This is a genomic window from Neobacillus sp. NRS-1170 (assembly GCF_050468025.1).
Genome location: NZ_JBITPF010000014.1, coordinates 115,344 through 346,029 on the forward strand (window position 1 = coordinate 115,344; position 230,686 = coordinate 346,029).

Sequence of the window (230,686 nt, forward strand, 5' to 3'; positions counted from 1 at the left end):
TTTTTCAAGATGTTGATTTAGCAAGTGTCGAAACAGATTGGGAGGATGTTTTGAGTAGAAAACCAGATTATATTTGCCTTGTATGGGTTGGGGTTCGTAAAGCAAAAGTTAAAAAAAGCGTCGTAAAAAAACGCCCTGGCTTCGAAATGCTGAATTTTCAAAGTGATGATCACATTCTCATTTTAGAGGAAGAACTGTTTTGCAGACCATCACCTAGATTGCTAGATGGATTGGAAAAACTCTATAAAATTATTCATAAATAAGTCTGTCCCATGGGGAAGTCATGGGACAGATAATTAGTAGTATTAACTTAGGCCCTCATCACTAATCGAAATCGCTGATCCGCTGGAGGTATGTTGATTGATCCAGCCAAGAGAGGTTTCAGAAACCGCAGCCCAATTTGGAATTTCCGCTTTATGCTGCTCAACCCAGCTCATGCAGAACTGCGGGTCGATATTATATTCAAGGCAGTGGGCTAGGAAGGATTGTATTGTCGCTTCACTACAATTTTCCCAGGATCCGCACGTATAACTCCAGACGTTTTCCATTTTTGTTTGGATGGAAAGTTCATTTATGAAATTACTAAATTGATTCTCACTCATCATAAATTCCTCCTTGTCATAAATTTACATCCTTCAGTATGTCCAAGGAATTATAAACAATGTACATGGAACACATAAAAAACCTTTAACTCATTATATTCACCTATTCAATTTTATGGGATTTTTTAAAAAGTTATTATTAATCAGCCTAAGGAAGAAGGGAGAATTGAAGTAATAAAATGAATATGGGTGAAAAAACGGCACTAATTCTAGGTTCAAGTGGACTTATTGGGAACGAATTAGTACAAATACTTATTGAACAAAATAATTATAAAAAAATACATTTGCTTTTAAGAAGACCGATAGCAATATCTGATTCAAGATGTGAAGTACATATAGTTGATTTTGACCAGCTGGAGAAATATCCAGAATTATTTAAGGTTACTGATGTATTTTGCTGCTTAGGAACGACTATTAAAAAAGCAAAAAGCAAGGAAGCTTTTAGAAAAGTTGACTACGTATATCCTATCGAAGCAGCCAAATTAGCCGTACAGGGCGGAGCAGAAAAATTTCTCATTGTCACGGCTATGGGAGCTAACTCGGAATCATTCTTTTTTTACAATCAAGTTAAAGGAGAGGTAGAAAGGTCGCTTAAATCATTAAATATACCTTCCCTAAACATTTTTAGACCGTCTTTATTGTTAGGAGAAAGAAATGAATTCCGCTTAGGGGAAAAAATGGCAGAGAAGGCAAGCAGGTTTTTAAATAATTTAATGGTGGGACCGTTACGATCCTACAGAGCCATTCAAGCAAAATCAGTAGCAAAAGCTATGTCTGCGATTGCTGCTTCAAACAAAAATGGTATAAATATTTTTCAGTCCAATGAAATACAACGAATAGCTGATAAGCATTAAGGAAGGATATGTGTGATGGAAAAGAGTCTAACAGGAAAAAGAGTGGTCATATGTGGAGCAAGAAAAACTGAAGAAATTAGTACATTAATAGAAAAACAAGGTGGAGTACCACTAGTTCGGCCACTTCAAGGCACCGTTTTTTTAGCAGAAAACGAAGTAGAGCCAGATATTTTGGAATTTGTTCAAAAAGGTGCAGATTGGGTGATTTTCACAACGGGGATCGGACTTGATTCTCTAGTCACTTTAGCAGACAAGCTAGGATTATTAGATGATTTCTTAAGCCAAATACAAAAAGCAAAAGTTGCATCAAGGGGCTATAAAACATTTTCCGCATTGAAAAAATTAGAGATTACTCCTGTTGCTGTATCTGAAGATGGAACAACCAAGGGATTAGCCCTTGCTCTCGAGAGCTTTAATTTCTCAGGAATGCGTATTATGATTCAGCTGCATGGTGAAACAGCGCCTGTATTAACTAAGTTTTTTGAAGATAATGGCGCAGTGGTGCATAAAATTCTTCCATATAAGCACATTGCCCCTGAAAGAGAGACTCTTGAACAATTATGTGAAGAGATCCAGAACAATGAGTGTGATGCTGTCTGTTTTACCACAGCCACTCAAGTTCGTTCCCTTTTCGAATTTGCAAGGGTAAATAATATATACGAAGTGATTGCTCAAGGTTTTACGAAAAATATTTTAGCTGTCGCTGTCGGAAAAGTTACTGCTGAAGCATTGAGAGAAGAAGGAATTGACCGTTTGCTTGTACCTGACAACGAAAGAATGGGAGCAATGATTGTAGAGCTCGCTCAATTTTATAAGGGCTAATTTGGGAAAGAGTGCACCTGGAGAAAAGGTGCACTCTTTTTATGCTCAAATATCGTCAATATCTTTATTAATGTCGAATTTTCTCTCAAGCTTATCTTATTTTAATATCTCAAAAATGCCACAAAACGGTTGAATATAAAGAATTCATACTTTTGAAAAAAGTATGTAAGAAAATTTGACACTTCGCTATTTTTTTACATTTTTTTTAATTTAGTTATGATAAATTGAAAAAGAATTCAGAAAAATGTACAAGCTTTCCACATCATTTCTATTTACATATTGGATAATCAATTAGTTGCATCATTTTACAGAATGTAAGGTGAAATGGTCTTTTACTGTCTGTAAAATAAAAATAAGGCAGAATTTTCTGCAAAGTACATAAGAAAAAAGAAGGAGGATGGATAGATAATATTGAATTTCTAATAAAGCGCTTTCATTTTTGATTTTATAAAAATTTACCTTTAATTAAAAAGGGAGGGTTTCTCTTTGACCATTGAAAAAATGCAGCGCATTTCCTTAACCAATCTTGAAAAGAACTTCCAAGAGGTCGAACGAGGATTAACAAACCGTGAAGCTCTTGAAGAATCAAATCGATGCCTCTATTGTTATGATGCCCCATGTATTAAAGCCTGTCCAACAAGTATTGATATACCAACCTTTATTAAAAAAATTGCCTCAGGAAACTTACTAGGCTCTGCAACAACGATTATGTCCTCAAACCCAGTCGGAGCAAGCTGTTCAAGGGTTTGTCCAACTGAAGAGCTTTGTGAAGGAGCTTGTGTTTTAAACCATTCAACCAAACCGATTATGATTGGCAATCTGCAGCGATATGCGACTGATTGGGCAATCCAAAATGAGAAAACTCTATTCCAGCCAGGGGCAACCAATGGTGTCAAAGTGGCTGTTATTGGCGGCGGCCCTGCCGGATTATCTGCAGCAAGGGAGCTTGCAAGATTAGGCTATGACGTGACCATTTTTGAAGCAGCAGAGGAAGCTGGTGGATTGAATACCTTTGGTATCGTTTCTTTCCGTTTGCCGCAGCGAATTTCTTATTGGGAAGTAGAGCAAGTAAAGAAGTTAAACGTCACGATTAAAACGAACACAATGGTGGGCAGAGATGTATCTGTTGAAGAATTAACGGAGAATTACGACAAAATCGTTTTAGCAGTGGGTATGGCGAATGTACCTGATCTTGGTATTGAGGGAGAAAAGTTAGACGGGGTTTATGACGCCATTGAATTTGTTAAGGCAACGAAAAGCGGCCAATTATCAAATGATTTTATCGGCAAGCGGGTAGTAGTCGTTGGTGCTGGAAATACCGCGATTGACGGCGCGACCTGTTCTGTCCGGTTAGGGGCCGAAAATGTAAAAATCCTTTACCGCAGGACGGAAGATGAAATGACTGCATATGATTTTGAGTATGAATTTGCTAAACAGGATGGCGTGGAGTTCCGCTGGTTAACAGCACCTAAACGTATTATCGGTGACGAAGCCGGAAAGGTAACTGGAATTGAGTGTATTAAAATGACGCTTGGTGAGCCAGAAAAGGATGGACGCCGCCGCCCTGTTGCTGTAAAAGGCTCGGAACACATTATTCCAGTTGAGGCAGTAGTCAAAGCCATCGGCCAAACACGACACTTGGAATTAATTGAGTCATTTGGTCTTAAGCATGAAGGCGGAGTTGTAAAAGTCGATCAAGATAGCTTGCAAACCTCTAATCCAAAAATCTTTGCCTGTGGTGACGTTATTTTCGGCAAAGGAAAAGGCGATGCCATGGTCGTAACGGCGGCCCAGCAAGGTAAAGACGTTGCATATGCGATTCATAAGCAATATTCGGCTGTTGGAACAGCTTAATTTTAAGGGGGAAAAGTGATGGCTGATTTACGTATTAATCTTGCAGGGATTAAATCTCCTAACCCGTTCTGGCTGGCGTCAGCACCTCCTACCAATTCCGGTTATCAGGTTCAGCGCGCCTTTGAAGCCGGCTGGGGAGGAGCGGTGTGGAAAACGTTGGGTGACCCAATCTTAAACGTATCTTCCCGGTTTGCGGCGGTTAGCTTTAATGGTCAACGAGTTGCGGGTTTTAATAATATTGAGCTCATAACTGACCGCCCATTAGATGTTAACCTAAAGGAAATCTATGAAACGAAAAAGAGATTCCCGAACCATGCGATTATCGCTTCTTTAATGGTGGAGCCGAAACAAGAAAAATGGCATGAAATTGTCAAACGTGTTGAAGATGTCGGGGTGGATGGACTTGAATTAAACTTCGGCTGTCCGCACGGTATGGCTGAGCGCGGTATGGGGGCGGCCTCCGGGCAAGTTCCAACTCTTGTAGAACGGCAAACCTTTTGGGTAAAAGAAGTCGCGAAAACTCCTGTTATTGTTAAATTAACGCCAAATATTACCGATATTACCGCAACTGCTGAAGCTGCCTGCAATGGCGGTGCGGATGCCATCAGTATGATTAACACGATTAATAGTTTAATGGGAGTTGACCTTGATACTTGGAATACGATTCCTCATGTTGCCGGTAAAGGAGCACACGGTGGATATTGTGGTCCTGCTGTTAAGCCAATCGCGCTAAACATGGTGGCAGAATGTGCAAGGCATCCGCAAATTAATGTTCCGATTTCCGGAATTGGCGGCATTTCTAATTGGCAGGATACAGTGGAATTCATGTTAATGGGTGCCACGGGCGTTCAAGTCTGTACCGCAGCAATGCATCATGGCTTCCGGATTGTGGAGGATATGATTGAAGGACTTAGCAATTATTTAGATAGCAAAGGAATTGCTTCCGTTTCTGAAATCATTGGAAAATCTGTTCCAAAATATTCAGACTGGGGTAACTTGGATTTAAACTATAATATCGTTGCCAAAATTAATACCGATGTATGCATCAACTGTAATAAGTGCCATATTGCCTGTGAAGATACCTCTCACCAATGCATTGATATGCTGACAGATCCGAATGGAAAAAGCTATTTAAAAGTACGTGAAGAAGACTGTGTCGGCTGTAATTTATGCTCGATTGTCTGCCCAGTGGACGGGGCCATCGACATGATTGAGGTGCCTAGCGAACTTCCAGCGATGACCTGGAATGAGCGCCAAGCCGCACTTAAAGTGGCAGCAGATTGCAAAGTTGACGTTACTAAATAGATAAAATAGGAGGAAACTCAAATGAAGAAAATTATTAAGAACGGAACGATTGTCACTGCAACAGATACTTTTCAGGCGGAACTATTAATCGAGGATGGGAAAATTGTGCAGATTGGCACTAACCTTTCAGCTATTGGTGCTGAAATCGTTGATGCAAAAGGCTGCTTAGTTTTTCCAGGTGGAATCGATCCACATACTCACCTAGACATGCCATTTGGCGGAACGATTACAAAGGATGACTTTGAATCAGGCACGATAGCAGCGGCCTTTGGCGGGACGACTTCAATTATTGATTTCTGCTTAACGAATAAAGGAGAACCGCTCAAAGATGCGATTCAAACCTGGCATGGCAAGTCAAAAGATAAAGCTGTTATTGACTATGGTTTCCACTTAATGATTGGGGAAATCAATGATAAGGTATTAGGCGAACTACCTCAGGTGATTAATGAAGAAGGGATTACTTCCTTTAAAGTGTTCATGGCATATAAAAATGTATTGCAAGCAGATGATGAAACGCTTTTCCGGACGCTAGTCACGGCTAAAGAACATGGCGGTTTAGTCATGGTTCACGCGGAAAACGGTGATGTTATCGATTATTTAACGAAAAAGGCCCTTGAAGAAGGAAAAACGGAGCCAATCTATCACGCCTTAACACGACCGCAAGAATTAGAGGGAGAAGCAACAGGACGCGCCGCTAGGCTGACAGGGCTGGCCAATTCGCAGCTATATGTTGTGCATGTTTCCTGCTCGGATGCCGTTGAACAAATTGCTGAAGCTCGCAGCAAAGGCTTTAATGTCTGGGGTGAAACCTGTCCGCAATATTTAGTCCTTGATCAAAGTTATTTAGAAAAACCGAACTTTGAAGGAGCTAAATATGTGTGGTCTCCTCCACTCAGAGAGAAATGGAATCAGGAAGTTCTTTGGAACGCTTTGAAAAGCGGTACGCTGCAAACATTTGGTTCTGATCAATGTTCATTCGATTTTAAAGGTCAAAAGGATCTTGGGCGAAATGATTTTACAAAAATCCCGAACGGCGGTCCAATTATTGAAGATCGCTTAACGATATTATTCTCTGAAGGCGTAAAAAAAGGACGAATCAGTCTAAATCAATTTGTTGATCTAACTTCAACAAGGGTTGCCAAGCTGTTTGGCTTATTCCCGAAAAAAGGAACGATTGCAATAGGTGCGGACGCAGACCTTGTCATTTTCGACCCGAATGTTGAACGTGTGATTTCAGCAGAAACTCACCATATGGCTGTTGACTATAACGCGTTTGAAGGAATGAAAGTGACAGGTGAGCCAGTTTCTGTATTTGTTCGCGGCGAATATGTTATCCGCGACAAGCAATTCGTGGGTAAACCAGGATCTGGTCAGTATTTGAAACGGGAAAAATATAGCCTGAATACACCATTGAATCAAAATGAAACATTATCAATCTAATTAAATCCGAGGTGGGGATGAGATGTCAGAATATCAACAATTTCAAGATGAAAGAGACAAAATTGATTTTTTCATCGGGAAGGGATATCGAATTAATGGAGTTAACGAACATTTAAACGGGGCCACTGTTGATTTTTTACATCCGACTGGTAATGTTACGGAGACTCTCTTAATTGGTACGGCAAATGGCAGGAAGTATTTTTCGAGTCTATTAATCAAACAAAATCAAGGAAAATAGTGATTATAAAGGGTGTGGGTAGTATGGAATTCTATTTAAAATCAAGGGATAATGCCTATCCATGTGAAGTCACAATTGATGAAGATAACGGGCGCTATACGATTCGTAAGTCGGATTCAAGCGGTGAGTATTTCAATTCTCCTGAAGAATTAGTGGCATGGATAAGGGATAATTGGAAATCTGATGATTTTCTAGACCCCGAGGAATTTGAATCCATGCTAAATAAAATTAAAATATACCTGCCGATGGTTCATTAACCCACGATAACAGAAAAGGATTGGTTGAAGAACCAATCCTTTTTCTTCAAAAAATATCCTTTCTATTAGGAGAACTAAACGATGAAAGAACATTTTCAACTTAAGGTAGCGGATATTTTAAATAGAAAGCACTTCGAAAATGCCCGCGTTATCGCAGGGCATGATGGAGTTCAACGGATTGTTAAATGGGTTCATGTCGTAGAGGCAACGAGTATTCGAAATCTATTAAATGGTCATGAGCTAATTTTATCCACTGGTGTTGCCTGGAAAGATAATGTGGATTTATTTATCTCGATGGTGAAACAGTTTTATAAAAACAATGCGGCTGGCCTATGCATTGAAATGGGGACCTATGTGTCAGAAATTCCTGCTGAAGTGATTGAATTTGCGAATGAAAATCAATTTCCAATCATTATTTTTGAAGAGGAAGTTCCATTTGTGGAAATCACGCAGGATATTCATTCCGTAATCATTAATCAGCAATATCAGAAAATAGCGGACCTGGAGGATTATTCACAAAGTCTAAATAAAAGATTGCTTACAATTGAAACGTACGAGGATATACTTCAATTTATATTTTCTGCGCTTGATGTGCAAATCATCTTTCGAATGAAAAACCAGGAATATGAATTTGTCCCGGAAATCAATCGCAAGGACCAAGCGATTATTCTCTCTCAGATTGATGGGGCCAAACAAAATCAAAGTCAGCAAATCGCCGTTTCCCCCATCTTTTTGTTCGGTCAAGAGTATGCAGAATTAATCATTTACTCGAAGGACATTCCTATCAGCGAATACGACTTATTAATTTTAGACAGGACTGCTACAGCTCTAGCACAACATCTTTTAAGAGATTTATATGTTGAGGAAAAAAAGCGGGTAGAAGAGTTTGAATGGCTGCATGGCTGGCTGGAGGGTGAACATTCACTAGAGGGTATACAGGAATACTTAATCGAGAATGGGAATAAAACAAAAACCAGTGACGCGGTAGTTTTGATCACAAAGCTTTTTCCAATCAAAGATAAATCAATCAATGATGTGACATACCTGAAATTACTGTTTCGTTCTGTTTTTGAGCAGAATGGTTTTGTTGTATTTTCTGTGGAAAAACGAAATGAGATTACGTTTATCCTATTAAATAGCCGGGCGAAAAAGAATCTAAAGGAACGAATTAAAAAAGCAGTGGAATCAATTCAAGAATCCGAGTTTATCCGAAAGCAAAGTTCTGCAAAGTTTATTATTGCCGCAGGTAAGTTTACCGAATCCTTAAGGGATGTACATAAAAGCTATCAAACAGCCAAGGAAACGATTCGCATCCAGCAAAAAATGACGAATAAACAAATCTACCATTTTTATGAGGATTTACATTTATATCGGCTTATATCGCAAATGAGCAAATATACGGATTTACAGGAGCTTGCATCGGAATACCTTTTTCCGGTTATACAATATGACCAAAAATATAATGGCAAGCTGTTAGAAACACTAAAAGCCTATTTAGAGTGTAACGGATCAAAGCAGGAAACTTCAAATAAGCTTTTCATTGTGAGACAAACGCTTTACCATCGGCTTCAAAAGCTGGAGAACTTGCTGGGAGAGGATTTTATGGATCATGAAAAGCGAGTGGCGATCGAATTTATGCTGCTCGTACATGATTATTTATCAGCCTCAAAACCAGGTGCAGTAAATCAAGTACGATGATGTAATGTTAATTGAATGTTCAATTTGTCGAAGAAATCTCTACAGACATTTTACAGTATGTCTAATGAAAGCCATTCATACATGCGAGATAATGATAGTAATTCCTATTGTTAATTAATAAGGAGGAAAAAAGATGAGTGTTACAAAAAAGGACACTTCTATTTTAAACAATTATATTAACGGGGCATGGGTTAGCTCAAATAGTACGCAAACTTTGGATGTGCCGAACCCAGCAACGAATGAGATCCTGACAAAGGTCCCTGTTTCTACAAAAGAGGATGTTGATCTAGCAGTTGCAGCTGCGAAAGAAGCTTTTAAGAAATGGAAGAATGTTCCTGTTCCAAAGCGTGCAAGGATTCTTTTTAAATACCACTATCTCTTAACAGAAAACCATGAAGAATTAGCAAGATTAATCGTTTTAGAAAATGGAAAGGCTTACAAGGAAGCGTATGGGGAAGTTCAACGCGGCATTGAGTGCGTTGAATTCGCTGCAGGTGCTCCTACCCTGATTATGGGTGAAACGCTGTCAGGAATTGCTGAGGATATCGATTCCGAAATGTTCCGTTACCCACTAGGAGTAGTCGGCGGTATTACTCCATTTAACTTTCCAATGATGGTTCCTTTATGGATGTTCCCATTAGCTGTTGCCTGCGGAAACACATTTGTGTTGAAGCCTTCAGAGAGGACTCCAATTTTAGCTAATAGATTAGCAGAATTATTTACTGAAGCTGGTGCACCTCAAGGAGTTTTAAACGTCGTCCATGGCGCCCATGATGTCGTAAATGGCCTGCTGGAGCATAAAGATATTGCTGCCATTTCCTTTGTTGGTTCCCAGCCGGTTGCCAAATATGTTTATGAGCGTGCTGCCGCTGAAGGCAAGCGGGTGCAAGCCCTTTCCGGAGCGAAAAATCATCATATTGTCATGCCTGATGCAGATATGAATAAGGCGGTTCAGCATATCATCAGCTCGACCTTCGGAAGTGCCGGCCAGCGATGTATGGCTTGTAGTGCCGTAGTCGTGGTCGGTGATAATGAACCATTTGTAACAGCATTAAAGAAACAGGCGGATGAATTAATTATTGGTAATGGAATGGACGAAGAAGTGTTACTAACTCCGATCATCCGTAAGGAACATCGCAATAAAGTTCTTGGATACATTGAAAAAGGCTTAGAGGAAGGCGCAGACTTAATCAGAGATGGGCGCAAAGAAATGGATGAACTTCCTGAAGGAAATTTCTTAGGTCCAACGATTTTCGATCATGTTACACTGGAAATGACGATTGCGAGAGAGGAAATTTTTGCTCCGGTGCTTAGTCTGCTTCGTGCCGCTGATTTGGATGAAGGATTGGAATATATCCGTAGATCCAGATTTGGTAATGGTGCAACCATTTATACAAACAATGCAAAGGCTATCCGACAGTTCCGTGAAGAAGCAGACGCAGGAATGCTCGGCATCAACGTAGGTGTTCCCGCCACAATGGCGTTTTTCCCATTCTCCGGCTGGAAGGATTCCTTCTACGGTGACATGCATGTTAATGGTAAAGACGGCGTAAATTTCTACACCCGCAAGAAAATGATTACATCTCGTTTTGACGCATAATTGGTGTCAAGCACTTATATAAACAGGGAGGGGAATTTTGATATGGTTCAGACAAGACGTCCACAAGATACTTTTAATGAGCAGGATGATAGATATGTTTGGCATTCGATGAAGCCATATAATCCCAACGCTACGGTTATTGCGGAAAAGGCTGAGGGGTCATGGGTAACAGATGTGGATGGCAAACGCTATTTAGATGCAATGGCTGGATTATGGTGTGTGAATGTTGGATATGGAAGAACGGAACTGGCGGAAGCAGCGTATGAGCAATTAAAAGAAATGGCTTATTTTCCGCTATCACAAAGCCATGTTCCTGCTATTAAACTAGCAGAAAAATTAAACGAAATGCTCGGAGATGAATACGTCATCTTTTTCTCAAACAGCGGTTCAGAAGCGAATGAAGCAGCCTTTAAGATTGTTCGTCAATACCATCAGCAAAAGGGAGAGCATAACCGCTATAAAATTATTTCACGGTACCGTGCCTACCATGGCAATTCAATGGGAGCATTAGCTGCAACCGGACAGGCGCAGCGAAAATATAAATATGAACCACTTGCCCCGGGTTTTATCCATGTATCACCGCCGGATTCCTATCGTGATGACACAAATGTGACGGATCCAAAGGAATTGGCTTCGGTTAAAGAAATTGACCGTACGATGACTTGGGAGCTAAGTGAAACCATTGCGGCCATGATCATGGAACCAATTATTACCGGCGGAGGAGTACTTATTCCCCCAGATGGGTATATGAAGGCAGCAAAAGAGATTTGTGAAAAACATGGAGCCCTTTTAATTGTTGATGAAGTGATTTGTGGCTTCGGCCGTACAGGTAAACCATTTGGCTTCATGAATTATGGAGTAAAGCCGGATATCATTACCATGGCAAAGGGGATTACAAGTGCCTATCTGCCATTATCTGCGACAGCGGTTCGTAAGGAAATTTATGAAGCGTTTAAAGGAACCGAAGAATATGATTATTTCCGTCACGTGAACACGTTTGGAGGAAATCCTGCAGCTTGTGCACTGGCGTTAAAAAACCTTGAAATCATGGAAAAGGAAAATCTGTTTGATCGTTCGAGAGATTTAGGTGAACAGGTTCTAAATGATTTAACAACTCTTTTACAAGAGCATCCATATGTAGGTAATGTCCGTGGAAAGGGCTTATTAATCGGGATTGAGCTTGTGAATGATAAAAACACAAAAGAACCATTAGATCCAGCTCTTGTTAATCAAGTGATTGCAAGTTGTAAGGAAAAAGGCATTATCATTGGAAAAAATGGAGCTACGGTTGCAGGGTACAATAATGTTCTTACCTTGGCACCACCGTTAAATATTGAACAAAAGGATTTGAACTTTTTAATTAAGACACTAACAGAATCTCTAAATAAAATACTCTAGTAAAAACGTAAAAGAGCATTTGTCATTACATTTTGTAAATGACAAATGCTCTTTTTTTCATGTTAATAAAGTTCATAAAATCGACAAAATTCCCAATTATGCTTAAATTCCGAGAAATCATTGAAAAAATGTCGAAATCTCTCGATAGAGTGATTGACAGGTAGATTTGAAAGGTTATAATTAACTTAACAAACGTTCATTGGATATTTACATAATTTCATTTCGAAGAAGAAAAGCTAAAAAATTTTTTGCAAATGGTTGTAACCGTTTTCTTTTTTTAAAAAAGAAGATTGCAATATTCATAATTTTTTAAATAGGAGACTTGATTATGGCGGATGAAAAAATTACGCGCCTTGTTGAAGTAGCAAAAATGTACTATCAATCAGACTACAGCCAACAAGAAATCGCTAAAAAGTTAGGTATTTCCCGCCCCACTGTTTCAAGACTTCTTTTGCAAGCTGTTCAAGAAGGTGTTGTTCATATCAAAATATGCGATCCGGCCGAAGATGTCCAAGAGCTCGCAATGCAGGTAAAGGATAAATTCCAATTAAAGCATTGCATTGTCGCCTCAATACCTGAATATGAGGATGAACTAATAAAAGAGAAACTGGGAGAAGTTTCTGCCGACTACTTGCATAAAATTGTACAAAGTGGCGATACCATCGGAATAACTTGGGGAACAACCCTTTATCAACTCGTGAAAAAACTTCAGCCTAAGAATGTAAAGGATGTTACGATAGTCCAGCTAAATGGTGGGGTGAGTTACTCAGAATCAAATACGTATGCATCAGAAATCGTTAATGGTCTAGCGAGTGCCTTCCATACGACACCGCATTTCCTCCCTGTTCCTGCAGTAGTTGATCATATTGTTGTAAAGCAAGCAATTGTTGCGGATCGGCATGTGAAAAAAATTATGGAAATGGGCCAAAAGGCCAACATTGGCATCTTCACGGTAGGGGAGCCTGGTGAGCAATCCACACTGATGCATGCAGGGTACTTTTTAGATAATGACATTGAAATTTTACGGAAGAATCAAACCGTTGGTGATATTTGCTCTCGATTTATTGATATCAAAGGGAAAATAAGCCACGAGACTTTAAATGACCGTACCATTGGGATCGAACTCTCCCATTTATCTGAAAAGGAATTCGGCATCCTTATTGCGGGTGGAAATACAAAAGTGGACGGTATATATGGTGCCCTTAACGGCCGGCACGCCAATGTTCTTATTACTGATCAGTACACAGCAAAAGCCTTACTCGAAATGGGGGATGATAACATAAATGGATAAAGAGAAAATTAGAGAACTAGTCAAAGAAATTGTCAAAAATACGCTTCAAAATGTAAAGCAGGTACCGATTGCAGCATCAAACCGTCATATCCATCTATCACCTGAACATGTGGAAAGATTGTTCGGGAGGGGTTACCAGTTAAATAAGCTAAAGGATTTATCTCAGCCGAACCAATTTGCTGCGAAGGAAACAGTTACACTTATTGGTCCAAAAGGGAAAATTCCTAATGTCCGTGTTCTCGGCCCTTCCCGAGGTAATACCCAAGTAGAAGTTTCGTTATTCGACGGTTTTACCATAGGAGTCAAACCGCCGGTTCGTAATTCTGGCGATATCAAAGGTTCAGAATCTATTACCATTCAGGGACCAAGAGGTCAAATTACGATTAATGAAGGATTGATTTGTGCGGCGCGCCATATTCATATGCATACCAGTGATGGTGAGGCCTTTGGTGTGGAAGATGGAGATGTGGTACAAGTAAAGGTCGACGGTCCTCGAGGAATTACTTTTTCAAATGTGCTCATCCGGGTTTCACCTAAATACAAACTTGAAATGCATATCGATTTGGATGAAGCGAATGCGGCAAACATAAAAAATGGACAATTAGGTGAAATTGTAGCCGTTGAAAGTCGAAATCAAGTGAGCGGAGGCTGAATCTGGTGGATGTCAAAACGAAGGTGAAAATGCTTGTCCAGCAGGTTGTCGAAGCCTACTTAAAGGAACAACTGCATGTAAAGGAAAAAGAAATAGAAAAACAGTCGATTGCTATTCTTTTAGGCTATCAATCTCAAAATCCATCAGTGGTTTTGGAAGCGGTTACCCCGCTAATCGATTCCTGCGAGGTAACATTAATTTTATCAAAAGATTGGCTGCCTTCGCACGCTGCGTTAAGTGGAAAGCCATATGTTTTGTTAGATGAGACCTCACAGGAGGAATTAAATAGAATTGTTGAGAGTTGCAGTACTCTGGTTGTCCCGGTAGCATCCTATCGTTTATTATCAAAGCTTGCCTTAACAATGGATGATGAATTAGCCGTATGGCTGGCTCTCCAATATCAATTGCTTGGTAAGCCCATTGTAATAGCTAAGGATTATATTGAGCCAAATGTTTACCAGCAAATCCATGCGCCCCATTCTGTTCAGGAACGCTTGCAGTCCTACATAAGACAAATTCAAGCGGATCAGGTGAAATGGGTACCGCTCAGTAAACTTGCGCAAACGGTTGATGCCCAGCAAACGGCATTCAAGGAAAAGCAATCTCTCATTCTCGCAAAACATGTGGAAAAAGCGTTTCAGGATGGACTTAAGGAAATCGTTGTTCCTGACAAGAGCAGGGTGACACCTTCTGCTATGGACTTAGCGAAGGACCTCAAAATTCAAATTACAAAAACTTCTCCTTGAAAGGAGGGACGCACGTGATCATTTGTAAAGTGGTTGGTTCCATTGTTTCAACCACCAAAGCAGAAAAGCTAAAAGGGAAAAAGCTCCTCATTGTTCAGCCTCTGGATATGAAAACGATTGAGGAAGACGGTAAACCATTAGTGGCGATAGATACTGTAGGTTCTGGTGTTGGTGAAGTTGTCTTACTTGTCAGCGGAAGCTCGGCCAGGCAAACAGAAATTACAAACGGTGTTCCTGTTGATGCGGCTATTGTAGGAATTGTCGATCAAATAGAAATTCAAGGATCCTTAACCTTTAACAAAGGAGAGAGCTAATTTTGCAAATTAATGAAACCGATATCAAAAAAATGGTTGAACAAGTGCTGCAGCAATTAGGTCAAAATCAGCCAGAGAACAGCCCGGTTTCTTCATTACCAGAAGTCAGCTTTGGCAATGGTGTGTTTACCACCGTTGACGAAGCGGCTGCAGCAGCAAGACTTGCATGGGAAAAGCTTCGCAAGCTTCCAGTTGCTGTAAGAAGACAAATGATTGAGAACATGCGTCAAGTAAGCCGCAAGCATGTCAATGAGCTGGCTAAGCTTGCGGTTGAAGAGACAGGCCTAGGAAGAGTGGAAGATAAGGTTGCGAAAATTTTACTAGCCACGAACAAAACACCTGGTGTGGAAGACTTAGTCAGTACATCTTATTCTGGTGATGATGGGTTAACGCTAGTGGAATATGCACCAATTGGGGTATTTGGGTCGATTACTCCATCCACAAACCCTGCTGCAACGATCATCAATAACTCGATTTCTCTTCTTGCAGCAGGGAATACGGTTGTTTACAACCCGCATCCAAGTGCAAAACGAGTTTCGATTAAAACCATGCAGCTGCTTAACGAAGCCATTGTGGCTGCAGGCGGACCAGAAAATACTTTGACCTCTGTCGCGGCTCCAAATCTGGAAACGTCGGCACAGGTCATGAACCATCCACAGGTAAATGCACTGGTTGTGACAGGCGGCGGTCCTGTCGTAAAGGCAGCAATGGCTGTAGGCAAAAAGGTAATTGCAGCCGGTCCTGGAAATCCACCAGTTGTCGTCGATGAAACAGCGATTATTTCAAAGGCAGCTGCTGATATTGTCAAGGGAGCAAGCTTTGATAACAATGTTTTATGTACCGCTGAAAAAGAAGTCTTTGTTGTTGAAAAAGTGGCAAATGCCCTTAAATCTGAAATGGTGAAAAATGGCGCGATTGAGCTTAAAGGCTTTCAATTCGAAAAACTACTTGAAAAAGTGCTTGTAAAGAAAAACGATAAGTATTATCCAAACCGTGATTTCATCGGGAAGGATGCCCACTTAATCCTACAAGCGGCTGGCATTCAGGCAAGCCCTGATGTGAGATTGATTTTTGCGGAAACAAACAAGGATCACCCATTAGTGATGACTGAAATGTTAATGCCGATTTTACCAATTGTCAGAGTCTCTGATGTTGATAAAGCCATTGAATTAGCGGTAATCGCTGAAAAGGGCAACCGCCACACAGCGATTATGCATTCACAAAACATCACCAACTTGACAAAAATGGCGCAGGAAATTCAAGCAACTATTTTTGTTAAAAATGGCCCTTCCGTTTCGGGATTAGGCTTTGAAAGTGAAGGCTTCACGACGCTGACGATTGCCGGTCCTACCGGAGAAGGATTAACTAGCGCAAAAACATTTACACGCCAGCGCCGCTGCGTTTTAGTAGATGGATTTAGAATTATCTAGTGGGGTGTGTTAATTGGCAAAATCTAAAGATGAAAAAACCGTCCCTTCACAATCAGAAAAAACAAAAAAGCAAATAAAACAAAAATTAGAGGTTCCTAAAGGAGGAAATATCATGGGTCAAGAAGCATTAGGAATGATTGAAACAAAAGGTTTAGTAGGTGCAATCGAAGCGGCAGACGCAATGGTTAAAGCAGCAAATGTTACATTAGTAGGCAGAGAATTAGTGGGTGCAGGTCTTGTCACCGTTATGGTTCGAGGAGATGTAGGCGCAGTTAAAGCGGCAACAGAAGCTGGTGCAGAAGCAGCTCAGCGGGTTGGAACACTTCTTTCAGTACACGTGATTCCACGTCCAAACGGCGATGTTGAAGGTATTCTGCCAAAGAGTGAATAAGGGGAAGCGAAATGGAACAATCCATTGAAAGCTTTATCAAAAATCTCGTAAGGGACACGATTGTTCACACACTCGGCGAGCTGCAAATCCAAAGTGATCGGCAGACCTATGTCATTGCGAATTGGAAAATGAACAATACACTTAGTACGACTGCAGAATTTTTTCAAAAAATAAACAGCAGCAAGGACGTTTCAGTGGTGGTTTGTCCGCCAACCCAGCTGCTTTATCCCGCACATCTTTTTATTAAACAATTTGGAAAGCCGATTCATCTCGGTGGACAAAATGTCCATTGGGCTGAGAAAGGTGCCTACACTGGTGAGTCATCCACAAATATGTTGAAGGATGTTGGCTGTGAATATGTGATTATCGGCCACTCCGAAAGAAGACAATTTGCGGGTGAAGATGATGATTTAGTGAATTTAAAAGTGAAGCAGACAATCAAAGACGGACTCATCCCGATTATCTGCATAGGAGAAACGCTGGGTCAGAAAAATTCGATGCAAGCAGAACACGTATTATCGACCCAGCTAGTTGGTGCCCTAAAGGAAATTGATTCCAGTAATTTGATTATAGCCTATGAACCGGTTTGGGCCATTGGTACAGGGCAGTCAGCAACAGCTGAATTATCTCAACAAACTCATGCTTATATCCGTTCTGTTTTAAAACAAATCCTGGGTGAAAAAGCGGACCAAATCTCGATTTTATACGGTGGCTCTGTTAATGAAAGCAATGCTGCCGAATACAGTGCGATGCCGGATATTGATGGTGTCCTTGTCGGGGGCGCAAGCTTAAATCCCCAGTCTTTTGATGGAATTATCAATGTATTTGCCAAAGGAGAACAAAGGTAATGAAAAAAGTTGCGATTGGCAGTGACCATGGTGGATACGAACTGAAAGAAAAGTTAAAAGCCTATTTAACGGAATTAGGCTATGAATATCTTGATTTCGGCTGTAAGGCTAACGAATCAGTAGATTATCCCGATATCGCTTTTTTAGTAGGCGAAACGGTTGCCACAAATGATGACTACGTTGGCATCATGATTGATGGTGTCGGCGTCGGAAGCGGAATGGTTTTAAATAAAATACCGGGTGTTCGCGGTGCAGTGTGCTGGGATTTGTCCTCAGTCATCAACAGCAAAGAGCACAACAACGCCAACGTGTTATCGATCGGCGGGCAGTTTATTGGCGAAGGTCTTGCGAAGCAATTAGTGAAAACCTGGCTGGAAACTGATTTTGCCGGCGGCCGTCATGATCGCCGCGTTACAAAAATCATGGAAATTGAAAGTCGTTTTTTACACAGATAAAGGCAGGTTAAACTATGTTCGTAGCCAAAGTGATTGGAAATATGGTTTGTACTCATAAAAATGATAATTTAAGAGGTCTAAAGCTTCTGATTGTCCAACCGGTTGATGACCAGTTGAAGGATAAAGGCAAACCACTTGTGGCTATTGATACGATTGGACAGTCAGGCGAAGGAGATCTCGTTTATCTTGCAAAAAGCCGAGAGTCTTCCTTACCACTTAACAAAGATTTAGTCCCATCAGACGCTGGGATTTTAGGAATCATTGATTACTATAACGTGACGAAACGAATGGAGGAAAAATAAATGAGCAACGCATTAGGAATGATCGAAACCAAAGGTTTAATAGGAGCAATTGAAGCAGCAGACGCGATGACAAAAGCAGCAAACGTAACTTTGCTAGGAAAGGTTAATGTTGGCGGCGGCTTAGTTTGTGTAATGGTTCGCGGTGATGTTGGCGCAGTTAAAGCAGCAACAGAAGCAGGTGCAGATGCTGCACAGCGTGTAGGCGAATTCTTATCTGTACATGTTATCCCAAGACCACATTCAGATATCGAAAAAATTCTTCCAGTTGTAAAATAATGAAATTAGCAAAGGTCGTTGGGAATATCGTTTCAACGATAAAGACACCCAGCCATCAAAGCAAAAAACTAATGGTTGCCATCCCGGTTGATGCCTCGGGAAAAGAAATCGGCGAACCGATCATCGCATTTGATCGATTCCATGCCGGGGTTGGCGATTATGTACTTTTACTTGAGGAAGGTGGTTCGGCACGCGACATTTTAGAAGATCCAAAGGGCTCTTTTGATGCAGTCATTGCCGGAATCGTTGATCGATTAGAATAACGTGAGGTGAGCAAGATGCAAATCGAAGCATTAGTGGAACAAATTACTAATCAAATTATGCAGCAATTAACTAATAAACAAGAGTTAAAGGAAACTAAACCAGCTGTTTCCGGAAACGTAACCTATAAAGAAGGTTCTGCTTCTAACATTATTACTGGTCCATCTGTTGCTAGAATGATCGACCATACATTATTAAAGCCAGAAGCGTCAAAGGACCAAATTGTAAAGCTTTGTGAAGAAGCGAAGGAACATAAATTTGCTACTGTTTGTGTGAATCCGTATTGGGTGCAGATTGCGGCTAAAGAACTTAAAGGCTCAGGTGTCGGTGTTACCACAGTTGTCGGCTTTCCATTAGGAGCAACCAGCACTTTTGTTAAAATCGCCGAAACTCGGGATGCGATTGCAAACGGCGCCACTGAAATCGACATGGTGATTAACATTGGAGCTCTAAAATCCGGTGACTTCGAAACCGTTAAAAAGGACATTGAAGGTGTGGTATTAGCGGCTAAAGGTCATGCTCCAGTTAAGGTTATTATTGAAACAGGATTGCTTGAAATTGAAGAGAAGAAAAAGGCTTGTATTTTAGCGAAAATGGCAGGTGCTGATTTTGTTAAAACATCAACTGGTTTTGGACCAGGATGTGCTACAGCAGAAGATATCAAATTAATGCGCGAGGCAGTTGGTCTAGATATGGGCGTAAAAGCATCAGCATGTGTAAGAGATTTAGATACTGCTAGAAAACTTATTCAAGCTGGCGCGACTAGAATCGGTGCAAGTTCAAGTATTGCGATTATTACTGGTGGACAAGGAACCGGATATTAACATGTTCGATGGAAGGTTTGAGTTTTTCATATAGGTTTTATTCCATATGAAAAACTCATTTTTCTTATACTCCTAATCTAAAAGTATTGAAAATTTTTAGATATTTTACTATAATGATATTAACAAAATGTAATCGCTTACATAATAGAGGAGTGTTTCTAATGAACAATATTGGACATCAATTAAAGAAAATTAGATTAAATCGTGAAATTGAAATAGAAAGACTTGCCCTATTATCAGGCCTCAATGCCGAAACCATCGCTGCCATTGAAGAAGGCGATCTGGATGTACAGGTTTCCACTTTAGCAAAAATTTCAAATGTATTAAATTGCACATTCTCAATTGGTGATGTATCTATCTAATAAAATTGGAATACTAAAAGACAACATGTTATAGTAATTCCATTAGCAAAAAGTTCAATCTTTAAATGGTTGAGCTTTTTTTATTTAGAAGGAAGAGAATTATGACATCTACATTAGCCTATATCAAAGAATGGCAGCAGGCACTGCAAAATGAAATAAACTATTTAAAAAAATACGGCAGTAATAAATACCTCATTACAAATGGAAGGCAGCTCTCTACCGAAGATTCGTATACCTATTATTTTGATACATCTGGTAATTTACGGATTCCAGTGGGTACAGCGATTAAACTAGTATGGGGCAGTATGAAGCAATCAGGACGTGTCCTGTCTTCAGAGGGAAAAGGGGTCATGCTATCCTTAGAGAAATCATTCGGTGATTTATTAGATGAGGCTTATCTAATTCATGATCCATGGGAATTACTCGAACAGCTAATTCAACGCCTGGATGAAATGAAAAAAAATAAGGAGAAACGTCGCCGGATAAAGACGTTAATGGATCCCTCGATTCCGGCCAAACACCCGCAGGAAAAAATTAAAAGTAGTATCCATGAGTTATTATTACGCTCAAAATATAATCCTGTCACTTTTGTTTGGGGACCGCCTGGAACAGGTAAAACGTATACACTCGCCCGAGTAGCCGCAAATAAATATTTCCAGGAAAAGCGAGTGCTCATATTATCACATAGCAACCAAGCAGTCGATGTCCTGATAGGTGAGATTTCAAGCTTTGTTACCAAGAAAAATCGATTTAATGAAGGGGACATTCTTCGGTATGGGTTTCTAACCGGGGAACAGCTTGCCAATCATGATACGGTTACAACCAGTCAACTGCTTGAGAAACAAGACCCAGAGCTTGCAGCAGACAAAGAACTTTTAGTTGAGGAAAGACGGAAGCTTAAACAAGATTTAGCACGTTCATTTAGTAAAAGAGACACCCATTCATTGCAGGAGCTGGAGACCAAGATTGCGAAGGTCCTTGAGAAAATTCGTCAAAAGGAGATTGAGTTTGTCAAGAATGCGTTTATTGTAGGAACGACACTTGCTAAGGCAGCGAGTGACCCCGCGATATATGATAAGGATTTTGACGTAATCATTCTCGATGAGGCAAGCATGGCATATGTTCCTCAAGTCGGATTTGCAGCATCATTAGGGAAAAGAGTCATCATTTGCGGTGATTTTAAGCAGCTGCCGTCAATTGCTGCATCCAGAGATGCTTTAGTAACCAAATGGTTGAAGGAAGATATATTTCATCGGGCCGGAGTGGTTGATTGGGTTAAGGAAGGCAAGCTGCACCCGCATTTATTTTTACTAAAAGAACAGAGAAGGATGCATCCGGACATTTCATCCTTTACCAATCAATACATTTATCATTCGCTTGTGGGTGATCATGAAAGTGTTCAGAAGTCACGCAAGACCATTGTTGAAAATCAACCATTTCCTGGACGTGCTTCAATTTTAGTAGATTCAAGCTTTACTGGAGCACATTGCATCTCAGAAAAAAACTCCAATTCAAGGCTAAATCTCTGGCAGCTGCTGCTATCTTTTCAGGTAATTCATGAATCCTATTTAGGGGGAGCACACTCTATTGGCTATGTTACACCGTACCGGGCTCAAGCCAATTTGATGGAATTGTTATTAGAGGATTTATATGAAAAAGAACGCCTAAACGCTGAAATTATTTCTGCAACCGTGCATCGATTTCAGGGCAGCGAGCGGGATGTGATGGTTTTCGATACAGTGGATGGTGAACCGCAGGAACGTGCTGGCATGCTGTTAACGGGCGTAGATAGTGAACGATTAATCAATGTTGCCATCACCAGAACGAAGGGAAAATTCATTCATATCAGCAATCAAGCGTTTATAAACAGTCATGTATATCATTCGAAAACATTAAGACAGTTAGTCGAATATCAAGTGAGACATAATCAAGCAGTTAGAAAAAATGAAATTGGTACCTGGATCAGAAATCAGCATTCTAAGTTACACTGGATGCATGCTAGAAAACTTGAAAAAGTATTCCAGGATATTGATTCCGCCAGATCTTCCATTGTGCTCTCACTACCAGCTGGTACCGAATTGTCGGAGGAATGGAAAATAAATTTGAAAAATAGAGATAAACGAACGTCATTCATTATTTTATCGGAGGAGAACTGGACGGAATTACTGCCAACTCAATTAATCCAAGAAATAATCCCATTTCCCTTTTTAATAATTGACAAACAGATTTTTTGGCTTGGAATAATGATAGAGGGGATTAAGGCTATTAAGCCTCCATTTATTGCCGCTCGGCTAGAATCAGCGAAGATATCGGAGTACATTTTAAGTCAGTTCCATAGACGGTAGAAATAGAAAAAAAGCATCACCGATGCTTTTTTTCTATTTCCCTGCTATCGAAATCTCCGATATCTAAATTTATTACTATCACTGCTGCTTTCGATTGATTCCTCTTTGCTTTCCTCATCATTTACGATGGTGGCAAATTCTTCACTGCTCTCTATTTCATTGCTAACATCATTGCTATTTACGGCAGGATCATTATTATTTTCTTCATTGCTATCTTCTAAAGCAGTGTTGAGTACTTCGGTAATTTCCGTTTGAGCATCTACATTAATTTCGATGGCTTCATCTGAACTTTCCTCATCGTCCTCCCCGAAGGGAGATTCTTGCCTTATACGTTGTATTTTTCCAAGTGCATCTTGCCTTAGATTTGCGATTCCGATTATTTCATCTAAAAGGGCTGCAAACCTTTTGAAATCAACATTGTTTTCTCCACTATTTTGAATAACATTTAAAAAGTCCTCTTGAAAAATTTCAAATTCTCTTTCGAATTGGCCACGGTCCATCTGTCTAAAGGTCACACCGTTAATGCGAATAAATTCAAAGATTAATTGGGTAATGGCTTGGTTTGCAGCCTGTAATTCAGGAGAGCTGTCTAGAAAATTGTTCAAATCGCGTAGTGTTTTATAATAACTTTTGAAATTTCGATTAGCTTCTAAAAATTCCAGTTTACTCAATGATGTATTCCTCCTTCATTTTTTTCCTTTTGTATTAAAGATATGCAAGGAAGATTTATATAGAAGATAAAACTAAAGAAGGAGGATGACAGATATTTGTTTTATAAAAACGATTCACGCAAATGGCAGGCAAGCTGTACCTTTAAAAAATTCTCAGGTTGTTCAAGGGACATGCCTAATTGTTCTTCAATTTTTTTCAGCCTCAAGTAAAGTGTGTTTACATGAATATGCAGCTTTTGAGCTGTCCTAGCTGACGAGCGATTTGTTTGTATATAGGTTATGAGCGTCTTTTCTAAATCATTATTATTACCTTTAATGGAATTCAAAGGCGTGAAAATTTCTTCAAGGAACCTTTCAATCTCCTCGGAAGACTGATTAATAAACAGGCGGTTTATCCCTATATCGGAAAAATGGATCATACCTGATTTTTGGCGTGAGATAAGATATGAGACGGCCTTGTTCGCTTCATTGTGGGATTTGGCAACAGATTCAATTCCCTGGTAAACCGAACCAACCCCGACAAACAGGTGGATATGATCGTTAAGTTCACTTTCTTTTAAAATAGTATCCAATTTTTTCATTACCGCTCGTTTGTTTGCAGGGTTCGTAAGAGAGAATAGAATGGTAACTTTGTTATGATTACCAAATACGATTTTGTTATGATCTAATAGGACTTGTTTAATTCGGGATATGAACCGATGAACGATGCTATCTAGTATTTGAAGATCTTTAAAATGAGTAATCGTAATAATAACCGAGAACAGGTTTGATTTAAGATCCAAGCCAAGATTCATCGCTTTTTTTGTTAGCAAATCAGGGTTATCGTTTAATAATAAGTCATTATAAAATTCATGGGTCTTTTTATAATAGATATCTGCCAGTGACTTCTTTTTGGCTAATTCCATTGCTAGGACAGATCCCCCTCTATCAAGGATGATATGTTCCAGCTGTGTTAATGGTCGATTAACAACAATAATCATACATCCGTTACAAACAGATCCAACTAAAATTGGGTAAATGTAAAATGCCTTTTCATCCTGATCGAAAAGTTCAACGTAAATGGGAACTTTTCGGTTGGATAGGAGTTTTGTTAGTTCATCCATCGAAAAAGGATGTTCTTTTTGCTTTGGAAAGTGTTCGCTTTCGATCATGTCCACAAATATTAATGACAAACCAAGCATTCGATTTAATTCTTGAGTGATCGTTTCAACTCCTCTATTTTGGACAGAGAGCTGTGAAAGTGTAGAATCGACTTCGTTTCGTTTGACTAGGACTTGATTCTTTCGTTTAATTTCCGTAAACAACCGTGCATTTTCCATTGCAATCGCAATTTGTGCAGCTAATCCTTGTAAAAGTTGAAAATCCCAATCAGTAAGATTCCGTTCGCGGTCATCTTGATGAATGCTTAAAACTCCAATAATTTCATCCCGAAATTTTATCGGAATGGTGACAGATACTTTTACCCTGTGATTGTGAAAGGCATGCATTAAATATTTGTAATTTTCGTCGGATGTTCCTTCCATCGCTTCATTAGCCTCACGAAATGAATAATAGATTCTTGGTTGTCCATCGAGAAATGTTTTGCCTGTTACGGATTCTCCAATTTTATATCGTACTTTTTCTATTTCTTTTTTCCATCCTCTATAAGCTTTACATACTAAACGGTCTAATGCCGGACTATACATCCAAAAAACGCAGGCTTCCGAGCCAGGAATCACAGCGGCTACGTTATCTAAAATTTTCGCCAATAATTCATCAAGGTCTAGTGAAACCGTAATGTTTTGCACACCCTCAATCAGTTTTTCCAATTCTATTCCTTTTCTTTTCATCAAGAGATCAGTGTAAAAGGGATACATCAGGTGGTATAAAAGGTTAATATTATCCTTTTCTAATGGAGTAGTTGTTTCAGTATAGAGGATAGTAACCTTATAGTCTTGTGGATAATCCAGTGTTAACAATTGAGGGTTGTCCAAGCTGGACGGTTGAATCCCCATTTTGGTGGTTGGGGAAGGAAAAGCACGAATACCCTGTCTATCTGTTAAGATCCATCGATGTTCTACAGGAGTATAAAACCAAATCTCATAGCATGAAATTCCTAGATTTTGGATTAAAAAGGATCGGAGCTGTGCAAGATTTAACATAAATCTATCACCTCACTGTGAACTTCCATAGTTTATTAGAAGAAAATCTATGTGAATCAACATTGTTTTCATTTTATCAATTTCATATACTTTCTGTAAATACAGAATTTTCAGAAATAGATTCAGAATATTGTAAACGCTTACTTTGTGTAAAGAAAAATCATTTCATTTAATGTCGAGAGGGAGTGGAAAGGTTGGGACATATCTCATCCTATATGGCGGGAAATGTTTTCAAAGTGTTGGTAAAGACAGGTGATATTGTTGAGTCTGGAGATGATGTAGTTATACTTGAGTCAATGAAGATGGAGATTCCAATAACAGTTGAGTCAAAATCAGTTATAAAGGATGTGAAAGTAAGAGAAGGAGAATTTGTTAATGAGGGGGATATCATTATTGAGTTGGAATAATGTTAACCAGCCGCTGCATGAGTATCTTCGCCATTATGCACGAATCACACCAAATAAAGAAGCGATCCTCTTTTATGGAAAAACGATTACCTATCAGGAACTGGATGATTTATCAGATCGTTTCGCGATGTTTCTTCATTCCTGTGGAATTAAAAAGGGAGACAAGGTTGCGCTTTTTTTACCCAATTGTCCTCAATATATTATTTGTCATTTTGGAATTCAGAAAATTGGAGCAATTGTAGGTCCATGCAGTCCCATGTTTAAGGAATGGGAATTGGCCTATGAAGTGAATGATTTAGGAGCGAAAGCAATCGTCGCCTTGGAACAATTGCACCCCATTGTTGACCAGGTTCGAAATCATTCTTCTATTGAATTGGTTATTACTACGAGCTACATAGATTTTCTTCCAGAAATTCCACAGCCAGAGTTTCCAGAAAAAATACCCCCAAAGAAAAGCTTAACGGATTGCATCGATTTAATACAGATTTTTAAATCAAACATGGCAAACCCTCCAAAAATAGAGATTGATGTGGAAAATGATGTTTCCCTTATTGTCTATACGTCCGGATCGACTGGACAGCCGAAAGGGGCGATGCTGACTTATCGAAATGCATTATATAAATCTTATTGTGTTGCGCAAACAAGGAATACAACAGCAGAGGATATATCATTATCCATTATGCCAATTTGCCATATTGCCGGCATGTTAGGCATGAACGTCGTTATTTTTACTGGTGGAACTCTGGTCTTACTTAATCGTTTTACTCCAGAATCGGCAATGGACGTTATCGAGCGGTACCAGGTAACAGTAGCTCAGACTGTTGTTCCTATGAATATAGCCATTATGAAGCATCCAGATTTCAATAGGGTTGACTTTCGTTCACTTAGATTGAATGCATGCACCAGCTTTGGCATTCCATTAACCGAGGAAATTTCGAATCAATGGAGGGAGCTGACAGGTGTAGGATTATTTGAATCAGCATACGGGCTAAGTGAAACCCATACGGCCGATACGCTAATGTCCAAAGGAGCTGTCAAATTTGGTACTACCGGCAAGCCCGTATTGGAAACAGAAATAAAAATCATGTCTATTGATGAGCCGAGGAGGGAGGTTCCAATTGGGGAAGAGGGAGAGATTATTGTTAAAAATCCCGGTGTTTTTAAAGGATACTTGAATAAACCAGAAGCAACAGCCCAAACGCTTCGCAATGGATGGGTCTATACAGGTGACATTGGCAAGTTGGATCAAGAGGGATATTTATTTTTTCTCGGCCGTATTAAAGAAATGATCAAGTGTTCTGGATACAGTGTATTTCCTGAAGATGTTGAAATTATGCTGATGAACCATCCTGCCATTTCCCAAGCAGCAGTGATTGGTGTGCAAGATCCCGTTCGCGGCGAATCAGTAAAGGCTTTTGTGGTGATTAAACCTGAATTCCAAACTAGGATTACGAAAGAGGAGATTATCCGATGGAGCAAGGAAAAAATGGCTGCTTATAAATATCCCCGCTATGTTGAATTCAGGGAGAGCCTGCCAGTTACCGGGACTGGCAAATTGCTTCGAAGGCTGCTTGCAGATGAAGAAAAAGAAAAGGCAAATTATAAGGAGGTTGTCCATGAGAAAAATTAACAAAGTCTTATCCGTTGTCCTAATAGCCACATTATTGATAGTGGCTGGCTGCACCAAAAACAGTTCTACCGCTGGTGAAAATTCAGCAGGCAAGACGACAGAAAACCCAAAAAACAGCGAACCGAGGAAGGGAGGCAGCCTTGTTGTTGCTTATGACTCTGATGTGAGTAACTACGACCCTATCCTTGGCAATTCCGGGAACGATCATCCGCTGCTGTATCCAGTTTTTGACACATTAGTTAACTATAATGCGAATCTTGAACCTCAACCAGGCCTTGCGGAATCATGGGACACCCCGGATGATAAAACCATTATTCTACACTTAAGAAAAGGGGTAAACTTCCATGATGGAACCCCATTTAATGCTGATGCCGTTAAATTTAACCTTGAACGGGTAAGATCGAAAGAATCAAAAGTATCCGATTTATCTAATGTAGAATCTGTAGAGGTTGTCGATCCACAAACAGTGAAATTACATTTAAAGCAGCCAGATTCCTCCATTATCCTTGCCCTATCTGATCGTTCAGGGATGATGGTTTCGCCTGCAGCAGTCCAAAAATTTGGTGCTGACTTCAGCCAAAACCCAGTGGGGACTGGCCCCTATAGGATGGTCAAATGGGTACGAAACGGAGAAATACAGTTTGAAGCGAATAAGGATTACTGGCAAAAAGGACTGCCATACCTTGATAAAATAACAGCTAAAATTATGCCTGATGAAAATACAAGATTAAATGCACTTAAATCAGGTCAGGTTCAATTCTATTGGAATGTATCACCTGACAATAGTCAAGTTTTAAAGAATGATAAGAATATAGTGTTAGATTCGAAAATGAAGGTAGCGTTCTATAATATTTATTTAAATACCAAAATGGCCCCATTTGATAAAAAGGAAGTCAGGCAGGCGCTTCAATATGCCATCGATCGTGATGCCCTTGTAAAAGCTTTAACCTTTGGGGAAGGCGAGTCGGCTAATCAAACATTTCCAAGTGATTACTGGGCAGCAAGTCCTGATATGAAAATTAAATATGACCCTGAAAAATCAAAGGAATTATTAAAACAGGCAGGAGTTGAAAATGTCAAATTTGATATGTTCGCGCCAACAGCCCCATTCTATCAAAGATTGGCGGAAGCCATTAAAGGGCAAGTCAAGGAGGCTGGCTTTACGATTAACATACAGCCAATGGAACTAACAAAAGGAGTAGCTCTTTACTTTAATGAAAAGCAGTTGCCGGCAAATCTTACGGCATGGACAGGACGTCCAGACCCGCAACAAACAATCAGTTTATTCCTAGGCGGAAAAGGTTTCTACAATGTTGGCGGGGAGACAACACCTAAAAAAGAAGAATTGATTTCAAAGGCAGCAGCTTCGTATGATCAAAAAGAGCGAGCAAAGTTATATGGCGAAATAAATGAGATTGCAATGGCAGAAGAAGCGATGACGATTCCTATTATGTTTACTCCTTCTACTGCAGCCATGTCGCCAAAGGTTAAGGGCTTTGAAGGAACATTACTAGGAAAACCAAAGTTCTCCTACTTGTGGCTGGAACAATAATAAAGAGGATAGGAAGGGAGAGAGCCAATGTTTTATAAATTTTTGTTACGCCGCTTGATGTATGTCTTACCCATGCTGATTGTAACGACTTTGGTGGTCTTTTCCCTAATCTTGATTATACCGGGTGATCCTGCTCTTGCACTTCTTGGAGATAATGCAACGGCAGAAAAACTAGCCCAGTTGAGAAGTCAACTGGGTCTGGATCAACCTGTGCTCATCCAGTATGGGAATTGGCTATTACATGCTTTACAAGGGGATTTAGGGAGATCCCTTTTTACAGGGGAAATTGTAAGTGATGCAGTGTTTTCAAGACTGGGGATTACGATTCAGCTTGTTATTTCTGCGATGATTATTTCCTTTCTGATAGGGATGTTTTTTGCCATTACCTCTATTTTAAAGCCGAATAGTTGGATGGATTATGTGGCAAGGTTTTTCGGCACGCTGGGGACTGCCATTCCAAATTTTTGGTTAGCGATGCTGCTGGTAGCTCTATTTAGTGTCAAGCTTGGTTGGCTTCCTGCTACAGGATTTGTTAGTATTTTTGAAAATTCGGGCGGATTTATAGAAAGTGTTCTTCTCCCAGCCTTTTGCTTAGGTGCATTTGGCGCGGCACAAATAACACGACAATTACGATCTTCACTGCTTGAGAGTATGGATTCAGATTATATTCGCACTGCATATTCCAAAGGATTATCATTATGGCCAGTAATTTGGAAGCATGGACTTAGAAATGCTTTTTTACCTGTCTTAACAACGGCGGGGCTTCTATTTGGGAACATGCTTGGTGCAACGGTTGTGATTGAAAGCGTTTTCGCTATTCCTGGAATGGGACAATTGGCAGTCAATTCAATACTGCAAAGGGATTTTCCGATGCTTCAAGGTGTCGTCTTAGTAATGGTTGTGATGGTCCTCATCATTAACTTTGTTACCGATGTACTCTATAGCATTTTGGATCCTCGAATTGAATTTGATTAAGAAGGAGGGCACAACATGCAGTTTCGAATTATTTTACAAAGGGTAAAACGTGAACGCTTGGCATTCGTCAGTTTGATCTATTTGGTCATTTTAGTCCTAGTCGCTGTTTTTGCCCGATACATTGTCCCCTTTGACCCAGAAGCACAAGATTTGAACCAAGTGATGATTGCACCAAATGGCTCGCACTGGTTTGGAACAGATGAACTAGGAAGGGACATTTTTACAAGATTGCTTCTTGGATCACAGGCTGCCATACAAGCAGGGCTAATCGCAATCTTAATTCCTCTTTTTATTGGAGTTCCCTTGGGAATTATTTCAGGGTATCTGGGCGGCATCGTCGATGATCTTTTCATGAGGGTTGTTGATGCGATTTTATCTTTTCCTGCTATTCTTCTCGCCTTGGGAATTACGGGTGCTTTAGGGGTTAACCTTTGGAATGCGATGATTGCGATTGGAATCATCTTCACTCCGCAATTTGCTAGACTGGCAAGAGGACAAACCCTTCAAGTCCGGCGTGAACCATATGTGGAAGCGGCAAAGATTTCAGGGGCTGGTCCTTTGTGGATTATGTATCGGCATATCCTTCCTAATATCGCCTCTCCGATTATTGTTCAAGCATCCTTCAGTTTTAGTTTGGCGATTTTGGTGGAGGCATCATTAAGTTTTCTTGGAATGGGGGCACAGTCACCGCAAATTAGTTGGGGAGGCATGCTTCATCAAGCCTACAGTATGATTTTTGTCAATCCATTTATGATGATTTTCCCTGGAGCAGCAATCTTGCTTTCAGTCTTAGCCGGTAACTTTTTCGGAGATGGATTAAGAACAGCCATTGATCCAAAAATCAAGCGAACTTAGGAGGGAAGCGGTTTGAGTAAACAGTTTGAACCACTTTTGGAAGTAAATAATCTTAGATCGTATTTCCCTTCAACTGGAGGGGTTGTAAAAGCGGTTAATGATGTTTCTTTTAAAATTGGAAAAGGTGAAATTGTTGCATTGGTGGGGGAATCTGGCAGCGGTAAAAGTGTAACCGCGTTATCGATTATGGGACTGAATGCACCTACCATCACTTATGGCAAAGAAAGCATCATCTCGTTTAAAGGCCATAATTTACTTACGATGAAAAAAAGGCAAATGAAGAAAATTCGCGGCAATGAAATTTCAATGATTTTCCAAGACCCGTTATCTTCCTTAAACCCTTTACATCCAATTGGAAAACAAATCGCAGAACCAATCCAACTCCACCAAGGGGTTAGTTACAAAACAGCGCAGCAAACTGTCATAAATTTGTTAAATAAGGTAGGGATTCCTGATGCTGAAAGCAGGCTCAGAGATTATCCCCATCAGTTATCAGGAGGGATGCGGCAAAGGATTATGATTGCAATGGCTCTTGCCTGCAATCCATCTCTGTTGATTGCCGATGAACCCACCACAGCATTAGATGTGACCATTCAAGCCCAAATTCTGAATGTCATGAAGTCACTTCAGAGAGAAACAGGTGTATCTATTCTTCTGATTACTCACGATTTAGGGGTTGTGGCGGAAATGGCGGATCGGGTTCTTGTCATGTACTGTGGGAAAATAGTAGAAGAAGGCGACGTCTATTCGATTTTCCAGGACCCAAAGCATCCCTATACAAAAGGCTTGTTAGCAAGTGTTCCAAAGTTAAGAGGACAATCGAAAAAACGCTTAAATGCCATTCCCGGTACCGTTCCTAGCCCTCTAGAGCTTACAGGCGGCTGCAATTTCTATTCACGCTGTAGTCAGGCAAACGATCAATGCAGTAGTAATACTCCATACCTGGAGAATTTAGGACCACAAAGAAGGGCAGCTTGCTGGAATCTACAGGAAAGGCCAATCGAAGAGGTGACAAAGCATGCTTGAACCATTGGTTTCCATTAAAAATGTGAAAAAATATTATCCCATTGGCAGTGGATTATTTGGAAAGAAAACCAAATGGTTAAAAGCGGTGGATGGGATTAACCTTGAAGTGAAACAAGGAGAAACTCTTGGACTTGTTGGTGAATCCGGATGCGGAAAATCGACCTTGGGCCGGATGGTCGTTGGGCTGCTTGAACCAACGGATGGGGAGGTTCATTTTGAAGGCAGCTCACTTTTATCAAAAGGACGAAGTAAGCGGGATTTAGGGAAAAAAATTCAAATGATCTTTCAGGATCCCTATGCATCTCTGAATCCGAGAATGAGTGTTGCCGATATCATTGCAGAACCCTTAGTTCTGCATAAGATTGGGACCAGTAAGGAGCGGAAAAAACGGGTAGATGAATTATTAGAACGGGTAGGACTGAGATCTGTACATGGCGTGCGTTATCCTGAAGAATTTTCCGGCGGGCAGCGTCAAAGAATTGGCATAGCCAGAGCATTGGCATTAAACCCCAGGCTGATCGTATGCGATGAACCTGTTTCCGCCCTTGATGTATCCATTCAAGCTCAAATTTTAAATCTCCTGAAAGATATCCAAGAAGATTTGGGTTTATCTTATATTTTTATTGCTCATGGTCTTCAGGCAGTAAAGCATATCAGTGATCGTATTGTGGTGATGTATTTAGGAAAAGTGGTCGAAATTTCCGAAACGGATTCATTATTTGAGAACCCGCTGCACCCTTATACCAAAGCATTGATTTCTGCAGTCCCAGAGCCAGATCCAACGATGCGTGACCGCGAGCGTATACTTCTAAGCGGGGATCTCCCAAGTCCAGTCAATCCTCCAAATGGCTGCCGCTTTCATACTCGCTGTCCTTTAGCTACAGAGCGTTGTCAACGGGAAGAACCTCCTCTTGTAGAAGCGGCGGAGAGAAGATGGACAGCGTGTTTTTATTAAGAATAATAGATTTAAAAAAAACAGTTTAAGGAGGAAATCTAGTGACCTGGGAACCGGAAATTAAAGAATTGCACCTTCGGGAAGCTTTAGCACGCCAAATGGGAGGAGAAGAAAGAGTCTCAAAACATATATCCCAAGGCAAACTGACGGTCCGTGAGAGAATTGAGAAACTCCTTGATCATGACACCTTTCATGAACGTGGGGCAATCGCTGGAAAAAGCAAATATGATGAAAATGGGAATTTAATAGCATTTACTCCAGCAAATTTTATCCTCGGGACAGGGCGAATTAAAGGCCGCAAGGTTGTTGTAGGCGGGGATGATTTTACTGTCCGAGGCGGTGCAGCGGATGGAGCGATCCGCGGCAAACAGATCTACGCAGAGCAAATGGCTCATGACCTTCAGGTGCCAATCATTCGGTTAGTGGATGGTACAGGTGGCGGTGGAAGTGTAAAATTCCTAGATTTAGAGGGACATACATATGTTCCAGTAAACCCTGCATGGGATTTAGTCGTTGCCAATATGGAACGGGTCCCTGTTGTTGCAGCCTGTCTAGGCTCCGTTGCCGGACTGGGTGCTGCGAGGGTTGCCGCGTCCCATTTTTCTGTGATGGTGGAAGAGACCTCCCAACTATTTGTAGCTGGACCTCCAGTTGTAAAATTTGGCATGGGGCAGGATTTAACAAAAGAAGATCTTGGAGGGGTGCAGGTTCACCGCACTAGTGGGGCGGTAGATAATATGGCCAAATCAGAAGAAGATGCTTTTGAACAAATCCGTACATTCCTTTCCTATTTACCATCAAGTGTTTGGGAGCTGCCGCCAGTGGAACCAGCTGAGGATGATCCTAGCAGAAGGGACGAACGTTTGATTTCAGTTATACCTAAAAATAGAAGAGCACCTTATAAAATTCGTGAATTGCTCACCATGATATTTGATTTAGAGTCAATTTTCGAGATGGGACGATTTTACGGAGGAGGGACCCTTACCTGTTTTGCTCGACTTGATGGTTATCCAGTTGGAGTATTAGCAAGCGATCCATTTGTAAATGGCGGCGGACTGACAGCAGAGAGTTCTGAGAAAATAGAGCGTTTTGTCGACCTGTGTCAAACCTTCCATTTACCAATTGTGAATTTGGTTGACCAGCCTGGCATGGTTATTGGACTTCCTTCAGAGAAGAAGGGAACCATCCGAAAAGGGGTGCGTGCCATCTCAGCTATCTATCAAGCATCTGTTCCAATGGTTGAAATCATTATGCGAAGAGTGTTTGGTGTAGGCGGTGCAGGAATGTCAAACGGTCATGGATTGAACCTGAGGTATGCTTGGCCTTCAGGAGATTGGGGTTCACTGCCGGTTGAAGGGGGTGTTCATGTTGCTTATCGTCGTGAACTTGAGGCTAGTGACAATCCAGAAGCACTATTAAAAGAATTACTAGAAAAAATGGAATCAGTTAGATCTCCATTTCGAACGGCAGAGGCTTTTGGCATTGAAGAAATTATCGACCCCCGTGATACCCGTCCATTGCTCTGTGAATGGGTGAAAGATGCATACGAACTTCTCCCGCAACAGTTAGGCGTTTCACGCAATGGAATGAGGCCATGATTTTTTCATAATTATTATAAAAGGAAGGTGACTTTCGATGAAACAGGAGGATTTGTTAAAGGAGCTTTCTTCTAAGGAGGAAGTCGTTTCTAAATGCCTTGAACATTGGGCGAAGGTAGCAGGAGAGAAAACTTTTATATACTATGGAGAAGCTGATAAACAAATCACTTATCAAAAGTTTAATGAAATGACGAATAGTATTGGACATTCATTAAAATCTAAAGGAGTCCAGAAAGGAGACCGTGTACCTGTATTTTTAAAGAATCCATTAATAACCACTATGGTTATGTTTGGCATCTGGAAATGCGGAGCGATATTTAGTCCGATTAATTTTAATTATCGAGGTAAACTTCTTAGTTATCAGTTAAAAGATACAATACCAAAGCTGCTTTTTACCGAGCGGTCCATGGTGCCCATTTTAAATGAAATTGCCTCCGAAGTAGGCCATTTGTGCACGGCTGTTTATAATCCCCAAGAGGGAGATCATGATTATATTGCAGAAACTGCTGAAATTCCTCTGGATTTAAACTATAACGAAATCTCCTTGGATCGGTTTTTACAGGAGGAGACCAAAAATCTCGATCTAGAATTGAACTATTGGGATACAGCCAATATTATTTATACTTCTGGAACGACAGGACCAGCTAAAGGAGTGGTCCAATCGCATCGCTGGATTAATGGATATACCCTACGAATGAGGGCATGTATGTCTCCTGAAGATGTGGTATATAATGATCTGCCTCTCTATCATGTGGGTGGAGCGTTTGCCAATGTTGCGAGAGCTGCCTATACGGGGTGTACGGTTGCATTATGGGATAAATTTAGTCCTAATCAATTTTGGAAGCGGATTGAAAAAAGCGGATCCACTACAGCAATTTTACTGGATGTGATGATCCCTTGGCTAATGAATGCCAAACCGTCAAAAGACGATAGATTGAATACCATTAATAAAGTTCATATGCAGCCGCTTCCCAAATATCATAATGAGGTAGCAAAGCGATTTGGATTTGATTATGTGACCGCCGGATTTGGACAAACGGAATCGGGGAATCCGCTTGCCAGTGTCATTCTTGAAACAAAAGAGGGTGAAGGGACCCCGAAGGAATTATATAAAGGTCTTTCCAGACAGGAAATTATCACTGTCTGTGATAAGTTGAATATTCCCATCATTAATGGGGAACAGGACTTGAAAAAAGGCTTCATGGGGAAACCTACCTTTTATTTTGAAGTGAAAGTGTTTGATGAAAATGACATTGAACTTCCTGTCGGTCAGGTAGGTCAGATTGCTTTTCGGCCGCGGTTGTCTCACCTCGTATTAACAGAATATTTCAATAAACCTGAATCAACAAATAAGGCCTTTAAGAATCTATGGTTCCACAGTGGTGATGCCGGTTACCTTGGAGAGGATGGATTTTACTATTTTGTTGACCGGCTTGGCAGTGTGATCCGGTGCCGAGGAGAAAAGATTTCTTCGTATCAATTAGAGGATATCATTAACGGTCATCCAGATATTGACTTATGTGCTGCTTTCCCAGTCCCAGCAGAAGTTGGAGAGGAAGATGATGTAGCAGTTTATGTCGTTAAGAAAAACGGAGCCGCTTTAAACGAGGAAGAGTTACGGGAATGGGTGAAAGATAAAATGCCTAAATATATGTGGCCAAAGTATATCCGCTTTACCATGGACCTGCCTCGAACTCCAACGAATAAAATTGAGAAATATAAAATTCGTCAGGAATTAATAAAAGAATTTGAAACAGAAAAAGTGTAAAAAAAGGAGAGTGCTAGTTTCATAACTAGTACTCTCCTTTTTTTATAATACTTCTTCATTTAATTCGGTTTTTATGTTTGTTTTGGCCTGTTGATTTTGAACAGAGTTCTTAACTCTAAGTGTTAAAACTAAACCTAAAATCAAACAGATGGAACAAAAAAGGAATGCACTTTTAAACCCCCCCCAATCCTCTATCAGCCAGCCGGCAATCGCGGGTCCAATAAATTGCCCAACAGCAAAATAGAAGGTGACATAACTAAAGGCGACAGGCATGTCAGCAGGCTTCACATGATCCATACTGGAAGCTTGCGTTAAAGTAAATAATCCTGTAGATGTACAGCTTAAAATAACTGTATGAATGGTAAAACCAATGACTGTTGGAAAGATTACAGGAAGAAGCATCGAGAAAGCGGTCAGACCCATCGTTAATATTAAGGATGTTCGGCGGCCGATTTTATCGGAAATAAATCCCCAAATGGGCCCGCTAAAAATCGATAAGATTCCATTCAGAGCCATTAACTGGCCGGCAAATTTAACATTAATACCTGATTCAATCATATAGCTCATGACAAAAATCATTTGGACTATGTAGGTAATCCCGATTATTCCATAAATAAGCCCAACATTAATTACTTTTGGATTTTTATAAATTTCTTTGGCAGATGCTGGTTGTCGATTTTGATTGCCTGGGTTTTCCAAGGGAGGATTTTTTATAAATATTAGCGTTAAAATCACCACTACAAGTCCAATAAAAGCGAATATCCCCCAGGCAATTCTCCAGCCGATATCTCCATTGAGGCTGCTTAGGTTGGGGACGATGATTCCTGCAAGAAGGATCCCAATTCCAGCGCCGCTAGTGGTAAGGCCGATGACAAATCCCTTTCGCTGCGGAAACCAGGCAACGAGCAAAGAGATAAAGGGTGTATAGGTAAAGGATGTTCCAATACCCAGGAGCAGCATAAAAATAAAGGTCACTGGATAGGAAAAAGTGAAGGATAAACCAGCTAGTCCTAATGTAACGAGAGAAATTCCTAGTAAAACGGTCCTTTTACTCCCCCATTTAGACGCAAGGATTCCTGCAAAGATGATAGTGCTCAAATATCCTAAAGAAGTGGTAGTTCCCAGGTATCCAGCCTCTTTATAAGAGATATGAAGACCCTCTCTCATAAAAGGAAGGATAACTCCATAGGACAGTCTTGCAAATGCTAATACGACCATTGTTGTTAACATTCCAATGATCGCATAACCCCATAATCTTTTATGGTTATTGGTTTCCATTTTAAGTCTCTCCCTTTAATTAAGTATAATAATTTCATTTTTACCATCATATTCCTTTCGGGTAACGAAAATTCTGTTTAGGCTGATTCTTTTACGAATAAGTGATGTAAATTATGGAGAAAATTTTTATGTTCTTTCAATTCATCTTCTAAGGAGAAAATAACAATGACAAATGTAAAATTAGCCGTTATTTATTACAGCATGGGCGGAACGAATCATCAGCTATCAAAATGGGCTGAAGAGGGAGCTAAAGAAGCAGGTGCGGAAGTAAAGGTATTAAAGGTTCCTGAGTTAGCACCTCAATCAGTTATTGAAGGAAATCCTGTATGGAAAGCTCATGTCGAAGCAACCGCAAATGTCCCGGAAGTTAAATTGGAAGATTTGGAGTGGGCAGACGCCATTATCTTCAGTGTTCCAACACGTTTTGGGAATATGCCGTCGCAAATGAAGCAATTTTTAGATACAACAGGCGGGCTTTGGTTTAATGGAAAACTCGTGAACAAAGTGGTTAGTGCGATGTCTTCTGCACAAAACGCTCATGGCGGACAGGAAGCGACCATTCTTTCCTTATATACAACGATGTACCACTGGGGTGCGATAGTCGCAGCGCCAGGATATACCGATCCGGTTATATTCGGTTCTGGAGGCAATCCTTATGGAACGAGTGTAACGGTTGATCAGAGCGGTAACATGGTGGAAGATGTGCAAGCTGCTGTAAAGCATCAGGCTAAACGGACCGTTACGGTTGCGGAATGGGTGAAAAAAGCAAATCAATAGCTGAAGTTTGAACTGACTGGGTAATTCCAGTTGGTTCTTTCTATTTTAAACTAAATTTTCAAAAAATTCTATTGACATTTTGGCCATTTCTAAGGATAATCAAAGAAAATTAATTTAGTAAAGGTAAGGGACTAGTAAATCTTTGGAATGTGGTAGAGAATGAAACCCACCGGCTGAAAGGTTTCTCACGGAAAGAGGATTGAACCTGCCCTTGTAAAGCTGCTTATGAAAACATAAGCCGTGCCCCACGTTACGGGTTGAAAGTGGATGCAAGCGTAATGCTCGGCATCAATGAAGGTGGTACCGCGGAAACGACTTTTCCGTCCTTTTATTTAGGACAGGAGAGTCGTTTTTTATTTTTAAAAAAAGAAGGGTTAAAAATATGAAAAAACAGCTGGTGGTAGTAAAGATTGGAAGCAGCTCGTTAACAAATGTCTCAGGAGCGATATCAGAGGAAAAAATCCGTGATCATGTTGAGGCATTGTCACTATTAAAACAGCAGGGGCATGATGTAATCCTAATTTCCTCAGGTGCAGTTGCCGCTGGATTTGGCGCACTAGGATATTCAGTCCGTCCGAAAACAACTGCCGGGAAGCAAGCTGCAGCAGCTGTAGGGCAAGCACTCTTAATGCAAAATTATATTCAACTATTTAAAGAGTTTAATATTGTTCCAGGGCAAATCTTATTAACTCGAGAGGACTTTTACAGTCAAATAAGGTTCCATAATCTTTTCAATACGATACAGGAGCTCCTCCAAAGAGGTGTCATTCCGATCATAAATGAGAATGATTCAGTATCGATTGAAGAACTGACCTTCGGAGACAATGATATGCTCTCGGCTCTCGTTAGCGGGTTTTTACATGCAAATGCTCTCATAATCTTAACCGATGTAAATGGACTCTATGATGGAAATCCAAAAGTATCGAAGGAAGCTAAAAAATATCATTTCATCCCGGAAGTATCGGAACAACTTATGGGATTCGCTGGCGAAAGCGGTTCGATGGTTGGTACGGGCGGAATGAAATCCAAGCTGTTAGCAGCAAAAAAAGCACTATCGCTTGGTGTTAGTGTTTTTGTGGGAACGGGGGCAGGTAAGGATAAATTGGTTGATATCCTTGCTGGCAAAGGCGACGGAACGTATATCGGAGGTCCTTTCCAAACACAGATGCAGATGAGAAAACAATGGATAGCCTATCATTCCCAAGTAGGAGGGGTCATCGAAATTGATGAAGGAGCAGAGCAGGCCATTGTCCAAAAAGGGAAAAGCTTATTGCCTGTAGGAGTAACGAATGTAACTGGTGAATTTAATGCCTTGGATGTGGTAGAAGTCCGCAACCCAAAAGGAAAAATTGTCGGGAAAGGGCAAGTATACTATTCCTCTCAAGACCTACTTAAAGTTAAGGGATTACCAAGTGAGCAATCCAAGGTTTATTCGATAAATCAACACGCAGAAGTGATTCATCGTGATAATTGGGTCATTATGCCAAAGGAGTGAACGTTCAATGAGCGAATTGTTATTAAAAGCAAAAAAATTAAAAGTAGCTTCCAAGAAATTAGGAATGGTTACCCGCGAAGAAAAAAATCGAGCGCTGGCCAAAATGGCCGATAAAATATTAATGGAAAAGGAACGCATTTTAAAAGAGAACGAAAAGGATATTTCTGCCGGTAAAGATAATGGAATTTCGTCATCATTATTAGACCGCTTATTGTTAACGGATGAGCGAATTGACCAAATCGTTGAAGGCATTCATCAGGTCATTAAGCTGGATGATCCCATCGGGGAGATTACCGAGGCCTGGGAAAGACCGAACGGATTGCATATTCAAACCGTAAGAGTCCCGCTCGGTGTGATTGGCATGGTATATGAAGCACGTCCCAATGTGACGGTTGATGCCGCAACTTTATGCTTAAAAGCCGGAAATGCGGTTCTGTTAAGAGGAAGTTCTTCTGCCCTCCATTCCAATATGGCGCTTGTGCAAGTAATGCGGGAAGCTCTTGCTGAAACAGCGATTCCTGCCGACGCGATTCATCTCTTAGAGGATACAAGCCGCGAGACTGCTTCTGAAATGTTTAAGTTAAACCAATACTTGGATGTTCTTATTCCACGCGGAGGCGCAGGATTAATTCAATCGGTTATCCAAAATGCCACGGTTCCTGTGCTAGAAACGGGTGTTGGCAACTGCCATGTTTTTATAGATGAATCAGCACAAGAAAAAATGGCGACTGAGATCACGATTAACGCGAAATTACATCGGCCATCTGTTTGTAATGCAGCCGAAACTCTTCTCATTCATAAAGATTGGCCATATATTTCTGAATTGATAAATATGCTGCATGAAAAAGAGGTAGAGCTGCGGGGCGATAAAGAATTAATTTCCAAATATTCGTTTGTCAGTCCGGCAAATGAAGAAGATTGGCAAATAGAATTCTTAGCGCCAGTACTGGCTGTAAAACTAGTGAATGATATAAACGAAGCCATTGAACACATCGACCAATATGGTACAAAGCATTCCGAAGCAATAATAAGTGAAAATCAGCAAAATGTCCGTTTATTTTTCCAAGCGGTGGATGCTGCCGTCTTGTATCATAATGCCTCTACAAGGTTTACCGATGGTGAGCAGTTCGGATATGGCGCTGAGATTGGCATCAGTACACAAAAGCTGCATGCCCGCGGCCCAATGGGACTCAAGGCCATCACGACAACTAAGGCGATTGTACAGGGAACAGGACAAATTAGAATATAATAGAACAAGTAAGGGCTTAATTAGTCCTTACTTGTTTTTATTACTGAATGAAAGGGACAGCGAGACAAGGTTGTGTCATCGTCGTGCAAGAAATATTGCTTCCATTCATAGTTATCATTTTTTCCATAAGTATTTAAATTAGGGTGAATTGCAATAGTATCATATTCTGAAAGACGTTTCCGAATCGATGCTTTGATTTTAGCTGCCTTTGATTCACTTGAAGAAAACTGTTCAAGAACAAAACGTGGAGTAATCGCAAGCATGAAATATGGGAAATGCCGGCTTAATCTATTTTTATGGGAAGGTGTTGCACAGAAAATAAAATATTGTTCTCCATGATAGCAGAATTCCCATAATGAATCATGTGGATCTTGGGGTATATGATTTGGCCATTTCACTTGATCGAATTCTTGAACAAGATTAAGCTGTTTCCAAAATAGCAGCTCAAATTTTTCAACTGGGGTCTTTTCTAGTAATTCCCGCCTTGGTTCATAAAAAATAATTAAAGATGTATAGGAACCAATTTCTCGAAAACAGTTTGAATATGCTTCGAGCATATCGGCAAGCTGCTTTGCATTGGAATTTCTAATGAAACCATAGCGAAAATGATGGAGTTGGTACCCCTGGGTGGCAGGAATACAAGGAAAGGGTTTAGATTTATCGGTCATTTTTGCTTCAAATTTTTCCATTGCATCCTTTTGCCAATGTTCTAAAGCCATCTGCTGAAGCGTTTCTTTTGTATAGATACTCACTAAGCTCCCACCTCTCATTCTCAAGATATGAAAATTTAAAAATGAGGGTGAGAATTTCAACTTTTTCGTTCATTTCTGTTAAAATAAAAATACAAACAAGTATTCTTATTTCAAGTGGTGATTCAGTGACAAATGATGTTCAAATATCAGTTCGAACACTTGTTGAATATGTTTATCGCAGCGGCAGTATCGATTCTCGGTTTCGTTCACAAGCAACATTACTAGATGGAACAAGAATTCATCAAAAAATCCAAAAAGCCTATCAAGGGGAAGATCAAAAGGAAGTTTACCTCAGTGTTGAAATTCCATTTGAAGGGTTCAAATATATCATTGATGGCAGATGTGATGGACTTTTATTCAAAGATGGTGAAGTGACAATAGATGAAATAAAGTCATTTTCCCAGCCGCTTGAACTCCTTGAACAAGAGGGGTATCCAGTCCACTGGGCGCAGGCAAAAATGTATGCCTATATTTATTCGAGGGACCATCAATTACCAGCCATAAATGTTCAGCTAACTTATGTTCATGTCGATTCAGAAGATAAAAAATACATAAAAAAGACGTTTACTTTTCAAGAGCTCGAGCAATTTGTTTTCGATTGTCTCAAAGGGTATGCACCATATGCCCAGCTGCAATTTCAAAATCGTGAAAAGCGAAACGCAAGCTGTAAGGTATTGAGTTTTCCATTTCCTTCCTATCGTGAAGGTCAGCGGAAATTGGCCGGTGCTGTTTATAAAACGATTTCTGAAGGGAAAAATTTATTTGCGAAAGCTCCAACAGGAATTGGTAAGACCATCTCAACGATATTTCCGTCAGTTAAGGCGATGGGGGAAGGCCATTTAAACCGTATTTTCTATCTTACGGCCAAAACCATTACACGAACCACTGCCGAAGATGCCTTCGCAAAAATGCGAACTAGCGGCCTTTGTTTAAAAACGGTCACCATCACAGCGAAAGATAAAATGTGTTTTAAAGAGGAAACCATCTGTCAAAAAGAACACTGTGAATTTGCAGATGGGTATTATGATCGGATAAATGATGCCATACTCGATATATTAGCGAATGAACAAGGTATGACAAGAGCGGTAATTGAAACTTATTCTAGAAAACATAAAGTCTGTCCCTTCGAATTTTCAATTGACTTAGCCTATGTGGTTGATGCGATTATTTGTGACTACAATTATATCTTCGACCCTCAAGTATCATTAAAGAGGCTTATTGAGGAACAGAAAAAGTCGACTGCCTTATTAGTTGATGAATCGCATAATCTAGTGGACCGCGGGCGGGAAATGTTCTCAGCTTCCATCAACAAAGAAATGTTTCTTCAATTGAAAAAAGACTTTAAAGAAGTCAATCAAGAGATTTATGAAGCAGCGCATAAGTTGAATTCTTGGTTTATTTCTTTGAAAAAAGAAAATGCCAATCAAAATGAGTTTACTATTCAAAAATGGGATGAAAACCTAAATCTCCTGCTTGTCCAATTTTTGGATGCTGCAGAGGAGCTATTAAAAACAGGACCATCTAATCATTTATTGGAAGCCTACTTCAAGGTAAACAACTTTTGTAAAATTGTAGAACTTCTCGACGAACATTATATGATTTATGGCGAGAAGCAGAAAACGGATTTAATTGTGAAGCTTTTTTGCATGGATCCCTCAAAACTGCTAAAGCAAATGGGGAAAGGCTTTCGCTCTAAAGTGTTCTTTTCAGCAACTCTATCGCCCCTTCCGTATTACCAAGATATCCTTGGCGGACAGGGGGAAGATTACATCATTTCAATCCCATCGCCATTTACAAAAGAACAAGCGGATATTCTTATCAAGCCGGTGTCCACACGTTTCCGAGACCGAGAGCGGACGAAGGAACCGTTAGTGAAAATGCTTCAATCATTTATTAAAAAGCGGCCAGGCAATTATTTAATTTTTTTCCCGTCCCATCAATATTTACGTTCTGTTTTTGAGGAGTTTAAACTGGCCGATCCGGAAACGAACACACTTTTTCAAGCACCAGGCATGAGCGAAGATGAAAGAGAAGCTTTTTTAGAGGCATTTTCCCCAATTCAAAAAGAAACCTTGCTCGGTTTTGCAGTCCTTGGGGGGATTTTTTCCGAGGGAGTAGACTTAATTGGCGATCGCCTTAATGGAGTAGTAGTGGTAGGTGTGGGGTTACCTCAAGTTTGTTTTGAACGAAATTTAATTAAGGACCATTTTGACAAGAAGGGAAAGCAAGGCTACGACTACGCTTATGTTTTTCCTGGAATGAACAAGGTGTTGCAGGCTGGAGGAAGATTAATTCGTTCAGAAGAAGACCACGGAACCATCATACTTGCCGATGATCGATTTCTACAAACCAAATATCAAAATCTTTTGCCGCAGGAATGGCGGGACTACACGATTATTTAAGCACGTTTTGAAGCGTGCTTTTTTTCTTTGCTTGGACAAGGGTCCCGTTTTTTAAAATAATTCTTAATTATTTTTGTAAATAAGGTGACAAAATCGGAATCTTTGTCATATAATTAACAAAAAAGTTGCACAAGGTAAAAACTTTGAAGGAGGGGAAAGAGAGATGGATAAACCTAAAACAATGAAATTAGTGAATGGTGAAAAAGGAAATATAATAAAAATTACTTCTTTAAATCTGGACGGTGTGATGAGAAGAAGATTATTAGATTTAGGATTTGTGACAGGCGCATTGGTTGAGGTCGTACGGAAAAGCCCCTTGGGTGACCCAATTGCCTTTCGTGTCAGCCAAACAACGATTGCACTTAGGGAAGAAGAAAGTTCTAAAATAGAAGGGGAGCTGGTATCCAATGGGAACTGAATATCGAATTGCCTTAGCGGGAAACCCGAATACGGGCAAAAGCACGTTGTTTAATGCCTTAACGGGCCTCAGACAGCATACCGGCAACTGGGCCGGCAAAACGGTTTCGCTTGCCCAAGGGACTGTGCAGTTTAATGATAAAACGTTTCAACTTATCGATCTCCCAGGCACCTATTCGCTCTTTTCCAATTCAAAAGATGAAGAGGTTGCTAGAAATTATATCGTTTTTGAAAAACCTGATGTAACACTCGTTGTTCTCGATGCAACATCGTTAGAAAGAAATTTAAATCTTGCCCTACAGGTTTTAGAGATGACAAAAAACGTGGTCATTGCGATAAATCTAATTGATGTTGCCGAACAACAAGGGATTCAAATAAATGAACGATTGTTGACAAATCGCTTAGGGGTTCCTGTCATCAAGATCTCAGCCCGGAACAAAAAAGGCTTTCCGATGCTTTTAGATACCCTTGACCGCATTGTGACTGGAGCCATTGAATGTAACCCGGTAAAAATGGCTTATTCCGAAGAAATTGAAGAACAAATTAAGAAAATTGAACCAAAGGTTCGTGAAATCATTGGCGATCAATTATCTTCCCGATGGGTTTCTTTGAGATTGCTAGATGGAGACGAAACCTTATTGAACGAAATAAATCAGAGATTATCCGGGAGGCAGGTAGAGTATGAGTATTCAACACATATTTGCTGAGGCCCAAAAGCTTTCGACACCAAAGCTGAGGGATGATATTGTTCAACAGCTTTATAATCGCAGCCATAAATTATGCCAGGAAGGAATTGCCTATTCAAAAACAAAACGGGATACGAGGACAGAAAAACTAGATGCCATTTTTACATCACCGATCTTTGGTTTTCCGATAATGATTGCGATGCTCGGATTATTGTTTTATATAACGATAGCTGGTGCCAATATTCCGTCATCCTTGATAGCAGAGTTCTTTGGCTACCTGGAAGGTTATATAACCCAAATTTTTTCTTTCCTACATGCTCCAGAATGGCTTCATGGAATTCTTGTCCTCGGGTTATATCGGGGAACAACATGGGTTATTAGCGTGATGCTGCCGCCAATGGCGATCTTTTTTCCAACCTTTGCATTACTTGAGAATTATGGGTATTTGCCGCGGGTAGCGTTTAATATGGACCGTTTATTTAAAAGGGTCGGGGCGCATGGAAAGCAATCATTAACAATGGCCATGGGTTTTGGCTGTAACGCAGCTGCAGTTATTTCAACAAGGATTATCGAATCCCCACGGGAGCGGATGCTCGCCATCTTGACTAATAACTTTGTTCCATGTAATGGACGATGGGGAACTTTAATTGTGTTGTCGTCGTTATTTATGGCAGCTGGTTTCACAGGCGGGATGGCGTCACTTGTCACTACAGGGGTCATTGTGGGAATTGTCATGTTCGGTATTGTCGTTACCTTTTTCGTTTCGTGGGTATTATCGAAAACAGCTCTTAAAGGGGTTCCGACTCATTATACATTAGAGCTTCCTCCATATCGCAAGCCAAAAATCTTTGATACGGTGATACGTTCTTCTTTAACCAAGTCATGGTCTGTTTTAGTCAGGGCGGTTAAGGTAGCGGCACCCGCAGCGATTTTAACATGGGTATTTGCGAACATTTACATTGGAGATACAAGTATCCTTATGTATGCAGTAAACTTTTTGGATCCATTCGGAAAAATGCTAGGCTTAGATGGATACATTCTAATGGCCTTTATTTTAGGGTTACCAGCAAATGAGATTGTTCTGCCAATCCTTTTGATGGGATACTTATCAACTGGTTCCTTAACAGAAGTTGATAGCTTGGTAGATTTAAAGAAAATTTTTCTCGAACACGGCTGGACATGGTTGACCGCTTTAAACATGATGTTATTTTCACTGCTTCATTATCCTTGCGGAACGACTTTGCTGAATATTTATAAAGAAACAAAGAGTAAGAAATGGACTTTCTTAGCATTTCTAATACCAACAGTTATTGCTATCATTGTTCCGTTGGTGATTACGCAAACAGTAAGATTTTTTGGCTGGGTTTAATATTCTGAAGACATCACATTATTAATGTGGTGTCTTTTTTATTAAGTTGAAGTATGAACGAATAGGTCTTAGGTAAATGAAGAAACCTATAACTACCTATTATGTGGAGGATTAGGATGTCAGAGGAAACATTAACCGATACCATTCATTCGGATTTTCATTTGAATATTCAAACGGTGAATAATACATTTTCTAACATACATGATTTTAAGACAAGAGTTTTCGATATAAAAGAACGGAAGATTGGGATTACTTATATCGATTCGATTACAAATAAAGATATCGTTAACGGCAGAATTGTAAATGAAATTTATAAGTTAGATTATAAAGACTCCATCGTCGATATACCTATAGCGAATATAAGTGCAACTGATAACTTTAAAAAAATTTATTCTGGTATTATGGATGGTAAAGTTGCAATTTTTGAGGGAAATTCGAACATCGCTTTCCTGCTGGATACCGGATTATTTGAAACCCGCTCCATAAAGGAACCTGATTCAGAAAAAATCGTAAGTGGTTCTCACGACGGGTTTGTTGAAAGTTTAAATAAAAATATAAATATTCTAAGGAATCGTGTTAGAACACCAAATTTAAAAAACGAACTGTTAAGTGTTGGTAGTGGCGATATAACCACGAATGTTTCTATTCTTTATTTAGAAAATATAGCAAACCCAGAAGTGATTAACATTGTTAAAAAACGGATTTCTTTAATTAAACTTGATAATAATCTAACACCTGGAAAATTGGAAGAGTTTATTGAGGATAGCTCATTCTCTCCATTTCCGCAAATTTTAGAAACAGAAAGACCAGACCGTGTCGTCGCAAACTTGATGGATGGTCGAATTGCGGTTTTGGTGGAGGGAAGCGCCACTGCATCAATTATGCCTGTAACCTTCTTTTCCTTTTATCAATCTCCGGATGATTATAATTCTAGATTTATTTTAGGTTCGTTTTTACGAATAATCCGACTGTTAGGTTTCTTTATTAGCATTAGTTTACCTTCCATTTATATTGCGATCGTTTCCTTTCATTATGAGGTGCTTCCATATGAATTAGTGACAAATATTAAATCGAGTTTGGAATATGTCCCATATCCCCCTGTTATCGAAGCCCTGATTATGCAGCTTACACTCGAACTATTAAGAGAAGCGGCAATCCGGCTTCCTACTTCCATGGCGCAAACGGTAGCCATTGTTGGGGGGTTAGTAATCGGTACAGCAATTGTAGAAGCAAATCTCGTTTCAAATACCATGATCATTGTCATTGCTATTACGGCAATCTCTTCCTTCACTGTGCCTATTCATGAAATGAGTTCCTCGATTCGTTTATTAAGTTTTCCAATGATTTTTGCGGCAGCGCTGTTAGGTTTAGTGGGAATCGTAGTAGGGTTTATGTTTTTAATGATTCACTTGGTAAAATTAGAATCTTTCGGTGCTCCCTATTTTGCGCCACTAGGTCCTATTCGTGTGTCTGATTTAAAAGACACACTAATAAGAGTACCATATTGGAAAATGAAGACCAGGCCAAGTACAGCAAAACCAATCAATGAAAAACAATCCACTGGGAAAAAGGGGTGGGCGGGGGATGGAGAATAATAAGGAGAGTATTTCCTGTTTTCAGATGTTCTTTTTCATTGTATTGGCAACCATAGGTGAAGGCATATTATCCTTTCCAAATTTGGTTTTTAAAGATGCTAGACAAGCCTCGTGGATATCGATTTTGATAACTGGTTCAATCGCTATATTTTTGGCTTTGACTTACCTTTATTTGCATCGTCGATTCCCCAAAAAAACTATTTATGAAATTTGCATGGTGATCTTTGGAAAATGGGTAGGGAGGTTAATCATAGTCGGCTACCTGATTTATTTTTTCCTCATTTGTATGAGTATTAATCGGATATACATGGAAACAATTAAAAGCTGGATACTAACCTCTACCCCTGCTTCAGTGATCTTATTCCTTATGTTTATGTTGGGAATATATTTAGGCAAGGAAAACTTAAGAATGATAACACGCTTTTTTCAGCTTTGTTTTTGGATTATTATTTTTCTTATGCTGATGAATCTTGGTTCTTTGCCTTACCTTCATTGGAAATACTTATTTCCGATAAATGAAGTTAGCTTTCTCAATATCTTAAAAGGAAGCAGAAGCAGCATTCCTTCGTTTTTAGGGTTTGATAGTTTATTGATCATTTTACCTTTTGTTAAGGGTAATCTAAAAAGCAAGGTAAAGTCCTCTTTGTTTTCCATTGTGTTCATTACATTCACCTACATTTTTGTGATCTTAACCTGTATTTTATTTTTTAGTTCAAAGGAATTAATTTTGATCCCGCAGCCAATTTTGTATTTATTTAAATCAATTACAATCTTTGGAGTCATTGAGAGGCTGGATATCATTATTGTTTCTTTATGGATTGTCATGATGATGACCAGCTATGTCTCTTATATTTATCTAACAAATATCGGAATTGGTACGTTATTTCATTTAAAAAAACGAACCATTCCAACGCTTATAATCACAGGACTTGTTTATTTTCTTGTTCTATTCATTCCGGTATCAAGAGAATCCATTATTACTCAGTTTAAACTTATAAACATTTTAAGTTCCATTTTTTCCGTAGGAATACCGTTATTGGCTATCATATCGTCCTTCCTTTTCTATCGGAAAGACATGAATGAAGGGGAACCTAAATGATAATAGGAAAAGGTTTTTTGATTTTAATGGTTTTACTTGTCCTGACAGGATGCTGGGATGAAAAACTGTTAAAGGATAGCTCGCTTGTTTTAAGTATTGGCATCGACATAGCCAAAAACAACAAAGTTAAAGCTACCACAGCAATCCGAACAAGTAAAATGATTACAGGCGGTCAAAGTGAGTCGATTAACTACATCGTTGAAGAAATATCAAATACTATAAGGGAAACCAGATTAGAAGTAGACAAACAAATTCCGGGTGTTTATGAACCAAATAAATTAAGAATCGTATTGATCGGGGACAAAATTGCAAGAAAGGACCTTTATCCTTACTTTGATGTCTTTTTTCGTGATCCCAGAAGTTCTCTTGTAGCAAAAGTAGCGGTAGTGAAAGGCGAAGCTTCAGATATTATCAAAATGAAAAAATTAAAGGAAAATTTGATAAGTGAAGCATTGATTGATCTAATAAAAAGTGCAGAAGAACACACCATCGTTCCTGTTGAAAATCAGCAAACGATACTTACAAGTATGTTTGACGAAGGAGAGGATTTTACACTTCCATATATCGAAAAAATAGATAAAGGAACGGTAAAGGTTACAGGAATTGCCCTGTTTCACAAGAGAAGCTTTACAGGTAAAACGTTAAAAGGTAACAAACCAATTATATTTTTAATAGCAAAAGGAGAAAAGAGCAAGGATATTAAGCTGACCGAAAGTCTAGAAACCATTGAAGGTCAAAATGTAAAAAATTATGTCTCTTTTTCCGTGTTAAAAACAAAAAGAGATATGAATATAAAAATAGTAAAAGGGAATCCAACTGCAACCATAGATCTCAAGCTGTTTATCGAAATAAATGAATACCCAAAAGGGTCATTATTTGAGCAAAAAGAGGAGTCGGAACTCAATAAAAAAGTGGCACAAAGAATCGAGAAAGAAGCGAATGCAATGGTGGATACGCTAAAAAGTGCTAATTGTGACGCCTTCGGAATTGGTCGCTATTTAATTGCGGATCATCCTAAAGAGTGGAAAAAATTAGATTGGGAAAAGACATATCCGGAAATGCCTTTTAAAATAAAGGTCAAAGTTGAAACTGTAAGAAGAGGGATTATTTTTTAATCATATAACCCAGAAAACAACCCATCTAGCGTGGTGAAGGCATATAATCCTTACTACGATGGATGGGTCATTTTTATATCATCGTTAATCAACAATTCCAGTTTGTTGGATATCTACATCTGCAATGACACGAACTTTTACGTTGGGGTAATACTTTTTCCATTGTTTTTCATTAAATCCGCGATAATGTTCTTTATATTTTGCTCCTAAACCGAGAGGGTCTACCTGATGGTTTTTAAATTGGGTGATGAGTTTTAAGGCACTTTTTTCTAATTTCTGTTCAACCTGTTTTTGATATTTCTTTTTATCAAAGGCCTGTCTTTGTTTCTCAGAAGGAGCGAACTCTTGAAGTTTTGTTTTCATTTTGAGATGAATCGAAAACTCTGGTCTCCCGTTTACAATTTTTACTTTATACTTTGTATTAGAGTTGAGTGTTTCAAGAACAACCTTATCACTGTTTTCTAAAATAAATCGGTTTATACCATTCCTGTTTTGATCAAGTAATCCTTTAAAGATGAAAAGATCTTCTAATGAAATAGATGTAACATATTGATCATAATTGAAAATCGCCAATCCAGTAATCTGAATATTACTGTCAACCTTTTTAATCAAAGGTAAATAAGGATCCTGTCCTATTTGAAATAATTGAAATAAAAAGGTTTGTAAATCAGTCCGTGGCAACCGTCCATATTCCATATTTTGATCTAGCATTTCTTGTAAATAAATTGAAATATTCTCCGATTTATATTTTTTCATCTTTAGCAGCTCATTAGCGTCACCATCAACAATGGCCATTTGAACAAGACTCCCAATTGACGGATCGCGGTTTAAGGTATCCACAAAATCATTAAGCCCTTTTTGAGCCAGAGTTTTTCCATATAGCGCTAACCTCAACTGTCCGCTTACCAAGCGAAACCGTGTTTCGTTACTTAATTTTGTCCGAAGTTCTTTACTAGACTCACCGAAGGCTGTTTTGACTTCAGAAGAGGAAGTTTTGTCTTTATTAATAATTGGGAATACAATGGTCCCCTTTATGTCCTTTTTTTCGGCAAAATCATATCCCACCCCCTGTATCAAATTGATTTCATTTACAATATTGGTAGGGAGGAAGGAACAACCTGATAATAATACTGTAAGAAACAACCAAATTGATAACCGATTAACCATTTTGCTTACCCCTTTTTAAAATGGTAAAAACAAGTAATAGTAAAGGGATGTAGCCGTAAAAAATGTATAAATTCATTTGCGTTATCATTTTATCCAACAGTTCCTTGAAGCTTTCGGGTATGAATTGAGAAAGGCCCACACTTAATAGGCTGAGAATAAGTAATGCATACTTTTGTTTCTTACAAAATATCTTCTTTAAGCCTCTGCTTGAGCACCATAATAAAAGTGCAATCAATGAAGTAACGATAATTAAATACATGGAAATATATAAGTATTCAAATCGCTCTAAGAACGACAGCTTAATTATTTTTGTTAAAGATAGTTCCGGCCAAATCGTCGTTTTCAACTGACTTTCACTATAAAATGTAAAGGAAACAATTGAAGAGACGGTATATAGTAAAGTAGTAAACAGTACTCCTAAATGAGCGAATTTTTTCGAGGCTTTAGGATCCCTTATAAATGGATAGTACATCAATAATGCTTCGGTTCCCGCTAAAGTATACATCGAGCTTTTAATGGAATCCATCATTTCATTGAAGGAATGGTTCATGATTGGCATCAAATTGGCAAAATGAGCAATTTTTAACGGGAAAATATAAAGGTAAATTAACAATAATTGAGGAAAAACAAACGATAAAAAAGATATGCCGGCAATTGTCCGAAATCCTCCAGAAATACCATAGTACACTAATATTAGAAGTAAAGAAGATAGAATCCAAGATGGTATCGTAGGAAACATCCAAACTTGAACGATTTCTATAAATCCATCTAAAACAGATACACTGGCCAACCAGTAATATAGGATGATGAAAAAGCTAAAAAATTTGCCTAGAAGATTTCCAAAAAGATTAGTATGAACATCGATAATATCTCCTTCGGCTTTTCCCAGCAGTTTATACACCATCCATATAAATGCTTGAACTAAACACCCGGCAACTAGTACACCTATCCAGGCATCATATCCAGCTTTAGCGCTAATGATTCTTTGAAAACCTAATATACCTACACCGACTTGCGAATTGTAGATAATAAAGAAGACTAAGTAAGGAGAAACTTGATGCCTGATATTCGCTTGCAAATGGAATTCTCCTTTACGAATTATTCATAAAAATCGTTCATTGGCTCTGGATTCTTTCCGGTCCCAGTTGATTTTCTCTTCTTTTGGGGCCGCAAGTTTTTTGGGTTTTCTTTTTGCATGGAAAACGGAAGTCTCACCCATAAATCTTGAAAGGAAGTAGTACGTATTGGATACTGGCTTATATAGGGACGTCCCAGTGACGTTAAGCGCAGTAAATGGACTTGGACAAATTGGAAGGTTAAAAACACTCCAAACAAACCAAACCATTGGGCGAGAAAAATGGTTGGAAACTTAAGAAATCGAATGGTATTACTAAATTTATAAATAGGTGAAGTATAGGAAGCTAAAGTTCCGAGTCCAACTAAAATAAGCAGTACATTACTTGTTAACCCCGCTTCCACCACAGCTTGCCCGATTACAATACCACCCACGACCCCAAGAGATTGTCCAATTTTAAGCGGCAAGCGGATTCCAGCCTCTTTCACCATTTCGATCATTAATTCTAAAAAAAGCGCCTCCAAAAATGGGGGAAAGGGCACGGATGCTCTTGAGCCAACAAGCGTCTCCAATAAACGAGCAGGAATCAACTCATAATGATAGGTCATGATGGCTACATACATCGGAGTTACCATACCCGAGATAAATACGGAAAGTAATCGTAATAAACGAAAGAAATTCCCTATGATCCATGAGTAACTATAATCCTCCATTGCAATAAAAGATTCCATTAAGGTGACGGGAAGAATGCCTAAATTTGGTGATCCATCTACTGCAATGATTATTTTTCCCTCTGTTAGTCCAGCAGCAACTCGATCTGTTCGTTCGGTTGAAATTGATTGAGGAAACAAAGAATTAGAATTGTCCTCAATCATTGACGTAATATATGAACTGTCCTGAATATGGTCATATTGAATATCTTTAATTCTTTGGATGACTGTGTTTACGTTTTCTATATCGGCAATTCCATCCATATATAGTACTGCTACTCTAGTTTTTGATAGTTCGCCCACCTTCATTTCATGGACGAGCAGTTCTGGAACAGGCAGTCTTTTACGGATAAGATTAATATTGGTGTCTAATTCTTCAATAAATCCAACCTGCGGGCCTAATGCAGAGGATTCCATCATTGGCATGCTAACATCGCGAAATTTACTGTTCGCAATATTGATTAATAAACATTCTTCATCATGTTGTTGCTTTTGAATAGCCAACGATCCATTTAAAATGTTCTGGATGATTTCATCTGAATTTTTAGTAAAAATAATCTCTTGAACAGGGATTTTACTTTTTAATTCCTCGAGTGATAGATGTTCCTGTAAATAGGGCAGAACATCTTTATGTAATATGTCAGATGATATGAGGGTGCGATAATATGAAATCCAAAAAGGCTCCTCTTCTCTTAAGGAAGTATGCTCGTGAACGAAATCATTCGATTTGGATAATCTTTCAAGCCAATTTTGATTGTGTGTTTTGTTAGAGGTATTGCTATTGTCCTTATCGCCTTTTTTTATCTGCATCTAAATCCCTCTTAAATCATTTTTTTCATTTTGTGTAAAATGGAGGATTTTATTCAATTTTGGTAATAATGGGGTGAAATGTTAATTGCATTTTAAAAAAAATGAAACTGAATAAATAGAAAGCCCTATTCAAATGTTGAATAGGGCAAATTTATATAATTATTCATTTCAGATTTAAGAAAATGGATATAGTGCTTTTTAATTTTAGAAGATTGTCTTTTCTTACGCTGGATTAACCATACGGGAGATAAATTAAAAGAAGATCTTAATAAAGACGGGGTTGTTGACATTACTGACTTTAACTATATTGAAAAGAATTTTATGACTACCAATCCATATTTCTCAACTACAAATAAGCCAGTTGAAAAAATGGGTAAACTGACCCTAGATGAGTTAAAAACACGTTTTAATTAATAATTGAGTTCTACAAAGAAAACTCCCTTCATTTTAAAAGGGAGTTTTCTTTAACACTAATCATTTTGTAATGAGTAAGTCAGCATCCGGGAGTGGAATTTAAAATGTTCCAAAAATCTCTTTGTATTTTTTAAAAATTTATATTGATTGGAGCGGACCCACCCTAGACCAATAGTTTCTTGGTCATACTCTACTATTTCGACAGGGACTATTTCACCGCTTAAAACTTCTGGATTATTTAACATGGTAAAATCAGGTAATATAGTAACTCCTAAGCCTTCTGCAATCGCTTTTTTAATTACTTCTGTATTATCTGTTGTAAATAAAATATTCATAGGCCCAAATTTACTCATTAACTTACTTGCAAATTGTTTTACATAATCACCATTATATAAAATAACATTTTGAGACATCAGTTGTTGAGGTGTTATAGTTTTAGTCATTGCAAATGGTGACTTTTTGCCGACGGACACCACCATCTTTCCTTGAAGGATAACTTCAAATAGTAAATCTTCTCTTTTCTTTAATAAATCTCCGTAAATCGTAATTAGTCCAATGTCTATTTGATTTTTTTCCACTTGCTCGATAATATGCTGGACCGGTTTTTCTGAAATTTCTATATCAACATTTGGATAGGCATTTTTATATGAAGATAAAGGTTCTAACAGGAATAGCATAAATCCGGGAATAGATGATAATTTTAAATTTCCGGAATTGACAGTGTTATAGGTTTGGGCTGCTTCTTTAAATTCTTGAAGCTTCAAAATTACTTCATATGCCTTTTTAATCAGCGTTTTTCCCTCATCTGTTGGAACGGCGCCAAGTCGTCGATGGCGTTTAAATATTTTAATGCCCAATTCTTCTTCTAATCTAGTAATGGATTGACTGATTCCCGATTGAGAAACATGCAGAGTTTCTGCTGCTATTGATATAGATCCTGTTTCCGCAACTTTTACAATGTATTCCAATTGTTCTATATGCATCGAAATTCTCCTTTTAATATAGAAGTTCAGCTTATATATTCTTCAGTAATAGTAATTTTATTTAAGTGTAAATTATATATATAATAAATTCAAGAAAATCTTAATTTTCTAAAAAATATTGATTGGAGGGGGAAGGGAGATATGAGTTTGAATTTGAATGAGTGCTTAAAGAACAGTGCAGCAAGATTTCCAAGTAATATTGCCTATACATTTCTGAATCAAAGTAAAACCTACTCAGAATTTGATAAATTGGTAGATTGTACTGCATCCGGACTATCCGCAGCAGGAATCAGAAAGGGTGATAGAGTCGCTTTAATTCTTGGTAATTGTCCTGAGTTTATAACTGCTTACTTTGGGATTCTTCGGGCAGGTGCAGTAGTTATTCCAATTAATCCAACCTTCACATCAGGAGAAATTTCTTATATTTTATCAAATAGCCATGCGAAAGCAGTGATTGCACATTCATCTTTAAGTGCCACAATATCTGCATTAAAAGAGAAACTTGAAAACTTGAAGATGGTTATCTACACAGATTCAATCGATCCCGAATGTTCTTGGGAGAGTCTAATTCATGATACAAAAGAAAAATTTGAAAGCCCTTCCATTGAAGAGGAAGATTTAGCAGTTATTCTTTATACTTCCGGCACAACAGGTAAGCCTAAAGGTGCCATGCTTTCCCATCGAAATTTAGCATCCAATGCTGATTCTATGACCCAGCTTACAGAGTTCACTGAAGAAGATCGTATTATTGCGGTACTGCCTATGTTCCATGTTTTTTGTATCGCGACTTGTATTAACATTCCGATTTCCTGCGGGGCAACCATTGTCATTGTTCCTAAATTTAGCCCAACTGAAGTGATTAACACGATTAGAAGAGAGAATGCGACGATTTTTGCCGGAGTTCCGACCATGTTTAGCTTTTTGTTACAGGTGCAAAAAGCGACGGCTGAAGATTTTTCATCGATAAGAGTTTGTTTTTCAGGCGGTGCTTCGATTCCTGTGGAATTATTACATAGATTCGAAGAAAAGTATAAGGTTCATGTTTTAGAAGGGTATGGCCTTTCTGAAACGGCTCCTGTAACAGCATTCAATCCAATGCGGGGAACCCGGAAACCAGGTTCAGTTGGTATAGATATACCGAAAGTCAAGAATAAAGTGGTTGACCCGAATGGATTGGAAGTTCAAAGAGGCGAAATTGGAGAATTGATTGTAAAAGGTCCGAATGTGATGATGGGGTATTTAGGTATGCCGGAAGCTACATCTTCAGCATTGAAAGATGGTTGGTTTTATACAGGAGATTTGGCGCGAATGGATGAAGAAGGCTACATCTATATTGTTGACCGTAAAAAAGATATGATCATCGTTGGCGGGTACAACGTATATCCGCGGGAAGTGGAAGAAGTATTATATCAACACCCAGCAATTGTGGAAGTAGCTGTAATCGGGGTTACCGATAAAGAATATGGAGAGATTGTAAAGGCTTTCGTTGTATCTAATGATGAATGTCTAACGGTGGATAGTATCTTGCATTTCTGCCAGGACAAGCTTGTAAAGTACAAGCAGCCAAAGCAAGTGGAATTTATGAAAGAATTACCTAAAAACAGTACAGGTAAAATTTTGAAAAGAGCATTGCAAGTTGAACATGTGGAAGTTAATTAGTTTGATAGAGAATTTTTCTAAAAAAATTACAAGGAGGAATTTCTATGGAATCAATAGTGCAAACATTGGAATTTCCACTCTTCATAAACGGGGAGCGGACGCCATCTATAAGCGGAGAAACGTTTACTGTTATAAACCCTGCAACTGGTGAAGTCGCAGCAAAGGTGGCGAAAGCCGGGAAAGAAGATGTGGAGGCGGCCGTTTTATCTGCCCGTCAGGCGTTTGATTCGGGAGTGTGGTCTAAAAAATCTCCACAAGAACGTGCTCACTTACTTGTCCAATTTGGAAACAAGATCATTGAACATGCGGATGAATTGGGTTATTTAGAGTCAATTAGCTCGGGGGCAACAGTCCGTCGTATTTCCAACTTGGACATCCTATCCATTGTGGATCTCTTACAACAAACCGCAAAGTTTACTGTCGAGTATCCGTATGTTGAGTCTCTTCCTAATCTACCATTTCCTGGACCAAGCAATAACCAAGTCTGGCGGGAGCCGCTTGGAGTTGTAGCAGCGGTGACTGCTTGGAACTTTCCAATGATTTTAGCTATGTGGAAAATTGCTCCTGCGTTGGCTATGGGTAACTCGATCGTAGTCAAACCAGCATCCAATACACCGCTATCTACCTTGAAATTAGCGGAATTGGCAGCTGAAGCAGGAATTCCGGCAGGTGTATTCAATGTTGTATCAGGGCCGGGTGCCAGTATTGGAGAAGCTCTTGTCACTCATCCAAGTGTTGACAAAGTGGCTTTTACCGGTTCTACAGAAGTAGGGAGCCGGATTATGGAGCAAGCATCTAAAACGGTAAAACGCGTCACTCTTGAGTTAGGCGGGAAATCACCGGCAATCGTATTGCCTGATGCTGACATGAGCATTACCATACCTGGTATATTATTTGGATTCTTGACACACTCAGGGCAGGTTTGTGAATCCGGTACGCGAGTATTAGTGCATGATTCCATTTATGATCAAGTTATTGAACAATTAGCTGAACTTGCAAGCACGATTAAAATTGGAAATCCATTAGATATCGCAACGGGAATGGGACCGATGGTATCACAGCAACAATTGGATACCGTACTTTCTTATATTGAATCTGGCATTCAAGAAGGGGCGAGATTGGTCTGCGGAGGAAAGCGTGCCATTGTTAAAGGATTTGAAAATGGCTATTATATTGAGCCTACCATTTTTGCAGATGTTCATAACGACATGAAGATTGCTAGAGAAGAAATCTTTGGTCCTGTGCTTTCAGTCATCCGTTACTCCACTGTTGAAGAGGCAATCGAAATTGCGAATGACACTATTTATGGGTTAGCAGGCGGAATTTGGACAAAGGATGTAAATAAAGGAATGAAAATAGCCAGTGAATTAAAAGCTGGAACGATCTGGATTAATGATTGGCACATGCTCCGCAGTGATGCTCCTTTTGGAGGATACAAGCAAAGCGGTTTCGGGCGCGAATTGGGCCGTTATGCACTAGACGAATATTCGCAACTAAAGCATGTACACTGTTCACTTGTACCTGAAGTAAGCCAAAAACATTGGTACCAAATATTATTGGGATAATAAAGATTCATTTTTTAATACAAAAATAAAAAAGCAGGTGACTCTATGTCGACATCATTTTTTCAATTTTCTGTTCGAACTGTTGTAAATAGCGGGGCGGGATCAAGGACTTTGCTTCCTGAAATGATTAAAGGGCTTGGGGGGAAACGGGCAGTACTTTTCACGGATAGAGGTTTAACCCAGGCTGGAATTACTGATCAAATTAAAGAATTGTTTGAAATCATGCCTGGTACACCAGAGCTTGTTGGAGTGTTTGATGAAATCGAACAAGATGCAAAAGGTGGAATCATTAATCGCGGTGCTCGTTTTTTTAAAGAGTGCAATGGTGATGCCCTAATTGCACTTGGCGGCGGCAGCGTCTTAGATACAGTAAAAGGTATCAAGTGGATGCTCCATAAAGGTTTGGATGATATTCGTCAATCTCTTCTAACAGGAAATGTGATGGAGTGGTGGCCAGAAGCCAACTATATTCCGATTCCGCATGTAGCCATTGCGACAACGGCGGGAACAGGAGCAGAGGTATCACCAGTAGCGGTTATCCTTAATGAAAATCTTGGAATTAAATCAAACCTGCTTCATCCATTCATCAATGCGGATATGGCGATTTTGGACCCGGATTTAACAGTAGGGCTTCCTCCTAAGATCACGGCCTTTACAGGATTTGATGCCTTGACCCATGCAGTGGAAGCTTATTTTTCACCGAAGGCCAATCCAATGACAGATGCGTATGCCCTGCAATCGATTCGTATGATTGTTGATAATTTACAGACTGCGGTGCACAAAGGGGACGAACTTTCAGCTAGAGCGAATATGCTGATGGCAAGTTCGATGGCCATTTCTGCTTTCTGCTTATGTCTGAATGCCGTTCCAGTTCACAATATGGCACATGCGATAGGGGCAAAATTCAATATCCCGCACGGACTGGCTAATGCTGTGCTTTTGCCAAATGTTATGGAATCTTTGCCTGCCTACTATTTGCCGCGAATCACTGGATTTGCCCAAGCTCTAGGTATCGAGAATCCATCAGAACAACCTGAAAAATGCTTAGAGGAAGTTATCGAATATATAAGAGATTTACGTAAAGCGGTAAATTTACCTGATTCTTTTGCTGACTTTGAATGTAACGAAGACAAGCTTCACCTATTGGTGCCGGCTGTACATCATGACCCTGCAGGAGTTTTCTTCAAGATACCAGCGCCAATTATCACCAAAGTGATAAACGAAGTGTTTGAGCTAAAAGCAATAGAGGCTTAACACGACCATAGGCAATCTTGTCACACGGAAAACACTTGAAAACCTCCTGTTCATGTATGGTCTCCAGACCGGACCTTATTGCCAGGAAGTCAAAAGTGTTTTCCTTTTTTGTAGCATTTTAAAAAAACACAATCCTCGGAGGTTTATATGATTAGTAAAATATTAAATCAATCTAAGTCCGCCACTTCTTTTACAAAAAAAGTAAATTTAGCAGTATATGAATCACTAAATTTCGACGACCTACAGGATTTTGAGGATGCGAACCGCGGTTTTATTGCACCTTTGGAATCTACCATCCTAAAAGGTCCTTCTGGGGAAGTCGTTTGGGACATCAATCAGTTAGATTTTCTTCACGATACTGCTCCGGAGACAGTGAACCCAAGCCTTTGGAGAAATGCCCAATTACAAGCAATATCTGGTTTATTTGAAGTTGTAGAAGGTATTTATCAAGTGCGTGGGCAATCCATGGCTACCACTTTCTTTTTTGAAGGTAAACAAGGAGTCATTGTCTGTGATGCATTAGGAAGTACTGAATCTGCAGAAGCCGCAATGGAATTATATTATAAACATCGTCCAAGAAAGCCAGTTTCAGCCATCATTATTAGTCAAAGCCATGCTGACCATTTCGGCGGTATTCAAGCAGTTCAAAAATATGCGGAGAACCCAGATATTCCAATTATAGCCCCACAGCATTTTACAAAGGAAGCATTAAGTGAAAATGTGCTTTTGGGTACCATTATGGCGCGCCGTGCCGAGTATCAGTTCGGAAAAAATATTCCAGATGGCAGGGAGGGTTCGGTATCAATTGGTATAGGTAATACGATGAGCTCTGGAACCATGAGTTTTGCACTGCCAACGATTGAAATTGAAAATGAAACCCAAACGATGGAAATCGACGGGGTAACCTTTCAATTCTTGTTGACCCCGAACACTGAAGCACCAGCTGAAATGCATTTTTATATACGAGATTATAAAGCATTATTTGTCTCAGAGAACGCCAATCAATTGATGCATCAAATTTATACGGTAAGAGGGGCAAAAACTCGGGATGCCCTGCATTGGGCCAATTCACTCGATAAAACCATCGATTTATTTGAAAACGAAGAGATTGATGCCTTGCTCATGATTCATGCATGGCCTGTTTGGGGCAAAGAGCGTGCTTTAGGACATTTAAAATTGCAGCGTGATTTATATAAATATATGCACGACCAGACTGTACGTTTAGCCAATAACGGATATACGATGGAGGAAATAGCGGAAACAATCAAACTTCCCAAATCATTAGATACGTATTGGGGAAATCGAGGATATTACGGTACGTTGAAGCATAATTCAAAGGGGATATACAATTATTATTTGGGCTATTATAGTGCAAATCCTTCCGATTTAGATCCATTACCACAAGTGGAAAGGGGTCTGAAATATGTAGAATACATGGGCGGGGCGTCAGCCATTTTGGAAAAAGCAAAAGCCGATTTTGAAAATGGGGAATATCGCTGGGTAGCTCAAGTATTAAAAAATGTCGTAATGGCTGACCCGGAAAATTCGGAAGCCAAAAATTTATTGGCAGATGCCTACGAACAATTGGGTTACCAAGCTGAATCAGCCAATTGGCGTAATATTTACCTTGTTGGTGCTTCCGAACTCAGGAATGGAATCAATAAAGATCTTGCCCCATTAGATGTTTCCGGAATTATCAACCATATGCCAATCGAGGATTTCTTAAAGCTGATCGCCGTTAAACTAAACGGACTAAGGGCAGAAGGTAAAAAAATAACGTTGAATGTAGTTCTATCAGATATTAACCAAAAATTTGCTATGTATTTAGAAAACTCCGTTTTGATTTATAAGACTGGAAAATTAGACGCTAATCCGGATGTTTCCTTAACCCTGGAACGATTAACATTCTTTGGGGTTGGACTTGGCTTGCTTTCACCAGAACAAGCAGCAGCAGCAGGTAAATTAAACATTTCTGGTGATCAAACAAAATTGAATGACTTTTTATCACTATTAGACGAGTTTGACAGATTATCCAATATCGTAACACCTTAATTAACAATAAGCACCTGCTTAAATTTATCCGCTATAAGGTGAACAATGCAGGTGTTTTCCCCCTTAAGATAAAGAGTTAATGCCATTAAAAATTAATAAATATTTGTTGAGAGGCAGGAGTACGAATGAAAGGTTGGACCAAATGGGTTATTTTACTTGCACTTTTTATTTTGTCTATTGTTAATTTTTCCGATAAATCCATTACAGGGTTAGCCGGAATTCATATTATGAAGGATTTGAATCTATCTTTCTCTCAATTTGGAATGGTAGGAAGCAGTTTTTTTTGGTTATTCCCATTAGCTGGAATATTAGGGGCTTCTTTATCAGATCGTTATGGAACAGAAAAATTATTGATAGTTATGGCGATTATTTGGACCATTGCGCAATCAATGGTGATAATTGTTTCTGGCCTTCCACTACTTTTATTTAGCAGGGTATTACTAGGTATAGGAGAGGGTCCTTTCCAAGCAACCGCAGCCAGTCATATTAGTAAATGGTTTAAACCGGAATCACGTGGATTAGCCATATCCATCCTAAATTTTGGCAATGTTGTGGGGATAGCGGTTTCAGCTCCAACTGTAGTTTATCTAATGTCAAATTTTGGTTGGAAACAAACGTTTTTAATTTCGGGCATTATTAGCTTTGTCTGGTTAATTGGCTGGCTCTGGCTCGGAAGACTGAAACCAGATGTTTTGTTTGAAGAAGAGGAAAGAAAACGGGAAAACAAACTAGAGACAAATGGGAAAGACAAGTGGAAAGCGTTACGATCTCCTATTTTTATTTTTACATCCTTAGCTGCATGTATCGGCTTTTCTTATATTGTCTTTGGACTTACCTTTAATCCCGCCTATCTAATGAAAGTTAAGGGGTTCACTGAACAACAGTCTGGAAAAATCATTGCTATATCTGGTTTAATTGGCGCGATACTGGCATTAGTAATGGCAATCATTTCAGATCGTATTTACAAAAAAACGCTAAATTTATGGAAGTCAAGAATTCTTTTTTCTGCCAGTAGTCTGATCCTAGGAGGCATTATATACGCGTTATATCCCTTAGTTACTGGAAAGGGTTCAATCATCCTTATCCTTTCTATCGTGTATACGTTAGTGGCTGCAGCTGGAAATCTTAATCCAGCAGTGATCATTAGTTTATATCCTGAACGGAGAGGCCTTATGACAGGAACTTATTATGGAATCATGACTTCATCAGGTATTTTTGCTCCCCTTATTTTTGGAAAGCTCATTCAATCTTCAGGTGCAAATTCAGCAGTGGGTTTTAGCTCATCCATTTATGGAATCTCTGTTGCAATGGTGGTTACAGCGATGTGCATGTTCCTTTTCGCAAAGCCAAAACAAAGAAGTGCAACAAAGAATGAAAAAAGAACAGTGAACCTCTAATGACAACTTTGATTAGAGACTATTTCAATCGGAATCTTTAAGAACCTATATTTCAAACTAAACCAAATCTATTTTTATTAAGGATGTGCGTAATGTGGCTGTAAAAAAAGAAAATCTAAAAAAATCAACAAAAGAAATCACTGTCGATGGCGTAAAAGGAGCATCGCTTTCCAGCCTAGACCTGCTTTGGAGATATGGTTATCAAGAATTAGATGAATGGGCAAAGTGTGCTGAACATCGTGACGAAGTCTTCTCTAAACGACTCTCTGAAGGTGTACAACGGAATCAGGGAAATATAAAAGCTATTGCTGAGCAATTTACAAAGGAATTTACTGAATGGGAAAAGACTGCACGGGATGAATTTTTAATGTCTACCACCACCTTGCAGCATTTTTTTCCGATTCAGTCTTATGAGGAGTGGAATGCGCAAATGAATCAAATTCAAAAAAGAGTATTGTCACGCTTAAGTACTCCATGTCAGTTCATTGAAAACAGCCAGGCGATTGAGAAATACCTAGAAATGATTGATCAATATATGGATCTTAGGAAAAAAGGAAGACTGCAATTTATCCAAATGGTTAAACAAGCTGGAAATCCGCTATATGAATTTCAAAAGGGATTTACTAATCTGTTTGCTACACCATTCAAAGAACTTATTTTCCCGTTAAATAAATATTTGGAAAAAACTGAAGAAATTACAAAGTCTTAATTTAAGGAGATCAGCAGCATGTCAAATGATAAAATCTTTGAACCATTTATTGGATTTAACAAATTGGGTGAAATGTGGGACCAACAATTAAATGGCCTATTATATAACTTGGCAGACAACAAAGAATTTGTTCGTACAGCGAGTTCCGGCCTTAACACCTATTCAATGTACCTAGAACGACTTAGAAAAAGCCAAGAACTTTTTGCGACGCTAATGAATATCCCGACAAAAAAAGATGTTGCTAATGCCGCAAAGCTTTCTATTCAGACAGAAGAAAAAATTGATCTTTTAGAAGAACAAATTTGGAAATTGCAAGAAAGTGTAAGCTCCATTACGAAAGAAAATTTAGGAATGTTCGAAGATGTAGTTAATATTGTTATCCAAATGAAGGATGAATTCCAAAAGATGGCCCAAGCTGTGGCGGAAACACAAAAAATAAATGCTGGCCTTCAGGAAGAAATAGAGAGAGGTCTCTTCGAAATTCGTCCGGAGAAGCAGAAAAAAGAACCGGAAAAAAAGCAGGATAAAGAACTGGTGCTCACCGGTATTAATAAATAACTTTGAAGAGAGCAGTGATAAATAATGAACGCATTAGGAACAAACCTTTTTCCAAGCTTAAACTTAGAAAAAGAATCGAAACGTTGGAACCAGCTTTATAAAATTATGACCGAGCCAAAGCCAGAGATTGTCCCTACCCCAAGACAGATTGTCTGGAAGAAAAATAAAGCAACCTTATGGTATCATCCTGCAAAGGAAAAAAGACATGCCATTCCAGTATTTCTTGTCTACTCTTTGTTAAATAAGGCATACATTCTTGATATCGGTGAAGGAAGCAGTGTTGTAGGCGGACTAACCGAGCGCGGCTATGATGTCTACCTATTGGATTGGGGATCCCCCGGGCTTGAAGATTCTGATATCACCCTTGAAAATTATATCATTGATTATTTGGAGAACGCCCTTAAACGAGCTTTAAGACATTCAGATGCAAAGGAAATATCTCTTGCCGGTTACTGTCTGGGTGGAACTATTGCAGCCATCTTGGCTTCCATAACGGATCTGCCAATTAAGAATTTATCCCTTGCAGCCGTTCCAATCGATTTTAGTATTGGCATCTTTCCTAATAATTTACTGGAAGGACTACAAACAGGGCAGCTAAATCTTGACCGTTTTGCCGATGCACATGGAACCATTCCATCAGAAATTATGTATTTGATATTTAGGATGGTATCACCGGGTTTTGCCAGTTCTACAATCAATCTTGTCACCCGTGCACATGATGAGAAATATGTAGAAAAGTGGCGCCGAATGGATAAGTGGACGAAGGACTCTGTTTCGTTTGCAGGTGCTGCATTCAAACAATTGTTTAACGATCTCTATCAAGAGAACAAACTCTTAAAGGGAGAATTGGTGATTGGCGGCAGGAAGGTGGATTTAAAGAATATAAACTGCCCGCTTTTTGTCTTCTCTTGCTCTCGTGACACAATAATATTAGAAAAGCAAAGTCTTCCATTGATGGACCTTGTTTCAAGTAAAGATAAAACTTATGAGGTTTATGAAGGTGGACATGTTTCCCTCGCATTGACTGGGGTATTCGCTGAAGTTTGGGATAATTGGCTTTCGGCTCGATCATAAATAAAAAAACAGACATCCCTTAGGTGGATGTCTGCTTTTTTAAATCAAAGGACTTGGCGGGGGTCGAACCCGCAAAACACATAACAGTCAACGTTAATGACTGCCAGTTGCTCTACTTTGAGCTACAAGTCCTATTTGTAATATGACCTTTATGGATGGAATTATTCATTTCATCTTTTTTATTTCTTCTGTAACCACAAATGCCAAATCATCGTTTCCAAACAACGATAGAACTCCAAGCAAGGTTTGGTCCTCTACTTCTCCAGCTTCTTCCTTCGGCACAGTTAACTCGATTGCTTCTTTTAAGGCTGGGTTTGAAGCCTGATATGGATATGCCTTTAGATATAATTCTTCGGGATCCAGCTCATGATTCACACACCATTGGGCAAAAACGAGTATCATCATTTTCTCCTCACCCTTAAAGTTCTCAATGATTTTTTCTTCGATCATTTTTCGATTCATAAAGAATTCTCCTTTTATTGTTATAGATTCATTATAAAAGTTTTTTAAGAAAAATGTTGATTTTGTACTGGAGAATGATTTTCTCCTAATTTAGACATACTGTTTGAAGGATGATTTACACTATTAGAAGAGGAGGTTTAGAGATGAGTAAAATCGAAGTAGGCGAAATATTTACCATCAGTGACGAGAATGACGATGAACAGGAAGTTGAAGTACTTGGCGTAATGAATATTGAAGGCTCTGATTTTGTCGCTGTTGCTTTTGCAGAAGATGTAAAACAAGAAACAGATGATGATATTGATATCTTCTTTTTGAAAGTAGATGAAGATGGAGATTTTTCCGCCATTGAAAGCGATGAGGAGTTTGATAAGGTATCCGCTGCCTTTAATGAAATGATGGATGAGGAAGAAGCGGAAGAATAAGAATAAGATATTCCCAGGGAGGTAATGAATTTACCTCTTTTTTTTGATTGGTTATTCATTGGAAAAATTATGTATGAATAAAGAAATTTACGGAATACTAATCAGAGAAAAATCATCAAAGGAGAGACGTAATGTCTATTAAGGAAGGAACAAAATTTCAAATTTCCCAAGCTATTCAAAGTTATTTTAATTCTGCTGACTCGTTAACTGTCATCTCTAATAACGGAATCACCATCCAATTCATGCTTCCCGATGGAAGAGGGTATGGATCGATGCCCGTTGAACATTTGGATTACTTATTAAAAAAATCAAATTTATCACTCGTACCAAATAAAAGATCACTTCTTTCTAATGATCATGAAGAGGAACAGATTGGGTAAATAAATGCAGAGCATTACTTTTTCATTAAGTAATGCTTTTTTATATGATTAGTATTGAAAACATTAAAAATATTTGGGGTGAAAATTGATGAAGAAACTGGAGTTTGAAAATTCAACGATTGCTTATACGGACCAAGGTGAAGGAGAACCAATCGTCCTATTGCATGGGTTTTGCGGAAGTTCACAATATTGGGAAGAAGTTGTACCTGAGCTCTCCAAAAATTACCGCGTGATTGTTCCGGATTTGCCAGGCCATGGTCAATCGGATCCTTTTGAAGATACATGTACGATTGATGATTTTGCCAATCGAATAAAAGGTCTTCTTGATGAATTAACGATCCAGAAAGTGACGATGTTTGGCCATTCATTAGGCGGTTATATAACACTAGCCTTTGCTGAAAAATACAGTGACCGATTGAAAGGATTCTCCTTGGTTCATTCTACTGCCTTTCCTGATTCAGATGAAGCGAAAAAGGGAAGAGATGCCAATGCCGAAAAAATCAAACACGAAGGAATCCAACCTTTAATCGAGGGCCTAATCCCGAAACTTTTTTCTGCTGATCATCAAAATGAAACGTATGTTGAAACGGCAAAGAAGATCGGCTTTGCAACACCCCCACAGGGTGCCATAGGTACATTAATTGCGATGAAAGACAGGCCTGACCGAAATAAAGTATTGGAGACAACCAATCTGCCAGTTTTATTAATCGCAGGTGAGCACGATCAAATTATTCCTGCTGAAAAAACATTCTCGGTGAAGAAGGCCACTATCAGACAATCTGTTATTAAAAATGCCGGCCATATGAGTATGTATGAAGAGCCGAAAGAACTTATCTCCGATATGAAGCTTTTTTTATCATCTATTTATGAATGCTGTTAATGGAAGAAGAGGAACCATAACGGTTCCTCTTAAAACAAGTCATTTAGTTCTGTATCTGAATAGACAGAAATTAATACAACCGCCTTTTGATCTCCAATATTTTTCACAAAATGCGGTACACTTGCATTCCAACTGAAGGAATCTCCCTCTTCTAAGATGATTGAATCCTCCCCTTGTTCAGCAAGAACTTTTCCTTCTAATACTAAATGACACTCTTCTCCTTGGTGTGAATTCGCTTCCCCCATCGATGCACCTGGCGGAAACTCTACACTCATCATCCGTAAGCCGCCTTTTGAAGAAATGTGCTCAATCTTTAATTGATTAAAGGAAGAGTAGGTGCGCTCATTTTTTCTGACAACGTGCATATGTTGCTTTTTCTCCAACAAAAGATAAGGTAAAGGAACCCCTAGGAAGTTAGCAATTGTCTGAAGTGTATTTATTGACGGAGAAGTATTATTGTTTTCTACATTGCTTATAAAACCCTTGGAAAGACCGGTGCCTTCGCACATTTGAGCAATCGTAATTTTCTTTCGATTTCGGATTGCACGAATTTTTGAACCAATATCCAATTAAATCACCTCATAAGTTTCTTAATAAAAAACTTATTTATATATTAGCAAATAAATAATTGACAATCCACTCGCTTACTTGTTATCTTATAAACAACAAAGATTCATATTTGAAAACATTTTTTTAATAACGAAGGGATGTTGCAAAAATGATTTCTCCAATGGTTTATGAACTTCGTCAACCAAATCAAATAGATCCGAATAAAACGTATCCAGCCATATTTCTCATGCATGGAATTGGCAGTAATGAACAAAATATGCTGCCATTGGTAAAGGAATTAGAAGGACAATTTTACATTTTCAGTATAAGAGGTCATCTGCCGCAGCCTCCTGGTTTTGCCTTCTTTACAATTCAGGGTTATGGGAAACCGCACCGTGAAGTGTTCGATGAAGGGATAAATAAGCTTGCAAGCTTTATTGATTATGCATGCCAAGAATATCTTTTAGACCTAAATAATTTGTTCTTACTTGGTTTTAGCCAAGGTGCCATTCTTTCCATGACACTTGGTCTTAACTTAGGGGACAGGATAAAAGGCATCGTTGCCCTTAGCGGATATATTCCTGGTTTTGTTAAGGAAGAGTATGAAATAAAACCTGTTAATAACCTATCCCTATTTATTTCTCATGGGGAAATGGACCAAGTTCTTCCTTTTGAATGGGGAGTAGCCAATAATGAATATTTTAGAGAATTAGGTGCAAATGTAACCTTTAAAACCTATCAGGAAGGTCATTCTGTTTCTCCACAAAATCAGCAGGATTTTATGAAATGGCTTTTTGAAATTCTTGAACAATAAAACTAAAAGGGAGGAATTAGACATGATGCCATCTTTCTTTATCGCTCATGGTGCACCGCTGCTTGCAGTGGAGAAGAATGAATATACAGATTTCTTAAATCAAATTGGTAAAGATTTGCCGCGTCCAAAAGCCATCGTATTATTTTCAGCACATTGGGAGTCCGAGCATCAAAAAGTAAGTGAAGTTAAAGAATACAGCACCATTTATGATTTCGGGGGATTCGATCCTGCCCTATATACGATTAAATACCCGGCTAAAGGGGATGAGCAAATTTCAGAGGAAATAAAGAATTTGCTCAAAGCAAACGATATTCCGTTTGAAGTAGAAACTTCACGCGGATTGGACCACGGCGCATGGGTTGTCCTCCGTTTACTTTTTCCAAATGCTGATATTCCAGTCATCGCCATGTCCATTAACCCAAAACTTACTCCTATGGAACAGTATAAAATTGGGAAATCCTTAACTGCTTTAAGAGCTAATGACGTTTTAATCATTGCTAGCGGAGGAACATCTCATAATCTGAGAGCACTGAAATGGGCTGATAATGGCCAGGTTGATCAATGGGCCCTTGAGTTCGAGGATTGGTTGGCCCATCACCTGCAAAATTGGGATGTAGAGTCACTATTCAAGTATGATTCTTTGGCTCCATATGCAGAATATAGTGTACCGCCTTATGGAAAGGAACATTTTATTCCCTTGTTTTATGCCATGGGAGCTGCTGACGATGTGAAAAAAGCAAGCTTATTACATCGAAGCTTCCGATATGGAAATCTAGCACATAGTGTTTGGCAGTTTGGGTAAGACTATAATATTTTAAGGCAAAAAGGTCAGAAAACTGGCCTTTTTTTGTTTTCTATTTTTCGATAAACTAAATAAATTGATAAATTTTATGAATATTGTTATTATTCTTATAAATGTAAACAATGCTTTCAACAATTAATAAAAGATGGGGGAAAAATCATGAAAAGCTGGCTAGTTAAAGAACTTGGGGAGCCTTCCAATGTTCTAAGAATGGAGAATGGGGAAAAACCAGAACGTGGGGAAAACGAAGTATTAATCCAAGTTAGGTCGGTTGCGCTTAATTTTTTTGATATCCTTTTATGTCAAGGAAAATATCAAGAAAAACCGCCGCTTCCATTTACGATTGGATCAGAGGTATCCGGAATAGTGGTTCAAGCTAAAGAAGGCAGCAGGTTTAAAGAGGGGCAGCGAGTGTTAGCATTACCACAAAAGCCGCATGGAGGTTTAGCGGAATACGTTTCTGTTGAAGAGGGTTCGGTCTATCCCATTCCTGAATCAATGAGCTGGAATGAAGCTGCTTCGATGTTTATTACATACCACACCACTTATTACGCCTTATTTAATCGGGCTAATATCCAAAACGGCGAGGTATTACTTGTTCATGCTGGAGCAGGGGGCGTTGGTTCTGCAGCTATTCAGTTAGGAAAAGCAGCAGGCGCATTTGTAATAGCAACTGCAGGCGGTTCGGAAAAAACAGAAATTTGTAGACAGCTTGGTGCTGACGTCGTCATTGATTACTTAACAGAGGACTTTGTTGAAGTGGTGAAAAGAGAAACTGATGGGAAAGGTGCAGATGTAATTTATGACCCGGTTGGCGGCGAGGTTTTTGACCGTTCCCGAAAATGCATTGCATTCGATGGCAGGATTTTGGTAATCGGGTTTGCTGGAGGTAACATTCCAAGTATTCCAGCCAATCATGTCTTAGTAAAAAATTATTCGATTGTTGGTGTCCACTGGGGTTATTTTAATCGGTTATATCCTGAAAAAGTGTATCAAGAACATGAGGAACTAATCAGTTTATATGAACAAGGAAAAATCAAACCTCTCATTTATAAAGAGTTTGACTTTCAAGATGTACCGGATGCCTTAAATTTACTTGCAACGAGGAAAACGTGGGGGAAAGTTGTAGTAAAAGTTTAAATCAATCATACGGGGGCTGAAAATGATGATTAACAATAAAAAAATCCTGTTAGCATACCGACCGGTCGGAATGCCTGATGAAAGTAATTTTACAACGATTGAAACAAGCGTACCAGAAATAGTGGATGGAGAAGTATTAATTAAGTCTCTATATATTTCTGTTGACCCATACATGCGCGGCCGAATGTCGGATGCAAAATCTTATGCTAAGCCATATGAGGTAGGGGAACCATTCATTGGAGGAATCGTGGGTCAAGTGATTGAATCGAAGAATCCGAAATTTAAGGTTAATAGTTTTGTTGATGGACGGCTGGAATGGGCGGAATACAATGTTTCCAATGGCAGTAACATCCGAAGAATCAATCCAGATGCCGCACCGATTTCCACGGCCCTTCATGTTCTTGGAATGCCTGGTTTGACCGCTTATTTTGGATTATTACACATTGGACAGCCAAAGGAAGGGGAAACTGTTGTTGTCTCTGGAGCTTCAGGTGCTGTAGGGACGATAGTGGGGCAAATCGCAAAACTGAAAGGCTGCCGTGTAGTTGGAATTGCAGGAGCTGAGGAGAAATGTGAGTTTCTAACATCAGAATTGGGCTTTGATGCAGCTATCAACTATAAAACATCACCTGACTTGTACAAGGAACTATTAAAAGCATGCCCAAATGGTATTGATGTTTACTTTGATAATGTCGGAGGAACAGTAACGGACGAAGTGATGAAGCTGATTAATTTTCAGTCACGGATTGTCATTTGTGGCCAAATTTCTCAATACAATTTGGAAAAACCAGAAATGGGACCAAGGATTCTTGGACAACTACTTAAAACTAGTTCCATGGTGAAAGGGTTCATTGTTTCTGACTATGCGGAACATAATAAAGAAGGATACACAACGTTAGCAAAGTGGGTACGTGAAGGAAAAATCAAATACCGTGAAAATGTCATTGAAGGCTTTGAAAATACCGTGGAAGCTTTTCTTGGACTTTTTCGAGGTGAAAACATTGGCAAACAACTGGTGAAGGTCGCTGAGGCTGCTGCCCCTAACCCAGTGGAGAGGGAGGCCTCTGTTGCTGAATGATATTGGTGTTACACAAGTTACGATTCCATTGCCATTTCGATTAAATCATGTTCATTGTTTCTTAGGAGAAGGTTCTGAGGGATGGACGATTATTGATACGGGATTAAATAATGCGGTATCGAGGGATATATGGCAGCCAATTATTGAAAAACATGATATTAAAGATCTAATTATTACACACTATCATCCTGACCATTTTGGCTATGCTGGAACGTTGCAACAATTAACTGATGCTGCCGTATGGATGACGAAGGTTGATGAAGAGGCAGGATTAACGTATTGGGAACCAGGTTCCCTTGAATTTGTGAAAATGAATTATGATATGTGCGGTTTACCGGATAATATTTCATTTGAATTGACAAGTGATGAAGGAAGCTTTTCACCTAGGGTTAAACCTTATCCTAAGGTAACTCATTATTTGGAGGAGGGAATGAAAATCCTTTTTGGAAAATATGAATATGAAGTGATTTTCACTCCTGGTCATTCTGATGGTTTGATTAGTTTATACAACAAAGAAAACAGCATACTTTTCTCGACCGATCACATTTTACCAAAGATTTCACCGAATATTTCCTACTGGTTCCGTGGAATTGAGAACCCATTGGAAGCTTTCTTTCAATCTTTGAAAAAAATTGAATTGCTTGACGTCGAATATGTCATCCCTTCACATGGTAATCCCTTCCGGAATGCCAATACGAGGATTGAGGAATTAATTGCCCATCACCATGAGCGGCTCGATGCAACATATGAATTTATCCAAAAACCATCTACCATATATGAAGTATGTCAAAAGCTTTTTAAAAATTTAACCACCCATGAAACCCGTTTTGCTATAGGAGAGACGGTGGCTCATTTGGAGTATCTTCATCATAGGGATCAATGTAATAAAGTATTAAAAGATGGCACTTGGTATTTTGAAGTAATTTAAACAAATATTTTTTCAATGATTTTTAAAAATAAAGTTCCCACCAAATAACTTGGATGGGAACTTTATTTTTATTGTATTGCTAGGAACGTCTGTAATTCCATTAAAGCTTCCTCTGGGATCATTGGGTCACTGTATAAGAATTTTCCATCTTTAAAGATGAACATGATTTCTTCACCATTATTATTTGTAAAAGCTGCGGCTGTTAAAATTGCATTATAATCAATTAAATTAATAACTTCGATATTTTTTGCACCATTCCATGTATATCCCTTTTCTTTTAATTCCATTTTTTTATTTTTAAACCCGTCACTTTTTAATAGTTCGGAAACAATCTTGTTCCTCTCTGAGCCGGTAATCAGTAAGGCATTACAACCACATTCTCCTGCTGCTTTAGCAGTATTCCCAGTGGAAACGAACAATGTTAATGCGATTAAGCCTCCAAATAGTAATGTTAGAACTTTCTTCATCTCTTTTCCTCCTTTTTTGCAACTCTATTACTCTTTTCTTTATAATACGACAAAATCCTTCAAAAACTTTGGAAAATAATTCGACAAGTGCCGAAATTTATGATAAATCTGTGTCATTAAACTGCATATTGCCATTTTAAGGGAAATGCTGTCTAATAAAATTAAGGCTTTTAATATATGAAACTATTATAATCGGAGGGCACGATGATTTTAGATGATATTGTTGTCCATTTTTTAACAAAAGCAGAACCTCTTTTTATCCATCTTGCTGTATCAAATTCGAATGGAATACCATATTCAGTACGAGGTTTTGGGGTAAAAACATATAATGATAAAAATCAACTTGGCATTTACATACTCAAATCACAAACAGAAAAGGTACGTTCCTTTATCAACTCAGGAAATGGGGCCATTGCCTGTTTATTCACAGATGGCTTTTCAAATGAATCCTATCAAATAAAAGGTAAGTTTAAAGAGTTTAAAAATCCAACCAGTGACGAAGATTTAGACATATTATCCCGTTACCGGAATGGAAGCCTTAAGCTGTTTCCAAAAATGTATGCGAAATATCCACTTTCAGCAGCACTTTGTAATCTCGTTACATACAAAGTAGAGGAAGTATTCATACAAACACCAGGTCCCTATGCTGGTAGTAAGTACCAGGAAGGAGAAGGCAACCATGATTCCTGAAGAAATGCATCCCGCTTTACTGGGTGTTGTTCCATCAACCTTGATTACTAGCGACAGGCAGGGTATCCCCAATATTACAAATATCTCACGAGTTTGGTTCGTTGATCGAGAACATGTTGCAGTTGCTAATCACATGCTGAATAAAAGCATCCATAACCTAACAGAAAATAGTCGTGCCTTTATTAGAACGATGGATACGACAACATTCTCAACTTGGGAATTGGATGTGGAGTATATTGGACCCAGTAGTGATGCGGGTATTTTTGCAGAAATGCAAAAGCAATATGAAATCCTCTCGATGATTCTTGAGACACAAAAGCCGTTAACTGTCCATTGTGCGGAGATATTTCGTGTTTTGGCGGCTCGAGTATGCGAGGAGGAAAACAGTCATTTATTATCAAAAACTGATTTATATAATCCCATTTTGGAACAACTAGAAAGGAAATTTGGCTGGGATACATCTGCAGTTTGGGTCGTTGAAGATTACGAGCAGTCATTGGAACTTGCAACTGTAAAAGGATTTGGGGAGGAATCAGAAGCGCTGATACTTAAGCGAGTAGCGAAGTTGTCATTAGAGCAGGAAAAACCTATCCGGATTTTCAATATCCGCTCCCAATATCAATATGCCTTAACGACAATACTACACCAGCAGAACGAAAATGGAATCTTTTCGTATGAGGACTTCAGGAAGTTAAACCACCATTATATTGCCATCCCAATTAAAGAGGATAATGGAAAAATTATTGCGATCATCTCAAGTCAAACTGACGATGGAATAAAGTTTAGTTTGTTTAATGATGAATTTTTGCGATTTGCTTCAAGGCATCTATCACAGCTTATTGAAAGTCTGGTTGACAAAAATGATACAAATCAACGCCAACATTCAATTGAGCAAGAAATGGAAAGACTTAGACTGGCAGGTTCTAAACGAGCGGGTGCAGTCAAAAGCAATTTGAGTCCGCGAGAATTACAGGTCGCCGTTCAAGTTGCCAGGGGTTTATCAAATGAAGAAGTTGCAAAGGTACTTTTCTTGAGTAAAAGAACGGTTACTACCCATTTAGAGCGGATCTATCAAAAACTGGAGATAAATTCTCGTGCAGCATTAGCAAGTTATGTGATTGAGAACGGATTCATGGACGCTTCTCATTAAAATTACGTATTTCAACCGATATTTTTCATTTCTATCACCCCTTATCATAAGGTTAAGACTTATGAATAGGTGGTGTTTTTTTATGGAATGGCTTGTATTGTTGCATGTTGTATCAGCGGTAGTTGGACTTGGTCCTGCTTATGCCTTCCCTATGATTCTCAAAACAGAAAAATCGCTGGTGGAGTTAAAAAGGATGGCAGAATTGGTTAGCAGATTAGAGATCCTCCCCAAAATATTTGGGATGCTTACCTTATTGTCTGGACTCTTGTTAGTCTGGCTTGGTAATTATGGGACCTTTTTTACTCTGTGGATTGCTGCAGCCCTCATCCTTTTTATTTTAGCTGAGGTGGTCATCATCGGATTTCTTACCCCTGCAGCTAAAAAACTATCTGCGACATTAGATCAATTAACAGAGCAGGGTGAAACAGAAACGAACTTACAAACTTTAGGATTGCTGGCAAAGGTTCGAAATTATCATTTCACTTCATGTGTCCTTGTTTTAGTCATCATTGCCCTTATGGTTGTTAAACCTGTTTAGGAGGAAGAAAGCATATGGAGAATTGGACGAAACAATATTTATCTTACCTAGGGGTTGATGAAAAAAAGCCGAATTATCAATATTTGCAGCATTTGGTGGAAACGCACCTCCACCGTATACCTTTTGAAATTTGCAGCAAGTTTTATTATTTTTCGAACAGGGGTCTAGAAGATTTAATTCCAACTAAGGAAGAATTCTTGGAAAACTTGTATAGAAAAGGCTGGGGCGGGAATTGTTATATTCTCAATATTCACTTTTGTCTACTCCTGCGTTCTCTAGGATTTGACGCCAAATATGTGCGGGCAAGAGGCGGGAACAATCACCTTGCCATAATGGTTACCATCGAAGGTAAATCGTATTATACAGATGTCGGTTATATGGCACCGTTATTTGAGCCATTGCTTATTGAAAAAGAACCATATCTAGTTCGGAGTGGCGAAGAGATTATCATTAAGCAAGTCAGCAGTAATGGGTATATAATTGATAGAAGAACCGGCGGGCAAAGCTTTGTGACAAAAACGATTGAATGGTTTCCAGTGGAACTAGAAAGTTTTAAAGAAGATATTATCCATTCCCATCGGGATGAAGATGACAATCCGTTTATGCGAAGGATTGTCGCCACCATTTTTAAAGAACGGGTCAGCTATGCCATGATGAATTCAAAATTGATTATCAAGTCCGATAGGAACATTACTGTTAAAGATTTTGAAAGCAAAGCCGAATGGCTGGAAATGATGGAATCAACGTTTAATCTTAAGAAACAAGACCTTGAATTTTCATTGGACTTTTTAAATAATCGAGGTGTATACCTATTTTAATCCATCTGGTAACAGGTGGATTTTTTTCATGTACTCAAAAAGCAGGGATAATGAATTGGTTGTAGAAATATACAAAGAATAAGGCTTTTAGGAGGTAAAGGAAAATGATTTCTACGTTGAGATTCCCGATGCGTTCACATATTGGTTTGGGTTCAATTGACAAGCTATTACTAGAACTCCGAAACTGGAAAGTTAGTAAAATTTTAATTGTTACCGATCGAACACTAGTTAAAATCGGTCTCGTTGGCCAATACCTGTCCCCATTAAATGAAGAGTTTGCTGTTAATGTGTATACAGAAGTAGAACCAGAGCCATCTTTGAATTGTGCGGAAAAGTTAGTGGAGTTTACCAGGGAGGGAGAATTCGACTGTGTCATAGGTTTAGGAGGGGGAAGTGCCTTAGATTTAGCGAAGCTGGCTGCCGTCATTTCGCATAATGAAGGAAAGGTAATGGATTATTTAAATCTGACCGGAACAAAGTCCTTAGTACATAAGGGTATCCCCAAAATATTGATACCAACAACTTCAGGAACTGGTAGTGAAGTAACCGATATTGCGGTCTTATCGCTCACGGGGACAAAGGATGTGGTCACCCATGATTTTTTACTCGCCAATCTCGCCATCGTCGATCCTCAGCTAACCATTTCTGTTCCCAAACGAATAACCGCAGCAACAGGCATTGATGCTTTGACCCACGCCGTTGAAGCGTACCTTTCAGTAAATGCCAATGAAGCAACAGATGCCTTAGCATTGAAGGCTGTCGAACTTATCAGCGGTTCATTGAAAATAGCTGTCGAAAACGGTGAAGATATCAAAGCAAGAACAGCGATGAGCTATGGCAGCTATTTAGCCGGATTAGCCTTTTTCAATGCAGGTGTTGCTGGTGTCCATGCTCTCGCCTATCCTTTAGGAAGCCAATTTAAATTACCGCACGGAGAATCCAATGCCGTACTGCTTCCATATGTAATGAAGTATATTGCGTCAAGCTGTGCAAAAAAGATGAATATGGTCTGCAATATTTTAACTAAACAAGAGGCTGAACAAACACCTGAAGAATGTTTGCGCATTTTTTATAAATTAGTAGAGGATGTTGGTTTGCCTTCAACATTAAAGGAATATGGAATTCTAGAATCCAATCTCGGCATGTTAACAGAGGATGCTATTAAGCAAACAAGACTGCTTGCCCGTAGTCCGAAGATTCTAGAAAAAGAAGATATTTTCCAAATATATCTGCTAGCATTTAATGGTGTGAAGGCAGGGATTTAACATGTATACAACTACTATTGAGCCAAGAGTTTCTGAAACGGATGGAGTAGGTCACATAAATAATACAACGATACCAGTTTGGTTCGAAGCAGGCCGTAATCAACTTTTCAAATTATTTACTCCTGATCATTCATTTAAAAATTGGAGAATGATTATTCTTAAAATGAATGTTGAATATGTCAGCCAAATTTATTTTGGTGAAAATGTAGAGGTTAAAACCTGGGTGCAGAAAATTGGAAATTCTAGCTTAGAGCTTTATGAAGAAATTCACCAAAATAAACGGATATGTGCAAAGGGAACTGCCCTTTATGTGAACTTTAATGTCCAAAGGCAGAAATCAGAGCCAATTCCTAAACATATTAGAATGGAATTAGAGAAGCATTTATATAACCAATCAGTTGTCATGGAATAGAAAAAAGGCTGCCCTCATTAAGAGGAGACAGCCTTTTAATTTTTCTTCACCGTGTAATATTTGACAGGTTCTTTGCTTGAATCCTTAATTGCAGTATAAATCGCCCCAGTTAAACTTTTCGGGCCTTGGGAATCAAGGCCTGCTTCCCAAATCATCATCCCGCCGAAACCATGGTCAAGGGCGAGTTTGGTTTTCCTTTTCATTGTGACATCGCCGTTGTAATAATAGGTGGTTCCATTCATTTTAACCGTATCATTGGCAGCATTAGCTGGATTTTGATTAACGATTGCTGAAAAGGAAACCTGCTTGATTTTTGGATCTACAGGCTGTGCGTATAAAGGAACGCCTAAAACCAGTTTTTCTTTTGATAATTTTTGCTGATCGAAATAGTTGGCCCAGTACTCTACTATCTTTTCTGCATATGGGTAAGGTGACAAATTCTCAGCATGATAGCCATCATCCCATTGACCGTCATAGGCCATGATATTGACATGGTCAACATACTGGAACATGGTCGGCTCATATTTGACAAACCCTGTTTCCTTCAAGGTGATTGCATGTATTTTTGCATATACGGCAATCGATAATTCCTTCTTTTTAGGGTGAAGCTTTTCGCTTAACTCTTTGGCGAAAGCGGCTAAATTTTGAGCATCAGCTGTTGAATGGGGATGCTCAAAATCGATATCAATTCCATCTAGATTCTCCCTGTCTGCGAAACTAGTAAGCTCATTAACTAGCTTTGTTCTGGATACAGGATTAGAGATAGCCGCTTTAAAATACGGATATGATTCACCGCCATTCATGTGAAACCATCCGCCAACTGCAATCATGACCTTTGTATTGTGTTTTTTTGCTTTTGTTACCATCGTACGTAAGTTTTTTAATGGAGTATCTCCATTTAGCAATATCCCGCCATCCTTCGTTGGATGTGCGAAAGAAAAGATCACATGAGTAAGTTTGGAATAATCGACAATATTTGGATCACGGTAATCCTGAACATAGCCGATTAAAACTTTGGATTGAGTTTTATCCACTTGAGGTAATGCTTTTTCCATTGGATAAATGGAAGATTTTGGTGCTTTATCTATTTTAATCTTATTAGATTGGTTTGACTGTGACCTATCTCCAGTGAATAATATTCCAGTAAGAATTCCTCCAATAAAGGTAACTGCAATTACCAGTCCAAGGAGGAGATTACGTTTTTTCATCAATATGGATTCCTCCCTATTTTTCACTTACCTAAAAAATTGTAACAGAAAAAATGGGAAGAATGAGTTGGTAATATCGACCTGTTTTTGGATTATTTCATATTTCTGATTGGGATATGAAAGTATATCTTAATAAAAAAAACACATGCAAAACAAAGAAGCCAGGCCCAGAAAGGTTTGCTAAAATGAACTCGTAGGCCAAAGTACATGAACATCCAAACTAAAATGGACCACAAAAGATTCCAACCATGATGGTATGTTATAAGTTCGGCTGCCTTAAAAAAGCTTTCCATGAAAGTGGAAAATATGACCCAGACTGCACCATATACGATTTGCCAAATCATGCTAGAGTTAAAAGGGTATTTTGAAAGAAAAATAAAGACCATTGGAGATAATACAAAAAAAGTTATTAAAAAGTCCGTAATGGTATGATTTGGAACAAGAAATGATTTTTGAAAAGTCCATAATGAAAAGTTGTATGTGAGAAGGGACATACCGAAGTCCACACTTATTAAAAAAAGTATAGATGAATAATATTTTCTCCAATTTTTCCAATCTCCAAATCGCCAGGCAGCAAGGAGATATAAAAAAGGAATAACCAGTCTTAAAAAAGATGCAAATGTGTGTAACATAACATCCCCCACTGTAACAGCCATTAATCGCTTTTTCATTTATAGAGTTTACAATTAAATAGAAAATATGAAGAATTCATTTTCATAATCCACTCATGGGCAATTTGGTTGAAAGTTAATTTAAACTTTGTTAAAATTGGTTGTTAGATTTTTAAACAGTTTTATAAATGTAAGGTGGTAAACATGAAACAAGAATATAAAGTGTTATTATATTATAAATACGTACAAATCGAGAATCCGGAGGAAACGGCGAATGAACACCGCCAAGTGTGTCTGGATTTAGGTTTATTGGGTCGTATCATCATTGCCGCAGAAGGAATTAATGGGACGGTGTCTGGCACCATTGAACAAACGGATGCCTATATGAAATGGATGGATGAGCATCCGCTTTTTTCGGGTACTGTTTTTAAAATAGATGAAGCTGATGAGCATGCTTTCAAAAAATTACGTGTTCGACCTAGACCAGAGCTTGTTACTCTCCGGTTAGAGGATGATGTTGATCCAAATGTTCTTACCGGCAAGCATCTAAAACCGAAGGAATTTTTCGAAGCGATGCAAAGAGAAGATACTGTCGTCATTGATGCGAGAAATGATTATGAATTTGATTTAGGTCATTTTAGAGGTGCAGTAAGGCCAGACATTCTCAACTTCCGTGATTTACCGCAATGGATTAGAGAAAATAAACAAGAGTTTGAAGGCAAAAAGATACTTACCTATTGTACAGGTGGTATTCGTTGTGAAAAATTCTCTGGCTGGCTTCGAAAGGAAGGCTTTGAAGATGTTTCACAATTAGAAGGCGGCATCGTCACGTACGGAAAAGACCCAGAGGTACAGGGGGAACTATGGGATGGCCAGCTGTATGTTTTTGATGAGCGGATCAGCGTCCCAGTCAATCGTAAAGAGCAAGTTGTCGTAGGTAAAGATTTCTATACGGGCGAGCCATGTGAACGTTATGTTAATTGCGCAAATCCAGAATGTAATCGAAAGATCCTTTGCTCAGAGGAAAATGAACATAAACATTTACGCAGCTGTTCCCATGAATGCCGGGTACACCCGAGAAATCGTTATATCGCACAGCATGGTTTAAGTGAAGATGAAGTATCAAAAAGATTGAAGGCAATTGGTGAAGAAGTAATTATATAAACTCGGATGAGGCAGGTCATATTAATGGCCTGCTTTTTCTATTTACCTGCTATTACTTTTTTTGAGAATGGAAATTTTTATCTCCATGTTAAAGGATTTAGGTGAATCCATTCGAATATATTTAACATAAGGAAATTATTAGTGGTAAAAGTTAATCAAAAAGGAGCTTAACGAATGACAACCTACACGACAAGAAAAGAAGTCCCCATTCAGGAGAAATGGAATCTAACAGATATATTTGAAGACGAAAAAAAGTGGGAAAATGATCTTCAGCTAATTGAAAAAATGGCAGCAGAACTTAAGGGGTTTGATGGGAAGATAACCGATGGGAAATCCTTATATCTGTATTTGAAGCAAAGGGAAGAATTATCGTTTGTTTTTAATAAGGTTTATGCTTTTGCCATGTTGAATGTTGACGTAGATACGAGGGAAACAAGCTCTCAGGTTTTGTTAGATCGGGCTAAACAACTGAGTGTAAAGGTCAGTGCATCAACTTCTTTTTTCATGCCTTTTTTATTAAGTTTAGAGGAAGAAACCTTAAAGGCATATATAAAGGAAGAAGAAGGTTTAAAATACTTTGAAGAGGATTTATTAGAGTCGTTCCGGTATAAAGCGCATGTGTTAAGTAAGGATCAGGAGGAGGTTTTATCCCAATTAGGGGAAGCGCTATCAGTTCCAAGTCATACCTTTGGCATGATAAATAATGCGGATATCAAATTTGGCGAAGTGACTGCAGAGAACGGTGATAGAGTGGAATTAACCAGGGGGATGTATTCAAAATTAATCGAGGATGAAGACCGGGATAAGCGAAGGGAAGCCTATAAGGCGTATTATCAACCATATGTACAACTGAAGAATTCCATTGCATCCACACTTTCAGCAGCCATTAAAAATAATGTGACTATGTCTAGGATACGTCAATATCCATCAGCACTTGAAAAAGCTTTATTTGGTGATAACGTACCAAAAGAGGTTTATGAAAATCTCATCCGAACTACTAAGGAGAATATCGGCCCGCTTCATCAATATAATAGAATCCGTAAAGAAAAGTTAAGGTTAGATGAGCTGCGACAGTATGATATGAGTGTCCCGCTCATCAGCGGTGTTAAACAGGTAATCTCTTTTGAAGAGGCCTACGAAACGATGTGCAAAGCATTATCACCTCTTGGCGATGATTATTTGGGTATCTTAAAAGAGTTTAAAGATGCTAGATATATCGATGTTCGTGAAACCCCGGGCAAACGTTCCGGAGCCTATAATCTTGGAGTATATGGTGTCCATCCATATATTCTGCTAAATCATCAAGATGATTTAGACAGTTTATTTACATTAGTCCATGAATGCGGTCATGGTGTTCATAGTAAGCTAAGTTCACAACATCAGCCGCAAATTACCGCGGGCTATAGTATTTTTGTGGCGGAAGTAGCCTCCACAGTCAATGAAGTTTTATTAATTAACTATTTGCTCAACACTGAGAAAGATGACAACATCCGAAAACACCTAGTCAATCATTTTATAGATCAGTTTAAGGGGACATTTTTTACTCAAGTCATGTTTGCCGAATTTGAGAAAAAGACACATGAAATGTCTGAAGACGGCCGTCCATTAAATGTAGAAGTATTCAATCAAACCTATGAGGCGTTATTTAGAGAATACAATGGAGAAGAGATTGTATGCGATGAGGAAGTAAAATATGGCTGGTCTCGCATTCCTCATTTTTATCGTCCATTTTATGTTTATAAGTATGCCACGGGATTTGCCTCAGCGATCCATTTAGCAACAAAGATTTTAGAAGGTGATAAGAAAACCTTACATTCCTATTTAGAGTTTTTAAAGAGTGGCAGCTCCGATTATCCGCTAGAATTGTTGAAAAAAACAGGGGTAGACCTAACAACACCACTCCCGATTGAGAATTCTCTGCGTAAGTTTAGCGAACTTGTAGAGGAGTTCTCAAAATTATAATCCACTATTTACTTCCTTGGAGCTATGAAGGACAAAACATATTAAGATTGTTAATAAAATGTCTTTCATCATCTCAATGAAGTACAAAACCCATTAAGATTATTATCGAAATGTCTTTCAAAAGCTCGATGAAGGACAAAACATATTAAGATTGTTAATGAAATGTCTTTCATCACCACAATGAAGGACAAAACTCATCAGGATTAATATCGAAATGTCGTTCATAAGCTAAAAAAGTACAAAATAACCCGCAGGATTCTGCGGGTTATTGTCTTAGTTTTGGATTATAACTACGTCACTCTTATCTTGGCTAACGTTTTTTTTAGCTTTTTCAAAAGTCAAAATCGCACCGAACCATACGAAAATGAGATGAATATAGGCAAAGGATATTTCCAACAGGTGAATATGAACCGGAACAACAAAGCTAAGGATTTGAATGGCGAAAACAACAAAGAGAAAAATGACGGGTGCTTTTGGGAATACCTTTGCTCTTAACGTAGAAAAGCCAAATAATAAGAGTCCTAAGAAAATTCCTGGAACGATTGGAATAAAAACAGCGAGCTGTAACGGGAATCGATCAACTGCCATGTTATTCAGGAGGTCAGTTACATGCTGTAAATCCGCTGCTGTATGAACGAAATCAAAGATTATCGGATACGCGATTATCTGAACCGGTCCATGGAAAATTTCAAGCATCAATCCGATAAACAATAGTGGAAACGACAGCCAGCCCCACCATTTTAAATTAGAAGCCTGACGCAGGAATAAAGCAGGTAATCCCATTAATATAAACGTGGAGGAATAGGCTAATAAAACATGAATATTTACCGCGCCTTTTAGAAATTCAGGAATGTCTTTTACCGATTCAGGAACATCCCCTAGATGCACCAGCTGACCGGTAAACCCCATAATTCCCCCTACCAATAACATGATCCCGCTGAACTTAAGATAGCCTTTTGGAATACTCATTATTTTTTCCCCCTGAGTGGTTGATTTATCTTACACTTGAATCATATCATCCCAATACTTCCCAATCGGTAGAGGCACTTTTTCCCGGAAGGCAGGAATTCCATTAGGATTAAAAAATTCTATTTACAGAATATTCTTAGTGTTGGTACAATTTCCCTATCATTAGATTGACAGGAGAGGTATTAATGAAATCTTCCTCGAGGTATAAAATTATTCGCTGGACTGCCTTAGCTCTCAGTGTGCTGATAGCGGTTTTGTTTATTGTCAGTATTCCTGTTTACTACCAATATATAAAAACAAACTGTATATCCAGCCTCTGCGAGGGCTTTTATAACCCTCCGCCTGGGGCAGGCTGGCTGAAGGAGCATGACTTCTCCTCATCTGAATATTCGTTTTCCTATGTAAGTATTTACACGGTATTTGGTATCGTTTATATGTTTGCTGGCCTTATTCTTTTTTTGAAAAAATCATCTGAGTCTATTGGTTTGCTAGGAAGCTTTATGCTTGTATCACTCGGAGGAACCTTTACGCCTATCATGGGGGCGTTAAAACTTGGGCATCCGATCCTCCTATATCTTGTTCAAACCATTGAAGCGAGTGGAATGGCAGCTTTCATCCTTTTCTTTTTTCTTTTTCCAAATGGTCGATTCGCTCCACAATGGTCAAAATACCTTTGTTTGGCAATTATCTTAATTCGAATTCCTGGAATGATTTTTCCTGATTCTTACGTTAATTTACAGCACGTATCTAAAGGGCTATTTATTATTTGGTTTATTGTCTGGATTGGCAGCCTCGTGTTTGTACAGATCTACCGTTACAAATTTGTCATGACTACACTAGAGAAACAGCAGGCAAAATGGGTGGTATTTGGTGTCGTTTTAGCCCTTATTGGCCTTTTTAGTGTTACCGCCATTTTCATTCCTTATGAGCAATCCATCTCTGCTGATCCATTTCAACTTTATAATGTAGAAATAGGTGTTCATGCGAGTATGATCTTAATCCCGATTACGATTTTAATCGCTATGATGAAGCATCGTTTATGGGATATTGATATCATTGTCAATCGAACCATTGTATACGGGATCATGACCGCTTGCACCATCGCCTTTTATGTGCTGGCCGTATGGTATTCAGGCTTACTCTTTCAAACTAAAAACCATTTATTTAGTTCCCTTATTGCGACAGGAATTGCAGCGGTTTTATTTGCTCCGTTAAAAGAAAGGGTTCAGAGGTTTATCAATCGCAGGATGTATGGGGAAAATGAGGACCCATATACAGTGTTAAACCGGCTGTCGAAGGAACTGGAAAACCCCATTTCTCCTGAGGCAGTTTTACAATTGGTCGTACGAACGATCAAAGATTCACTTCGGCTGCCATCTGCATCCCTTTCCTTTAATCAAAATGGCACTGAAGTAATTGTAGCAGGGGATCTAGATTTAATAGAGGCTCCACTAGCTTATAATTTGTTATTTCAAGGAAAAGAGATTGGTGTAATAAAACTGGCACCACGCTCGAAAGGGGAAGGTTTCACATTATCAGACCAAAAATTTTTAGATATGCTAGTTCGTCAAGCAAGTGTTGTTGTTCAAAGTGCAAAGGCATCTTTAGATTTAAAGCTTTTAGCAGCGGACTTACAGGAATCTAGGGAAAATCTTGTGCTAGCTAGGGAAGAAGAGAGAAGAAAGCTGCGAAGCAATTTACATGATGACCTTGCTCCGAGGCTCGCAGCACTTGCATTAACGGCAGCAGCGGCAGAGGATTTGGTCGATCGAAACCCTCACGCAACACGGAATATTCTTGAGGAGCTTAGAACAACCATTCGTTTAACCGTTTCTGAAATTCGTGGGTTAGTTTACGATTTGCGGCCGCCAACCTTAGATGAAATGGGACTAATAGGAGCCATCCATGAACGGATTAAGGAGTTATCTATGTCCAACCAAGATTGCCAAAGAGCAAATCCAAATGGAGTATCCTTTCATTTAAATGTGCCTGATAGACTGCCTGCTTTACCAGCAGCGGTTGAAGTTGCCACTTTTCGAATTACAACGGAAGCAATCGTTAATGTTGTTCGCCATTCACTGGCAACGAATTGTACTATAAGTATTTCCTTTTTTGAACAAAATGAGCGGGGGTTACAGTTTAAGATAGAGGATGACGGAACCGGAATCCCCACAAAAATTAGGAGCAGTTATAAAGGCGGAATTGGAATAGACTCTATGAGAGAAAGGGCCACCGAATTAGGTGGGACGTTTCAAATAAATAATGGACCAACGGGAGGAACAATTATCTCGGTATTTTTACCGGTCAATCAAATCGAGGGGGAAAACGATGAAAAAGCTTAAGGTATTAATTGCGGACGATCATCCATTATTTCGCCACGGAGTGAAAACTCTTTTTTTAACGACATCTGAACTTGAAATTGTTGGGGAAGCTACCTCGGGGGAAGAGGCGATAGAGCTCGCCCAAAGCTTAGAACCAGATATTATCTTAATGGATCTCCGTATGCCGGGATGTAATGGAATTGAGGCAACAAGAGAGATAATAAAAATACGGCCGCAAACACAGATTTTAATTTTAACAATGTTTCAGGATGATCATTCTGTGTTTGCGGCGATGAGGGCGGGAGCGAAAGGTTACGTCCTGAAGGATGCTGAAAAGGATGAGATCCTAAATGCCATTTGGGCAGTAGGCAATGGTGGTGCTGTTTTTAGTCCGGGTATTGCCTCCCGGATGATTGAATATTTTTCTATGGCTCGTCCAGCTGCACCAAGAGAAGTATTTCCAGACCTTACAGAACGAGAACGTGAAGTGCTGTATTTAATGGCTGATGGAACAGCTAATACTGGAATAGCATCTAAACTCCAAATAAGTGGAAAAACGGTATCCAATTATGTGACAAATATTCTAAATAAACTACAAGTAGCTGACAGAGAGGAAGCCATCCTTCTTGTCAGGGAATCGCGATTAGGCGGTGAAGAAATAGCAGGGGACTAATGTGAAAAACACGGCATTATTACATGCCGTGTTTTCATTTTAAACTTATTCAGTTGCTTCCCGTCCAAAGGACTTTTCTGATTGTTCCTTTTCTTGGGTAAGTTCATTGTCCTTTTTAATACGGCCTTTTCCAACAGATAGAGCAACTAATACACCAATCGCAATAAAAATTAGACCTGTTAAAAAGACGGTTGTAAAGGATTCTGACCAAGCCGTTTCAATCCCGTGAATGACGATTTTTTGTATATCACCAGGTAGTTTTAAAAGCCCTGGGTTGAGTAATAATCCAAAAAGTGCATCTGTTTTATCAGAAAGAGTTTCTAAAGCTCCGTGAGCAACAGGGGTGTCAGTATTTTTAGCTATATCGGCCATTTTTGTTTCAAGAGAATGGTTCATGACGGAGTTTAAAATTGTTATGCCGATTGTACCGCCAATAGAACGGAAGAAAGTGGATGCAGATGTAACTGTACCTAACTGTGATTTTGGGAATTCATTTTGAATCGCAATCATCAACGTAGGCATTACCAATCCCATTCCTAAACCAAGAACGACCATATACGCGTAGGCTGTAAATTCGCTCGAATCCAATCCCATGGTGCTCATCAAATAAAATCCTAGACCCGCGAGTAACATTCCGGCTGTCAATACCGAACGGAACCTAAATCTAAGTAATAATTGACCTCCAATAATACTTGCTGCAATCATAGCAATCATCATCGGAGTCATCGTAGATCCAGCCTGTGTTGGTGAAACCCCTAGAATACCTTGCATATACATTGGAACAAACATGATTGCTCCAAACATTCCCAGACCTAATAAAAATCCTAAGCCATTCATTGTGGCAAAAATACGATTTTTAAAGAAAGATAAATCCAAAATTGGCTCCGCAGCCTTTTTCTCAATAAAACCAAAAATAATAAAGAGCACAATCGAACCGCCAAAAATTAAGAAGGATTTAGTGGATGCCCAGGCAAATTTATCGCCGCCAAAGGTTAAACCAAGCAAGAGCAATACAATTGCTGGTATCAGGGTAATAATTCCTAAATAATCAATGTTCACTTTTTCTTTTTTCGAAGCGGCATTTTCATTTTTTAATCCAGCAAAGATTAATAAGGCAGATAATAAGCCGAAAGGCACGTTAATGAGGAAAATCCAATGCCAGCTGATATGATCGACTATCAGACCGCCAAGGAACGGGCCAATAACAGAACTTAATCCAAAGAGACCGCCAAAGATCCCTTGCCATTTTGCTCGTTGTTCAGCCGTAAAGATATCACCGATAATTGTTTGTGAAAGCGGCATTATCATTCCGCCGCCAATTCCTTGAAGTCCACGATAGAGGACTAATTGTTCCATGTTGGTGGCTGTAGCACATAGACCTGAACCAATGATAAAGATGATGGTTCCGAGTAAATAGAGTGACCGTCTGCCATAAAGGTCAGATAGCTTTCCGACAATTGGTACTATCGTTGTCGAGGTAATCATGTAGGCAGTTGTTACCCAGGCAAAAATTTTGAAGCCATTTAACTCAGCAATAATCGTTGGCATGGCAGTACCCACAATTGTTTGCTCAAGGGCACTAAAGAACATACCAATGATTAAACCGGTTATGACTAATCGGGTATTAATCCCTTTTTCTTGTATTCCCATATATATTTCTCCTATCCATATTGTTTTTTCACTTTTGATATTTTTGACCGCTGAGTCATTATACACTCGTATGTCCGGTCAGTCAATGAAAATCAAAAAATATGGGTTTGATTAATCCTCAAAACCATAATAAGACGCAATGGATCTAATATATTCTTTAAATGCACCAACATCCTTAAAGTTAAATAACATTCCTTTGATTACTGGAATTCGTGGACTTTCTTTTTTAATTTCCTCTTCAAGAACATCCAGTGATATTTCTAACGATTCTTTATTTTTTATTTGACTTAATTCCTCTCTCATCTTTTGCACGACTTTAGGGATATCTACATTTTCAAAGAAATCCTTTGATTTTATCAGTACGGTTTTAAGCTTATCTTCTGTTAAAAATGGCGGTTCAGACGTAATATCTTTCACAATACTATCTAATCGTCTCATTAAATACTGAGTCAAACCATCAAAATCGAACCCATTTGGCTCAAAAAACATCAATTTCATATAGGATTGAAATAATCCTTCAAGTATCAAGGCCAGATCAACGGTATAAGCTTCTATATCTTTTCCGTAAATATCTCTTAATCCTTTACGAAAAAGAAGGTGATTCTCATAGTGCTTGCTAAACATAAGGTTTTTAATCTTTTCATTCCTTGGAATGGCTTGTTCTTTTGAAAGCATAATTAAAAATTCTTTATGCCCTAAAAAGGTACCAAAAAGCGAAGATAATTGTTTGATAAATTTATCCCGTGGCGACAAATTTTGTTGTTCATAAATGGAGATATTAGAATGAACCGTTTCAAAGATATACTCCAGTATGGCAAGTAATAATTCATCTTTTGATTTAAAATGTAAATAAAATGCACCTTTAGAGATGCCGCTTTCTGTTGCTATTTCTTGAATGGAGGTTGAAGAAAAGCCTTTGCTTGCAAATAACTTCATCCCCGACTCAATAATAATTTTTTCCTTTTCCCGCAAAATAAACCCTCCAAAAAATGACTGTCCGGTCAGATTTCTAATTGTATAGTCAAAATGCTATTCGAATTGATCTCATTTGTCAACAAACATAAAGAAAGTGCATCTGCTCAAAAACACCCAAATTTTCCATTTTTTAATAACTTTTTACACTTATTCTGGTAGAATACTGATAAAATAAACCTTAAATATAGTTCTATTAAATAGGGGGAATTTGATTTGGATTCGAAATTTACGAAACCAAAAGGATTTGGTGAAATTCTGGATCACACGTTTAATTTATGTAAAAAACATTTTAAGGAGTTTTTCCTGATTTTACTTATTTTAATGGGGCCTGTTTATTTACTTCAAGCCATCCTTCAGCTTATGTCAGGGACTAGCTTTTTTAGACAGGTTGGGACTGGAAGTGATTGGTTTGAACAAATGCTTTCAAGCTTTGAAGAGTCAGGAACATTCGAAACCAGCAGTATAAGTGCAGATATAGGTGTAATTGTGATAGCGATTGTAAGTTTTTTTCTGTTTCCGGTAGCGGAAGCTGCAGTGCTTTTTGCGGTTAATCACATTAGGGAAAATGAAGAATTTTCATCAGGATTAGCGATAAAAGAAGCTTTTTCAAGATTTTGGCCTATGCTAGGGGGTTCGCTGTTATTTGGCCTAATCATTTTTGGAATCATCCTAATTCCTGTGGCTATCATTGCAGGTGCTGGCTTTGGAGTTTCGGCGATAGGGCATCCAATAGTTGGAATTCTTACAGGGGTATTGCTATTTTTTGCTTTTGCATTGATCATAGGATTACTTATAACCCGCTGGAGCTTTTATTTTGCTTCGGTTATACTTGATCGCCAATCGCCAGGCCTTTCAAGAAGCTGGAGGCTAACCAAGAAACGAACTTGGCCATTATTGGGGCTCTATATTGTATTTTACTTAATCATCTCTAGTATAAGTTTTGCAGTACAAGCAAGTTTAGGACTCTCTTTAGGTAATAGTGTTTTGTTATCGATTATTAGTAACCTTATAACGATCATTACGACTATGTTTTTCACTGTCGGATATGCGGTTATGTATCTAGATTTAAAAACTCGACATGACGCTGATGATCTTAAAGAAATGATTGAAGACTATTATATGAAATAAATAACCGATTTAAAGTTAGGTGATGGTTTTGCTGGATGCTAACAAGGCACGAGATGCATTAAAAGATATTTTAAATAAGAAGGAATACCAAGTCTACAACAATCAAACAAAGGGCTTTCTGGAAACGTTGTGGGAAAGGGCGAAAGAATGGATAAGCAACAAACTTGAAAACTTGTTTCCTTCTATCGAATCTGCCAGTCGATTATCAGGCCCAATCCTAATTGCCATCATTGTTATCGTTATAATAGGTTTAGCGGTTGTTGCTTTTTTCCTTATCCGTAATAGCAGGAGAAACCGTCTGCATCGGGAGCAAAAACCGCTCAAATCAATACAGGAAATAAATTGGTCGTTTCAGCAGCACTTACAAGAAGCAAAGCGGCAAGAATCATTAGCAGATTACACACTAGCAACCCGTCATTTATTCTTAGCTTTACTGCTTTACTTCCATGAAAAGGGTTGGCTTGAGGCAAGAATGTGGAAAACGAATTGGGATTATTATGAGGAACTTCGGAAAGTCAATAGGGAATGCGCTGATCAATTTTATAACTTTGCATCTTTTTTCGATATGGTAACTTATGGCGAACAAAAGATCGAAAAAGAGGCGTTCCTTCCATTTAAAAATGGAGTTAGAAATTGGCTGCTTAAAGAAGAGCGTCAAGAAGAAGGGAGGGAGGAGACCCTTTGAAAAATAAATATTCTAACAGGAAAACTTGGCTTTGGCTTATATCAGTACTAATCCTTTTTATCCTTATAAGTTACTTTACCTTTTCACCAAAGCCACAGCCCTTTCCAAGATATGTGACAGATTCTCCCTCTCCCACCGGTGTAAAGGCTATTTATACATACTTAAATAAAGAAACGGATGTTGCCATTTGGGGGAAGCCGCCAGAATTGCTGCCCCATACTGCAAAGAATAAGCTCCTTATTATGATCGAACCGTCTATTCAGCTTACTAAAGAGGAAAAGCAAAAATACGTCTCTTTTATGAAAGATGGGAACACGATTTTGTTTTTAAAAGACAATCCTAAAGGGATATTTGACGTTAAAACCGTATCCACTAAGGATGCTGCTCCTACTACTACATTTGAAAATGAAAATAGAGTGGTAAAATCACTAGTGAAAAGTAGTCAACGCCTGAAGCAGAGCGATCAAGACAAAATCCTTTTTCATGATCATTTAGGTCCTATTGCCTTAAAACGTACCTTTGGCAAAGGACAATTGATTGTTGCGGTAACACCTGAATGGATGACAAATCAGAATATCCTAAAGTTAGATAATTTGTCTCAAATTCTACTATTAATTAAGGAAGGAAATTCAAACGCGATTTTATTTGACGAATACATTCATGGCCAATGGAATGACACAGGGTTTATGTCGGCTTTTCCTAAATGGTTATTGCTTATTTTACTTCAAGGTGCAGTAGTAATCATGCTTTGGTTATGGTTGAAAGGAAAGCGATTTGGCCCGATTTTCATGACAAGGGAGGAAACAGTCCGTTTTAGTGATGAAGGAATTCGTGCCTTAACAGCCTGGTATCTTAAGGGAAGCCGCTATCATGATTCGATAATCATTCAAGCTGACTATGTAAAACTCCTTCTCCAAGAACGGTGGGGGATTCCCTACAGCCGGCAATGGGGGGATCTTCCTAATTATTTGGAGCGAAAATGGCAGCAAATACCGACTTGTGAAATTCGGTTATTTATCAATGGATTGACACAAGTTTTAGAAAAAGAAAAAATCAGTAAGCAGGAATACTTGCTTTGGTCAAAAAAGTTAGATCAATTGAGGAAAGAGGTTGAGGCAGGATGAAAACGGAGTTAACATCCTTTTTAGATAAATATGAGGAGAGAATATTAGGACAAAGCTTAAATCTAAGGCTCCTTTTATCTGCAATATTAGCAGGTGGACATGTCTTGCTTGAGGGAGTCCCTGGAACTGGCAAAACCCAAATGGTTCGGACTTTGGCAGGTTTGCTTGGAGGCAGCTTTACCCGTATCCAATTTACCCCCGATTTACTTCCCAGTGATATTACTGGAAGCACGATTTACAATATGAAAGAAAGTACCTTTCAAACCATTAAGGGTCCTATTTTCACAAATATCCTTTTGGCGGATGAAATTAACCGGACACCTGCAAAAACCCAAGCAGCTCTTTTGGAGGCTATGGAGGAAAAGCAAGTAACGATCCAAGGTGAAACTTATCAACTGTCGGAAGTATTTTTTGTCGTGGCCACACAAAATCCAATTGAATTCGAAGGAACGTATCCGCTCCCTGAAGCACAGCAGGATCGCTTTCTGTTTAAGCTTCATATTGATTTCCCTTCTTTTGAAGAAGAGAAGGATGTACTAAAACAAGTCATTGTAAAAAGCTTTGATGAAACATTTATCTCTGCCGTTCTAGATATGGATACGTTTGTATCAATTAGAAGAGAGATTGAGAAAGTAACGGTAAGTGAGAATGTGTTCGATTACATCATGCAAATTGTTCGGAGAACCAGGGAATCAGAATCGATTCGCTTTGGGGCAAGTACAAGAGCAGGAATATCGATTGGAAAAGCGGCTCAAGCCTGGGCCTACCTAAATGGTAGAAATTATGTAACCCCAGATGATGTGAAAATGACGGCCAAACCGGCACTAAGACACCGGATTCAATTATCCCCGCATGTTGAATTGGAGGGAGCAAGTGTTGACCAAATCATTGAAGAGCTTGTGGGCTCGGTTCCTGTTCCAAGATAGAGGGATATTACCGACAAATCGATTATTGCTCCTATTTTTTATTTTTTCCCTTTTCTTAACGCTTGGGTCTTTTTGGGGTGTTTATTCATGGGGATATGTCTTTTTCGTAAATGGATTCGTTTTTTTGGTAAGTCTTGCAGATCTTTTATTTTCACCCAGAAAAAAGCAGCTTTTCTTTAGTCGTTCACGTTCAGAAGAGATGGAAAGAGGGATTAACTATTCTTTCAAAATTAATATAAAGAATGAATCAGTTTATCCTTTTTCTTATCTCCTGATAGATGGACTCCCGCAATCCTTTGAACAGGGATTTCCACTTGTTGGATCAATCCCTAAGGAATCTGCCGCAACGATTTCATATGAAACGATTGCTAAAGAAAGAGGTCAATATGAGATTCAAAAGCTATATTTTCGTTATCGCAGTCTTTTAGGATTGTGGGAAAAGCAGATAACTGTGGATTTAGCCGATTCAATAAAGGTTATTCCTGATTTAACCGAGACTAAGCAATATTTAGAAAATGCCCAGCAATTTTTGCTTCATGAAGGGCTAAAGATTCGCAGAATGCGAAGCGGTGCAGGTGATTTCTCAAAAATAAGAAGCTATGTGGTCGGGGATGATCCGCGAAAAATTAACTGGCGTCAAACGGCAAAACTTCATGAAGTCATGACAAATGAATATGAACCGGAGCATGGCAAGTACATCACGATCTTAATTGATTGCGGAAGAATGATGGGGGCAGAATTAAAGAAGGGAAACCGCTTAGAGAGAACACTTGAGGCGGCAATTACCTGTACGGCGGCCGCCCTTCAAAAGGGAGATTATGTGTCTGTGCTGGCCTTTTCAAATGAAATAAAAGTTTATGTCCCGCCATCGAAAGGGATGGCTCACCTCCAGACTATCCTGCAAGCCATTTACAATTTGAAAGTAGATGCAGCAGAATCCAATTATGCCGCAGTCCTTCAATATTTAGAAATGGTCCAAAAGAAACGAAGTCTGCTCCTGTTATTTAGTGATGTTCGCACCTTTCTCCATGAAGAAAGTGCCCTTATCTATTTAAAGAAGCTTAGACAACGGCATCTGTTTTTAATGATCGGAATTGAGGATCGGTCATTACAACGACGAATAAATGAGGAGCCAATTGATGTTCAGACGGCGATGCTAAAAAGTATAGCTGAGCAGCAAAATCTGATTAAGAAAAGAGAGAAAAATAAATGGGAAAAACAAGGCCTCCAAATGATCGAGGCCCAAGAAGAAAAATTGGCGATAAGGGCCGTTTCCCATTATATTGCCATTATGAATCAAAACCTTTTATAGTTTTAGTTTTCGTAAGTCTTAACTTTCCAATGATTACATAAAGGATTAAGCCAACGACTGTTAAGAAAGCGACTAGGTATTTTGCTTCTAAAGAAATCGCTGCAGGTGTGATAAAGCCCTCAATCACTCCTGCAATAACAAAAAGCGGAATCGTTCCTAACAGAAGCTGGACGGAACGCTTGGCTTGATTCTTTAATTGGTAACCTCTTGAATGCTGCCCTGGGACAAACAGCTTGTAGCCCATTAATAACCCTGCACCGCCAGCAATAAAAATGGCTGTAAGTTCGATCATGCCATGGGGGACAATAAAGGCCCAAAAATCATAGGATTTATCGTGGTGCCAGAATAGGGCAGCAAGCGCTCCAATAAGGATGCCATTATAGACAAGTAAATAAACAGTTAATAACCCAAAGGTGATACCTCCTGCAAAGGCTAATATTGCCACTTTGATGTTATTCGTCATGATACTTGCAGACATCAGGGAGGAATCTTCTGCACCACGGTCGCTGCCAACTTGTTCAGGGTCAACTCCTTGAGCGATATTGGCCGGAATTAGAGAATAAATATGGAGGGGATCATTATAGACCGATATAAAGCTCCCCAATGCACCGATGGTAAACAGTAACATCGCAACCACAACGAATTTCCATTGTTCTAAAAACAGGCCGACAAATTTGGTTCCGAAAAAATATCGAATTTGTTTAAAGCTTGAAACTTGATCCTTGTATAAAAGATTATGGGATTTAGCAACAAGTCCATTTAAATATTGTGTAACTTCATCATTTGGGTAGTAGGTCTGACTGTACGATAAATTCTGGGCAGCTTTTTGGTAAAGTCGATTAAATTGCGTAATATTGTCGCCAGTAATGGTTTTTCTGCTTTTACTTAATGCTGAAATCAGCTGTTCGAGCTGTTTCCAATCTTCTCGATGCATTTTAACAAATTGCTTTAGATTCATTTCGACACCTTCTTGTTTAGTCAGGCTTGGATTTACTATTCCTAATTATAGTAATTTTGTAGAAAAATAGGAACAGAAATAGAAAAAAACATCCTTGTTTTAGGGGGACTTCTTTTGAATCAGGACAAAATGGAAATCAAAACACCTGAATATGTATCACTTCAGTTTCAGCTTTCCGGTTTAGGGAGCCGGGCAGCCGCTTTTTTAATTGATCAATTAATTTTATGGACAATTAATGCCTCAATTATTATTATCTTAGTAATTATCATGAACAATGAAACATTTCTACCGATATTTTTCGCAGAGAATACGATTCCAATTGCCATCATGATTATTGCTTTGTTTATCATTAATTGGGGGTATTTCTTTACCTTTGAGTTTTTTTCAGGAGGAAGGACGATAGGGAAAAAATTATTAGGGATAAGAGTTATTCAGGAAAATGGGCATAGCATTACCCTGCTCTCAAGCTTTATCCGAAATTTAATGCGAATCATTGATTCATTGCCAACTGCTTATTTCCTTGGCATAATTATGGTATTTTTCCATTCTAAGCATAAAAGACTTGGTGATCTCGTTGCGGGCACGATTGTTGTCCACGAGCGCAAGGCGAAACGGAAAAAGAAACTTACACCAATAGAAAAAGAAATTGCAAAAAGAGGTTTATCCAAAAATGATCTTTCCATTGACGAATGGGCGTTAAAATCATTCAGTGTGAAGGATTGGAAGCTCGTAAGTACATACGTCAGCCGTTTTCAACAATTACCTGAATCGGAGAGGAATCCATTAACGAAGCAGATTTCCGGTATTTTGCTGCCGAAAATAGGTTTTGACGTGGAAGAGAAGGCTGAGGGTGAATTAGAAAACATTCTCCTGGTCCTATATTTAATCCTTAGAGACGAATGGGAATTTGAAGTTTAACATATACTTCCTTTATGAAATTTTTCCATAAAGGAGTATAACTATGCATTGGTATGAAAAATTGAATCAATACTTTCCGGTTGAAGAAATGAAATCAAAAGAACATATGGAAACCCTGCTAAAAGAGCGTTCCGATATTTACCATAAGGATGAGGGACCCAATCATGTATTAATGTACGCTGAACTAGACAATTTTGTTTTTATCGATTACCTCTTTGTATCAAAAAATGCCCGCGGCCAGGGACTTGGTCATAAATTGATGGAAAAAATGAAACAAAAGGGGAAACCGATTATTCTTGAAGTAGAGCCAGTTAACTACGAAGACAGTGATACTGAAAAGCGGCTGCATTATTATAAACGGGAAGGTTTCGAGCATGCCCATTCAATCGGGTATAGAAGGCGGTCGCTGGCAACCAATGAGATCAATGCAATGGAAATCCTCTATTGGGCACCTAAAAATGAATCTGAAGAGATGATTTTTGAAGCTATGAAAAAAACATATGATTTGATTCACACATATAAGGATCAATATTTTTATGGTGAGTCTTATCAGCCTGTTGAAGAGGTTCTGACCTTTAAAGAAGATTCTCAGAATGAAAATATATTAGATAATTTGGAATAGATTTCGTAAAAAAACTGCCTTTTTAAAGGCAGTTTTTTTAAATGTTTTTTGGAGCTTTCTTCCGCCTTTGAATAACTTATCCAGAAAATGACAACTTAAAAGAATCGAAAAGCCTGGTTTAACTAACCAGGCTTTCCAACTTAATATGGGAATTGTGTAGAGTAATTGCTAAATTGCTGATAAGCTTGGTCAACTTTTTGCTGATCCTCTGCTTCAAGCTTATACAAGCCATTTTGAAACATTAATAAATACAGCTCCCGACAGCTTTGGTGTGTTTCGTTTAGAATTTGAAGTAAATCAGCATGCAGTTTATCATGGCTAGCCTCACGTACAGCAGTGTTTAAGCTGTCAGTTAAATATTTGCAAGTGCTGAGCCCATCATTTATGAAGTCACGGTCGTTCATCTCAGGGCCTTTTACTTTCGGTAATTGTCCGGTTTGCGGATTGGCAATTTGATTTTGGTTTTGCGGTTGCTGACTTTGCATTTGTTGATTTGGCATTTGTTGATTTTGCATTCACTGAACCTCCATAGTTTTTAGTTCGGATACCATCACTGCTGCTGTGTTTTAGGCAGGCTGGCTAATATCGAATTGTTATCGACCTGTAGATGAGTTAGTAAACGTTGATAATGATTTTGATGCATTTGTCCGGCTTTATCCAATGCTTGCTTAAATTTGGGATCTGTTGCATTTTGTGCTAAAAAATGAAATTTCTTAAACGCTAAAAGCTCCCAGGATAAAGCATCCTTTATATAAGATAAATCTTTTGTGGTGATTGCAGGCGGTGGATTGGGAATAGGTACTTGATTTGTCTGCATAGTAAAACTCCTTTCAAATTTGATTTAAGTATTGTTTAGCGACGAAATAGTCTATACATAATGTGTTACCGGCAAGAAAGTTTATACATAATAATGTGAAAGTCTTTTTGCTTGAGACGATTTTTAGTTTTGTTTGACAATATACCCTTAAGGGTAACGAATATGGGAAAAATCAAACCTGATGAAGCAATACAACGCGAGATGGAAATTGGACCAAACCGTTGTGCGGTGCGTTAATCTAGATTTGTTGGATTCTTTATTTAGGGAATGTTAGGAATAGTCGGTGCTAATATAAATTACCCGATGTAGTATAAGAAATAGGGAGGAACAATCATGGTTAAAATTACACATGCTGCAATCGTAAAAATTACAAATGAAGTAAAAGATGTTATTGACGAAGGGAAAAAGCCGCTAATCCGTTTAGCCATGGGAATTGGCTGAGGGGGCCCACAGCTTCGTCTGACTCTGGAGGAGTCAGCTTTAGGTAATGATGAAATCATAGAGCAAGATGGAATTCAATTTTTAGTCAATGAAAGAGATAAGGTCTATTTTGATAATGCTAAAATTGACTATATTAACTCGGTATTCGGTGGCGGGCAATTTAAAGTGCTTCGGGTTTAATTAGTCACAGTGATTCATACCAAAAATGAGTGTCAAATTGTATATCAATTTGACACTCATTTTTTTTGTGGTGGAATAGTTGATTCAATCAAGATTTCCTTTTAATAATTCTTTGGCAATTGATAAATGATACGAATTCCTATCCGATTGAAATGGTAGGAAGTTTTCTGATAGAAAACTTTATTTCATATAAACAAAAAAATCCGTTGACATTCCATAATTATGTTTGGTATTTTATAAGAGAACAAAAGTTCATATAGGAAAACTTTAAAGACAAACATTTTTGCCTATTTATCTCGAATTAATAATAAATGGTTTCGAGATTTATAAATAAAACTATAAAAGAGGAGAGAACAACAATGAAATTAAAAAACGAAGTAGGAGCACTTATTTTAAGAGTGACATTAGGTGCATTATTTTTAATTCATGGGATTGTAAAGTATCAGGGGGGAATTGAAAATATCGTAGGTTGGTTCAGTAGTATTGGTTTGCCTGGATTTATGGCATATGCTGTAGGATTGCTTGAAATTATTGGGGGCATCTCTTTAATCATTGGATTGGGAACAAGAATTGTTTCTGCTTTATTTTCTTTCCTAATGATTGGGGCAATCCTAAAGGTAAAACTTTCAGTTGGACTATTAGGAAATGGACAAATGGCAGGATATGAATTAGATTTAGGATTCTTGGCAATGGCAGTTTTTCTAGTAATCAGCGGCAGCAGGTTATTATCAATCGATCAATTAGTTACTAAAAAGGATTCAACTGAATTAAGAAAAGCCGCTTAAGAATAAATGAAAATAGAGCCAATCGACAATGGTCGATTGGCTTTTTTATATGCTTTTGGAGTGACAATCAGGAATTGAATATGGATCTAAGATTAGTATTGTAAATTTTTTATAAACTTAAAAATTAGTAAATTAAGTCATTCATTCACATTGCTTTAATAATAGATTAACAATTCTGATTTATATTTAAGTAGTCAGAAAAATTAAAATTTAATGAGAAATTTTATTAATATTTAATTTTGTGGAGCGAGAGAAGTGGTGTAGTTAGCTCTTCTTTTTCTCAAGTATTCATTTCAGGTATTAAATAAGGTTAATTTAAAGGAGGAAATTTAAAATGAAAGCTCGATTCAAGAAAAAGGCGATACCTTTAATCACAACGACAGTTCTCGCTACAACTGCTCTTTCAACCCAAACTTTATTCAATCAGAATGGGAATCAAAAAGCAGAAGCACAATCGTTGACAAACGAAGAAGTGAAAAAGAACGGTGCTACATGGCTTGCCGGTGATCATCATATACATAGTGAGTGGAGTGTTGGCTGGGACAACTCAACAAATCCACCAACTCCTATCCGTGGCGGAGATGCCATTTACCCAACACAAAAAAATGCGGAAAATGCAAGGAAATACGGTCTCGATTGGATGGTTACAACAGACCATGGAGGTCCTAACCATTCAAAAGTGAATTTAGAACAGGCATACCCTGAATTATTGAAATCTCGTCAAGCAGTTCCTGAAGTTCTTCAGTTCTACGGAATGGAGTTCGATACGCCTGCTGCTGATCACAGTTCAATTATTATTCCAAAAGGTGATAATGAATCGCAAACACTATATGATATTGAAAGTAAGTTTAATTCACGAGAGCCTTTTCCGAATGATGGTAGCAGAAATACTGAGTCTAACATGATTGCTGCACTAAATTATATGAAGCAAATGGACGAACTCCCAATTCAAATTGCTCATCACCCTTCACGTTCTGCAACAGGTGATAGTAAATGGGTTCAAGATACTCCACAGGAATTCCGTAACTGGAATGATACGGCACCAAATATCTCCATTGGTATGGAAGGCGCTCCAGGACACCAAGTAGCATCTATCAATCCAGATGGCTCACTTGATCCTAAAGGATCCCGCGGCTCGTATGGAAACGTAAATGCTCCGACAATGGGCGGTTTTGATCAAATGACTGCTAAAGCAGGGGGGTTATGGGATTCTATGCTAGGTGAGGGAAGGCACTGGTGGATTACAGCTACATCAGTCCATGGATTTTCACCTTTAGGATCTGCTAATGGTTCCAATTGATCTGTGTTCGTACCACGTAACCGGATATAACTGTCTTTATCCACATCTTTTAATGTATAAGAAATCGTGATATATTCACCATCTTTTTTCCAATCACTTTCTGTGAAACGCTTCACGACTTTTGTTGTAGGATTTGTTGTAGTTGAACGGTCATCCACTTTTCCATTTACTTCACCCATAATTAAGTACCTTTGGTTCTACTCAAACCCAATTTTTATCAAGTCTAGTAAATAATTAGGAATAAACGGAATCTGGACGAGGGGATTAAATACTCCTCGTCTTTCCATTACCATGGTTGAGAAAAAAACTAGAAATGGACGTGGGTATAATGAAAAAGTTATGGTTCCCTATATTGCTCATATTACTTTCATTTAGTTCTCTACTACCTTCTTCGGCTTCTGCCCATACCAATAACAGTGAAGGATTTTCTACAATTAAAGTCAATGAGAAAACGTTGGATTACGAGTTGAAACTTGATTTAGAAGAACTTGGCCATGCACTTAATAAGGCAACCGATCAAAAGGAAGTCATTGACCATAAGGTTTTGCAGCAATATATTAATTCCCATATAAAGCTTTATGCAGACAGTAAATTGATTAAAGGCAGCGTGGATAAAACGGATATAGAAATGATTAAGGATCGACCGTTTGCTATCATTGACTTGGCCTATAAAATTGAACATAAACCAGATAAACTAACGGTCGAGTATAATATGTTTATGGATGATTCCGACCCAAGCCATGCGAATTTCGCAACCATTAAAATGGGTGGGAAACAACAGTAAAAAATCCTTTCATTTGAATCAAGGGAATTAGAAATTGGTGATATAAGTTTCTTGCAGAACGCTAAACAATTTTTAGTGCTTGGCTTAAAGCATATTTTTACAGGTTATGACCATATTCTTTTCGTCATCAATTTGCTTTTTGGGGCAAAAACGATTCGTCATATACTTTCCTTAGTTACAGCCTTTACTATTGCACATAGTATCACATTGGCACTGGCCACTTTTGATATTGTTCAACTGCCAAGTAGCTTTGTAGAGTCGGCTATTGCTTTAAGCATTATTTACGTTGCACTTATTAATATTTTTAACAAGGATTCAAAACATCAACCATGGCTTGCTTTTGGTTTTGCAGGAATCTTATCGGAAATGAGATTAGACACGAGCCATATGGCTGCATCCCTAGTATCATTTAATGTAGGTATTGAAATCGGTCAAATATTAATTGTTTCGGTAGCATTTCCGCTCATTTTGTGGATTAAGAAATTAACCTTAACACCTATTAAATGGGTCATCCCAGGCACTTCAGTAGTCATTTTAGCATTTGGACTGATCTGGTTTATACAAAGAGCTTTTAAATTGGATTTACTGATTCCTTGAAAAATTATTATTTATTAAAACAATAAAAGCCATTTGTGAATTTTTTAATTTCACAAATGGCTTCCTCTTAGAACAATCCTGCTTCTCTTGCAGCAGCAATACTATTTCTAGCAAAATCTTCCGCAGACATGCCAACATTCTCCCAATGAATATACATTAATCGTGGATTTTCAAACAGCCAATGGTTATGAAAGGCTGTTACGATAAGGCCTCTTTTCCGTAATGCTGCAATAAATCGATTAAGTTCTCTTTGGAGAACAACCGATTCACCAAGATTTAGACCATTATTTTCAAAGGATAACATAAACGGAAGTGCAAGCGGAGAACGCGTGCGGCGACCTAAAATCGTTGCTTTAATATCTCGCAGACGCATCACAGTACACACAGGTGCAGCTGAAATAACCTCGCCGCCGATAATATCTGCCAATCGTTGGCATGTTGAAGCAGTTATAACCCTTACATCACCACGAGAAGTACTTGTCATTCGTTTGCTCGATTGATGCCCCGTAAGATTTGAACTAGATTCAGATTCCAAATCCATCTGATTACTGACTCTTCTGGTTGAATGATGCCCAGTTGTTCTGGAGCTGGATTCAAATACTGTGTCCATCTGATTTCTATCAGATGAGCTTTCATCGAAATCGCGATTAAAAAATCCGAACCAATTTTCAAAAACGTCTCTTCTTTCCATTAAAATCACCTCCTTGTCCTAATCTAATAAGCCACTATTTTAGAAAAAACCTGCCTCTTTTGCAGCTTCAAAACTATTTATAGCGAACTCAAACGGATCTCCAACGTTCTCCCAATGCATATACATTAACCGTGGTTCTTCAAAAAGCCAGTGGTTATGGAAAGCAGTTACTATAAGGCCTCTTCTTTGTAATGCATCCATCAAAGCATTAGCTTCTCTTTGAAGGAGTACAGTTTCCCCGAGGTTAAGGGTTCTTCCTCTTACATTGTTTTCAAAGGAAAGTGCAAATGGAAGGGCTAATGGGGATTGAGTGCGGCGGCCTAAAATTGTAGCATTAATATTTCGCAGTCGCTGAACCACACATGCTGGCGTTGACGCGATGACCATACCTCCAATAATATCGGCTAATTGTTGGCATGTTGAAGTACTGATGCCTGCAACAGAATTTCGGTTACCATTTCTTTGTGCAGGACGCCATACTGAACTTGAGCCCATTTCATTATTGAAATTAGTTCTTCCCAATTTTATCACCTCCTTGTCCAACCAATCTCACTTAACAGTTTATTCAGAGATTTTGGACAAGAATGGACTAGTGACAGGGGGAAAATATCTATTTAAAAATAATATTTGAAACCTATTAAACTGTTTTAAAGTATTGAGCTTTAATAGGGCATAAAATCAGATTGAAAAAAAGTAAATTTTACACTACAATTTGTAATGGAAGGGTGGTCGTTAAATGACAATTAATAATTTTCGTTTTGACCAAGAAGGACTAAATCGCTTTTTCGGTCCACTCGAGGCCAAAATCATGAACATTCTTTGGAACGCCAATGAGATGAGTATAAAAGAAGTCCAGCATCAATTAGAAAACGAGAAGCCTATAAATTTTAATACAGTTATGACTGTAATGAATCGTCTTGTTGATAAAAACATCCTTACAAAAAGATTGGAGAGAAGAACGTCTCTCTTTAAACCTTTAAAATCCAAAGAAGATTTTATTAACCACCAATCAAAGAAGCTAACGGAAAATCTTTTAGATGAATTTGGGGGACTAGTCGTCAATCATATGTTGGATTCTTTAAAAGATGTTGATGATCATTTATTGCAAAAACTCGAGTATAAACTGCAACAATTAAAAAAGGACAGAAAATGAAATGGCCTGGAAACATAAATCAATTGCAGTATTAGGATTAGCCCTTTTCTTTGCCATCATTTTGTTTGTCCAAATGGTAATGTACTTGATAAATATCCTATTTGGACCAATAGAGCTGTTTAATATTTTTAATTTTTGCGTAAGTTTATTTGAAAGAGGAACGTTTGCCTATTATGCAATATTGTTAATGGTAAACTTCTACATTTTTTATTCCGTAATCATTATTGGTAAAAAGGTTGTTAATCAAATCATTATTTTAAGGTCATTTCGTAAAAAATTGCTACAACATATTAATAATGATAAATCTAAACATTTGAACCAAATGTTTAATAGAATAAAGGAAGACATTGTTGTTATTGAAAATAATGAGTTATTGGCCTTTACTTTTGGTTTTTGTAAACCAATAATAGTGCTTTCTAATACATTAATCGAAATGTTAGATTCGAAGGAATTAGAAGCAGTAATATATCACGAAACTTCACATCAGAAATATTTTGATGGTATTAAAGTATTTATTTTACAAATAATTTCTGAAGTGATGTGGTATATCCCTCTTACAAAATGGTCGTATCAGAATTATAGGATTTTAATTGAACTGGCTGCAGATGAATTTGCGATTAATCGAATGGGTTCTGAACTTGGTTTGGGAAGTGCGCTATTAAAGCTAATCAAGAAGAAATTGAACATTAATTCAAATCCTACTACATCACTTGTCCATTTTGCCGATGAAACAGTCGATTACAGGCTTAAACAACTGATTGATCCTCAACAAACCATCCCTGTTAAAGTTGACACAGGTTCGATTATTATTTCATTAAATGTTTTTATATTAATCTTATTTATCTTAGTTATTGCATAAGTAAGGGTTGGAGCCAAATCCAATCCTTTCTTAATTTAAAGGGTATCTTTTAAGGATTAATAATTCTTGACCATTCATCACTGCTTACACTACAATGAGTAGTGTGTTAAGAAAGTTATTTTCTTATATCGGGAAATACTCTTTTAATTTACACTACACATCGTAGTGTTCAGTGGATTTTCTACAAGAAAAGATGTAAAAGAAAGGAGCAGCAAAATTGAAAAAAACAGAAGTTGGGGTATTTATATTAAGAGTATTCTTAGGATTATCATTCTTTATCCATGGTGTTTCAAAGTTTCAAAGTGGTATAAGCAATACCGCAAGCTGGTTTGACAGTATTGGACTACCAGGCTTTATGGCGTACGCAGTAGCCATTATTGAATTAATTGGCGGACTGTTGTTAATAATCGGATTTGGTACTCGATACATAGCAGTGCTCTTTTTATTCATCATGATCGGAGCCATAATTAAAGTAAAATTTGCAGCAGGCTTTATGGGAAATGGACAGGGAGCAGGGTATGAATTAGAACTTGCTTTTGCAGTAATGGCAGGCTTTTTATTCCTGAATTCTAATTCGACTCTTTCTCTAGATTCAAAATTGTTTGCTAAAAATCAACAATGAGATGTTGAATTCATTGAGAGATTACAATACTAAGAAAGAGGGGAAATAGATGGCTTCAGTTAACAAAAAAACAATACAATCGAAAAAACAATCAAAATTTATTTTCTGGGTGATTGGTTTAATAGCCGTATGTCTCTTCGGTTTAATATTTTTATCAAATACTGCAAAACAAGAAGCAATGGACTACGAAGGACAGCCAGTTTTAGGTGAAAGTTCTGCCCCTGTTAAGATAGTTGAATTTGGTGATTACAAATGTCCCTATTGTAAAAATTTTAATGATTCGCTTTTTCCGAATATCCAAAAGGATTTTATCGATACTGGAAAGGCTTCGTTTTATTTTATGAATTATTCGTTTATCAATGTTGATTCTACTCGGTCTGCAAAATTTGCGGAAGCAGTATTTAAAGAATTAGGAAACGAAAAGTTCTGGGAGTTCCATGAGCTATTATATAAAAAACAACCAGATGATTCTAAAGCAGAGCAAATGGATATTTATACAGAATCTTTCCTAAAGGAAATATTAAGTGAAATTGCCTCTGATGCAGAAGTGAAAAAAGTGGTCAGCACCTATAATAATGGGCAAACAAAAGAGGCATGGGAAAAAGATATGAACGCTGCTAATAAGTTAAGTATTACTAGTACCCCTACCATTTTTATTAATGGTGTAAAATTTGAAGGGAATACCTATGATGATTTCAAGGAAAGAGTAAACGAAGCAGCAAAAGAATAATTTTGTAATACAGCAAAACCTTACCGTTATGGTAAGGTTTTTTTGTAGTATGAATATAAAAATTCCCTATATACAAATAATAAAAAGGTACATTTTAACTTTGGAGGGAAAAAGTTTTATGAGAAAATTATTGTTGATGGGATTGATTTTGTTATTTCCTCTAAATAGCTGGAACCACTAGTGCATACGCTAAACCGCAGGTAAAATGCATTAGCCAATCTGAGGTAAAGTTCGAAAATAAATTCAGGAGGCTTTGGATTGATCATGTATTGTGGACAAGTAATTATATTACAAGTGCAACAACAGCTGGAGCGGAGGATCAAAAACAGGTACTGACTAGGCTTTTGAAAAATCAGGAGGATATTGGTAATGCTGTAAAGCCAGTATACGGAGAGAAAGCTGGGAACAAACTTACGGCTTTGCTTAAGGAGCATATTGTTCTTGCGGGAAAGATTGTAGATGCTGCTAAAAGTGGAAATAAAGCCTTGGTGAATCAGTTAAACAAAGAATGGTATAGAAATGCTGATGATATTGCAGCTTTCCTTAGCAGTGCCAATCCCCATTTAAAAAATGAAAATCTAAAAAAATTGTTATATATGCATCTGAAATTTGTGACAAATGATTTATCTGCAAGCTTAGCAAAGGATTGGAACGCAAGAATAGTTTCAATTGACGGTGGGGTCTCAGGATATAATTCTAATGGCAGATACTATTTCTGTGGGAGTCGTAAAGCAGTTTCCAGGTAAATTTAAAAAATAATCTTAAGAATCTCCAGCATTCTGTTGGAGATTCTTTCATTTTGAGGGGTAAATTGCGGTTCCGGTAAATAGGTAAATTGATGATTGCTGCTGAGGTCTTTTTTTATTATGGCGTCGCTATATTGACAGGACCGAGTCCTAATAGTCATTTCCTCCTAATTTTTTCAAAAAACAGAAAAAACAAAGGAACTTAAAAGTTTTTAGCGAATTAAATAAGGAAAAATGATTCCAATTCGAATCAACCTTGAATTTTGATTCTAAATGTAATCGACCTTTTCGAATTCACATAACTATTCCATCAGGGGGACCATGAAATGAAAACGAGGCATCCAAATGCTGATATTTTCCTATCAGAGATCACGAAACTTGATAGTGTTACAAAGGACGATATTGAAACCATATTAGTATCGATTTTTCAGTCCAGTTATGATGGCATTTACGTGGCAGATAAACATGGAGTGGGCATAATGGTAAATGCTGCGTATTCAAGAACTACGGGAGTAAAAAGTGAAGAATTACTTGGAAAGAACATGAAGACCGTTGTGAAAGAGGGGATTGTGTCTGAATCAGTCACGGTGAAAGTTTTAGAAAAGAAAACACCCCAAACGATTATTCAATCGGTGAGAGGAAAGGAATTATTGGTTACTGGAAGTCCGGTATTTGATAGAAATGGTGAAATCATTTACGTTGTCACAAATGTAAGGGATATTTCGGAATTAAACGCCATAAAAACCGAACTCTATCAATCCAAAAAAATGACCGAAACCTATATGAATGAAATTGAAGAATTACGAAAAAGGGAATTAATACATATGCATCTTGATGGGGTTGTCGCGCAAAGCCAGGAAATCATGAAGGTTTTCCATCTTGCCAGAAAGGTGGCAAAGGTGGATTCCGGGGTTCTGATATTAGGTGAATCCGGTGTCGGGAAAGAAGTGATTGTCAATTACATGCACCAAGAAAGCGACCGCGCGGCCAAACCGTTGATAAAAGTAAATTGTGGCGCGATCCCAAGTCATTTGCTGGAATCTGAATTGTTTGGCTACGAAAAAGGAGCTTTTACAGGGGCTAACAGTCAGGGGAAGAAAGGTCTATTTGAGCTGGCAAACGGGGGAACAATTTTTTTGGATGAGATTGGCGACATGCCCATCGATCTCCAGGTGAAGCTATTAAGGGTCCTGCAGGAATTTGAAATCATGCGTGTCGGCGGTACAAAAAGCATCAAAATTGATGTCCGAGTCATTTCAGCCACTCATATGAATTTGGAGGAAATGGTCGATAAGAATGACTTTAGAAGGGACCTTTATTACAGGCTCAATATTGTTCCGATCAAAGTTCCTCCATTGAGGGAAAGGAAGGTTGATATCGTCCCTCTTGCGTTCTACTTTTTAAATAAAACCAATAAAAAAACGCATTTAAATAAACGGTTTCATCCTGAAATCCTTCAATTTTTTGAAGGGTATCAATGGCCAGGGAATATAAGAGAACTTGAAAATTTTATCGAAAGGCTGGCTGTGACGACGGACCAGGATGAAATATCCATTAAGGATTTACCTCCCTATATGCTCCCAAGCAGGGATTCTAAAAAATCTGAAGGCGGAAAGCTGAAAGAAACCCTGGCAAATGTGGAACGAAAAATCATTAAAGAGCAAATGGAGGTATCGAAGACAACACGACGTGCCGCAGAGGCATTAGGTATCAGTCAATCAGCCCTCGTAAAAAAAATGCAAAAGCTGGGTTTAACCATGTGATGAAAAAAGGAATCAGATTATTAAAAAGCCGGCAGTCATTCGCTGGCTTTTTTTATTAGAATAATTTCAGATTTTACTTAAATAAAAAGAGAAATATATCTACTTTTGTATAAAAATGTCGAAAAATTACATATTTTCTATTTTTATTGAAAATTGGCACGCTTTTTGCAAATAGAAAATATGAATGCATTTTTCAGTATTTCAAAAATAGCGTTAGCAAAGATTGGAAGGTGGAAAAGGGTATGAACATACCAACATTTGATCTCAAAGGAAAAGTGGCGCTCGTCACAGGAGGAAGTAAAGGCATCGGTTATGGAATGGCAGAGGCATTAGGGCATTATGGTGCTGCACTTGTCATTTCCAGCCGTGGGACAGCGGAAGGGGAAAACGCTGTTTTACAATTAAAGGAAAAGAATATTGATGCCACTTATATTCCATGCGATGTGACAAAAAAAGACCAGGTAGAACAATTGGTTACTCAAATTGTCGAGAAATTCGGCTCGCTTGATATTTTAGTCAACAATGCCGGAATGAATATCCGCAAACCGCTGGTAGAAGTAGAAGAAAGTGATTGGGATACTGTTTTTAATGTCAATCTCAAAGGACTTTTTCTAGTAGGGCAAGCTTGTGCGAAGCAGATGATTAAACAAAACTATGGAAAAATCATTAACATTTCATCGATTCTTGGAACGGTCGGTATGCAGTTTCAAACTTCCTATGCTGCAAGTAAAGGAGGCATTAACCAATTAACAAAGGTTTGGGCGGAAGAATTAGCTCCTCATAACATTACGGTTAACTCCATTGGACCAGGTTATATCATCACTCCAATGACGAAGGAATGGCTTTCTGATCCGGAAAGGTCGGAAAAAATCATTAGTTCTACCATGATTAAACGAATCGGAGAAACCTCTGACCTTGTTGGACCAGTCGTTTTCTTTGCTTCTGATACTTCAAAATATGTAACGGGCCAGGTACTGCATGTTGATGGCGGCTATACAGCACGATAATGCAAATGATTTAGGAGGTTTAAACATGAATATCGTCAATGAAATCCACTTTCATCGTGAAGTAAAGGTGTTCCAAAATCGTCCCAAGAATCTCTACTCGATGCTGGAAGAGTCGGTGCAAAACTATCCAGACCAGGAAGCTCTTGTCATGGATGGAAATCGATTAACCTATAAAGAAATGAAGGACCTTGTTGAGAAGATTGCCGGACATTTGCAGAAATCCATGTGTGTGAAAAAAGGAGACCGGATCGCTCTTTTATTAGGGAACAGCATTGAATTCTGCATGCTTGTTTTCGCTTGTGCCAGGTTAGGGGCCATTGTGGTGCCGCTTAACACAAGGTTAAAAGAAAAAGAACTAACTTATATGCTGGAACAATCGGGAAGTAAAATTTTGTTTGTCGATGATGAATTCTTACATAAGGTTGAAGCCATGAGAGATGAGGATTCGATTCCAGGTGTTCAATATTTCTTCCTGATTGGTAATCAAACTCTGAAACGAAAAGACTATCTGCCATATGAAATTTTAGAGCAGACCTCTTCTATTGAGGAGATTGATGTGTCAGAGGATGACCCGTTATTTATCATGTATACCTCTGGAACAACCGGGCTTCCCAAAGGGGCAGTGGGCAGTCATTTGGGTGCCATCCACAGCTCGATGAATTATGAAATGGTGTTGCACACCAATCACGAGGCTAAGACGTTAATCGCAGTACCGCTTTTCCATGTGACCGGCTTAATTGGCCAGCTTTTTCACATGGTAAGAGTGGGCGGGACATCCGTTATTATGAGGAGATACAAAACGGAAGAATTCATTCAGTTAACTGCTGAGGAACAGGTTTCCTTTTTATTTAACGTTCCAACCATTTACATTATGATGATGTCCCATCCGAATTTTTCATTGTACAGTTATCCAAACGTGAACTGTATCGCTTACGGGGGCGCTCCAATGTCTTCGGAAACCATCTATAAGTTGAAAAAGTATTTTCCGAATTCGTATTTGCATAATGCCTATGGTGCGACGGAAACTTCATCACCGGCGACCATCATGCCTAGACTTTATAACGAAGATAAAATGAGCTCGGTCGGCCTGCCCGTTCCGGTTGGTGAAATGATGGTTGTTAACGAGGAGGATGAACCGTGTCTGCTTGGTGAAGTGGGCGAATTATTAATTAAGGGCCCGATGATCGTTGAGGGATATTGGAACAATGAATCGGCTAACAAAGCTTCCTTTTTAAATGGCTATTGGCGCTCAGGAGATATGGCCAAAATCGACAAGGAAAGTTTTGTGTATATTGTCGACCGAAAAAAAGATTTAATTAACCGCGGCGGCGAAAAAATATTCTCCATCGAGGTAGAAAATGTCCTTTATAATCATCCAAAGGTATTAGAAGCGGCCGTGGTAGGCGTTCCAGATGAACTTTTTGGAGAAGTAGTTAAAGCCGTGATCGTCCCGAAGGAGGGGGAAATCCTCGAAAAACAAGAAATAAGAGATTTTGTGGCAGAGAGATTAGCAAATTATAAGGTTCCTAAACTTATCGAATTTGTCTCAGAGCTACCTCGAAACCCAGGAGGAAAGGTTTTAAAGAATGTGCTAAGGACGCTTCAGACCAAATAAAATAAATTTTTCGAATGAAAGGGAGAGAGAACATGTCTGCAATTATGAAAAAAGCTTGGGGATATCGTTATTGGGTTCTTGTCATACTTTGGTTGGTCTATATTATTAACTATTTTGACCGGATGGCGGTCTTAACGTTTTTACCATTCATTCAAAAGGATTTACATTTAACACCTGTTGAGGTAGGCCAGCTTGCTTCTGTATTCTTCTTTGCCTATGCAGCCGCCCAAATCAGCGCAGGTTTCCTTGCCGATAAAATTGGCTCGAAACGGGTTATGTATATTGCCATTACCGTGTTCACTTTCGTTACAGCGGTAACAGGTATGGTCAAAAACTTTGGTCAGTTTATTGCCCTTCGAATTGGTTTAGGGCTTGGGGAAGGACATCATTTTGCTCCTGCCATTCGTGCTATTAATAACTGGTTTCCATTTAAAGAAAGAGGAAGAGCCGTTTCCTTTTTCGCCACCTCCTGGGCAGTAGCTCCTGCCATCGTTCCTGTCATTGTCACGAGTATTTCCGTTTACTTTTTTGGCGGTGCTTGGAGACCGGTATTCTATGTACTCGCGATCCCTGGGGCACTTGGAATCTTTTTATTATGGCGCTTTATAGCAGATTCTCCAAAAGAAATGATTGAAAAAGGAAAATTAAGTAAGGATCAAGATATCGAGGAAGCAAACGTTGCTCCTAAGAAGCTGTCCAAGGAAGAGAAAAGAAAAGCCTATGGCGTTTTCCTAAAAGATGTTAATTTTTATGTTTTTACATTATGTCTATTTTGTCAGTTAGCCGTTTATTGGGGAACTTCCACGTGGTTAACTTCATTCCTGGTTACACAGCACGGGTTGAATATTAAGGAAATGGGCTTTTTTGCCTCTGCACCCTATATCGTTGCATTCTTTGCCATGATGCTTGGCGGCTGGCTGATGGATAATGTGGTTCATCGGATGAAGCCGGTTGCGTTAATCGGTTATATCGGAAGTATTCCTGTTCTATGGATGCTTGGTTCAGTAGAAAAAGGAAATACCGGTCTTTTACTTACACTCTTATTGCTGGTTGGATTCTTTGTAAACTTAAACTTTGGTTCTATCTATGCTTATTTACCAAAGCGTTATCCAAAGGAAATTGTCGGTAGTGCGACAGGATTAGCAAATGGAATTGGTCAATTAGGTTCCTTTATTTCTCCGCTAATTGCTGGTTACTTAGTTACAGTAGGGGCAAATGGAACTCAGAATTTTAGCCGAGTTTTCATCTTTTTTGCCATTGTTTCGGCAGTAGCGGCACTTTGTTCGATCATTCTAAAGGAAAAGAAAGTAACAAAGGATTCCGCCAACACAATCGACAATGCGAAATCCGTTAGTTAAACTCTTTTCAAAAAAATTCAACTTAAAAAGTCGCGCAGGGGGAAAGACAATGGCAGACCAACATACATTTGATCCATATAAAACGTGGCAAACCTATATGCTCCAATGGGAAAAACAAACAAATGAGATGATTCAATCCTGGACAAACAATCGGGAAGCAGTAAAGATTGCTTCCATTAGCTCAGATATCCAGGCACGTTTTCTAGAGATGCTTCAAAAAAATCAACAAGAAGCAGCCAATTTGTTAAATCTACCGACAAAAAGAGATATAACCAATGCTGCAAAACTAACGATCCAAACAGAAGAAAAGCTTGATGCCCTGGAGGAACTGATTTGGAATTTACAGGATTCCATCGAAGCTTCCAATAATGAAAACAGTAGTATTGCAAAAATCACTAGTGAGATGCTGAAGCAAATGAAACAGCTGAAAACGGAACAGAAAAAAGAATCGGAAACAGTTAGAGAAATCTATAGCGAACTTCAAGAGATAAAAAGGGATCTAACTGTTATGAATAGTTTAAAAGAAGAGATTGTCAGTCTTAAATTACTGATGGCAGAAAGCACCCAAAAACACGAACGTGAATTAGTTTTAACTAAGTAAATGCTAGGAGGAGAGTCAGGTTGGCATCAACTATTATTGATATTGAAAAAGAAATAGAACGCTGGCGGGAATTCGTTAATACCGTGAATGGTCCAGAGCCTAGCACCAATCATACCCCCAGAAAATCAATTTGGAAAAAAAATAAAGCAACCTTATGGCATTATGCTGCTGTAGAGAAAAAATATGATATACCTGTTTTTATGATTTATTCCTTGTTTAACAAGCCTACTATTCTTGATTTTGCCCCTGGGTCCAGTGTTTTGGAAGGCCTGGTCAACATGGGCTATGATGTCTATTTACTAGACTGGGGCATTGCTGGTGACGAAGATAAGGATATTAATATTGAAGACTATATTGCTGAATATATTAAAAAAGGGGTTCAACGTGCTCTAAGGCACTCTGGTGCGGAGGAAGTTTCCGTTATTGGATATTGCCTTGGCGGAACTTTCGCAGCCATGTATGCAGCGATTGCTGAAGAACCAATTCGGAATCTGATTGTTGCCACCGTTCCAATTGATTTTAGTGTTGCAGCACTGCCGGATCAATGGGAGGAAGGACTAAAGGAAGGTGCGTTCAATCTAGACAGATTAATCGATGTGTTTGGGGTTATTCCACCTTCTTACGTGGAGGCGATGTTTAGATCCGTAACCTCTCCCATTTACAATAGTCCGTATGTAACACTTTTAACCCGAGCTAATGACAAGCGTTTTGTGGAAAAGTGGCGCCGTATGAACACATGGACAAAAGGACATGTTCCCCTAACAGGTGGAGCTTTCCAACAATTAACGATCGATCTTTTTAAAGAAAACAAGCTTGTAAAAGGTGAGTTTACAATTCAGGGCCAGAAAGTGGACTTAGCAAATATCAAGGCCAATCTGCTGGTTGTCAGCTCGAAAAACGATAACCTCATCCCTGAAGGCCAGAGCAAGCCATTAATGGATTTAGTTTCAAGTAAAGATAAAACCTATTTAAGTGTGGACGCTGGTCACGTTTCCTTAGCCATGACTGGAAAGTTAAATGGAATCTTAGAAAAATGGCTTGGCGACCATTCAAAGTAATGCTGGACCTGCCTGTTTTCTTTCAATAAATCGGAGACAGGCTGTTTATTTCATTAAGAGGAGGTAGTATGTCGATGTCTACATTACAATCAGCTATTTTTGATGTCATTAATGAAAAAGAATCTATTCAATTTTTACAGTCACTGATTCAATTGGATAGTGTGAATCCACAAGGAAATGAAAAAAGGGTTGCTGAAGCCATACAAGCATATTTAAAAACTAGCAATCTTCAAGTTGAATTAGATGATCTTGGGAACACCCGAGCCAATTTATTTGTTACCTACCCAAATGGGACCACGGATGAAAAATATTTAGTTTACAGTGGGCATTTCGATACAGTGCCTCCTGGTAAAATCGAGTGGGAGCATGACCCGTTTTCCGGCGAAGTAGTGAACAACAAAGTATATGGCCGAGGTACAACTGACATGAAGGGCGGAGTAGCCGCCATGGTCCTTGCTATGAAGTATTTAGAGCAAGCAGGAGTGAAACTGAAAGGGAAGCTTCAATTTGTTGGAACAGCGGGAGAAGAGGTAGATGGCTTTGGTGCAAAAAAAGTAGTCGAAAAGGGACAAATTGACAAGGCTACTGCATTAGTTGTATCGGAACCTAGTGAAAACCAAATTTTTCATGCACATAAAGGCTGTTTATGGCTGGAGATTACCACCTACGGAAAAACCGCACACGGTTCCATGCCCGACCAGGGTATAAATTCGATTTTAACGATGAATGAATTTATCAATAGTTTGAAAACCTATCAATTTGAATACACACCGCATCCTGTACTTGGCCATCCGACGATGAATATCGGAACAATTGAAGGCGGCGTAAAAACCAATGTGGTGCCTGATCAATGTAAAATGACGCTTGATATTCGAACCGTTCCCGGACAAAATAATGAACGTATATTAATAGACATTGAGAATTTGATCAAAACTGTTGCAGCCAAATCAGAAGCAACGTATGAACTAACGGTTATCAATAGTATGGAATCGGTTGGTACGCTTGAGTCGGATGATTTTGTTCAACTGGCGATTGCAACGGGGAAAAATCATCTAGACCTGGATTTAAAGCCTTCAGGTGTCAATTATTATACCGACGCATCGGTTTATTGCCCGCATTTGCAGGTCCCTGCCATCATCTTTGGTCCTGGAAAACCAACACTTGCTCATCAGCCAAATGAGTATGTGGAGATTGATAAGTTTATTGAATCTATTCGTTATTTTATGGCTCTTGCTATTGATTATTTAGGGGAAAACTAATATTTATCTACAAAAACCGGCTTAATCACTAGTAAGCCGGTTTCTTTATTAAAGCTACTCAATGAAAATATTCAGAATATAAATGCAATTTAATTCACATAAATTTCCTTTAATGTATAATAAAATTAAAAGTGTGGTTTGATTTAATAGTTTTTGATAAAAATCCATTTTTAAAAAGAGGGTGAAAATCATGTTAGTAACCGATCTCACAGCAACCGAATTAGGAACATTAATCAAAGAAAAGAAACTATCCCCGGTAGAAGTTGTAAGCGCTTTTTTAGACCGAATCGACAAACATAACTCAAAATGGAATGCTTTTGTAACAGTCAATGAACAAGCTATTGATGAAGCAAAAAAAGCGGAAAAATCACTCATGAAAGGAGAGAAGCTGGGTAAACTTCACGGGATCCCAATTGCGATTAAAGACTTAACCCCGACAAAAGGGATGTTAACCACATATGGCTCACCGCTTTTTAAAGACTATGTGCCAGACTATGATCCTATTTTTTTACAAAGAGTAAAAGCGGCCGGAGCCATTGTATTAGGGAAAACGAATACACCCGAATTTGGTCATAAAGGGACAACTGACAATCCTCTGTTTGGTGTGACGAAAAATCCGTGGAATGACCAGTTAACTCCTGGGGGGTCAAGCGGTGGTTCTGCCGCAGCGGTTGCCGCTAAAATGGCTCCATTTGCGGAAGGAAGCGACGGGGGCGGGTCCATTCGGATACCGGCTGCGTTTACGGGGATTTTTGGCTTCAAGCCAACATATGGTGTTGTTCCAAATGATGGGGATCGCAGTAATTTCTATGGGTCTGAACATCCATACCTACATAATGGGCCTATGGCCAGGACGGTTGAAGATGCGGCCCTGTTATTCTCTGTCATGCAAGGATTTGATCCTACTCATCCTAGTTCGTTTCCAGTAGTAAAAGAAGATTTCACAGATCTTAAGGTAGATATGAAAGGGTTAAAAATTGCCTATACCCGGAATTTTGGACTATATGAAGTTTCTGAAGATGTGGCCCAAGTCATTGATAAAGCGGTTCAGAACTTTTCAAAGCTTGGCGCTCATGTAGAAGAGGTGGAAATCGATTTCGGTATAAGTTTAAAAGAGCTTGTCCGAACGTTCTCAGGAATGTGGTGTGTCAAATTCGCCGCTGGTTATGGTGAGCTTTTTGATCGTAACCCTGAGAGCTTTTCTGAAGGAATGGCAAAGATGATTGAAATAGGCAGGAAATTTAGCGCCATAGACTATAAAACTCTTGAACTAAAACGCACCATTGTCTGGAAAAAAATCCAAACAATCTTGAACAATTACGATCTATTACTTTCCCCAACGAACGCTGTAACCGCCTTTGAACATCACATCCAAGGACCATCCATGATTAATGGGAAAAGTGTGAACCCAGCTACAGGCTGGATGCTGACCCAAATCTATAACCTTACAGGACATCCTGCAGCCTCATTACCAGTCGGACTGACAAAGTCAGGACTTCCGGTAGGATTGCAAGCAGCTGGAAACCGTTTTGCTGACAAGCTTGTGTTACAAGCTTGCAGAGCCTATGAGAAATCATTCCAAACCTATATCGAACCAACCCCAACCTTAATAAAGAAATAAGGAGGTTTTTATGAGTAAAATTATTCATGAAAAAAATGTCCCTGCTGTTATGAGAGATGGCACCACCTTGTATGCAGATGTGTTTCGTCCTGAAGGAGAAGGAAAATATCCTGTACTCCTGCAACGAACGCCCTACAATCGAACATTTCTCCCTCTAACCACAATGGTCCTGGATCCCATTGCGGCAGCCCATCAAGGCTATGTCGTCATTATTCAGGATGTCCGTGGACGCTTTGATTCAGAAGGGGACCCTTTTTATATTTATAAAAATGAATATAACGATGGCTACGATTCAGTAGAATGGGCAGCCTCCTTACCTTACTCAGATGGGAATGTAGGGATGTACGGCTTGTCGTACAAGGGAATGACACAATTTCAGGCGGCCGTCATGCAGCCGCCGCATTTGAAAGCAATCTTTCCAATCACCTGGGGAACCGATGTGTTTATGTACCGGGGAGGCGCGCTGGAACTTGGTCTGATTATTTCATGGACATTAGCAACAATTGGCCCCAATGCCGTCATCAAGGCAAAGCAAGGGAAAGAGGACTTCATTAAAGAATTTATGACACTCGTTCATTCCATTGACCATATTGATGAGGCTGGATTTAATCAATTGCCTATTCAAGAAAGCGAATGGCTCAAACTTGGAGACGGTTTTGCCTCCTTTTTTCACGATATTTTGGAGCATGATACTAAAGATGAATACCACCTAGATATTAGTGTCCAAGAAAAATCAGAAAAGCTGAATGTCCCTGTATTCGGTATTGCAGGCTGGTATGATCTATTATTAGGTCAAGACCTCGAACACTTCGAAAAATTGAAACACAAAAAGAATACAAAATTGATGATTGGACCATGGGCCCATGCAGGTTTTTCCCCTACAGTTGGAGATCTGAATTTTGGCTTAAGTGCTTCCAGCCTGATGCTGGATTATAAAATAGATTTAACTAGCCTGCAGCTAAAATGGTTTGATCGTTGGTTAAAAGGAATCGAAAACGGGATCGAGGAAGAGGCTCCTGTGAAAATTTTTGTGATGGGTGAAAATAAATGGCGGAATGAGCAGGAGTGGCCATTACAACGAACCGTTTATACACCTTTTTATTTCAATAGTAATGGGAAAGCCAATACGAAAGCCGGGGATGGGACATTATCGATCAACCTGCCGCAAGAGGAGTTTTACGATCGTTATATCTATGACCCGGAAAATCCTGTGCCGACACTTGGCGGCAACCATTTAATGCCGATGAATTACCCGCGCGGACCAATCGACCAGCAATTCCTTGAAACGAGGGAAGATGTATTGGTTTACACGAGTGAGGTATTAGCGGAGGATATAGAAGTAACTGGACCTGTGAAGGTGATTTTATATGCTGCTAGTTCTGCTGTGGATACTGACTTTACGGCAAAGCTAGTAGATGTTCACCCTAATGGCAAGGCTTATAACATTGTAGATGGCATTATTCGTGCCAAAAACAGGGACAAAAATCAGCAGCCATCACTTCTAACGCCAAATGAGGTTTATTGCTATGAAATCGACTTATTGGCAACCAGTAATGTTTTTAAAAAAGGACATAGGATAAGAGTTGAGATTTCAAGCAGTAATTTCCCTCGATTTGACCGCAATACCAATACGGGTGAATCGGGTAAAAACAGTAAAGAGTTAATATCCGCAGAACAACGAGTCTTTCATAGTGAAAGATATCCAACGCATATTTTATTGCCGGTCATTCCAAGAAAGTAACGAGGATTTTTAGCCAGCCCATTCAAATTATATATTTTAATAGCTTAGCAGACATTTTACTTATTTTTTACTAGAATGCTAACTAAAAAAAGGAGTGAAGGAAAATGACAGAAGTATATTTGATTGATGGAGCAAGAACAGCCTTTACCAAGTTTGGCAGTTCTTTCGCACAAACAGGTGCTACGGAGCTTGGAAAAGCAAGTGCTGTAGAAGCGCTGCGCCGCTCGAAGGTCGACCCAACACAAATCGACCATGTTATTTACGGGAACGTTATTCACACAGAAAAAAATGCGGCCTACATCTCGAGGCACATAGGCCTAAAAAGCGGTATCCCCCAGGAAGTGCCGGCCCTAACGTTGAACCGGTTATGCGGCTCAGGACTTCAAGCTGTTGTTTCGGCTGCCCAGCATATTTTAGTCGGGGATGCTAACGTCGTCCTTGCAGGCGGTACGGAAAATATGTCGCAATCTCCTTATGCCAATTTCACTCAACGCTTTGGCGGTGCGAAAATGGGGAATTTAGCATTTGATGATATGCTTTTAGAAACATTAACGGACCAATACACAGGCTGTGGAATGGGTCTAACCGCTGAAAAGCTTGCAGAAATGTATGAAATCTCAAGGGAAGAACAAGATGCTTTCACTGTAGAATCAAACCAAAGAGCTGCCAGAGCCGTTCCTGCCTTTGAAGAAGAAATTGTCGGAGTCGAAGTCAAAACAAGAAAAGGCAGCCTGCTGATCCGGGAAGACGAACATATTAAGCCAGATGCAAACTTAGAAGCCTTATCCAAGCTTAAGCCTTCGTTTAAAAAAGATGGCACCGTCACAGCCGGGAATGCCTCAGGAATCAATGACGGAGCGGCATCACTGGTCGTTGCAGGGAAAGAATCTGTACAAAAAAACAATCTAAAACCGATTGCCCGCATTGTATCTTGGGCCGTCTCCGGAGTAGATCCGACCATCATGGGCATCGGACCTGTTCCAGCAATTAAACAGGCGCTTAACAAAGCAAAACTAACGATTGATGACATCGACCTTTATGAAGTAAATGAGGCATTCGCCGCCCAATATTTAGCAGTTGAAAAAGCGCTCGGACTCGATCGGAACAAAACCAATGTGAACGGCGGAGCGATTGCCTTAGGCCACCCTGTTGGTGCAAGCGGGGCAAGAGTTTTATTGTCTGCGGCTTATGAATTGAGAAGACGGAATGCACGCTTTGCTGTCGTAAGCTTATGCATCGGCGGGGGCCAAGGGATCGCGATGGTGATTGAGCACGTTTAAACGGTTGTAATCTAGGATTTAGAAGGAAGTGAGATTTTTTGTACGATTCCATTAAAACCGAACTTAACAATGGCATTTTAACTATTTTTTTAAACCGGCCGGATCGAATGAATGCGTTCACGTCTCTCATGGTCGAGGAGCTGGTGGACGTATACAAAAAGGCAGATCAGGATGATGAAGTTCGTGTGATTGTTGTAACAGGCGAAGGTAAAGCATTCTGTGCGGGAATGGATTTAGGTAATGGAGGGGAGACTTTCTCATCTACAGAATCATTCGATGACTATCGAGACGGCGGTGGGCAGGTAAGTCTGGTAGTACACAGCTTGAAAAAACCAATCATTGCCGCCATTAATGGGCCAGCGGTTGGAATTGGTTTAACGATGACACTTGCCATGGATATACGGATTGTCAAAAAAGATGCGAAAATCGGCTTTGTTTTCGCTAAACGCGGCATCGGTCCTGAAGCCTGTTCGGGTTGGTTTCTTCCTCGGCTTGTCGGTATTGGAAAGGCGCTTGAATGGATGTATACAGGCCGCTACATACCAACGTCCGAAGCCTTAGCGTCTGGCTTAGTCCAGTACGAAGTGGACGATGTGCTGGAAAAAGCCTATGAGATTGCTCAGATGATTGCAGGTGAAACAGCAGCGACATCAAACCGATTTGTCCGTCAGCTTTTGTGGAACATGCTAAGTGAAAATTCTCCAAGTGCCTCTCATCTTGCTGAATCAAAGTTTCTCTGGTGGGCGGGAAACAACGCTGATGCGAGGGAAGGTGTCCAATCGTTTCTTGAAAAGCGGTCCCCAGACTTTCCACTGAAAAGCAGTGATGTACCTGATTTCTTTCATGATGGACGCAGAGAAAAATAACTTAATATTTTTACATCCCCCCCTTAATCTTGTTGGTTAAGGGGGTTTATTTTGAACATCACCAACCAAAAAGATAGTGTCTATTTGGATTCTGGGTATGTAGCTAAATTTACTGTAACCCTTCCAACAGTATCGAGTTTTATTTACACTATAGTTGCTGGCGATACGCTCTGGAAAATCGCCCAGAACAATGGGGTAACAGTTGACTCCATCGTCAAAGCCAACAACCTCGATCCAAATCAACCTATCTATATAGGGCAAAAATTAACCATTGTAAAATAAAAATAATAGATCATTTAGAAAGGGACGTACTCAAACTGTCCCTTTTTTTGAATCATTTAAGATGTTGAATGTAAATAATACAGACATAATCTATTTAGCATGAGGTGTTTTATGACTTGGATGAGGATAGCAGGAGCAGAGGAAGTAGAACATGTCAGTGAAATGAAAGAAATTATTATAGATAATGAAAGCCTGGTACTATTCCATCTGCAGGAAGGGTATTATGTAACGTCCAATATTTGTACGCATAGAAGGCAATATTTAACTGAAGGTTCTATGGATGGAGGAAGTGTGAATTGTCCAAGGCATGGCGGCAAATTTGATATAAAAACTGGAGAGCCGCTGGCCGGTCCTTGTTTTGCACCCATACAAACCTTTCCCGTTGACATCCGAAATAATGAAATATGGATTGATTTCTAATAACCTTACAGTGGAGGCAGTTCGGATATGACTGAACGCATTTGGTTTATGGATTTAAAAGATTTGGACTTGGAGGATTTAGTTCAATTAAAATGGAATATTCGTCAAGGGAATTTGCCAACAGAGGATTGGCACGAAAAGCCAAATCCTAAAAATCCAGATGGAATAACCATGGATGAGTGGTTAGAAGTTCTTGAAAGGGAATTTGACCGTCTGGGTATATAATTAAAAGGGGAAAAAGGCCGGAAAAGGGTTTTCAGAAAAGAATATGAAATATGTAAAGAATTATGGCTATTTGGTTCGACCTAAGTTCTTTTAGTGATAATATTTTGTGTTTTAGAAACAATACAGTTATAGAAAGGAGGGATTGCGAATGTCTGTGAAAAAGTGGTTAACAGGATTAGTCGCTTTGATTGCAATGTCTGTGGTTTTGACAACTATAGGCACACTCGGCGTATTTGCCGAATCCAGTGCTAAAACTCAGCCAACGGAAAGGGCGAAAGCGATTGAGGTCAAGTTGAACGATGATTACTTTAATCCTAAAGTCATCACGCTTCTCAATGGAAAATCAACAACGGTGATCTTGAAAAATGAAGGTAAGAAAGAACACACCTTCACAGTGGAAAAGCTTGGAATTGACGCCGAAGTCCAGCCTGGACAACAAAAAACCATTACCGTGAAACCCATGAATCCCGGTACATATGACCTGATATGCAGGTACCATTTTCAAGGAGGAATGGTTGGAAAAGTAATAGTTCAATAACAAGCAAGGCCAATAGGGCCTTGCTTGTTTAATATGCAATAGCTTTTGTCTATTTTATGGAATTCAAGAGGGAGGGATACAAATTGTCGAACAACATTTCAAGTCATAATACGGAAAAAATACACTTCATGTTAAAGTCTACTCCGCCAAGAGCAACTTTTCATCAGGACATGACCGAAGAGGAAAGGGCCATCATGCTGCAACACATCACCTATTGGACGGAAAAACAGAATCAAGGGATTGCTTTAGTTTTCGGACCGGTTCTAAATCCTAAAGAACCCCATGGACTCGCAATCATCGAAGTTGGGATGGAAGATCAAGTTCCAAAACTCATCGCAGAAGATCCCGCCGTTATTGGAGGAGTCATGACTGTGGAATTTTATCCGATGAAGGCAACCTTACCTAAAAAATAAAAGGTGCGTTAGTTAAGATCAGGGCTGTCATTCTGGCAGCTTTTCTTGTTCTAACGGGTTAGTTTAACGTGAAATCGCTTTTTTAAAAAGCTCCCTAAATTTCTCCCTATCTTCTGCTGTAAATGGTTTTGGACCCTTTGTACGTTTACCACTTTTTCGAGCCATTGCACTCAAATAACGGGTTTGTAACAATTGATCGATGTTTTCATTTGTATAGCTATACCCTTTATGGTGAAGAACCGTACACCCTTTTGCTAAGCCTAGCGAGGCAAGACCATAATCTTGCGTAACGATGATATCAGCTTTATCTGCTAACTTCATAATCCTATAATCCGCCGCATCTGCTCCTGAATCCACATAAATGGTTTCCACGCCAGATGGCTGCTCCGCATTAGAAAAATGAGAAAAGCTAGTTACAAGGATAACAGGGATTTCAGCCTTTGTACCTTCATAAATAATTATATCTTTTACCGGACAAGCATCTGCATCAACATAAATTTTCATCTTTATCTCTCCCATAAATAAGTACGAGTTGATAATAAGGGCAGATTTTGCTTTTGTCAAACGATATTAGGAAAAATTTCACAAAATTGGTTTTTCGTAAGTGAGATTTTTCGCTTGTGCAACATATTTGCATTTCCCTTATTAATATTAAACGATGCAAAAAGATTGCTCTAGACCCACCTGTATTTTAACTGTTATCCTAATCTAGTGCTATAAGGGGAGGATCTAGTATGGAACAAGAAAAGTATAATGACCTTAAATTAGGTGAACGTGGAGCCATCATTAGTATTATTGCATATATATGTCTTTCAATCTTAAAACTAGTAATTGGATACATTAGCGATTCCGATGCTTTAGAAGCAGATGGTCTAAACAATACAACCGATATCATCGCATCTATTGCAGTACTCATTGGGCTCAAGATTTCGCAAAGACCACCCGATAAAAACCATCGATATGGACACCGGAAAAGTGAAACGATTGCCTCAATGGTCGCTTCATTTATTATGGCAGCGGTGGGACTTGAAGTCTTAATTGAGGCAAGTACCTCAATTTTTCAAGGAACAAAAGAAACACCGGATATTATGGCAGCGTATGTTGGTGTTTTTTCGGCGCTAGTCATGTATTTTGTTTATTATTACAACAAGAAATTAGCTCTTAAGATTAATAGCAAAGCTGTAATGGCAGCTGCAAAAGATAACATTTCCGATGCTTGGGTAAGTATTGGAACAGCAGTAGGTATTTTGGGTTCACAATTAAATATGCCTTGGCTAGATAGCATTACTGCTATTGTTGTAGGACTATTAATATGTAAAACCGCATGGGACATCTTTAGAGAAGCTTCACTTGAACTTTCGGACGGTTTCGATGAAGATAAAATCCATCTTTATAACAATGTCATCAAAGAATTGGATGGCGTTAAAGGAGTAAAAGAAATTAAAGGAAGAAACTATGGGAATAATGAAGTAATAGATGTTGTTATTCTTGTTAATTCTACGCTCGGTATTAAAGAAGCTCATGATATAGCTACCTATGTAGAAAAAATCATGATGGAAGACCATGGTGTATATGATGTTCATGTCCATGTAGAGCCAAGTTAAATTCGATTTCAATTAATCCAAATGAACCAAACATCGAATAGTCTTAATTAGCCATTCACATAATGATGTGACTCCCTTACTATTATGTTATCCTGTCTTTTTAGAAAAAGAGGGATAGGAGGTTCAATGTGAATACTGATCAAGCTTTTGAGTTGTTAAAAAACGCAGGAGTTCCAGACGATATTAGCATTCAAACTGTTAAGCGATGGCTGCGGGAGCGAAAAATTAAATACGAGGGAAAATTAGGACTTCGGAAAACCGAATACATCCTAGATGATACCGATCAAGCTATTAACCTGTTAAAGGATGCAGGTGTTTCCGCGAGTGCTGGTCTTCATGCTGTTCAACGCTGGCTAAATGAAGGTAAAATACAGAGGGTTGGAAATAAAGGCCAGATAACAGATTACATATCAAAGGAATCCATTTCACAGCATGTGACTCGATCCTCAGATCAGGATAGGGCCATCCGTGATTTGCAAGTAAAAATAAAAGTTCAGGATGACCAGCTAAAAGGAATCGAAGAACTTCATAATACTTCTATAAAAACGTTGATTCAGCAACGGGACAATTTAAAAAAAGAAAACAGCAGCCTAAAAAATGAAATAAATGAATTACAATCAGAAACGCGAAAAGTACTGAAAGAAAATATGGAATTACGGAATGAGTTGTTAAAATTAAAAGAAGAGCTTTCTAAAGAGGGCAAAAGAGAACCTGAAAAACCTCAGATTATGATACCGCCTAAAACACTTGACTACCGTCAAAAGTTAGGACTTTCAAAAACGGCAGGGCAGAAAGAGGTTTTAGCCGGATTTAAAAAATTATTAAAAATTACTCATCCTGATCAAGGAGGCAGCGCGGCAGCCTTTCATTTCGTTAAAACAGACTATGATCTTTATAGAAAAAATTTGGAAGAATAATTGAAAACGCTCGGCTTAAGCAGCCGAGCGTTGAGTTTCCTATCCATTAAACCTTCCCATCACGATGGTATTATAGTAGTTCCCATCAGATAGAATTTTGTCTTTTTTCAATACACCTTCCACTTCAAATCCACATTTTTTATAAAGCTCGATCGCTTTTTCATTGGTTTCGAGGACATTCAGTGTTATTTTCTTAATATTATTGGAGTCAGCCCATTGAATCGATTCTCTTAAAAGGTTTTTACCGATCCCATATCCCCAATATTCTTTTAATACACAGATTCCAAATTCCACCTTGTGAGAGGTTCTTTTCAGTTTACTTCCTTCAAGCCTTGAAAAACCTACAATTCTTTCATTTGCTTCAGCCACTAAAAACAGGTTATTCATACTTTCGGTATCATCTTTAATGATCTGTTTAAAACCTGCTTCATCTATGTAGGCCTCACCAGGTTCACAATCTAAATTTTCTGTTTCGCCATCGATCTGCAATCGAACCTCAGCTAGGTTTTGCGCATCGGATTCAGTCGCAGAGCGTACAATATATCTAAAATTATTAATATTAGAATCTTTTAGTTTAGCAATCAATTAGACGTCCTCCAAACATAATTTTCCTTTTTTACTAAATTATAAAGAATCTCAATGGTTTCGAATAGTGCTTATAGTATAATTGAATAAATAAATATTATTGTAGATTTAGAATTTATAATATTAAGTTGAGGGATCATATAGTATGAATGTGAAGCTAATGATTAATGCAGATGAATGTTATCAGCAGGCAGAGGAGAAGGCTACTCGTTATTTTAAAACGCTATATGTTCTGGTCTCAGAAAAGACCTATGTCCCAACACTAATAAATGATATTCAATCATGGAAACAAAACCATATCCATCATCATTCATTCCTATCCCTATTTTCTCGAAAAAAAACGGGTTCAAATGGGTACCACAATTATATCCAATGGCTCCATTACACAGGCAAACTAGACCGTTATCTGGATCGAAGCATTTCTTATCTTTACATGCGGGATCTCGGCAAAGCCCTGGACTCACCCGAAACAAAGAAAAGAGTTCGCAGTGTCGTTGACAATTTAAAAAGTCATCTGACAAATAAGGAAGACAATTCGGAGATGTTCAGCATGGCCGGATTTTACCGCTGGGCTCAGAAGGAAGGCATTGAAACTGCCATTATTTGGCTGATAAATAAACTTAAGATTGTATCCTCCAATATTCCAGATGGCTTGGATGCTGAAAATGCCCAGCGAAAGCTTATTAAGATTATTGCTGGGGTGCTGATGCACGAGTTTGAAGAGATGGACGATAAAATATCGCCAGCAGAGCGTACAAAAAGACTTGATCATGCGATTAAGCTTGGCTATGCCTATGGTCTGACCTATCCCTTCATTGACGACCTTCTCGATGCCAAAGTTTTGTCTGCAGATGAAAAAAAGCAATATTCCAATTTGATTCGGACCACTCTAATCACAGGCAATGTGCCGGAATTGGGGAAGTGGCAGGGTGATAACGCGGAATTGATCCGTTTTATTCATTCAGAACTCCGTGATGCCTTTGAGGCGATTAAGATTCACCAGCGCCCAGATAATAGAATCCATTTTTTCGAGCAGGCCTTTGTGTTTTTTCATTCACAAGAAGTAGATCGTGAAAAGGATTTATCCTATGACAGGTACACTAATGAAGAGCTTTATGTCCCGATTATCTTAAAATCGTCATCTTCTCGATTGATTGTCCGTTCCGTGATCAGTGCTCCTGAGGATGAGGGCTTTGAAAGCCGAACATTCTTTTACGGCATTTACAACCAGCTTGCTGATGATTTTGCCGATATGTTTGACGACATGGAGGAGGGGGCCGTAACTCCCTATACCTACTTCATGAAATATCATGATAAACGTCCCGACCTTATCAATCCGTTTGAATTATACTGGGCGGTCATTTCCCATTTAATACATAACGTGTATCATTCAGACCCCAAGACCTGTGAGGTGATTTTGGATCGGGCGATTAACGGGTTAAAGCGTTTTAAAGAACGGAAGGGGAGCGAAAAATACATTAAAGTGATGGAGCTTTTCGCTTCTGGCTTTCCGAATTTCAATCGAGTTATTCAAAAAATGGTCCGTAAAGCCGATGATGTCGATTTCTTTGATAAACTGCTTCGGGACCATATGATAACCATTTTAAAAAATGAACGAGAAGAGCAGGAAGATTTTTTAGATACGATTGAAACTGTCCGCAATCAGATCAATAGCATTTTGTATATCGCTAAACCTCAAAATGCGTCATTACTGAAAGATCCAATCACTGATGCTGCCAATTATAGTCTTGAGGGTGATGGCAAGCGTTTGCGTCCCATTATGACTTGGGTCATGTGTGTCAACGAATACGGATTAAATCCTTCGGCCATCGTGCCCCTTTTGAAATCATTGGAATATATGCATACGGCGTCTCTTATCTTTGATGATCTGCCCGCACAGGATAATGCAGTCCTCCGCAGGGGCCGTCAAACGCTGCACATGGTTTATAACAATGCGATAGCAGAATTAACCGGTCTTTTTCTAACCCAAAAGGCGATCGAGGAACAAGCATCCCTTAACCAGTTTGATTCTGAAACGGTCCTGAACTTGATTCGATATTCGGCACAAATGACAGCCGATATGTGCAAGGGTCAGGCAATGGACTTGGATTCAAGAGGGAAACCTCTGACACTTGAACAATTGAATTTGATGAGCTTTTACAAAACCGGGATTGCGTTCGAAGCTTCCCTTATCATGCCTGCCATACTCGCAAAAGCTAAAGAGCTTGAAAGGGAAGCTTTGAAAAAATTCGCCCGTCATGCTGGTATAGCCTTTCAGATTAAGGATGACCTGCTGGATGTTGAAGGAGATTTGGATTTACTCGGAAAACAAATTGGCAAAGATGCGGAACATAATCATTCCACTTTTGTATCTATCCTAGGGATGGATGGTGCGAAAAAAGCGATGTGGGAGCATTACTGTTTAGCGATGGAGGTGTTGCAGGAAGTGCCGCGAAAAACTTCTTTTTTGAAACATTTATTGAATTATATTGTAAATCGGGATCATTAAGAGTGGTATTTTAGAAAGAGATTGTTTGTAAAGTGTCTCGCTGAATTAATGCAAGAAGGGATCGGTATTGTGAATTTTAATATGAAAGAAGCTATTGAAGTTCTGGAGCGTACTCCTCCAACATTGGAGAATTTTTTATCTGGATTATCTGATGATTGGCTGCAATGCAATGAAGGCGAAGGAACCTGGAATGTTTCTGAAGTAATTGAGCATCTTATTGAGGCAGAAAAGATTAATTGGTTACCAAGATTGGAATATATTCTTCAGGAAGGAGTTAATAAATCTTTCCCCCCATTTGATCGTTTTTCACATTTAAATAAAAACTTTGAAAGGTCCATCGAACAAAAATTACTTGAATTTAAAACATTGAGAACACAAAATATACTCAAACTCCTTGGGCTAATTAATCCTGATATACAACTTGAATTGATGGGTTCACACCCTGATCTTGGTATTGTAAAGGTAAGAGAATTGCTTTCTACTTGGGTTGTTCATGATTTAACTCACATTGCCCAAATTGTTCGGATTATGGCTGTGAGATACAGAGCTGACGTTGGCCCTTGGAAAGAGTATTTAGGCATTTTGAAAAAGTAATTTTATTATCAGGAGTGGTGGACATAAAATGAGTCGGATTGCAAATACTCCCGTGCCGCCTTATTACGCGGTGATCTTTGCTTCACAGCGGACTGAAGGCGACAAGGGATACGGAAAAATGGCTGATAGAATGCTAGAATTAGCTTCTCAACATGAAGGATTTTTAGGTGTGGAAAGTGCCCGTGATTCGGAACTGGGCATCACTGTTTCATATTGGGACTCGCTGGAATCCATCAAGAACTGGAAGGACCATGTTGAACACCAAGCTGCACAGGCAAAGGGGAAAAGCGAATGGTACAAAAATTTCGCTTTAAGAGTCTGTAAAGTGGAAAGACATAGTTTTTTTGAAATGTGAGGAAAAACGGGCTGAATTCCATTGGAGTTCAGCCCGTTAAATTTATAGATTTTTTAAATGATTATTTAATTGGGAAGCAGAGAAGAATGCCTCTTTGTCTTGTAATACATCCCCAGGCTGGCTTCCCTTCCCAAGAATATAACCGCCAAACTCTATTCCCATAAAATCAAAGATATACTTAAATTGTTGAATCATCGGCAGACCCTTTAGGTATGGATTATCTCCACCAACAGCAATCACATAAGCTTTTTTTGATGACAAGGTCTTTTTAAAATCAGGATATTTGGCGTCCCTTAGAGTCTGGGACCAGCGATCAATAAAATTTTTCATCGTTCCTGACATGCTATACCAATAAATAGGCGTAGAGAAAATAATAGTATCATGCGGGAGAATCCGATCAAGGATGGAGTTATAATCATCATTTCTGTCCTGAAATCCTTCTGGGGAATGCCGCATGTCTTCGATTGGCTTGATAATAAAATCTTTAAGGTAAACTTTCTCGGCTGCTATTCCTTGGACCGCATGATCGGTCAACAGTTCAGAATTCCCGTTTGGACGGGTTCCCCCATAAATTACTGCTAAAGACATCCCATATTTCTCCTTTCAAATTCAATAAGTTGTAGATAACTATATCCTATCAGAAAGGAAAAATCGAGAATGATGATTTTCCATGAATTATTTAAAAGAGGGGTTTCAAGTCATATCAAGAAAAGGAAAAGATTCTCCTTTAATGAAACATGAGCCCAGTTCCTACATATAATGATTTGAGATTACCGTAGTTGCTTCCATTTGTAAGGAGGGGATGTTAATGAAGTTCACGGTACAGTATATACCCTTGAACAAGATCAAACCCGATTTATCAATGAAAATAACGGAGCACATTAAGAGGCTTCAAAGATTTATGTGGGACTGCATGTTTGTTTTGATTGTCAAAAAAAATCGGAAAGACGACAGTTATATCATTGTGAGCGGTCACGACAGATTCGAAAATCTTCGGAAACATACAAAAAGTATCTATGCACCATGTATAGTTGATAAAAGCACATCCCCTGGAATCACCTCCTGGTTTTATCGTATCCGAAAGAAACAACCTCTGGATGATTTTCCCTTAATGCCGAAAAGCTGGTCGATTGTGCGATCCTTCTTGAAGCAAGAGCCCCGTTTCCATGATTTATCCCGATCCCAACAAATTAGGGTCCTTATATTAGCAGTGAAGTACAAAAAGACGGTCATCCATTCAATGAAAACCATGGTGAATGAAATGAATAGAAATAATGAATAATCAATGTTGCCCCAAGTGTTATCACACACTCGGGGTATTTTTATTTCTATAATCAAATATTTCGGGAATGAAAATAAATGAAGTTTGTGATATTATAACAATATTAAAATTGCACATTGGAAAAATATATCTTTTTGGGAGATGGAAAAGCATGCTAAGGTGGAAACGAAATTTGTGGGTGCTCTGGATCGGAGTTTTTTTCACATCAGCAAGTTTTTCCATGGTCATTCCTTTTTTGCCGATTTTTCTACTTCAAATCGGGGTTCATGATCACACCGAAATGTGGTCAGGTCTGTTATTCGGTTCAGCCTTTTTTGCCGGTGCCCTTGCCTCGCCGTTCTGGGGGAGTGTAGCAGATAAATATGGCAGAAAACCGATGATCATTCGGGCCGGATTTGCTTTGTTTGTTATTTATACGTTAATGGCTTTTGTCACAAATCCTTATGAAATATTGGTGCTGAGAATCCTGCAGGGGTTATTAAGCGGGTTCATTCCTGGTGCGATTGCTTTGATTGGAACCAACACGCCAAATGAAAAAGTGGGCTACGCGCTTTCGATGATTTCTTCCGCCTCAGCATCAGGTGGAATTGTCGGACCCTTGCTCGGCGGGGGAATGGCAGAGTTAGTCGGAAACCGCTGGGCATTTGCCAGCGCTGGGTTCATTGTATTTATCGCGACCTTCTTGATCATTTTTTTAGTAACAGAAGAAAATTTCACACCAAGCAAGAAACGAGGCTCTGTAAAAAATGATTTTAAAACAGCCTTGGAGAACCGTCCGCTCATGCTTGTATTAATTTTAACCGTCATTACTGCCTGTTCGGTGATGACGATCGAACCGGTGTTACCATTATATATCGTCAAATTGAGTGGTTCTGCCGATAACACGTCATTACTGGCAGGAATTGTGTTCTCCCTGCCAGGGATTGCAAGTGCGTTTTTTGCTCCTTTATGGGGAAAATGGGCAGATAAGGTTGGATTTCAGAAAGTTCTCTTTATAGGACTGCTCGGTGGCGGAATTTTCACCATCGGCCAAATTCTATTCACTCATTTATGGGGATTCTCGATGATCCGCTTTGTGTCTGGAATCTTCTTCTGTGCGGTTTTCCCAGCTTTAAACGGCTTGGTAGTGAAATCGACAACAGAGGATTTCCGCGGAAGAGCCTTTGGTTTAAACCAAACGGCTACGCAAATTGGCGGGATGACAGGACCGTTGATCGGTGGATTACTGGGGGGTATTTTCCCTGTACAAAGTGTATTTATGTTAACGGGCATTTTATTATTAGTTGCGATGGTAATGGCTTATTGGAATAGCAATGAGTTGAATAGCAGCCTGAAAAGAAAGGCTGTATCAAGTAAATAGTACGTTGTTTTCCAAAAAAATCCCTGGGTCCATTTGAGGAGGACCCGGGGATTTTTTTGGTTCATATAATCAATGGGCGGACATACATTTAAAATAATAAGTCCATTTTTTTTGTAAATAAACTAGACATAAAGGAGAAGGACAAGCAGATGGGTTTCTTACATGAAATATTTAATAGTTATGATACCTTTTTATCACTTGACGCATTAAGATCAGTCTTTGCTAATCCAGCAACCTGGGGGATTATCGGAACTCTTATTATTTTGGAAGGGCTGCTTTCGGCAGATAACGCCTTAGTCTTAGCCGTAATGGTGAAACATCTTCCAAAACATCAGCGAAAGAAAGCCCTATTCTATGGGATCTTTGGTGCTTATTTTTTTCGTGTGATCGCGATAGGGTTAGGGGTCTCCCTAATCAATATTGCTTGGATCAAAATCGTCTGCGGTCATTATCTCCTTTGGATGGTTTTTCAAAATTTTATTAAGAAAAATGAAGAAGAAGTCGAAATCCAAGGCAAAAAAACGGGCTTTTGGAGAACCGTGATAACCGTTGAGCTTATGGACATTGCCTTTAGCTTTGACAGCATTATTGCGGCATTCGGCGTCTCGAATCATGTTTGGGTACTACTATTAGGCGGGATGTTAGGAATTTTAATGATGCGCGGTGTTGCTCAATTATTCCTAACCTTAATTGAAAAAGTCCCGGAATTGGAAACGACGGCCTTTGTTTTAATAGCCATCATTGCCATTAAAATGATTGCTGCAGCCTTCGGATTTCATCTAGATGAATTAATTTTCTTTAGTATTTTAATAGCTGTACTCATGGGAACCTTTATCGTTCATTTTTTCCGAGACAATTCGGAAAGAACGATCTAATTTCAAAAATGGAGCAGGGTGGCTAATACCCTGCTTTTATTTGAGTTGTTAATTTATTGGTAATAGTTGTTACTCCTTCTTAGTGACTTTTCGTAAATACTTCTCCATTGAGGACAGTAATTCAGATAAAGATACATCTTCATCTTCTTCATTCGCTCTTTCCATAATAACCTCGTCTGTTAAAGGTGCCTCTGGAATATACTGAACACGTTGACGTGATTTCTTCCTATCGGAATCTGATTTTGATGATTGTCTTTCGGATTCTTTATCAGATCGAGAAGATCGAGAAGATCGAGAGCCGTCTTGTCTCTCTGATTTGGAGGATCGGGAAACCTCTTGTTTGTTAGATTGCTTAGATTGATTTGAAGCCTGGTTATTCGATTGTTCATTTTGGGCATTTTCAATTTTAAGGCCATAGCTAATATTTTGGATATGGAACATCGAAAGGCGGACAATTTCCTCTTTATTAATTAAAGACACGTAATCTGGATGGATATCACTTAAAACACCTTCAATCTTCTCCGGGCCCCCGCGATTTATACTGACCCATTGAAATTTCAATGATTCCATTAAGCTATAGAAATTATCTGCTTTTTTATATTGAATATCATTTGGGACCACGATGTTAAATTCCATTTCGCCCTTCATGTTATCGGTAAAGCTCTTTATATGTTGGGTATTGTAATAGACGAGTCCGTCGGCTTCCGTAAATAGGGCTAGATAATCGTCACTGGCATCCATTAACTTCCCAATTCTGGATTCAGAACCGCCTCGATTGACCTTTATAACTTTCCCAATAAAGTATTTCATGATGTCTTTATGCATACTAAGTTTTCCCCCTGTAAATTTAATGATTTATATTAACACTGCATGTATATGTGTCACGGAATGACGTTGTCCTAATAAATTAGCCTTTTTTTTTTTAGATTAAGAGAAAATAGGCAAATGATAGAGTATGATACAAGACCAAAACCCAGAGGAATGAGCAGTGTGTGTGCTTGTATCCTATTTATTACAGATAGCACGAAAAAAATAATAGAATATCCTTTTCTTTAGCATTATTTAATCAGATAATAAAAAGAAAAAAGAATGTAAAAACCATAAGGAGAGGAATCATTCGAGGTGTTACAAACGAAGCAGATGAATCAATGGTTTACATATTTTCAACTTTTTAAAAAATCTAAGCATTTTACGGCTTTGCTTTTTGGGCAAATTTTTTCTTTATTAGGGAGCTCGATTACAAATGTGATTCTTCCTATCGTTGTTCTTCAAGTGTCACATTCGACAGCAATGATGGGGTCTGTGATGGCGGTTTATATGACCCCATTTGTCGTGATGCTTCCGTTTTCAGGCGTCATGGTTGATAAAATGAATAAAGTAAAAATTATGTTTATCGTGGATATTGTCCGTTTTATCTTCATGATGATTTTAGCTGTGATCGCATTTATGGGGCAGTTAAATATGACCGTCCTTTTTATGATCATGTTTGTTATGGGCATGATGGATAGTTTTTTTCAGCCAGCCTATTCAGCTGTACGAGCGAAGGTTTTTACAGAGGATATTCGAAACGCCGCCAATTCTTTAACTCAAGTCAGTATGCAGGTGTTAAGAATATCAGGACCGATTATTGGAGGATTGATTGTATCTTCCTTATCTTCAGGCTGGGGATTTGGAATTGATGCCGTTACTTACATTATTTCATTAATCTTTTTATTTAGCCTTCGGACGTTATCCTTTCAAAAAATAAAAGAAATTCAAAGTGAGAAAAATTCAATCAAACAGGATTTTTTGGAAGGGATTGTGGTCCTTAAAGAAAAGCCCTGGTTATGGATTACGATTCTAGCATTCTCCTTAATAAATATTTTTTCAGGCGGCATCATTAGGGTGTTAATACCATGGCTTGTAAATATTTATTATGAGTTTGAACCAGTTGTATTTGGTCTTGTTCTTTCTTCGTCCGGGGCAGGGGCTATTTTGTGTGGGATCATTTTTGGTTTAAGAAAAGAATGGAAAAAAAGAGGGTTGCTTGCTTATGGGGGAGTTGCATTAAGTGGAGCAGCATTGTTAATGATGCCATTTATCTCGAGTGTTCCGATTTTAATGTTGTGTATGTTTATGGAAGGTGCCGGAATTATGTTATTCGGTTTGATTTGGGAAACGAGTCTTCAAGAACTTGTCCCAGAAGAAAAATTTGGGAGAGTCGCGAGCTTAGATATGTTAGGTTCATTTGCTCTTTTACCTTTAGGATATCTGATAACTGGCTGGTTAGCAGAAGGGATGGGAGAAATCTTCACTTTTATTCTTTTTAGTAGTATCATCATTTTCATTTCTGTTGCCGTCATGCTGAATGAAGAGATAAGAGGCTTTAACTAAAAATGAAAAAGCAGTAAACGTTCTTTACTGCTTTTCGTTTCATCATCGTTCTACTAGGTTTGTAACAGAAACACTTTGTTTATTGCTTGGTTCGTCTAGCGGATGAATGGTTGCTTTTCCACTTTGTTGATCTACATGCTCAATATAAATGCGTGTACCGTTATAGGTCACGTTTTCCATTTGCGGTGAATTACATATTTCCTGTGCGCGTTGTGCATCCATCATGAGTAACCTCCTTTCGTTTTTTACTACAAGAGTATTTGTATTAAACGAAGGGTTTATTCGTATGAATGGAATAATTTATTGGTTGAGTGATGTAAAAAGCTTTATTAATAGTTAGAATTATGTTATTAATTATATGTAAGTTACATAACAATATATTGTTGTTTGTTCTACTAGGGGGGTCCGATGGCTCGGACTGAGAGAAGGATGCATAAAATCCTTTGACCCTTTGAACCTGATCTGGATCATACCAGCGTAGGGAAGTAGTTTTGAAGGTGTCATTTTCGTTTTTCGATTATGCGCCGCTACTTTTTGACGATTAATCAGGTTCTGTTTTCCAACAGAGCCTTTTTTTATTGTCATCTATTTATATGTCTGTCTATGGACTTAACATGTAATGGACTATGCTGTAACTTCTAGATTGCAAAATCTATCATTTTTAGGAGGAAGTTACAATGCAAAAGGAAGTAAATGTAAACATCGGAATACAATCACCATTTACAGGAAGCAGAAAAGTTTATCTTGAAGGATCAAGACCTGACATTAAAGTCCCGATGAGAGAAATTCAGTTGACACGAACGGTTACAACTTATGGTGAAGAGGAAAATGCACCTGTTCGAGTTTATGATACAAGTGGGCCTTATACAGACCCGAACCATCAAATTGATATCAGGAAAGGGCTTCAGGCACTTCGCAAAAAATGGATTTATGAACGCAATGATGTTGAAAACTATGCGGGAAGAGAGATAATGCCACGAGATAATGGCTACCGTGATGCAGACGAGCGGGCCAATCTTGAATGGTTTCCTAACATAAACAAATCACCTTTGCGTGCCAAAAAAGGCCATAATGTTACCCAAATGCATTATGCGAAAAAAGGGATCATCACTCCAGAGATGGAGTTTATCGCGATTCGTGAAAATGTAGAGCCTGCATTCGTCAGGGATGAAGTTGCCCGCGGGAGAGCAATTATTCCAGCCAATATAAATCACCCTGAAAGTGAACCGATGATTATTGGACGAAATTTCCATGTGAAAATCAATGCCAATATTGGAAATTCAGCTGTTTCTTCCTCGATTGAAGAAGAGGTTGAAAAAATGACGTGGGCTGCTCGCTGGGGAGCTGATACAATCATGGATTTATCCACTGGAAAAAATATACACACAACAAGAGAGTGGATTATTCGCAATGCCCCTATCCCAGTAGGAACGGTGCCGATATATCAAGCCCTTGAAAAGGTGAACGGAATTGCTGAGAATCTAACCTGGGAAGTTTATCGCGATACCTTGGTTGAACAAGCGGAACAAGGGGTCGATTATTTTACGATTCATGCTGGTGTGTTGTTACGTTTTATCCCTTTGACAGCGAAACGGACGACAGGTATTGTATCCCGTGGGGGTTCGATTATGGCGCAGTGGTGTCTGGCCCACCATCAGGAAAATTTTCTTTACACCCATTTTGAAGAAATTTGTGAAATTTTAAAGAAGTATGATATTTCGGTTTCATTGGGAGATGGACTTCGCCCTGGCAGCATTGCCGATGCCAATGATGAAGCGCAATTTGCAGAGCTTGAAGCTTTAGGGGAATTGACGGAAATTGCCTGGAAGCATGATGTCCAGGTCATGATTGAAGGCCCTGGACATGTTCCGATGCATATGATTAAGGAAAATGTGGAAAAGCAAATGGAAATTTGTAGAGAAGCTCCTTTTTATACGCTTGGGCCCTTAACAACCGATATTGCACCAGGTTACGACCATATTACTTCCGCCATTGGCGCCGCGATGATTGGCTGGTTTGGAACCGCCATGCTTTGCTATGTAACACCAAAGGAACATCTTGGCTTACCCAATAAGAATGACGTTCGTGATGGTGTTATTGCTTATAAAATTGCGGCACATGCTGCTGATCTGGCCAAAGGTCATCCAGGGGCGCAATTGAGAGACAATGCCTTATCGAAAGCTCGTTTCGAATTCAGATGGGAAGACCAATTCAACCTTTCATTGGATCCAGAACGTGCAAGAGAATACCATGATGAAACGCTCCCTGCTGAAGGGGCCAAAACAGCTCATTTTTGTTCCATGTGTGGTCCAAAGTTCTGTTCGATGAAAATTTCCCATGATATTCGAGGTATGGCAAAGGAAGATGAAAGGTATGCAGGTATGAAGAAAAAAGCGGAGGAGTTTCTCATCAATGGGTCAAAATTATACCGATAATACTTCTTCCTATGAAGTAAAAAGATTAATAGAAGAAATTGATGATTTATACCAAAAAATTCATTTTTTAAAAGGTAGAATAGAATCCATTCAGTGCCGATGTAGACATATTTTTTGGGAAACCCCTGGAATGAGAAAATGTCAGAAGTGTGGGTTCGCTGAAAGCACCTATTATTAATGGAGTAATTAGAAAAAGGCTCAACATTTTCATGTTGGGCCTTTTTCTAATTTTAATTCTCTTTTTGAACGTATAAAGGCGACAAAGTCGATTGTTTCGTCTGCCGTTAATGGTTCCCCATCTATCAAAAGAGAAGGGGATAGGGGATATATGGCAGTTGTGATTTCAACTGTTGACTGCATCCGATGCAACTCATCTGTTCTCCCTAACAAATAATCAACTGACTTATCAAATAATTCCGCTATTTGTGTTAATGAGAGTAAGGAAGGTTCCCGGTATCCTGACTCATAACCAGCATAAGTGCTTTTAGCGATTCCTAATTGATCAGCGGTTTCCTGCAGCGACCATTTTCGTTCCTTTCTTAATTCGGTCAAACGATCCAGCATTCGTCTCCAACTCCATTTTGATAATATTGTTCACATTATAGCATAGAATGATAGACTCGAATAGAAAAATGTACGCGTATCGAGTACAAACTATTGATTTATCCTAATTAAGTTCTATAATGAAAAGTATAGATACGCAATACGCGAATAATGACTATTTTTTCACTCAATGGAGCTGATACATTTGAAGAAAATTTTATTGCTAGCCACCGGAGGAACCATTGCATCCGTAGAAGGAAATGAAGGACTCGTTCCAGGTCTATCCGCTGAGGAATTGCTTCATTATTGCAAGATTACTTCCTCTGATATTAAAATTGATAGTAAAATCTTAATGAATATTGATAGCACCAATATGCAGCCAGAGCATTGGGTGGAAATGGCCCAAGCTATCCATAATCAGTATCAAGAATATGACGGTTTTGTCATTACACATGGAACTGATACGTTAGCTTATACATCTGCTGCTCTTTCTTATATGCTCCAAGGACTTGATAAGCCGGTTGTTTTAACAGGTTCACAAGTTCCAATCAGCTTCAAAAAAACAGATGCGAAAAAAAATGTCGCCGACGCCATCCGGTTTGCCTGTGAAACAATTGGAGGAGTCTTTATCGTTTTTGACGGCCGAGTCATTCTCGGAACAAGAGCAGTTAAAATGAGAACAAAAAGTTATGATGCTTTTGAAAGTGTGAATCACCCTTATGTTGCATTTGTGAATGACAAGGAAGTGAAATATCAGTGGAAACCAGCACCAGCCACGGAAAAGCTTTCTGTAAACACTCGTTTATGCACCGACGTATTTCTAATGAAATTATATCCCGGAATTAAACCGGAGATTTTTGATAATTTAAAAGGGTTATATAAAGGGATCATAATAGAAAGTTTTGGTAACGGAGGATTGCCGTTTGAAGGACGGAACCTTCTTTCAAAAATCCAAGAGCTGACCGAGGCGGGTGTTGCGGTCGTCATTACGACCCAATGCCTTGAAGAAGGGGAAGATTTGCTACTCTATGAAGTCGGCAGGAAGGTAGCGCAGCATAACGTTATTTTATCAGGGGATATGAACACAGAAGCAATTGTTGCAAAACTCATGTGGGCTCTTGGACAATCGGATGGATTAGACGAGGTAAAGAAAATCATTGAAACTCCTCTAGCAGGGGATTTAACAATCAATTCTGATAAAGAAGAATAATGTTATTTAAAATTGAGGAGAGATACTATGACCACCATGAATATGACCAATGAAAATGTACGAATGGAGAAGGATTTTTTAGGAACAAAGGAAGTGCCGGCCAATGCCTATTACGGTGTTCAAACTCTTAGGGCCGTTGAAAATTTCCCGATAACGGGCTACCGGATTCATGGAGAATTAATTATCGCGATGGCGATGGTGAAAAAAGCGGCTGCACTGGCAAATATGGACGTTAAACAGCTTTATTCCGGCATTGGCGAGAAAATCGTTATGGCGGCTGAAGAATTAATGAATGGCAAGCTGCATGACCAAATCATTGTCGACCCGATTCAAGGCGGTGCAGGGACATCGATTAATATGAATGTAAATGAGGTCATTGCAAACCGTGCCATCGAATTAATGGGCAAAGAAAAAGGGGACTACTATCATTGCAGCCCGAACACCCATGTGAACATGTCACAATCGACAAACGATGCGTTTCCGACTGCCATTCATATCGCCGTGTTAAACCTTCTTGAAAAATTGCTGGAAACCATGAACGTGATGCATAGTGCTTTTCAACAAAAGGCTCAAGAATTCAATCATGTTATCAAAATGGGACGGACACATCTTCAAGATGCTGTGCCAATCCGTCTCGGACAAGAATTTGAAGCCTATGCCCGAGTCATTGAGCGTGACATCAAACGAATTAAGCAGTCTCGTCAGCATTTATATGAATTGAATATGGGGGCAACCGCTGTTGGCACTGGATTAAATGCCGATCCCCGTTATATAGAACATGTGGTAAAATATCTTGCCGAAATCAGCGGGCTGCCGCTAGTTGGAGCGGAGCATCTTGTGGATGCGACACAGAATACCGATGCCTACACAGAAGTTTCTGCAGCTTTAAAAGTATGTATGATGAATATGTCTAAAATCGCTAACGACCTGCGCCTTATGGCATCGGGCCCTCGGGCGGGATTGGCGGAAATTAGTTTACCTGCCCGCCAGCCGGGATCTTCCATCATGCCAGGAAAAGTGAATCCAGTTATGCCGGAAGTGATTAACCAAGTAGCATTCCAGGTTATCGGAAATGATCATACGATTTGCCTTGCCTCAGAAGCTGGTCAGCTTGAATTGAATGTCATGGAGCCGGTTTTGGTTTTCAACCTGCTGCAGTCTATCAGCATCATGAATAATGCCTTCCGCGCCTTTACGGAACATTGTTTAAAAGGAATTAAAGCAAATGAAGAGCGCTTAAAGGAGTATGTTGAAAAGAGCGCCGGGGTGATTACCGCCGTGAATCCGCATCTAGGATACGAAGCGGCAGCAAGAATAGCCAGAGAGGCGATTCTAAATGGAACATCGATTCGTGATTTATGTTTAAAATATCAAGTGTTGACCGAAGAGGAGCTTGATTTAATTCTAGATCCCTATGAAATGACCCATCCAGGAATTGCTGGGGCGTCCTTGCTGGATAGAGACTAAAGAAAAGGTGCCTGACACACTATTTTTGGAGAGTGTCAGGCACCTTTTTTGACGATCACATTTTGACAGATGCCTCATTAGGAGACAATGCCTTGCGCCATGATAGCTGGGCAAGTGTGAGCACTAAAAGGGCAGCTACTCCGATCCCGGCAATCACGATAAAACCGGTTGAATAGGTGCCGGAAATTTGTTTAAGGGAACCAAGAATATTCGGTACAAAAAATCCGCCAATCCCTCCGGCTGCCCCGACAATACCGGTAACCATGCCAATCTCTTCCCTAAACCGCTGCGGCACCAATTGAAACACCGCTCCATTTCCCATCCCAAGGCAAAGCATGCCGATAAACAACATGGTAGTTACAAGGTAAATAGAAGGAAGCTGGCTTACACCGAACATCGATAGTGCTACACCGATTAATAAGAATGTCAGTAAACGTCCGCCGCCAATCCGATCGGCTATGTATCCGCCAACTGGCCGGAAAAAGCTGCCTGCAGCCACACACAGTGTCACGAAATCTCCTGCGGTCACCATTGATAACTCGTACTGATCCACAAAAAAGATACTTAAAAAACTGGATAATCCCACAAATCCACCAAAGGTGACACTATAAAGCAAGCAAAAATACCAGGTATCCCGTTGTTTCAGCACCTTGAAGTATTCAAAAATCGGTTTTGCTGTCGGCTGGGAAGGAGCATCCTTAGCCATTATGAAATATAGGATAAAAACGATTAAAAGAGGCAGCATAGCCAATCCCATCACGTTATGCCAGCCAATATTTTCAGCGATTCGCGGACCGAATAGCGTCGCAAATAATGTTCCACTATTACCCGCACCTGCTATTCCCATTGCCAAGCCTTGTAATTGGGGTGGATACCAACGGCTCGCCATCGGAATCGCTGCCGCAAAGCTTGCACCCGCAACACCAAGGAGGATTCCGATTGAATAAAGCTCTGGTAATGTTCGTCCAAATAACCATCCCCACACAAGAGGAATAATTGTGACGAGCATTCCGCTAATCGCCGTTTTACGAGGTCCAATCCGATCTGTTAAGACGCCAAGGACAAGACGGAAAAAGGAGCCGCTGAGGATAGGAACCGCTACAATCAGACCTTTCTGAGAGGGAGATAAACCAAAATCTTTTGTGATAAAGACTCCTAGTGCCCCTAATATGACCCAAATCATAAAACTAACATCAAAGTATAAAAATGATGCCAACAATGAAGGTGCATGACCGCTCTTCTTTAAATCCGTAAATTTCATCATTCATTACCCCTTTCTAACTTAATAAAGCTTCACTTACCAGCCGATATTCTGTTTTTTTGAAAAGATCACTTTTCCCACCAAAAATAAAAATGAAATAACACCAATTGTTTTTTTCATTCCCTTACCTCCCAATCATTTGCTTTTTTTAGCATAGACGGACACCGCTGCTCTTGTCAGAAAACATGTAAGGTATCCTAACAAGAAATTTTTTCTGAAAATTTCTTGTTAGAAAATATCACACAATTAATTTCTGCACATTCGTTTTATGGAATAATGGAGAAAGTTCATAGCGTCAGCTTACAATTGGATTGTCTGGAGGTTTATAAATGGTAAAACAAAAATTAATCTTGATTGGGAATGGAATGGCCGGCATCCGCTGTCTGGAGGAAATCTTAAAGTTGAATCCCGATCGGTTTGATATAACGGTAATTGGCAGTGAACCGCACCCAAACTATAATCGGATTTTATTGTCGACTGTTTTGCAAGGGAGCACATCGTTAGCCGACATTACCTTAAATAGCCGGGAATGGTATAACCGACACCATATCAAGCTGTTTTTAGGGGAAATGGTTCTAAAAATTGATACCGACAAACAGATTCTCTTAACAGATAAACAGCGAGTGGTACCGTATGACCAGCTTATTTTAGCTACTGGTTCCACTCCGTTTATGCTGCCTATTCCAGGCGTTGATAAGGAAGGGGTCATTTCTTTTAGGACAATTGAAGATTGCCAAATCGTGATCGAAACAGCGAAGAGGTATAAGAAAGCAGTCGTAATTGGCGGCGGACTATTAGGATTAGAAGCAGCAAGGGGGCTGTTGAATCTGGGTATGGACGTAAAGGTGGTCCATCTTTTTAGTTGTTTAATGGAAAGGCAATTGGATCAAACAGCGGCGAAAATGCTGCAAACAGAGTTGGAACGGCAAGGGATGATGTTTCTTTTGGAAAAAGAGACAGCGGAGATTCTCGGGGATGGGCGGGTTGAAGGATTGCGGTTCAAAGACGGAACAGAAATAGAAGCCGATTTGATTGTCATGGCAGCGGGGGTCAGGCCGAATGTCCAGTTGGCGAAGGATAGCGGGATTGAGACCAAACGCGGGATTCTTGTTAATGATTTTTTAGAATCGAGTATTCCGAACATCTACGCTGTCGGGGAATGTGTGGAGCATCGCGGAATAATTTACGGATTGGTGAAGCCTTTATATGAACAAGGGAGGGTGTTAGCCAAGCGGATTTGCGGCATTGCTAGTAAGGGATATGAAGGATCGGTTCTTTCTACGCAATTGAAAATTTCGGGAGTAGAGGTATTTTCAGCAGGCCGGTTTGAGGAAACCCCAGCTTCAAAGGCAATTAAAATTTATGATGAGATAGCTGGAGTTTATAAAAAGATGGTTTTCAAAAGTGATAAAATCATTGGTGCTGTCATGTTCGGGGATACAAGCGAGCGCGGAAAATTACTAGAAATGATTTTAAAACAACAAGATTTACAGGATGTTGAAAAAGTTGCCCTTTTTCCAACTTCCAATGGTGAAAGCCATTCAGTTACATCAATGGCCAACAGTGATTTGATTTGCAATTGCAATGGTGTAACAAAAGGAGCGATCATCGAGGTCGTACAAAAAGAAGGTCTTTCCTCTGTTGAACAAGTGAAAACATGCACAAAGGCGTCAGGTTCGTGTGGTAGCTGCAAGCCTATGATAAAAGAGCTATTATCCTATATTAATAGTTATGATTTTTCCAAGGTGATAGAGAAGACGTCCTTTTGTTCCTGTACATCGTTATCAGAGGATGAAGTGGTTCAACAGGTACAGCTGTTGGGTTTAACTTCTTTATCTGAGGTGATGGATGTCCTTCATTGGAATAACAAACAAGGCTGTACGAAATGCCGGCCTGCCTTGTCTTATTATTTAGCGATGATTAATCCAGAATATGAGAATATCCAGGAAACCCTTTTTCTAAATGGTAGGATGAATGCGACCTTGCAACAGGACGGCACGTATTTCGTCGTACCGCAAATGTATGGCGGAATGACCAAGTCTGAGCAATTGCGAAAAATTGCGGATGTAGCTGACAAATATGAGATCGAAGATATTGCAATTTCAAGTGAACAAAGGCTTCATTTGATGGGAATAAAAGAAGGGGACCTCGCTGGTGTTTGGGCCGATTTGAACATGCCGTTGAGTTCAACCTATGGAAATAAGGTGCAAACGATTAAAACCTGTATTGGGGAACATATTTGCCGTTGCGATAAACCATCTTCTTTCCATCTTTCAGCGAGTCTCGAAAAGAGATTGGAATTTCTAACCACTCCCTATCGTGTGAAGATGGGCGTTTATTCCTGTTTGCATGATGCTGCAGGCTCCACGACTAAAGATATCGGAGTCATCGGAATGGAACGAGGCTGGGAAATTTATGTTGGAGGGAGCAGCGGCCGGAAAGTACGTGGAGGTGAACTGCTGTGTATTGCTGCCACAGATAAAGAAGCCTTTGAAATGGTTACAGGATTTGTCCAATATTACCGGGAGACAGCCAATTATCTGGAGCGGACATGGGAATGGATCGAGCGACTCAGCTTAGTTCATATAAGAGAAATATTATTTGATTTCGAGCTTCGCCGGCAATTATTAGATCGCTTGGAAGAGGAATTGTCGTTGCGGAAGCGGTTTTATGAGAAAACTGGATTGTCTACTTTTAAGGGATTGTAGAAAGTGTCCTTATTATTGTAGAATTCGATTACGTTTTTGTAGAAAACACTTTAAGAATTGTAGGATACCAATCCATTTTTGTAGAATGAGTCCTAATAATTGTAGAATTCTATGATTATGTAAAAATTTATCTGAAACGGAGGCGGTAATTTGACTGAAATGTTCTTAAAATACTTCCGGACAAAGCAGCAAAAAGTTGAATCTGAAAAAACTTATGATACCCAATGCCCTTTTTGCAGTATGCAATGCAAAATGCAGTTGATTGAACAATCGATTGTTACACGAAAAACATATAAGACTATCGGAAAAGATAATCCCACTTCTGAAGGGCGTTTATGCATCAAAGGCATCCATGCGCATCAACATTCCTTCCATCGCGAGCGTTTAAAATACCCATTATTAAAAGTGAATGGAGAATTTGTCCGCATTACCTGGGAGGAAGCCCTGGACAAAATCAAAGAGAATTTTACCAGCATCCAAGCGGAAGATGGCCTGAACGCTTTGGCGGTTTATGGCAGCGCCTCACTCACCAACGAAGAAGCTTATTTACTAGGAAAGTTTGCACGAAGTGCTTTAAAAACCAAATACATTGATTACAATGGCCGCTTATGTATGTCTGCCGCAGCCTCTGCTGCGAGCCAAACATTCGGAATGGACAGAGGATTCACCAACAGCCTTTCTGAAATTCCTTACACACGCTGCATCATCTTAGCGGGAACGAATATCGCCGAATGTCAGCCCACCATGATTCCATACGTAGAAAAAGCGAAGGAAAACGGCGCTTATATCATTGCGATAGACCCGCGTGAAACCGCGACGACGAAACTGGCAGACTTGCATTTGCAGCTTAAACCGGGAACAGATGTAGCACTCACAAATGGGCTGTTAAAAATAATTATAGAAGAAAACTATATTAATAAATCCTTTATCCAAGAAAGGGTAAATGGGTTTGAAGAAGTAAAGGAGTATGTTTCATCGTTAACACTGGAGGAAATTGAAGACATAACCGGTGTTCCAATCGCCCAAATTCGTAAAGCGGCAATAAAGTTTGGAAAAGAAGAAACAGGGATGATTTTTACCGCAAGAGGGGTGGAGCAGCAAACCGATGGATCAATTGCTGTTCGTAATTTATTGAATATTCTGCTTTCGACTGGAAAAATTGGCAAACCTCATTGCGGTTATGGAGCAATAACAGGACAGGGCAATGGACAAGGAGCCCGTGAACATGGCCAAAAAGCCGATCAGCTTCCGGGATACCGAGCCATTGAAAACGAGGAACATCGAGCATATATTGCAAGTGTTTGGGGGATCGATGAGGCCGAATTGCCGGGAAAAGGGGTTTCTGCATACGAAATGATTGAGAAAATCCATGAAGTTGAAATTACCGGCCTGTTTATTATGTGCTCGAATCCGGTTGTTTCCCATCCGAATGCACAATTTGTGATAAATGCATTAAAAAAATTAAAATTCTTTGTTGCAGCGGATCTTTTTTTGTCGGAGACGGCAAAATTAGCCGATTTGATTTTGCCCGCTTCTTCTTATTTGGAGGATGAGGGAACGATGACAAATGTGGAAGGCAGGGTCACACTTCGCGAAGCGAGCTTTCCATGTCAAGGAGAGGTCAAGCACGACTGGCAAATTATTTGTGAAATGGCACGTGTTCTTGGTAAAGAAAAGGCCTTTTCGTATACTTCGGCCGAAGAAATTTTTCAAGAATTACGAGTGGCCAGCCGTGGAGGAAAGGCTGATTATTACGGGATTACCTATGAGCGTCTGCGTAAAGAAGGCGGTATATTATGGCCTTGTCCTGATATGGGACATAGTGGGACGAAAAGGCTGTTTGAAGCTTCCTTTTCGCATCCTAATGGAAAAGCTGTCATGGTCATCGCTCCAAACAAATCAGTTGTGGCGAAAGAACAGACAAGTGAAGAATTTCCCTTGTTATTAACGACCGGAAGAGTTATGTCCCATTATTTAACAGGTGTGCAAACAAGGAAAAGTGCTGCATTAGCGGCAAGAAATGTGGAATCGTACCTGGAAATCCATCCGACAACTGCCTTAAAATATCAAATCCCTGATCATGCGTTGGTAAAAATTGAATCCAAACGAGGCGGCATAGTCGTTAGAAGCAAATGGTCAGAGACGATTCGCATGGATACCGTTTTCGTCCCATTTCATTGGGGTGACTCACAAAATGTGAATCTTCTAGTTTCAAAGAAATTAGATCCTGACTGCAGGATGCCTGGATTTAAGGTGACAGCAGTGAGAGTACGTCCGTTAATGGATCAATTATTACAATAATAATTCCATGTTGTGTGTATTTGACCATGTTTTATTGTTACAGATTATTATGAATATTTTGTTAATATCCTCGTCCATTTTCTTCACCCGTTATTATTCCAAGCATAGTATATAGCAAAGGTGGTGATGATAAATGGACTTTGGACTATCAGCCTGGATGCTATATACTATGCAGGCAGTTTTCGGACTAATGATTCTTAATTTCCTAATTCAGTTTATCCAAATGTTCTGGAAAGGCTCGTTTGATACAAGTTTTGTTCTAGATTATTTAAAAGATATCGTTTATTTCGTTCTTCCATTAAACCTTCTTATTTCCATGAATTCAATCGATCCAACTGGATGGATTATGACGACCTTCTACTTCATTGGCGGTCTTGCTGTCGTAATCAAGTACTTGATGGACATCAAAAATAAACTTGTTAAATAAATATTAGAGGCCTTCCCTTCTAGGGAGGGTCTTTTGCTTTGGCTCATTGAGTGAGGATACTAATTCCCATCAGCCTTCAAAATGTATCAAGATGGTCATTAGGAGAGGCTCCTAATTCCCTTCAGTCTTCAAAATGTATCGAGACGGTCATTAGGAGAGGCTCCTAATTCCCTTCAGCCTTCAAAATGTATCGAGACGGTCATTAGGAGAGGCTCCTAATTCCCTTCAGCCTTCAAAATGTATCGAGACGGTCATTAGGAGAGGTTCCTAATTCCCATCAACTTTCAAAAAGTGCCGGGACGGTCATTAAGAGAGGTTCCTAATGCCCGTCCGCTTTGAAATGGTGCCACAACGGTAAATAAGAGTGGATATTCACAGTCCAACAGCATTCCCAATAAAATTCTAAAAAAAATCTCGATTTTAAGATATTAGTGTTTACACCTTTAGGCTATTTCTTCATATAATATTCCAAATTTTCCGAAATGGAAGTGGGACCATGAAGAGTCATCGATGGATAAAGTGGCGCAAATTCCTGCTCTGGCTCGCCTTTATTGTATTTATTGGCGTGATATTAATAAAAGGAGGACCTTCTTATTGGTCGGTCGCCTTGACAATCATCAGCTTTTTATTTCAATTGCTATTCGCAATGTTATTTATGATCATACAGTTTGTGGCACTATTCTGGTTTCTGGCCCGAGGTCGAACGTACTGGATCTTGCCTGGTGAGACTGGTACGACCTGGGACGATTATCGGGGCAATCCTGAAATTGTTGAAAATGCCAGACGGATTGTTACCCTGCTTAGGGGTGTAAAAGAGTTTAAAGAAATGGGCGGCGAAGCCATCAGGGGCTTGCTGCTATGCGGTCCGCCAGGCACAGGGAAGTCCTATTTGGCACAAGTAATCGCCAACGAAGCACAGGTACCCTTTGCCTATGCTTCAGCTCCAAGCTTTCAAAATATGTTCTTTGGCGTAGGTAACCTGAAAGTCATGGGTCTCTACAAGAAAGCCCGAAAGCTTGCAGATGTATATGGTGCCTGTATTATTTTTATCGATGAAATCGACGCCATCGGGATGAGCCGTCAGGGTGGTGGAGGAGCAGGTGCAGGAATGATGGGCATGGCCGGAATGGGGGGTGCCGGGCTGCTTAATGAACTCCTTTTACAAATGGACCCTCCGAACATCGATAACTCCAAAATCGCTAAGTTTCTTCGCTCACTAGGGTTACGGAAAAAAGTAGCAGAGCGCCCAGCCGTTCTAACGATTGGCGCAACCAACCTTCCTGATGTCCTCGACCAGGCATTGCTCCGGCCGGGCCGCTTTGACCGCAAGCTTTGGGTCGACTCCCCTGATTATGATGGCCGGGTGGATGTTTTCCAATACTATCTTAAAAAAGTAAAAATTGATTCATCGCTTACTTCTGAGAAGGCCGCACTTGACACTATCGGCTATAGTCCAGCGCAAATCAAGCATATTGTCAATGAGTCTGTCGTAATCGCCCACCAGCGTGGTGCCCAGCTAGCCAGTTACGAGGACTTCCGTGCTGCGATGGAAACCTATGAGTGGGGGCTTAAACAGCCATTAAGCTCCATGATGGAGGATGAGAAGCGTAACGTCGCCTATCATGAGGCCGGTCATGCGGTGGCACAATATCTGTTGAAGCCTCACGAAAGAGTATGGAAGGTCACGATTATCCGGCGAGGCGGTGCACTTGGCCTTGCGGCTACTAAACCGACCGAAGAGCGCTATAACCGAAGTGACAGCGAAATGCTCGCTGAAATTCAAGTTTGTTTGGCTGCCAGAGCAGTGGAGGAGGAATTCCTCGGTAAGAAATTAAACGGAGTTACCTCCGATCTCCAGCAAGCCACTATGATAGCAGGTGCTTATCTTGGTATGGTCGGCATGGGCGATGAATTATTCAGCTGGCTTGCGGTAGGAACCCGAATCGATGGTCTTCGAGCACTGCGTCCAAAAATCAATTTGTTGTTAAAAGACCAGATGCAACAAGTGAAAAAACTTGTCAATGACCATGCTGACTTTGTCCACTCAATTGCTTCAGAGTTATTGAAGCGTGGCGATTTGACAGGTGAAGAGATTGAGGAGATTTACGTGAGCTTGTATGGCCAAACTAGGCCAGAACCGCCAAAGGTAAAACCATTAGTGAATTTTGATATACCTGCTTTAAATGCCCCAGCCGCCAACCTGATTGAGAATGATGTAGAATCCAAGGATTCCGATTAAATAAAAAATGGATGGTGTAAAACCATCCATTTTTTTATGATTCAGAAGACCATTCTTTTACTTTACGGTCACTTGGAAGGAAGTAACCGAGTAATCCTATGAGTGGTAAGAAGCTTACCAGATTCAAAACCGTTGTGAGGGAGTATTTGTCGATTAACGACCCGAGTGCAACGGCACCGAGGGCTCCGAGGCCGAACGATAGTCCCGTCGTAAGACCTGAAACGGTTCCGATCATATTTGGTACAAGTTCCTGAGCATAAACAACGGTCACAGACCAGCCAGTCATTAAAATAAATCCATTAAAAATCAAAATCACAAACGCCCAAAAAGGACCCGCATGTGGAAGCAAAAAGGAATAGGGGGCAGTTCCTACCATCGAGAAAAACAAAATGTTTTTTCTGCCAAATTTATCTGACAGGGGACCTCCGAAAAATGTTCCAAGGGCCACGGCAACCGCGTATAGGAAAATATAAATCTGTGCTTCCGTTAAACTAAGGTGAAAATGATCCATTAACTGAAATGGATAATAAACCGAAATTGCTGAATGATACCAGGTCCGTACGAATAAAAGAAAAAGGATTAAAACAAAGGTAATCGTGATCCTTTTTCGATTTAAGCTGGAACTCTGAGAATTTGATTTCATTTTAACAGGTGGATTTACTAGTAATCTCTGTTTATACCAACGAGAAATATAGAGTTGGATTCCAATGGCTGCTCCTGCCATGACGGTAAACCAGATTGCCCCAAATTGGCCAAATGGTACGAAAATGAGAATCGTCATTAAGGAGGCAAGGGACTGGCCGAAGTTTCCGCCTACTTGGAAGATTGATTGTGCCAGGCCCCGCTTCTTGCCAGCGGCCATAAAGGCTACCCGGGATGCTTCCGGATGAAATACAGCTGAACCTATTCCGATAAAAACGGTCGAGAGTAAGACCATCCAATAGCTGGGTGATAAAGCTAAGACTAATACGCCAATAAAAGTAAGAACCATTCCAATCGGCAGTAAGTATGGAGCGCGGCGGCGGTCAGAATAAAATCCAATCGGCGGCTGTAATATCGATGCCGTGATGTTAAGGGTAAAAATAATCGCTCCCGCTTGCAGGTAGGACAGCTCCATTTTGGTTTTTAAAATCGGTAATATAGATGGAATAATGGCTTGGATGGTATCGTTAAATAAGTGAACAACACTAATCAGAAACAGGATCCGGTACAATGTTGTTTTCTGCACTGCTGCAGGCAGCCCTTCTGTTAACCCGATTGTTTTTGATGTTTCTGTTTGCAAGATTCCTTCTCCTTCCTGATATCCATAATTCCATATAATTATAACTTCATTTCCTCTTTAGAGTACAAACCAATTGATTTTTGTTTTTTTATTACCATTACAAAAAGACTTGCAAGTAAACAAAAGATTCCCCCCAGGAAAAAGGCCCATGTGTAAGAATTAAAGATTTTATAAATGATGCCGCCGCCATATGCGGCCACTGCTGCCCCAACCTGATGAGCCGCGAAAATCCATCCATACACGATGCCGCTTTTTTCAATTCCAAAAATCTGCCTTGAAATGCTGATTGTTGGAGGGACAGTGGCAATCCAATCTAATCCATAAAAAATTGAAAAAATGATTAGTAGAGTAATAGAGCCATTATTTAATGCAATAGGAAGTAATACAAGTGAAGCCCCTCTAAGACCGTAATACCAAAACAACAACCAGCGGTTATCAAAACGGTCAGATAACCAACCCGAAACCGTTGTTCCAATCAGGTCAAAGATTCCCATAAAAGAGAGCAGGGAAGCGGCAGTAACTACAGGGATTCCAAAGCTGATACAATAAGAGATAAAATGCGTTCCAATCAAGCCGCTAGTTGAAAGACCGCAAATAAAAAAGCTGCCCGCTAACAACCAAAATTCTTTAATTCTTACAGCGTCTTGTAATGCTTGAAAAGCCATCACAATCGGATTTTTCTTTTCAAGGATATTGGACTCGTCAAGCTCATTATCTAAGCCATAAGGAAAAATCCCCGCCTCCTTGGGCGTGTTTTTCATAAATAAGAGAATAATTACGAACATAACGAAGCATAGAATTAGAATTAAGCCAATAGCCCAGCGCCAGGAATAATTTTTGATTACAATCGCTAAAATCGGAAGTAAAATTAACTGGCCTGTAGCTGTACTAGCAGTTAGGATTCCAAGCGCTAAGCCCCGTCGTTTCACAAACCAGCGATTAGAAACATATGTACTTAGAACGGTTAAAAACAATCCTGAACCCAATCCAATAATGATTCCCCAAATGAGAAGCAACTGCCATTCCTGCTTCATGAAAAAGGTAAGGAAAAGACCGCTCAATAATGTAGTCATAGCCGCGGCCATCATTTTTCTTAGCCCAAAAACTTCAAGCAGGGCCGCCATAAAAGGACCTGAAAAACCATATAAAAAAAGACTGATAGCAAAAGCTAAAGAAATGACTGACCGATCCCATCCAAATTCTTTTTCAAATGGGACAATAAATACTCCAGATGATGACCGGATGATACCTGCGACTATAATCGAGAAAAAAGCAACAATTAAGATGATCCAACTGTAATGAATCCGTTTCAAACCCTCACCCACAATCTTAAACTAAAATGTGAAAATAATATTAAGAATATTACATTAAATCAATCTATTGTACAATAAAATGCTTATATTCAGACAGCAGCCTGGAAAGTGCATGTTTTTTATGAAAATGGTCTAACATGGATGAATAGAAACAGAACAAGCGAAAGGGATCAGAATCACGATGGAACTCCTATTTTCATTTTTACAAGTGTTACTGCTAAGTTTTATAGAATTGATCTATCTGGTGGGATCCATCATCGCGGTGGGGTTGATTTTAGGATTTCTTGAACGTTATTCAAATTCGTACCTCGTACGCGCCTTTGGCCCGCGTGGGGTGTTGGTAACCGCATGGATTGGGACGCCAATTCATGAAATCGGCCACCTCATCCAATGCTTCCTGTGGGGACACCGGGTGACGAGGGTCAAACTTTTGCAGCTGAACAGTCCGAATGGCGTGCTTGGATTTGTCGAGCACCAATACAACCGGAACAGCATGTATCAGCAAGTGGGGAATTTCTTTATTGGCATAGGACCCATTTTTAGTGGAATCGGTTCGCTGATTTTGGGGATGTATCTTTTCGTGCCTCAATCCTTTAAAACCTTTCAGGAGCAGTTTCATCAACATGTTTCTCTTGAAAAGTTGGATATAAATGTTATTAAATCAATAGTGGGAGCCATATTTGCGATAAGTAAAAGTCTTTTTACACTAGAAAATTTCATCAACCCGCTTTTTTGGATTTTTTTAGCCATAGCTATCAGTATTTCTTCCCATATTGCATTAAGCAAAGCGGATATCCAAGGCTCAGCAAAAGGGCTAATGATGATGTTCTTTTTATTAGTTTTGTTTATTCTTGCTGCAGGCCTGCTCCAAATAGACAGCTACCGGCTGATAGTTAAATTCGCGGAATATAATGCTTATGTCCTTGCTTTTTCAGGTATCGCTTTCCTTTTTTCACTGTTTACCTTGGTATTAAGTTATATCCTTTATCAAATAAAAAATTATAGTAAGTGAGGATAGAAATTTGATAAATTTAGTATTATTAAGTGATTTTTCCAAGAAAAATAATCTTCAGTTAGAAGAGCGGATCAAAAGTCTTATCGCAGGTAAGTCATTTAAGCTTGGATATATTCCCTCCAAGTCAGATAAAGAAAGGAAATACTTTATCGCGGCAAAGGAATATTTTCGTTCTTTGGATATAAACGAGTTCCTCTATTTTGATGTAGACGAGGAGTATGACGAATCCCTGCTGGGAGAGCTCGAAAGCTGTGATGGCCTATACTTATCCGGCGGGAATACCTTCTATTTTTTAAAAAACTTACAAAAGAGAAACCTGCTGGGAAAAATCAACGAGATGGCGATTAACGGGAAACTATTGATAGGTGTAAGTGCCGGAAGCATTTTGATGTCAAAGACGATAAAAATCGCAGCGTTCATAGATGAAAATATTGTTCACTTGGAACCATTAAACGCTTTAGATTTAATAGATTTTGAGTTTATGCCGCATTGGGATACACAAAATACCCAGTTGCCGGAGCTTTTGGGGTATTCTAAATTGAAGACAATTTATACCTGTAATGACGGTGATGGCATTGTCATTACAGGTGAGCATATTGAGTTTTATGGAAAAATCAACGAAATACGTAATGGAAAAATCATTGAAGGGGGTTCACACCATGCATGAAGAAGGATTTATTGAAGTAACAGGCGGCAAGGTTTGGTATGAAATGTACAATAAAGAAGGCGCTGGGACGCCTGTTATCATATTACATGGAGGACCAGGGTCCTCGTGTTATTCGCTCCAAGGTTTAAAAGCTTTGTCTCTGGAACGCCCGGTTATTTTTTATGATCAACTTGGTTGTGGCAAGTCGGAACGGCCAAAGGACACCACTTTATGGCAGCTTGATCGGTTTGTCGAGGAATTAAGTCAAGTCAGAAGTGCTCTTAACTTAAATGAAATACATATTCTTGGCCATTCATGGGGGACGACGCTTGCAGCAGCTTATTGTTTAACAAAGCCAAGCGGTGTAAAGAGTGTTATTTTTTCAAGCCCTTGCCTTAGCGCTCCTGTATGGGAGGAAGATCAGCGAAGGAACCTAAAAAAGCTGCCACAAGAGATTCAAGAAATCATTTTACGCTGTGAAGAATCAGGAAAGACCGATTCCAAGGAATATCAGGACGCAACCCTTGTGTTTAATAAAAACTTCGTAAACAGATTGGATCCGTATCCAGAGTGGTTGAAACAAGGCTCCCAATATCGCAATCCAGAAGTATACAATGTCATGTGGGGACCGTCTGAATTCACGGTCCTAGGAAACTTGAAAAATTTTGATTGTACTTCTCAATTAAAGGAAATCACTTGTCCCACTTTGTACACATGCGGTCGTTTTGATGAGGCGACTCCTGAATCAACCGAATATTATTGTACCCTTACTACTAATGCCAAATTCCATGTGTTTGAGAACAGTGCTCATATGCCATATGTCGAAGAACCGGAGAAATTTTTGCAGGTGGTAAGAGAGTACTTGAAATCTGTCGACTAAAATTTAAAAAAAAATCCACCATTCCATCTTGGTGGATTTTTCCTTTTTAAAAAAGATAATTCCCTTCGAATATTATTTTGCTATTATTAAAAAGAAAATTAGATTTATAAGAAGGAAAATATAGGATTATGACGAAATGTGTTATATGACAATTTTCCTACATAAGGGGCAAAATAATGAAAAACATGGGTCAAATCTCTTTAGTATCCATTTCAATCCTTTTTTCAATATATCAAAGATTCTTCGAACACCATCCCTTTTTCACGGTTGATTTTTTAATTTTCACCGCTATCGCCTGGGTAGTCGGATGGCAATATGATAAAGCTCGCTACTTGGGAAAAAAAGCTCGTGACAGTGAGGAAAGTTACAAGAAATTGATTGATTCTTTACCTGAACCGGTTTATATTACCCATAATCATAAATTTATCTATCTAAATCATGCTGCTTTATGCATGGCTGGTGCGAAGCAGAAAGAGGACTTGTTCGGAAAAACCGTTATGGATTTCATTGTTCCTGAATATAAGGAACGTTTATTGGAGCGATATAAGCAAATTAAAAAAGCAAAACAGCCGGTCAATACGATTGTTTACAAAGCGAAGCGGCTCGACGGAACAACATTCTATTTTGAATCCTCCTCTATGAATATCATATTTGGCGGTAAAGAGGCGATGCTTTCGATTGGGAAGGACATCACTGATCGAAAGGAGCAAACGGACCGCTTGTTACAAAAGTCTGAGAAACTGGCATTATTAGGGCAAATGGCCGCTGGGATTGCCCATGAAATCCGCAATCCACTTACTTCCATCAAGGGTTTTATCCAGCTGTTTAAGGCCAATCAGCAGCAGGATGAGTATTTTGATATAGTTTTAGCTGAGCTTGAAAGAATAAATTCGATTGTTAGTGAATTCCTCTTTTTGGCAAAACCAACCGCAGCTGTTTTTATTGAAAAAGATGTAACGGTTTTAATTAACGATGTCATCACCTTAATGAACACCCAATCCATATTAAACAGTGTGGAAATCTTCGTTGATATTGAGGGGGAGATCCCGACCATCACTTGTGAGGAAAACCAGTTAAAACAAGTATTTTTAAACCTTTTAAAAAATGCTATTGAATCCATGCCGGATGGCGGCAATATTTTTGTGAAGGTGAAGGAAAGAGAAGAGGGGAATATTTCGATAAAAATTACTGACCAAGGGATTGGAATTCCTATAGAACGGATTACCACTCTTGGGGAGCCATTTTATACGACCAAAGAAAAAGGGACGGGTCTTGGTTTAATGACCTGTTACCGGATTATTGAAAGTCATAATGGAAAGCTTTTAATCCAGAGTGAAGTAAATCAAGGTACAACGATTGAAATCGTCTTGCCGACGATCACACAGCCGTTGCTGAAAAAGGAATTCAGCTATTCATAGCCCAAAAGAATCCTCAGTTCCTCGGGGATTCTTTTTTTGTATATATGTCGATTTTGGTAGTTCATTGTACTAAAAAGTCGAAAATATTGGAATCCCGTCTTTTTTTAGCTTGTTTTATCGAAACGATTCTACTAAATCAATAACATGATATAATACATTTTGCGGCAATTGTTTACAGTATTCGAAATTATCACATATTTTCTGAGGTGTATTTTTGCTATGAGACAGGAACAGTTAGAAAAGGCAATAAGTAAGAAAAGAGACGAGATGATAAAAATAGGGATGGCAAAAGGACTGCATAGTGAAGAAACGATCCTTTGCAGCCAGGAACTGGACGATATGCTAAACGAATATAATCGATTATCATTGCGGCCTAACCGTTTTAAGCCCACCATCCACCAATATCATGAATTTATACTTTTCTTAAATGAATGCACCTTTAAGCTATTAATGCTAGGGTGCAGTTCATACATTCGGTACTTCCAATTTTAATAGGATTTATATTTGGAAATAATATTCCATTGAGGACTTCTGAACTATTAATATATGATAACTCTAGCACTTGGTACTATTAATAGTTTCGGAGGGAAAAATAGATTGAAAAAAGTCCTGCTAAATGTGATTATTTTGACAATCATAGTTTCTTTATTTCCTCAAAATAAGGGTTTTGCAGAACAGACAGAACCAATCGTTAAAGCGAAGTTGATTAATTTTTTAGGAAACAAAACGGAAATTACTCTAAAACCAAATGGCGATTATCTTACGAATGACCAAAATCTAAAGTTATTTTCAGGTAATAGTTATCTATTAAAACAGGAAAATGGAAAAATTTCATTATATAAAGATGGAGTTCTCCTAAATTCCTTTGATGTATTAACAGCCAAACCTGTACAGCCAAATTCCCAGCTTTCCATCAATAATCGCGCCTACCTTGGCAGTTTTGATTTTGTGGTGGAAAATATGCGCTATGTTCGTCCGATTAATTCAGTGTTCATGGAGGACTATTTAAAAGGTGTTGTTCCAATTGAAATGTATCCTTCATGGAATGTTGAAGCCCTGAAAACACAAGCTGTAGCGGCAAGAACGTATGCGATGAGCTACAGTACTCGCGGTGTAATAGATGATACGATCGCTTATCAAGTATACGGCGGCTACATTTGGACGGCGAATACGTCAAAAGCTGTTGATGAGACGAGGGGACAGGTTGCCGAATATAACGGACGATTGATTAGTGCTGTATATTCTGCAAGCAACGGAGGACGAACTGAGAATAACACTAATGCCTGGGGTACGGTACTCGTTCCTTATTTAGCAATCAAGCAAGACCCATATGACCCCAAAACAGTTTGGAGCTTTTCTCTCCATAAAGAACAAATTCAATTATCCTCTTTAGATTTAGCAAAGTCTTCTGAATGGTGGTCCACAACGATAGAAGCAGATCAGACGATTACTTATAATATTAAAATGTGGTTAAATACTAATGGTTATGCAAATAATGAGATTAAAATCACCGCTATCCCTGAATTATCTTTATATGCTGCTGGTTCAGGCGGCAGAGTAAATAAAGGGAGCATTACGGTCGAGTTTGTAGAAAAGGATAACGTGGATGACTATGGAAAATTAATTCTAAAGCGTCTAGCCATTGCCGATGTGAGTGCGTCAAAAGTACGCTCCATTATTGGGAATCGTGTTATGTGGAGTTATTTATTGTCTGAATTTAAATCTGATAATGAAACGTTTTCTGTCAAAGGATTAGGTGATGGTCATGGTGTCGGCATGAGTCAATGGGGCGCCAAAAACATGGCTGATGCCGGGAAGACTTACGATGAAATTTTAAAATTTTATTATACAGGTATTTCCCTTGTTAACATGTATAGCCCATCATCGATTGCGGTGCAAAGCAGCAAACGAATTGGCTGGGTGAACGATCATGGGAAATGGTACTTTTTTAATCCAAACGGTTTAAAGGCAACTGGTTGGTTAAACAATGCCAGTCAGTGGTATTACCTAAATGGCAATGGTGAAATGCAAACCGGCTGGAAGTCTGTCGGTGGGAAATGGTATTACTTGAAGCCAACAGGAGCAATGGCCACTGGATGGCTGAAGGACAAAAATAAATGGTACTATTTAACTTCCACAGGTGCGATGGCAACCGGCTGGATCAAAGATAAAGGAAAAACCTACTATTTATCAAAAAACGGCGAAATGGTTCAAAATCGCCAATATATTGCAGGGAAATGGTATCAATTTCATACAAGCGGGAATTTAATCCGATAAAAAAGGCTGAATTCCTTCAGCCTTTTTTTCATGTAAAACATTAGATAAATAGATTCCCATTTTGCTATAATGATAAATGGGAGAAGTATTGTAAAAAATAGGTAGTTGAAAATCAACAGGTCTTTTTTTCAGGAGGTTTTATGAACAAAAATAAATATGTATTCTGGGGGTTAGTAATTACAACCCTAATTTCGGCACTCGATGCCAACATCATGCAAACGGCAAGCCCGACCATCGTGAAGCAGCTGGGCGGTATGGAGTTATTTGCCTGGATATTTGTCGTATATATGCTTGCAAGCACCGTTACCGTTCCGCTTTACGGAAAACTTTCAGATATGTACGGCCGGAAAAAATTATTAATGTTTGCGGTCGGCTTATTTACTCTCGGGTCTATCCTTTGCGGCATGGCGAACTCGATGGTGACGCTGATTATTTTCAGAGGTATTCAGGGCTTGGGAGCCGGCGGGATGATTCCACTCTCCATAATCATCGTTGGTGACCTATTTACAATCGAAACAAGAGGGAAAATCCAAGCTGTCTTTAGCAGTATTTGGGCAATTTCCTCCATTGTCGGTCCTGTCCTAGGTTCTTTTTTTGTTGAAGCATTATCATGGAGATGGATTTTCTTCATCAATATCCCCATAGGTATTGCAACCGTGCTTTGTTTAATACCCTATCAGGAACAAACTGAATTTAAAAAGACTCACATCGACTTTAAAGGGTTTTTCCTTTTCGGGATCTCTATCTCTCTGTTATTGCTAGCTACAAATGTCAGCAATGCCATTTGGTACCTGATCATTGGTTTTATTGGATTGATCGTCTTTGTTTTTGTGGAAAAGAAAGAGCAACACCCATTCCTTCCTGTTTCGTTGTTTAAAAACAAGGGAATCCTCATGTCCAACCTTTTTATGTTGGTCTACTGTCTTTCCTTTTTCGGAACATCCAACTTTATTCCTCTGTATTTACAAGAAGGAAACCATATGAGCATTTATAAAAGCGGACTGATTCTTTTAAGTATTGCCATCGGCTGGATGTTTGGAAGTACGCCAGCTGGGAAATGGATTATCCGCTTCGGTTATAAAAAATTATTTATCATTGGAAGCTTTATCACGGCTATATCAGGCTTGGTATTATTTTTATTCCTTAATGAACTATCCTACCTAGGGATGTTTCTAATCCTGACCGTCCAAGGTGTTTCCTTTGGCTTATTATTCGCAGTTGGCACCATTGCCTCCCAAGAATTTGCTGATGCGGATATTAAAGGGGTATCAACATCCTTGCAAATGTTCTTAAGAAACATCGGGACCTCAATTGGGGTAACCATCATGGGTCTGCTTATTAACCAAGCTGCCAACATTTCTATCGGTATGAAAAACGTCTTCCTATATGCATTATACTTAAGCCTGGTAACGGTATTATTAAGCTTCTTCATTCCAGCCAAAACGGCTGCTTTACGAGGAAATTAAGATAAAAACCCACCTTCCGTTGTAGACGAGGGTGGGTTTTTATATTTATACTATAGAAAAAAGAAATTTAAGGAGTCTCTTTCAATGAATTCACAAAAAACGGTTATTGATAAATTAAATCTTACGAAATATCCAACAAAGCTCATTCTTGGATTACCAGAAGATGTGAAAGATTTTAGTGAACTTGAATTTGATTCATCAATTCAAAAAGATCAATACGACATGTGCTTTTTCTTTGTTTTTAGCTTAGAAGAATTTTCTAAGCAAATTAAGCTTGTGATTGAAAAGAAACTACTGAAGGATAAAGGATATTTGTTCTTTGCTTATCCGAAAAAAGGGAATCCGACGTATAAGGAATACATAGAGCGAGACAGTATATTCCCCGGTATAGGTGTAGATGAAGATGGCTATGTTTCTGGCGGTGAGATCAAGTTCGCCAGAATGGTGAGTTTAAATAATGTGTTCACCGTCGTAGGATTGAAATCCGAACCAAAGAAAGCGAAAAAAGCGGCAAGTTCAAAAGCAAGTCAATGTGTGGATGATTATATTAATAATGTGGAAGACATTAAGCAGTACTTAAACAATAAAGAGAATTTATTAAATTTCTATAATGACCTAACTCCTGGCTATCAGAAGGATTGGGCACGGTATGTTTATAGCGCCAAAAGAAAAGAAACGCAGGAAAAGCGTCTGCTCGAAATGGAATCCGTTTTGGGGGATGGTTTTAAATCAATGGAATTATATAGACAAAGTAGACAGAATTAAGATGCATAAAGGGCCTTTGAAATGCAGAGGCCTTTTATCATCGTTTTTTCTTGGATTTTTCACGTAACTAAAGGTAAAATATTAAAATGATTACAATAAAATAAAGAGTAGGTAGTATACGATGATCGCAAAGACAGAAGAAGATTTTAAAAGTTTAAAGGAAATAGGTAAGATTGTAGCATCCATTCGGGATGAAATGGTTCGTCAAACCAAGCCGGGAATTACGACTAAAGAATTGGATGATATCGCTGGTGAGCTTTTTGAAAAAGCAGGTGCCATTTCTGCTCCAAAAGGAGAGTACGATTTCCCTGGATTTACGTGTATAAGTGTCAATGATGAGGTGGCCCATGGTATTCCTGGTCATCGGGTTATTCAGGAAGGTGACCTTGTCAATATCGATGTATCTGGTTCTAAAAACGGTTATTTCGCAGACACCGGCATTTCCTTTGTAGTCGGTGAAGGGAAAGACATTTTGCAGAAAATTTGTGATGTAGCAAAATTGGCTTTTGAAGCAGGACTAAAGAAAGCAAGACCAGGAGCTAAAAAAAGCGGTATCGGTAAAGCCGTCCACCAAACAGCAAGACAGCATGGTTTAACCGTCATTAAAAACCTAACAGGTCATGGGATTGGCCGCAGGATTCATGAAGCACCCGACCATGTTTACAATTATTATGAACCATGGGATGATGAGCTACTTAAAGAGGGGATGGTCATTGCTTTCGAACCGTTTATCTCCACGGATGAAGAAGAAGTGTTCCAAAAGGACGACGACTGGACTTATGCAACTGAAAAAAGCTTTGTCGCTCAGATTGAACATACACTGATTTTAACTAAAGATGGACCAATCATCATAACTCTATAATTGTTTCTTATTAATACGGAAAAAACTCGGTTCATTGACCGAGAAGACGATTTTGAACTTTAACAGGCAATGAAAACACAGTTCTTTGACCGAAAAGACGAAAAAAGACCTTTCACGGTCAATGAAAGCTCAATACTATTCCCAAAAAAACCGAAAGAGGTGCTATCCCGCACCTCTTTTTCTATTATTTCAAAATATCTTTAAATTCCTTTCCTTTTTGAACATAATGCTCACTGGACATTTGCAGCATTTGCAAGTCCTTTTCGTTTAACTCACGTACCACTTTACCTGGCGATCCGAGTACCAGGGAGCGCGGAGGGATTATGATTCCGCCAGCTAGAAGCGTATTGGCGCCAATAATGCATTCCTCACCAACCTCAACATTGTCCAATAGTGTAGAGCCCATTCCGATAATCGAATTCCTGCCAACTTTACACCCATGCAAAATAACATTATGGCCAACGGTTACATCATCCTCAATAATCACGGGAAATCCTTCGTATAAGTGGATGGTGGTGTTATCCTGGATGCTGCATCTTTCTCCGACAATAATCGGGCCATCGTCCGCCCTTAATACCGCATTAAACCAAACTGTTGAATCCTTCCCAATTTGTACATCCCCAACTAAATATGCCCCTGGTGCGACAAATACAGAATCATGAATCTCAGGGGATTTCCCCTTGTATGGAATTTTCATTTTTCATCTCTCCTATGTATTTCGAATCTTTTGAAATTAATATAGCATATAGGAGACTAAAAAGGTCTCTTGTTTTAAGAAAAATACTCTTTAATTGGCAACAATTCGAATATTCTAAATTTTTATTGTTTTCATCCACCTTTTTTCTCTAAAATTATCTTGAATACAGAATTTTGAGGAGGTAAAGGGATATGATTGAGAAAATCGTTGATATTCAGAAATTAGTTGAAGCCGTTGAAGAGGAAGTAGTTGAGTGGCGCAGGCATTTCCATGAAAATCCTGAGCTTTCATTTGAAGAAGTCGAAACCTCCAAATACGTATTTGAAAAACTAGAATCCTTCGGAAATATTGAGGCTTCTTGGGTAACTCCTACAAGTGTTATGGGCCGCCTTTTTGGCAGACAGCCAGGCAGGGTGATTGGCTTGAGAGCCGATATGGATGCTCTGCCCATTCAGGAGGAAACGGGTTTGCCTTTTGCCTCGAAAAATAGCGGGGTCATGCATGCCTGTGGACATGATGGGCATACGGCCATGCTTCTGGGCGCTGCAAAAGTCCTTTCTCAGTTAAAGGACGAAATAAATGGAGAAATTCGATTTTTCTTTCAACATGCGGAGGAATTGTCCCCTGGCGGTGCACAGGAGATGATCAAGGCAGGCGCAGCAGAGGGAATCGATGGCGTAATTGGGCTTCACCTTGGTTCTCAAGGTCCTTTAGGGAAATTTTCCCTTTGTTATGGAGATGTGACAGCAGCATGTGATGATTTTGATATCGTAATTCAGGGCAAGGGGGGGCATGGTTCAGAACCCAATGGAACGGTTGATCCCATTGCAATTGGAGTACAGCTTGTGAACGGAATCAATCAGCTTATTTCCCGCAAAGTGGATGCTAGCCAGCGTGCCGTTATTTCAGTTACCCAGTTCCATGGAGGATCCGCCAATAATATCATACCTGATCGTGTGACAATCGGGGGAACCGTCCGTACGTTTGACCCTGAAATTCGTAAGCAAATTCCAGTTTGGATTGAAAAGTTAACGAAGGGGCTAGCAGCGGCTCACGATGCAACCTATCAATTAGACTATAACTTTGGATATAGTCCAACTATAAATGAAGAAAATATTACCTCTCTTGTAGAACATACGATTGTGGAAACCTTTGGAGAAAGCAACTTTGTCCGCTCCCAAGCCTTGATGGGAAGTGAAGATTTCTCTGCTTTTGCCGAGATTGCTCCAGGCTGTTTTGCCTTCCTGGGAGCAGGAAGCGAAAATCCTGCCGAAAATTATCCGCATCATCATCCAAAATTTGATGTAAAAGAAGAGGCTCTGATTCTTGGGGTTCATTATTTTGTACGGACTTCCTTAAAATTTTTAAATGAAAAATAAACATGAAGCGGGAAGAAGCCGGCGGGGCAGTTTGTTTTGCTCTTCGCCGGCTTCATTTTAATATATTCTAAATTTAATTGATTGGGATCTTCACATCCACTATCGTTCCCCATCCGAGCTTACTTCGAATGGTAATTCCGTGTTTTTCTCCATAGGTTAATTGTAAACGCTTGTTCGTATTATAAAGTCCGATATGATCAGAAGATGAATAAGCTGACTCCAATTTTGAGCGAATATCCAATAATTTTTCCGCTCCAATTCCCGTACCATTGTCAATGACCGATACATTTAGGAATGATGCACTGCTTTTGATTCGCACCTTTATGGAAAGAGTTCTTTCCAATCCCGCCATGCCATGCTCGAGCGAATTTTCAATAAGGGGCTGCAGAAAAAGTTTTACGACATAATATTTTTCAACACCCTCATCACATTCCCATACACATGTAAATTGATCTTTGTGCCTGATTTTTTGAATTTCCACATAACTTTTCGTATGTTTAATTTCATCCTTTAATACCACTAAATCATCATTTGCATCTAAAGAAAAACGGAGGATATTCGCCAAATGATCGATCATATCATTAATTTCATTTGGTCTCTTCGTAAGACTAATAACCTTCCAATTAATCGTTTCTAGTGTATTAAATAAAAAATGCGGATTTAATTGTGATTGATGCATAGATAGTTCCAGTGCTTGCAATTTATACTTTCGTTCCGAAAGAAGAACTTTCATATAGGATTGCTCCATAAAGTTCGTCACGATTTTATGAATAATAAAGCTGTGAACATCCTTTACCACGGTTGGTAAATGTGGGAGAGGTTCACCTTTTTCTGCTTTATTTAAAATGGTGATAATGGAACGGATGTCTGCGAAATTTCTTTTCGTTAAGAAATAAGCTGAAATTCCCCCAACTATGATAGACAGGAATAGTAGAATTATTGTAACCATAATCAATTGGTATGGGAGTTTATAAAGAGAACTCCTTGGAATGGATGAAAAAAACAACCAACTATATTTTTCAGATTCCAATTTAAAGACGATAGAGGCTTCATTCTGAATTTTCAGGGTGTCGATTTCATTTGGTGTTGTTACCATTTTCTCGATCTCAGAAGAGGTTAAATGGACTGGATGATTTTCAAAAAGAACCTGGTTAGTCATATCCATCACCAATATATTTTGTCCTGGCATTTTATATAAACTATTTAGATAATCTTTCAAATAAGTTGTGTTTACATTCAAAACAATGTAACCAAGATCGCCATTTGCAAGAGTGAAACTTCGATACACGGAAATGACTTCTATCTTTTTAGCTGGAAAATTTTCTGGCTTCCGAACGATGGTTCTTTTCTTTGTCCAAACTTTATCGCTGCTTTTCTCTTTAATTAAACTCTCGTACCAAGAAGTGTCTTCAAAAGTATTAAGGTCGACCACTCCGCCGGTTGTAGAGGTTAAAAATCGATTTTTGTCATTTTCTATGTAAATGTAAATGGAATCAACATAGGGATGTGCAATAGCAGGGGAATCAATCGTATTTTTGATCGATGCCAGCTTTACATAATCCTTTTGGTCAAGCCATTCTTTTTCTAGCATGTTTTGCAGATCAATAAATTCAACCGCACTAGCGGCAATGGTTAAATTAATCGAATTCAATTCATCAAAAATCATTTCCACATTCATTTGAATTTGATTGAGCAGGTTCAGATTTTCCTGATTAATTTTTTCCTTTAAATTGAAATGAATTAAGGGTATCGCAGCTGATCCTAGAATGAAGATAGGAATGAGCATTGGAATGAGAAGTTTGGTTAAATTTTTAATATAAAAAGAACGTTTATGTGAGTCCATATATCGTGAGTCCTTAATTTATGAGTCTATATTCTTTCGGACTAATACCGAAATATTTACGGAAAGCTCTGGTAAAATTCTTGGCGTTACTGTATCCAACCATTTCACTGACCTCATAGGCCTTATATTTCATCGTTTTTAATAAATTCGCTGCTTCTTCCATTTTTATTTGAAAGACAAAGTCAGAGAAATTTTCTTCCGTTTTTTGTTTAAAATATTTGCTTACATAATGGGGGTTCATAAAAACAATTTGTGCGGCATCTTCTAAGGTGGCGTTTTTATAATTGGTTTTTACATAATCTTTTATTTTTAGAATAATAGGGTCCTCATCTTTTACGTTTGTTGCAATTTCCGTTAGGGGAGGGGAGGGATTTCTTAGATCGAGTTCTTTCTTGATTTGCGTAAACGCTTCTGTTAAATCCGAAAATTTAGTCGGTTTCAAAATATAATTCTTTACCCCATATTTAATAGCAGACTGAGCATAGTGAAATTCCTGATAACCGCTTAGAAAAATAGTCATTACTGGTGAATTCTGCTGGTGAATTTCTTTTATCACCTCAATGCCAGTCATGATTGGCATTTGGATGTCACAGAGTAATACATCAGTATTGCCTTCGGAAATCAGCTCCAGTACCTCTTTCCCATTTGATGCCTGTCCAATCACTTCGAAACCAATCTCATCCCATGGGAAAAAGTTTACTAATCCATGCCGGATTTCATATTCATCATCAGCAATCACCAAATTATACATTCGTACACCTCCTGTGAAATTATTATAATATTCAAAATATACAATACTTTTAATAGTTCAACAAGAGGAATCCTTTTTTGCTTGTCAATTAATGATACGAAATGTCAATTCAAGTCCCTTTTTTTCATTTCTATACTTTGATTAAATAGTGTTAATCAAGTTAAACGGTAATGAAACAGCTTTTGAAAAGACTGAATATTTTTAATATTATCTTTGGAAGAGTGGTGAGGAAATGAGACCTTTGCTTGAAGTTGATCATGTAAAAATTGTCTTTGAGTCGGACAAGGAAGAAGTGATTTCGGTTGAAGAGGTTAGTTTTTCAGTCAAACCGGGTGAAACAATCGGGATTGTGGGTGAATCTGGTTGCGGCAAAAGTGTTACTTCATTGTCGATTATGGGTCTGCTCGGTAAAAACGGAAAAGTAAAAAATGGACATATTTTTTTCGGTGATGAAGATCTGACACAGGTAACACAGCAACGCCTAAGAGAAATCAGAGGGAATGAAATTTCTATGATTTTTCAGGAACCTATGACCTCCCTAAATCCTGTTTTCAGCATTGGCAATCAAATGATAGAGGGAATCCAGCTTCATCTGAAAATGAATAGTAAGGAAGCTAAGGAATTTTCTGTGGAAATGTTAAAAAAGGTTGGTATTCCGAGGGCAAAGGAAATCATGAAGGAGTATCCGCATGCGTTATCAGGAGGTATGAGGCAGAGGGTGATGATCGCCATGGCCTTGGCGTGTAAACCGAAGCTTCTTATCGCGGATGAACCAACTACAGCACTGGATGTAACGATACAGGCACAAATTTTACATTTAATGAAAAAATTGCAAAAGGATTCAGATACGGCCATCATGCTTATTACCCATGATCTTGGAGTTATTGCCGAGACTGCCGATCGAGTCATTGTCATGTACGCAGGGCAGGTTGTGGAGGAGGCCGATGTATTCACGCTTTTTAAGGAACCGAAGCATCCTTATACACAAGGGTTAATGGCGTCTATACCTCATTTGGAATATGAAAATGAACAGCGGCTTGCCTCAATTCCTGGTTCGGTCCCAAGTTTGAAGAATATGCCGCAAGGCTGCAGATTTCATGCTAGATGTCCACATGCCACAAAGCGATGCCAGCAGGAACAGCCTGGACTTGAGCAAATTCAGGAAGGACACAAAGTGAGATGCTGGTTAATCGAAGATGTTCAACCAAGTATGATCTCTGGAATGCCAAAGGAGGCATTAGTCAAATGACCATCACGATGGAAAAGGGAACGAATCCTCTATTAAGAGTAGAAAAATTAAAAACCTATTATCCTATTAAAAAAGGGATCCTTTCTAGAACGGTTGGACATGTTAAAGCAGTGGATGGGGTGGATTTTTTCATTCAATCCGGTGAAACACTTGGATTGGTAGGGGAATCTGGCTGCGGTAAATCAACCATAGGAAAAACACTTGTAAGGCTTGAAAATGCATCAGAGGGTAAAGTGTTCTTTCAGGAGCAGGAAATTACGAAAGCAAATAGTGAAACGATGAAAAGTATTCGCAGGGACCTCCAAATTATTTTTCAAGACCCATATTCCTCTTTAAATCCTAGAAAGCGAATCAAGGATCTATTAGAGGAGCCGATGAAAATTCATCGAGTAGTGGAGAAAGAAAACCTCCATAAACGAGTGGATGAACTTCTTGAATTGGTCGGATTACCTAAAAGCTATAAAAATCGTTATCCGCATGAATTTTCCGGAGGTCAAAGGCAGCGGATTGGAATTGCCAGAGCCTTATCTCTTAATCCAAAATTGATCATTTGTGATGAACCCGTTTCTGCTTTGGATGTTTCGATTCAGGCTCAAATCCTAAACCTTTTAAAGGATTTGCAAAAGGAATTTAACCTGACCTATTTATTTATTGCCCATGGGTTAGGTGCCGTGAAATACATCAGTGATCGAATTGCCGTCATGTATTTAGGGAAAATCGTTGAAGTAGCGAAAACAGAAGAAATTTTTCGCAATCCAAAGCATCCTTATACAAAGGCATTATTAAGCTCCTATCCTATTCCGAACCCTGAACTAAGATCGAAAGAAAGAATCATCATACCAGGCGATGTGCCAAGCCCAGCCAATCCGCCGAGCGGATGCAGCTTTCATACACGGTGCCCAATCGCAACCGCGATTTGCCGAGAGCAAAGTCCGGTTCTTAAAGGGAAGGAACATAGCGTTGCATGCTTTGCCATTAATGAAGCGTATGTAGATACGTTTTAGAAGGAGGGGGCAAATTTGGTTCCATATATTATTCGCAGGCTCTTAATTGCGATTCCAGTCTTATTTGGGGTAACGATTGTCAACTTTATCATTATTAATATGGCTCCCGGGAACCCGGTTGATATGTATGTTGACCCCAACACTTCACAGGAGCTTCTCAATTTACGGAAAGAACAATTAGGCTTGAATGACCCTTTATGGGTTCAATTTTTCCATTGGCTCGGTAATCTGGTGCAGGGCAATTTAGGATACTCGTTTTCTACCTATGAACCTGTTTCGAAAGTGATTTTAGAAAGGATTGGCCCTACTTTTCAATTAACGTTTCTTGCCCTTATCGTAGGATTAATCATTGCGCTGCCAATCGGAATTATGAGTGCAGTAAAGCAATATAGCAAACTTGATTATTTGGCGACCGGTACATCCTTTTTCGGGATCTCCATTCCGCATTTTTTCCTTGGCTTAGGTCTTATTTATATCTTCGCCGTACAATTACAATGGCTGCCTGCAGGAGGGATGTCGACCCTCGGAAGTGAAGATGATTTCTTTGACAAGATCAAGCATCTCATCCTGCCGGTTATGGTTCTGGCGGTAGGAATTGCCGGACAATACGTCCGCTATGTCAGGGCAAGTCTCCTGGAGGTACTGGGGCAGGATTATTTGCGGACTGCCAGGGCTAAGGGATTAAAAGAAATCGTCATCACCAATAAGCATGCTTTAAAAAATGCACTCATTCCGATTATCACGATTATCGGTCTTGAAATTCCTTTTTTACTTGGCGGGGCGGTTATTACGGAACAGGTCTTTCAGTGGCCGGGAATGGGACAGCTTACCATCCAATCCATCATGTCAAGGGATTATCCAACTCTGATGGCGCTCAATCTTTTAACAGCTTTTATGGTTTTATTTGCAAACCTATTTACGGACATTCTCTATTCGTTTGTGGATCCACGGATTAAATATAAGTAGGAGAGGAGGGATCGTTTATGCCAATGCTGGAAACTGGTATCAAAAATGAAGTGGAAATACCACCCATATCCAATACAGAACTGGGGAAGGAGGAAACACCTTTACAGCTTATCGTAAAACGCTTTATGAAGCATCGTTTAGCGGTGGCAGGGAGTATTTTTATGCTTTTCATTATCCTCGTTGCTATTTTTGCTCCTTGGATTGCACCAAAGGAACCCTTTCAGGTTTATGATGAATTTTCAGCACCGCCATCCGCAGAACACTGGTTAGGCACCGATCAAGTTGGACGGGATATTTTCACCCGCTTAATCTATGCTTCCCGGGTATCGATGATAGTCGGCCTTGGTGCCGTTTTGATATATAGTATCATAGGTACGATTGTCGGCGCGGTTTCAGGCTACTTTGGAGGATGGGTAGATATCGTGTTAATGCGCTTAACTGATGTCTTTATGTCATTCCCAAGCCTGATGTTAATCCTTGTAGTCGTCAGTATTCTGGGACCTAATTTGTTAAATATTATCTGGATATTGGGACTCCTGGGCTGGCCTTCCGTTGCCAGACTTGTCCGCGGCAGCGTCCTTTCGTTAAAGCATGTTGATTTTGTGAAATCTGGAGTGGTGCTTGGATTAAGTACTCCAAGGATTTTATTTCAGCATATATTGCCGAATGCGATTGCACCTATTCTTGTCCAAGCAACCTTTGGAATTGCAGCAGCCATCATTGTTGAAGCTTCGCTTAGTTTTCTAGGTATGGGGGTACAGCCGCCGACAGCGAGCTGGGGAAATATGCTGACTGATGCCCAATCCTTAACAGTATTAACCTCGCAGCCATGGCTTTGGGTTCCACCAGGTATTATGATTGTTCTTGTAGTGTTATCCATTAATTTTATCGGTGACGGTCTGCGAGATGCACTTGATCCGAAAACATTGAAATAGTTTTGTAAAAAGCTAATCAAATATTTTATTAGGAAAAGAGGGACAGAAATGAGAAAAGGGAAGGTAAAGTTTTTAACCATTTTTTCCATTGCTTTGCTGCTATTATTAAGTGCATGTTCTGGTGCAAATGAAACATCGTCTTCATCAAAGGACAAAGGCAAGGGGAATGCATCTGCAAGTTTGGGTGATACCATTGTTGTGGGTGTTTCAAACGCCATAGGTACACTTAATCCGATTAACGCCCGTGATTTAGGAGCTATGACTCTATCATCGATTCTATTCGACCCTTTCTTTGAACTAAACGAAAATATGGAATTCCAATTTAAGTTAGCAGAAAGCTTTGAAACAAAGGATAATCAAGCCTTTACAATTAAACTAAATTCAAAAGCAAATTGGACCGATGGGAAGCCTGTTACAACAGAGGATGTTAAATTCACCTTTGACACGTTGGCAAATCCTGCTGTTCAAAGCGTTGGCCTGAAAACTCTTAATATCATTGAAGGTTTAGATGATAATGGGCAGCTGCCTAAAGGGGAAAAAACGGTAAAAGGTATCGAAATCGTCGATAATAAAACGTTTATCATTCATACAAAAAAACCGACTGACCCTAACTATATTAAAGGGAACTTAATCAATATCCGAACCATTCCGAGCCACATCTTAAAAGATAAAGATCCTGCAAAGCTTCATCAAGATCCATTTATGTTGAAACCGACTGTAACAGATGGTGCTTATACACTTGTAAATTTCAAAGGGGAAACACAGGTGGAATATAAGGCGAACCCTGATTATTACCGCGGGGCACCGAAGACCGAAAAGCTTTTCTTTAAAGTTGTGCCTCAAGCCAATATGACTGCACAGCTGCAAACGGGTGAAATTCATTTGAATTACCCATCCACTGGAGCCATTGCCATCCAAGATGTTGAAAAGGTGAAAAATATGGCGAATGTAGAGGCTGTAGACGGCAAGGGCTATGATTATCAAGAAATCTATATGAATACTAAAACGTTTACTGATTCGAAGATGCGTCAAGCGATTGCCTATGCGATTAACCGGCCTCAAATTGTTGAGAAGCTGTTAAAAGGGAAAGCTGAGATCATTGATGGGCCGTATACAAAACTGCACCCATATTTTGATAAAGATATTAAGAACTATGAATATGATCCGGAGAAAGCAAAGCAGCTTATTGAGGAATCAGGCTGGGATAAGAGTAAGCCAATTCGCGTCAATGTTCCAATTGGCAACCAGGTTCGTGAACAATCAGCCGTTATTATAGCTGAGAATTTAAAAGCAGTCGGCTTAAATGTTCAAATCCAAAAGTTTGATTTTCCTACCCATATGCAAAAAGGGGCAAAACATGATTTTGATTTAATGTTCCTTGGAATACCTTATCAAGTGGATCCTGATGTAAGTGCCTTCTATGGAACAGGCGGACCTTATAACTTTGCCGGTTATAGCAATCCAGAGTTGGATGAATTGTTGAATAAAGGAAAATTAGAACCAAACCCTGAAAATCGCAGAGTCATTTACAATAAAGTTCAAGAAATTTTACATGAAGACTTGCCAACTATTTCACTTTATTCCGATTACCTGATGGGAGCAGTATCTAAAAAGGTAAAAGTAGGTTTACCAAAACAATTTGGTATGTTCTATAATGTTCAAGATTGGGTAGTACAAAAATAATAGCATTAAGAAGAGACTGCTTTCCTGAATGAATGTGGTCTCTTTTTCTTAGTTTAACTAAAATGAAGTTGTCGAGTAGTCTATCATCTTTGGTATTATATATAGAAGAAATATTTCAAACAATTTTTACGGCTAGGGGGAGCAGCTATGTCAAAAACGATTTTTACCAATGGAAAAATCCATACACTTGATTTGACTTTGCCATTAGTGGAAGCAGTTGTGGTTGAAAATGGCAGAATTATTGACTTAGGAAGTCATCACGATATGGTTTTGCAATGGGGAAGAGCTGGTGCTGAAATCATTGATATGCAGGGCAGAACGGTTTCACCAGGACTTATTGACAGCCACTTGCATCTCTCAGGTGTTGCTTTTAATCTTTTAGACCTTGATTTAACAGGCGTAAGAACCAAAGGCGAAATGCTTAGGAGAATAGAGTCAAGGGCGAAAACCGTTGCTCCAGGGACCTGGCTAGTTGGGATGGGCTGGGATGAAAATCTTTTCACTGAGGGCACCATTCCGACGATTGAAGAACTGGATTATGTTGCACCACATTGTCCCATCTATTTGAAGCGTATATGTCACCATGCATTTTTGGTAAATAGCAAGGCAATAGAAATGAGCGGCTACCATCCATCTATTGACATACCAGTTGGTGGAACCGTAGTCTTGGATCCACTTTCGAAAAAGCCGACTGGACTTCTGCTGGAATCTGCATCGAAGATCGTGACGAAAAACATGCCAGATAAAACCTACGATGAATTAAAAAGTGGATTGCGGGATGCCATGAATTTTGCCGTTTCGAAGGGGTTAACAAGTGTACATACCAATGACCCTGCCTATTTAGGAGGGCTTGATCAAACGTATCAATTGTATGATGAATTGCTAAACCAGGAGCAAGTTGGTTTACGCAGTAATCTCCTCATTGATTATCCTTTTCTTAAACGATTGAAAGAAAGAAAAATGCATGCTGGTTTTGGCAATGAGATATTACAAATAGGAGCTATCAAAATTTTTGCCGACGGGGCCTTCGGACGGCGAACAGCCCTGCTTTCAGAGCCGTATCAGGATGACCCCAACCAATACGGAGATGCGATGCTATCCCAAGATGCTTTATATGAAATTGTCAAAGAGGCACGTGATTTCTCTATGCCTATTGCTGTTCATACTATAGGTGACCAAGCGTTGGAAAATGTTTTAGACATCCTTGACCAGTTTCCGACAGTGGACCATCGTGACCGCATCATTCATACCTCTCTGGTTCGTCCAGATTTAGTACGGAGATTAGAGGACAGGAGTCGAATTGCTGATATCCAGCCAAGATTTGTCGTAGGGGACTATCCATGGGTACGCGAAAGAGTAGGAGAGGTGCGGGAGCAATATTTATATGCGTGGAAAACTTTATTGTCTGCAGGCGTCTTGTGTGCGGGAGGTTCTGATGCACCAGTTGAGCCCGTTGACCCTTTGCTTGGTATCCATGCGGCTGTAACCCGGAGAGCTCCAGGAGAAACACATCAAGGCTGGAATGCGAAAGAAAAATTATCCATTTTGGAAGCAATTAAATTGTTTACAATAGGCGGAGCCTACGCCACCAATGAAGAACATATTAAGGGAACCATCTCACGCGGAAAACTGGCCGACATGACCATTTATTCCAAAAACCTAATGACAATGGAAAACCCAGATGAACTCCTCTCAACAGAGATTGAAATGACCATCATAAACGGCGAAATAAAATACCAAAAATAACGTGAAAAGATGATTAATGGTGTCAGGCACCGTTCGTGGACAATTGTCCTCCCTCGGAGGACGATTGTCTTCATAAAATGTAAGCGCTTTATAAATTGTCTAAATATAAAAAATAGTCAAAAAATATTGACAGGGCATTTTTTCGATGGTAACCTAATAAAAAATTAATCCTAAATCAATGACGAGAAGAGTAAGAATGCTCCTTGTTCCCTAGAGAGTCGACGTTTGGTGGGAGTCGATAGCAGGACATTCCGAAGATCATCTCCGAGATGTATAGCTGAACGGTATCAGTAAGCTATACCGGCAATTCCTCCGTTATATTGGAATGCGTACAAGTGCAAATTACAAAGTGCTGTACGTCTATCGAGAGCCGCAACTGAAGATTTGTTGCGGAAGTAGGGTGGTAACGCGAGAACAACTCGTCCCTATCCATATGGGACGGGTTTTTTGTTGTTTTCAAGCCCTCAACTAATGAGAAAAAATGATGTTTGAATATGAGGAGGAACCGAGAAAATGAGTCAACAAGTAGACAAAAAAACGCTGAATGTAGAGGATATCATCATTGCAAGTCACACGATTAGGGACGTGATTTCGCCAACTCCTCTGCAATTTAACCATTTATTATCTGAAAGGTATGGCTGTAATGTTTATTTAAAGCGGGAAGACATGCAAAGTGTCCGTTCCTTTAAAATTCGCGGGGCCTATAATCGGATTAAAAAGTTAAGCCCTGAGGAAACGCAAAACGGAATCATCTGCGCTAGTGCAGGCAACCATGCCCAAGGAGTGGCCTATTCCTGCCATCTATTAAAAATCAGCGGCAAAATTTTCATGCCAACCACAACCCCTAAACAAAAGGTAAACTCAGTGAAATTCTGGGGCAGGGATAGTGTTGAAATTGTATTAGTAGGTGATACCTTTGATGATGCTTCTGAAAAGGCGCTGGAATGCAGCCGTGCTGAAAACCGGACCTTTATTCATCCTTTTGATGACTTTGACGTCATCGCGGGTCAAGGTACGGTGGCTGTTGAACTTCTTAATGATTGCCCTGAAAAAGTTGATTTTCTATTCGGCGCAATCGGCGGCGGCGGGCTAATGGCCGGAGTAGGAACATATTTAAAGCACATCTCTCCTGAGACCCGTTTAATTGGTGTAGAGCCTGAAGGAGCACCTGGAATGAAGGAATCGATTTTAAAGGGTGAAGTAACTTCACTTGAAAAAATTGATCCGTTTGTAGATGGTGCCGCGGTTAAAACAGTTGGGTCTAATACCTTCAACATTTGTAAAGAAATTGTTGATGATATCATCGTTGTTCCAGAAGGAAAGGTATGTACGACCCTATTAACTCTTTATAACGAAAATGCTATTGTCGTAGAACCAACAGGAGCACTTTCCGTTGCGGCCTTAGATACATACGCAGATGAAATTAAAGGTAAGACGGTTGTTTGTATCATCAGCGGCGGAAACAATGATATCGGAAGAATGCAGGAAATTAAAGAGCGCTCGAAGCTTTATGAAGGTTTGCAGCATTATTTTATTGTCCAGTTTCCGCAGCGGCCTGGAGCATTACGGGAATTCTTATTAGACGTACTTGGTCCAAATGATGATATTAGCCATTTCGAATATACGAAAAAAAATAATCGTGAAACCGGACCGGCTTTGGTTGGAATTGAGTTGAAGGATAAAGACGATTACTATCCATTAATTGAGCGGATCAAAACGAAGGGATTCGTTTATCGGGAAGTCAACAAAGATAGCACCTTGTTTCAAATGCTTGTATAGTCATAAGCTTGAAAAAAGTGGTTCAGAGAAACTGAACCACTTTTTTGTATTTAATCACACCAAAATAGCAAGCATATTGGAATATTTATATTAAATTGGTAAAAGTTATAAAAGGGTGGTGGTGGTGTGTCTTTATTTCGAAATACTAAGAAAAGAAAATTAAACACAATAAAAGCAAAACCTTTGGTTCCAAGTAAAGTAATGGAGGAGCACAGTAACACCACAACCACAAGTTCGTTAAAAGAAACAGAGGAATTAATAAAAGAAATTTTGGGTGAAAATGATGACCTTGATATAAAGTATTTCAAAATTTTCGGACAATACAATGCAGCACTTTTCTATTTCCCCAATCTAGTTAATATCGAAATCATCAATATAGATATTTTAAAACCGTTAATGTATGTTCCTGAACATTTGATAGGCAGAGAGAAGCCGCTCCTACAATTAATTGATTTGATTCTTAATGAAGCGTTATATCATTGTCAAGCAAGAATTGAAGCGAATATTGAAAAGTTAATTGAGGTACTTCTGCGCGGTGAAACCGTGATTTGCATTGATGGAGTAGCAGAAGCTCTTCATATTGGTACGAGAAGCATTGAAAAGCGTTCCATCGCCCAACCGGAAACAGAACAAGTTATTTTAGGCCCTCGGGAGGGATTTATCGAAAGTATTGCTACAAATATTGCATTACTGCGATACCGACTTCCAACGGCAGATTTCCAAGTGAAAACAATGAAGATTGGCAGGCTGACAAAATCAACAGTAGCCTATTGTTATTTAAAAGGAATTGCTAACGAGACAGTCATTCAGGAAGTAGAAAAAAGATTATCTGAAATTGATATTGACGCCATTATGGATGTTGGCTATTTAGAACAATTTATCGAAGATAATCCTTTTTCACCCTTTCCTCAGACGCAAAGCACGGAAAGGCCGGATAGGACAGTGGCAAATTTAATAGAGGGGCGAGTGGCTATTCTTGTTGATGGTTCCCCTTTTGCCTTGATGGTCCCAGTTGTATTTAATCAATTTTACCAAACAACTGAGGATTACTCTTCGAGGTTTTTGATGGGCAGCTTTGTCAGGATGGCCAGGATATTAGCTCTCGTGTTTTCTTTAATCTTCCCATCCCTCTATGTATCTTTCATCTCGTTTAATCCTGAATTGCTGCCAACAGAATTTGCGGTTGCTGTCGCTGGAGGAAGAGCAGGAGTCCCGTATCCTGCTGTTTTTGAAGTTTTGATTATCGAAGTTGCGATGGAGGTATTAAGGGAGGCTACTGTCCGGCTCCCTAAACAAGTAGGTGGTGCCCTATCAATCGTAGGGGTGCTGGTTATTGGACAGGCGGCGGTTGAAGCGGGGTTATCGAGCCCAATTACCGTAGTAGTCATTGCCATAACTACCATTGGTTCGTTTGCGACTCCAGCATATTCAGCCGCATTTGCCTTAAGAATGCTCAGGTTTCCAATTATGATTATGGCTGGAATGTTCGGTTTATACGGAGTGGTGATTGGAATAATCTTTATCTTTAACCATATGGTGTCATTAAAATCCTTTGGTGTACCATATATGGCTCCTGTTTCCCCAGAGGATTATCAAGGCGTAAAAGATGTAGTCTTTCGGAGTCCTTTATGGTGGATGCCAAAAAGACCGAATTTTCTCCACCCTGATAATCGGAATAGACTTAAAAAAAATAATAATACAGTCTTAAAACACAGTAAGATTGGCAATGATCAACGGGAGGGTTTGAATAATGGGGGATCCGAAAGAAATCACAACACTTCAAACATCGACAATCATAATTAGTACCATTATTGGGGTGGGTGTACTTCCGTTGCCCTTATTTGCAGTGCGAGCCGGTGATACAGGTGCTCCACTTGTTACATTAATTGGAATAATTCTGGCAGCTATTGGTTTATTTATTCTTACACTGCTGGGAATGCGTCATCCTGAAAAAACCATCATTACATATAGCCAGGATATAATAGGTAAATGGATGGGGAGATTCTGCAGTTTATTTGTTATTTTCTTTTTTTTAGTTTTAACTGGACTGGCTTCGCGTGAATTTGGGGCAGTTGTGGTTTCTGCTGTCTTAAGAGAAACACCATTGGAGGTTACCGTCATTGTCATGCTTTTGCTAGCCTGTTTAAGTTGTAGAAACAACATTAACGTGTTTTCCTACATTCACAATTTTTATGTACCAATGATATTGGCACCTGCAATTATTGTTGTTGTTTTGTCATTAAAGAATGCCAATATCTTATATTTACGTCCTCTAATTGGCACAAATTTTTATAATATGTTTACGGGCATGTTAACAATCTCTGCGCTTTTTCAAGGTTCCTTCATCATCACGATGATTATTCCTTCGATGAAAACGCCTAATAAAGCCTTGAAGGCAAGCTTTTGGGGCATATTTATTTCTGGTGGTTTATACCTCTTATTGGTCATTGCGACAGTTGCTGTGTTTGGTCCTCAAGAGATCAAACAAATTTTCTGGCCTACATTGGAGTTGGCCAGAACAACCACAGTGCCAGGCAATATTTTGCAGAGGCTGGATGTAATTTTTCTAGCGGTTTGGGTAACTGCCGTTTTCACGACACTATTTTCGAGTTATTACTTTACCATTCATTCGATCAAGGAATTATGTCATCTCAAGGACCATAAAATGCTGAGTTACTTTATTCTCCCCTTTGTTTTTATATTGGCCATGCTTCCCAAAGACATATTACAAATGTATGAGGTTATCCAATACGTAGGCAGAGCAGGCTTATTGATCACTATTTTTTATCCTGTCTTTTTATTATTGATTGACTTCATAAAGAGCTGGAGGCGGAAAAAAAGTGTTTCACAACAATTGTAAGCTTCGGCTGGTACTTCCTTTTTTCTTCCTTTTCCCTTTACTATCAGGGTGCTGGGACAGTCAAGAAATTGAGCAGCGCGCGACTGTATTGGCGATAGGAATTGACGTTGTTGATTCGAATGCGCCAAAAGAAGATGAAATTTCCCATTTAAAAAATCAATTTCCAATACCGAAAGAAAAAATGATTAAATTAACTGCACAAATTGCAGTTCCTGGTCGAATACCATTAGGTCCAGAGCAAACAGGAGGTGCTGAAAAGCCTGTATTAATCATGGAAGTGGTTGGTCATACATTAGATGATGCCATTCTAAATCTTCAGCAAGAATTAGCGGATAAATTATTTCTTGGACACTTAAGGATAATCGTTTTAAATGAAATGGTTGCGAAAAGAGGCACAGAGCGGTTTAATGATTTCCTTAGGCGAAATCCAGAAATACGTAGAACGGCTTCACTAGTGGTTTCTAAAGAGCCAGCAGCCAAATATATGAAATTGTCTCCAGAACTTGAACGTGTTCCATCACTCTATTTGGCTGACATGGTTGATAATCTTACAGCTCTTGGAAAATTCCCCCCAAGTTTCATTGGACTATTTTGGACCATTCTATCAAGTAAAGGTCAGGATCCAATCCTGCCTTACTTAGCACTCAAAAAAGGATCAAATATTCAATTAAACGGCTTCGCATATTTTCATGGCGATCGCATGGTCGGCAAGGCAAACCCTTCGGAGATAGGAGTTTATATGTCTATCATTGGAATAAAAAAAGGCGGTTATGGAGCTTTTACAAAAATTCCAGGAAAGGAAGAAATGGTATTGGTAAGGGCAATATCTAGAAATACCAAAATTAAGGTTAGAGTAAAGGACGGTAGACCCCATGTTGATATTAAGGTTCGATATGAGAGCGAAATTGATGAAAAGTATAGTCCAAACATTTCATTATCAAAATCTAAAATGATTAAAGATATAGATAAGCAGGCATCAAAAGACACCGCAAAATCTATCAGAGATTTAATTAAAAAAACACAGAAAACCAAATCAGATATTTTTGGTTTTGGAGAACATTTTCGAGCGAAACTACCGAGTTATTGGAATGGAAAAATTAAAACAAAAAAAAATTGGGATAGGATTTATAAAGATTTAACTTTTGATGTTCATGTTGAAACAAATATACATCGGGTTGGTATGAAAGCCAAATAGATGACAGGAAGAAGGTCGAATATTTGAATATCGGTTACTTGGGGTATGTGGTCGTTTTATTTTACATAGCTGGAGCTTTCATTCTGCTGACGGATGTAAAAGCATATAAAAATGCAAATCTAGAAAAAGAACAAAAAGTATCAAAGTTCTTAGGCTGGGTTAACATCTCACTTGGGTTTGCCTTAATGAGTGTCAATTGGATTTACAATATTTTTCTATAGATTTGTGAAGAAAACCCTTCATTTTTTTAAACATTTGCTTAGTTAAAGCCCATTGTTGATTTTTAACACTGTTGATTGGAGCGGAAGGCGCGAAGACTCCTGCGGGAGTACGGGGCAGGGAGACCCCGCAGGCGCTAAAGCGCCGAAGAGGCTCACTGGTACGCCCGCGACCCGCTCGCGCCTAGAGCGCAAGTCAACAACAAAGTTTAACAGAACTTAAATATTAAACACTTAACAAATGGCCCATTTACGGTATAATATTATCTGTGCAAGTAGAGCATGTATAAATTATTAATTTATAGGCAATAGAATAGGCAGTGAATTAAGAAGAAAGAGAGTGTTCAAAATGGGTCGTAAATGGAACAATATTAAGGAAAAGAAAGCGTCAAAGGATGCAAATACGAGTCGTATTTATGCGAAGTTTGGTGTTGAAATTTATGTAGCAGCAAAACAAGGTGAACCAAATCCAGAATCAAATCAATCGTTACGATTTGTCCTTGAACGGGCAAAAACTTACAATGTACCGAGACATATTATTGATCGTGCGATTGATAAGGCAAAAGGCGGTTCAGAGGAAAGCTATACCGAACTTCGTTACGAAGGCTTTGGACCAAGCGGTTCCATGGTGATCGTCGATGCATTGACAAATAACGTAAATCGTACTGCTTCTGATGTTCGTGCGGCATTTGGTAAAAATGGCGGAAACATGGGAGTCAGCGGTTCTGTAGCGTATATGTTTGATGCAACTGCTGTTATTGGGGTTGAAGGCAAAACAGAAGAAGAAGTACTTGAGCTATTAATGGAAGCTGATTTAGATGTGCGCGACATTATCGAAGAGGAAGATCAAGTTATTGTTTATGCAGAGCCTGAGCAGTTCCATGCCGTTCAAGAAGCATTCAGAAGTGCGGGAATAACAGAATTTACGGTTGCAGAATTGACTATGATGGCACAGAACGATGTTACCCTTCCAGAGGACGCACAAGCAAAGTTTGAAAAAATGATCGATGCTTTGGAAGATTTAGATGATGTGCAGCAAGTGTACCATAATGTTGATTTAGGCGAATAAGCTTTAAAAACGCTGATATATCAAGCTTTCAGCGAAACTATTATCCTAAATCATAGCTAAAAACATCTTCGATTAAGATAAACGATACAACCAAAGCCATAATCAATTAAGATAAACGCTTTTTCATGGGTGAATTGAAAAATTACTCATGGGGAGGCGTTTTTTTCATGCTATTAACCGATTTGGATAACGAATATATGTTTCACATTCAAGTCAAAGGCTACACACCAAGAACAATCAGGAGATATAAAGATAATGGAAAACGATTTATAGCTTTTCTTGAAAGCGAATTTGAAGTAACTGAGCTCGATGAAGTAAAAACGCTACACATTAAACAATACGGTATGCAATTGCTCAAGAAGGGTAGGAAGGAAACATACATCAACAGCATTTACAAGAGAATACGCAGCTTTTTCGATTATGCGATTGATGAAGGGTATATATTACCCAAACATAATCCGTGTGGTGGTGTCAAATGGCTCAATGAAGAAACACCTGTTATTAAGGCATTTACAACAGATGAAATTAAAGCTCTTATCAATGCTTACAAAATGACCACTTACATTGAGGCAAGAAACAAGCTCATTATTATGGTATTCGCTGATACAGGATTGAGGAATTTGGAATTGTGCCATTTGATGAAAAGCAATGTAGGGGAAACTACCATAAAAATTCTTGGGAAAGGGAAGAAGGAGCGTTATTTAGCTATTTCTCCAGCATTAAAAAAATATTTAATCAAGTTTGATAGAATCCGTGAGCAATATATGAAGGATGATTTCCGACACCATGACAATCTATTTTTATCATACCGTGGCAAACCATTAACAGTTGAAGCTGTAGAACGTATCGTAAAAATCGCTGGGGAACGTGCTGGCATTACCAGAGCTATTCGCATATCTCCACATTCCATACGTCACACATACGCACAAATGATGCTTCAGAATGGTTGTGATGTGTATAGCTTATCGAGGTTATTAGGGCATGAAGATATTTCAATTACAAAACGTTATTTACAATCACTGGAAGATGACAAAATAGTAGAATTGAGCATTAAATCATCCCCGTTAATGAATTTGAAATAGATTTAGAAAAAAATAAGCTCATGTTAATATTTAAAAGTTTACAAACAAAAAGAAATGCCTTCCCAGAGTTTGGCGACCAGAGAAGGCATTTCACAAAAATAAAACTGACTTCATTGTAGCAAATTTTGCTGATGAAGTAAAAAGGGGAAATTGCATAATGAATGGAATTATTAAAAGAAGGAAAACTTCTGATTACGCTCAAATTCATAATGGAGCATTACAAAACCTTGAGGATATTCGTTCAATCGGTTTAATATCACATTTAATGTCATTGCCAGAAAGCTGGACAATCAGCAAGATGCAACTTTACAGCAAATTCGGACGAGGACCTATAACCTATGCAATAAAAGAATTAGAATCCAAAAGGTATTGGGTAACTATCCAATATCGAGATGGTAAAAAGACTTTGTATTATTACAACGTCAGTGACGTAGCTTTTGACGATAGCCACGTTTTAACGTGATTGACGAAGTAAACAAGGCGGATCTAAAATAACCGCTATATCCGAAAGCTTCGGGCATTTGCTTTCAATTGTTGAAAATCAGCAACTCAAAAGTGAGGATTCCCTTATTGACTACTCTTCAATTGTCGATTTTGAACAGTTGAAAATGAATTGTTCAAAATCAATTGTTGAAAATCGACAACTATTAAATAAAAAAGAAAAAACCAACACTAAAAAACAAAATAAAGATAAAGAAACATTTGTTAATTTACAATGCATTGACAACTTTTTAAACCCAAATAAATTTAAAATTGCCTTAATAGATGCCTGTAATTCCTATTACACCGAATTTGCACCGAATAGATAGAGCAAACAGTCATGGCGTACGTTAATAGAAACGTTCGTTAATGAAACCATCCAGAATGAAAGATACATAACAGTACCTGAAGCAAAAATAAAAAGTTATGCCTACGCTTCAATCAAAAACATGGCACATAAAGTAGATATGAAAAATGGAACAGTTAATTTAAGCAGCAGTGGTGAATTACCGTTTTTTGATTGGTTGAATCAGTAATTTTTGAATATTAATATTCAATTATTTAATTTCCGATAAGCTTTTGTTCATTTGAGCTTCATTAGCTGCAATTGAATCATTAATGCCACGGTATGAATCTTTGATGTTTTGAAGATAATCAAATGCGAATTTGTCAATAGGTTTTTGAAGCTTATCATCATAATGCTTTTCGACAACGGTAGCCATGAACAAATGTTCTAATGCTGCTGCATCATTTGTCAAGTATTTTTTTGATTGATAGTTCTTGACAATTTCAGTTTCGAAGCTTTTGATTACGCTGTCCGACAAATCAAAATCTTTCGCATATATCATTATTTGGTCGATTTGTCCACTTTTGCCACCATGTAAGCTTTCATTCAAGTAGATTTTCATTACATGAGATTTCCAATCCACTTTGTCATCTTCGCCCACATGCGGTTTAGCTTGTTCAGCTTTTGCCTCAACTTTAGCTGTTGGAGTGTCCTTCGGTTTTTCGTCAGAACCGCCTGAATTGCAAGCTACAATCATTAGCGGTATAGCTACTGCCCAAGCTAGGCACCCGATAGCTTTTTGTTTTTTGGTGGCTTTTTTACGTTCCTTTTTAGCTTTGGGTTCTGTTGTCATTTGTAATTTCCTCCTAGATAAAATTGAATACGTACCATTTGATTGCTATGAGGAGCGGTAATGTTATCGCCCAAAGAATTTCTATGGCTGCAATGGGAATCTTCACTGTTATGCGAATTTTAAATTCCAACATTGGGACGTTCACCTCGATGAAGAGGCAGGATTCAAGGTTACTGGTGTCACTTGGCAAAGACACGTTCGGCTTGCTCCTCTTCGCCACTTTTAACAGGCACCCATATTATACTATACAAGCTATAAAACTACTATATTTTGGGAGTGAGCATCATTGAAGATACTCAAAACAATAGCTGTAGGAATAATTACCGTATTGTTATATTTTTTAATGTTCGCATTGGTTTTTCAAGGTGCGTTCCCGTCCAATCCCGAAGATGATAAACGAGCTGAAATTGCCGAAAAACACGCAAAGCTACGGGCTGAAGGAATAAAACAATGGCAAAAGGAATGGATGGAGCAACAGAAGTAACCGTATATAAATTTGATATATCCTTATGGCTTTATATAAAAAATATATCATTCGTATATATCCGTATATAAATTTGATATGTAAATTATATATAGTTGGGAATCTGCCTTTGGCAGATCCCAACGAAAACAAAAAAAATAGACCGCCCAACCGAAGTTGAGCGGACATTAGCGTATCTCTCGCTAAATATATCAATAAGCTTTTGTAATAAGCCATTGTATATATACGCTACTCACCGAAAAGTAAGGTAGCAAACCGTTGAGCCATGCAGACTTTAATATGATAAAATACTTATTATATAAATAAAAAAGAGAGCAATCAGCTCTCCAACAATCGATTAACCTTCTCAATTTCCTCTTCGAACAACTTCATATCTGATTCATATTCTGGATGACCATCAAATGAATCCAACATATCTTTTTCTTGATGTAATGTTATCAAATATTGTTCCAATGAAAACCCACCACTTTGGATTGAATTCTCAAACACAACTTTAAATCTGCTCATTTATTTCACCTCAACTGGTAGTGTGTCCATAATATGTAATGGAATACTGGTTTTATAAATAAAAAAAGACGGAGCTCCAATTATGGAACTCCGTAATTATTAAAGCTTTTTTATGGTTTAGTAACCGCTGTGTACCAACCATCAATTTGAGCTTGTGGTGCTGATTCAGAATCAAGCATATAAAAGATTCCCCCGTCAGCAAGTTCACGAACAGTGAATTTTAATTCAACGTTTTCTTCCTCAACGCCACCTTCCATAGTCTTAGCACCGATTGCTGGAGGAGCGAATTTACAAGCGTATAGAGTATAAAGAACTATGTACGAGCTCCCGAGTTTCTTCCGCTCAAATAAGATAGCTACTTCAGGTGCTACATCGGTACTTTTCACAAGTACGCCACCAGCATTAACTGTTGAGCCGAATAAAGTATTGTATTCGCTCATTGTTAAACCAGAAACTGTTAAAGTTCCCTCGCCACCATTAAATACGTAATCGCTATAATCAATAGCATTATCTGCGTAGAATTGTGCTCTTGGCGTTTTTTGTTTGTCGGAAAATGTTTTCATAATTTTGGAATATTTTGCTGGACGGCAAATTATGCACAGGTTAAAATAAGCTCAATCTCATTAAGGAGCGTGATTGGATTGGCGGATTATAAGACACGAATAGGCATTAAGATTGCAATGGACATGCTTAAAAACCCTAATGAAGCTTGGTTGGTTGGTGAACATTTGAGTTTAATGTTCGATACTGGATTAATGAATGATACTTATTATGTGTTACATGTAATCGAAACGGAGAAAGCCCATGACTTACTTCCTATAATTACTCAACAACTAATGACAGATATGAAAGTGGCTGTTTATGATGCCATTCATGGGGAAAACGATTTTTAATGAACGACTTCTACATTTTGCAGCCATTCGATAAAAGGAAATTTGTTGAAACGGAGATATTAACAACTCCTGAAGCTATGGAGCTTTTGGAAGTGTCACGAGGCCGATTAAATCAATTGGTCAACCAGGGGAAGTTAAATCCAGTGAAAAAATCAGGAGCTATTACACTGTTCCTAAAAGATGATTTAATCGAAAAGAAAAAAGAATTGGTTGAGCTACGAAAGAAATACAGACCATTTGATTATTAAAGAACGTTCCATATTGGAGCGTTTATTTTTTTGGGAAAATTTTTAAATTATCGTTGCTAAATCTACATAATCCCATTATTATTCCATATGACAGCTTTAGTGAATTTTTGGAAGGAGGTGTTATGATGGATAAGAATATGTTATTACATAAGCTTCAAAATGCTGGTGAAGGTAATCATTTTTCAATTGAATTTGCCCAAACCGATAAAGTATATGAATGGCAAATTGAATCATTGGCTAAGGAGCTGGAAAGCGAAGGAAAAATTGAATTGATCGAATGTTCCCAGCATGAAAATACAGTTTATCTGAAAGGTAGAATCAGAGTGTGATATGAAATTCGATACTAAATATTTAATTCGCTGGGGTATTCCTGGCTGGGTGTTCCTATTGAGCATTTTGTTTCTATACGGTACTTATCATAGTAGTTTTATCAAAGTATTTTCATCTGACCCAATTAAATTATTAAGCTTTGTTGTAGCAGTTGCGAGTATTGGTGTTCCTGTAGGGTATATATTTCACCAGTTATATTTTGGACTGTTTTGGGTTATGTCCAAAACAAAAGGAGTGAAATACATAACTAAGCATATTGAAGGCTATCAAAGGAAGTTTCCTAATGATGTAGATGAAGAATATTATCATTTGGAATACTTATGGCAAAGTGAACTAAGTTTATTAGAACAAACAAAAAGGGATTATATAGCTGAACGGTATAGACATTTGTTATCTACAACCCACAGTTTAGGTGTTCTAGGCGTGAGCTTATTTTGGTCGTTTATTGTATCTTTGTATGTCTTTAAGAAATTAGAAATGACTTTTGAAGATAGGTTTACGTATGGAACGATTATAGCTGGTATGGTGGTATTGATTTTTTTGAACTACTTGTATTACTCAGAGAAAACACAAGCTTTTCAAGGAATGTTCTTGAATGAATTCATTAATGATAAAGAAAGAAATAAAGAAAGAAAACAGCAACAAAATTAATACATAACTAAACGTCAGTGCTCGTTCACTGACGTTATTTTTTTTGAATTTTGGTATAATGGTATTCGGATTTAATAACGGACAGGAGCTGTCAAAATGGAACGAATACCTCCAATTGTTAAGACATTAGCTGATGATAAAAAATCCATAACGCTTCACATACCCAATGTTCGATATGCTAAAGAAAATGATTTGCTGATAAAAGCTAAACGATTTAAACCTGAAGAAGTTTTAAAAAATAAGGAAATTTGCGGTTTTGATATTGTTTCAATGAGTTTATTTAAAGGTGTCCAATCTAAAATCATTACCAACTGCTGTAATATTAATTGTGATGGCACCATTGAAAAAACTTATTATAATTATGTTACCAATCAAGAAATTCTTATTGTAAATCATGTGCCAAAATTGTTAATGGTATAAATACGAGCAACAAACGCCCAGTACTAGCTGTTAAAGGTGATGAAAAGCTTAAATTTGAGTCAGTTGAAGAAACTGCTAATTTTTATGGAATCATTTCGAACTACAAAACATTTGACCTATTTTTAGCAACTTACGACCTATTTTCCCGCAATTAATACTTATTTTTTAAAATTTACGACATTTTCTGGAATTTTACAGGAAATCCAATTTAAGATCCATTACTTAACCTACAACTTATACGAATAAAAAAATAGAACGCTCCGGAATGAATCCAAGCGTTCCATTTATTTTTAACCTAATTGATTAACGACAAATTCGCCGATTTCATCGATTGATTGCTGGCCTTCAGGAATTTGGAAGGTTTGAAAGACATGCCACATTTCATCCCAAACTTTAAAGCTGACTTCGACTCCCGCAGCACGGGCACGGTCAACAAGGCGGGCTGAATCGCTTAAAAGGATTTCATCATTGCCGACATGGACCAGCAATTGCGGCAGACCTGATAAATCAGCATAGATTGGTGAAACAATCGGATGACGACGATCCAAATCACCAATATATAAAGCTGGAACAACACGAGTAGAATCAGGCGATAGCCATGGGTCAGCAGCCGCACGAGTTTCCATTGATTCTCCAGTTCCTTCTAAATCAGTCCATGGAGATAAAAGTACAGCTAGGGCAGGTAATTGATCGCCCTCAGCCTTTAACGTTAACAGCGTTGATAAAGTTAGACCGCCGCCAGCTGAATCTCCGCCAATGACAATTTGTTCAGGAGAAATACCTGATGAAAGCAACGAGCGATACACTTTAACCGCATCCTCAACCGCTGCAGGGAAAGGATTTTCTGGTGCAAGTCGATATTCAGGGACTAAAACACGAGCAGCAGTAGACCTAGAAAGCTTAGAAGCTAAATAACGATGTGTATTACAGCTCCCCATTATGTAGGCGCCGCCATGAAGGTAGAGGAATACACGTTCTTCAATAGCATTTGGAGCCACTACCCATTCAGCCGGAATTCCTTCAATTTCTGTTTTTTCTACGTTAATATCCGATGCAACCGGAGTTAAACCAGATAAAGTCTCCAATCCTTTTCGTGCTGCTTCAAGATTAAATTCTGCCGATTGGTTGGATGAAAATGACTTTAAATATTGCCGAACTAACAAACTTTCTTGACTTGCCATTTCCTAATTGCCCCTTTCAAATGGAATGTAAGTGTTTACATATATGTATTTCTTCATCATTCGTGAAAATCCTCCATTATTTAACAACAATGAAAAAAGAACCTACAATCGATGTAGATTCTTCTTTTTTATATGAAGCCTATCTCGGTGATAATGGTTTTACGGAAATGGCTGGAGTAGTGGTGGTAATAATACAGCCATCCAACTGATCCGCTTTTAAAAATCCTAGATTTAGAGCGGCTTTAATTTTAACATCATCTGGTTTTTTCATTACTTGGATAAGGTCATTCATCTTTAAATCTTCTAATCTTTTAATTGTTTCCACTTCATGATATTTTTCCGTTTTACGAATTTGCCTTTGCAGCTTATAGCCGCTGATGGTGATTTCGCCTTTATGGTCAACGCCAACTAAATGATTAAAATAACTTTGAAAAGCGTCTTTTAATTCATTCATTTCCAACTCGATTTCTTTTTTCTGTTTATTGAGTTCGTAATACCTGACTAACATCTCACCTGTAATCAAGGATTGTTTCACCAAAATCCTCGCCTCCCTACGAACGTATATTCTATTTTATGTTCAGATCTGGAGGATATGACATTTTTTGGGAGGAAAGGATTTATTTTTACATTTACATTATTGGTTTTTCGTTTCCACAATATCTTCCGCCGAATCATTTGCTGCTTTTGCGGGTTCTGCAAGGGTATTTGCAGTGATGTGGTCGGTAGTGTTTAAAGAATCATCTTTAGCTGCCAGGCTGTAAGTATGCAAACTATTAATTTGGTTTGCAGCCTCTAGAAGCTCTTCTTCGTGAGCTTGTTTGCTGTCGCTCATTTTTTCATCTCCATTTTCATTGGTTTAGGTTTCATGTATTAACATCCCCAATTTAAAGGAATATATAGGTATTTCATCCTAGTGTTGTTATCAAGATTTATGTCCATTTTTTACTAAACACATAGGAATAATTGTACAGCTATTACAATAATATGGATTTAGGAATTGCCGTTTATTCTAATAAAAGTGAAAAGACACAACATTTACTACTGTCTTGGCAATTTTAAGAATCTATAAGAATAGAGGTGGCGGCTTGAAAAAGATTTTTGGATTTGCCATTTTTTTCATTCTTTTGATTGGTGTCTTGAGCGCTTGCGGCAAAGATGATAGCGATAACGCGAAGGAACCAGCGAAAGAACCGGCAAAACAGGAAGAGAGTACACCGGCGACTGCTTTAGCAGGGGATGAAGTATTTCAAAAAAGCTGTATAACCTGCCATAGTTCAGGCGATATTTCAGGTGGTCAAAAAGTACTGGATGCAAACAGAATCCATACTGATTTTAAAACGAAAGAGGATTTACAAGCTTTCATTTCAAAGAATATGCCAAAATCAGCACCTGCTTCATTATCTAAAGAAGAGTATGATGCTGTTGTTGGTTACCTATGGGATCAAAAATAATCTATACTTAATTTGTGTAGTAGTCCGGACAAGTTTCGGACTATTTTGATTTATTATACAAAATCACAACTATCTATCTTTCCATTTGATATACTATCAAATGGAAAGATATGTTTTTTAAGGGGGAAATAGCGGATGGAACAATCCATTTCGAAGTGTATAACTCGTTTAGAATTTTATCAACCAAAGTATTTGCACTTGTTTGAAGAGTATTATTTGAGTGAGGAACAGTCTAGATTCACTGCACAACCGATAGATGCCATTCGCGCATGTGAAAATGATCAAGAGCGTATTCCCATATTGATTCTTTATGAAGATAAGATTGCAGGTTTTTTCGTCCTTCATGGCTGGAATGGGGCGAAGGATTATTCTAATAATAAGCAGGCTCTTCTATTGAGAGCTTATTCAGTGGATTCATCCTTCCAAGGTAAAGGAATTGCTCAGAAGTCATTGGAATTGTTGCCGGCATTCGTGAAAGAGCATTTTCCAGGGAAAAATGAAATTATCCTTGCTGTAAACCAAATCAATACTATTGCACAGCATGTTTATAAAAAATGCGGCTTTGTTGATGAAGGAATACGTGCTATGGGCCGGCAGGGGCCGATGTACATTTTGCACATGAAATTTTAATAAAAAACCCCTTTTCCATAGAGGAAATGGGTTTTTTGCATTATATTGATAACATCTCATCCAAGTATTTGATAATCGCTTCCGGGTTACCAGAAATACCAGCTTCTCTAGCTTGATCCTTTTTCAATTTATCAAGAGATTTTGTTAATACTTCCTGTTCGATTTTTTGAGGGATGACCACGACTCCGTCGGCATCGCCAACGAGAATATCGCCTGGATTGACTGCAGTCCCACCGCATGATATCGGAACATTTATTTCACCCACGCCTGCTTTTCCACTTGCTGCGACGGCTGTTCCTTTAGAGAAGACTGGAAAGTCCAGTTGTTTGATCTCAACGATGTCGCGTATCACACCGTCAACAACGATTCCGCCAATACCAAGAGTTTGTGCCATTCCGGCGACAAAATCTCCAGCAATCGCCCGATATTGATCACCTTTTGAATCAACAACCAGAATATCGCCAGGCTTTGCTTCCCGAATTGCCTTTAGGACAGCAAGGTTGTCACCAACAGGAATTTTAACCGTGAAGGCTCGTCCAGCTATTTTATATTCTTCCTTAAGCGGTTTAATCGAAGGGTGGAGGTTATTTAATCCATCCATTGCGTCTGAAATGCAAGTTGTAGGAATATTCCGAAATTTATCGACGTTCTGATCCATCCAAATTCTCCTCTCCATTTTCCAATTCCTTATCCATTATAAGGGATTTTAATTGGGAGGAAAATAAAAAAAGAAAGTGGCGTAACCACTTTCCAAAGAAGGAAAACTTTTATGGGTAATACATCATATGAACAAGCATGGACGTGCATGTAGTGAACATGTCCATTTTCAAAAAATTTTTTAACAAATTTTTTGAATGAGGTCGATGCTGTTATTTTTTGGAGAATTAACTTGTGAAGAAACCTCATAAGCCTCCATAAGATTTTGATCAAACGGCACTAGGTATTGATTTAAAAAGGTTGGATCGGAAATAGTGGGGTTGAGCCAGGTATTTTCATCATCGGGCTTTAAAATCACGGGCATCCGATCATGAATATCCTCCATTAATTCATTAGGAGTGGTTGTAATAACCGAGCAAGAGAACACGGCTTTACCCTCTGGTGATTTCCATTGCTCCCAAAGGCCTGCCATCGCGAACAATTCCTCAGCTTTAAGTTTAATCCGCATCGGGGTCTTCGTTTTATCTTCATGTCGCTTCCATTCATAAAAGCTATCGGCGATGATTAAACAGCGTTTCTTCTTAAATGCATTTCGGAAACTCGGCTTTTCAGCCAAGGTTTCAGCTCGAGCATTGATCATTTTATTACCAATGGACAAATCTTTTGCCCATGGCGGGATTAATCCCCATCTTAAAAATCCCATTCGATTTGATTTTCCATCATTAATGACCGCCAAGACGGACTGGGAGGGGGCGATATTATAGCTGGGCGAAAATAATTCTTCTTCTAAAAAAGAATCAATCATAAACCTTTCAATAATTTCCTCGACACTTGCAGTTAATGTGAACCGGCCGCACATACTCATTCCCCCATAACTAATTACCATTATTTTACCTAAATAATGATGCTTTTTTCAAAATTTAAAAGAACTAGGAAAATTTAACCTATTAATTTTCTGAAAATTTTGGTAAAAGTACTTAGAAATACTAAATAATTCAATTTATTTTAACCGCGTTAGAAAATTTGTAATACAAGAAAGGGTATTGTGATTGTGAAGGAAACATATCAAGAGCAGGTAGATAGTAAGAATCATTTGAGCCAACTAGCATCTGTAGGACAAATTGCTGCTGGTATTGCCCATGAAGTTCGAAATCCGTTAACGGCAGTGAAGGGTTTTTTACAACTCCTTGAACATGAGAACAAACCAGATTATATCAATATTGCACAAACAGAATTGGATAATGCTTTAACAACTTTAAATAATCTTCTACAAGTTTCTAAGCCGGATCAGGAGGAAGAAGAAAAGCAATCCTTTCACCTTGCAGTAGAGCTTGAGTCCATCCTTAATTTATTTCAAGACAAATTATACCATATTCAGGTTGTCACTCAATTTAAAGACACGGACAGGACAATTTATGGGAAGAAAAATCAATTTAAAAAAGCTTTCTTCAATTTGATAAAAAATGCCATTGAATCAATTGAGGGGAAGGGAAAGTTAACAATTAGCCATTTTGCAGCTCATGATGAACTCATAGTCAGTATTAAAGATACCGGAGTTGGAATCCCAACTGATAAATTGCATTTACTTGGTACTCCTTTTTATACCACAAAGGATCACGGAACAGGTATGGGATTAACTCAAGTGTTTTCCGTTGTCTATCAGCATGGAGGTAAAATCAATATAGACAGCGCGGAAAAAAAAGGGACAACCTTTACAATTCGATTGCCCAAACAATATAACTTACAAAAAAGAGGTGTGAAAAGGTTGGAGCTTGATATGGAAGGAAGTATTACGTTAAAGGATTTTTTTGTCGCTAATCGAGCAAAATTTGAAAAATGTCTATTAAATGAAGCTATTAATGTGAGAGATAAAATTGAAGAAATACATACAATGGGTAATATCAATCTTTTAAATAATGCACATAAACTAGCCATGTTTGTTGTAGAAGGACGAGAGCACGAATTAATCTCCTTTGCCAAACAGGAAGGTGTTGCATGGGCAAGGTATTCTTTAACTATTGCCTTTAAACTTGAGTGGGTTCAAGCCATACGAAGAACATTATGGGATTTTCTTTATAATTACAAAGCAGGCACGAATTCCATTTCGGATTTAGAGGAATTCTTCACACTTGAAAAAAATATAAATCAAATGATCGATCAGTTTCTAAACAATTTTTTCATCAGTTATACAAAATATAAAGATGAACTGCTAGAATCGCAAAGAAAATTGGTAGAAAATCTCTCTGTTCCAATCATCCCAATCTCTTCCAATATTTGCATTTTACCGCTAATTGGACAAATTGATAGCCACCGTGTTTCAACAATTGAAGACAAAGCCATTTCAGAGATAGGAAATTCACATATACAAACACTCATCATCGACTTCTCGGGTGTTGCTCAGATGGAGTCAGAAGTTGCTCGTTCGTTAATGAATCTTATTAATGGCATAGCCATGATGGGGTGTAAAACGGTTTTAACGGGTTTACGTGGCGAAATAGTCAAGACATTGATTCATTTGGGTATAAATATGGACCAGGTAGCGGATTTCAAAGGGACACTACAATTCGCTTTGAAAGATTATTTAGCTGTAAACAATTCCTGAATGAAAAAAACATGAAAAAGGAGATCCCTTTGAATTATTAGGGGTCTCCTTTTGAATTATCGTGATCTCCGCGCAAAGTCAACAAAGCGGAACTTATCAGGACGGTGCCTAGATTCTGTATATTGAAAAAGACTGGCATCATCCAAATAAACATAGTTTTTGATTACAACGATATTATGAAAACCCTCTAAATCCAAAAGTGTGCGATCCTCGTTGGTAGGCTCTTCTACGACAATTTCTTTTCTGGCAAAGCTTATGGTCATGTTTAAGTCGTTTTCAAGATACTGATAAATCGAATCCGCACAAATTTCCTCAGTTAAATTGGGAACATACTTTTTACTTAAGAAATCTTTATCTAAAATAATTTTTTCTCCGCTCATTTCCCGCGTTCTAACTACTTTCCAAACGAGGTCTTTGCTTGAAAGGTGAAGTTGCTGCCGGATATAGGTTTCGGGTTTGATTAAGGAAAACTCATTCACAATCGTTTTTGGTTTTCGGCCCATTTTTTGTGCCAGCTCTTTAAAGCTGACCAAGCCGGAAACAGGGAAATCAAACTTAGAAAGATCAATCACAATCGAACCTTTGCCCCTAACTTTTTGAATATAGCCATTTTGCGACAGCAAATTCAACGCTTTTCTAATTGTTTCCCTGGAGGTGTTGAATTGTTCGGATAATTCATTTTCAGAAGGGAGGAGTGTCTGCGGTGGAATTTCGCCGCTCTTTATTTGCTCGACAATGGTGTTATATATGGTTAGATACTTGTTCGTCATGTTGACCTCTCCGTTCATTTTTTCAGGTGATACACAAGCGACTCATATGGCCGCAGCTGGATTTCCCTTTTTAATGAAGGGGAATCTGTATAGTTTGAGATTAACATTTCACTAATATAATCATCAAGATGTAAGTGGGCAGGAAGGGTAATCAACTTTTCGTTCGCATAAAAATTGTTAATGACCAGTAACTTTTCCGACCCGTTCGTCCTAACGTAAGCAAATACTTCTTCATCGTGATCTACAATTAACTCGAAAATGCCTTCCGTGATCACATCATATTCTTTTCTTAATTGAATTAGCTTTTGATAGTGATAGAAGATGGAAGTTGGATCCTGAAGTGCGTTCTCAGCATTAATCTCTGGATAATTGGCTGCTGTTTCAATCCAAGGGGTTCCAGTTGTAAAGCCTGCATGAGAACTAGCATTCCACTGAACAGGAGTTCTAGAGTTATCCCGGGATTTTTGCTTAAGGACTTTGATTATTTCTTGTTCATCCAGGCCTTCATTTTTCTTGATGTTAAAAATATTGATCGATTCAACATCACGGTAATCGGCGATAGATTCAAACTCCGGGTTGGTCATCCCGAATTCTTCCCCTTGATAGATATAAGGAGTTCCTTGCATCATATGCATAACAGTTGCCAGCATTTTGGCCGACTCTTTATGATATTTTTTATCATCACCGAAACGAGATACTACGCGAGGCTGATCGTGGTTGCACCAGAAAAGGGCATTCCAGCCGCCGCCCTCATTCATTTCCACCTGCCACTTAGAAAGAATTTGCTTCAAGGCATGAAAGTCAAATTCCGCTTTCGTCCATTTATCACCGTTTGGATAGTCTACTTTTAAGTGGTGGAAACTGAAAATCATGTTTAATTCTTCACGATCAGGATTGGTATATCCAATACAGTTATCAATCGACGTTGAGGACATTTCCCCAACTGTCATGATATCGTATTTTGAAAAAACTTTATCATTCATTTCATGAAGAAACTCATGAATCCGCGGTCCATCTGTATAGAATTTGCGTCCGTCACTGTCATCCTGAGGAAACTGCTGGTCCTTGGAAATTAGATTTATCACATCAAGCCGGAAGCCGTCGACGCCTTTTTTTAGCCAAAAATGCATCAATTCATAAAGCTCTTCACGAACTTTTTCATTTTCCCAATTTAAATCTGCCTGTGTGACATCGAATAAGTGAAGGTAATATTGATCCGTTTCCTGATTATATTCCCAAGCAGAACCTCCAAACTTTGATTCCCAGTTGGTCGGAGGTCCGCCATTCACCCCATCCTTCCAAATATAGAAATCACGGTATGGATTATCCTTAGAGGATCTAGCTTGTTTAAACCATTCATGTTCGGTTGACGTATGGTTGATGACAATATCCATAATGATTTTAAGCCCGCGTTTATGGGCCTCTTCAAGCAGCCGATCAACATCTTCCATTGTTCCATATTCATCGTGAATGCGGTAGTAATCACTTATATCATAACCGTTATCACGCTGGGGGGATTGATAGATAGGGGTGAGCCATAGGACATCAACACCGAGTTTTTTAAAATAATCGAGTTTCTCGATAATACCCTGGATATCCCCAGTACCATTTCCTGAAGTATCATAAAAACTTTTTGGATAGATTTGATAAACCACTGCGTTTTTCCACCATGATGTTGCCATTTCAAACACCCACCTAAAAATTTTTTGATTCTAATGTCAAAAAGGAGGGAGTCTTTCTCCCTCCTAATGGAGTTTTATTTTTTTAAAGAAAACTTTTTAACACCTGTTTTTGCAAAGATGTTCGTTAAGATGAATGGAACCACAATCGCAATCAGCATACAAATTGCAAACATTGCCATATGTTTTGGCTGGATTGATAAAATACCAGGCAGACCGCCGACACCAATGGAGTTAGCCATTACACCGCTGGCTACAGATACAACGCCCGCAATCATGGAACCAATCATCGCAGCAAGGAATGGGAAGCCGTATTTTAAGTTGATACCGAACATCGCAGGCTCTGTTACACCTAAGTAACAAGAGATCGCAGCTGGAATGGATACTTGCTTTTCTTCCTCATTTTTACGATTAATAAAGATCATGGCAAGAACGGCTGAACCTTGAGCGATATTTGAGAGGGCAATCATTGGCCATAGGTTTGTTCCGCCAAGTTCACTCATCAATTGAAGGTCAATCGCATTTGTCATATGGTGTAAACCTGTAATAACAAGAGGAGCATAGGCAAAACCAAAGATCGCTGCGAATAACCAGCCAAATGCTGAAGTTAAGCTAGAGTATACAACATGAGAGATACCAGAACCGATAGACCAGCCGAGAGGGCCTAGAATCGTGTGAGCAATTAATACAGTTGGAACTAATGCCAGGAATGGTACAACAATCATAGAGATTGAGTTAGGAACAACTTTACGCAATCTAGTTTCTAAGAAACCTAAGACTAATCCGGCTAAGATAGCAGGGATTACTTGTGCTTGATACCCAATCATTTTAATATGAGCAAAACCAAAATCCCAAGTTGGAATTTCTTTTGCACCGGCAACTGCATATGCATTTAATAATTGCGGTGATACTAGGGTAATACCAAGAACAATACCCAGGATCTGAGACGCACCCATTTTCTTCGCAACAGACCAGGTGATTCCAACTGGAAGAAAGTGAAATATCGCTTCACCAATCAACCATAGGAAGGAGTGAACACCGGCCCAGAACTGGGATACTTCAATAATGGTTTTCGTGCCGTTATCTAATAATTTGATGTCACCGATTACATTTCGGAAACCAAGGATTAAACCGCCTACTACTAGGGCAGGGATTAATGGTGTGAAAATTTCCGCTAAATGACCCATCATACGCTGAATCCAATTTTGATTTTGCTTGGCAGCTTTTTTGGCTTCTTCCTTTGAAGTTCCGTCTACACCAGCTAACTTGACAAATTCATTGTAGAAGCTAGAGACTTCATTTCCAATAATTACTTGGAACTGGCCTGCTTGGGTAAAGGTACCCTTTACTAGTCCAATTGACTCGATTTCTTTTACATCAGCTTTGCTAGGATCGTTGAGTACAAACCGCATTCTGGTTACGCAATGGGTGACGGCTGCTATGTTTTCTTTACCGCCAATGTGTTTCAATAAATCTTTTGAAGGATCTGTGTACTTTGCCATTTGACTTCCCCCTGGTGAATGGGAATAACCCAATTCACATTATTTTTTATATAGATATACAGGTGTTGAATACCTTTTCAAATGTAGATTTCGTAACCTGTATATACAAGTTTTGATGACGTTTTCATTCTAGCTTGTATATACAAGCTTGTCAACGGATTATTTTTGAAACAAAAAAATAGCAATCCAGATTAAATTGAGTCTTTTGAACCACTTTTGCTCTTTACAGCTTTGAAGTGTTGAAAGAATTTTTAGAAAATGGTAAGATAAAGATGTTTAAATTCTTCTGAGTTTAGACCTCCTAATGTGAGAGCTTAGCCTTGACCACTAAGTTCTCGTTGGAACCTTTGACTTTTGTTCAAAGGTTTTTTTTAGTTCGGAGGGCTATTTGGTAAAATTAGCAACAACTCTTTATTCATTTTTATGGAGGAATGCCACCTGTGATATTCGAAACGATTCATCAGTGGGATGAGAAGATATGGGAAATGGTCAGTCCTATTTATCATCACGCATTTGCTGAAAAGGGCGCTAAACCAGAAAAAATTATTCGTAATATGTTTCGGAAAGAAATTTGCTTTTTACATTTGGGTTTTGTCGGTGAACAAATTGTATCAATGTCGTTGACTGGAAAACTGAAGGGTACACAAGCCCTGCTGATTGATTATTTAGCTGTTCACCATGACTATCAAAACCAAGGTTATGGTCTGAAAACGATTAAATATATTAAGGAATGGTCAAAAACCTCCGGGTCTTTTGATAGTATGGTCATTGAAGTAGAATCCGAGGCAACACCCGAGAATTTAGTAAGAATCCATTTTTGGCAAAAGTGCGGCTTTGTTTTAACGGATTACATCCATCACTACATTTGGGTTCCTGAGCCGTACCAAGCGATGTTTCTGAAGTTATCGAATGATGCTGAAATACAAGGACATGGGAAACTGCTTTTTAAATATATAGGCCAATTTCATAAAGCTTCTTATCAGGATTCGTAGCTAATTACTTCTTAAAGGTATAGAAAAATGATATTTAGAAAAAATAGTCTATTGTTGACTCGAAATATTTGTTCTTTCAACAAAGGAATTTTACTTAGAAAAATCGAATTATGGAGTGGTATTAATTTCAAGGGGAGTGTTCAATTTGAAGGGACAAGCTACACCTTATTTGATGTTTGATGGCAATGCAAAAGAAGCATTAGAGTATTATCGAGAAGTATTTGGCGGGGAAGTAATAAACTTGCAAACATATGGAGAAGCAGATTACCCTACTCCACCTGAGGCAGCGGACCGAATTATTCATGCACAATTTAAAAAGGACGATTTATTTTTAATGGCTTCCGATGCTTTTCCAGGCAGTCCAGTGACAGTAGGAAGTAATATCTCTTTGGCAATTGAATTAGAGAGCGAAGAAGAAATTCAAAAAATTTATAACGCACTAAGTGAAAAAGGTACCGTTTTTATGGAACTGCAGGATACTTTTTGGGGTGCAAAATATGCAAAAGTAAAAGACGCTTTCGGCATCATTTGGGATTTGAATCATCCGAAATCTTAATAATGAAATGTGAAGCAAAAAAGAAATGCCATTCGCTATTGAATGGCATTTCTTTTTTTTAAAGAGTCAATCCAAAAATCTGTCTTTCCACTCTGGCGAAGGGAGCAGACAGCTTTCTGTTTTACCAAACCATTTATAACGATTATTGGCGACTACATCATAGACGAAATCTCTAATGGGTTTAGGGATGACTAAAAAGAAGGGAAATAATCTCCATGCACCACTTAAGTTCATACAAACTCTTAATGCAGCAGTTGACTTTAGGTATGGTTTATTGTTTTCGATGAGTACAAAGCTATTAAGATCGTTATTTAAGCCGTATTGTTTCAGAAGCTTTTGACCGGTTTCACCTTGGAGCGAAGCAAATTTAAAGGCTTTATTGGCATCCCGTATTAAAATAAATTGAACACTATGATTACAAAGATTACAGACCCCATCAAATAAAACAATCCGTTCCACAATTTCACCAACTTAATCTCAGATGGGTCAATCATATCACAATAACAAACTAGTCCTGAATTAATTTATTCTTGCTACACATAAAAACAATGATAAAATTTAAATAGGGAAATATTAGAAGTAAAACCGGATCAGGGGGGCCGAATTTCATGTGGGAAAATGATTTTACGAGATTGCTAAAGATTAAATATCCAATTATTCAAGCACCGATGGCAGGGGGGATTACGTCATCTGAGTTAGTGGCCGCCGTTTCTAACACTGGCGGCCTTGGGATGATTGGAGCCGGTTATATGAGTCCTGAACAAGTCCGGCTTCAGATAAAGGAAGTTCAGCAGTTAACTGATAAACCATTCGGGGTAAATATATTCGTACCTGCAAAATATGAAGCTGATAAAAAAAAGCTGCATCATGCCAAAACATTATTACAGCCAATATTGGAAGAACTAGGTGCTGTGGACCAATCAGTACTTCCAAACTTTGAACAAGATCTACAAAGTTTTCATGAACAACTAAATATTATATTGGATGAAAATGTGCCTATTTGTTCCTTTACTTTTGGGATACCACCGCTTGAATTAATTAACAAACTTAAGGAAAACGGGGTCGTCTTAATCGGAACAGCCACAACGGTATCAGAAGCCATAATAAATGAAAAGGCAGGGATGGATGCTGTTGTTGTCCAGGGAACAGAAGCAGGGGGGCATCGAGGGACCTTTCATAATGAAAATAAACATAGCTTAATAGGCTTAATGTCATTACTTCCACAGGTGGCTGATCAAATTAGTATTCCAATTATTGCAGCTGGCGGAATCATGGACGGAAGAGGATTCATTGCTGCGAAATCACTTGGTGCTCTTGGGGTCCAAATGGGTTCTGCATTTCTTGTTTGCGAAGAAAGCAGTGCAAACAAAATTCATAAAGAAGCGATTATTCAAGCATCTGAGGAGCAAATTGTAGTTACCAAAGCCTTTTCGGGAAAAATGGCCAGAGGTGTAAACAATCGCTTCATTGAAAAATTGTCCATTTATGAAGATGGATTGCCAGACTATCCGATACAAAACGAATTAACTAAAGCGATAAGAAAGAACTCAGCAGCAACGGGAAATCCCGAATATATGTCACTTTGGGCTGGCCAAAGCCCGAGGCTGGCCCGGAAATTATGTGCTAGTGACCTAATCAATCAGATTGTAAATGAGGCGGAAATAGTACGCTCAAAACTATAAACCGCTTAAATAAACTTCAAATTTTTACTTCATTCTTATTAAACTATTATTTTAGTAATTTGGGGGTGACTGCGTGAAAAATCATTTGAAGAAAGCACCCTACTTGCTTTTCATGTTGGTGATTCCTCTCCTTGCCAAGATATATCAATTATTAAATCTCAGGGCACAAAAGGGAGTGGACCTTTCAACTCCAATTGATCATGCCATTCCGTTCTTATCGATATTTATCATTCCATACATTTTGTGGTATGGATACATCTTTTTTTATTTAGTCTATTTTTGTTTTAAGGATACAAAGGTATATCTTAAAACCCTAATATTAATCGTTGTTGCAGAGATTATTTGCTTCATTATTTATTTCTTTTTCCAAACAACCGTACCGAGGCCTAACCTTGAAGGAAATGATCTATTAACCAGCATGGTTCAATGGATCTATAAGAAGGACCGTCCCTATAATTGTTTCCCAAGTATCCATGTACTTACCACCTTTGCGGTGATGCTTGCTTCACTTCATATAAAAAATAAGCATATGATAAACAATTTATGTATTCATGTAACAGGCGGGTTAATTATCATCTCGACCCTGTTTGTCAAGCAGCATGTTATTTTTGACATGATTGGCTCCATGTATCTAGTTTCTTTTTTATTTGGAATATCCTTTGAACGCTTATACTTGCGTGTGCCAAATAAATCCGAAACCGTTTATGTGAAAAATAAATAAAATTCCTTTAAAAAGAGTGTCGTTTTAGACACTCTATTTAAGTTATTGAATTAGTAAGCTTGTTTCATTCATTGCCAAAAATAATTTGAGGATTTTATGTCATATGGACCGTTTTAATATGCTGAAGATTTACATAAACGGGGTCTTCTTTAGCGCTAATTAATTCAACAAAATTATTCTTGATTCCTTGGATTTTTCCAATTACATTCTCATTTTCACCAATATTGAATACAATCAGCTCTCCCGTTAATTTTTCAATTTGGACTTCAAACGATCTGGCAAAGGTAAGGTTGCTAGGGTTTACTGGAAGATTAGAATTGCTTAATCCATAAGGTCGTTGATTGTTTGTATATGGAATCAACCATTTTAGATGGTTAAGGGAGATAAACATCGTTTTATAAATTGGGGAGTAGAAAACAAAATAGTTATTCATAATGCTAATTATATACCCATGGAGTGCTTGTTTACTAGTTACATAAATTTCTGTGAAAATGCCCTTTGCTGCTGTTAGGGTTTTTCTTAATGAAATTTCTTCATTATGATTGTATATTGGCGTCAAATCGTCATTTAGGTTAATTTCATCTATTTCATCCTGTTTCAAATATTGCCAGTTTTGACAATGAATAGTTGGAATGTAAAGGTAATCATATCCATTGTAAACAACCCATAGATCACTGCCGATATCACAGAGTATGCCGCTTATAAACTTCTTTCCGGAGATTTCTAGTTTAATATATTTACCGATATTGTCTTTTAAATTCATCAACTCACATCCTTTCCTTTTAATTTCAATTTACAAAAAGAGCTGGGTTGAAATGGATTTGCGATGAATTGAAAATATTTCATACCCACTCTTTTTTTGTAAATGTCTTAGGATGTTAAAAGGTTCAGTGAAATCGCAGTGATTTTTGGGATATTTCATAAATGGTTTCATAAGCTATGAATCTTTGAGTTAGAATCTTGTGTTATTACTTCTATTTGGCCATCCGGAGAAGAATGAAGTTCTTTCCATTTCCCTTGGTGTTACGGGTTCACCAGCAAAACGGAAGCCTCTGGCTGGCTGTTCCACTTTTCTTGTCTCATCCTTTTTATTCTGAGCAGTTTCATTCTTTTTCTCTTCCGCAGCCTGTTTAGGAACCGTAACGATTTCTTTAGCTTTAAAAACTGGTGCAATAGGATCTTGTTTTTGCGTCACCTGAACTTCTTTTGCTTCTTTTACAACTTTTGCTTCTTTTACAACTTTTGCTTCAGCTACTACTTTTTGAGCTGCAGGTTTTTCATCTTTGATGTGCGTGTATTTGTTCACAACTGCTTGTGGTTTTTCTTCTTTGATGTTGGTGTATTTGTTCTCAGCTGCTCGTGGTTTTTCTTCTTTGATGTTGGTGTATTTGTTCTCAGCTGCTCGTGGTTTTTCTTGCTTTTGGATGTTTTGAACTGGTTCTTCTTTTTGCTTTCTAATTTCATTGTTGATTTTTTGAGTTGTAACATCATTTAACTTTTTAGTGACATTCTTAATGGATTGAGACCAAACTTTTGTTTGTTGATCTTTTTCTTCCGAGACAACTTTAACGTTTTCTTCGAATTGTTTCTCTGCGTTACTTTCTTTGGATGAAGAGGCGACCGTTTGTTTTGAAGATTCGTTGGAAGTCACTTGTGCGGTAACGGTAACATCCTCCTTCTTTTCCTTTTTATTATTTTCTGCTTTTACATTATCCTTATTTTCAGATTGATTGGAGTTGGAGTTTTCATTTTCTTGGATAAAACCTTTTAAAATATTTGAAATATGGGTTAACTTAATTAAAATCCTTTCTTCACCACTAATCAATGTAGCATAATCAGAATCAACATTGCTCAATATACCGTTAAAAGACCGCTTGTTTAAGCACAAAATTGTTACCCAGGATTGTTTTAATGAATTCAATACTTCCGTTAAGCTTTGTGTTTTTAAGAATTCAGTTTCTGTATCTTCGCCTTGAAATTGTTTCGTATTCTTCGTGATTGCTTGAACCTGGTCGAGACTATAATAGAAGATGTAGTTGTTTTCATTTTCTAAAATGACATGATCGGGTTCAACTCCAATAAGTTTTCCTTTATATACATCTTCACCTACATATAGATTTACGTTAAATCCAATTAATAAATCTAATGTCGATGAAAAATTATTTATACCCATTGAAAATCCTCCTTTTTATAATGTTGTCGCTTCTCCTTCGAGAAGCGACAAGGTTCTTATCTTTAATTATTTTGCATATTGGCTTTTTGAGGATTCGGACTTTGCGACCCGTTGTTTTGATGACTGTTTGTCAGAAGAAGACATTTTTTCTTGGCTATTTTGGTTATCTGATTTTTCATCCTCAGCCTTTTCAATTTTTAATCCATAGCTGATATTGCGGATATGGAACATGGAAAGGCGAACAATTTCCTCCTTATTGATTAAGGAAACGAAATCATTATTAATATCGCTTAGGACACCTTCTAATTTTTCTGGACCGCCGCGATTAATTTTGACCCATTGGAACTTTAATTGATCCAACAGTCCAGGGAAGTTGTCTGCTTGTTTGTACGAAAAACCCTCAGGAACTTCAATGTTAAATTCCAGTTGTTCCTTTGCATTTTCCGTCACACTTTTAATATGATGAGTGTAGTAGTAAACCACACCTTCATCTTCTGTAAGAAGAACGAGATGATCTTCATTGACATCCAGTAACTTTCCAATTCTTGATTCTGGACCACCCCGGTCAATTTTTATAATTTTTCCGACCAAAGACTTCATCATGTCTTTATTCATAAAAGTTTCTTCCTCCTTTAAATTAAATAAACATTTACACTACATCAATATGTATCACGGTGTGATGTTGTACTAAACAAGTAGCCTTTTTTTACCCATTTTGAAAAAAATAGGCAAAAAAACGTATATGATATTTAACTATATATTCAATTCAAGAAATGGAGCTTGTCAGCTCCATTTGGAAAAGGAATATTAATAAACTTATTCTTATTTTTGGATTTTGGTTAACACGTATAGCAAGTAATTACGATCGGTCATAATCTAATACAGTATTTTAATAAATTTATAGAAAAAAAGGATTCTCCTACACAAAATGAACTCCTATGGAATATCTTTTGTTTAGGAATAAAAAAACGTCTGCTCATAAGCATTCCTTCTTGCTCATATTTATAATGAATGATTGGCTAATTGTAAACTATATAAAAATATGAAGAAAGGAGCAGGAGATGAAAGAACTTTATTTAAATGAGATTAGCCCGATAATTGGTGGTGTATTGGTACAGGGAGAGGGTAATCCTCTCATAAAAAATGTAGTTACGAAACCTTCAAAGATCGGCCCTAATACTCTTCTCATCGACCTATATACAAAATCTAAAATTGACTCCACGTTATTTAGAAAATCAACTCCTGTAATTGTTGTAACAGAAAAACCAAAGGATTTTTCCCGCTTTGGAGATGGAATTACGATAATTAAAGTAGATGACATTGATGATACTTACTGGAGATTCATTGATTATTATCGAAGTCTTTTCAGTATCCCGATAATTGGAATCACAGGTACTGCAGGAAAGACAACAGCGAAGGAAATGCTTAAACATATCCTTGAAAAACGTTATACAGTCCAAGCAACCTATAAAAGCTTTAATGGAGGGCAGCGAAGTCACAGATATTTACTTGGAATTAATGAGAATACTGGAGCAGCTGTTATTGAAATGGGTGTAGACTACCCTGGTGATATTCTGGACTATTTGAAATATTTTCGCCCGAATATAAGGATGATATTAAACATTGATGTCTATCATTTAGTGGGCTGTAAAACACCAGAACGTTATTTGAAAGCAAAATCCGAAATTCTTCATGATTTAGATCCAGTGAATGGGACACTGATCCTAAATGGTGATGATCCGAACATTAAAAAAATTGATGTAAGTAAATTTTCCAATATTATCCAATATTTTGGCTTAAGTGAGGGCTGTCACCTTCGAGCGGAAAACGTGACTTCCGACTCTAAAGGTATTCGGTTTACTCTCCACCATCAGAATCAAACCTATCCTGTCTTCGTACCTGGAAGCGGAAAACATAATGTATATAATGCACTTGCTGCAATTGCTGCTGCTTCGAGTGCAGGTGTAGAAATAAAAGAGGCCTGCGAAGATTTGGCCACGTTCAACCATATGATTGAACATTTGGAGTTCAAGAATGGGATGGGAGGAGCAACGATCATTGACGATACGTGGAATGTAACACCCATTTCCATGACATCAGCCCTTCAGGTATTGAATGAGATATCAGGTTCCAAAAGAAAAATTGCGCTTTTAGGATTTATGCCTCAGCTTGGCGATGGAGATTATGCACAGCAAGAGTATGCCAAGATGGGTAGTAGGGCATTCGATGCCAAGTTGGATTTACTTATTGTTGTTGGGGATCAGGCAAAAAAAATTGGAAGTCGAGCAATAGAACTTGGGATGGACCCAAGTAATGTATTCTTTTCAAACGATGGGAATGAAATCTCTCAAATTCTTCAACCTTATTTGAACCAGGATTCGACAATACTTCTTAAACTACCCCATCGAGTTATGATTCAAGATTCATTTAAAGAGCTTAAATCAAAAATCATTGAATCATGAGAGGGGAACAGTATGAAACCTCTATTTCTCCAAGATATTCTTGAACAGATAGGCGGTACCAATGTTAAGGGATCGAGGAACCCTTTGATTCAGAATGTTGTTTATCGACCTAAAAAAATAAAAGACTTTACCTTACTTTTTTATCGCTATCATGATATGAAAATTGAAAAAAATTTATTTAAAAAATACAAATCGGTTGTGGTGGTGACTGAACTCCCTGATAAATTCAAAGATTTGTCAGAGGATGTTATTATCATAAAAGTTTCAAATATTGAAAAAGCATACTGGAAATTTATTTCCTATTATCGCCAGCTTTTTCAAATACCTGTTATTGGTATCACGGGAACGTGCGGAAAAACAACAACAAAACAAATGGTAAAACATATCTTAAGACAATACTATAAAGTCCATTCTACATTTCTAAGCAATAATCAAAGATCCCTTAATTTAAAATATTTGCTTGGAATCGATGATGAAACAGAAGCAGCCGTATTTGAAATGCCTGTTGCCTCACCTGGTTACCTAACGAATACAATCCAATATTTCCAACCTCAAATTCGAATCCTTCTAAACATTGACGTATACCACCTAACAGATAGCAAAACACCAGAAGCCTATATGAAGGCAAAAGCAGAAATCATAAATGGGCTGGATCCTCAAACTGGTATCATCATATTGAACGCAGACGATGAGAACATAAAAAAAGTGTTGGATGTTAACGGTTATCAGCATGTCATTTATTTTGGCTTGAGCGACGGCTGTCACTTTCGGGCTAAGGATATTCAATATGAAGAAAGAGGAATGAAATTCTTACTGGCTCATCAAAATCAAACTTTTCCTGTTTTTGTCCCCGGCTACGGCAAACCCAATGTCTATAATGCCCTTGCTTCCATTGCAGCAGCTTCCTCTGCAGGAATGGATGTAAAGGAATGTTGTGAGAGAATGTCATCTTTTGAACAAATGAACGAACATTTGGAATTCCATATTGGAGCAGGCGGATGCACGATAATTGATGATACATGGAATGCTGCCCCTCTTTCTATGGCCTCTGCCCTCGAAGTATTACAAGAAACTTCAAGTACAAAAATGAAAATCGCTCTATTGGGCTATATGCCTCAATTAGGCGAGAGTAAATATGCGCTGGAGCAGTATGCAAGAATGGGAGAAAAAGCAGTCGAAACCAACCTTGATCATCTCGTAATTGTAGGCGATGAAACAGCAGAAATCGGCAGGAAAGCACTTGAAATCGGCATGGACCCTAGTAAAGTCCATTTTTGCAAAAATGGTATAGAAATTTATCAATTAATTGAACCGTATTTAAATCAAAATACTGCCCTTCTAATGAAAATACCCCACCGAGTCATGGTCCAGGACTCCTTCAAGGAGTTAAAGCAAAAAATCCTGGATAAAGGCCAATGATTTGTTTACAACTGAAAGGGAGATAGCAATGAAGAAGACAACAAAATTAAAAAACTTAATTAATTCCAGCGAATTGGAATATATTATGGAGGCCCACAATGGTTTATCAGCAAAAATTGTTGAAGAAGCGGGCTTCAAAGGAATTTGGGGGAGCGGGTTATCCATCTCAGCTTCAATGGGAGTCCGTGATAATAACGAAGCATCATGGACACAAGTTCTCGACACGCTGGACTTTATGAGTGAAGCAACTTCCATTCCCATTCTTCTCGATGGCGACACAGGATACGGTAACTTTAATAATGCGCGACGACTTGTAAAAAAATTAGAGTCCAGACAAATTGCCGGAGTTTGTATTGAGGACAAATTATTCCCAAAAACTAATTCTTTTATCGGCGGAGAAACACAGCCCCTTGCCGATATAGAAGAATTTTGCGGAAAAATTAAAGCAATGAAGGATAGTCAAATGGATGATGACTTTGTTGTCGTCTCTAGAGTCGAGGCCTTTATTGCCGGATGGGGACTTAGTGAGGCGCTTAGGAGGGCCGAGGCATATCGCCAGGCCGGAACCGATGCCATCCTAATGCATAGCAAGAGAAGTGATATAACTGAGATTGAGGCCTTTATGAAGGAGTGGGGAGGCAGACTGCCAGTCGTGCTTGTACCAACGAAATACTATACAGTTCCAACCCAAAAATTTAGAGAATTGGGTGCTAACCTTGTTATATGGGCAAATCATAATCTTAGGTCAGCGATAACAGCCATGCAAAAAACCACAAAGCAAATCTTTGAAGAAGAAAGTCTAATCCATATTGAAAAACAGGTTGTTTCTGTTGATGAAGTATTTCGAATACAGGGAGCAGATGAGCTAAAGAGAGCGGAAAAAAGATATCTACCTGCCTCTGGAAAGAACGTAAATGCAGTCATCTTGGCAGCGAGCCGCGGGGATATGGAAGAGTTGACTGATGAAATCCCAAAAACCTTATTAGAGGTTGGGGGAAGGCCAATTCTATCAATCCAGGTGGACGAATTTAACAAGGTTGGTATTAAAGATATTTCCGTAGTCAGGGGATTTGCGAAAGACAGGGTTGCTGCAGCCAATTTTTCAGTGATTGATAATGATTTATATTCGGAAACGAAGGAACTTTACTCCTTATATCTAGCTCGGGAAAAAATTAAAGAAAATACTATCATAAGCTATGGAGATATTATTTTTAAAAATTATATTCTTAACGACCTCTTAAATGATATGAGTGACATTACCCTCATTGTAGACGCAGATGTAGAAACCATCACCAATGATCGCGACTTAGTATCCACTTCCACTCCATACTCCAAAAAGCTATATTCCAGTACTGTTAAATTTACTAAAATGTCCGGTGACTTAAAAGACAAAGAAATCCATGGGGAATTTATCGGCCTTTGGAAGGTAAACAAAAACGGTTCTAACATTGTAAAAAAAGCTCTTGCTGATTTATCCGAAAGAGAAAACTTTAAACAACTGACCATGGCTGACCTCTTTAATTACATTAGTCTTTCACATCCGATTGCCGTGAAATATATTAAGGGTTCATGGCTTGATATTGATACAATCATAGATCTCCATAAAGCAGGTGATTTGTTTGATAAGCACTAAAGAATTTGGCAATGAATTAAGAAGGCATGGGTTTGATTTTTTCACAGGTGTCCCTTGTTCATTTTTAAAGAATTTAATTAACTATGCGATTAATGATTGTGATTATATTGCAGCAACCAATGAGGGAGAAGTAGTTGCTATTGCTGCAGGAGCTTATCTGGGTGGAAAAAAACCAGTTGTTCTCATGCAAAATTCTGGGTTAACCAATGCCGTTTCGCCATTGGTATCCCTAAATTTCCCCTTCCGGCTTCCAGTTCTTGGCTTTGTCAGCCTAAGAGGGGAGCCGGGGATCCCAGATGAACCACAACATGAGTTAATGGGTTGTATTACGACAGAAATGCTGGACCTTATGAATATTAAATGGGAGTATCTATCAAGTGATTTCGACGAGGTAAAGAAGCAATTAGTTAGGGCCAATGCTTATTTCGAAAACGATCAATCTTTCTTTTTTGTTGTGAAAAAAAATACGTTTGAGAAAGAACCCTTAAATGAACAAAAGCAACTCTCAAACCAAAATAAAATCAAAATAATGAAAACTAAAGAAAATGAATTTCCTACAAGATTTGAAACATTAAAGCTGATTAATTCTTTAAAAGGGGAAAAAACTGTTCAATTAGCGACTACAGGAAAAACGGGAAGAGAGCTTTATGAAGTTGAGGATTCACACAATAACCTATATATGGTTGGTTCAATGGGTTGTATAAGTTCGATTGGCCTCGGTCTTGCATTAACTAAAAAGGATCATGAAATTGTTGTCATTGAAGGAGATGGAGCCCTTTTGATGCGGATGGGGAGTCTTGCAACAAATGGATATTACGCTCCCAAAAATATGCTTCATATTCTTTTAGATAATAATACTCATGATTCTACGGGCGGACAGCTCACGGTATCCCACAATGTACAATTCGTTGACATTGCTGCAGCCTCCGGTTACTCAAATTCTATTCACATTCATAACCTGACAGAATTAGAAGCCCAAATAAATGCTTGGAAGAAAGACAAACAACTGACCTTTCTTTATATTAACATTGCAAAAGGATCAAAAGAAAATCTAGGCAGACCAAAAATGAAGCCACATGAAGTAAAAGAGAGATTGAAGGTGTTCCTGGATGGTTAAAACGGCCGTTATCTTAGCTGGGGGTATGGGCACCCGACTGCGTGAAAAAACAGAAAACCTGCCAAAAGGTTTTCTAAAATTGGATGACAAGCCCATTATTGAGCAATCTATTTTAAAGTTACTGGAGTCAGGGATAGAGACGATTATCATAGGAACTGGGCATTTGTCTGAAGTCTATGAGCAGCTGACTACAAAATTTCCACAAATTCACTGTGTACGGAATGATAAATATAGAACAACGGGCAGTATGTATACTCTTTATAACGTGAGGGGGCACGTTTCCGAGGACTTCCTTCTTCTGGAAAGTGACCTTATCTATGAAAAACAAGCTTTAGATCGATTAGTTCAGCAGAAAAAGCCAGACGTCATCTTAGCAAGTGGTTTTACAAATTCTAATGATGAAGTTTTTCTTGAAATCGATGAAAATCAGCATTTAGTGAATATGTCTAAAAACCGACATGATCTAAAGTCAATTGACGCAGAGTTAACGGGAATCTCAAAAATTTCCCATCAAGCTTTTCTCGCAATGTGTGACTATGCCCAGTCTAGTTTTAAAGAAAATCCATTATTGGATTATGAATCGGCACTGATTGGCATATCGAAACAAATTAAATTATATGTTGATAAGCTGGATCATTTAATCTGGTGTGAAATTGACAATGAAGTGCATTTGCTTCGTGCAAAGCAATTTATATATCCAATGATTAAAATGAAAGAAAAGAATTTTCCGTCCGTAAAAAGAAACATATTATTAAATCCTGGTCCTGCTACAACGACTGATACTGTAAAATATGCCCAGGTTGTTCCAGACATTTGTCCGAGAGAAGAAGAATTCGGTGAAGTAATGGAAATGATCTCAACTGAACTTACAAAATTGGTTGCAGATCCGACCAATTATACTGCCGTATTGTTTGGTGGGTCTGGAACTGCAGCGGTTGAGTCGATTTTAAGCTCTGTTATTGGTGATGAAGCCGTGCTTATCATTAATAACGGTTCTTACGGAAAAAGGATGTGTCAGATAGCAGAAATTTATAGGCTGAATTATCTTGAATACAAAAGTAGTTCGCATGAAGAGATAGATTTAATTGCCTTAGAGGACTACATTCAAAAAGCAACTATGAAAATTTCCCATTTATGCGTGGTTCATAACGAAACCACAACAGGACTGCTAAATGATATCGGAAAAATTGGACGTATTTGCGGAATTTATGACATTCAATTGATTGTCGATGCTATGAGCTCATTTGCGGCTATCCCAATCGACATGGAGCAAATGAATATTAGCTATCTTGCCGCCTCTTCTAACAAAAACCTGCAAGGCATGGCTGGTGTAAGTTTCGTTATTGCCAACACGGCCGATTTGGGTCAGACCCAGCATCTTAAACCAAGGAACATGTATCTTCATCTTTATTCACAGTATCGCCATTTTTTAAAAACGAAGCAAATGCGGTTCACTCCTCCTGTTCAGACACTTTATGCTCTTAAACAAGCAATCATAGAAGTGATCATTGAGGGAGTGGAGAAGAGGTATGAGAGGTATACCAAGACATGGGAAGTGCTTATGAAAGGCATAGAAAGGCTGGGATTATCTCATTTAGTTAAGAAGGAAGATCATTCCCGTATCATTACTGCGATTGTTGAACCTGATAACCCTAGCTATCGTTTTGAAGATATGCATGATTATTTTTATTCTCAAGGATTTACAATCTATCCAGGAAAGCTTGAAGGACAGAATACCTTTCGAGTTGCAAATATTGGGGAAATTACATGTAATGACATGGAAAAATTTATAGATCTTCTCGAACATTATTTTATAAAAATAGGTTATTGTCCTGAAAGGAACGAGATAAATGGCATTTCCTAAACATAGGTTAGCTGTTTCAGTTGCAGTTCTAAATAATCAAAATCAGATTCTTTTGGTAAAAAATTGGAAAAGAGGCTGGGAGTTCCCCGGAGGATACGTAGATAATGGGGAATCATTACATTCTGCAGCCATAAGGGAAGTGAAGGAGGAGGCTGGGATCGAGATTCAGTTATCGAAAATGTGCGGACTGATTCAAGATGTAAAAAATAGCCGATGTACGGTTCTTTTTTTAGGCAGCCCATTCCGCGGCGAGGTAAGCGGAGGGGATGATGCCTTGGATGCTGGTTATTTTCCTATTGAAGAGGCACTAAATAAAGTAACCTGGAAAACGTATAAGGAAAGAATTATTAAATGCTTAAATGAAGATACCCATCCGTTTATTATTGAATCCTAAGTCATAACAAGGAGTTCTTAAATGAGTGTCTCTTATGTCTTGTTATCTACGGAAGAAGCAATCGCTAAGTACAAAAAGAATTACAAGGACTATGTCCGAAAAGAATTGGTGAAGGTAGATAAATATAGGGCAACCTATCGAAATTTAAAAGGCAGTCTGGCTGACCAAGTTGTGGAAAGAGCGATCTGGTATATGCATCATGGCTATACTGTGTATGGAAATGGCTACAATTCCTATCACACCCACGGAGTTCTTGATTGCTCTGGATTTGCCAAATTAGTTTTTGGTGATTTTGGCTTTAAATTATCGGGGGTCTCTAAAAAATATGAATCAATTGAAATTGGGCGGAGAGTTGAAGGTGTCCATCCTAAACTGGTGGATTCATATTGGGGGCTTGATGGTGTGGAAAATCTGCGGCTGGGCGATATTTTAACGTGGTGGAAGCAAAGAGCTGACGGAACATATTTCATCGGTCATGTTGGAATATATATGGGGCAACTTGACGGGAAACCAACGGTAATCTGCACAGCAACAGGCGCACCAACGGCCATCGGGATTATCAGTAAATATAAACACTGGTATGGTAAGCATTTCTATAATGCCCAACGAATACTTCCGGAAGGCTCGTGGACTCCTGATGTGGTAATTTCTGGTCACAAAGATAAAGGGCCAGTAATTCCGAAGAGTTATGTTCTACCGCCTCAAAATCCTATAATCATGCCTTAATATTATGATTATTGCATACAATTACTCTACTTTATCAAGTCCCTGATTTTATTTAACAGATTTTGCTAATGGTTTTCGGTTTTGGGCATACATTTATGAATCCTTTTCATAAAATAAAGTATTGACTTTGTTACCCGTTGCAACCAAAGGGGTGTAGACCGTGCAACTCGATACCGTAGATTTTGGTTTCATATATCATGAAAAAAAGCAAAAGCAGCTTTATACGATGATGATCGATCAATTCAGACATTTGTCAAAAAGTAAAAATATAAAAATTGTTCTCTTTACATTAGGTCATTTGGATTTAGAAGAACTGGTTGTTACCGGTACAATGATTGCAGGTGACAATATTAGTCATGGACCATGTAAAGTACCAGCTTATATTTATAATTTTGCTCTCCATTCAACTGCCGATAAAATTGATAAAATGCGCATTTTAAGGAAATTGGAGGCTATTACTGTTATAAATCCAGTAAATCGCTTCATACAAGGAATCATTTTCGAAATGTTAGCATCTTGTCCAACATTTCGGCAATATCTCTTGCCATCAAAATCATTTAATACTTCCACCTTAATCGATTATGATCACAAATATGATACATTTTTTCTTCTGCCGGAAAATTCATTTCTCCCGCCGAAAGCTGTTGTAATCAAAAAATTTCAGAACAATGACTATATGATTTACATTGGACAAAATGGGCAATTGCGAAAAAAGGAAGATTTGGTTAGTTATATAAAAAAAATGATAAACAAAAAGAAATATATCTTATTCAAAGGGATCGAGCTCTTGAGAATGGGAAATGATCCATTAGAGACGAAGATATTTCTGCAGAAAAGTGAGAAGGGCGAATGGTGCAGTACAGTTATGGCAGTTAAAAAAGGGATTTTTTCGAGAAAAGAGTTGTCTTATTCTACATCAAGCGAAGCGACACGCGATTTAATAAGTCCAGTAAACGAAGAACAACTATCAGATATTTCAATCCAAATTGGCAGGTTTTTAGATTTCCACATCCCATTCATTGGAAGTTATACATTTGACTTTATTTTCGACGAAAATAATTGCCCCTATCTGATTCATATTAGCGGTTTCGAACAAGACCAAACCTTCTTTCAACTCCTAGATTTCGATACTCAATTAACACTTCTCAATAATTCATTTAATTATCTGTATTATCAAATGAATAATTATGTAACGAAAAGGGTGCAGCCAAATGGATTGGATCAAAATTGAGCGAGGTGCTGCGGATACTTCAAATCAATTCCAACATATTATTTACACTTCAATTGAAATGGCAAACAAACTAAAAACCAAGACTAAACTGATCTTTGGACAAAAAGAAATCCCTATAACGGTGAAAGCAAATCCTGACGTTTTATCTTCAATAGGAAATCATTTTGAAAATCCATCAGTCTTTCAAATGTCTCTAGAAACGATTGAAGAACTTCTACTTCAAACATCGGCCACATATCAAATGTATTTTTCCGAGTCGACGATTCACATAGGACCAGTAATCGGCTTCTTGTTAGGTGATCAACATTTTTATTATCATCACCGCAGAATGAAAGAACTTACGGATGCCATGGGAGTTTATCAACAAGTAGGTGGACTCTTCGTCGCGTTCCGATATTGTTCGATTGATTGGAATGAAAAATGTATTTACGGGCAATATTATAATTTTGTTACTCAAAAATGGGAGTATGGGAAATTGCCTTTACCTTCTGTCGTTTATCGAAGAGGTTTTAATTCTCGGAATAATTTTGTAAATCAGTATAAAGATGAGTTAAATTGGAAGGTATTTAATGACGTTAGATTTGATAAATGGGAGTTATACAGTCGAATAAAGGATAATGAATACCTAAGTCCCATAATCCCTGAAACCGAAATATTGAGCTTATCAAATCTTTCAAGGTTTCTACAACTATATAAAAATGTGATACTAAAACCAAAAAATCTTTCTAGAGGCAGAGGCATATCAATAATTACTGAGAAACCCAACGGATGGATAAAAATTCACGATCATCAACAATATAACGACATTATTATTCATTTTACTCAATTAGAGGAATATTTAAGTAAGGGAATATACCAGCAAAATGAGTATATTATCCAGCCATATATTAATTTAGCTAAAATTGATGGCAGACCATGGGATATCAGAGTTGTAATGCAAAAAAACAGAAGCAATGAATGGCTATGTAATGGTATCGAGTGCAGACTTGCTCCTATGGGCAGAATGATTACAAATATTTCGAACGGAGGCAGGGCGCTTTACCTAAATGAGGCATTGGAACTAGCGTTTGGTACGGAAGTGGATATTGATCAAATCGAAAAAGAAATTTTCTCTATCTCGCTAGAGTTTTGCAAAATAATGGATGAAACAGGCTATCATTTTGCTGAATTTGGTTTAGATTTAGCCCTTGACCAGCAAAAACATTTTTGGTTTATAGAATCGAATGTACGACCAGCTTTTAAAGGATTTAAAGAGTTGGATGAGAGAATTTATCAGCGGATTTGCTATGAACCAATTCTATATTCTGCTCAGGTGGCAGGTTTTGGCAGGGAGGTGCAAGATGAAAACAAAATTCAACATCATTCCGGACCTGAATGCACTAAACTGCATAACCATGCATCCGAATATGGCAAAACAGAATAATATTTCAGCCCGAAAAAGATGGTTTCTGCGATTTGGTATTCAATCTTTGGAAATAAAGCTTAGAACATCCTCTTTTTTAGAAGAAAACGAGTTGAAAATATCAGTTGAAGTCATTGAAAATCTTAGGATCCCTTTGAATTGCCGTTATGAGATTCGCCGGGAGATTAACGAAATAATTCTCGGGCCTTATATCGGAATCCTTACAGCATCTAAAAAGTCTAGTTTGGATGAAACAGTACAGTATTTATCCAATTATTTATATGATTATAATCATATCGGAGGAGCTGCATTGGCCTTCTCACTTGAAGGAATCAATCCAATTGAAAAGACAATCGAAGGATATTTATATAATCCAGAAATGAAAAAGTGGGAGCCAGGAGTGTATGCTTATCCTGCGTCAGTCTTTAAAATTATCTATCTCAATAAAGATTGGCGAAATCATTTTCAAACTGTATATGGCAGTCGTTTTTTTAACAGTTATGTGTTTAACAAATGGGAGATGTATAAATGGTTAAGTGAATCATCTGAGATAATTCCCTATCTGCCTAAAACCATGATTTATAATCATGCCGAAGATATTGATTACCTACTTGGAATGTATAATGAAATCTTTGTAAAACCAGTTCATGGCAGCATGGGTGACCGGATATTTAAGGTATCAAAAAATGGGATAAATGGACTGAAGTTAGAATATCATCAAAATGGTGTTCCGTATGAAAAGCAATTTTCAAGTATTCAAGAGCTGGACTCCTATTTTAAAGACCAGTTTAAGAAGAAAACCATTATTCTCCAGCAAGCTCTTGACTTAATCTCCTATGAGGGAAAAAAAATTGATTTCCGAATTGTTATGGTAAAAAACCAATCAGGTGTTTGGGAAGATATGTGTATGGTTGCAAAATATGGACAGCAAGGTAGCATAGTAACCAATATTCTTGCTGGTGGTACTGCTGAAATTGGAGAAATAACGATTCAAAAAATATTTGGTTTGTCAGATGAAGAGGTTTATAGGTTTCGTAAAGAAATTAATAGAATCATACTTAATGCTGCGGACCGAATTGAAGAATGTGGGGTACATTGTGGAAATTTAGGGGTAGATATCGCGATTGACACCTCGAAAAACGTATGGATTATTGAAATGAACAACTTGAATCCTAGTCCGTTGTTCGCTCTTGATATCAATGACAGACCACTTTTTTATCAAATCAAACGGCTGAATATGTTATATGCAAAAAGACTTGCTGGTTTTCCGGAGGATTTGCAATGAGCCAGTATATAAAAAGAATGTCAACTATAAACGAAAAACTAATGCTTCTTCCAGAAGCTTTGTTGAAAGTCGGGGAAGCCCGGCATCGCAGGATGATTGTGAATATAGGCAAGTGGAGACATGAGGTTAATGTTGAGTTCCAAAACGATTTGCCGGATTATTTTATTGGAATGGCTAGTTCTCTAAAATTACCTTTTGAACTTCCTGATCAGCTCCAATATGAAATGAAAATTCACGGCAGGAATATTCACATAGGTCCTGTCATTGGTTTTCTTGCTTTTAAGGAAAAACAAGATATGAACATTGAGGCATTAAATCAATATTTAAGTTATTTTACAAGCTATGACCACATTAAGGGACTCATTTATATTTGTGCAGCTGATAGCATCAATTATTCTAATCAAACTATCGAGGGATTTTATTATCAGGGGGAGGGTAATGGAGAAGACGTTGTCTGGAAATTTGGTACATTTCCATTTCCTGATTGCTTATACCTTCATATTGATGTAAACAAAACGGATTATGATAAAATGGTTTCGATTTTCGGAGATTCTATAGTTAACACGAACTTATGTAATAAGTGGGAATTATGGGAATGGCTTCACGACGATAAACAACTTCTAGAACACTTGCCATTTACTGTGTTATTGGAAGACATACAAAACCTCGATGAGATGTTAGCAGAATTTGGATCCGCATATATTAAACCTGTCGAAGCAGGCAAGGGACAAAATTTTTTTAAGGTAGAAAAAACGGGTGAAAAATATCGATTCATCGATTATTTTTCAATGGAAAATAATTTTGATAGCCGTGATGAAGCAAAAAAATTTCTAAACGCCTTGTTATCGAATGGAGTATATCTAGTTCAGCAAGCTGTTCCTGTTAAGAGATACGATCAACGCTGGGTAGATTTTATTGTTATGATGCAAAAAAATGCAAGGATGGATTGGAAATGTTCCTATATCGCTGCTCAACTTAGTGAAATTGAAAGTACACCTTCTTTTTCCAGTAAAACAGCATTCACATTAAATGGCAGAGATGCTTTTAGGAAGTTATTTCAAATGGATGAAAGAGAGGTTTTTTTAAAGGAACAGGAAATCATAGAGTTTTGTATCTATATTTGTAAAAATCTAGAAAAATCTGGCGGAAACTATGCTGAAATGGGTATTCAAATCATTTTAGATGAGTCACAGAAATTATGGCTGGTAACTATCAGTCCTTTAAAAGATCATATAGCATTACTAAATTCAGATAAGCAATTGTATTTAAAAGTTGTAACGGCTCCCTTTGATTATGCAAAATCAATTTCCGACTTTAAGTAAAAGGCTCTGTTAAACAATATTTTCAAAAAGCCCTTAAATTATGGCATCATAATTGAGGGCTTTTAAATTTATTGGCTTTGTAAAGGGCATTGTTAATGTTTTAACACTGTTGATTGGAGCGCAAATCAACAATCAAGTTTAACACAGCCAATTTATTAAATAATTCTATCATACATGTTAAACATACATATTTAATTGCTGGATAGAATTACTATATTTGCCATTAATAGATTTTGAAAAAAGCAAAAAAAGTATATGATACTAGACCATATACTTCTATTTAAATGTTGTTAATTCATCCATAATGTAGGAACTTCTTTTTTGTATAAAATCAAAAATGACTTTCTTTTCTTCATCTATTGCTTCAGGATTTGAAGTAATATATGGGTCAAGGCTCATGTATGGTTTTATTGTCTCAAAAAGATTATTAATAATAGGCTCTTGAACTTTAAGAGTAAAATCATTTTCCAAGATATTTGATAGGATATCCTTGTATTGTCTCTTAAATCTAGTAAGATGAAGGAGCCTTGCCGTAAGGGTGTTATATCCAGTAAATGGAACGTAATCATATGCCATCAACCGGCCGCGAATATTTCGTCCCCAAGTGCCATCATGGTCCCATGGGCTGATTTCATATAATTGTGTTTTACTATTTTTATATAAGGCATAATTATGAATAAAACCATCATAGTTTTGGGTACAAACAACTCCAGCTACCCATTTTAGATATTGATCGACGTCCAGTACTTTGGCAATTTCTTTTTCAAAATCTTCATTACTTAAAGTGTTTATCATGGCAATAAATTGTTCTAATTCCTCTAGATCTTCGTTCGTACCAAACTTTAAGGTATATCCTTGACTCAACCGGGTTTTCAGTTCTTTCTTTTTGGTTAGTAATGAGAAATTTGCCCGATTATTGGTCGCATAAATAATTGGGCCTGTTGGTAAATTTCTTTTTTCTAGAAGATGTTGGTCGACAGATTCAATCTCTAGGTAAATGCCCTTACAATATCCGTTAATATAGAGGAGAACATGCTTAGAGTGGGGGGCCAAAACACCGATCCTATCAAATAAATCAAATGAGAGTTTATTTCTGCTCATAGTAACATCAATGTATTCCGCATTTAGGATTATTTCATGGGCTCCATCTACAACAGAAGGCTTATCGAAAATAATTCGATAAGATTTTTTTTTCTTATCTCTAATGACATTCCCTCTGTAGGAAATTTGTACTGTATATCGATTTTCCCCAATCATTAATTCAGCAGGCACTAAATCATCTTTCCAAATGTCCCTATTCAATTTTCTTAACCACTTAGGATTGATAAAAATCTCATATTTTAACACTTGAATTCCCCTAAACAACTTTTTTCTAGATATATGCATTTTTGTATATGTATGTGTTTATAAACTTAAAAAAATTACAAGCAAAAAAATTAAATGTTTGTCTATGGCAAATGTGCTAATTCCACATAAATTGGAATAGAGAATAAAATATCTAGAAAGTGGTGGAAAAATGGTTTTAAAACTTGATATTGCAGAGTTGCTTTCGCAAGCAGAACAAAATAATGTTGTCGGCTTTATGGATAATAACCCTGTTGGAAGAAAATACAAACAATGTGTTGCACAAATGAGTTCTTCAAGCTCCTCCAGTACAGGAAGTACAGGCAGATCTAGCAGTACGGGCTCTAGAAGCAGTAGCAGCAGTAGCAGTAGCAGTAGCAGAGGTAAAAAAGGTCCTGGTAAAAGGGGTAGCAGTGGATCCAGCAGTAGCTCAAGCAGCAGCTCTAGCAGTAGCTCAAGTAGCAGTTCTAGCAGTAGCTCAAGCAGCCGAGGAAGCAGCTCAAGCAGCCGAGGAAGCAGCTCAAGCAGCCGAGGAAGCAGCTCAAGCAGCCGAGGAAGCAGCTCAAGCAGCCGAGGAAGCAGCTCAAGCAGTCGAGGAAGCAGCTCAAGCAGCAGAGGATTCAGCTCAAGCAGCCGAGGAAGCAGCTCAAGCAGTCGAGGAAGCAGCTCAAGCAGCAGAGGATTCAGCTCAAGCAGTCGAGGAAGCAGTTCTAGAAGCCGAGAAAGCAGCTTTAGTAGCGGCACTGTAGGTGGTACAGGTACTGGTTCTACAGGTAGCGGCTCTAGTAGCGGTTTCAGCTGCCGAGAAAGCAGCTCTAGTAGCGGCACTGTAGGTGGTACAGGTGCTGGTTCTACAGGCAGTGGCTTTAGCAGCAGCTTTAGCAGCGGTTCGAGCAGCCTAGGAAGCAGCTCGAGCAGTCGAGCAAGCAGCTCAAGCAGCAGCGGCTCTTCGTGCAGCTCTTGGAGCGGCTCTTGGACCGGTTCCGGCAGCAGTTCTGGCAGCGGTTCCAGCAGCCGAGGAAGCAACACAAGTAGCGGCACTGTAGGTGGTACAGGTACCGGTTCTACAGGCAGCGGCTCCAGCAGCCGAGGAAGCAGCTCAAGTAGCAGCTCAAGTAGCGGCTCTAGTAGCAGCTCTGGCAGCTAAGGTAAGAGCGGCAGGTAAAAAAGCAATATTCAATTCCACCAGTCAAAAAAGAAGACACCGATACTGACCATCAGTATCGGTTATTTATTTGTTATAAATTACTAATAACTTAATGAATTCAATTTTCATCTAATTTATCTTACATATGCCTAGTAATCTACCATTATGATATCCGCCTATATAGAAAAAAATAGGTAATAATCTATATGAATTTTATAGATTAATGCTGATTTATTACTTATCCGAGATATTCGTTTAGGTCAAGCCTCACAAAACGGACGTAATATAGAGCAAGGACAAGAAATGAAGAAACGGAAAAATTAAGAACGAAACTCTTTGAAAGGAGTAAATTAATTTTTATGTACCATCAATCGACGGTTCTCATTACCATATTTGCTTTTATTTTAACAATGGTTATGATCTTTATCCGTCCAAAAAACATGAACGAAGCAATTCCGGCAACCATTGGAGCCATTCTTGTTTTTTTAAGTGGAAGCGTTTCGACAGGGGATTTACTAGATATCAGCTCCAAGGTAACCGGAGCAGCGATTACCATTATCGCAACCATTGTTATGGCAATTGTGCTTGAAAGCTTTGGTTTTTTTAACTGGACTGCAGCTCTAATGTTAAAACTATCAAAAGGAAAAGGTTTTCGCTTATTTTGGTTCACCCTACTGCTCTGCTTTCTCATGACGCTTTTCTTTAATAATGATGGCAGTATATTAATAACAACACCGATATTAATATTAATATTAAATAATTTGGGATTGAAAAATAAACAAAAAATTCCATTCCTGTTGAGTGGGGCGTTAATTGCAACTGCATCCAGTGCACCGATCGGTGTCAGTAATATTGTGAATCTAATTGCATTAAAAATAATTGGAATGGACCTTTATCTACAAACAGAAATGATGTTTGTGCCAGGGGTAATTGGGTTACTATTTCTTTCCTTTTTATTGTTTCTAGTATTCAAGAATGACATCCCCCGTGAGATCGGACACCATTCCTATTGTATCCCCTTGCAAAAAAACCGGCGGTACCACCCATTGCAGAATAACAAGGAAGATTTATTTAATCAACAACAAAAGCTAATGATTAGAATGCTAATCTTTGTATTTTTTGTAAGAATTAGTTTATTTGCAGCATCTTTTGTTGGCATATCGGTATCCTTAGTCGCCGTTCTCGGCTCGTTCATTTTATTAATTTGGAGATGGGTATATTTAAAGACCAATCCCAAGGATGTCGTCAAAAAGATTCCTTGGCATATTTTAATATTTGCTTTTAGTATGTATGTTATCATCTTTGGTTTACACAATATTGGCCTTTCAAGCTTTTTAATTGACCATTTAAAACCATTAGTCAGTGATAGCTTATTGCATGCAAGTTTAACCATGGGATTAATAACAGCATTGCTTTCCAACCTCTTTAACAATCACCCTGCATTAATGATCTCAACCTTAGCATTAACGGATATGGGATTAAGTCCGCTCCTTATAAAAACCGTTTACCTCGCTAATATAATTGGCAGTGATGTCGGCTCGCTTATTCTTCCAATCGGAACTTTAGCAACGCTTATCTGGATGCATATCCTAAAGAAAAATAAGATTAGAATAACCTGGATGGAATATATTAAAGTGACAATCCTGGTTATTCCCCTAACGTTGGTCTTCACGCTCATCTGCTTGTATTTTTGGTTATTACTCGTTTTTGTACCATAATCTTTTCTAGGACTCATCAAAGGATGAGTCCTTTTAATGGTTCTGTTAAACTTTGTTGTTGATTTGCGCTCAAATCAAAAGTGTTAAAAATCAACAATGAGCTTTTACAAAGCCTTTAATTTTTATTTTTTTAGCTTTAATTTCTAATCGTTGATCCATTCTTTTCACTTTCTTTCTCCTTGAATAATAAAATAAATGAATAATTCAGCGTTAACAAGGAAGTGAATAGAATGTGGTTAATGTCTCAATTAATCAACCAGAACTATCTCAAAAAGTATCAAGCCTTTATCATCAAGTGATTCAAGAAAGTGAAAGGGCATTAGAAAAATTCCCATTGGAAAATGGGCAGCAAAATCGGGATAACTTGCTGGCCTTTTTAGCACTTCGAAAATATCATTTACGTGAATTATATTTGCCATTAGCGGCTGAAGGGCTTCCACCTTTGGAATTCTCCACTTCGCACGTTTTATTTACCATGGAAAAAATATTAAACCACTTTAAGGTCAAAACTGAGCCACCCGCCAGGCTCACTATTCCCACACCAATTGAATCAAAAGAAATTTCGGAAAGAAATTCTGCAGAACTTTTTGGAAAAAGGGAGAAGCAGGTTCAATCTGCAATCATGGTTACTTTAGATGCCAAGATGATACATGAGCCTGAAATAATGAAAGAATTATTATTGAACGGAATGGAGATTGCCAGGATAAACTGTGCACACAATCACCAAGGGATATGGAAACTAATCATTGAAGGATTGCGGGGGGCGGAAAAAAAGTTAAAGGCAGAAGGGAATTATGATCATCGCACTTGCAAAATTTACATGGACATGGCAGGTCCAAAGGTGCGAATCGGCAAGCTTGACCAGGTCGAAATATCCGTCATAAAAGGCGACATTTTACGTTTATATCTTGACCCAGAAATGAAAGGGCACCCTGCTGCCGCTGATGTTCCGGCTGGTGTACCCGTTACACTTGAAAAAGCGTTTCGAAATGTCAGATTAAAGGATCGGATATTTATTGACGATGGTAAAATCAAAGGAGTCGTGAAGTATATTACATCAAAATATATTGAAATTACCATTCTTTCACCGGCCATTAAACCGCTTCGAATAAAAGAAGGAAAGGGGGTAAATTTGCCTGATTCACTTCCAAGCTTAAACGTTCCAGCTTTAACGGAAAAGGACCTTTATGATTTACCCTTTATTATTGAGCATGCCGACATTGTTGGAATTTCATTTGTTCATTCTCCAATAGACTTGGAAAAACTTCGTGAGGCAATGAAAAGATATAATGGAATGAACCTCGCAGTTGTGGCAAAAATTGAAACAAAAGATGCTGTTCACCAGACAGCTAGAATTATCCTCGAGGGCTTAAAGTTTAAAAGCTTTGGCATTATGATCGCAAGAGGGGATTTAGCCGTAGAGGTAGGACCGGAAAACTTGGCCATAGCCCAGGATGAAATCCTTAAAATTTGTTCTGCTGCTTATATCCCTGCCATTTGGGCAACAGGTGTCTTAGAAAAATTAACTAAAACAGGTGTTCCATCTCGAGCAGAAATGACCGATGCTTCATATGGAAAGCAAGCTGCTTGTATTATGCTAAACAAAGGTCCTTATATCATTGAGTCCTTAAAAATGCTTAGAACTATTCTGCAAACAGACCAAAGTCTTTCACCAAGGAACCACTCAAGTACTTACCAAATTTTATAGTGGGAGAAGAGTCGACGCAGCGCGGCTCTTTTTGTTTTATCGGGGGAATGTCTATATCCATTCTTTCCACTTTGAATACTATTAAAATAAAAGGCAGGTGAGTAAAGTGTATTTGGTCGGCTTTTATTCGCCAAAAGCAAAGTCTGGTGTAACAGAATTGTCCCTATCCGTTTTTCAGTGGCTGAAAACAAACACCAATTTATCTGTTGCATTCATTTCCTATGGATCATTAGAAAAAGAGGATCCTTCGAACCATCTCCTTCATGAATTCTCCAAGCTTACGCTGGCGGAACAAAAACAAAAAGTTAAAAAGATGAAGAAGGAGCATGACATCATCATCTATGATGCCTCGAGCCAGTTATCCGAAGGGGTTTTAAAGCTTTTGCCAATCGTGGATCGACTTTTTGTCGTCGGAGAGGAACACAAAGACTTTGCGGTGAAACTGCATCAAATTATTCAATTTAACAAAATTTTTGATAAGAGTGTTAAAAATTTTATTACTCATTTACAGGGGAATAAAACCTTCATCATCCGTGAAAATAAAGAAGACCGTGTAATTGGTTTTAATTATTCCAAGAAAGAAACTAATGATATTGGCCAAATGATATATACTGATTATGTAACCCATTACTTAAATGAAAAATTTATTGAAAAAAACGAAAAAATTTATCGAAAAATTAAAAGAATACCTAAGGCAGACTTGTTTAGAGGCCTTTATGAGCTGGGAATTGATTTCGAAAAAGCACTGCTTTTTAATAAATATGTCATTCTCCGCGAAGTATTAGGCCAGGATTACTACGAAGCACTCGAAAATCTTTTTCCCCATTTAATTAATTCCTCCTTTGAAGAACTCTTAGAAATGTTCCAAAACGAATTGTTTTTTATTACGAAACTGAAAATCTAAAATTAAAAGCCATTTGAAGTGAATGGCGTTTTATTTGAATTTAAATTATCAATTTTGTATGATTAGATTTTCTCTGCTAACTGGCCTGTTGATTTCCTCTCCGGGCACTCGCTTTCCGCGGGGAGGCTCCTTTGCACGCGCGCGGAAAGCGAAGCGACTGGAGCGCAAATCAACAGACAAATTAAAAGAACCATACAAAAAAAACGAGGGTGCCACTAAAAGTTATACTTTTGGGACACCCTCTGTTCTATTGGTGACCAAGCTGATAATATTGCTCCAATATTTCTGCTGGCACCATGCTTCCGCCTGTTGCCCAGGCGATATGAACAGCATTTTTCATTTTTTCAGTTAGGTGATGTTTCTGTAAATATTCAGAACCATCTTTGCCTAATTTTATTGGACCAATCATCCCAGCTAAAGCTGAAGGTTCTAAATGGATTTTCTCAGTATCTACTAAATCCTTTAATAGCTTATACATTTGTTCATCACTAATTGTATAAATGCCGCTTAAAAAAGGTTCAATGACTTTTCCGACAAATCCCGAAGGCCTGCCCACCGCAAGACCATCGGCAGCCGTAATATTATCTATTCCAACATCCTGAACAGCGATTTTATCGTGTAGTCCTGTCATTAATCCAAGTAACATACAAGAAGAGTGAGTCGGTTCTGCAAAGAAACAATGAACATGATCTTGAAACACTAATTTTAAACCAAATGCGACTCCTCCAGGCCCGCCTCCGACACCACATGGAAGATAAACGAACAAGGGATGATTTTCATCGATTGTTACGTTTAGCTTTTCTAATTGCCTTTTCAGGCGTAATGCAGCCACTGCGTAACCTAAGAAAAGATCGTGTGAGTTTTCATCATCGACAAAATAACAGAAAGGATCCGCATCTGCTTGTTTTCGTCCTTCCTCAACCGCTTTACTGTAATCCGCACTGTATTCAATAACTGTGACACTTTTACTACGTAGCAAATCTTTTTTCCATTGCTTGGCATCGGCGGACATATGAACCGTCACGTTAAAGCCTAACTTGGCGCTGATAATGCCAATACTTAATCCTAAATTTCCAGTAGAGCCTACAGCAATGGAAAATTGCGAGAAAAAGGTTCGAAAGCGATCACTATCAAGGATGGAATAATCATCTTTGAGCGTTAACAATCCATGTGTTAAGGCTAAAGTTTCCGCATGTTTAAGGACTTCATAAATGCCGCCTCTAGCTTTAATTGACCCTGAGATCGGAAGGTGGCTATCACATTTTAACAGTAATTCTCCTAAAATGTTTTGAGCGTAATCACCTTCTAGTTTTTGCTTCATAGAAGGTATTCTAATTAATGGTGATTCAATAATGCCATCAGCCTCTTTCGTTTCAGGAAAAACGCTGGCAATATAAGGCGCAAAACGGTTTAATCTTTCTTCGGCATTCAACACATCCTCAAAAGTGAGCGGCGACTTTTCAATTCCTGAATGAAAAGGCTCGATTTTTGGATTAAGCCAAAGCTCTTCCTCAAGGGATTTAAGGCTTTTTAATAAGGGATACTGTACATCAGATAAATTAATCTTCTCCAAAAAAAGAACCTCCATATCATTATCTATATTTATAGTTTAACGCAGGCATACAGTAGTAACCACCCTCTTTTTTAGTCATATTCCTTGCGTTTTTTTGAAACTTTAACAAATAATAAATAAAAAAGGGGGAATTCATTTGAAGCAAACCAAATTAGAGCCAAAGGTTCTTTCGGTTTTAGAAGATAAAATCCAGCTAATTAAAACCCAAAAGGGAGCGATTTATTTAGTAGGACCCATTCGTCTTCCTGTTAATTTATATGGTGAAACGGTGATTTTTAAATGGTATTGCTGGCTAAATTGCGACGAAGTAACCGAGGATTTTGAAAGGATCATTGACAAACTTTCTTCCGCCAATTTAGCAGAATTACAGCAGTCCAGTGTCCTTGCCTTCGGGGATTTTGAATTCGGCGATGATGCAATCATTCGGATGCATTCCATCTGTCACACTGGAGATATTTTTGGCAGTAAAAGATGCGATTGCGGGTATCAATTGAAACAATCCATGAAAATGATTGTTGAACATGGGACAGGCGCTTTATTCTATTTAGCAAACCATGAGGGAAGAGGGATTGGTCTATTCAGCAAGGCAATGGCCTATATTCTTCAGGAAAATGGCTATGATACCGTTGAAGCAAATCAAGCACTTGGGTTTGTAGATGATTCTAGAAACTACAGCGATGCCATCCAAGTTCTTAAAGCCTTACGTTCCAAGCCAGTTACCCTTATGACTAACAATCCAAAAAAATTAGATGCCTTGAAGAACTCCGGTTTACCTGTTTCAGGGAGAAGGCCATTATGGGGAGATGTATCTGAGTATAATGAAAAATACCTTCAGACAAAAATTAATCGATCCGGTCATTTAAAAGAAGAAGAGGGGTCTTGCCCAAATGACTAGTCATGAATTCTATATGGATTTGGCCCTGCAAAATGCAAGGGCCATGAAAGGGCAGACAGATCCAAATCCATTGGTCGGTTCTGTTATTGTCAATGATAACCGAGTTGTTGGAATTGGAGCCCATTTAAAGGCCGGTGAACCGCATGCGGAAATTCATGCCCTCCGGATGGCGGGGGAAAAAGCCAAGGGAGGTACCATTTATGTAACTCTCGAGCCATGTTCCCATCATGGACGAACAGGCCCTTGTGCAGTTGCCATTGTAGAGGCAGGACTTAAACAAGTAGTGATTGCAACGCTTGATCCAAATCCAATCGTTGCCGGAAACGGGGTTAAAATTCTTGAAGATGCTGGGATCGAAGTCATAATTGGGGTCCGTGAAAAGGAATCTCAACAAATGAATGAGGTATTTAATAAATTCATTGTACAGAAAAAGCCCTTTGTAACCTTGAAATCTGGAATTACCTTGGATGGCAAAATCGCGACTCACACTTCCCACAGTAAATGGATTACTTCAGAAGAAGCCAGAAAAGATGTCCATCACCTTAGAAATGAAAATATGGCGATTCTAGTCGGTGCCAATACCGTCATCAAGGATAATCCTGAGTTGACAACAAGGATTCCAAATGGACGCAACCCAATCCGTGTCATAATGGATTCCGCATTAAAAATACCTTTAGAATCTAAAGTTGTCACCGATAAACAGGCAGAAACATGGATTTTTACAAGTAAGAATTATGATAAGGAAAAGGAAGCGGCATTATTATCTTTAGGAATAAAAGTTTTTCAAACAAGCGGATCCAAACATGTCGATCCTAATGATGTTGTACATATCCTGGGAGAAAATTTAGTTTCTTCTTTGTTAATTGAGGGCGGGGGAACAATCAACGCATCTTTTTTAAAAAATCAACTCATTGATAAAGTGGTCCTCTATTTTGCACCTAAACTAATTGGCGGAAAGAATGCCCCAACCTTCCTGGAGGGGGAAGGATTTGAAAAAATGAGCGAGGCCGTCGAGCTTTCGGATGGATCTTTTACAAATATCGGGCCGGATTTTAAATTTATCGGCTATCCGCTTTACCATAATGAGGGATTAAAATGAAATTCGGCTTTGATATTGACGATACGTTAATAAATTTAAGGGAGCACGCTTTCCATCTTTATAATAAAAAATTGAATCAGAAGGTACCGATTGACCATTTTCACGAACTGAAAAGAGTGGAGATCCATGAGCCTTTTGGGTTAACGGATGAACAGGGGAAGGAAATGTGGAAACAATCATTAGAAGAAATTTATTTTACCTCCTGCCCGCCTTATCCCGAAGCGGTTGAAACCTTGCAGCAACTTGATAAACAAGGGCATGAGATCTATTACATTACCTCAAGGCCAAAGGGGTATCGGGACCAGACAATGGAATGGATGAAGGAAAGGGGCTTTCCCATCCGTGATGACCGTTTTTTCTATGGCATGCAGGATCATGAAAAAGTGGACATCATCAAAAATTTAAAACTGGATTATTACTTCGATGATAAGCCTGCGGTTCTAAATACACTACTTCAAGAATCAACAAAGCTGTTTGTAAGAGATCAATCCTATAATCGAGATTTGGATTTACCGCGAATTGTAAATTGGTCAGATTTCTCTATTGTTTTAGAGTGCGAAGTAGAAAAGAGGGAAGTTTAATATTAACAGCCTGTTCCATATGGAACAGGCTATTTTTCTCTAAATCATTAATGAGGTGAACAAATGACAATTGTACGTCTCGGTTATGTAGCTATGAGCATGGAACTGAAAAACGCTTCCCCTTCCAAAACA

General features: G+C 38.7%; 226 protein-coding genes, 1 tRNA gene, 1 pseudogene, 1 riboswitch and 1 other annotated feature (2 of these 230 only partly in view). Of the genes and pseudogenes, 176 read left to right on the forward strand and 52 right to left on the reverse strand.

The features are described 5' to 3' along the window. Positions 1-263: the 3' end of a cobalamin-binding protein gene (locus ACIFOT_RS06120; protein WP_430063107.1), read on the forward strand. 505 nt of this gene lie to the left of the window's left edge; the window shows 263 of its 768 coding nt (coding positions 506-768); its start codon lies off the left edge, out of view; its stop codon occupies positions 261-263. A 42-nt stretch (positions 264-305) separates the two neighbouring features. Here the strand turns inward: ACIFOT_RS06120 and ACIFOT_RS06125 are convergent, their stop codons facing one another. Then, the gene (locus ACIFOT_RS06125) at positions 306-605 is read right to left on the reverse strand and encodes a hypothetical protein (protein WP_430063110.1); all 300 of its coding nucleotides are present in this window, start codon (positions 603-605) and stop codon (positions 306-308) included. A 176-nt stretch (positions 606-781) separates the two neighbouring features. Between ACIFOT_RS06125 and ACIFOT_RS06130 the strand changes: the two genes are divergently transcribed. The 24 genes from ACIFOT_RS06130 (at position 782) to ACIFOT_RS06245 (ending at position 22,565) form a co-directional block, all read left to right on the forward strand. Next, positions 782-1,456, forward strand: a complete 675-nt coding sequence (locus ACIFOT_RS06130) for an oxidoreductase (protein ID WP_430063113.1) — start codon at positions 782-784, stop codon at positions 1,454-1,456. 15 nt (positions 1,457-1,471) lie between these two features. After that, positions 1,472-2,278 carry a uroporphyrinogen-III synthase gene (locus ACIFOT_RS06135; RefSeq protein ID WP_430063116.1) on the forward strand — a complete coding sequence of 269 codons (807 nt, stop codon included), beginning with the start codon at positions 1,472-1,474 and terminating at the stop codon, positions 2,276-2,278. Positions 2,279-2,779: 501 nt separating this feature from the next. Beyond that, positions 2,780-4,132 carry an NAD(P)-dependent oxidoreductase gene (locus tag ACIFOT_RS06140; protein ID WP_430063573.1) on the forward strand — a complete coding sequence of 451 codons (1,353 nt, stop codon included), beginning with the start codon at positions 2,780-2,782 and terminating at the stop codon, positions 4,130-4,132. Positions 4,133-4,150: 18 nt separating this feature from the next. Further along, positions 4,151-5,437, forward strand: a complete 1,287-nt coding sequence (preA, locus tag ACIFOT_RS06145) for an NAD-dependent dihydropyrimidine dehydrogenase subunit PreA (protein WP_430063119.1) — start codon at positions 4,151-4,153, stop codon at positions 5,435-5,437. Between the two features lie 21 nt (positions 5,438-5,458). Next, positions 5,459-6,877, forward strand: coding sequence for a dihydropyrimidinase (gene hydA / locus ACIFOT_RS06150; RefSeq protein WP_430063122.1), 1,419 nt, complete (start codon positions 5,459-5,461; stop codon positions 6,875-6,877). 22 nt (positions 6,878-6,899) lie between these two features. After that, entirely contained in the window at positions 6,900-7,115 is a 216-nt protein-coding gene (locus tag ACIFOT_RS06155) for a hypothetical protein (protein ID WP_430063124.1), read from the forward strand. Positions 7,116-7,138: 23 nt separating this feature from the next. Beyond that, complete coding sequence (locus ACIFOT_RS06160; protein ID WP_430063126.1) at positions 7,139-7,372, forward strand: hypothetical protein; 234 nt, start codon at positions 7,139-7,141, stop codon at positions 7,370-7,372. Between the two features lie 81 nt (positions 7,373-7,453). After that, positions 7,454-9,070, forward strand: coding sequence for a PucR family transcriptional regulator (locus ACIFOT_RS06165; RefSeq protein WP_430063129.1), 1,617 nt, complete (start codon positions 7,454-7,456; stop codon positions 9,068-9,070). Between the two features lie 133 nt (positions 9,071-9,203). Then, positions 9,204-10,670 carry a CoA-acylating methylmalonate-semialdehyde dehydrogenase gene (locus ACIFOT_RS06170; RefSeq protein WP_430063132.1) on the forward strand — a complete coding sequence of 489 codons (1,467 nt, stop codon included), beginning with the start codon at positions 9,204-9,206 and terminating at the stop codon, positions 10,668-10,670. Between the two features lie 42 nt (positions 10,671-10,712). Next, the gene (locus ACIFOT_RS06175; protein WP_430063135.1) at positions 10,713-12,068 is read left to right on the forward strand and encodes an aspartate aminotransferase family protein; all 1,356 of its coding nucleotides are present in this window, start codon (positions 10,713-10,715) and stop codon (positions 12,066-12,068) included. Positions 12,069-12,396: 328 nt separating this feature from the next. Continuing rightward, the gene (locus ACIFOT_RS06180) at positions 12,397-13,359 is read left to right on the forward strand and encodes a sugar-binding transcriptional regulator (protein WP_430063138.1); all 963 of its coding nucleotides are present in this window, start codon (positions 12,397-12,399) and stop codon (positions 13,357-13,359) included. Beyond that, complete coding sequence (gene pduL / locus ACIFOT_RS06185) at positions 13,352-14,011, forward strand: phosphate propanoyltransferase (RefSeq protein ID WP_430063141.1); 660 nt, start codon at positions 13,352-13,354, stop codon at positions 14,009-14,011. Before ACIFOT_RS06180 ends, pduL begins: the two co-directional genes overlap by 8 nt. Positions 14,012-14,016: 5 nt before the next feature. Continuing rightward, positions 14,017-14,757, forward strand: a complete 741-nt coding sequence (locus ACIFOT_RS06190) for a hypothetical protein (protein WP_430063144.1) — start codon at positions 14,017-14,019, stop codon at positions 14,755-14,757. A 14-nt stretch (positions 14,758-14,771) separates the two neighbouring features. Continuing rightward, positions 14,772-15,071 carry a EutN/CcmL family microcompartment protein gene (locus ACIFOT_RS06195; protein ID WP_289984717.1) on the forward strand — a complete coding sequence of 100 codons (300 nt, stop codon included), beginning with the start codon at positions 14,772-14,774 and terminating at the stop codon, positions 15,069-15,071. Between the two features lie 2 nt (positions 15,072-15,073). After that, the gene (locus ACIFOT_RS06200; RefSeq protein ID WP_430063148.1) at positions 15,074-16,501 is read left to right on the forward strand and encodes an aldehyde dehydrogenase family protein; all 1,428 of its coding nucleotides are present in this window, start codon (positions 15,074-15,076) and stop codon (positions 16,499-16,501) included. A gap of 112 nt (positions 16,502-16,613) precedes the next feature. Beyond that, entirely contained in the window at positions 16,614-16,892 is a 279-nt protein-coding gene (locus ACIFOT_RS06205; protein ID WP_335714228.1) for a BMC domain-containing protein, read from the forward strand. An 11-nt stretch (positions 16,893-16,903) separates the two neighbouring features. Continuing rightward, on the forward strand, positions 16,904-17,740 hold the full coding sequence (gene tpiA / locus ACIFOT_RS06210; RefSeq protein WP_430063150.1) for a triose-phosphate isomerase: 837 nt from the start codon (positions 16,904-16,906) through the stop codon (positions 17,738-17,740). Further along, positions 17,740-18,195, forward strand: coding sequence for a ribose 5-phosphate isomerase B (gene rpiB, locus ACIFOT_RS06215; RefSeq protein ID WP_223590456.1), 456 nt, complete (start codon positions 17,740-17,742; stop codon positions 18,193-18,195). Before tpiA ends, rpiB begins: the two co-directional genes overlap by 1 nt. A gap of 14 nt (positions 18,196-18,209) precedes the next feature. Further along, positions 18,210-18,497, forward strand: coding sequence for a EutN/CcmL family microcompartment protein (locus ACIFOT_RS06220; protein WP_430063154.1), 288 nt, complete (start codon positions 18,210-18,212; stop codon positions 18,495-18,497). Next, on the forward strand, positions 18,498-18,773 hold the full coding sequence (locus ACIFOT_RS06225; RefSeq protein WP_430063156.1) for a BMC domain-containing protein: 276 nt from the start codon (positions 18,498-18,500) through the stop codon (positions 18,771-18,773). It begins immediately after the preceding gene. Beyond that, a complete protein-coding gene (locus ACIFOT_RS06230) occupies positions 18,773-19,036 on the forward strand; it encodes a EutN/CcmL family microcompartment protein (RefSeq protein ID WP_430063159.1) in 264 nt (87 codons plus the stop codon). The genes ACIFOT_RS06225 and ACIFOT_RS06230 overlap by 1 nt, the downstream gene beginning before the upstream one ends. Positions 19,037-19,210: 174 nt before the next feature. Further along, positions 19,211-19,858 carry a deoxyribose-phosphate aldolase gene (gene deoC / locus ACIFOT_RS06235; RefSeq protein ID WP_430063575.1) on the forward strand — a complete coding sequence of 216 codons (648 nt, stop codon included), beginning with the start codon at positions 19,211-19,213 and terminating at the stop codon, positions 19,856-19,858. A gap of 161 nt (positions 19,859-20,019) precedes the next feature. Continuing rightward, entirely contained in the window at positions 20,020-20,220 is a 201-nt protein-coding gene (locus ACIFOT_RS06240; protein WP_430063162.1) for a helix-turn-helix domain-containing protein, read from the forward strand. Between the two features lie 101 nt (positions 20,221-20,321). Further along, entirely contained in the window at positions 20,322-22,565 is a 2,244-nt protein-coding gene (locus ACIFOT_RS06245; RefSeq protein WP_430063164.1) for an AAA domain-containing protein, read from the forward strand. 44 nt (positions 22,566-22,609) lie between these two features. Here ACIFOT_RS06245 and ACIFOT_RS06250 read toward each other — a convergent pair whose 3' ends face one another. Next, a complete protein-coding gene (locus ACIFOT_RS06250) occupies positions 22,610-23,236 on the reverse strand; it encodes a hypothetical protein (RefSeq protein ID WP_430063166.1) in 627 nt (208 codons plus the stop codon). A 101-nt stretch (positions 23,237-23,337) separates the two neighbouring features. After that, positions 23,338-25,377 (reverse strand): helix-turn-helix domain-containing protein, encoded by a 2,040-nt coding sequence (locus tag ACIFOT_RS06255; RefSeq protein WP_430063169.1) that lies wholly within the window; start codon positions 25,375-25,377, stop codon positions 23,338-23,340. Positions 25,378-25,571: 194 nt separating this feature from the next. On the opposite strand from ACIFOT_RS06255, the gene ACIFOT_RS06260 reads away from it, so the two are divergent. From ACIFOT_RS06260 to ACIFOT_RS06300, 9 genes are read left to right on the forward strand one after another with little or no spacing between them, the layout of a single operon-like run. Further along, positions 25,572-25,784, forward strand: coding sequence for an acetyl-CoA carboxylase biotin carboxyl carrier protein subunit (locus tag ACIFOT_RS06260; protein WP_430063172.1), 213 nt, complete (start codon positions 25,572-25,574; stop codon positions 25,782-25,784). Then, positions 25,771-27,414, forward strand: coding sequence for an AMP-binding protein (locus ACIFOT_RS06265; RefSeq protein ID WP_430063175.1), 1,644 nt, complete (start codon positions 25,771-25,773; stop codon positions 27,412-27,414). Before ACIFOT_RS06260 ends, ACIFOT_RS06265 begins: the two co-directional genes overlap by 14 nt. Then, on the forward strand, positions 27,401-28,966 hold the full coding sequence (locus tag ACIFOT_RS06270; RefSeq protein ID WP_430063177.1) for an ABC transporter substrate-binding protein: 1,566 nt from the start codon (positions 27,401-27,403) through the stop codon (positions 28,964-28,966). Before ACIFOT_RS06265 ends, ACIFOT_RS06270 begins: the two co-directional genes overlap by 14 nt. Positions 28,967-28,993: 27 nt before the next feature. Further along, complete coding sequence (locus ACIFOT_RS06275) at positions 28,994-29,941, forward strand: ABC transporter permease (RefSeq protein WP_430063178.1); 948 nt, start codon at positions 28,994-28,996, stop codon at positions 29,939-29,941. Between the two features lie 15 nt (positions 29,942-29,956). Next, positions 29,957-30,796: an ABC transporter permease gene (locus ACIFOT_RS06280; RefSeq protein WP_430063180.1), complete on the forward strand. Its 840-nt coding sequence runs from the start codon at positions 29,957-29,959 to the stop codon at positions 30,794-30,796. Between the two features lie 12 nt (positions 30,797-30,808). Next, complete coding sequence (locus tag ACIFOT_RS06285) at positions 30,809-31,822, forward strand: ABC transporter ATP-binding protein (protein ID WP_430063182.1); 1,014 nt, start codon at positions 30,809-30,811, stop codon at positions 31,820-31,822. Beyond that, the gene (locus ACIFOT_RS06290) at positions 31,815-32,777 is read left to right on the forward strand and encodes an ABC transporter ATP-binding protein (protein ID WP_430063184.1); all 963 of its coding nucleotides are present in this window, start codon (positions 31,815-31,817) and stop codon (positions 32,775-32,777) included. Before ACIFOT_RS06285 ends, ACIFOT_RS06290 begins: the two co-directional genes overlap by 8 nt. Before the next feature lie 41 nt (positions 32,778-32,818). Then, a complete protein-coding gene (locus tag ACIFOT_RS06295; protein ID WP_430063186.1) occupies positions 32,819-34,375 on the forward strand; it encodes an acyl-CoA carboxylase subunit beta in 1,557 nt (518 codons plus the stop codon). Between the two features lie 37 nt (positions 34,376-34,412). Then, positions 34,413-36,143, forward strand: a complete 1,731-nt coding sequence (locus ACIFOT_RS06300; RefSeq protein ID WP_430063188.1) for an AMP-binding protein — start codon at positions 34,413-34,415, stop codon at positions 36,141-36,143. Positions 36,144-36,185: 42 nt separating this feature from the next. Here ACIFOT_RS06300 and ACIFOT_RS06305 read toward each other — a convergent pair whose 3' ends face one another. Continuing rightward, a complete protein-coding gene (locus ACIFOT_RS06305) occupies positions 36,186-37,421 on the reverse strand; it encodes an MFS transporter (protein WP_430063190.1) in 1,236 nt (411 codons plus the stop codon). 165 nt (positions 37,422-37,586) lie between these two features. On the opposite strand from ACIFOT_RS06305, the gene wrbA reads away from it, so the two are divergent. The 3 genes from wrbA to ACIFOT_RS06320 all read left to right on the forward strand — a co-directional run bounded on the left by wrbA (position 37,587) and on the right by ACIFOT_RS06320 (position 40,942). Continuing rightward, on the forward strand, positions 37,587-38,198 hold the full coding sequence (gene wrbA / locus ACIFOT_RS06310; protein ID WP_430063192.1) for an NAD(P)H:quinone oxidoreductase: 612 nt from the start codon (positions 37,587-37,589) through the stop codon (positions 38,196-38,198). A gap of 382 nt (positions 38,199-38,580) precedes the next feature. Beyond that, complete coding sequence (gene proB, locus ACIFOT_RS06315; RefSeq protein ID WP_430063194.1) at positions 38,581-39,693, forward strand: glutamate 5-kinase; 1,113 nt, start codon at positions 38,581-38,583, stop codon at positions 39,691-39,693. Positions 39,694-39,700: 7 nt separating this feature from the next. After that, entirely contained in the window at positions 39,701-40,942 is a 1,242-nt protein-coding gene (locus ACIFOT_RS06320; RefSeq protein ID WP_430063196.1) for a glutamate-5-semialdehyde dehydrogenase, read from the forward strand. 20 nt (positions 40,943-40,962) lie between these two features. Here the strand turns inward: ACIFOT_RS06320 and ACIFOT_RS06325 are convergent, their stop codons facing one another. Then, positions 40,963-41,712 (reverse strand): YqcI/YcgG family protein, encoded by a 750-nt coding sequence (locus tag ACIFOT_RS06325; protein WP_430063198.1) that lies wholly within the window; start codon positions 41,710-41,712, stop codon positions 40,963-40,965. 107 nt (positions 41,713-41,819) lie between these two features. On the opposite strand from ACIFOT_RS06325, the gene ACIFOT_RS06330 reads away from it, so the two are divergent. From ACIFOT_RS06330 to ACIFOT_RS06360, 7 genes are all read left to right on the forward strand, one after another. After that, entirely contained in the window at positions 41,820-44,096 is a 2,277-nt protein-coding gene (locus ACIFOT_RS06330; RefSeq protein WP_430063200.1) for a helicase C-terminal domain-containing protein, read from the forward strand. A gap of 163 nt (positions 44,097-44,259) precedes the next feature. Continuing rightward, positions 44,260-44,514 carry a FeoA family protein gene (locus ACIFOT_RS06335; protein ID WP_430063202.1) on the forward strand — a complete coding sequence of 85 codons (255 nt, stop codon included), beginning with the start codon at positions 44,260-44,262 and terminating at the stop codon, positions 44,512-44,514. Next, complete coding sequence (locus tag ACIFOT_RS06340) at positions 44,504-45,220, forward strand: FeoB small GTPase domain-containing protein (protein ID WP_430063203.1); 717 nt, start codon at positions 44,504-44,506, stop codon at positions 45,218-45,220. The genes ACIFOT_RS06335 and ACIFOT_RS06340 overlap by 11 nt, the downstream gene beginning before the upstream one ends. Then, a complete protein-coding gene (locus ACIFOT_RS06345) occupies positions 45,195-46,568 on the forward strand; it encodes a nucleoside recognition domain-containing protein (RefSeq protein ID WP_430063204.1) in 1,374 nt (457 codons plus the stop codon). Before ACIFOT_RS06340 ends, ACIFOT_RS06345 begins: the two co-directional genes overlap by 26 nt. A gap of 116 nt (positions 46,569-46,684) precedes the next feature. Next, positions 46,685-48,163, forward strand: coding sequence for a spore germination protein (locus ACIFOT_RS06350; RefSeq protein ID WP_430063206.1), 1,479 nt, complete (start codon positions 46,685-46,687; stop codon positions 48,161-48,163). Further along, positions 48,153-49,262 (forward strand): GerAB/ArcD/ProY family transporter, encoded by a 1,110-nt coding sequence (locus ACIFOT_RS06355; RefSeq protein ID WP_430063208.1) that lies wholly within the window; start codon positions 48,153-48,155, stop codon positions 49,260-49,262. The genes ACIFOT_RS06350 and ACIFOT_RS06355 overlap by 11 nt, the downstream gene beginning before the upstream one ends. Next, entirely contained in the window at positions 49,259-50,377 is a 1,119-nt protein-coding gene (locus tag ACIFOT_RS06360; RefSeq protein WP_430063210.1) for a Ger(x)C family spore germination protein, read from the forward strand. The genes ACIFOT_RS06355 and ACIFOT_RS06360 overlap by 4 nt, the downstream gene beginning before the upstream one ends. 84 nt (positions 50,378-50,461) lie before the next feature. Here the strand turns inward: ACIFOT_RS06360 and ACIFOT_RS06365 are convergent, their stop codons facing one another. The 4 genes from ACIFOT_RS06365 to ACIFOT_RS06380 all read right to left on the reverse strand — a co-directional run bounded on the left by ACIFOT_RS06365 (position 50,462) and on the right by ACIFOT_RS06380 (position 55,536). After that, positions 50,462-51,544 (reverse strand): Ger(x)C family spore germination protein, encoded by a 1,083-nt coding sequence (locus ACIFOT_RS06365; RefSeq protein WP_430063212.1) that lies wholly within the window; start codon positions 51,542-51,544, stop codon positions 50,462-50,464. Beyond that, positions 51,537-52,622, reverse strand: coding sequence for a GerAB/ArcD/ProY family transporter (locus ACIFOT_RS06370; protein WP_430063214.1), 1,086 nt, complete (start codon positions 52,620-52,622; stop codon positions 51,537-51,539). The genes ACIFOT_RS06365 and ACIFOT_RS06370 overlap by 8 nt, the downstream gene beginning before the upstream one ends. Positions 52,623-52,642: 20 nt before the next feature. Next, the gene (locus tag ACIFOT_RS06375; protein WP_430063216.1) at positions 52,643-54,139 is read right to left on the reverse strand and encodes a spore germination protein; all 1,497 of its coding nucleotides are present in this window, start codon (positions 54,137-54,139) and stop codon (positions 52,643-52,645) included. A gap of 470 nt (positions 54,140-54,609) precedes the next feature. After that, positions 54,610-55,536 (reverse strand): LysR family transcriptional regulator, encoded by a 927-nt coding sequence (locus ACIFOT_RS06380; RefSeq protein WP_430063218.1) that lies wholly within the window; start codon positions 55,534-55,536, stop codon positions 54,610-54,612. A gap of 141 nt (positions 55,537-55,677) precedes the next feature. On the opposite strand from ACIFOT_RS06380, the gene ACIFOT_RS06385 reads away from it, so the two are divergent. From ACIFOT_RS06385 to ACIFOT_RS06420, 8 genes are all read left to right on the forward strand, one after another. After that, the gene (locus ACIFOT_RS06385) at positions 55,678-57,195 is read left to right on the forward strand and encodes a long-chain-fatty-acid--CoA ligase (protein ID WP_430063220.1); all 1,518 of its coding nucleotides are present in this window, start codon (positions 55,678-55,680) and stop codon (positions 57,193-57,195) included. 44 nt (positions 57,196-57,239) lie between these two features. Beyond that, entirely contained in the window at positions 57,240-58,760 is a 1,521-nt protein-coding gene (locus tag ACIFOT_RS06390) for an aldehyde dehydrogenase family protein (protein WP_430063222.1), read from the forward strand. 45 nt (positions 58,761-58,805) lie between these two features. Further along, positions 58,806-60,014, forward strand: coding sequence for an iron-containing alcohol dehydrogenase (locus tag ACIFOT_RS06395; RefSeq protein ID WP_430063224.1), 1,209 nt, complete (start codon positions 58,806-58,808; stop codon positions 60,012-60,014). Between the two features lie 147 nt (positions 60,015-60,161). After that, positions 60,162-62,066: an alkyl/aryl-sulfatase gene (locus ACIFOT_RS06400; protein ID WP_430063226.1), complete on the forward strand. Its 1,905-nt coding sequence runs from the start codon at positions 60,162-60,164 to the stop codon at positions 62,064-62,066. 125 nt (positions 62,067-62,191) lie between these two features. Continuing rightward, the gene (locus ACIFOT_RS06405) at positions 62,192-63,463 is read left to right on the forward strand and encodes an MFS transporter (RefSeq protein ID WP_430063228.1); all 1,272 of its coding nucleotides are present in this window, start codon (positions 62,192-62,194) and stop codon (positions 63,461-63,463) included. Positions 63,464-63,557: 94 nt separating this feature from the next. After that, positions 63,558-64,172 (forward strand): hypothetical protein, encoded by a 615-nt coding sequence (locus ACIFOT_RS06410; protein WP_430063230.1) that lies wholly within the window; start codon positions 63,558-63,560, stop codon positions 64,170-64,172. Between the two features lie 18 nt (positions 64,173-64,190). Then, a complete protein-coding gene (locus ACIFOT_RS06415; RefSeq protein WP_430063231.1) occupies positions 64,191-64,730 on the forward strand; it encodes a hypothetical protein in 540 nt (179 codons plus the stop codon). A 24-nt stretch (positions 64,731-64,754) separates the two neighbouring features. Then, the gene (locus ACIFOT_RS06420) at positions 64,755-65,804 is read left to right on the forward strand and encodes an alpha/beta fold hydrolase (RefSeq protein ID WP_430063233.1); all 1,050 of its coding nucleotides are present in this window, start codon (positions 64,755-64,757) and stop codon (positions 65,802-65,804) included. A 48-nt stretch (positions 65,805-65,852) separates the two neighbouring features. Here ACIFOT_RS06420 and ACIFOT_RS06425 read toward each other — a convergent pair. After that, positions 65,853-65,936: transfer RNA gene (locus ACIFOT_RS06425), tRNA-OTHER, on the reverse strand. Positions 65,937-65,969: 33 nt separating this feature from the next. Then, positions 65,970-66,266 carry a hypothetical protein gene (locus ACIFOT_RS06430; protein ID WP_430063235.1) on the reverse strand — a complete coding sequence of 99 codons (297 nt, stop codon included), beginning with the start codon at positions 66,264-66,266 and terminating at the stop codon, positions 65,970-65,972. Between the two features lie 143 nt (positions 66,267-66,409). Here ACIFOT_RS06430 and ACIFOT_RS06435 point away from each other — a divergent pair, with 143 nt between their 5' ends. From ACIFOT_RS06435 to ACIFOT_RS06445, 3 genes are all read left to right on the forward strand, one after another. Continuing rightward, the gene (locus tag ACIFOT_RS06435) at positions 66,410-66,688 is read left to right on the forward strand and encodes a DUF1292 domain-containing protein (protein WP_430063237.1); all 279 of its coding nucleotides are present in this window, start codon (positions 66,410-66,412) and stop codon (positions 66,686-66,688) included. A gap of 131 nt (positions 66,689-66,819) precedes the next feature. Further along, positions 66,820-67,068: a hypothetical protein gene (locus ACIFOT_RS06440; RefSeq protein ID WP_430063238.1), complete on the forward strand. Its 249-nt coding sequence runs from the start codon at positions 66,820-66,822 to the stop codon at positions 67,066-67,068. 88 nt (positions 67,069-67,156) lie between these two features. Further along, on the forward strand, positions 67,157-67,948 hold the full coding sequence (locus ACIFOT_RS06445; RefSeq protein ID WP_430063239.1) for an alpha/beta fold hydrolase: 792 nt from the start codon (positions 67,157-67,159) through the stop codon (positions 67,946-67,948). A 29-nt stretch (positions 67,949-67,977) separates the two neighbouring features. Here the strand turns inward: ACIFOT_RS06445 and ACIFOT_RS06450 are convergent, their stop codons facing one another. Beyond that, the gene (locus ACIFOT_RS06450; RefSeq protein WP_430063241.1) at positions 67,978-68,517 is read right to left on the reverse strand and encodes a helix-turn-helix domain-containing protein; all 540 of its coding nucleotides are present in this window, start codon (positions 68,515-68,517) and stop codon (positions 67,978-67,980) included. A gap of 149 nt (positions 68,518-68,666) precedes the next feature. Here ACIFOT_RS06450 and ACIFOT_RS06455 point away from each other — a divergent pair, with 149 nt between their 5' ends. The 5 genes from ACIFOT_RS06455 to ACIFOT_RS06475 all read left to right on the forward strand — a co-directional run bounded on the left by ACIFOT_RS06455 (position 68,667) and on the right by ACIFOT_RS06475 (position 73,259). Continuing rightward, entirely contained in the window at positions 68,667-69,311 is a 645-nt protein-coding gene (locus tag ACIFOT_RS06455) for an alpha/beta hydrolase (RefSeq protein ID WP_430063243.1), read from the forward strand. A 22-nt stretch (positions 69,312-69,333) separates the two neighbouring features. Beyond that, positions 69,334-70,113, forward strand: a complete 780-nt coding sequence (locus tag ACIFOT_RS06460; protein WP_430063245.1) for a DODA-type extradiol aromatic ring-opening family dioxygenase — start codon at positions 69,334-69,336, stop codon at positions 70,111-70,113. 159 nt (positions 70,114-70,272) lie between these two features. Then, positions 70,273-71,253, forward strand: a complete 981-nt coding sequence (locus ACIFOT_RS06465) for an NADPH:quinone oxidoreductase family protein (protein ID WP_430063247.1) — start codon at positions 70,273-70,275, stop codon at positions 71,251-71,253. A 22-nt stretch (positions 71,254-71,275) separates the two neighbouring features. Further along, the gene (locus tag ACIFOT_RS06470; RefSeq protein ID WP_430063249.1) at positions 71,276-72,331 is read left to right on the forward strand and encodes an NADP-dependent oxidoreductase; all 1,056 of its coding nucleotides are present in this window, start codon (positions 71,276-71,278) and stop codon (positions 72,329-72,331) included. Beyond that, positions 72,321-73,259, forward strand: coding sequence for an MBL fold metallo-hydrolase (locus ACIFOT_RS06475; protein WP_430063251.1), 939 nt, complete (start codon positions 72,321-72,323; stop codon positions 73,257-73,259). The genes ACIFOT_RS06470 and ACIFOT_RS06475 overlap by 11 nt, the downstream gene beginning before the upstream one ends. 68 nt (positions 73,260-73,327) lie before the next feature. Here ACIFOT_RS06475 and ACIFOT_RS06480 read toward each other — a convergent pair whose 3' ends face one another. Then, on the reverse strand, positions 73,328-73,726 hold the full coding sequence (locus tag ACIFOT_RS06480; protein WP_430063253.1) for a hypothetical protein: 399 nt from the start codon (positions 73,724-73,726) through the stop codon (positions 73,328-73,330). Positions 73,727-73,930: 204 nt separating this feature from the next. On the opposite strand from ACIFOT_RS06480, the gene ACIFOT_RS06485 reads away from it, so the two are divergent. The 6 genes from ACIFOT_RS06485 (at position 73,931) to ACIFOT_RS06510 (ending at position 78,599) form a co-directional block, all read left to right on the forward strand. Beyond that, on the forward strand, positions 73,931-74,416 hold the full coding sequence (locus tag ACIFOT_RS06485; RefSeq protein WP_430063255.1) for a hypothetical protein: 486 nt from the start codon (positions 73,931-73,933) through the stop codon (positions 74,414-74,416). Next, positions 74,406-75,566 carry a response regulator transcription factor gene (locus tag ACIFOT_RS06490; RefSeq protein WP_430063257.1) on the forward strand — a complete coding sequence of 387 codons (1,161 nt, stop codon included), beginning with the start codon at positions 74,406-74,408 and terminating at the stop codon, positions 75,564-75,566. The genes ACIFOT_RS06485 and ACIFOT_RS06490 overlap by 11 nt, the downstream gene beginning before the upstream one ends. A gap of 82 nt (positions 75,567-75,648) precedes the next feature. Further along, positions 75,649-76,104, forward strand: a complete 456-nt coding sequence (locus ACIFOT_RS06495) for a DUF2269 family protein (RefSeq protein ID WP_430063259.1) — start codon at positions 75,649-75,651, stop codon at positions 76,102-76,104. Positions 76,105-76,118: 14 nt separating this feature from the next. After that, a complete protein-coding gene (locus tag ACIFOT_RS06500) occupies positions 76,119-76,922 on the forward strand; it encodes an arylamine N-acetyltransferase (protein WP_430063260.1) in 804 nt (267 codons plus the stop codon). A 104-nt stretch (positions 76,923-77,026) separates the two neighbouring features. After that, positions 77,027-78,187 carry an iron-containing alcohol dehydrogenase gene (locus tag ACIFOT_RS06505; protein ID WP_430063262.1) on the forward strand — a complete coding sequence of 387 codons (1,161 nt, stop codon included), beginning with the start codon at positions 77,027-77,029 and terminating at the stop codon, positions 78,185-78,187. A gap of 1 nt (position 78,188) precedes the next feature. Next, the gene (locus tag ACIFOT_RS06510) at positions 78,189-78,599 is read left to right on the forward strand and encodes an acyl-CoA thioesterase (protein ID WP_430063264.1); all 411 of its coding nucleotides are present in this window, start codon (positions 78,189-78,191) and stop codon (positions 78,597-78,599) included. 35 nt (positions 78,600-78,634) lie between these two features. Here the strand turns inward: ACIFOT_RS06510 and ACIFOT_RS06515 are convergent, their stop codons facing one another. Next, positions 78,635-79,807: a glycosyl hydrolase family 18 protein gene (locus tag ACIFOT_RS06515; RefSeq protein WP_430063576.1), complete on the reverse strand. Its 1,173-nt coding sequence runs from the start codon at positions 79,805-79,807 to the stop codon at positions 78,635-78,637. Between the two features lie 92 nt (positions 79,808-79,899). Further along, complete coding sequence (locus ACIFOT_RS06520) at positions 79,900-80,478, reverse strand: CBO0543 family protein (protein ID WP_430063266.1); 579 nt, start codon at positions 80,476-80,478, stop codon at positions 79,900-79,902. Between the two features lie 144 nt (positions 80,479-80,622). Between ACIFOT_RS06520 and ACIFOT_RS06525 the strand changes: the two genes are divergently transcribed. After that, the gene (locus tag ACIFOT_RS06525) at positions 80,623-81,582 is read left to right on the forward strand and encodes a rhodanese-related sulfurtransferase (RefSeq protein ID WP_430063268.1); all 960 of its coding nucleotides are present in this window, start codon (positions 80,623-80,625) and stop codon (positions 81,580-81,582) included. A 174-nt stretch (positions 81,583-81,756) separates the two neighbouring features. Further along, the gene (gene pepF, locus ACIFOT_RS06530) at positions 81,757-83,544 is read left to right on the forward strand and encodes an oligoendopeptidase F (RefSeq protein WP_430063269.1); all 1,788 of its coding nucleotides are present in this window, start codon (positions 81,757-81,759) and stop codon (positions 83,542-83,544) included. 273 nt (positions 83,545-83,817) lie between these two features. Here the strand turns inward: pepF and ACIFOT_RS06535 are convergent, their stop codons facing one another. Further along, positions 83,818-84,513, reverse strand: coding sequence for a hypothetical protein (locus ACIFOT_RS06535; protein ID WP_430063270.1), 696 nt, complete (start codon positions 84,511-84,513; stop codon positions 83,818-83,820). Positions 84,514-84,698: 185 nt separating this feature from the next. Here ACIFOT_RS06535 and ACIFOT_RS06540 point away from each other — a divergent pair, with 185 nt between their 5' ends. Together ACIFOT_RS06540 and ACIFOT_RS06545 are read left to right on the forward strand one after the other, a co-directional pair. Further along, positions 84,699-86,855 carry a sensor histidine kinase gene (locus ACIFOT_RS06540; RefSeq protein ID WP_430063272.1) on the forward strand — a complete coding sequence of 719 codons (2,157 nt, stop codon included), beginning with the start codon at positions 84,699-84,701 and terminating at the stop codon, positions 86,853-86,855. Continuing rightward, positions 86,842-87,507 (forward strand): response regulator, encoded by a 666-nt coding sequence (locus ACIFOT_RS06545; protein WP_430063274.1) that lies wholly within the window; start codon positions 86,842-86,844, stop codon positions 87,505-87,507. Before ACIFOT_RS06540 ends, ACIFOT_RS06545 begins: the two co-directional genes overlap by 14 nt. 45 nt (positions 87,508-87,552) lie before the next feature. Here the strand turns inward: ACIFOT_RS06545 and ACIFOT_RS06550 are convergent, their stop codons facing one another. Next, positions 87,553-89,157: an MDR family MFS transporter gene (locus ACIFOT_RS06550; RefSeq protein ID WP_430063276.1), complete on the reverse strand. Its 1,605-nt coding sequence runs from the start codon at positions 89,155-89,157 to the stop codon at positions 87,553-87,555. A 111-nt stretch (positions 89,158-89,268) separates the two neighbouring features. Beyond that, positions 89,269-90,129, reverse strand: a complete 861-nt coding sequence (locus tag ACIFOT_RS06555) for a TetR/AcrR family transcriptional regulator (protein ID WP_430063277.1) — start codon at positions 90,127-90,129, stop codon at positions 89,269-89,271. A gap of 216 nt (positions 90,130-90,345) precedes the next feature. Between ACIFOT_RS06555 and ACIFOT_RS06560 the strand changes: the two genes are divergently transcribed. The 5 genes from ACIFOT_RS06560 to ACIFOT_RS06580 are packed head-to-tail and all read left to right on the forward strand — an operon-like array spanning position 90,346 to position 95,307. Beyond that, positions 90,346-91,260: a hypothetical protein gene (locus tag ACIFOT_RS06560; protein WP_430063279.1), complete on the forward strand. Its 915-nt coding sequence runs from the start codon at positions 90,346-90,348 to the stop codon at positions 91,258-91,260. A 28-nt stretch (positions 91,261-91,288) separates the two neighbouring features. After that, entirely contained in the window at positions 91,289-91,945 is a 657-nt protein-coding gene (locus ACIFOT_RS06565; RefSeq protein WP_430063281.1) for a DUF4129 domain-containing protein, read from the forward strand. Further along, complete coding sequence (locus ACIFOT_RS06570; RefSeq protein ID WP_430063282.1) at positions 91,942-93,069, forward strand: DUF4350 domain-containing protein; 1,128 nt, start codon at positions 91,942-91,944, stop codon at positions 93,067-93,069. Before ACIFOT_RS06565 ends, ACIFOT_RS06570 begins: the two co-directional genes overlap by 4 nt. After that, the gene (locus ACIFOT_RS06575) at positions 93,066-93,995 is read left to right on the forward strand and encodes an AAA family ATPase (protein WP_430063284.1); all 930 of its coding nucleotides are present in this window, start codon (positions 93,066-93,068) and stop codon (positions 93,993-93,995) included. The genes ACIFOT_RS06570 and ACIFOT_RS06575 overlap by 4 nt, the downstream gene beginning before the upstream one ends. Continuing rightward, complete coding sequence (locus ACIFOT_RS06580) at positions 93,946-95,307, forward strand: DUF58 domain-containing protein (RefSeq protein WP_430063285.1); 1,362 nt, start codon at positions 93,946-93,948, stop codon at positions 95,305-95,307. The genes ACIFOT_RS06575 and ACIFOT_RS06580 overlap by 50 nt, the downstream gene beginning before the upstream one ends. Here ACIFOT_RS06580 and ACIFOT_RS06585 read toward each other — a convergent pair. Then, the gene (locus tag ACIFOT_RS06585; protein ID WP_430063286.1) at positions 95,285-96,265 is read right to left on the reverse strand and encodes a stage II sporulation protein M; all 981 of its coding nucleotides are present in this window, start codon (positions 96,263-96,265) and stop codon (positions 95,285-95,287) included. The two genes, ACIFOT_RS06580 and ACIFOT_RS06585, sit on opposite strands and share 23 nt — an antisense overlap. 114 nt (positions 96,266-96,379) lie before the next feature. On the opposite strand from ACIFOT_RS06585, the gene ACIFOT_RS06590 reads away from it, so the two are divergent. Then, the gene (locus ACIFOT_RS06590; RefSeq protein WP_430063288.1) at positions 96,380-97,183 is read left to right on the forward strand and encodes an RDD family protein; all 804 of its coding nucleotides are present in this window, start codon (positions 96,380-96,382) and stop codon (positions 97,181-97,183) included. A gap of 43 nt (positions 97,184-97,226) precedes the next feature. Next, the gene (locus ACIFOT_RS06595) at positions 97,227-97,805 is read left to right on the forward strand and encodes a GNAT family N-acetyltransferase (RefSeq protein ID WP_430063290.1); all 579 of its coding nucleotides are present in this window, start codon (positions 97,227-97,229) and stop codon (positions 97,803-97,805) included. Positions 97,806-97,945: 140 nt separating this feature from the next. Here the strand turns inward: ACIFOT_RS06595 and ACIFOT_RS06600 are convergent, their stop codons facing one another. After that, positions 97,946-98,320, reverse strand: coding sequence for a spore coat protein (locus ACIFOT_RS06600; protein WP_430063292.1), 375 nt, complete (start codon positions 98,318-98,320; stop codon positions 97,946-97,948). Positions 98,321-98,355: 35 nt separating this feature from the next. Further along, positions 98,356-98,622 carry a ferritin-like domain-containing protein gene (locus ACIFOT_RS06605; protein WP_430063294.1) on the reverse strand — a complete coding sequence of 89 codons (267 nt, stop codon included), beginning with the start codon at positions 98,620-98,622 and terminating at the stop codon, positions 98,356-98,358. A 147-nt stretch (positions 98,623-98,769) separates the two neighbouring features. On the opposite strand from ACIFOT_RS06605, the pseudogene ACIFOT_RS06610 reads away from it, so the two are divergent. From ACIFOT_RS06610 to ACIFOT_RS06630, 5 genes and pseudogenes are all read left to right on the forward strand, one after another. Then, positions 98,770-98,859: pseudogene (locus tag ACIFOT_RS06610) on the forward strand (hypothetical protein); the annotation flags it as partial. A gap of 743 nt (positions 98,860-99,602) precedes the next feature. Beyond that, complete coding sequence (locus ACIFOT_RS06615; protein WP_430063296.1) at positions 99,603-100,028, forward strand: DoxX family protein; 426 nt, start codon at positions 99,603-99,605, stop codon at positions 100,026-100,028. Positions 100,029-100,362: 334 nt separating this feature from the next. After that, complete coding sequence (locus ACIFOT_RS06620) at positions 100,363-101,328, forward strand: hypothetical protein (RefSeq protein ID WP_430063298.1); 966 nt, start codon at positions 100,363-100,365, stop codon at positions 101,326-101,328. Positions 101,329-101,656: 328 nt separating this feature from the next. Further along, on the forward strand, positions 101,657-102,112 hold the full coding sequence (locus ACIFOT_RS06625; protein ID WP_430063300.1) for a hypothetical protein: 456 nt from the start codon (positions 101,657-101,659) through the stop codon (positions 102,110-102,112). Positions 102,113-102,163: 51 nt separating this feature from the next. Next, positions 102,164-102,709 (forward strand): HupE/UreJ family protein, encoded by a 546-nt coding sequence (locus ACIFOT_RS06630; protein ID WP_430063302.1) that lies wholly within the window; start codon positions 102,164-102,166, stop codon positions 102,707-102,709. A 67-nt stretch (positions 102,710-102,776) separates the two neighbouring features. On the opposite strand, the gene ACIFOT_RS06635 is transcribed toward ACIFOT_RS06630, so the two are convergent. Further along, on the reverse strand, positions 102,777-103,400 hold the full coding sequence (locus ACIFOT_RS06635) for a DUF1259 domain-containing protein (protein WP_430063303.1): 624 nt from the start codon (positions 103,398-103,400) through the stop codon (positions 102,777-102,779). Between the two features lie 39 nt (positions 103,401-103,439). Beyond that, positions 103,440-103,922 carry a DUF1259 domain-containing protein gene (locus ACIFOT_RS06640; protein WP_430063305.1) on the reverse strand — a complete coding sequence of 161 codons (483 nt, stop codon included), beginning with the start codon at positions 103,920-103,922 and terminating at the stop codon, positions 103,440-103,442. A 214-nt stretch (positions 103,923-104,136) separates the two neighbouring features. On the opposite strand from ACIFOT_RS06640, the gene ACIFOT_RS06645 reads away from it, so the two are divergent. The 21 genes from ACIFOT_RS06645 to ACIFOT_RS06745 all read left to right on the forward strand — a co-directional run bounded on the left by ACIFOT_RS06645 (position 104,137) and on the right by ACIFOT_RS06745 (position 123,557). Then, a complete protein-coding gene (locus tag ACIFOT_RS06645) occupies positions 104,137-104,553 on the forward strand; it encodes a BlaI/MecI/CopY family transcriptional regulator (protein ID WP_430063307.1) in 417 nt (138 codons plus the stop codon). A 1-nt stretch (position 104,554) separates the two neighbouring features. Further along, positions 104,555-105,412, forward strand: coding sequence for a M56 family metallopeptidase (locus tag ACIFOT_RS06650; protein ID WP_430063309.1), 858 nt, complete (start codon positions 104,555-104,557; stop codon positions 105,410-105,412). Between the two features lie 217 nt (positions 105,413-105,629). Beyond that, a complete protein-coding gene (locus ACIFOT_RS06655; RefSeq protein ID WP_430063311.1) occupies positions 105,630-106,034 on the forward strand; it encodes a DoxX family protein in 405 nt (134 codons plus the stop codon). A 49-nt stretch (positions 106,035-106,083) separates the two neighbouring features. Then, positions 106,084-106,764: a DsbA family protein gene (locus tag ACIFOT_RS06660; RefSeq protein WP_430063313.1), complete on the forward strand. Its 681-nt coding sequence runs from the start codon at positions 106,084-106,086 to the stop codon at positions 106,762-106,764. 269 nt (positions 106,765-107,033) lie between these two features. Continuing rightward, positions 107,034-107,510, forward strand: coding sequence for a glycosyltransferase (locus ACIFOT_RS06665; protein WP_430063315.1), 477 nt, complete (start codon positions 107,034-107,036; stop codon positions 107,508-107,510). Between the two features lie 326 nt (positions 107,511-107,836). Further along, positions 107,837-109,273, forward strand: coding sequence for a sigma-54 interaction domain-containing protein (locus ACIFOT_RS06670; RefSeq protein WP_430063317.1), 1,437 nt, complete (start codon positions 107,837-107,839; stop codon positions 109,271-109,273). Between the two features lie 242 nt (positions 109,274-109,515). Further along, positions 109,516-110,280 carry an SDR family NAD(P)-dependent oxidoreductase gene (locus ACIFOT_RS06675; protein ID WP_430063318.1) on the forward strand — a complete coding sequence of 255 codons (765 nt, stop codon included), beginning with the start codon at positions 109,516-109,518 and terminating at the stop codon, positions 110,278-110,280. A gap of 25 nt (positions 110,281-110,305) precedes the next feature. Next, entirely contained in the window at positions 110,306-111,895 is a 1,590-nt protein-coding gene (locus ACIFOT_RS06680) for a class I adenylate-forming enzyme family protein (protein ID WP_430063320.1), read from the forward strand. Positions 111,896-111,927: 32 nt separating this feature from the next. Beyond that, entirely contained in the window at positions 111,928-113,253 is a 1,326-nt protein-coding gene (locus tag ACIFOT_RS06685) for an MFS transporter (RefSeq protein ID WP_430063321.1), read from the forward strand. Positions 113,254-113,302: 49 nt separating this feature from the next. Beyond that, positions 113,303-113,854, forward strand: coding sequence for a polyhydroxyalkanoate biosynthesis repressor PhaR (locus tag ACIFOT_RS06690; RefSeq protein WP_430063322.1), 552 nt, complete (start codon positions 113,303-113,305; stop codon positions 113,852-113,854). Between the two features lie 20 nt (positions 113,855-113,874). Next, the gene (locus ACIFOT_RS06695; RefSeq protein WP_430063324.1) at positions 113,875-114,912 is read left to right on the forward strand and encodes an alpha/beta fold hydrolase; all 1,038 of its coding nucleotides are present in this window, start codon (positions 113,875-113,877) and stop codon (positions 114,910-114,912) included. 74 nt (positions 114,913-114,986) lie between these two features. Further along, a complete protein-coding gene (locus ACIFOT_RS06700; protein ID WP_430063325.1) occupies positions 114,987-116,171 on the forward strand; it encodes a M20 family metallopeptidase in 1,185 nt (394 codons plus the stop codon). 190 nt (positions 116,172-116,361) lie between these two features. Beyond that, a complete protein-coding gene (locus ACIFOT_RS06705) occupies positions 116,362-117,792 on the forward strand; it encodes an amidase (RefSeq protein ID WP_430063327.1) in 1,431 nt (476 codons plus the stop codon). A 10-nt stretch (positions 117,793-117,802) separates the two neighbouring features. Beyond that, positions 117,803-119,533: a CocE/NonD family hydrolase gene (locus ACIFOT_RS06710; protein ID WP_430063329.1), complete on the forward strand. Its 1,731-nt coding sequence runs from the start codon at positions 117,803-117,805 to the stop codon at positions 119,531-119,533. Between the two features lie 104 nt (positions 119,534-119,637). Next, positions 119,638-120,813: an acetyl-CoA C-acetyltransferase gene (locus tag ACIFOT_RS06715; protein WP_430063331.1), complete on the forward strand. Its 1,176-nt coding sequence runs from the start codon at positions 119,638-119,640 to the stop codon at positions 120,811-120,813. A gap of 38 nt (positions 120,814-120,851) precedes the next feature. After that, the gene (locus ACIFOT_RS06720; RefSeq protein WP_430063332.1) at positions 120,852-121,679 is read left to right on the forward strand and encodes an enoyl-CoA hydratase-related protein; all 828 of its coding nucleotides are present in this window, start codon (positions 120,852-120,854) and stop codon (positions 121,677-121,679) included. A gap of 51 nt (positions 121,680-121,730) precedes the next feature. Further along, positions 121,731-121,961, forward strand: coding sequence for a LysM peptidoglycan-binding domain-containing protein (locus tag ACIFOT_RS06725; RefSeq protein WP_430063334.1), 231 nt, complete (start codon positions 121,731-121,733; stop codon positions 121,959-121,961). Between the two features lie 111 nt (positions 121,962-122,072). Next, the gene (locus tag ACIFOT_RS06730) at positions 122,073-122,381 is read left to right on the forward strand and encodes a Rieske (2Fe-2S) protein (RefSeq protein ID WP_430063335.1); all 309 of its coding nucleotides are present in this window, start codon (positions 122,073-122,075) and stop codon (positions 122,379-122,381) included. Positions 122,382-122,408: 27 nt separating this feature from the next. Further along, positions 122,409-122,606 carry a hypothetical protein gene (locus ACIFOT_RS06735; RefSeq protein ID WP_430063336.1) on the forward strand — a complete coding sequence of 66 codons (198 nt, stop codon included), beginning with the start codon at positions 122,409-122,411 and terminating at the stop codon, positions 122,604-122,606. A 148-nt stretch (positions 122,607-122,754) separates the two neighbouring features. Continuing rightward, positions 122,755-123,144 carry a cupredoxin domain-containing protein gene (locus ACIFOT_RS06740; RefSeq protein WP_430063338.1) on the forward strand — a complete coding sequence of 130 codons (390 nt, stop codon included), beginning with the start codon at positions 122,755-122,757 and terminating at the stop codon, positions 123,142-123,144. A gap of 83 nt (positions 123,145-123,227) precedes the next feature. Beyond that, positions 123,228-123,557: a YciI family protein gene (locus tag ACIFOT_RS06745; protein ID WP_430063340.1), complete on the forward strand. Its 330-nt coding sequence runs from the start codon at positions 123,228-123,230 to the stop codon at positions 123,555-123,557. Between the two features lie 63 nt (positions 123,558-123,620). Here ACIFOT_RS06745 and ACIFOT_RS06750 read toward each other — a convergent pair whose 3' ends face one another. Continuing rightward, positions 123,621-124,061, reverse strand: coding sequence for a YaiI/YqxD family protein (locus tag ACIFOT_RS06750; protein WP_430063342.1), 441 nt, complete (start codon positions 124,059-124,061; stop codon positions 123,621-123,623). Positions 124,062-124,291: 230 nt separating this feature from the next. Here ACIFOT_RS06750 and ACIFOT_RS06755 point away from each other — a divergent pair, with 230 nt between their 5' ends. Beyond that, positions 124,292-125,161, forward strand: coding sequence for a cation diffusion facilitator family transporter (locus ACIFOT_RS06755; protein ID WP_430063343.1), 870 nt, complete (start codon positions 124,292-124,294; stop codon positions 125,159-125,161). A gap of 128 nt (positions 125,162-125,289) precedes the next feature. Continuing rightward, entirely contained in the window at positions 125,290-126,078 is a 789-nt protein-coding gene (locus ACIFOT_RS06760; protein ID WP_430063344.1) for a hypothetical protein, read from the forward strand. Positions 126,079-126,117: 39 nt separating this feature from the next. On the opposite strand, the gene ACIFOT_RS06765 is transcribed toward ACIFOT_RS06760, so the two are convergent. Beyond that, positions 126,118-126,663: an N-acetyltransferase family protein gene (locus ACIFOT_RS06765; RefSeq protein WP_430063346.1), complete on the reverse strand. Its 546-nt coding sequence runs from the start codon at positions 126,661-126,663 to the stop codon at positions 126,118-126,120. A gap of 145 nt (positions 126,664-126,808) precedes the next feature. On the opposite strand from ACIFOT_RS06765, the gene ACIFOT_RS06770 reads away from it, so the two are divergent. The 3 genes from ACIFOT_RS06770 (at position 126,809) to ACIFOT_RS06780 (ending at position 130,121) form a co-directional block, all read left to right on the forward strand. Further along, a complete protein-coding gene (locus ACIFOT_RS06770) occupies positions 126,809-129,172 on the forward strand; it encodes a polyprenyl synthetase family protein (protein WP_430063348.1) in 2,364 nt (787 codons plus the stop codon). 69 nt (positions 129,173-129,241) lie between these two features. Continuing rightward, positions 129,242-129,766: a DinB family protein gene (locus ACIFOT_RS06775; protein ID WP_430063578.1), complete on the forward strand. Its 525-nt coding sequence runs from the start codon at positions 129,242-129,244 to the stop codon at positions 129,764-129,766. 28 nt (positions 129,767-129,794) lie between these two features. Next, positions 129,795-130,121, forward strand: coding sequence for an antibiotic biosynthesis monooxygenase family protein (locus ACIFOT_RS06780; RefSeq protein WP_430063350.1), 327 nt, complete (start codon positions 129,795-129,797; stop codon positions 130,119-130,121). A 42-nt stretch (positions 130,122-130,163) separates the two neighbouring features. On the opposite strand, the gene ACIFOT_RS06785 is transcribed toward ACIFOT_RS06780, so the two are convergent. Continuing rightward, complete coding sequence (locus ACIFOT_RS06785) at positions 130,164-130,709, reverse strand: flavodoxin family protein (protein WP_430063351.1); 546 nt, start codon at positions 130,707-130,709, stop codon at positions 130,164-130,166. 220 nt (positions 130,710-130,929) lie between these two features. Between ACIFOT_RS06785 and ACIFOT_RS06790 the strand changes: the two genes are divergently transcribed. From ACIFOT_RS06790 to ACIFOT_RS06800, 3 genes are all read left to right on the forward strand, one after another. Then, positions 130,930-131,403, forward strand: a complete 474-nt coding sequence (locus ACIFOT_RS06790; RefSeq protein WP_430063353.1) for a hypothetical protein — start codon at positions 130,930-130,932, stop codon at positions 131,401-131,403. A gap of 151 nt (positions 131,404-131,554) precedes the next feature. Then, the gene (locus tag ACIFOT_RS06795; protein ID WP_430063355.1) at positions 131,555-132,763 is read left to right on the forward strand and encodes an MFS transporter; all 1,209 of its coding nucleotides are present in this window, start codon (positions 131,555-131,557) and stop codon (positions 132,761-132,763) included. A 149-nt stretch (positions 132,764-132,912) separates the two neighbouring features. Continuing rightward, on the forward strand, positions 132,913-133,638 hold the full coding sequence (locus ACIFOT_RS06800) for a DUF475 domain-containing protein (RefSeq protein ID WP_430063357.1): 726 nt from the start codon (positions 132,913-132,915) through the stop codon (positions 133,636-133,638). 69 nt (positions 133,639-133,707) lie between these two features. On the opposite strand, the gene ACIFOT_RS06805 is transcribed toward ACIFOT_RS06800, so the two are convergent. Beyond that, entirely contained in the window at positions 133,708-134,463 is a 756-nt protein-coding gene (locus ACIFOT_RS06805) for a hypothetical protein (protein ID WP_430063359.1), read from the reverse strand. Between the two features lie 297 nt (positions 134,464-134,760). Here ACIFOT_RS06805 and ACIFOT_RS06810 point away from each other — a divergent pair, with 297 nt between their 5' ends. Next, a complete protein-coding gene (locus ACIFOT_RS06810) occupies positions 134,761-136,011 on the forward strand; it encodes an MFS transporter (protein ID WP_430063361.1) in 1,251 nt (416 codons plus the stop codon). A gap of 42 nt (positions 136,012-136,053) precedes the next feature. Here ACIFOT_RS06810 and ACIFOT_RS06815 read toward each other — a convergent pair whose 3' ends face one another. Then, positions 136,054-136,233, reverse strand: a complete 180-nt coding sequence (locus ACIFOT_RS06815) for a small acid-soluble spore protein H (protein WP_430063579.1) — start codon at positions 136,231-136,233, stop codon at positions 136,054-136,056. A 165-nt stretch (positions 136,234-136,398) separates the two neighbouring features. Next, a riboswitch (TPP riboswitch) is annotated at positions 136,399-136,512 on the forward strand. 176 nt (positions 136,513-136,688) lie between these two features. Here ACIFOT_RS06815 and thiC point away from each other — a divergent pair. Next, the gene (gene thiC / locus ACIFOT_RS06820; RefSeq protein ID WP_430063363.1) at positions 136,689-138,446 is read left to right on the forward strand and encodes a phosphomethylpyrimidine synthase ThiC; all 1,758 of its coding nucleotides are present in this window, start codon (positions 136,689-136,691) and stop codon (positions 138,444-138,446) included. A 207-nt stretch (positions 138,447-138,653) separates the two neighbouring features. Here thiC and ACIFOT_RS06825 read toward each other — a convergent pair whose 3' ends face one another. Then, complete coding sequence (locus ACIFOT_RS06825) at positions 138,654-139,010, reverse strand: helix-turn-helix domain-containing protein (protein ID WP_430063364.1); 357 nt, start codon at positions 139,008-139,010, stop codon at positions 138,654-138,656. 184 nt (positions 139,011-139,194) lie between these two features. Here ACIFOT_RS06825 and ACIFOT_RS06830 point away from each other — a divergent pair, with 184 nt between their 5' ends. Continuing rightward, a complete protein-coding gene (locus ACIFOT_RS06830; RefSeq protein WP_430063366.1) occupies positions 139,195-140,199 on the forward strand; it encodes an asparaginase in 1,005 nt (334 codons plus the stop codon). A 36-nt stretch (positions 140,200-140,235) separates the two neighbouring features. Beyond that, positions 140,236-141,666 (forward strand): aspartate ammonia-lyase, encoded by a 1,431-nt coding sequence (gene aspA, locus ACIFOT_RS06835; protein WP_430063581.1) that lies wholly within the window; start codon positions 140,236-140,238, stop codon positions 141,664-141,666. Positions 141,667-141,721: 55 nt separating this feature from the next. Here the strand turns inward: aspA and ACIFOT_RS06840 are convergent, their stop codons facing one another. Beyond that, positions 141,722-142,927, reverse strand: coding sequence for a nitrate/nitrite transporter (locus ACIFOT_RS06840; protein WP_430063583.1), 1,206 nt, complete (start codon positions 142,925-142,927; stop codon positions 141,722-141,724). 329 nt (positions 142,928-143,256) lie between these two features. Here ACIFOT_RS06840 and nirB point away from each other — a divergent pair, with 329 nt between their 5' ends. From nirB to ACIFOT_RS06860, 4 genes are all read left to right on the forward strand, one after another. Further along, positions 143,257-145,635 carry a nitrite reductase large subunit NirB gene (nirB, locus tag ACIFOT_RS06845; protein WP_430063367.1) on the forward strand — a complete coding sequence of 793 codons (2,379 nt, stop codon included), beginning with the start codon at positions 143,257-143,259 and terminating at the stop codon, positions 145,633-145,635. A gap of 150 nt (positions 145,636-145,785) precedes the next feature. Then, positions 145,786-147,936 carry an assimilatory nitrate reductase catalytic subunit NasC gene (gene nasC, locus ACIFOT_RS06850; protein ID WP_430063369.1) on the forward strand — a complete coding sequence of 717 codons (2,151 nt, stop codon included), beginning with the start codon at positions 145,786-145,788 and terminating at the stop codon, positions 147,934-147,936. A gap of 133 nt (positions 147,937-148,069) precedes the next feature. Further along, positions 148,070-148,363, forward strand: coding sequence for a hypothetical protein (locus ACIFOT_RS06855; protein ID WP_223590174.1), 294 nt, complete (start codon positions 148,070-148,072; stop codon positions 148,361-148,363). A 496-nt stretch (positions 148,364-148,859) separates the two neighbouring features. Continuing rightward, positions 148,860-150,602 (forward strand): AAA family ATPase, encoded by a 1,743-nt coding sequence (locus ACIFOT_RS06860; RefSeq protein ID WP_430063370.1) that lies wholly within the window; start codon positions 148,860-148,862, stop codon positions 150,600-150,602. 34 nt (positions 150,603-150,636) lie between these two features. Here the strand turns inward: ACIFOT_RS06860 and ACIFOT_RS06865 are convergent, their stop codons facing one another. Both ACIFOT_RS06865 and ACIFOT_RS06870 read right to left on the reverse strand, forming a co-directional pair. Then, complete coding sequence (locus ACIFOT_RS06865) at positions 150,637-151,884, reverse strand: MFS transporter (RefSeq protein ID WP_430063372.1); 1,248 nt, start codon at positions 151,882-151,884, stop codon at positions 150,637-150,639. Between the two features lie 38 nt (positions 151,885-151,922). Then, on the reverse strand, positions 151,923-153,197 hold the full coding sequence (locus tag ACIFOT_RS06870) for an MFS transporter (RefSeq protein WP_430063374.1): 1,275 nt from the start codon (positions 153,195-153,197) through the stop codon (positions 151,923-151,925). Between the two features lie 181 nt (positions 153,198-153,378). Between ACIFOT_RS06870 and ACIFOT_RS06875 the strand changes: the two genes are divergently transcribed. The 9 genes from ACIFOT_RS06875 to map all read left to right on the forward strand — a co-directional run bounded on the left by ACIFOT_RS06875 (position 153,379) and on the right by map (position 162,526). Continuing rightward, on the forward strand, positions 153,379-154,209 hold the full coding sequence (locus ACIFOT_RS06875) for a hypothetical protein (protein ID WP_430063375.1): 831 nt from the start codon (positions 153,379-153,381) through the stop codon (positions 154,207-154,209). A gap of 10 nt (positions 154,210-154,219) precedes the next feature. Further along, the gene (locus ACIFOT_RS06880; protein WP_430063376.1) at positions 154,220-154,879 is read left to right on the forward strand and encodes a Type 1 glutamine amidotransferase-like domain-containing protein; all 660 of its coding nucleotides are present in this window, start codon (positions 154,220-154,222) and stop codon (positions 154,877-154,879) included. Further along, complete coding sequence (locus ACIFOT_RS06885; RefSeq protein ID WP_430063378.1) at positions 154,872-155,738, forward strand: proline iminopeptidase-family hydrolase; 867 nt, start codon at positions 154,872-154,874, stop codon at positions 155,736-155,738. Before ACIFOT_RS06880 ends, ACIFOT_RS06885 begins: the two co-directional genes overlap by 8 nt. Before the next feature lie 176 nt (positions 155,739-155,914). Continuing rightward, positions 155,915-157,156 (forward strand): ATP-binding protein, encoded by a 1,242-nt coding sequence (locus tag ACIFOT_RS06890; RefSeq protein WP_430063380.1) that lies wholly within the window; start codon positions 155,915-155,917, stop codon positions 157,154-157,156. A gap of 219 nt (positions 157,157-157,375) precedes the next feature. Then, entirely contained in the window at positions 157,376-157,648 is a 273-nt protein-coding gene (locus ACIFOT_RS06895; RefSeq protein WP_430063382.1) for a Spo0E family sporulation regulatory protein-aspartic acid phosphatase, read from the forward strand. Between the two features lie 105 nt (positions 157,649-157,753). Next, entirely contained in the window at positions 157,754-159,433 is a 1,680-nt protein-coding gene (locus tag ACIFOT_RS06900; protein ID WP_430063384.1) for a SpoIID/LytB domain-containing protein, read from the forward strand. 140 nt (positions 159,434-159,573) lie between these two features. Next, complete coding sequence (locus tag ACIFOT_RS06905; protein ID WP_430063386.1) at positions 159,574-160,899, forward strand: MDR family MFS transporter; 1,326 nt, start codon at positions 159,574-159,576, stop codon at positions 160,897-160,899. 84 nt (positions 160,900-160,983) lie between these two features. Next, positions 160,984-161,664 carry a YdeI/OmpD-associated family protein gene (locus ACIFOT_RS06910; protein ID WP_430063388.1) on the forward strand — a complete coding sequence of 227 codons (681 nt, stop codon included), beginning with the start codon at positions 160,984-160,986 and terminating at the stop codon, positions 161,662-161,664. Between the two features lie 121 nt (positions 161,665-161,785). Continuing rightward, entirely contained in the window at positions 161,786-162,526 is a 741-nt protein-coding gene (gene map / locus ACIFOT_RS06915; RefSeq protein WP_430063390.1) for a type I methionyl aminopeptidase, read from the forward strand. Between the two features lie 184 nt (positions 162,527-162,710). Here the strand turns inward: map and ACIFOT_RS06920 are convergent, their stop codons facing one another. Beyond that, positions 162,711-163,223 (reverse strand): gamma carbonic anhydrase family protein, encoded by a 513-nt coding sequence (locus ACIFOT_RS06920; RefSeq protein WP_430063392.1) that lies wholly within the window; start codon positions 163,221-163,223, stop codon positions 162,711-162,713. A gap of 191 nt (positions 163,224-163,414) precedes the next feature. On the opposite strand from ACIFOT_RS06920, the gene ACIFOT_RS06925 reads away from it, so the two are divergent. Further along, a complete protein-coding gene (locus ACIFOT_RS06925; protein ID WP_430063393.1) occupies positions 163,415-164,602 on the forward strand; it encodes a M20 metallopeptidase family protein in 1,188 nt (395 codons plus the stop codon). A gap of 73 nt (positions 164,603-164,675) precedes the next feature. Here ACIFOT_RS06925 and ACIFOT_RS06930 read toward each other — a convergent pair whose 3' ends face one another. After that, complete coding sequence (locus ACIFOT_RS06930; RefSeq protein WP_430063395.1) at positions 164,676-166,445, reverse strand: sensor histidine kinase; 1,770 nt, start codon at positions 166,443-166,445, stop codon at positions 164,676-164,678. A 13-nt stretch (positions 166,446-166,458) separates the two neighbouring features. Continuing rightward, complete coding sequence (locus tag ACIFOT_RS06935) at positions 166,459-167,196, reverse strand: response regulator transcription factor (protein ID WP_430063397.1); 738 nt, start codon at positions 167,194-167,196, stop codon at positions 166,459-166,461. Between the two features lie 232 nt (positions 167,197-167,428). Between ACIFOT_RS06935 and ACIFOT_RS06940 the strand changes: the two genes are divergently transcribed. From ACIFOT_RS06940 to ACIFOT_RS07005, 14 genes are all read left to right on the forward strand, one after another. After that, positions 167,429-168,445: an ABC transporter ATP-binding protein gene (locus tag ACIFOT_RS06940; protein WP_430063399.1), complete on the forward strand. Its 1,017-nt coding sequence runs from the start codon at positions 167,429-167,431 to the stop codon at positions 168,443-168,445. Beyond that, on the forward strand, positions 168,442-169,449 hold the full coding sequence (locus ACIFOT_RS06945; RefSeq protein ID WP_430063401.1) for an ABC transporter ATP-binding protein: 1,008 nt from the start codon (positions 168,442-168,444) through the stop codon (positions 169,447-169,449). Before ACIFOT_RS06940 ends, ACIFOT_RS06945 begins: the two co-directional genes overlap by 4 nt. A 15-nt stretch (positions 169,450-169,464) precedes the next feature. Beyond that, positions 169,465-170,415, forward strand: a complete 951-nt coding sequence (locus ACIFOT_RS06950; protein ID WP_223590142.1) for an ABC transporter permease — start codon at positions 169,465-169,467, stop codon at positions 170,413-170,415. A gap of 17 nt (positions 170,416-170,432) precedes the next feature. Continuing rightward, on the forward strand, positions 170,433-171,350 hold the full coding sequence (opp4C, locus tag ACIFOT_RS06955) for an oligopeptide ABC transporter permease (RefSeq protein WP_430063403.1): 918 nt from the start codon (positions 170,433-170,435) through the stop codon (positions 171,348-171,350). A 48-nt stretch (positions 171,351-171,398) separates the two neighbouring features. Continuing rightward, a complete protein-coding gene (locus tag ACIFOT_RS06960; protein WP_430063405.1) occupies positions 171,399-173,033 on the forward strand; it encodes an ABC transporter substrate-binding protein in 1,635 nt (544 codons plus the stop codon). A gap of 147 nt (positions 173,034-173,180) precedes the next feature. Next, entirely contained in the window at positions 173,181-174,779 is a 1,599-nt protein-coding gene (locus ACIFOT_RS06965; RefSeq protein WP_430063407.1) for an amidohydrolase, read from the forward strand. A gap of 169 nt (positions 174,780-174,948) precedes the next feature. Then, positions 174,949-175,209 (forward strand) — a binding site (T-box leader). A gap of 83 nt (positions 175,210-175,292) precedes the next feature. After that, positions 175,293-176,558 (forward strand): threonine ammonia-lyase IlvA, encoded by a 1,266-nt coding sequence (gene ilvA / locus ACIFOT_RS06970; RefSeq protein WP_430063409.1) that lies wholly within the window; start codon positions 175,293-175,295, stop codon positions 176,556-176,558. 201 nt (positions 176,559-176,759) lie between these two features. Further along, positions 176,760-178,361 carry a spore germination protein gene (locus tag ACIFOT_RS06975; RefSeq protein ID WP_430063584.1) on the forward strand — a complete coding sequence of 534 codons (1,602 nt, stop codon included), beginning with the start codon at positions 176,760-176,762 and terminating at the stop codon, positions 178,359-178,361. Beyond that, complete coding sequence (locus ACIFOT_RS06980) at positions 178,309-179,418, forward strand: GerAB/ArcD/ProY family transporter (RefSeq protein ID WP_430063410.1); 1,110 nt, start codon at positions 178,309-178,311, stop codon at positions 179,416-179,418. Before ACIFOT_RS06975 ends, ACIFOT_RS06980 begins: the two co-directional genes overlap by 53 nt. Next, positions 179,399-180,613 carry a Ger(x)C family spore germination protein gene (locus ACIFOT_RS06985; protein ID WP_430063412.1) on the forward strand — a complete coding sequence of 405 codons (1,215 nt, stop codon included), beginning with the start codon at positions 179,399-179,401 and terminating at the stop codon, positions 180,611-180,613. Before ACIFOT_RS06980 ends, ACIFOT_RS06985 begins: the two co-directional genes overlap by 20 nt. A 23-nt stretch (positions 180,614-180,636) precedes the next feature. Continuing rightward, on the forward strand, positions 180,637-180,834 hold the full coding sequence (locus tag ACIFOT_RS06990; protein WP_430063414.1) for a CLC_0170 family protein: 198 nt from the start codon (positions 180,637-180,639) through the stop codon (positions 180,832-180,834). Between the two features lie 346 nt (positions 180,835-181,180). Continuing rightward, positions 181,181-181,900, forward strand: a complete 720-nt coding sequence (locus ACIFOT_RS06995) for a YebC/PmpR family DNA-binding transcriptional regulator (RefSeq protein WP_430063416.1) — start codon at positions 181,181-181,183, stop codon at positions 181,898-181,900. Between the two features lie 167 nt (positions 181,901-182,067). Then, a complete protein-coding gene (locus ACIFOT_RS07000) occupies positions 182,068-182,982 on the forward strand; it encodes a tyrosine-type recombinase/integrase (protein ID WP_430063418.1) in 915 nt (304 codons plus the stop codon). Positions 182,983-183,139: 157 nt separating this feature from the next. Beyond that, on the forward strand, positions 183,140-183,445 hold the full coding sequence (locus ACIFOT_RS07005; RefSeq protein ID WP_430063420.1) for a hypothetical protein: 306 nt from the start codon (positions 183,140-183,142) through the stop codon (positions 183,443-183,445). Positions 183,446-184,019: 574 nt separating this feature from the next. Here the strand turns inward: ACIFOT_RS07005 and ACIFOT_RS07010 are convergent. Next, positions 184,020-184,601: a hypothetical protein gene (locus ACIFOT_RS07010; protein WP_430063422.1), complete on the reverse strand. Its 582-nt coding sequence runs from the start codon at positions 184,599-184,601 to the stop codon at positions 184,020-184,022. Between the two features lie 286 nt (positions 184,602-184,887). On the opposite strand from ACIFOT_RS07010, the gene ACIFOT_RS07015 reads away from it, so the two are divergent. After that, the gene (locus ACIFOT_RS07015; RefSeq protein WP_430063424.1) at positions 184,888-185,085 is read left to right on the forward strand and encodes a hypothetical protein; all 198 of its coding nucleotides are present in this window, start codon (positions 184,888-184,890) and stop codon (positions 185,083-185,085) included. 318 nt (positions 185,086-185,403) lie between these two features. Here the strand turns inward: ACIFOT_RS07015 and ACIFOT_RS07020 are convergent, their stop codons facing one another. Continuing rightward, positions 185,404-185,592: a hypothetical protein gene (locus ACIFOT_RS07020; protein WP_251571937.1), complete on the reverse strand. Its 189-nt coding sequence runs from the start codon at positions 185,590-185,592 to the stop codon at positions 185,404-185,406. Positions 185,593-185,702: 110 nt separating this feature from the next. After that, positions 185,703-186,194 carry a major tail protein gene (locus ACIFOT_RS07025; protein ID WP_430063586.1) on the reverse strand — a complete coding sequence of 164 codons (492 nt, stop codon included), beginning with the start codon at positions 186,192-186,194 and terminating at the stop codon, positions 185,703-185,705. A 39-nt stretch (positions 186,195-186,233) separates the two neighbouring features. Here ACIFOT_RS07025 and ACIFOT_RS07030 point away from each other — a divergent pair, with 39 nt between their 5' ends. From ACIFOT_RS07030 to ACIFOT_RS07050, 5 genes are all read left to right on the forward strand, one after another. After that, complete coding sequence (locus tag ACIFOT_RS07030) at positions 186,234-186,485, forward strand: hypothetical protein (protein ID WP_430063426.1); 252 nt, start codon at positions 186,234-186,236, stop codon at positions 186,483-186,485. Continuing rightward, positions 186,485-186,733, forward strand: coding sequence for a helix-turn-helix domain-containing protein (locus ACIFOT_RS07035; protein WP_430063428.1), 249 nt, complete (start codon positions 186,485-186,487; stop codon positions 186,731-186,733). Before ACIFOT_RS07030 ends, ACIFOT_RS07035 begins: the two co-directional genes overlap by 1 nt. Before the next feature lie 122 nt (positions 186,734-186,855). Further along, a complete protein-coding gene (locus ACIFOT_RS07040; RefSeq protein WP_430063430.1) occupies positions 186,856-187,062 on the forward strand; it encodes a hypothetical protein in 207 nt (68 codons plus the stop codon). 1 nt (position 187,063) lies between these two features. Then, entirely contained in the window at positions 187,064-187,714 is a 651-nt protein-coding gene (locus ACIFOT_RS07045) for a hypothetical protein (protein ID WP_430063432.1), read from the forward strand. A gap of 96 nt (positions 187,715-187,810) precedes the next feature. Continuing rightward, the gene (locus tag ACIFOT_RS07050; protein WP_430063434.1) at positions 187,811-188,134 is read left to right on the forward strand and encodes a hypothetical protein; all 324 of its coding nucleotides are present in this window, start codon (positions 187,811-187,813) and stop codon (positions 188,132-188,134) included. A 290-nt stretch (positions 188,135-188,424) separates the two neighbouring features. On the opposite strand, the gene ACIFOT_RS07055 is transcribed toward ACIFOT_RS07050, so the two are convergent. From ACIFOT_RS07055 to ACIFOT_RS07065, 3 genes are all read right to left on the reverse strand, one after another. Further along, positions 188,425-189,315, reverse strand: coding sequence for an alpha/beta hydrolase (locus ACIFOT_RS07055; protein ID WP_430063436.1), 891 nt, complete (start codon positions 189,313-189,315; stop codon positions 188,425-188,427). Positions 189,316-189,454: 139 nt separating this feature from the next. Then, positions 189,455-189,850, reverse strand: coding sequence for a hypothetical protein (locus ACIFOT_RS07060; protein ID WP_430063587.1), 396 nt, complete (start codon positions 189,848-189,850; stop codon positions 189,455-189,457). A gap of 99 nt (positions 189,851-189,949) precedes the next feature. After that, positions 189,950-190,147: a hypothetical protein gene (locus ACIFOT_RS07065; protein ID WP_430063438.1), complete on the reverse strand. Its 198-nt coding sequence runs from the start codon at positions 190,145-190,147 to the stop codon at positions 189,950-189,952. 253 nt (positions 190,148-190,400) lie between these two features. On the opposite strand from ACIFOT_RS07065, the gene ACIFOT_RS07070 reads away from it, so the two are divergent. Both ACIFOT_RS07070 and ACIFOT_RS07075 read left to right on the forward strand, forming a co-directional pair. Beyond that, entirely contained in the window at positions 190,401-190,766 is a 366-nt protein-coding gene (locus ACIFOT_RS07070) for a c-type cytochrome (protein WP_430063439.1), read from the forward strand. A 135-nt stretch (positions 190,767-190,901) separates the two neighbouring features. After that, a complete protein-coding gene (locus ACIFOT_RS07075; RefSeq protein WP_430063441.1) occupies positions 190,902-191,396 on the forward strand; it encodes a GNAT family N-acetyltransferase in 495 nt (164 codons plus the stop codon). Positions 191,397-191,436: 40 nt separating this feature from the next. On the opposite strand, the gene ACIFOT_RS07080 is transcribed toward ACIFOT_RS07075, so the two are convergent. Next, a complete protein-coding gene (locus tag ACIFOT_RS07080) occupies positions 191,437-192,054 on the reverse strand; it encodes an RraA family protein (RefSeq protein WP_430063443.1) in 618 nt (205 codons plus the stop codon). A 180-nt stretch (positions 192,055-192,234) separates the two neighbouring features. Further along, on the reverse strand, positions 192,235-192,912 hold the full coding sequence (locus ACIFOT_RS07085) for an SOS response-associated peptidase (protein ID WP_430063445.1): 678 nt from the start codon (positions 192,910-192,912) through the stop codon (positions 192,235-192,237). A gap of 192 nt (positions 192,913-193,104) precedes the next feature. On the opposite strand from ACIFOT_RS07085, the gene ACIFOT_RS07090 reads away from it, so the two are divergent. Beyond that, entirely contained in the window at positions 193,105-194,655 is a 1,551-nt protein-coding gene (locus tag ACIFOT_RS07090) for an ATP-binding protein (protein WP_430063447.1), read from the forward strand. 56 nt (positions 194,656-194,711) lie between these two features. On the opposite strand, the gene treR is transcribed toward ACIFOT_RS07090, so the two are convergent. From treR to treP, 3 genes are all read right to left on the reverse strand, one after another. Continuing rightward, positions 194,712-195,425 (reverse strand): trehalose operon repressor, encoded by a 714-nt coding sequence (gene treR / locus ACIFOT_RS07095; protein WP_430063449.1) that lies wholly within the window; start codon positions 195,423-195,425, stop codon positions 194,712-194,714. Between the two features lie 14 nt (positions 195,426-195,439). After that, positions 195,440-197,107: an alpha,alpha-phosphotrehalase gene (gene treC, locus ACIFOT_RS07100; protein ID WP_430063451.1), complete on the reverse strand. Its 1,668-nt coding sequence runs from the start codon at positions 197,105-197,107 to the stop codon at positions 195,440-195,442. 74 nt (positions 197,108-197,181) lie between these two features. Then, positions 197,182-198,606 (reverse strand): PTS system trehalose-specific EIIBC component, encoded by a 1,425-nt coding sequence (gene treP / locus ACIFOT_RS07105; protein ID WP_430063453.1) that lies wholly within the window; start codon positions 198,604-198,606, stop codon positions 197,182-197,184. Positions 198,607-199,046: 440 nt separating this feature from the next. Between treP and ACIFOT_RS07110 the strand changes: the two genes are divergently transcribed. After that, positions 199,047-199,598 carry a GNAT family N-acetyltransferase gene (locus ACIFOT_RS07110; RefSeq protein ID WP_430063455.1) on the forward strand — a complete coding sequence of 184 codons (552 nt, stop codon included), beginning with the start codon at positions 199,047-199,049 and terminating at the stop codon, positions 199,596-199,598. 145 nt (positions 199,599-199,743) lie between these two features. Next, complete coding sequence (locus ACIFOT_RS07115) at positions 199,744-200,154, forward strand: VOC family protein (protein WP_430063457.1); 411 nt, start codon at positions 199,744-199,746, stop codon at positions 200,152-200,154. A gap of 66 nt (positions 200,155-200,220) precedes the next feature. Here ACIFOT_RS07115 and ACIFOT_RS07120 read toward each other — a convergent pair whose 3' ends face one another. Then, the gene (locus tag ACIFOT_RS07120) at positions 200,221-200,613 is read right to left on the reverse strand and encodes a thiol-disulfide oxidoreductase DCC family protein (RefSeq protein WP_430063459.1); all 393 of its coding nucleotides are present in this window, start codon (positions 200,611-200,613) and stop codon (positions 200,221-200,223) included. A gap of 149 nt (positions 200,614-200,762) precedes the next feature. Between ACIFOT_RS07120 and ACIFOT_RS07125 the strand changes: the two genes are divergently transcribed. Then, positions 200,763-201,836 carry an NAD(P)H-dependent flavin oxidoreductase gene (locus tag ACIFOT_RS07125; RefSeq protein WP_430063461.1) on the forward strand — a complete coding sequence of 358 codons (1,074 nt, stop codon included), beginning with the start codon at positions 200,763-200,765 and terminating at the stop codon, positions 201,834-201,836. A 73-nt stretch (positions 201,837-201,909) separates the two neighbouring features. Then, complete coding sequence (locus ACIFOT_RS07130; protein WP_430063463.1) at positions 201,910-202,557, forward strand: phosphatase PAP2 family protein; 648 nt, start codon at positions 201,910-201,912, stop codon at positions 202,555-202,557. A gap of 94 nt (positions 202,558-202,651) precedes the next feature. On the opposite strand, the gene ACIFOT_RS07135 is transcribed toward ACIFOT_RS07130, so the two are convergent. The 3 genes from ACIFOT_RS07135 to ACIFOT_RS07145 all read right to left on the reverse strand — a co-directional run bounded on the left by ACIFOT_RS07135 (position 202,652) and on the right by ACIFOT_RS07145 (position 205,345). After that, positions 202,652-203,320, reverse strand: a complete 669-nt coding sequence (locus ACIFOT_RS07135; protein ID WP_430063465.1) for a DUF2642 domain-containing protein — start codon at positions 203,318-203,320, stop codon at positions 202,652-202,654. 189 nt (positions 203,321-203,509) lie between these two features. Continuing rightward, on the reverse strand, positions 203,510-204,730 hold the full coding sequence (locus ACIFOT_RS07140; RefSeq protein WP_430063467.1) for a hypothetical protein: 1,221 nt from the start codon (positions 204,728-204,730) through the stop codon (positions 203,510-203,512). 66 nt (positions 204,731-204,796) lie between these two features. After that, complete coding sequence (locus ACIFOT_RS07145) at positions 204,797-205,345, reverse strand: hypothetical protein (protein WP_430063468.1); 549 nt, start codon at positions 205,343-205,345, stop codon at positions 204,797-204,799. 446 nt (positions 205,346-205,791) lie between these two features. Here ACIFOT_RS07145 and ACIFOT_RS07150 point away from each other — a divergent pair, with 446 nt between their 5' ends. The 11 genes from ACIFOT_RS07150 to ACIFOT_RS07200 all read left to right on the forward strand — a co-directional run bounded on the left by ACIFOT_RS07150 (position 205,792) and on the right by ACIFOT_RS07200 (position 219,585). After that, complete coding sequence (locus ACIFOT_RS07150) at positions 205,792-207,192, forward strand: UDP-N-acetylmuramoyl-tripeptide--D-alanyl-D-alanine ligase (protein ID WP_430063470.1); 1,401 nt, start codon at positions 205,792-205,794, stop codon at positions 207,190-207,192. Positions 207,193-207,204: 12 nt separating this feature from the next. Continuing rightward, a complete protein-coding gene (locus ACIFOT_RS07155; protein WP_430063471.1) occupies positions 207,205-208,611 on the forward strand; it encodes a Mur ligase family protein in 1,407 nt (468 codons plus the stop codon). Positions 208,612-208,639: 28 nt separating this feature from the next. Beyond that, positions 208,640-210,244, forward strand: a complete 1,605-nt coding sequence (gene aepX / locus ACIFOT_RS07160) for a phosphoenolpyruvate mutase (protein WP_430063473.1) — start codon at positions 208,640-208,642, stop codon at positions 210,242-210,244. Beyond that, on the forward strand, positions 210,231-211,361 hold the full coding sequence (gene aepY / locus ACIFOT_RS07165) for a phosphonopyruvate decarboxylase (protein WP_430063475.1): 1,131 nt from the start codon (positions 210,231-210,233) through the stop codon (positions 211,359-211,361). Before aepX ends, aepY begins: the two co-directional genes overlap by 14 nt. Further along, positions 211,354-213,225 (forward strand): 2-aminoethylphosphonate aminotransferase, encoded by a 1,872-nt coding sequence (locus ACIFOT_RS07170; RefSeq protein ID WP_430063477.1) that lies wholly within the window; start codon positions 211,354-211,356, stop codon positions 213,223-213,225. Before aepY ends, ACIFOT_RS07170 begins: the two co-directional genes overlap by 8 nt. Next, positions 213,212-213,619, forward strand: coding sequence for an NUDIX hydrolase (locus ACIFOT_RS07175; RefSeq protein ID WP_430063479.1), 408 nt, complete (start codon positions 213,212-213,214; stop codon positions 213,617-213,619). Before ACIFOT_RS07170 ends, ACIFOT_RS07175 begins: the two co-directional genes overlap by 14 nt. 21 nt (positions 213,620-213,640) lie before the next feature. Then, entirely contained in the window at positions 213,641-214,345 is a 705-nt protein-coding gene (locus ACIFOT_RS07180; RefSeq protein WP_430063481.1) for an NlpC/P60 family protein, read from the forward strand. Between the two features lie 160 nt (positions 214,346-214,505). Then, entirely contained in the window at positions 214,506-215,576 is a 1,071-nt protein-coding gene (locus ACIFOT_RS07185) for a YheC/YheD family protein (RefSeq protein WP_430063483.1), read from the forward strand. Continuing rightward, positions 215,557-216,999: a YheC/YheD family protein gene (locus ACIFOT_RS07190; protein WP_430063485.1), complete on the forward strand. Its 1,443-nt coding sequence runs from the start codon at positions 215,557-215,559 to the stop codon at positions 216,997-216,999. Before ACIFOT_RS07185 ends, ACIFOT_RS07190 begins: the two co-directional genes overlap by 20 nt. Next, positions 216,917-218,263 (forward strand): YheC/YheD family protein, encoded by a 1,347-nt coding sequence (locus tag ACIFOT_RS07195; protein WP_430063486.1) that lies wholly within the window; start codon positions 216,917-216,919, stop codon positions 218,261-218,263. The genes ACIFOT_RS07190 and ACIFOT_RS07195 overlap by 83 nt, the downstream gene beginning before the upstream one ends. After that, positions 218,260-219,585, forward strand: coding sequence for a YheC/YheD family protein (locus ACIFOT_RS07200; protein WP_430063488.1), 1,326 nt, complete (start codon positions 218,260-218,262; stop codon positions 219,583-219,585). Before ACIFOT_RS07195 ends, ACIFOT_RS07200 begins: the two co-directional genes overlap by 4 nt. Before the next feature lie 276 nt (positions 219,586-219,861). Here ACIFOT_RS07200 and ACIFOT_RS07205 read toward each other — a convergent pair whose 3' ends face one another. Continuing rightward, a complete protein-coding gene (locus tag ACIFOT_RS07205) occupies positions 219,862-220,932 on the reverse strand; it encodes a CotH kinase family protein (protein WP_430063490.1) in 1,071 nt (356 codons plus the stop codon). Positions 220,933-221,342: 410 nt separating this feature from the next. Here ACIFOT_RS07205 and ACIFOT_RS07210 point away from each other — a divergent pair, with 410 nt between their 5' ends. The 5 genes from ACIFOT_RS07210 (at position 221,343) to ACIFOT_RS07230 (ending at position 226,406) form a co-directional block, all read left to right on the forward strand. Continuing rightward, complete coding sequence (locus tag ACIFOT_RS07210) at positions 221,343-221,678, forward strand: hypothetical protein (protein ID WP_430063492.1); 336 nt, start codon at positions 221,343-221,345, stop codon at positions 221,676-221,678. A 297-nt stretch (positions 221,679-221,975) separates the two neighbouring features. Further along, positions 221,976-222,143 (forward strand): hypothetical protein, encoded by a 168-nt coding sequence (locus ACIFOT_RS07215; RefSeq protein ID WP_430063494.1) that lies wholly within the window; start codon positions 221,976-221,978, stop codon positions 222,141-222,143. A gap of 292 nt (positions 222,144-222,435) precedes the next feature. Further along, complete coding sequence (locus ACIFOT_RS07220) at positions 222,436-223,794, forward strand: arsenic transporter (RefSeq protein WP_430063496.1); 1,359 nt, start codon at positions 222,436-222,438, stop codon at positions 223,792-223,794. Between the two features lie 232 nt (positions 223,795-224,026). Continuing rightward, entirely contained in the window at positions 224,027-225,502 is a 1,476-nt protein-coding gene (locus ACIFOT_RS07225) for a pyruvate kinase (protein ID WP_430063498.1), read from the forward strand. A gap of 106 nt (positions 225,503-225,608) precedes the next feature. Next, positions 225,609-226,406, forward strand: a complete 798-nt coding sequence (locus tag ACIFOT_RS07230) for a hypothetical protein (protein WP_430063500.1) — start codon at positions 225,609-225,611, stop codon at positions 226,404-226,406. Positions 226,407-226,653: 247 nt separating this feature from the next. On the opposite strand, the gene ACIFOT_RS07235 is transcribed toward ACIFOT_RS07230, so the two are convergent. After that, on the reverse strand, positions 226,654-227,979 hold the full coding sequence (locus ACIFOT_RS07235; RefSeq protein ID WP_430063502.1) for a D-serine ammonia-lyase: 1,326 nt from the start codon (positions 227,977-227,979) through the stop codon (positions 226,654-226,656). A gap of 136 nt (positions 227,980-228,115) precedes the next feature. Here ACIFOT_RS07235 and ACIFOT_RS07240 point away from each other — a divergent pair, with 136 nt between their 5' ends. The 4 genes from ACIFOT_RS07240 to uvsE form a co-directional block, all read left to right on the forward strand. Further along, complete coding sequence (locus ACIFOT_RS07240) at positions 228,116-228,874, forward strand: GTP cyclohydrolase II (protein ID WP_430063503.1); 759 nt, start codon at positions 228,116-228,118, stop codon at positions 228,872-228,874. Beyond that, positions 228,867-229,973, forward strand: a complete 1,107-nt coding sequence (gene ribD, locus ACIFOT_RS07245) for a bifunctional diaminohydroxyphosphoribosylaminopyrimidine deaminase/5-amino-6-(5-phosphoribosylamino)uracil reductase RibD (protein WP_430063505.1) — start codon at positions 228,867-228,869, stop codon at positions 229,971-229,973. The genes ACIFOT_RS07240 and ribD overlap by 8 nt, the downstream gene beginning before the upstream one ends. Further along, positions 229,970-230,554, forward strand: coding sequence for a 5' nucleotidase, NT5C type (locus ACIFOT_RS07250; RefSeq protein ID WP_430063507.1), 585 nt, complete (start codon positions 229,970-229,972; stop codon positions 230,552-230,554). Before ribD ends, ACIFOT_RS07250 begins: the two co-directional genes overlap by 4 nt. A gap of 63 nt (positions 230,555-230,617) precedes the next feature. Further along, a protein-coding gene (gene uvsE, locus ACIFOT_RS07255) for a UV DNA damage repair endonuclease UvsE (protein WP_430063509.1) crosses the window boundary here: on the forward strand, positions 230,618-230,686 show its beginning. It continues 897 nt past the right edge of the window; only the first 69 of its 966 coding nucleotides appear in the window; its start codon is at positions 230,618-230,620; its stop codon lies off the right edge, out of view.

What these genes read in the sequence shown, in the direction of transcription:
- ACIFOT_RS06375 (WP_430063216.1), bottom strand. Translation starts at nt 54,139, where the DNA reads ATGCAGATAAAAAAAGGCGATAAGGACAATAGCAATACCTCTAACAAA.
- rpiB (WP_223590456.1), top strand. Translation starts at nt 17,740, where the DNA reads ATGAAAAAAGTTGCGATTGGCAGTGACCATGGTGGATACGAACTGAAA.
- ACIFOT_RS06895 (WP_430063382.1), top strand. Translation starts at nt 157,376, where the DNA reads ATGAGACAGGAACAGTTAGAAAAGGCAATAAGTAAGAAAAGAGACGAG.
- ACIFOT_RS06825 (WP_430063364.1), bottom strand. Translation starts at nt 139,010, where the DNA reads ATGCTGGATCGTTTGACCGAATTAAGAAAGGAACGAAAATGGTCGCTG.
- ACIFOT_RS07040 (WP_430063430.1), top strand. Translation starts at nt 186,856, where the DNA reads ATGATGGATAAGAATATGTTATTACATAAGCTTCAAAATGCTGGTGAA.
- ACIFOT_RS07035 (WP_430063428.1), top strand. Translation starts at nt 186,485, where the DNA reads ATGAACGACTTCTACATTTTGCAGCCATTCGATAAAAGGAAATTTGTT.
- pduL (WP_430063141.1), top strand. Translation starts at nt 13,352, where the DNA reads ATGGATAAAGAGAAAATTAGAGAACTAGTCAAAGAAATTGTCAAAAAT.
- ACIFOT_RS06620 (WP_430063298.1), top strand. Translation starts at nt 100,363, where the DNA reads ATGAAAGCTCGATTCAAGAAAAAGGCGATACCTTTAATCACAACGACA.
- ACIFOT_RS06730 (WP_430063335.1), top strand. Translation starts at nt 122,073, where the DNA reads ATGACTTGGATGAGGATAGCAGGAGCAGAGGAAGTAGAACATGTCAGT.
- ACIFOT_RS06510 (WP_430063264.1), top strand. Translation starts at nt 78,189, where the DNA reads ATGTATACAACTACTATTGAGCCAAGAGTTTCTGAAACGGATGGAGTA.
- ACIFOT_RS07005 (WP_430063420.1), top strand. Translation starts at nt 183,140, where the DNA reads ATGAATGGAATTATTAAAAGAAGGAAAACTTCTGATTACGCTCAAATT.
- ACIFOT_RS06690 (WP_430063322.1), top strand. Translation starts at nt 113,303, where the DNA reads ATGGCAGACCAACATACATTTGATCCATATAAAACGTGGCAAACCTAT.
- ACIFOT_RS06840 (WP_430063583.1), bottom strand. Translation starts at nt 142,927, where the DNA reads ATGAAATTTACGGATTTAAAGAAGAGCGGTCATGCACCTTCATTGTTG.
- ACIFOT_RS06180 (WP_430063138.1), top strand. Translation starts at nt 12,397, where the DNA reads ATGGCGGATGAAAAAATTACGCGCCTTGTTGAAGTAGCAAAAATGTAC.
- ACIFOT_RS06340 (WP_430063203.1), top strand. Translation starts at nt 44,504, where the DNA reads ATGGGAACTGAATATCGAATTGCCTTAGCGGGAAACCCGAATACGGGC.
- ACIFOT_RS06595 (WP_430063290.1), top strand. Translation starts at nt 97,227, where the DNA reads ATGCATTGGTATGAAAAATTGAATCAATACTTTCCGGTTGAAGAAATG.
- ACIFOT_RS06605 (WP_430063294.1), bottom strand. Translation starts at nt 98,622, where the DNA reads ATGCAGACAAATCAAGTACCTATTCCCAATCCACCGCCTGCAATCACC.
- ACIFOT_RS07155 (WP_430063471.1), top strand. Translation starts at nt 207,205, where the DNA reads ATGAAACCTCTATTTCTCCAAGATATTCTTGAACAGATAGGCGGTACC.
- ACIFOT_RS06390 (WP_430063222.1), top strand. Translation starts at nt 57,240, where the DNA reads ATGGAATCAATAGTGCAAACATTGGAATTTCCACTCTTCATAAACGGG.
- ACIFOT_RS06540 (WP_430063272.1), top strand. Translation starts at nt 84,699, where the DNA reads ATGAAATCTTCCTCGAGGTATAAAATTATTCGCTGGACTGCCTTAGCT.
- ACIFOT_RS07250 (WP_430063507.1), top strand. Translation starts at nt 229,970, where the DNA reads ATGAAATTCGGCTTTGATATTGACGATACGTTAATAAATTTAAGGGAG.
- ACIFOT_RS07010 (WP_430063422.1), bottom strand. Translation starts at nt 184,601, where the DNA reads ATGACAACAGAACCCAAAGCTAAAAAGGAACGTAAAAAAGCCACCAAA.
- ACIFOT_RS06670 (WP_430063317.1), top strand. Translation starts at nt 107,837, where the DNA reads ATGAAAACGAGGCATCCAAATGCTGATATTTTCCTATCAGAGATCACG.
- wrbA (WP_430063192.1), top strand. Translation starts at nt 37,587, where the DNA reads ATGACAAATGTAAAATTAGCCGTTATTTATTACAGCATGGGCGGAACG.
- ACIFOT_RS06230 (WP_430063159.1), top strand. Translation starts at nt 18,773, where the DNA reads ATGAAATTAGCAAAGGTCGTTGGGAATATCGTTTCAACGATAAAGACA.
- pepF (WP_430063269.1), top strand. Translation starts at nt 81,757, where the DNA reads ATGACAACCTACACGACAAGAAAAGAAGTCCCCATTCAGGAGAAATGG.
- ACIFOT_RS06910 (WP_430063388.1), top strand. Translation starts at nt 160,984, where the DNA reads ATGAATTCACAAAAAACGGTTATTGATAAATTAAATCTTACGAAATAT.
- ACIFOT_RS06785 (WP_430063351.1), bottom strand. Translation starts at nt 130,709, where the DNA reads ATGTCTTTAGCAGTAATTTATGGGGGAACCCGTCCAAACGGGAATTCT.
- ACIFOT_RS06365 (WP_430063212.1), bottom strand. Translation starts at nt 51,544, where the DNA reads ATGGTTAATCGGTTATCAATTTGGTTGTTTCTTACAGTATTATTATCA.
- ACIFOT_RS06280 (WP_430063180.1), top strand. Translation starts at nt 29,957, where the DNA reads ATGCAGTTTCGAATTATTTTACAAAGGGTAAAACGTGAACGCTTGGCA.
- ACIFOT_RS06495 (WP_430063259.1), top strand. Translation starts at nt 75,649, where the DNA reads ATGGAATGGCTTGTATTGTTGCATGTTGTATCAGCGGTAGTTGGACTT.
- ACIFOT_RS06415 (WP_430063231.1), top strand. Translation starts at nt 64,191, where the DNA reads ATGTCAAATGATAAAATCTTTGAACCATTTATTGGATTTAACAAATTG.
- ACIFOT_RS06355 (WP_430063208.1), top strand. Translation starts at nt 48,153, where the DNA reads ATGGAGAATAATAAGGAGAGTATTTCCTGTTTTCAGATGTTCTTTTTC.
- ACIFOT_RS06550 (WP_430063276.1), bottom strand. Translation starts at nt 89,157, where the DNA reads ATGGGAATACAAGAAAAAGGGATTAATACCCGATTAGTCATAACCGGT.
- ACIFOT_RS06395 (WP_430063224.1), top strand. Translation starts at nt 58,806, where the DNA reads ATGTCGACATCATTTTTTCAATTTTCTGTTCGAACTGTTGTAAATAGC.
- proB (WP_430063194.1), top strand. Translation starts at nt 38,581, where the DNA reads ATGAAAAAACAGCTGGTGGTAGTAAAGATTGGAAGCAGCTCGTTAACA.
- ACIFOT_RS06225 (WP_430063156.1), top strand. Translation starts at nt 18,498, where the DNA reads ATGAGCAACGCATTAGGAATGATCGAAACCAAAGGTTTAATAGGAGCA.
- ACIFOT_RS06890 (WP_430063380.1), top strand. Translation starts at nt 155,915, where the DNA reads ATGAAAAACATGGGTCAAATCTCTTTAGTATCCATTTCAATCCTTTTT.
- ACIFOT_RS06290 (WP_430063184.1), top strand. Translation starts at nt 31,815, where the DNA reads ATGCTTGAACCATTGGTTTCCATTAAAAATGTGAAAAAATATTATCCC.
- ACIFOT_RS06625 (WP_430063300.1), top strand. Translation starts at nt 101,657, where the DNA reads ATGAAAAAGTTATGGTTCCCTATATTGCTCATATTACTTTCATTTAGT.
- ACIFOT_RS06480 (WP_430063253.1), bottom strand. Translation starts at nt 73,726, where the DNA reads ATGAAGAAAGTTCTAACATTACTATTTGGAGGCTTAATCGCATTAACA.
- map (WP_430063390.1), top strand. Translation starts at nt 161,786, where the DNA reads ATGATCGCAAAGACAGAAGAAGATTTTAAAAGTTTAAAGGAAATAGGT.
- ACIFOT_RS07080 (WP_430063443.1), bottom strand. Translation starts at nt 192,054, where the DNA reads ATGGATCAGAACGTCGATAAATTTCGGAATATTCCTACAACTTGCATT.
- ACIFOT_RS06875 (WP_430063375.1), top strand. Translation starts at nt 153,379, where the DNA reads ATGGAACTCCTATTTTCATTTTTACAAGTGTTACTGCTAAGTTTTATA.
- treC (WP_430063451.1), bottom strand. Translation starts at nt 197,107, where the DNA reads ATGGCAACATCATGGTGGAAAAACGCAGTGGTTTATCAAATCTATCCA.
- ACIFOT_RS06255 (WP_430063169.1), bottom strand. Translation starts at nt 25,377, where the DNA reads ATGTTAAATCTTGCACAGCTCCGATCCTTTTTAATCCAAAATCTAGGA.
- ACIFOT_RS06430 (WP_430063235.1), bottom strand. Translation starts at nt 66,266, where the DNA reads ATGAATCGAAAAATGATCGAAGAAAAAATCATTGAGAACTTTAAGGGT.
- ACIFOT_RS06345 (WP_430063204.1), top strand. Translation starts at nt 45,195, where the DNA reads ATGAGTATTCAACACATATTTGCTGAGGCCCAAAAGCTTTCGACACCA.
- ACIFOT_RS07220 (WP_430063496.1), top strand. Translation starts at nt 222,436, where the DNA reads ATGTACCATCAATCGACGGTTCTCATTACCATATTTGCTTTTATTTTA.
- ACIFOT_RS06175 (WP_430063135.1), top strand. Translation starts at nt 10,713, where the DNA reads ATGGTTCAGACAAGACGTCCACAAGATACTTTTAATGAGCAGGATGAT.
- ACIFOT_RS06455 (WP_430063243.1), top strand. Translation starts at nt 68,667, where the DNA reads ATGATTTCTCCAATGGTTTATGAACTTCGTCAACCAAATCAAATAGAT.
- ACIFOT_RS06460 (WP_430063245.1), top strand. Translation starts at nt 69,334, where the DNA reads ATGATGCCATCTTTCTTTATCGCTCATGGTGCACCGCTGCTTGCAGTG.
- ACIFOT_RS06780 (WP_430063350.1), top strand. Translation starts at nt 129,795, where the DNA reads ATGAGTCGGATTGCAAATACTCCCGTGCCGCCTTATTACGCGGTGATC.
- ACIFOT_RS06740 (WP_430063338.1), top strand. Translation starts at nt 122,755, where the DNA reads ATGTCTGTGAAAAAGTGGTTAACAGGATTAGTCGCTTTGATTGCAATG.
- ACIFOT_RS06385 (WP_430063220.1), top strand. Translation starts at nt 55,678, where the DNA reads ATGAGTTTGAATTTGAATGAGTGCTTAAAGAACAGTGCAGCAAGATTT.
- ACIFOT_RS06705 (WP_430063327.1), top strand. Translation starts at nt 116,362, where the DNA reads ATGTTAGTAACCGATCTCACAGCAACCGAATTAGGAACATTAATCAAA.
- ACIFOT_RS06710 (WP_430063329.1), top strand. Translation starts at nt 117,803, where the DNA reads ATGAGTAAAATTATTCATGAAAAAAATGTCCCTGCTGTTATGAGAGAT.
- preA (WP_430063119.1), top strand. Translation starts at nt 4,151, where the DNA reads ATGGCTGATTTACGTATTAATCTTGCAGGGATTAAATCTCCTAACCCG.
- treP (WP_430063453.1), bottom strand. Translation starts at nt 198,606, where the DNA reads ATGGCAAAGTACACAGATCCTTCAAAAGATTTATTGAAACACATTGGC.
- ACIFOT_RS06400 (WP_430063226.1), top strand. Translation starts at nt 60,162, where the DNA reads ATGATTAGTAAAATATTAAATCAATCTAAGTCCGCCACTTCTTTTACA.
- ACIFOT_RS06700 (WP_430063325.1), top strand. Translation starts at nt 114,987, where the DNA reads ATGTCTACATTACAATCAGCTATTTTTGATGTCATTAATGAAAAAGAA.
- ACIFOT_RS06160 (WP_430063126.1), top strand. Translation starts at nt 7,139, where the DNA reads ATGGAATTCTATTTAAAATCAAGGGATAATGCCTATCCATGTGAAGTC.
- ACIFOT_RS06505 (WP_430063262.1), top strand. Translation starts at nt 77,027, where the DNA reads ATGATTTCTACGTTGAGATTCCCGATGCGTTCACATATTGGTTTGGGT.
- ACIFOT_RS07075 (WP_430063441.1), top strand. Translation starts at nt 190,902, where the DNA reads ATGGAACAATCCATTTCGAAGTGTATAACTCGTTTAGAATTTTATCAA.
- ACIFOT_RS06940 (WP_430063399.1), top strand. Translation starts at nt 167,429, where the DNA reads ATGAGACCTTTGCTTGAAGTTGATCATGTAAAAATTGTCTTTGAGTCG.
- ACIFOT_RS06220 (WP_430063154.1), top strand. Translation starts at nt 18,210, where the DNA reads ATGTTCGTAGCCAAAGTGATTGGAAATATGGTTTGTACTCATAAAAAT.
- ACIFOT_RS06515 (WP_430063576.1), bottom strand. Translation starts at nt 79,807, where the DNA reads ATGAAAAAACGTAATCTCCTCCTTGGACTGGTAATTGCAGTTACCTTT.
- ACIFOT_RS07020 (WP_251571937.1), bottom strand. Translation starts at nt 185,592, where the DNA reads ATGAGCAGATTTAAAGTTGTGTTTGAGAATTCAATCCAAAGTGGTGGG.
- ACIFOT_RS06305 (WP_430063190.1), bottom strand. Translation starts at nt 37,421, where the DNA reads ATGGAAACCAATAACCATAAAAGATTATGGGGTTATGCGATCATTGGA.
- thiC (WP_430063363.1), top strand. Translation starts at nt 136,689, where the DNA reads ATGCAAAAGGAAGTAAATGTAAACATCGGAATACAATCACCATTTACA.
- ACIFOT_RS07175 (WP_430063479.1), top strand. Translation starts at nt 213,212, where the DNA reads ATGGCATTTCCTAAACATAGGTTAGCTGTTTCAGTTGCAGTTCTAAAT.
- ACIFOT_RS06205 (WP_335714228.1), top strand. Translation starts at nt 16,614, where the DNA reads ATGGGTCAAGAAGCATTAGGAATGATTGAAACAAAAGGTTTAGTAGGT.
- ACIFOT_RS07190 (WP_430063485.1), top strand. Translation starts at nt 215,557, where the DNA reads ATGGATTGGATCAAAATTGAGCGAGGTGCTGCGGATACTTCAAATCAA.
- ACIFOT_RS06615 (WP_430063296.1), top strand. Translation starts at nt 99,603, where the DNA reads ATGAAATTAAAAAACGAAGTAGGAGCACTTATTTTAAGAGTGACATTA.
- ACIFOT_RS06860 (WP_430063370.1), top strand. Translation starts at nt 148,860, where the DNA reads ATGAAGAGTCATCGATGGATAAAGTGGCGCAAATTCCTGCTCTGGCTC.
- ACIFOT_RS06320 (WP_430063196.1), top strand. Translation starts at nt 39,701, where the DNA reads ATGAGCGAATTGTTATTAAAAGCAAAAAAATTAAAAGTAGCTTCCAAG.
- ACIFOT_RS06650 (WP_430063309.1), top strand. Translation starts at nt 104,555, where the DNA reads ATGGCCTGGAAACATAAATCAATTGCAGTATTAGGATTAGCCCTTTTC.
- ACIFOT_RS06125 (WP_430063110.1), bottom strand. Translation starts at nt 605, where the DNA reads ATGATGAGTGAGAATCAATTTAGTAATTTCATAAATGAACTTTCCATC.
- nirB (WP_430063367.1), top strand. Translation starts at nt 143,257, where the DNA reads ATGGTAAAACAAAAATTAATCTTGATTGGGAATGGAATGGCCGGCATC.
- ACIFOT_RS06805 (WP_430063359.1), bottom strand. Translation starts at nt 134,463, where the DNA reads ATGCATAAAGACATCATGAAATACTTTATTGGGAAAGTTATAAAGGTC.
- opp4C (WP_430063403.1), top strand. Translation starts at nt 170,433, where the DNA reads ATGCCAATGCTGGAAACTGGTATCAAAAATGAAGTGGAAATACCACCC.
- ACIFOT_RS06525 (WP_430063268.1), top strand. Translation starts at nt 80,623, where the DNA reads ATGAAACAAGAATATAAAGTGTTATTATATTATAAATACGTACAAATC.
- ACIFOT_RS06380 (WP_430063218.1), bottom strand. Translation starts at nt 55,536, where the DNA reads ATGCATATAGAACAATTGGAATACATTGTAAAAGTTGCGGAAACAGGA.
- ACIFOT_RS07055 (WP_430063436.1), bottom strand. Translation starts at nt 189,315, where the DNA reads ATGGCAAGTCAAGAAAGTTTGTTAGTTCGGCAATATTTAAAGTCATTT.
- ACIFOT_RS07125 (WP_430063461.1), top strand. Translation starts at nt 200,763, where the DNA reads ATGTGGGAAAATGATTTTACGAGATTGCTAAAGATTAAATATCCAATT.
- ACIFOT_RS07045 (WP_430063432.1), top strand. Translation starts at nt 187,064, where the DNA reads ATGAAATTCGATACTAAATATTTAATTCGCTGGGGTATTCCTGGCTGG.
- ACIFOT_RS06485 (WP_430063255.1), top strand. Translation starts at nt 73,931, where the DNA reads ATGATTTTAGATGATATTGTTGTCCATTTTTTAACAAAAGCAGAACCT.
- ACIFOT_RS06980 (WP_430063410.1), top strand. Translation starts at nt 178,309, where the DNA reads ATGGGGGATCCGAAAGAAATCACAACACTTCAAACATCGACAATCATA.
- ACIFOT_RS06575 (WP_430063284.1), top strand. Translation starts at nt 93,066, where the DNA reads ATGAAAACGGAGTTAACATCCTTTTTAGATAAATATGAGGAGAGAATA.
- ACIFOT_RS06995 (WP_430063416.1), top strand. Translation starts at nt 181,181, where the DNA reads ATGGGTCGTAAATGGAACAATATTAAGGAAAAGAAAGCGTCAAAGGAT.
- ACIFOT_RS07085 (WP_430063445.1), bottom strand. Translation starts at nt 192,912, where the DNA reads ATGTGCGGCCGGTTCACATTAACTGCAAGTGTCGAGGAAATTATTGAA.
- ACIFOT_RS06520 (WP_430063266.1), bottom strand. Translation starts at nt 80,478, where the DNA reads ATGAAAAAGCGATTAATGGCTGTTACAGTGGGGGATGTTATGTTACAC.
- ACIFOT_RS06715 (WP_430063331.1), top strand. Translation starts at nt 119,638, where the DNA reads ATGACAGAAGTATATTTGATTGATGGAGCAAGAACAGCCTTTACCAAG.
- ACIFOT_RS06945 (WP_430063401.1), top strand. Translation starts at nt 168,442, where the DNA reads ATGACCATCACGATGGAAAAGGGAACGAATCCTCTATTAAGAGTAGAA.
- ACIFOT_RS06755 (WP_430063343.1), top strand. Translation starts at nt 124,292, where the DNA reads ATGGAACAAGAAAAGTATAATGACCTTAAATTAGGTGAACGTGGAGCC.
- ACIFOT_RS06960 (WP_430063405.1), top strand. Translation starts at nt 171,399, where the DNA reads ATGAGAAAAGGGAAGGTAAAGTTTTTAACCATTTTTTCCATTGCTTTG.
- ACIFOT_RS06270 (WP_430063177.1), top strand. Translation starts at nt 27,401, where the DNA reads ATGAGAAAAATTAACAAAGTCTTATCCGTTGTCCTAATAGCCACATTA.
- ACIFOT_RS06600 (WP_430063292.1), bottom strand. Translation starts at nt 98,320, where the DNA reads ATGCAAAATCAACAAATGCCAAATCAACAAATGCAAAGTCAGCAACCG.
- ACIFOT_RS06335 (WP_430063202.1), top strand. Translation starts at nt 44,260, where the DNA reads ATGGATAAACCTAAAACAATGAAATTAGTGAATGGTGAAAAAGGAAAT.
- ACIFOT_RS06920 (WP_430063392.1), bottom strand. Translation starts at nt 163,223, where the DNA reads ATGAAAATTCCATACAAGGGGAAATCCCCTGAGATTCATGATTCTGTA.
- ACIFOT_RS06750 (WP_430063342.1), bottom strand. Translation starts at nt 124,061, where the DNA reads ATGAAAATTTATGTTGATGCAGATGCTTGTCCGGTAAAAGATATAATT.
- ACIFOT_RS06660 (WP_430063313.1), top strand. Translation starts at nt 106,084, where the DNA reads ATGGCTTCAGTTAACAAAAAAACAATACAATCGAAAAAACAATCAAAA.
- ACIFOT_RS07200 (WP_430063488.1), top strand. Translation starts at nt 218,260, where the DNA reads ATGAGCCAGTATATAAAAAGAATGTCAACTATAAACGAAAAACTAATG.
- ACIFOT_RS06240 (WP_430063162.1), top strand. Translation starts at nt 20,020, where the DNA reads ATGAACAATATTGGACATCAATTAAAGAAAATTAGATTAAATCGTGAA.
- ACIFOT_RS06935 (WP_430063397.1), bottom strand. Translation starts at nt 167,196, where the DNA reads ATGTATAATTTGGTGATTGCTGATGATGAATATGAAATCCGGCATGGA.
- ACIFOT_RS06170 (WP_430063132.1), top strand. Translation starts at nt 9,204, where the DNA reads ATGAGTGTTACAAAAAAGGACACTTCTATTTTAAACAATTATATTAAC.
- deoC (WP_430063575.1), top strand. Translation starts at nt 19,211, where the DNA reads ATGATCGACCATACATTATTAAAGCCAGAAGCGTCAAAGGACCAAATT.
- ACIFOT_RS06155 (WP_430063124.1), top strand. Translation starts at nt 6,900, where the DNA reads ATGTCAGAATATCAACAATTTCAAGATGAAAGAGACAAAATTGATTTT.
- ACIFOT_RS07150 (WP_430063470.1), top strand. Translation starts at nt 205,792, where the DNA reads ATGAAAGAACTTTATTTAAATGAGATTAGCCCGATAATTGGTGGTGTA.
- ACIFOT_RS06130 (WP_430063113.1), top strand. Translation starts at nt 782, where the DNA reads ATGAATATGGGTGAAAAAACGGCACTAATTCTAGGTTCAAGTGGACTT.
- ACIFOT_RS07065 (WP_430063438.1), bottom strand. Translation starts at nt 190,147, where the DNA reads ATGAGCGACAGCAAACAAGCTCACGAAGAAGAGCTTCTAGAGGCTGCA.
- ACIFOT_RS07145 (WP_430063468.1), bottom strand. Translation starts at nt 205,345, where the DNA reads ATGAATAAAGACATGATGAAGTCTTTGGTCGGAAAAATTATAAAAATT.
- ACIFOT_RS06445 (WP_430063239.1), top strand. Translation starts at nt 67,157, where the DNA reads ATGAAGAAACTGGAGTTTGAAAATTCAACGATTGCTTATACGGACCAA.
- ACIFOT_RS06795 (WP_430063355.1), top strand. Translation starts at nt 131,555, where the DNA reads ATGCTAAGGTGGAAACGAAATTTGTGGGTGCTCTGGATCGGAGTTTTT.
- ACIFOT_RS06465 (WP_430063247.1), top strand. Translation starts at nt 70,273, where the DNA reads ATGAAAAGCTGGCTAGTTAAAGAACTTGGGGAGCCTTCCAATGTTCTA.
- ACIFOT_RS06925 (WP_430063393.1), top strand. Translation starts at nt 163,415, where the DNA reads ATGATTGAGAAAATCGTTGATATTCAGAAATTAGTTGAAGCCGTTGAA.
- ACIFOT_RS06490 (WP_430063257.1), top strand. Translation starts at nt 74,406, where the DNA reads ATGATTCCTGAAGAAATGCATCCCGCTTTACTGGGTGTTGTTCCATCA.
- ACIFOT_RS06275 (WP_430063178.1), top strand. Translation starts at nt 28,994, where the DNA reads ATGTTTTATAAATTTTTGTTACGCCGCTTGATGTATGTCTTACCCATG.
- ACIFOT_RS06325 (WP_430063198.1), bottom strand. Translation starts at nt 41,712, where the DNA reads ATGAGAGGTGGGAGCTTAGTGAGTATCTATACAAAAGAAACGCTTCAG.
- ACIFOT_RS07195 (WP_430063486.1), top strand. Translation starts at nt 216,917, where the DNA reads ATGAAAACAAAATTCAACATCATTCCGGACCTGAATGCACTAAACTGC.
- treR (WP_430063449.1), bottom strand. Translation starts at nt 195,425, where the DNA reads ATGACGAACAAGTATCTAACCATATATAACACCATTGTCGAGCAAATA.
- ACIFOT_RS06165 (WP_430063129.1), top strand. Translation starts at nt 7,454, where the DNA reads ATGAAAGAACATTTTCAACTTAAGGTAGCGGATATTTTAAATAGAAAG.
- ACIFOT_RS06535 (WP_430063270.1), bottom strand. Translation starts at nt 84,513, where the DNA reads ATGAGTATTCCAAAAGGCTATCTTAAGTTCAGCGGGATCATGTTATTG.
- ACIFOT_RS06360 (WP_430063210.1), top strand. Translation starts at nt 49,259, where the DNA reads ATGATAATAGGAAAAGGTTTTTTGATTTTAATGGTTTTACTTGTCCTG.
- ACIFOT_RS06905 (WP_430063386.1), top strand. Translation starts at nt 159,574, where the DNA reads ATGAACAAAAATAAATATGTATTCTGGGGGTTAGTAATTACAACCCTA.
- ACIFOT_RS06435 (WP_430063237.1), top strand. Translation starts at nt 66,410, where the DNA reads ATGAGTAAAATCGAAGTAGGCGAAATATTTACCATCAGTGACGAGAAT.
- ACIFOT_RS06420 (WP_430063233.1), top strand. Translation starts at nt 64,755, where the DNA reads ATGAACGCATTAGGAACAAACCTTTTTCCAAGCTTAAACTTAGAAAAA.
- aepX (WP_430063473.1), top strand. Translation starts at nt 208,640, where the DNA reads ATGAAGAAGACAACAAAATTAAAAAACTTAATTAATTCCAGCGAATTG.
- ACIFOT_RS06685 (WP_430063321.1), top strand. Translation starts at nt 111,928, where the DNA reads ATGTCTGCAATTATGAAAAAAGCTTGGGGATATCGTTATTGGGTTCTT.
- ACIFOT_RS06790 (WP_430063353.1), top strand. Translation starts at nt 130,930, where the DNA reads ATGAAGTTCACGGTACAGTATATACCCTTGAACAAGATCAAACCCGAT.
- ilvA (WP_430063409.1), top strand. Translation starts at nt 175,293, where the DNA reads ATGAGTCAACAAGTAGACAAAAAAACGCTGAATGTAGAGGATATCATC.
- ACIFOT_RS06300 (WP_430063188.1), top strand. Translation starts at nt 34,413, where the DNA reads ATGAAACAGGAGGATTTGTTAAAGGAGCTTTCTTCTAAGGAGGAAGTC.
- ACIFOT_RS06500 (WP_430063260.1), top strand. Translation starts at nt 76,119, where the DNA reads ATGGAGAATTGGACGAAACAATATTTATCTTACCTAGGGGTTGATGAA.
- ACIFOT_RS07000 (WP_430063418.1), top strand. Translation starts at nt 182,068, where the DNA reads ATGCTATTAACCGATTTGGATAACGAATATATGTTTCACATTCAAGTC.
- ACIFOT_RS06930 (WP_430063395.1), bottom strand. Translation starts at nt 166,445, where the DNA reads ATGGACTCACATAAACGTTCTTTTTATATTAAAAATTTAACCAAACTT.
- ACIFOT_RS07050 (WP_430063434.1), top strand. Translation starts at nt 187,811, where the DNA reads ATGGAACGAATACCTCCAATTGTTAAGACATTAGCTGATGATAAAAAA.
- ribD (WP_430063505.1), top strand. Translation starts at nt 228,867, where the DNA reads ATGACTAGTCATGAATTCTATATGGATTTGGCCCTGCAAAATGCAAGG.
- ACIFOT_RS06770 (WP_430063348.1), top strand. Translation starts at nt 126,809, where the DNA reads ATGAATGTGAAGCTAATGATTAATGCAGATGAATGTTATCAGCAGGCA.
- ACIFOT_RS06855 (WP_223590174.1), top strand. Translation starts at nt 148,070, where the DNA reads ATGGACTTTGGACTATCAGCCTGGATGCTATATACTATGCAGGCAGTT.
- hydA (WP_430063122.1), top strand. Translation starts at nt 5,459, where the DNA reads ATGAAGAAAATTATTAAGAACGGAACGATTGTCACTGCAACAGATACT.
- ACIFOT_RS06135 (WP_430063116.1), top strand. Translation starts at nt 1,472, where the DNA reads ATGGAAAAGAGTCTAACAGGAAAAAGAGTGGTCATATGTGGAGCAAGA.
- ACIFOT_RS06585 (WP_430063286.1), bottom strand. Translation starts at nt 96,265, where the DNA reads ATGAATCTAAAGCAATTTGTTAAAATGCATCGAGAAGATTGGAAACAG.
- ACIFOT_RS06405 (WP_430063228.1), top strand. Translation starts at nt 62,192, where the DNA reads ATGAAAGGTTGGACCAAATGGGTTATTTTACTTGCACTTTTTATTTTG.
- ACIFOT_RS06645 (WP_430063307.1), top strand. Translation starts at nt 104,137, where the DNA reads ATGACAATTAATAATTTTCGTTTTGACCAAGAAGGACTAAATCGCTTT.
- ACIFOT_RS06350 (WP_430063206.1), top strand. Translation starts at nt 46,685, where the DNA reads ATGTCAGAGGAAACATTAACCGATACCATTCATTCGGATTTTCATTTG.
- ACIFOT_RS06245 (WP_430063164.1), top strand. Translation starts at nt 20,322, where the DNA reads ATGACATCTACATTAGCCTATATCAAAGAATGGCAGCAGGCACTGCAA.
- ACIFOT_RS07135 (WP_430063465.1), bottom strand. Translation starts at nt 203,320, where the DNA reads ATGAATTTAAAAGACAATATCGGTAAATATATTAAACTAGAAATCTCC.
- ACIFOT_RS07170 (WP_430063477.1), top strand. Translation starts at nt 211,354, where the DNA reads ATGGTTAAAACGGCCGTTATCTTAGCTGGGGGTATGGGCACCCGACTG.
- ACIFOT_RS06675 (WP_430063318.1), top strand. Translation starts at nt 109,516, where the DNA reads ATGAACATACCAACATTTGATCTCAAAGGAAAAGTGGCGCTCGTCACA.
- ACIFOT_RS06800 (WP_430063357.1), top strand. Translation starts at nt 132,913, where the DNA reads ATGGGTTTCTTACATGAAATATTTAATAGTTATGATACCTTTTTATCA.
- ACIFOT_RS06965 (WP_430063407.1), top strand. Translation starts at nt 173,181, where the DNA reads ATGTCAAAAACGATTTTTACCAATGGAAAAATCCATACACTTGATTTG.
- ACIFOT_RS06885 (WP_430063378.1), top strand. Translation starts at nt 154,872, where the DNA reads ATGCATGAAGAAGGATTTATTGAAGTAACAGGCGGCAAGGTTTGGTAT.
- ACIFOT_RS06140 (WP_430063573.1), top strand. Translation starts at nt 2,780, where the DNA reads ATGCAGCGCATTTCCTTAACCAATCTTGAAAAGAACTTCCAAGAGGTC.
- ACIFOT_RS06735 (WP_430063336.1), top strand. Translation starts at nt 122,409, where the DNA reads ATGACTGAACGCATTTGGTTTATGGATTTAAAAGATTTGGACTTGGAG.
- ACIFOT_RS07140 (WP_430063467.1), bottom strand. Translation starts at nt 204,730, where the DNA reads ATGGGTATAAATAATTTTTCATCGACATTAGATTTATTAATTGGATTT.
- ACIFOT_RS06815 (WP_430063579.1), bottom strand. Translation starts at nt 136,233, where the DNA reads ATGGATGCACAACGCGCACAGGAAATATGTAATTCACCGCAAATGGAA.
- ACIFOT_RS06470 (WP_430063249.1), top strand. Translation starts at nt 71,276, where the DNA reads ATGATGATTAACAATAAAAAAATCCTGTTAGCATACCGACCGGTCGGA.
- ACIFOT_RS06975 (WP_430063584.1), top strand. Translation starts at nt 176,760, where the DNA reads ATGGAGGAGCACAGTAACACCACAACCACAAGTTCGTTAAAAGAAACA.
- aspA (WP_430063581.1), top strand. Translation starts at nt 140,236, where the DNA reads ATGAATATGACCAATGAAAATGTACGAATGGAGAAGGATTTTTTAGGA.
- ACIFOT_RS07180 (WP_430063481.1), top strand. Translation starts at nt 213,641, where the DNA reads ATGAGTGTCTCTTATGTCTTGTTATCTACGGAAGAAGCAATCGCTAAG.
- ACIFOT_RS06545 (WP_430063274.1), top strand. Translation starts at nt 86,842, where the DNA reads ATGAAAAAGCTTAAGGTATTAATTGCGGACGATCATCCATTATTTCGC.
- ACIFOT_RS06680 (WP_430063320.1), top strand. Translation starts at nt 110,306, where the DNA reads ATGAATATCGTCAATGAAATCCACTTTCATCGTGAAGTAAAGGTGTTC.
- tpiA (WP_430063150.1), top strand. Translation starts at nt 16,904, where the DNA reads ATGGAACAATCCATTGAAAGCTTTATCAAAAATCTCGTAAGGGACACG.
- ACIFOT_RS06635 (WP_430063303.1), bottom strand. Translation starts at nt 103,400, where the DNA reads ATGGAAAGAAGAGACGTTTTTGAAAATTGGTTCGGATTTTTTAATCGC.
- ACIFOT_RS06440 (WP_430063238.1), top strand. Translation starts at nt 66,820, where the DNA reads ATGTCTATTAAGGAAGGAACAAAATTTCAAATTTCCCAAGCTATTCAA.